The sequence below is a fragment of the Variovorax sp. 160MFSha2.1 genome, assembly GCF_048305075.1.
Lineage (GTDB): Bacteria > Pseudomonadota > Gammaproteobacteria > Burkholderiales > Burkholderiaceae_C > Variovorax > Variovorax guangxiensis.
Window position 1 is genome coordinate 4,293,266 of sequence record NZ_CP157624.1, and the last position, 223,467, is coordinate 4,516,732.

Sequence of the window (223,467 nt, forward strand, 5' to 3'; positions counted from 1 at the left end):
GAAGCCGCTCACGTAGTTGGCCGCCAGCTTCTGCAGGCCGAAGCCCAGGCCCACGCCGAGCGCGCCGCCCAGCACCGAAAGCGCCGTGAGATCCACCCCGACCGCCGAGAGCGCGAACAGCAGGCCCACCAGCAGCAGGAAGGCGCGCACCGCGTTCGAGGCCACCTTGCGCATCGAAAGGTCGGAAACCGCCTCGCGCAGGATGCGCTTCTCGATGGTGCTGGAGATCCACAGCGAGATCATCAGCACCACGCCCGCCGACAGCACGCCCTGGAAGATGGTCTGCAGGCTCACGCGCGTCTTGCCGAAGGCCAGCGTGATGTCGTCGAGTTCGGCCAGCACCGGCGGCAGCAGCCCCACGATCCAGAGCACCGCCGCGATCCAGGCCAGCCACGAGATCGTGCGCTCGATCAGCCTCACGAGATTGGAGGCCGGGAACACCGCCCGCAGCACCCGCGCGAAGAGGCGGATGACCGCCAGCGACAGGAACACCGGCACCGCGATGCGCAGCACCAGCACGGTCTGGAAGTCGAGCGCCACGCGCCGGGCCAGGTCGGTGAACACCAGCGCCAGCAGCGGGAACAGCAGCCCGTCGAAGGTGCTCTCGCCGAACCAGATCGAGTCTTTCGGCTGGTCGCGGCCGAACCACTTGCAGATGGCCCAGGCCAGCGCCACGCAGGCCACCAGCGCGACCAGTTCGATGCCCAGGCCGCGCGCGTCGACCTGGTTCAGCCGTTGGAGGAAGTCGTTGAAATTCATCTATTGAGAGAAGAAACGGGCGCCGACAGCGCCCGCTGCGTCACAGCGCCGCCAGCACGCGGATGTGGGCTTCCACGCTGCGCGCCAGCGCGTCGAGGTTGTAGCCGCCTTCGAGCATCGAGACGATACGGCCCTTGGAATGGCGCCTGGCAACATCGTGTATGCGGCCCGTGATCCAGGCGAAGTCGTTCTCGTTGAGGCCCAGCTGGCCCAGGTCGTCCTCGCGGTGCGCGTCGAAGCCGGCGCTGACGAAGATCATCTGCGGCTTGAATTCTTCCAGCCGCGGCATCCAGGTCGCCTCGATCATCTCGCGCACGTCCATGCCCCGGGTGTACGCCGGGATCGGCAGGTTGAGCATGTTCGGCGCCGGGTGGCTGGTGCCGCTGTACGGGTAGAACGGATGCTGGAAGAAGCCGACCATCAGCACGCGCGGGTCGTTGGAAAGAATGTCCTCGGTGCCGTTGCCGTGGTGCACGTCGAAATCGACGATGGCCACGCGCTCGATGCCGTGCGCCTCGATGGCGTGCCGCGCGGCGATGGCGACGTTGTTGAAGAAGCAGAAGCCCATCGCCTGCTCCCGGCAGGCATGGTGGCCGGGCGGGCGCACCGAGCAGAAAGCGTTTTCCAGGTCGCCCGCGATCACGGCGTCGGTCGCGGCGATCGCGGCGCCGGCCGCACGGCGCGCGGCCAGCAGGGTGAAGCGGGTGAGCGTGGTGTCGGGGTCGACCTGCGCGTGGTCGGGGCCGCCGGCGGGCTCGTCGGCCACCAGGCGCTGGTGCAGGGCCTCCAGGAACTCGACGTGCTCCGCGCTGTGCGCCCGGGTGAGCTGCTCCAGCGTGGCCAGCGGCACCTCGCGGTGCTCCAGCGCGTCGCCCACGCCGGTGAGCAGGAGGCGGTCCTCGATGGCATCGAGCCGGCCGGGGCACTCGGGATGCCCTGCGCCCATGTCGTGCTTCCAGAAGTCCCGGTGTGTGAAGTAGCCTGTCTTGCCCATGTGTCTCTATCGCCACGTCTAGACCTCACGCAGCATGGGGCCGGCGGGTCTTACGGTATCGTTTGCATATGGATACAAATATGGACGTTGCCGCAAAGCTAGCCACTTTGTTAACTCAGCTTAACACGGTGATCGTGGGCAAAGAGGCCCAGGTTCGCGACTGCGTGGCCTGCCTGCTGGCGGGCGGCCACCTGCTGATCGAGGACGTGCCGGGCGTGGGCAAGACCACCCTCGCCCACGCGCTCTCGCACACCTTCGGGCTGCAGTTCTCCCGTGTGCAGTTCACCGCCGACCTGATGCCGGGCGACCTTTCGGGCGTGGCGATCTACGACCGGGGCCAGCAGGCCTTCACCTTCCACCCCGGGCCGATCTTCGCGCAGGTGCTGCTGGCCGACGAAATCAACCGCGCCAGCCCCAAGACCCAGAGCGCGCTGCTGGAAGCCATGGAAGAGAAACAGGTCACCGTCGAGGGCGAAACCCGCCCCCTGCCCTCGCCCTTCTTCGTGATCGCCACCCAGAACCCGCAGGACCAGCTCGGCACCTTCGCCCTGCCCGAGTCGCAGCTCGACCGCTTCCTGATGCGCATCTCGCTCGGCTACCCCGACCGCGCCGCCGAGCGTCAGTTGCTGGCGGGCATCGACCGCCGCGAGATGCTGGCCACCCTGCCCGCGATGCTGACCGCCGGCGAGCTCACCGCGCTGCAGCAGCGCGTCCAACAGGTGCACGCGGCCGACGCGCTGCTCAACTACGTGCAAGACCTGATCGCGGCGACCCGCTCCGGCCGCTGGTTCCTGCAGGGCCTGTCGCCGCGTGCCGGCATCGCGGTGCTGCGCGCGGCCAAGGCGCAGGCGCTGCTGGCCAACCGCAACTACGTCGCGCCCGACGACGTGCAGGCCGTGCTGCCGCAGACCATCGCCCACCGCCTTACGCCCGCGGGCGATGCCGGACGGGGCGCCGTCGAACAGGTGCGCGCCATGATCGCCGCCGTGCCCTTGCCGTGAACCCTGCAGGCGCCCTTCGCGCGCGCATCGACGGCTGGTTCCTGTCGCGCCGCGCGCCCTCCGACACGCTGGAACTCACCCAGCGCAACGTCTACATCCTGCCCACGCGGGCCGGCTGGACGCTGGGGGCGACGCTGCTGGTGCTGCTGATCGCGTCGATCAACTACCAGCTCAACCTGGGCTACCTGCTCACCTTTCTTCTGGCCGGCAGCGTGGCCGTGGGCATGCACGTGTGCCACGGCACCTTGCGCGGGCTGGCGATGCACATGGTGCAGCCCGAGGCGCACTACGCAGGCGCCGCCGCCGTCTTCCGGGTGGTGCTCCACAACACAAGGCGGCGCGTGCGCTACGGCATCGGCATGGCGGTGCGCGGCAGCGGGCAATGGGCCTGGACCGACGTGCCGGCCGAAGGCACGTCCACCGTCGAGATCGCCTTCCAGCCTGAGCGGCGCGGGCTGCACCCGGTGCCGCCGCTCACGGCCGAAACGCGCTTTCCGCTCGGCACCTTCCGTGTGTGGACGGTCTGGCGGCCGGCCGCGCAGATGCTGGTCTACCCCACGCCCGAGGCGCACCCGCCGCCGCTGCCTCCCGGCGAGCCCCTTTCCGGGCCGGCCGCGCTGACCGCCTCGATGCGCGCCCACAGCGCCGGCGAATACGACGGCGTGCGCGCCTACCGCCGCGGCGATCCGCTCAAGCTCGTGGTCTGGAAGAAGGCCGCGCGTGCGCAGGCGACCGGCTCCGAAGACCTGGTCAGCCGCGATACCCAGCAGGCCCAGCGCGAGGAGCTCTGGCTCGATGCGCAGGCCACCGGCCTCGCCGACACCGAAGGCCGACTCTCGCGCCTGTGCGCCTGGGTGCTGATGGCCGACCGCCTGGGCGTCGACTACGGCCTGCGGGTGGCCGGCCGGGTCGTGAAGCCCTCCCAGGGCGAGGCCCACCGCCGGGCCTGCCTCGAGGCCCTGGCCCTCTGCTGAACGGAAGCGCCGCATGAACAGAGTGATGCGCGAACTCGCCTCGCTGCCGCGCGACGCACGGGACACCCTTTTTCTTCTCTGCGTGATCGGCCTGATCCTGCTGCCGCAGATCGAGAACCTGCCGTGGTGGTGCTCGTCCCTCACCGCGATGGTGCTGCTGTGGCGCGCCTCGCTGGCCGTGCAGGCGCGTCCGCTTCCCGGCCGGTGGTGGCGCCTCGCCCTGCTGGCGCTGATATTGGGCGCCACCTACGCCACCCACCGCACGCTGCTGGGCCGCGACGCGGGCGTCACGCTGATCGTGAGCCTGCTCGCGCTCAAGACACTGGAGCTGCGCGCGCGGCGCGATGCCTTCGTCGTCTTCTTCCTGGGCTTCTTCGCGATGCTCACGAACTTCTTCTACTCGCAGTCGCTGCTGACGGCCTTCACCATGCTGCTGGCGCTGCTGGGCCTGCTGACCGCGCTGGTCAACGCGCACATGCCCGTGGGCCGGCCGCCGCTGATGCAGGCCGCGCGCACCGCCGGGTGGATGGCGCTGGCGGGCGCGCCGATCATGCTCGCGCTGTTCCTACTTTTCCCGCGCTTCGCGCCGCTGTGGGGCACGCCCAGCGACGCGATGATGGGGCGCAGCGGCCTGTCGAACACCATGCGCGTGGGCACCATCGCCGAACTGGCACTCGACGACCGCATCGCCGCGCGCATCAAGTTCGAGGACGGCCGCGCGCCGCCGCAGAGCCAGCTGTACTTCCGCGGACCGGTGCTGGCGCAGTTCGACGGCCGCGAGTGGACCGCGCTGCCCTCTTGGGCACGCGGCTCGCAGTGGTCGTCCAACCTGCGCGTGAGCGGCGCCCCGGTGCGCTACGAAGTGACGCTCGAAGCCAGCAACCGCCCCTGGCTGCTGACGCTCGACGTCGCGCAGCGAGCGCCCGAGGTGCCCGGCTTCGAGGTCAGCGGCACGCCCGACCTGCAGTGGTTCGCCAGCCGCCCCATCAACGACCTCGTGCGCTACAGCGCCGAGAGCTACACGCAGTTCCAGAGCGGCCCGCTCAAGCGCACCGGCGGCCAGCTGCAGGCCTACCTCTCGCTGCCGCCCGGCACCAATCCGCGCACCGCCGCGCTGGCGGCCGAGATGCGCGCCGACCCCGCGCTGGCCCAGGCCGACACGCAGGCCTTCGTGCAGGCCGCGCTGCGCCGCCTGCGCACCGGCGGCTACAGCTACACGCTGGAGCCGGGCGTCTACGGCAACGACACCGCCGACGAGTTCTGGTTCGACCGCAAGGAAGGCTTCTGCGAGCACATCGCCTCGGCCTTCGTGGTGCTGATGCGCAACCTGGGCATCCCCTCGCGCATCGTCACCGGCTACCAGGGCGGCGAGCTCAACAACGTCGACAACTACTGGATCGTGCGCCAGAGCGATGCCCACGCCTGGGCGGAGATATGGCAGGAAGGCACCGGCTGGATGCGCGTGGACCCCACCGGCTCCGTCGCGCCGGGACGCATCGGCCAGTTCCAGCGCCTGACCCCGCAACCCGGCCTGTTCGCGGGCGCCATCGGCTCGATGAGCCCTACGCTCGCGCAGAACCTGCGCGCCGCCTGGGAGGCCGTGAACAACGGCTGGAACCAGTGGGTGCTCAACTACACGCAGAGCCGCCAGCTCAACCTGCTGAAGAACATCGGCTTCGATGCACCGAGCCTCGAAGACCTGGCCTATGTGCTGCTCTACCTGCTGGTGGCCGCCAGCCTGGCCGGTGCCGGCTGGACGCTGTGGGAGCGCAGCCGGCACGACCCGTGGCTGCGCCTGCTGGGCCAGGCCCGCGCACGCCTGGCCAAGGCCGGACTGAAGCTGCCCGAGACCACGCCGCCGCGCCAGATGGCGCAGGAGGCCGACGCCCGCTTCGGCCCCGCCGCCCGATCCGTGCGCGATTGGCTGCTCAAGCTGGAGGCGCAGCGCTATGCGCCGGCCTCGCCGCAGTCGCTTTCTGCGCTGCGCACCGAGTTCCGCCGGCTCGCCTGGCCCAGCGCCAATCCGGCAAGGGGCTGAAACCACATGTGTCGCTGAAGAAGGCCCGTGCGGGCGGACGGCACAATGGGCCCATGCGATTCCTTCTTCCCAAGCCTTCGCGCACCGCCACGGCGGCCGCAGTCCTCCTGGCCGCCTGCGGCTTCGCATGGTCCACGGGGGCCCTGGCCCAGAAGTCCGTCAACGGCCGCGCCGGGGCCGCCAGCCCCGTGCGCGGCAGCACGCCCTACGCCACGCGCGACGACGCGATGCAGTTCGCCGACGACGTCGCCGAGCGCCGCGGCCTCGACCGCGAATGGGTGCGCGCCACCATCGGCAGCGCGCGCTTCCTGCCCAACGTGCCGCGGCTGATGCTGCCGGGTCCGGTGGGCACGGTGAAGAACTGGCAGACCTACCGCGGCCGCTTCATCGACCCGGTGCGCATCGCCGCCGGCGTGCGCTTCTGGCGCGCCAATGCCGACACGCTGGCACGCGCCGAGCAGGTGTACGGCGTGCCGCCGGAGATCGTCGTCGGCATCATCGGCGTGGAAACCATCTACGGCCGCAACATGGGCAACTTCCGCGTGATCGACGCGCTGGCCACGCTGTCCTTCGACTTTCCCGATGCCCATCCGCGCGCGGCCGACCGCCGGGCCTTCTTCCGCGGCGAGCTCGAAAGCTTCCTGAGCACCGAGAGCCGCACCGCCGAAGACCCGCTGGTGCCCGTGGGCAGCTACGCCGGCGCCATGGGCATGCCGCAGTTCATGCCCAGCAGCATCGCCAAGTACGCGGTCGACTTCGACGGCGACGGCCGCATCGACCTCGTCAACAACCCGGCCGACGTGATCGGCTCGGTCGCCAGCTACTTCAAGGCCTTCGGCTGGCAGCCGGGCGTGCCCGCCATCTACCCCGTGCACTTCGAAGAGGCACGGCTGCAGAAGGCGCTGCTGCTGGCGCCAGACATCCTGCCGACCTTCAGCGCCGACAGCTTCGTGGCCGCGGGCGCGGTGCCCGAGGGCGATGGCATCAACCACAAGGGCCTGTTCGCGCTGGTCGAGCTGCAGAACGGCCTGGACATGCCGCCGACCTACGTGGCCGGCACGCGCAACTTCTACGTGATCACGCGCTACAACTGGAGCAGCTACTACGCCATGTCCGTGCTCGACCTGGGACAGGAAGTCAAGGCGGCGATGGAGCAGCAACAGGCGGCCCGATGACGCCCGAGGCGCTGCTGGCGAACTGGAACGGCGCGTGGCAGGCGCTGTGCATCGCCTCGCCCGCCAACTCGCTGTACGACGAACTCCAGCGCCGCTACGCCGAGCCGCAGCGCCACTACCACACCATGCAGCACCTGGGCGAATGCCTCGCGTGGTTCGAGCGCGAGAAGGCGCTGGCCGAGCACCCCGGCGAAGTCGCGCTGGCGCTGTGGTTCCACGACGCGATCTACGACGTGCATGCACATGACAACGAGGCTCGCAGCGCGGACTGGGCGCGGCAGGCCCTGCTCGAAGCCGGCGCCGCGGCGGATGCGGCCGAACGCGTCCATGCGCTCGTGATGGCGACGCGCCACGACGCCGTGCCCCAGGGCCGCGACGCCGAACTGCTGATAGACATCGACCTGTCGATCCTCGGCGCCGAGCGCGCGCGATTCGACGAGTACGAGCGGCAGGTGCAGGCCGAATACGCCTTCGTTCCCGATGAAGTGCGGCTGCCGCGTCGCCGCGCGATCCTTCAGCGCTTCCTGGACCGCGAAGCCATCTACGCCACGCCGCGCATGCACGAACAGCTGGAAGCACGTGCACGCGCCAATCTGCAGCGCTCCATCGCAGGCTGAGGCTTCAGGCCGGCACCAGCCGCCACCACTCCGAGCGCGCCGGCTCTCCGTTGCGCTCCTCTTCCACGATGCCGAACAGCAGCCCGTCGCGCGAGGCGCCCAGCTTCGCAAGCTGCAGCACGCGCTCCGGTTCGCGGCACAGCGCAAAGCTGGCGTCGCCCTGCCAATCGAGGCAGCGGCCGACCTCCGCCAGCATCAACGCCGGCTGGCTCTGCATGAAGGTGAAAGGCATCGGCAACCCGGCATCGAGCTGCGTCAGCCCCGCGTGCGTCGCGCCCCATGCGCCGCGCTGGCTGGAGACGCGGATGCGCGCGCCGGCCGGCAACGCCGCCTCGCCAGCGGCGTCGAGACAGCAGCGCGCGCCGTACATCGCCAGCTCGGTCCACAGGCCGACGCGGCGCGGCTTGCGGCCGATGCGGCGTGCCAGATCCTCGCGCCAGTCGGCGGGCGGCGGATGCGCCACGAAGTGAGCAACGATGCGCCACGCAGTCATGGCGCCGTGTCCTTCAACACCAGCGAGGCATGTCCGCCACCGAAGCCGGCGAAATTCAGCAGGATGTTGCGCAGCCTCTGCGGCAGCTGAGTACTGAGTTCGATGTCGAGCGAGGTATCGATCGGATAGTCGACGATCGGCCACACCCCTTCTTCGATGCAGCCGACCAGCAAGGCCAGTTCCGCCGCCCCCGAGGCGCCCAGCGTATGCCCCAGCGCCGGCTTGAGCGACACCAGCGGCGGCAGCGGTCCGAACACCTGCTTCAGCGCCTCGGCCTCGATGGCGTCGTTGACAGGGCTGCCGGCGGCCTGCACCTTGATGAGATCGATGTCGCCGGGCTGCAATCCGCCCTGCTCCAGCGCGCCGCGGCACATCGCATGCACGGCACTGGCCTCGGTGCCCGAGGGATTGCGTCCGTCGACCACGTTGGCGCCTCCTGCAATCTGCCAGCGCGCCGGACGCGAGCCCAGCCGCAGCGCCGCCACCGCCTCGCCGAGCACCAGTCCGTCGCGCCCTTCGCCGAAGGGCCGGGCGCCAGCGGGCGACAGCAGCTGCATCGCGCCGAAGCCGGCCACCGTGAAGCGGTTGCCCATCTCTGCGCCGATCACCAGCGCTTCATCGGCTTCGCCGGCCCGGATCAGGTCGGCGGCAGCCAGCACCGCATTCAGCGCCGAGGTGCAGGCAGTGGACACGGTGAACACCGGCCCCTGCCAGCCGAGCGAATCGGCCACGACGTCGGCGAAGTCCTGCAGGTCGCCGCCGAGGCGCAGGTCCTGCTTCTCGTGTTCCATGAAGCCGATGTCGAGCGAGGACGACGCCACGAAGAGCGGCGCGGTGCGATCGCCCCAGTCGCCGGTCTGCGCGACCACCTCGCGCACCGTATCGCGCAGGCGCTGCGTCCAGTCGCCCTGCCTCGGAGCCAGCGCATGGACCGGCCAGCGGATGCCGTCGGCCACGGTCACTGGCCTGGTCGGCACTCCGCCGCGCTTGAGCGACGCAAGCGCCGAGCGCATGTCGTCGCCCAGCGCGCAGGCCAGCCCCATGCCGGCCAGATGGACACCGCTCATGCCTTGCCCGCTTGCGCGAGGTGCTCTGCGAGGTGGGCGATGGAGCTCAGGGCCCGGCGCGTTTCCTTGCTGTCGGGCATGCGCACGCCGAAGCGCTGCTGGATCGTCATCGACACCTGCAGGGCGTCGAGCGAATCGAGGTCGAGCCGGGCCTCGGGGCCGAAGAGCGGCTCGTCGTCGCCCAGGCCGCCGGGCGGCTCGCCCTTCTCGACGGCTTCGAGCACCATGGCCTTGAGGCTGGCGATGAATTCGGGGGTGACGGTGATGCTCACGATGCGCGCCTGCGGAAAAGAAAAACGGCCACGACGAACATCAGCGCCGCGAACGCGACCAGCCGGCCGATCTGCGGCAGGGCATCGGCCACGCCGCCGCCGCGCAGCAGCACGGTGAGCAAGGCCTCCAGCCCCCAGTTCATCGGAGAGATCTCGACCAGCCGCTGCATGAAGCCCGGCATGACGAACTTGGGCACCATGATGCCGCCCGCCGCCGCCATCAGCACGTTGACCATCGGCCCCAAGGTCGCGGCCTGCGCATGGCTGCGCACCAGGCAGGCCAGCGCGAGCGAAAGGCTCACGGCCGCCAGGCTCACCGCCGCCAGCGACAGCAGCAAGGCGCCCCAGTGGATGCCCGCGAGCGAGAGCGCGTCGCCGCCGATCAGCGGCATGAACCAGATGCCGGCCGCCAGCATCAGCACCGCCTGCAGCGCGTTCACGCCCAGGTATGGCAGCGCCTTCGACGCCAGCAGCATGCCGCGCGAAACGCCCAGGCTCTGCAGCCGGCCGAGCGCGCCCGAGCTGCGCTCCTGCACGAACAGGCTGGACAGCGATGCCACCACGAAGAACATGCCGAACACCAACCAGGCCGGCACGTTCTGCTGCACCGAGGTCGGCCGCGGCCCGGCGGTGGAGAAACGCTCGGCATGCACCATCGCCTGGATGGATGCATCCGGCGCCGGGCCGGCCGTGCCGGGCACCGCCAGCGCAAGGCGCGCCTTGAGCTCGCCCGATGCGCCGATGAGCTCGGCGCGCAATGCGTTGAACAGGTTGGCATCGATGCCCGGCTCGGTCAGCAGCCGGATGCGCGCCTCGGTCGAGAGCGCGGCCGACTCCAGCTCTTCGGAAAGGCCGGGCTCCATCACGATCACGTACTTCAGCGAGCCGTTGCGCAGCCGCTCCTGCCAGTCGGCGCCCAGCGGCTGTGGCGCGCCATGGCCGCGCTGCCAGAGCTGCTTGAGCCACTGCGCGGGCGTCGCGGTGTCGTGCATGTCGATCGCATAGCTCAGCTCGGCCAGCGGCGGGCGGTAGATGTCCTTCAGCGTGAGCGACATCAGCACGATGAAGACCATCGGCATCAGGAACAGCGCGGCCAGGCCGTGCATGTCGCGCGTGAGGGCGATCAATTCTTTCTTGATGAGCGCGAGCAGCATGGCCGGGGCCTGTTCAGTCGCGCAGCGAGCGGTGGGTGAGCGCCATGAAGAGCTGCTCCAGGTCATGGCGGCCGAACTCGGCGTGGCGCACCTCGATGCCCTCGACCTCCAGCGCGGCCAGCACCGGCGCCGGGCCGCTGCCGGGGTGCAGGTGGATGCGCCAGTGCACGCCCCCCTGCTCCACCGTGCCGAAGCGCGAGAGCATGCCGGCATCGAGCCCGTCGGCGGCCAACGTGAGCAGCATCGCGCTCTTCGACAGTAGCTCGTCGAGCGAGCCTTCGCGCAGTACGTGGCCGCGGTCGAGGATCGCCACGCGGTCGGCAATCGCTTCGATCTCCTCCATGTAGTGCGAAGCGTAGATCACCGCCGCACCCTGCTGCGCGAGGCTCTTGATGGCGTCGAGGATGAAGGCGCGCGACTGCGGATCGACACCCACCGTCGGCTCGTCGAACAGCATCAGCTCAGGCTCGGGCAGCAGCGCGATGGCCAGGTTGAGCCGGCGCTTGAGGCCGCCCGAGAGCCGCTCGGCACGCACGGAGGCGAACTGCTCCAGTTGCGCGAACTGCGTGCAGGCCTCGATGCGCTGCCGCTTGCGCGCCGCCGAAAGGCCGCCGGCCGCGGCGAACACGGCAAGGTTCTCGGCCACGGTCAGCATCGGATAGAAGGCGTGCTCCTGCGGCGCGACCGCGATGCGCGTGGGCGCCCTGACCCGCACCTCCTTCAGCGGCTGGCCGTCGATGCGGATCTCGCCCGACTGCACCGCCAGCGCGCCCGACAGGTGCGAGATCAGCGTGGTCTTGCCCGCGCCATTCGGCCCCAAAAGGCCCAGCACGCTGCCGCGCGGCACCGCCAGCGATACCCCGGCCAACGCGGGCGCGTCGACGTGCGGGTAGCGGTAGGCGAGCTCGCGCAGCTCCAGCATCAGGCGACGGCGGCCTTCAGGTCGCGGAAGAAGCTTTCCTCCTGCTCGGCCTGCTCGCGCAGCTTCGCGGCCAGCGCGACAGGATCGACAGCCTCGCGCCCCTTCACCATGCGCGCGGCCTTGAGCGCGAAGGCGCGCCAGCCGTCGCCGATGGCGATGAGCCGCTCCGACATCTGCTGCAGCTGCGGCTTGTCGAGCAGCTGCGCCGCCTCCTGCAAAAAGCCCGCGTAGATGAAGCGGAAGCCCGCCCCGCCGGTGCCGATTTCTTCCTGCATGCGCACCAGGTGGCCGATGAAGTCCACGCTTCGCGGATCGGCCGGCGACAGCTTCTGCATGCGCGCGGCCAGCGTGCGCATGCCGCGCACGCCGACGATGGGAATGGGCGCGAGCATGGTGCGCACCGTCTTGCGGATGGCCTTGACCACCGAGGCAGCGTCCACCGCCTTGCGCTCGATGGCCTGCGGGTAGTACATGAGGCCCTTGGGCGCCAGCACGCCCTTGGCGAAGCGGGCGCGCGCGAGATCGCCGCTCGGGCAGCGCACGGGCTCCTCGAACACCGGGTCGCTGATGAGGTAGTCGTCGCCGTCCTTGCCGTACACCAGCAGGTTGTGCGCGTTGAAGTGGAAGCGCATGTTCGGCGGAAAGTACGGCAGCCAGTACACCGAGGTCTGCAGGCCCACCAGCTTGCCGTCGGCCAGCAGCGCGTCGAGCCGGCGCTGGCCGGCCTCGGCGCTGCCGAAGGTCTCGAAGCGGAAGCGCGCGGCCATCGGCGCCAAGAGGCCCTTGATGATGGCCTTGGGCGGCATGCGGTACGAGATGAGCGGCAGGCCCGACAGCTTGATGAAGGGCAGGTACGCGAACGAGAGCGCGGACGAAAGCCCCAGCGCCATGCTCTCGCTCATCGGCGCGCCGTGGTGGCGCATGAGGCTGGAGATGACGCCGCTTTCGCAATGCGCCGCCTGTTGGTGCTGGAAGTTCACGGCAGCCCCTGCAAGGTGGAAACGGGCAGGCCCAGTGCCTCGCCATAGCGTGCGAGCTGCGCCGGCGAGAGGGCGGCGAAATGGCGCGGCTGCAAGTGGCGGCGCACGCGCCACTGCCAGAAGCCGCTGGTCTGAGAGAGCAGTGCCACGTCCATGCGGCGCTCGTACATCCAGTATTCGAGCGGCGAGGCCAGCCCGGCCTTCACGCGCTCCTTCGCGACGCGGGCCTGCTCGACCAGCACGTCGACCGCGTGGCTGGTGACGATCTCCTCCGCCTCCCAGCCGCGCGAGGTGGTGGTGACCACGCGGCCCTGTGCATCGCGCGCGTACATCAGCTTCGAGTGGCCGTCGAGGGTCGCGTTGCCCTCCTGCGGTACTGCATCCAGATCCATCTCACACTCCCGCGTCCGTCAACAGTGGTTTTGGTCCAGGAACACCGCGGAACCGGCTTTGCCGGGCCGCTGGTGTTGCCCCCGGCGAGGGGGTGGGCGGCCACACGAAGTGGGCAAGCCTGGGGGAGTACCTCATGCCACCGCCTCCATGTGGATGAAGCCGCTGGAGAAACGGCCGCTCTCGGGCACGAACATCAGCAGCTTCTGGCCGGGCTTGATGCGGCCCGAGCGGAACAGCTCGTCGAGCATGATGTAAGGCGAGGCCGAGCCCGTGTTGCCCTTGGTCGCGAGGTTGCTGAACCAGCGCTCGCGCGGGATCGGGAAGCCCAGCTCTTCGAGGGCCCGGCTCACCGGCTCCACGAAGTACTGCGACGAGAGGTGCGGCAGGAACCAGTCGACGTCCGCCGGCTTCAGTCCGCGCCGCTCGATGACTTCGGCCAGCGGCTCGGCCAGCGTGGCCCGCACGATGTTCTCGTTGAGCAGGCGCACGTCCTGCTTCACTGCAAAGGTGGATTCGCTGCGCCACTCGTCGGGCGACTTGCGCGCCCAGCCGTCGAGGCCGCCTTCGGCGTTCTTCTCGGCGCCTGCGTACATGCAGGCCGGCAGTTCGTGCGCGGCCGAGGAAAGGTCGATCCAGTCGATGCGCAGCGACAGCGGCCCGCGCGGCGCGTTCTCCAGCAGCACGGCGCCGGCGCCGTCGGAGAGCATCCAGCGCAGGAAGTCCTTCTCGAAGGCCAGTTCGGGCCGCGCCTCCAGCGCCTCGATCTTGTGCTCGAACTCGGCCTCGAAGCGCGAGCCGCGCATCACGGCCGAGGCCAGCTCGGAGCCGGTGGCCACCGCGCGCCGCGCATCGCCCGCGCGCACCGAGAGCCACGCATGCTTCAGCGCGGCGGCGCCGGCCAGGCAGATGCCCGCGCAGGCCACCACTTCGAGCCGCGGCCAGCCGAGCTCGCCGTGCACCATCACCGCGTGGTTGGGCATGAGCTGGTCGGGCAGCGATGTGCCGGTGACGAGACAATCGACGCGCCCCACGTCGCCCAGCGCTCGGATCGCGCTGGCGGTGAGCTGGGCGTTGGTCATCGCCAGCTCGCCGGTGGCGCGGTCGATGGCGTAGTGGCGCGACTGGATGCCGTTGCTGCGAAGGATCAGCCGCCGCGCGCGGGACGCCTTGCCGCCGATGCGACCGAGGACGTCTTCGATGTCTTCATTGCTGACCGGGGCAAAGGGCAGGAAAGCGGCAGTACGGGTCAGGAAGACATCAGTCGTCATAGAGAGGGGTGCGGTCCGTGGCTGAGCCCGACGGGCACTCGAATTTGGCCGTCATTCTAGTCAGCCACCCCCTGAACAGAGGTCGCAGAAGCGCCTGCAGGCTCAGGCTCACGGGCACCACCGTGATGATCAGTACCAGCAGGAACAGCACGTACAGCAGCAGCAGCGGCTTGCGCTGCCATGCGCCGGGCCCACCGGCGGCCATGATGAGCTTGCCCCAGAGGTAGAAGCTGCGCGTGCCGGCCTTCTCGCTGATGAGCAGCCTGGCGTTGGCCTGTACCGCGCCGAGGCCGGCCAGCAGAGGCTGCGTGCCGCGCTCCAGGTTCTTGTGCAGCGCGTCGCGCAGCGCCCGGCCGAAGCGGGCCGTACCTGCGATCTGCCCGCTGCTGAGGCCGGCGTCGGGCATGCCCCAGAAGCCGCGCTTGCGGCCCCAGATGAGCCAGGCCGGCGTGGTGAAGAAGGTGGCGAGCGTGGGGCCGGGGTCGGTGAGCACCACGTTGTCGATGAGCCGCGCGGCCACGTCGTCGAGCATGCCCTTGAGCTTTTCCTGCGCCAGCAGCCACATGTTGCGGCAGGCGATGACCGTGACCACCGGCTTGCCCTTGAGCAGCCGGGCCGCCACCGGATGCTTGAGGAAGGCCGCCACCGGCTGCGAGGGTGCCAGGAACCACACCTGGTACGGGAGCACGACGAGGTCGAAATCCTCGTCGCCCGTCAACGAGAGCGGCGCCAGCGGCTGCGGCTTCATGTGGGCCGACTCGGGGAAGGCGTCGAAGAAGCTCAGGAAGGGCCAGGGAAAGGGGTACGGCTGCCGGGGCCGCAGTACTTCCTCGTGCACCTGTATGGCCGGGTCCGCCTTCAGCGGCGCGACGATCCGGTCGGCGACCTCGTCGAGCTGGCCGGACTGCGAATAGCGCAGGACGAGGACGCGCTTGACGCTCGAAGACGTTTCGGAAGGGCTGGAAAGGCTGGAATTCACTGGCTCGGTCATTTCGGGGGCCGTCGAATGTAAGCGAAGCACCCTGCAAACGCATCTGCCATTGGTCATGGCGTCGCATCAATCAGACGCTCGAAGCGGTCAAATTGCGATCAAACGACGGTCGAGCGGCCGGCAATGCGGAAAAGGGCACAAAAAAAGGGCCGCGCCTCGCGGCACGGCCCTGTCTGCAGCAGAGTGCTGGGGTAGCCCGGCGCTCAGCGCACCTTGCCTTCCTTCCAGGCGGTCAGCAGCTTGTTGTAGTCGATGGTCTCGCCCTTCGGCTTCTCGTTGGCCAGCTTCTTCCACGGGGCGTGGTCGTCGCTCAGGTACTTGGCCGGGTCGCCCTTCGGGTTGAGCTTGGGCGCGCACTTGGCCATGCCTGCGCGTTCCAGGCGGGCCATCACGTTGTCCATCTCGTCGGCCAGGTTGTCCATGGCCTTCTGCGGGGTCTTCTCGCCCGTCACGGCCTCGGCCACGTTCTTCCACCACAGCTGGGCCAGCTTGGGGTAGTCGGGCACGTTGGTGCCGGTCGGGGTCCAGGCCACGCGCGCGGGGCTGCGGTAGAACTCGATCAGGCCGCCGTACTTGTTGGCGTTCTGGGTGAAGTAGTCCGAGCGGATGTCGCTGTCGCGGATGAAGGTCAGGCCGGTGATCGACTTCTTCAGCGAGGTGGTCTTGGCGGTGATGAACTGCGCGTAGAGCCATGCGGCGGCCGTCTTGTTGGCGTCATGGCCCTTGAAGAAGGTCCACGAGCCCACGTCCTGGTAGCCGTTCTGCATGCCCTGCTTCCAGTACGGGCCGTTCGGGCCGGGGGCCATGCGCCACTTGGGCGAGCCGTCCTCGTTCACCACGGGCAGGCCCTTCTTGGTCATGTCGGCGGTGAAGGCCGTGTACCAGAAGATCTGCTGGGCGATCTGGCCCTGCGCGGGCACCGGGCCGGCTTCGCCGAAGGTCATGCCCATGGCTTCCTTGGGCGCGTACTTCTTCATCCAGTCGATGTACTTGGTCAGCGCGTACACGGCGGCCGGCGAGTTGGTGGCGCCGCCACGGGCCACGGAGGCGCCGGTGGGCGTGCACTTGTCGGCAGCCACGCGAATGCCCCACTCGTCGATCGGCATGCCGTTGGGGATGCCCTTGTCGGCCGCGCCGGCCATCGACAGCCAGGCGTCGGTGAAGCGCCAGCCCAGCGACGGGTCCTTCTTGCCGTAGTCCATGTGGCCGTAGATCGGCTTGCCGTCGATGGTCTTCACGTCGGTGCTGAAGAACTCGGCGATGTCCTCGTAGGCGCTCCAGTTCAGCGGCACGCCCAGGTCGTAGCCGTACTTGGCCTTGAACTTGTCCTGCAGGTCCTTGCGCGCGAACAGGTCGGCGCGGAACCAGTACAGGTTGGCGAACTGCTGGTCGGGCAGCTGGTAGAGCTGGCCGTCGGGCGCGGTGGTGAAGCTGGTGCCGATGAAGTCTTTGAGGTCGAGGCCGGGGTTGGTGAACTCCTTGCCCGCGCCGCCCATGTACTCGGTCAGCGACATGATCTTGCCGTAGCGGTAGTGCGTGCCGATCAGGTCGGAGTCGGACACCCAGCCGTCGTAGATCGACTTGCCCGATTGCATCGAGGTCTGCAGCTTCTCGACGACGTCGCCTTCCTGGATCAGGTCGTGCTTGACCTTGATGCCGGTGATTTCCTCGAAGGCCTTGGCCAGCGTCTTCGATTCGTACTCGTGTGTGGTCAGGGTCTCGGAGACGACGGAGATCTCCTTCACGCCCTTGGCCTGCAGCTTCTTGGCTGCCTCGATGAACCACTTCATTTCCTCCATCTGCTTGTCCTTGGACAAGGTCGATGGCTGGAACTCGCTGTCGATCCACTTCTTGGCTTCGGCCTCGCCGGCCGTTGCCGCACCATGCGCGGCGAACATCGCCGCCGCAAGTGCCAATGCCGTGTAGCGCATCTTCATGGAACTGTCTCCTCGGTTGTTGCTTCCCCGGTGTTGTGTCCGATCACGGCTCCGGGGAGGCGGAGAGCCGGAACGCTTCTGGAAGAAGGAAAAAATGCGGTGCCCGCTCAGCCCTTGCGCATGACCAGCGCGAGCAGGCCCATCGACAGCACGAAGCTGATCCACACCGAGGGCTCGGCCTCGAGACTGAACCATTCCTGGAACTTGCCCGCCAGGCCGACGAAGACCAGGTTGACGTAGGCCGCCGACAGCAGCCCGATGAAGAGCCTGTCGCCGCGCGTGGTGGCCATCGGCAGCCAGCCGCGCCGCAGCGTGGTGGGCGACTTCAATTCCCAGATCGTCATGCCGACCAGCATCAACGCGATGCAGACGAAGAACACGGCCACCGGAGTGGTCCAGACCATCCAATCGAACATTTCCGTGCCTCCTCAAACACGACCCATCGCGAAACCCTTCGCGATGTAGTGACGCACGAACCAGATCACGATGGCACCCGGCACGATGGTGAGCACGCCGGCCGCGGCCAGCGTCGCCCAGTCCATGCCCGACGCGCTCACGGTGCGCGTCATGGTCGCCACGATGGGCTTGGCGTTCACGCTGGTGAGCGTGCGCGCCAGCAGCAGCTCGACCCAGCTGAACATGAAGCAGAAGAACGCCGCCACGCCCACGCCGGCCTTGATGAGCGGCAGGAAGATCGTGAGGAAGAAGCGCGGGAAGGAGTAGCCGTCGATGTACGCCGTCTCGTCGATCTCGCGCGGAATGCCGCTCATGAAGCCTTCGAGAATCCACACCGCCAGCGGCACGTTGAACAGCAGGTGCGCGAGCGCCACGCCCAGGTGCGTGTCCATCAGCCCGACCGTGCTGTAGAGCTGGAAGAACGGCAGCAGGAACACCGCGGGCGGCGTCATGCGGTTGGTCAGCAGCCAGAAGAACACGTGCTTGTCGCCCAGGAACGAATAGCGCGAGAAGGCATAGGCCGCCGGCAGCGCCACGGTGAGCGAGATCACCGTGTTGATCGCCACGTAGATCAGGCTGTTGATGTAGCCCGAATACCACGACTCGTCGGTGAAGATGCGCGCGTAGTTCGACCAGGTGAGCTGCTGCGGGAAGAACGAGAAGCTCGAAAGAATCTCCTCGTTCGTCTTGAAGCTCATGTTGATCATCCAGTAGATGGGCAACAGCGCGAACAGGATGTATAGCACCAGGAAGATGCTGCGCTTGTGAAATCTCTTGTCGTTCATTTCTCCACCTCCGCTTCCTGCGTGCCGACCCGCTGCATCCAGTTGTAGAGCACGAAGCAGAACAGCAGGATGATCAGGAAATAGATCAGCGAGAACGCCGCCGCCGGCCCCAGGTCGAACTGGCCCACGGCCTTCTGCGTGAGGTACTGGCTCAGGAAGGTGGTGGCGTTGCCCGGCCCGCCGCCCGTCAGCACGAAGGGCTCGGTGTAGATCATGAAGCTGTCCATGAAGCGCAGCAGCACCGCGATCATGAGCACGCCGCGCATCTTGGGCAGCTGGATGTAGCGGAACACCGCGAACTTGCTGGCGCCGTCGATGCGCGCGGCCTGGTAGTAGGCGTCGGGAATGGAGCGCAGGCCCGCGTAGCACAGCAGCGCCACCAGCGGCGTCCAGTGCCACACGTCCATCACCAGCACGGTGAGCCACGCGTCGGTGGCGCTGCCGGTGTAGTTGTAGTCGATGCCCAGCTTCTGCAGCGCGTGGCCCAGTAGGCCGATATCGGCACGGCCGTAGATCTGCCAGATGGTGCCCACCACGTTCCACGGGATCAGCAGCGACAGCGCCACCACCACCAGCACAGCGGACGACTTCCAGCCCTTGGCCGGCATCGACAGCGCCAGGCCGATGCCCAGCGGAATCTCCACCAGCAGCACCGACAGCGAGAAGCCCAGCTGGCGCCACAGCGCCTGATGCAGCTCGTCGTCGCGCATCACCGCGGCGAACCATTCGGTGCCCACGAACACGCGGCGCTCGGGCGAGATGATGTCCTGCACCGAGTAGTTGACCACCGTCATGAGCGGCACGATGGCCGAGAAGGCCACGCAGACCAGCACCGGCAGCACCAGCCACCAGGCCTTCTGGTTGATCGGTTTGTTGGTGGCGTTCACTGCAATACCTCCGTGCTTCGCACTCCGGTGCGAGCTTGTTTGGGGCGGCCCGGCACTGCGCTCATGCGACCAGCTCCTCATCCTTGTAATAGCAGGTGTGGGTATCGAGCACCCTCACCCACACCGTGTCGCCCACCGCCGGCGAGCGGTCGTCCGAATGCAGGCGCACCTTCAGCAGGCTGCCTCCGGCCTCCACCGTCAGCATCACGTGCGTGCCCACGTCCTGCACCTGCTTCACAACCGCCGGCACGGCGCCGGCAGCGCCCGCGTTCGACAGGCGCAGGTACTCGGGGCGGATGCCGATCTTCAGCGGCCCCTGCGGCAGTTCGCGTGTGGGCACCAGCGGCGTTCCGGCCACTTCGATGGTGCCGTTGCCGCTTTGCGCCGACAGGAAGTTCATGCCCGGCGAGCCGATGAAATGCCCGACGAAGGTGTGGGCCGGCCGCTCGAAGAGCGCGTCGGCGCTGCCCACCTGCACGGCCTTGCCGCGGGTCATGACCACCACCTCTTCCGCGAAGGTGAGCGCCTCGACCTGGTCGTGCGTCACGTAGATCAGCGTGAGCTTCAGCTCGCGGTGGATCTGCTTGAGCTTGCGGCGCAGCTGCCACTTCAGGTGCGGGTCGATCACGGTGAGCGGCTCGTCGAAGAGCACCGCCGACACGTCGCTGCGCACCAGGCCGCGGCCGAGCGAGATCTTCTGCTTGGCGTCGGCCGCGAGGCCGGCGGCGCGCTGGTTGAGCTGGCCGCTCATGTCGAGCATCTCGGCGATCTCGCCGACGCGCTTCTTGATCTGCTCGGCCGGCATCTTGCGGTTGCGCAAGGGGAACGCGAGGTTCTCGGCCACGGTCATGGTGTCGTAGATCACCGGGAACTGGAACACCTGCGCGATGTTGCGCTCCTGCGGCGTCGCGCGCGTCACGTCGCGACCGTCGAAGGTCACGGTGCCCTGCGAAGGCACCAGCAGGCCCGAGATGATGTTGAGCATGGTCGTCTTGCCGCAGCCCGAGGGGCCGAGCAAGGCGTAGGCGCCGCCGTCGCGGAAGCTCATCTTCAGCGGGAGCAGCGCGTAGTCGCTGTCCTGCGTGGGGTTCGGGCGGTAGGCGTGGGCCAGGTCGAGGTCGATGCGTGCCATGGCTAGTCTCCCTTGCGCCACGCGGGCGCCAGCGCCAGCTTTTCACTGGCATCGAACACATAGGCTTGCGACGCGCTGAAGTACAGCGTGAGCGAGGCCCCCAGCTCGAAGCGGTGCACGCCGGTGAGCTGCGCCACCAGCTCGCCGACGGCCGTCTCCACGTGCACGAAGGTGTCGGAGCCCGAGATCTCGGCCAGCTCCACCTTGCCGGGCAGGGCGATGTCGCCCTCCCCCGCATCGACGTTCAGCGCGCTCGCGCGCAGGCCGACGGTGACGGAGCCCGAAACGCTTTCAGGCAAGGGCAGCGCCAGTGCAGGGCCGCCGGCCAGCTGAACGCGGCCGGCCGCGGCCGTGGCGGACAGCAGGTTCATCGGCGGGTCGCTGAAGGCGCGCGCCACGCGCAGCGACTGCGGCGCATGGAACACCTCGGCCGTGGGGCCGTACTGCAGCAGCTCGCCGGCATCCATCACGGCGGTGTAGCCACCCAGCAGCAGGGCTTCGCCGGGCTCGGTGGTCGCGTAGATCACGGTCGAGTCGCCGGTGGCGAAGAGCTGCGTGAGCTCCTCGCGCAGGCCTTCGCGCAGCTTGTAGTCGAGGTTGACCAGCGGCTCGTCGAGCAGCATCAGCGGCGCGTTCTTGGCGAGCGCGCGCGCCAGCGCCACGCGCTGCTGCTGGCCGCCCGAGAGTTCCTGTGGATAGCGGTCGAGGAACATGCCGATGTGCAGCTTGTCGGCCAGCGCCTTCACCCGCGCGTCGATGTTCGATTCGCCGCGCAGCTTGAGCGGCGAGGCGATGTTGTCCGCCACCTTGAGCGACGGGTAGTTGATGAACTGCTGGTAGACCATCGCGACGTTGCGCTCGCGCACCGGCATGCCGGTCACGTCCTTGCCGTCGACCAGCACCTTGCCGGTGGTGGGCGTGTCCAGCCCCGCCATCAGCCTCATCAGGCTGGTCTTGCCGGCCTGCGTGGCGCCCAGGAGCACGGTGACCGCGCCGCTCTTGGGCGCGATGCTCTGCTCGTAGAGCCATGTCTGCGCTCCCACCTTCTTGGTGACGCGCTCGAGTGTCAATTGCATTGGCGCTCTTCCTCTTCTCTTCCCTTGTGTCCGGCCTAGTTGCTGCCGGCGCGGGCTTGTTGCGGCTGTTGCCGCAGCCAGCGCGCGACCTGTTCGCGCTGCTCGGGCGTGTAGTGCAGCCCCAGCTTGGAGCGGCGCCAGAGCACGTCTTCGGCACTCACGGCCCATTCGTTGTCCTGCAGGAAGCGCAGCTCGCGCTCGTGCAGGCCGGGTGCGACTTCGCAGCCCAGGTCGGCCATGGCCTTGGCATCGCCCAGCAGATCGGCGATGCGCGCGCCGTAGGCACGCGCGAGGCGGCGGGCCAGGTGGCTGCCGAGCCACGGATGACGGGCCTGCACGGCTTCGACGAAGCGCTCGAAGTCGTCATCGGGCCGCCTGGCGGCGCCGATCCAGGACGACAGGTCGCCGCCCGCGAGGAAGGCGCCGTCGGTCCAGGCCGGGCGCTGCTGGGCGGACTGGCCCAGCATCCGGCCGACCTCGTCGGCGGCGTCCTCGGCCAGCTTGCGGAAGGTGGTGATCTTGCCGCCCCACACCGACAGCAGCGGCGCGGCCGTGGTGTTCGACTCCAGCATGTAGTCGCGCGTGACGGCCGATGGGTCGCCCGAGTCGTCGTCCAGCAGCGGGCGCACGCCCGAGTAGGTCCACACCACGTCCGAAGGCGCGATGGGCTTCTCGAAGTAGCGGCTGGCCTGGGTGCAGAGGTATTCGACCTCCTCCTGCGCGATGCGCGCGGCGCCGGGGTCGTCGCCGGTGAGCTCGATGTCGGTGGTGCCGATCAGCGTGAACTCGTCCTGGTAGGGAATGGCGAAGATGATCCGCTTGTCGGGGTTCTGGAAGATGTAGGCGTGGTCGTGCTCGAAGAGGCGCGGCACCACGATGTGGCTGCCCTTCACGAGGCGCAGGCTCTTTGTGGCGAGCGCCTCGCCCTTGGCCGACTGGGCCACGCCGCGCAGGAAGGATTCGGCCCACGGCCCCGCGGCGTTGACCACCGCCCGGGCACGCAGCGTGCGCTTGGCTCCGTCGGTGCCCAGCAGGGTGGCGGTCCAGCCGCCGGCGTCGCGCTGGGCATTCACGCAGCGGGTGCGGGTCAGGATCTCGGCGCCACGCGCCTTGGCGTCGAGGGCGTTGAGCACCACCAGGCGCGCATCGTCGACCCAGCCGTCGGAATAGATGAAGCCGCGCTTGTACTGCGCCTTCAGCGGCTTGCCGGCCGCGTGCGCGCGGAGGTCGACGCTGCGCGAACCCGGCAGCACCTCGCGGCGGGCGAGGTGGTCGTACATGAACAGGCCGATGCGGATCATCCACGCCGGTCGCATCGACGGGTCGTGCGGCATCACGAAGCGCAGCGGCCACATGATGTGCGGCGCGCTCTTGAGCAGCACCTCGCGCTCCTGCAGCGCCTTGCGCACCAGCGAGAACTCGTAGTACTCGAGGTAGCGCAGGCCGCCGTGGATCAGCTTGGTGGAGGAAGACGAGGTGTGCGAGGCGAGATCGTCCTTTTCGCACAGCACCACGCGCCAGCCGCGGCCCGCGAGGTCGCGCGCGATGCCGCAGCCGTTGATGCCGCCGCCGACGATCAGCACGTCGCAGTCGGTGGCCGGCGCGGGCGAAGCGGAAGGAATAGCGCTCACAGAAGGTGGGTCCGTTGAAGCGTGACTTTCGTCACTGACGGCGGCCATTGTATTTTCGAGTTTTTTCATTTGGATTCCTTTTGGCGCGATTTTCCTCCGAGTTTTCCCTTAGTTGGATTCGTTTTTGTTCGCTTTAAAGTGACGCGCCGGGTACTCTTGGCCTCAGTCTTCCCGCATTCCACGACGCCTCCGTGAACTCCAATCCCCGTCAGATCAACCTCCTGGACACCGTGCGCGCGCGCGGTTCCGTCACCGTCGAGCAACTGGCCGACATGCTCGGCGTGACCCTGCAGACCGTGCGGCGCGACGTGCAGCGGCTGGCCGACGAGGGGCTTCTCACCCGCTTCCACGGCGGCGTGCGCGTGCCCAGTTCGACCACGGAGAACATCGGCTACCAGCAGCGCGAGACGCTGCACGCCGAAGGCAAGGCGCGCATCGCCCGCCGCGTGGCGCAGCTGGTGCCCAACGACTGCTCGCTGATCCTGAACATCGGCACCACCACCGAGGCCATCGCCAAGGCGCTGCTGCGCCACACGGGCCTGCGCGTGATCACCAACAACCTGAACGTGGCCACCATCCTCAGCGGCAACACCTCGTGCGAGGTGATCGTGGCGGGCGGCTCGGTGCGCCCGCGCGACCGCGCCATCGTGGGCGAGGCCACCATCGATTTCATCCGCCAGTTCAAGGTCGACATCGCGCTCATCGGCGTGTCGAGCATCGAGGCCGACGGCTCGCTGCGCGACTTCGACCTGCGCGAGGTGAAAGTGGCGCAGACCATCATCGCGCAGGCGCGCGAGGTGTGGCTGGCCGCCGACGCGAGCAAGTTCAACCGACCCGCGATGATCCAGCTGGGCACGCTCTCGCAGATCGACCGCCTCTTCACCGACGCCGAGCCGCCCGCGCCCTTCAGCGACCTGCTGAACGCCGCCCAGGTGCGCCTGGAGATCGCGCGCGAGAGCTGAAGACGAACAGAAGGAACAAGAACGAATGACGACCACCTACCTGCTCGCCCTGGACCAGGGCACTTCCAGCTCGCGCAGCATCGTTTTCGACCGCGAGGGCCACATCGTCGCCATCGCCCAGAAGGAGCTGACGCAGATCTACCCGCAGCCGGGCTGGGTCGAGCACGACCCGATGGAAATCTGGCGCAGCCAGCTCGCCACCGCGCGCGAAGTTCTCGTCAAGGCCAAGCTCAAGCCCACCGACATCCACGCCATCGGCATCACCAACCAGCGCGAGACCACCGTGCTGTGGAACCGCGCCACGGGCCAACCGGTGCACCACGCCATCGTCTGGCAGGACCGGCGCGCCGAACCGCTGTGCGCGCAGCTGCGCGACGAAGGCATGACCGACACCATCCGCGAGAAGACAGGCCTGGTGATCGACGCGTATTTCTCCGGTACCAAGCTGCGCTGGCTGCTCGACAACGTGCCCGGCGTTCGCGAGCAGGCCGAGCGCGGCGAGCTCGCCTTCGGCACCGTCGACAGCTGGCTCATGTGGCAGCTCACCGGCGGCAAGGTGCATGTGACCGACGTGAGCAACGCCTCGCGCACCATGCTCTTCAACGTGCACTCCAACGAATGGGACGCCGACCTGCTGAAGGCGCTCGACATTCCCGTCTCGCTGATGCCCAAGGTGCAGCCCTCCAGCTCGCATTTCGCGGACACCGACGCCGCGCTGCTGGGCCACACGCTGCCCATCGGCGGCGTGGCTGGCGACCAGCAGAGCGCCCTCTTCGGCCAGGCCTGCTTCGAGGCCGGCATGGCCAAGAACACCTATGGCACCGGCTGCTTCCTGCTGATGCACACGGGCGGCGAGTTCCAGCCTTCGCACAACGGGCTGCTGGTGACCAGCGCCGCGCAGACCGATGCGAAGCCGCAGTACGCCATGGAAGGCAGCGTGTTCGTCGGCGGCGCCGTTGTGCAGTGGCTGCGCGACGGCCTCAAGGCCATCAAGGGCAGCGCCGAGGTGCAGTCGCTCGCCGAGAGCGTGCCCGACGCGGGCGGCGTGATGATGGTGCCGGCCTTCACCGGCCTGGGCGCCCCCTACTGGGACGCCGACGCGCGCGGCACGATCACCGGCCTCACGCGCGGGACCACCGTGGCGCACATCGCGCGCGCCGCGCTGGAAAGCATCGCCTACCAGAGCGCAGCGCTGCTGCAGGCCATGAGCCGCGACGCGGTGGCCGCCGGCGGCAAGCCCGTTGCCGAGCTGCGCGTGGATGGCGGCGCCAGCGTGAACGACCTGCTGATGCAGTTCCAGGCCGACCTGCTGGGCATTCCGGTGGTGCGGCCCGAAGTCATCGAGACCACCGCGCTGGGCGCCGCCTACCTGGCGGGGCTTTCGACCGGCGTCTACACCGACGCGCGGCAGCTGTCGAAGCTGTGGAAGATCGAGCGGCGCTTCATGCCGACCATGGGCCGCGCCCAGGCCGAGGAATCGATGGCGCGCTGGGAGCGCGCCGTGCGGCAGGCCACGGCGACCTGATCCGCTGCCTGCGGCCTACCAGCCCCAGACGAGGCGCCGCTGCACCCAGCCGGTGGCGCCGCCTTCGTGCCGCACCTTGAGCCAGTCGCCGCGCCGCTCGATGGTGCGCAGCACGTCGCCATAGCCCGCCCTCTTCACCACCGGGCTGCGCACGCCGGGCGCGCGGCGGAGGTTGGCCGATTGGGCCTTCACCACATGGTGCGGCGTCTTGTTGGTCATCGGGCGGAAGACCCAGGCCTTGTCACCCTCGAAGTCGCTCACCCTGAGCCAGTCGCCCTTCCTGCCGATCACGCGGAACGGATAGCCCCTGGTCACCGTCCAGTGCGACTCGTAGCGCTGGCCGGGGCCGGTGCGCATGTTTAGCGTCTTGACGGCAGCGCTGACCATCTGGGTCTGCGCGGCGGTCGCGGAAGGCAGTGCCACCCACGAAAGAGCGAAAGCAAGCAGGAGCGCGGAGAGCCGGCTGAATCTGAGCATGGAGCGGAGGTTCCTTTCTGTATGCAGAACAGTGAAAAGCCCGTCTGGGCACCAGAGGCCCGATAAGTTCCGCGGGGATATCCCTGAGTGCACCTTCCGGCCAAAGGGCCTCGCCGGCATCGGGGCACTGGAGGCTGCCGCGCAAGCCCAAGGGCAGAATGCGCCCGCCCTTCCCGACTCGCCTCGCCGCCTGCTTGACCACCCTGCCCCAACAAGCTTCTCCGTCGCGCAACGCGCTGCTCGCCTGCTGCGTGGTCGGCGCGACATTGCTGGCCCTCATCGCACTCGGCCATGACGGCCGCCGCATCGCGCAGCTCGCTGTGCTCGCATTGCCGATGGTGCTGTGGCTCGCGTGGCCGCTGCGCAGTGCACGCATACGGCGCGTTCGCACGCTGCTGGTATGGCTCTGGGCGATGGGCTTCGCGCTCGACGGCGCAGTGCGCGCCTATCTGCTCGACACCTACCAGGCCGCGCCAGACGGCGCGATGGTGCTGGGCGCCGCGGCCAACACCAATGCACGCGAAGGCGCCGAGTACCTGTGGATGCATTGGCGCTCGGCCGCCGTGTGGGGTGCTGTGCTGGTCGTGGCAGGCGTGCTCGTGGGCATGTTCGCTCGGCGCGGCGCCGTCGCGAGCACGACTGTCTCAGCCCGGCCTTCGCGATGGATGGTGGCGCTGATCGCGCTGCTGCTTCTGCTCTCGTGCGTGGCCTACGCCAGCAAGCCCTGGCGCAGGCTGCATCCGGCGATCTTCTGGACGCAGTGGATCGACTCCCTCCACGCGCTGCGCTCCGCCTGGGCCGACCAGCAGAAACAGCGCGACCGCCTGATGGCGCAGGCCAAGGCCATCGCGCCCGTCATCACGCAGTCCGGACCTTCCACCGTGGTGCTGGTCATCACCGACAGCATCAACCGCGACAACATGGCCCTCTACGGCTACGGCCGCCCCACCACGCCGCGCCTGCTCGCGCACAAGGCGCAGACCGGCGACCAGATGGCGGTGCTGAAGAACGCATGGTCGGTGGACGCCAGCACCCTGCCCGCGCTGCGCAACATGTTCCACTTCGGCCTGCCCGAAGCCGAGAACCCGCCCCACGTGCTGGCACTCGCTCGCGCCGCCGGCTACAAGGTCTGGTGGATCAGCAACCACGACGACCTCGCCATCGAACAGCAGCACGCTCGCCTTGCCGACGTCGTCGATATGGTCAACCGCACCCCGGGCCGCGCGAGCGCCTCGCTCGACGGCGAGATCCTCGACTGCGTGCAGGAAGCACTGGCCGACACCAGCACCGACCGTAAGCTCATCGTCGTCCACCTGATGGGCGCGCACCCGCACTACAGCCTGCGCTTTCCCGAGAACGCCAATCCCTTTGACGACAACGTCGATGCGGTGGAGAACGGTTTGGTCAAGGATGGGCGCTCGGCCTGGGTGCGGCGCTTTCGGCAAGAGTACGACGCAGCGCTGCTGTATCACGACTTCGTGGTGTCGGAGCTGCTGCAGCAGACGCGCGCCCCGGGCAAGCAGGGCGAATACCGCGCGTGGATGTATCTGTCGGACCATGGGCAGGAGGTCGGCCATGTGAGCGACCGCGCGGGACACAGTCCATCGACTGCTTCGGGCTACCGAATTCCGGCCGTCGTGTGGCGCAATCGGGAGCCGCTACCGCAGGATGCAGCGCTGCAGCCGTTTCGCGCGGACTGGGCAGGGTGGACCTTGATGGAGCTGCTGGGCATCCGATGGAACGGGCAACAGTCCGAGCGGGATGTGCTGGCGGACTCCTATCGGTGGGAGCCGCCGGGAATTCCGGTGAAGGTGGAGTCGTTCGAGCGGTAGTCTTTCGAAGCGATACGTGCGGGCTTCGGCCGGGTCGATGGAGTCCGCTCCAAAGAGCCTGCTTCGAAGGGCCCAAAAAGCACTGTTAACTTCTGGCGCTTTTAAAGAGCCGCTCCAAGCGGCTGCCCAGGCCAACGAGCAACAACGGCGCGACGACGAGAAGCGCCGACCCGACTATCAGCTGCTCCGTCGTACTCGAGGGGGGCCTCAGTTGGAGCATCTGGAGGATCTGTGGCGCGGCCCTCCAATAGGCAGCTACCCACGCTATCCACAACGTCATGAAGGAAATCTTGCCCCACCCCCTCCAGGCTGGCGCTCGCCAAGACCCGAAGATCGCGAATACTGCTCTTCCATAAAAAGTGTCGACCAGAAGGAAGAGCCCCACCACCCATACCGAGAACAGAATTCGCCACTCCTGGTATTGCACGGGCAATGCAACGAGCGCGACCGCAGCGGCCCCAATGATCAGCGAGGCTGAATGCTTCGATGCGAGCTGCATGAAGAGGTAGGGGAAGCCAACGGTGAAGCGCAGTACACGCGTCAGTTCCGTGCCTATAGCCAACCAGCCAACGCCGTTGCCGAGAAGACGGCGCCGTTGCGCGGTCTCCTGCATGACTTGCCAATATCTTTCGATGTTCTGCCCATAGGCAACATATGCCGCGCGGGCCGCGAAAAACCAAGTTGCGCCTGCACTCGCGGCCGTCCACGGCAGACCAGCAAAAACAGGCAGCGAAAAGGTGCCTGCGATACACAGGATCAATATCGCAGGCATTGCTCCAGTAGCACCTGTGCTGGGGCGCCTGGTCCTCCGCTTGCGGTAAAGATAGGAGACGAGTGGCCGAAGGCAGATCAAGAGGAGGAGGCTGAACGCCAGAACCAGCATCTGCATCGTTCCGTCGCTTGGTATCGTCGGCAGCCTCGTCGTCTCCAGCAGCAAGCAGATGCACGTTGTGCATAGCATGCCAATCGGCAGAAGCCAGTCCCATATGTTCGCCGGAGAAGATGGGTAGTCGACGATCGAGCTGGCTTTCAACTTAACCACCGCGCAAACCAGCGCGGAAGCGCCCATGCCAATAAACCCAACGGCCAGAAGCTCACGCATCCAGGACGACACGACGTATCCGCCCATCTGCTCGCCAATCAAGCACAACAAGAACACAAGTCCACCGCGCGCCCAACCTGCGGCGTGAAGCGCGATGCGGCATCGACTGTCCTGAATACCGGGAACTCCAAGCGCACGGCGCTGGCTCGATGTCAATTCGGACCACAGACGACTCAGCCCGCTCTGCGCAAAGAGCGCGAAAGCCCAAAGCTGGACAGTGCTCAGTTGCTGAGCCAACTGTCCAAGTTCCACCACCTGTGCGTAGCGCTGTTGGATCACATTCCGTCGCGCGAAATAGAGTTCCGAGCGACTCAGCCGCTCTTCCAGGGCGATGGCCCCTTGTCGCCCCAGCAACTGCGAAGCGCGGAAATCGTTGCCCCATTCGAAATAGCGATCCATCGCCTCCATCAGGAGGATTGGCATTTCCTCCGTGCTGATGACCAGTTGCGCGAACAACCGATTTGCCTCAGGGCGTTGCGATAGCGGCAATGCATCGAGTTCTCGCTGTAGTGCTGGCCAAGCGTCGATGCATGCCTGGTCGCCGTTGTCGCGGATCTGCCGCGCGACTCGCTGCACCAGATCGTGCGGATCTACCGGCAAATCGGCTTGGTCTTGAGCGGGCCGGGATTCAGCATGCTCTGGATCGCTTTCTTTGGAACTTGCCTCCTCCTCGCTGGCAGATTCACTCCGAGCTTTTTGCGCGCTCCAGCCCTCGTCGAGGCTTTCCGTGGTTACCGGCTCCTGCTGTCGTACGTGATCGGCGACGGGACGGTGTTGGCTGAATGCGGTCTCGTCTTGCCTGTCGATGGCATCCGGCATCGATCCGCTCCGGCTAGCGCCCGAGTCGTTCTCAAGAGCGTCGGACTCAGCTTCGTGCTTCTTGAACTCAGCCCATTTCACGACCTGGATCTGAATGCCGCCTGCATAGCCCTGCTCACTATGCGCCGGGTACGTAACGGGCGTCGTCGCTGCTGTCTTCGTCGTATGCAGGCCCGACTTGGCATAGCTCTGCGCCCCCTCGTAGGCGCTGCGCAGGGCCTGATAGGCTGCAGCATCATCGTCAGGTCGAGTGACCTTGAGCCGCGTGGCATAGGCCTTCTTGATAGAGATGAGGTCATCGGTCGCCTCAATGCCCAGCGTTCGCCAGATGCTCACAGCACGAAACCCTTGTCGATGCTGTCAAGGTAGGTCCTGAATTCGCCGCGTACCTGCTTGATGACATGTTCGTCCTGGGAGTCGAGCACGGCTTCAAATTGGCCGAGTACTCGTGCGATGTCCTGACGAGCATTCCCAAGGCGGTCCTCGTACAAGCGCTTGGCGCGCTCGACCAGGTATGCGTTCTCCTGCTTGTCGCGCGGATGGACCTTGAGCACCCGGAGCTTTTCGAGTGCGACCTTGATCTGGTCGCTTGTCATCACATCGGTATTGCGCTGGATCACACTCTGGACCGTAACGCCCGTGGCAGGCACATGCGCTTCGACTTCCAGCAGTCCGTTGACGTCGTAGGTGAAACGCACGTTCACGGTGACTTCGCCGCGCGGCCGGGGCGGAACGGCGACATCGAGCGTCCCCAACTGCAAGTTGTCCAAGCCGCGGGGTGACTCGCCCTGACGAACATCGAGCCTGATGGTGGTCTGCCGGTCCTGCACTGTCGAGAACGGGTGGACTCGGGACAGGGGCACAGGACTGTTTCGTTCGATGATGGGATGAAAGCGGTCGTTGTAGCGACGGCCATCGACTTCCTCGGTCGTGACGATACCTAGCGAATAGGGCATCACATCGGTCAGGACCACCTCATCGAGTGCCGCGTCGCGGGTCTTGAGCGCGGCCTGGATTGCCGCGCCGCGGGCAATGGTTTCGTCCGGGTTGATGGTGCGCAACGGCAGTCGCGAGAACAACCGGGTGACGAGTTGCCGAATCATCGGCATGCGGCTGGCACCGCCGACGAGCACCACCTCACTGAGCGCACCGGGGTCGAGTTTGGCATCCATCAGGGCACGCTCCAGCGGGCGGCGCAATCGCTGAAGAAGACCAGCGCAACGGCTCTCGTACTCCGTACGAGTGACCTCCAACACATGTCGACGGTCATCGCGTTGCAGGACCAGGTTGGCGGTCTCGTTGTCGCTCATATCTCGCTTGGCTTGCTCGGCAGCGTGCCAGAGCGCGCGATCGACCTCGATGGCATCCCTGTCCGCGCGAGTCAGGCCCGGCGTCTTCTCCAGGAACCAGTCGGCGAGCACCTGCACGAAGTCTTCGCCTCCCAACCGGGTATCGCCTGCGCTGGCGCGCACTTCCACAACGCCCTCGAAATACTCCAGCACCGAGACGTCGAAGGTGCCGCCGCCCAAGTCAAAGACGAGAAATGTCGAATGGTCGGCACGCTCCTGCAGGCCGTAGGCAAGTCCTGCGGCGGTGGGTTCATTCAGCAGCCGTTCCACCTTGAGGCCGGCAATCTGGCCGGCGGCCTGCGTGGCCTTGCGCTGCACATCGTTGAAGTAGGCCGGGACCGTGATGACGGCTTCAGTGACTGGCTGGCCGAGCCAGGCCTCGGCATCTGACTTGAGCGCGCCGAGGACCAGGGCACTCAGTTCTTCGGCACGCAGACTGCGATGCCCAAGTTGAACCCGGTGATCCGTGCCCATCCAGCGTTTGAACATCGTGGCCGTGTGTTGTGGCGCCGTGGCCATCCGCTCGCGCGCGGGAAGACCCACCAACATGCTGCCGTCGTCCAGCAGGCTCACCGCGGACGGCGTCAGGAAATGGCCCAGCGAATTCGGGATGAGTTCGGTCTGTCCGTTGCGAAACACGCTGACGAGGCTGTTGGTCGTGCCCAAGTCAATTCCAACAATCACTTTCTTCCTCACTTCTCTTGCGTTGTTGCGAACCCGTCACCGCCCCCTGCATTCCGCCACAGCATGAATTCGCTCGATCCAGTCAGTCATTTGCCGTCTCGGAAGCGAGAAGAGTCTCATGGGTTGGTGCGGAGGACGCCCGAATCAGGTCTTGGCTGCAGGGCGCAGCGCGTCTGCGGTTGTTGGTGCCCGCTTGATGCGCGGCTCTAGCCGGGAAAGGACATCGTCGGTAGCGAACGTCTTCTCGTCCATATCCTTGAGATCGGATCTCAACTCGACGAGTATCGAGCGCACCGGCTGCGCAGGCCCAGGGCCACTGGACGGGATGTAGATAAACAAGGGTGCCTGGCTCTTCACCATCGTCGGCGGCGCCCGGAACACAGGCACGGCGCCTGCGGTTCGCTGCACGTGGGGGTCTTGAGCCGCAACGATCTGGTCGCCTTCGCGCTGCGGATGCAGCGCTACCTGACTGACTTCCACATCAGCCAACGGGCTCATCTGCCCAAAGACATCGTCGCCTGCAAGAACCGTGGTGTCGACCGAGCCTTCGACGATCTTGAACGCCGGCGCGCCAGCCTCTTTCGCGATCTGCGCGGTGCGATAGAGCACGAACGCATCGGCCCATCGCAACGGCGTGCGTGACGAACCCGTGAAGCGCACCCGATACAGCTGGTCGGACAACTTGCTGCTTGCATAGCCAAAGTTGTTTCCGCCTGCCCCGGCCTCCCGGTATTGCGTCGGAGCGACACAGGCAGCCAATGCAACTGCTGCAACCAGCGTTGCAGCCATCTTCGTGAACATGAGTTTTCTCCCCGAATACTGAGCAGTCGATCTGTTGCGGCGTGGTTCAGAAGCTTGCATTGAGATTGAAGCCCATCGTGACCTTCGCGGTGCGATAGCCCTCCGGCTTGCTGATCGGCGCACCGACGAAGAAGTCGTAGCTCAGCTTGCTCCACTGGCCGCGAACACCGATGACGGCGCCGGCAAGGCTGCGGCCGAGCAGATCGACCGTCGAGCGGCCACCGACGTGACCGTAGTCGGCACCGACGTACAGCTCCGCCCCGCTTTGACCCACCGCCCATCCAATGTCGTTGCGGATGAGCCAGCCGCGCTCGCCCATCAGGCTCGTCTCTCCATCGAAGCCGCGCACCGTGTAGCGCCCGCCGATGGCGAAGCGGTCCTGCGGCGTGAGCGGCGTGCGATTCCACTGGGCGCGGATCAGGCCGGAGTAGCGCAGCTTCTGCTCGCCCAGCTTGAACGGCGCATTGAGGCTGATGTCGGCGGTATAGAGCTTCAGGCGCGAAGTGCCCTCGCCGAACTCCTCTTCCGGCGCGACGCGCGAGCCCAAGCCACCGGTGCCGCGCTTGTAGGCCAGCGTGCCTTCGAGCGTCGCCTCGCCGATGTATTCCTTGTGATTGAGGCTGAGCTCCCAGCCGCCGACCACGCGGTGCTGCACCTCGACCTCGGTGTCGTCCACGAAGTTGCGCGACTCGCGGCGCCAGCCCTTGATCGCCACGCTCGTCTTGCGGCTCTGGTCGCGGTAGACGAGACGCGAGAGCTTGACCTCGGCGTTGTTGGTCTTGCCGGCGTAGACGTAGTCCTGGTTCAGGCCGGCCACGCTCTGGTGGTACTGGCTGTTCGAGGCCGTGAGGCCCAACAGCCAGTAGCCGTACGGCAGCGAGTAATGAACGGTCTGGCCTTCGGTGCCCTTGGCCGGATCGCCGAAGACGTGGTTGTTGATGTTGTGGTTGGCGCTGACGTAGAACAGGTCGTTCAGGCCGAAAGGGTTGTCCAGGGACAGCGTGGCGCCGGCCTGGTAGCGGCCGGTGGCTTCGGTGCCGCTGTCGTCCAGGCTCAGGGTGACGCGCCACTTCTTGGACTGGACGTACTTGACGACGAGGTCGCTGTCGCCGGGCTTGGCGTTGGGGGCGGTTGAAGGTTCGATCTGGATGTCGGCTTCGGCGGTAGGCGCGCGCTTGAGGTTCTCCAGGCCCTGCTCGATGTCGCGCAGGTTCAGAAGGTCGCCGGCACGCGCGGGAATGGCCGTAGCCAGCAAGGCGGAGCTGCCGAACAGGATGGAAGACGAGTCAGGCGTCAACCGGATGGCTGCGATGCGGCCAGGCAGCAGCGAGAGAGTCAGCGTGCCGGTGGATAGATCCTGCGGAGCAGCGAGGACCCGGGTGGTGACGAAGCCTCGGGCGATGACGGCTTGCTGGGCGCGGGCGAGGACAACGTTGACGCCGGTTGTGCCGAGGCAGCGGCCGATGGGGGAATCGTTGCCTTCGGGACCGGGCAGATCGGCCACAGCCCATTGGAAAGACTCGGACTGTTCGCCAACCAGCAACACGCGGTCGATGCGAAAGCACGGCGACTCGGATTCAGGAACGTGCTGGGCCGGCGCCGGCGGCGCAGCCTGTGGACGCTGGTCGACAGTGCGTTCGTTCTGCTCGCGCAGGGCGCGTTCACGCTCTTGCTGGCGCTGTTGCTCGACGAAAGGTTGAGGCGTGCTGGGAACTTGGGCGGACGCGATTGCCGGCAGCGTGGCGGCTACTGCCACCATTGCATAGCTCTTCATTGCGATGACGTTCAGCGCGTAGGCGCTGGGCAGCCGGGAATGTTCTGCGCCTCAACCGGCTGAGGTGCGTCGGGATCGGTCGCGTCCATGACCGCGAGACGGCAGGTCATGTCCTTTGCCCAAACGAACTCGACGGTATAGGCGCGGTTCTCCACCGGCGTGAAGCGCGCGGTCACCGGACCGCAACTGCCGGAGCGGAAGGCCATGCCCGCACCGCTCGTGCTCCAGATACCGATGCCGCGGATCTGTATCGGTTGTCCTGGCTTTGCTTCGTGAGCCAGATAAGGCTCGGCCCGCGTGCCGACACGCGTGGCGCGCGCAATCCAGGGGTAGACGACGCCGTTGCCCGTGTAGGTTGCCGCGCCCAGGTGCTGAAAACCCTGGCAAGACGCCTCGGCGGTGCTGACGGCGAACTGGGCGTTGGACGCCGTACCGGCAGCGCCAAAAGTGCGCATGACCAGTTTGGCAGTGCCGGGCTCGATGTCCTTCAATTCGTTGTAGCCGGTGTTGGCGCGGACATCCGCGAGTGCGGCTTCGGGGTTGATTTGCGAGTAGGTGCACCCGCCGACCGCAATCACGGCCAAGCATAGCGGCAACGTGGCGAGCCGAGCACGCCTTTTTGATTTTTTCATTCTGCTCCCTGTAAAAACGAAATCCCCATTTTTGGTTCACGCGAGGGTTGAAACGGTTCTCTCAAAAAATCCCCTACCAGATTCCTCTGATATAGCTCGCACCTCAGCCCAAGAAATTGGAAAAACCTAAAACCCATTCCCTAGTTTATTCATTCAACCCTCTCTAGCAGGTTGCCAAAATTCTGATTTCTACGCAAGAATACGCCCCAAACAGGGCTGTCCTGCTTTTTACGTGTTTCAAAAAATCACCTGAATTTGCTTCCATGAGGTTAATGATCTCCGTTGCAGGCAACCAAACCAGCGTTTCATTGGAAAACGATTTCAGGAATTCACCTTCGATAATTGCAAGTCGATGGAAAAATCGTTCCGCTCATCATCCCCCAATTCAGACAGCATTTTTTCCAAATCATTATTTCTTAGAATATCTGAAATTTCATGACGAAGCTTCGCTTCAAAGTTACCATCTCCTCGCCCCCCCAACATGACCAACAAAAAAACGCGAAACATGAGCGCCTCAATGGCTGGGCAGTTTTCTACAAACTCCCACTGGGATTCATGAAATGCGTGCTGATACTCGTCAGCGTATTTCCAATTAGCCCCATAGTGCCCTTTGAGAGCACGTCGACAAATAGTGTGGCAATAATCCCAAGTCCACCACTGCATCAACCTGTATGGAATACGTTCGGAATCGGGCCAAATATCATTTTCAAAATCATATTTCACAATAAACCCCCAAATCGCACCAGGCGGCTCAAAAACAACTCAAGTAATATCACTTGAACAAGCTTTCAAAATAAGGTGTTGTCGTACCTCCTTTTCTTGGAGTCAACAAAAGTCCAGAGTTGTTGAAAACCTTGACTTCAATGTTCGGATATTTTTCCAAAAACTGCTTAACAACACTTAAACAACTATCACACGCGGGCCTTTCAGTTACAATTGTCACGGAGCCTTTTATTCTAGTATTTTCACCCAGTCTATCGGCAATAAAATCGAGTATTTTATATTCAGAATCTTGCGCTCGATTAACACCGCCTATGGTAGTTGCTTGAAAATTTCCACTCCCCTCTCCGATTAATCCATTCCTAGGAAAATCAATTCTTGACGAGGATACCAATCTTGAAGGAAGGCCATCAATTTCAATTGCTGCCGCTGCAACATTTCCTTCGCGCCTGGCGGCTCCCGTCAATCCAATTCGTGCTTCTTTAATAGCTTGAGTTAATACAGTTCTCTCTAGAAGCTCCGCGGTGGGCGCACCCATGGGAAATCTCGGATTTCCCAGCAAAATCGCAATTACCGCCTTATCCTTCTGTGCAGTTGACTGGGCAAGCCCTCTAAACACTTCATCCTTGCTGATTCCTGCTTTCAGCAAATCGATTTGCCGATCTATTAAATCCAAGCTACCCGGATCATCTTGATATAAATTTCTCGCCTGCAGCAATCCACTAATTGCCCCATCGATGGCTTCGAATTTTGATCCGCAATTTCTTCCACAGGGGACATCGATGTAGTCGTATGCCTTACTGATGAGCTTACTGGCAGCCTCGGCCGGCGTTTTCATCCCCCAGCGTGCTTGCTGTTCTGGCGTATATGATCCATCAGAATTTCCCCCTAAAAATGGATTATTCCTCTCTGCAGCAGTGGCATTAAAAATGTTGGCAGGCGAATTTTCCGAGATAAATTGCTTCGCAAATGGATCACTTTGTCCAGTGTTTTGGGCATGAGTGTCAGTGATCGCATAACCGGCTGAAAGAAGCCGTTGATACGCGTCCTCAGTCGAAATATTTGTGCCCGTCTTGTCAGCAAGCCAGTCGCGATAGGCGGCAGCATTTTTCTTTGCCCAAGCCCGTTCGCTGGGATGCAGCTGCCGATTATTGATATCGACGCTATAGGCGCTCGCAGCTCCCGAGGGGCCACCCGCAATGCCGCCAATAGCGGCGGCAGTGATTGCCCCCATCGCTTGGGCCACAGGTGTCGGCAAGCCCATCGAGTCAATGGCCTCACCGATCCGGGGCATCAACTGCGCACTGATGCCCGCCCCCAGCGCCCCTCCAACGCTACCACCCAAGGCACCTGCCGCGGTATGCAACGCAACCCGGTACTCTCCGCCTTCTGCCCACTTGGCGGCCTCGGCAGCATCGGAATTTTTCAGTTCGTTGTATTTCTTATCCGCGTAGGTTCCAATTTCTCTCGCTGCACTCTGAGAGAACTGCTGCGTGAGCTGCGCTTGCGCCTGTACGTTCTTGACGATGTTCTGGGTGTTCCAGTCCTTGACCAAAGTGCCTGCGCTGCTGTTGTCGCCAGTGCGCACGCTTTGGTCCCCCGCGACGCCAGAGATACCGGATTTCGTGACACTGGTCTGGCTGCTGCTGTAGCTCCCGGCACCCGCGCTCCCAGTAGGTGTGGTGTTACTGGCCGCAGCGACCTGACTCTCGCTCATGTTGCGGTCCATGCGCATGGCCGCTTGTTGATCGATCGCGCCACCGGCCATGAACCCTACGCTGCCGCTCACGCTGTAGCTGCTGCCGCTGGACTGGCTCACATTCTGCAAGTCGCTCATCGTGAGCGAGCCGCCCGTGCTGAAGCTGTTCTTCTTGTTGTCGATGGCCGCCTGCGTGCTCTCGATGACCGCGCCCTTCAGGTCCGTATTGCCCTTGACCTTCACATCGAAGCCCTCGTCACCAGCCTTGATGCCCGATTGCACCTTGGGACTCACGAAGACGCCATCGGCCTTGGCCCCAGCCGCGCTGCCTCCCACGGTGGAGATACCCCCACAGATCGGCGGAATGCACAGGCTCACATTCAAGCCGGAACTGCTCTGACGAGACTGGCCCACGCTCACGTCCTGCAACGTCTCGATGTTCAGGTTGCCGCCTACATCGGCCACGACGCGATTGGCCTCGATGACGCCGCCGCGCATGTTCAGATCGCCCCCGCTGATGACGTTCACGGTCTTGCCGCCGCTGACCTTGGCGGCGTTGTAGCTGACGTCGTTCTGGTTGTTCCTGCCCTTGCCGCTGTTCACGCCCAACTGAATGCTGAATCCGTTTTGCGCACCAGCCCCGAAGGTCACGCCGACGTTGGCGCCACGGCTGGAGTTCTGACCCGCTGTCATGGTCTCGTTCTTGCTGGCCTCCAATGTCACATCGTTGTCGGCCGCCAGATTGGCCGTGTTGCCCGCAGCGATGGTGGAGCCTGTGACACGGATGTTGGAAACCTTGCCCGCACCGGTCGATACGATGTTGACGTTGTTCGCCCCCACGATGCCTGAACCCACGGCCTCGCTGCTGTTCGTGAAACTCGCGCTTTGGCTGCTGTTGCGGCTAACGTTCACGCTCACGCCATAACTCAATTGCCCGCCACTGGCCAACGCGCTGACGTTGTCATAGGCCTGCTTGCCGCTCATAGCCAGGTTGATGACACCCAGAGTCTGCATGCGCCCATCGCCGCCGACATCACCCATGGCCTTGATCGTGCTGGAGCCGCCCTTGAAGGTGTCGGTGCCCACCCCCATGAAGTTCGCGCTACCACCCACGATGGTGCTGGAACTCTTGTCCAGCGTAACGGACTGCGTGGTGTTGTACGCCTCGTTGATGACGACGTTCTTGGCGAGAATGTTGACGTCGCCACCCGCCAGCGGCCCGGCCTGTCCTGCCGCCAATACGCTGCTGGCAGTCTGACGGTACTCATTGCCCGCCACCAGCGTCACATTCCCTTGCAGGCTGGCCACCTGGCTGGCCTGTTGTGTCGTGCTGGTGGTCGCATTCGCCTGCGAGCCCTTGACGTTGCCGATGGCCGGGTTGTACCACTGGCCGATCATCCCGGACTTGCTGCTGGCGTCGTAACTGCTCTCGACACGGGTGTTCTGCGCGCTCTCGATGGTCAGATTGCGCCCAGCCATCAGGGTGATGTTGTTGTCCGCAACGACCGTGGCGCCTTGCAGGGTGGTGTCTCGTCCGCTCACGGCCTGCAGGCTGCCGGCCGAAATGCTGGTGCCGACGGCCCGGTTCTCAATGCTGGCGCTGGCGCTGTTGCTGGACTTCTTGTTGCCCGCAATGGCAACGGCTGTGACGTCGCCAGCGAAGGTCGCGCCGGCGAGCGCCTGCCCCAGGACAGTGCCGCTGCTGCGGCTCTGCGCCGCATGCAGCTCCTGGGTGGTCCGGTTGGCGGTCGTGAGGTTGATGTCACGCCCCGCCGACAGGCTCATCGCCTCGTCGGAGCGAAGCTGCGCAGCCTGGAGGTTGACGTCGTTACCCGCTACCAGCGCCACGCTCTTGCCGCTCAGACTGCTGGAAAGAACATCTGTCGTGGTGGTGCTGTCGAAGGTGCTGGAGCTGCTTTTCTTGAGCAGGCTCTTGGAAGACCTCTGGGTCGCTGCCGAAACGTTGGTCGTGGCCTGGCCTGCAGTGACATTGATGTCGTTCTTGGCAGTGGCCACCAAGGCGCCATCCACGCTGGCGACCGCCCCCGCGCGGATGTTCAGATTATTGCCGGCCGCAAGCCGCACGTTGTCCTGCCCCTGGATGACCGAGCCTACTTCTCGGCGTTCGGACGAGATGCCTGCACCGTTCTTGCTTGCGAACGAGATGGTGTATCCCTCGGTCACGGTGCCTAGGTTGATGTTGCGACCGGCGCCTACCGACGCGCTGCCGGCACTGACCAGAGCAGCCGCAACGAGGTTCGCATCACGGCCGGCAGAGGCAATCAGTGTGCCGCCCGGGTTGGTCACGTAGACACCGGCCACGCGGTCGATGAGGGTATTGCTGCTGCCGTTGCCAATGCCACTGCCGGTGCTTGCGCTTTGCGTCGTCGACTGAATGTTGATGTCGCGACCGGCTGTCAGGACCGCAGTATCGCGGGCAGTAATGCTGCCGCCGATGTTGTTCAGGTCATTGTGGGCGTTGATGCCGATGGCGCCCCCGGCAATGCGACCGCCCAGGTTGTTGACGTTTTCGGCATCGATCTTGACCAAAGTGCGTCCCGCGATGGTGCCGGTATTGACGACATCACCCGAACTCTTGATCTTGACGGCATCCGCACTCAGCAGCGCACCCGAGCCGTCGATGTCACCAGGACGAACGCGCACGTACACCTGCGGCACCAGCACGCGCTGCGAGCTGCCGTCGGGCAAAGTCACCTTCTGCTCGACCAGCCAGACGATGTCGCTCGTCAGTTGGGCCATCTGCGCCGACGTGAGGGCAATGCCGGGACGCAGGCCATACTGCTTGGCGACGGTCGCGCCAGCGCTCATCAACGCGGTGTACTGGTCGTCGTCGTTGTTGAACCCCTCCAAGTAGCGATAGCCCGTGAGCTTGGCCACCTGCTCGCGGATGAGCTTCTGCTCGTAGAAGCCATCCCCCAGGCGCTTGAGGGTATTGCTTGGGTCGAGCCCGAGGCTGTTCAGCAGATAGTCACTGCTGAGCCAGTTGCGGTAGTTGGCGAAGCGTGGATCCGTCTCGATCAGGTAGCTGCCACCCGTGCGAACGTTGAAGAGGCTTGCATTGGGAATGCGCGTGTTTGGAGTGCTGGTGCGCACGACCACGGGAACGGTCTGGCTCGCGTCCGTACTTCCGGGCCCGTTGGCACCTCCAGTTGCACCGGCCGTGTTGCCCGAGGTATTGACGACCGCCCCGACATTGGCCGGCACTTGCACGATGACATCAGGACGGTTGCCGCCGTTTACGCCTCCTGCACTGCCTGCACTTCCCGTCGTGCCACCGACCGGCGCCGCGCCCGCGTCGTAGCCATTGGTGGCGTTGATGTGCTCCTGGTACTTGAACGCGCCGAGATTGATCGACTTGGGCGCTATGACGAGCGGGATGTTCGGTGGTCCCTGCGCCTGTCCTTTGTTGTCGACCACATTGGCAAAGCCGATGACCGAGACTTGGCCGGTCATCTGCTCGGGCACGTAGTCCGACGGCGTGATGGTCCCACCGGCGAGCACCTGACTGTCCTGGTTGTGCAGACGGCCGTTGATGTTCATGTCGCCGCCTGCGACGAGACGGGCAGGGTCGACGTTGATGGCCGTGTCTTCGGTGGTGGTGATCTGGTTGGTCCAATAGGCGAAGCCGCCCATCCCCACGAGTTCGCCTGTCTTTGCGAGAAAGACAAGGCCGTTGACGTAGTCGAGCGTGACTTCTTCCGGCAGGTACATGGTGGTCCTGCCAACGCCGCTGCCCATGGGGGTTATCGGCGCAATGCCGAACGCAGTGGTGGGCGTCACCGTGGGGGCACCCTTCTGGATGTGCACATCCCGGTTGTTGACCTGCGCCATGGAGATTGACAGACCGCCCAGCGACTCGATGTCGGCGCTTAGGTTGTCTAGTGCGCCGCCTTGACCGGTGGCCTTGCGATTGGCATCAAGTGCCCCACCGATGCTCATGGCATTCGCCTCCGTACCGCCACTGAAGATCAGCGCGTGCTCGCGGTTGGTGATGGTGGTGGCACCGATGTTCAGGGTATTGCGGGCTGCAATGGTCCCGGCCTTGGCCTGGGTCGCACCGGCGGCCGTCTCGGAATCGTTCTCCAGCGTGACGGCGGCGATTGAGACATCGTTGCCATAGATGCGGCCAGTACCGATGTTCTTCAGGGTGTCCGCATTGATCTGCGTCTGGCCCTTGCTGTCGATCAGACCGCGGTTGGTCAAGGTGCCACTGGCGTTAACGGTGGTGTTCCTCCCCGACATTTCTGCATTGGCGGTGTTCTCGACGTTGTTGCCGCCCACCGTGAGCGTCTGGCCCGCCAGCAGCTTGCCGTTGTTCGTGAAGTTGCCGGTGGTGGTGTAGCTCAGATTGCCGTTTGCAGCGACCTCGCCGTTGTTGACGATGTCCTGGGTGAGCGCGATGCTCAGGTCCTTGCCCGAGACAGCCTTGCCATCGCCGTTGAACCTGGCGGCATCGAGCTTGAGGCTTTTGTCGGCCACCAGGGTGCCGCTGGTGTTGACGACATTGAGTGTCTTGGCGCCGGGATTGGCACGGTTCGGATCACGGATGCTGAGTTCGTTGCCGGCTGAGATCAGGCCCTTGACGTTGGTCAGGGTGCCGCTGGCGGTGATGGTCGCATCGACATCAGCGCGGATGGCTCCCGAGGTGTTGTTCAAGTCACCGGTGCCGATGGAAACGGACTTTCCTTCGATGCCTTGATCAGTACCGGACGTATCGCTGTTGGCGATGCTGCTGGCATTGATCGTGGTCGTGGCAGCCGAGCGGATCAGGCCGCTCGCATTGGTCAGGGCTGCTGCACTGATGCTCAGGTCGCTCACGGCCACGGTCTGGCCGCTGCTGTTGTTATAGCCTTGGCCGTGGGTGTCGACGCTCAGCGTCTTCCGTGCACCGATATAACCGGCCGTGTTGTCGACTTCCCCGGTCTTCAGCACGAGTGTGTCCGCGCTGGCGATGCCGCCTTGCTTGGTGGTGTAGTCCGCCGCGTGGGTATTGGTGAGCTTTTTGCCATCGGTGTCGATGGTCATGGCGCCATCGGACTGGATCAGTCCGCTGTCGTTATTCAGGGCCCCCGACTTGATGTCGACGGTGGTGGTGGCTGAGAGCGAGCCCTTCTTGCTGTTGTCCAAGGGGTTGCCTTGCGTATCGACGGACAGGCTATTGCCGAAGACCTTGCCTCCCTGGTTGCTCAGGCCGCCATTGCTCAGCGTGGTCTTGCCGCCCGCTTGCAGGGCACCGGCATCGTTGGTGGTCTTGCCCGTGGTCTTGACACTCAGATCGCCCTTGACGGCCCCGATGGTCCCGCTGCTGTTGTCCAACGTGTCAGCTGTCACCGAGGTGCTGCCGTTGGCGGCCAGCGTGCCCCCCATGTTCGTTGCGGCCTTGTCGATTGTGGCCTTCAGATCGCCAACGGCCGTCACGCTGCCGGTATCGTTGTTCAGGCTGTCGGCGGCGAGGTTGACGTTGCTGCCCGCGCCGATTGTGCCCTTCTTGCTGTTGTCCAGGGCTGCGTTGACTTTGAGGTCGAGATTGGCGCTACCGGCTGCTTGGATCGAGCCGCCCTGGTTTGTGAGGCTGCCGGCCGCAATGTTCATGTCGCCATTGCTGGCAAGGATTCCGGCGCTGTTGTCGATGGCGCCGATCACGGTGATGCGGGTGGCCTCAGTACCGGTCTGGATGATCTTGCCGCCGCGATTGCTCAGGGAGCCCGCATTGATGACGATGGACTTGGCGCTGGTCTGAGCCTTGTCGCCATCCTGATTGAAGGCGTCCGACAGTGCGATCACCAGCGCGTTGTTCGTGGTGACCTGGCCGTTGGCACCGTTGTAGCTGCCGCCCGATATCTTCAAGGTGCCTGTGCCGGCATGCTCGATCTTGCCATTTGCGTTGCTGATGCTCGCGCCGCTCAGGCTCAGGTCCTGTCCGTTGCTGGCGATGCGAGCGCCATCATTGTTCAGCGAGCCGGCCACGGCGATGGTGGTAGCGCCCGTGCCGGTCTGCACGATCTCGCCGCCGTCCGTGTTGGCGAGATTCGAGACCTTGATCTGCAACTGACCGGCATTGAGTTGCCCGGCATCGTTGACGAGGGTTTGCGCGGCATTGCTGTTGGCGGTGATCGCCAGCGTACCGGGGGTGGCTAGCGTCGCCTTGCTGCCGGTGGCGACATTGCCCTGTGTGGCCGTGATCGCGATGTTTGCGGCGCTGGTCTGGCTCGTCGAGAGGTCAACGCTCTTACCTTGCAGCGTTGCGTTGCCGGCCGCGAGATTGGTGCCGTTGGCGATCAGCGCGCCCGAGGAGGTCACGCTCAGATCGCCCGCGCTCCCGAGCTTGCCGTCGCTCTGGATGCCTGCGCCCAGCACCCCCGAACTGCCGCTCTGCACACTGCCGGCCGAGATCGTGGTGTTGCGCCCCGCCGTGATGCTGCCGTCGTTGGTCAGCGCACCGCCGACTGCAATGGTGGCATCGTTGCCACCACGCAGACTGCCGCCACTGGCGAGCGAGCCGACCTGGACGCCCAGATCGGTGGCCGCGTTGATGCTGCCGCCGCTCCCATTGGTCAGCACATTGGTCACGCCGAGTTGCACACTGGCCTGTGCGGACTGGACGCTGCCTTGGGTATTTTGGAGCGAGTCGGTCTTCAGGGTCAGCGCCTGGTTGGAAGCCAGGGTGCCGCTGTTGTTGATGGTGGCTCCAGCCACGTTTGCGGTCAGAGCACCCGTGGCCGAGATAGCACCGCGTGTGTTGTCGGCATTGCCGCCAACCGTCAGGTTGACATCAGAAGCGCTCGTGAGCGTGCCGTCAGCGTTGAGCAGATCGCCGGCAGTGGTAATGCTCACACTGCCCGCATTGAGCTTGCCGCCCGTGTTGTCGAACATACCGACGTTCGCTCCGAAGCTCTGGCTGACATTGAGCGTACCGCCCGCATTGCTGAAACTCGGCCCCGCGACAGCCATCGTCGCGACATTGAGCGAACCACCCGCATTGTTGACCTGCAGCGTATTGAGCGTGATAGGACCGCCCGCGTAGATCTTGCCGCCATCGTTGGAGATGGTGCCACCGGCAGCGATGAGGCCTGGTGCGGGAGGCGTGTAGGTCGCCGGTGTGGAGCCACCGCCGGCGCTGGCGCCGCCTGCGTCCGTTGTCGATGGTGTGGCCGAGCCTCCACCAGTGCTCGGCATCGAGGTCCCTGGAGTTGCTGTTCCCCCACCGCTTGCACCGCCACTCACAGGCTCGGCACCAATCACCCCGCCATTGGTATTGCTCAGGACCGGCGAGGCAATCGTCAGGCCCGCCGAACTGCTCTGGCGGATCGTGCCGCCCCGGTTGGAGATATCGCCAGGCGTAGTCAGCGCAACGCGCTGGCCTTCCAGCGTGCCGATGTTCTCCAGGCGTCCCGCTGCCGTGACGACAAGCCCTCCGGCACCGGCTCCGATGTTGCCCGCGTTGCGCACGCCCAGGCCGGCTTCGCTTCCGATCAGGACGATCTTGTTTGCGTACATGCCGCCCAAGGCAGCGACGTCGAGCGCAAAGGTCGGCGCAGTGCCAGTACCTGTCGTGGGCGTGATCTGGCTATGGTCGGCGCTTATCTGATTCGCACCGGTCACCACCTTGAGTTCGCTGGCCCAGATGCTCGCGTTGGCCTGCACAGCACGCGCAAGGATGGCCGCGTAGTCGGTCTTGCTGGCATCGAGGCCCGCGCCGTCGATGGTGATGGTTCCGCCGCGAACCAGGAAACTGTCGAGACCGCCGACGGCGTTGAACTGCGGCGTGCCGGTGGTGAGCGTGGCGCGGCTGGCGTTGATGAAGCCACCACCGTCGACGCTGATGCCCGCCGGGTTCGCAATGATCACCTCCGCGCGCTGGCCGCCCACTTCGATGTAGCCGCGAAGCTGGCTGGGCGTTCCGCCGTTGACCTCGTTGAGGATGATGCGCGCCGGGCCCGTGGCCAGATTGGGATTGCCCTGAACGAACCCACCCAGTTGGGTCTGCACGTTCACCCGGCTGTTGTTCAGGATGGCGCCGTTCGAACCGACGCTGAACTGGTTGTAGACGTTGCGCGAGACGCCCGCGGCGGAAGGCGTCTGGATGTTGACCAGCGGCACGCCATTGGGTGCCATCAGTACGGTTGGGCGAAGGTTGCCGGGCACGTTGGGGGCACCGACGATCTGGCCGTGTGCTGCCCCTGCGATCAGTGCACCCGCGAGGGCTGCAGCACCTGCGGCGGTCGTCGCCCTGCTGGCGCCCTTTCCAGTGCTGGCGGCCGTTTCCTGGACGACCATGCGCATCCCTCTGGCCGCGTTGAAGACCACGCGGTGCAAGTGCCGATTCATTGTTCTGACGCTCCCTGATAGTTGTCACGTCGCATTCAAATCTGTGACGAAATGAAAGCTACAGGGGCGCGATTATGAAAGAGCGACGCTTACGTTCAAGGAATTAATACATGCTTTTCAACGACTTAGGTGGACCTTACCGGAAGTATTAATTCCTATGCATTAAATATTGTTGATATCTCACAACGTCAACAATTGTCAAAAATTGATGCGAAACGGGCAAAGCATCGCCTGTGCCAGAAGGGCGATGCTTACTCATCTCGCTAGAAGATCAATGCGCCGGAACCAGAAAATCCTGGCTGATCCGCACCCCCAGCTCATTCACCCGATCGAGGAATTGCGTGAGATATGCATGCAGCCCCGTCGCCAGAATTTCGTCGACGCGCGCATATTGCAGATCGGCCAGGAGCTTCCCGGCACGGCGCTGCGTTTCGGCGCTCTGCTCGTTCTGAACCTTCGCCAGGTTGTTGACCACCTCGACCAGGCTCGCATGCAGCGAGCGCGGCATGTCGGCCCGGAGAATGAGCAGTTCGGCCACGCGCTCGGGCTTGATCACGTCGCGGTAAACCTTGCGGTAGACCTCGAAGGCCGAGACGCTGCGCAGGATGGCGCTCCAGTGATAGAAGTCGTATTCCTGGTCTTCCTCGGTGGCGGCGCCGAAGAACTCGCTGTTGAGCGCGTGGAACTTCACGTCGACCAGGCGCGCGGTGTTGTCGGCTCGTTCCAGGAAGGTGCCCAGGCGCGAGAAGTAGAAGGCCTCGTCCTGCAGCATGGTGCCCAGGGTGACGCCGCGCGACAGGTGCGAGCGGAACTTGACCCACTCGAAGAACTGGCCGGGGTCGCGCTCGAAGTCGCCCGAGCGCAGCATGCGGTTGACTTCGAGCCAGGTGGTGTTCTGCGTTTCCCAGGCTTCGGTGGTGAGGGCGCCGCGAACGGCGCGTGCGTTCTCGCGGGCGGCCTTGAGGCAGGAGACGATGGACGAGGCGTTGCTCTCGTCCTTGACCATGAACTCCATCACCTCCTTGGGCGCGATCTGGTCGTACTTCTGGTTGTACCAAGGCAAGAGCTCGCTGATGGAGAGCACGCCCTGCCAGCCGTACTTGGCGACTTCGGCGGACTGCGGCAGGAGCGAGGTCTGGTAGTTGACGTCCAGCATGCGCGCCGTGTTCTCGGCGCGCTCGGTGTAGCGGGACATCCAATAGAGGTGGTCTGCGGTGCGGGACAGCATCGTTCGTGCTCCTACTGCGATTGGCTTTGCGACTGTGCGGGAGCCTTGGACTTGGGCACACGGTCGGCTTCGAGAATCCAGGTGTCCTTGGTGCCGCCGCCCTGCGACGAATTCACCACCAGCGAGCCTTCCTTGAGCGCCACGCGCGTGAGGCCGCCGGGCACCATCTGCACTTCGCTGCCCGAGAGCACGAAGGGGCGCAGGTCGATGTGGCGCGGCGCGATGCCGGCGTCGACGAAGGTGGGCGAAGTCGACAGGCTCAGCGTGGGCTGGGCGATGTAGCCGTCGGGCTTGGCGATCACGGCCTTCTTGAAGTCCTCGATCTCGGCCTGCGTGGCAGCCGGGCCGATCAGCATGCCGTAGCCGCCGGCGCCGTGCACTTCCTTGACGACAAGGTCCTTCATGTTGTCGAGCGTGTACTGCAGCTCGTCCTTGTTGCGGCACATGTAGGTGGGCACGTTCTTCAGGATCGGCTTCTCGCCGAGGTAGAACTCCACCATCTTCGGCACGTAGGGGTAGATCGACTTGTCGTCGGCCACGCCGGTGCCCACCGCATTGCAGATGACGACGTTGCCTTCGCGGTAGGCGCGCATCAGGCCCGAGCAGCCCAGCGTCGAGGTCGGACGGAACACCTCGGGGTCGAGGAAGTCGTCGTCCACGCGGCGGTAGATGACGTCCACGCGCCTCGGCCCGCGCGTGGTGCGCATGTAGACGAAGTTGTCCTTCACGAACAGGTCCTGCCCCTCGACCAGCTCCACGCCCATCTGCTGCGCGAGGAAGGCGTGCTCGAAGTAGGCGCTGTTGTACATGCCGGGCGTGAGCACCACCACCGTGGGCTCGGCCGTGGCCGGCGGCGCGCTGGCGCGAAGCGTTTCCAGCAGCAGGTCGGGGTAGTGCGCGACCGGCGCGATGCGGTTCTGGTTGAAGAGCTCTGGAAAGAGCCGCATCATCATCTTGCGGTTCTCGAGCATGTAGCTCACGCCGCTGGGCACGCGCAGGTTGTCTTCGAGCACGTAGTACTCGCCGTTGCCCTGTGCGTCGGGGGCCCGCACGATGTCGATGCCCGAGATGTTCGAGTAGACGTTGTGCGGCACGTTCACGCCCATCATCTCGGGGCGGAACTGGGCGTTGTTCAGGATCTGCTCGGCCGGGATGATGCCGGCCTTGATGATTTCCTGGTCGTGATAGACGTCATGCAGGAATCGGTTGAGCGCCGTCACGCGCTGCACCAGCCCTTTTTCCATGCTGTCCCACTCGTGGGCGGGAATGATGCGAGGCAGCAGGTCGAACGGTATGAGCCGCTCGGTGCCGGAGCCGTCCTCGTCCTTTGCGCCATACACCGCGAAGGTGATGCCGACCCGGCGGAAGATCATTTCCGCCTCTTCGCGTCGCGAACGCATCACCTCACCGGGTTGCTTCGCGAGCCATTGGTCGTAGCGCTTGTAATGCTGTCGGATCGCAGCTCCAGCATAGGGAAGCTGCTCGTACATCTCGTCAAATTTGTGCATGGAACGACCAATCTCCTTGAGTTAGTAGCTTAGCAAGTTCAGGGCCAGTAGAACCCCTGATGCCAAGGCCGGAGACGGGTCGGATGATCTTTCCGCGCTCAGGTCGGGGGGCCCTCCCCGGTCGTTTCCGGCTTCTTGCGGGGCGAGAGAAATTCCTTGATGCGCTCCCCGCTCTCGTCGCTGTAGAGGCTGGCCAGAAAGGACTCGCGCTCGGCCTCCAGCTGCTCGCGGCGACTGCGTCCGCGCGCCGCATAAACCAGCTGCTTGATGCGCGCCTGCACTTCGAACGGTCCGCGCGCGAGTTGCTGCGCCCAGGCGAGCGCGGCGGCGCCGGCTTCGCCGTGCGGCACCACCTTGTTGACCACGCCCAGCTCATGCAGCCGCTTCGCGGTGCAGGGCGTGCCGTCGAGCAGCATTTCGAGTGCGGCTTGCGGCGGCAGCGAACGGGCCAGCGAATCGGTGCCGCCGCCGTCGGGCGAGAGGCCGACGTTGATGTACGACATCGCGAACTTCGCGTCTTCGGCGGCCACGATCAGGTCGCAGGCCAGGCAAAGCGAGAAGCCGCCGCCCATCGCGGCGCCCTCGACCGCGGCGATGACGGGCTGCGGTGCCTCCTCGATCGCCATGAGCCATTCGTGCAGCGCGTCGATGTGGCCTTGCTGCTCGGCGGGCGGCAGCTTGCGCTGCCGGGCGAGGCGCCGCAGGTCGCCGCCGCCGCTGAAGTGATCGCCCTCCCCGCGCAGCACGATGGCGCGCACCGTGCGAAATCCGGCGGTGGTGCGTATCGCCTTGGCGGCCGTCCGGTAGACCGAGGGATTGATCGCGTTGCGCGCCTCGGGATTGCTCAGCGTGAGGACGAGCACCGGACCCTCGCGATGCATCTTGAGACGCGCGCCGGAGCCGCCGGCGAGGCTCGCGCTGGTGATGGCCGGAACGCCGGTCGTCATGAGGCGCGCCCGGAAGACGGGCCCCAACGAGAGATCCGACGGTTGTGCTTGTCCATGTTGCCCCCTTGTTCTGAGTTGTAGCGAAACGATACAACGCATGGAACGCGATCGGGGACCCCTTTACAAGAGGTCTTTCAGGCTACTTTTGACAATTAGTTCACGATTTCAGGGCTCCGGACGGCCAACCTCCTCCGGCTCCCGGTGCTGCCAGTAACGCGCCCGACGCTCGCGCTCGCAGCCCGCCTCGGCAGGCCTCGCGCTGCTCCAATGCGCGGCGCCGCAGCGGGTGTTCTCGATCAGCCGCACATCTCGTTCGCGGTACCGCGCCACCACCTCCCGCGCCGGATGGCCGAAGCGGTTGCGATACCCCGCCTGGACGAACGCGATGCGCGGCTGCACTGCATCGAGGAACGCCGCGCCCGACGAAGTCTTGCTCCCGTGATGCGGCGCCAGCAGCACGTCCGCACGCAACAGCTGCGGCGTGCGAATGAGCAGCGCCGTTTCCTGCAGCCGCTCGATGTCGCCCGCCAGCAAGGCCGACGCGCGTCCGTTGTCGATGCGCAGCACGCACGAAACCGCATTGGGCTTGCCGAAGCTGCGGTAGTCGCTCTCGAAGGGATGCAGCACCTCGAAGCGCACGCCGTCCCAGCTCCACGACTGCCCCGCCTCGCAGCGCTTCGCCATGCGCATCGCCTGCAGCGGGTGCGTGGCCTCGATGGAACTCAGCAGCGCGGCCCCGGGCTGCATCGCGAGCACCGCGGGCGCGCCGCCGATGTGGTCGGCATCGCGATGGCTCACCACCAGCGTGTCGAGCCGCTCTCCGTACGCGCGCAGCAGCGGCACCAGCACGCGATGGCCCGCGTCGCTTTCGAGGCTGTAGCGCGGGCCGGCGTCGTAGAGCAGGCTGTGCGTGGCGGTGCGCACGAGCACCGCGTTGCCCTGGCCGATGTCGGCGGCGAGCAGTTCGAACTCGCCCACCGCGGGCCGCGGTGCCTGCCACAGCAGCACCGGCAGGAGCAGGGGAACGCCGAGGCTGCGCAGCGACCATGGCAGCCGCATTGCCAGCAGCACGCCGCCGCCCACGCCGCAGGCGGCCATCCACAGCGGAGGGGCCGCCATCGACAGCGTGGCATGCGGCAGGCCGGCCAGCCATTGCAGCAGGAGCGCCAGCGCATGCACGGCCCAGGCGGCCACGTCCCACAAGGGCGGCAGCGCCACGCCGAGCATCGCCAGCGGCGTGATCACGAGCGTGACCCACGGAATCGCCACCGCGTTGGCGAGCAGCCCGATCAGCGACACCTGCTGGAACAGGAGCAAGCTCAGCGGCGTGATCGCCAGCGTGATGGTCCACTGCTCGCGGAAGAAGCGCAGCAGGCGAGCAGCCGCGCTGGCCTGCTGCTCGCCCGGCATTCCGGCGTCCGTCGCGAAGAGCACGCCCACCGCGACGAAGCTCAGCCAGAAGCCCGCCTGCATCAGCGCCCAAGGATCGAGCGCGACCACGACGGCCGCGGCCAGCAGCCACACGTTCGGCCAGGGCCAGCGCCGCCCGGTCAGGCGCAGCAGCGCGACCGTCGCGAGCATCCAGACGGTGCGCTGCGACGGCACGCCCCAGCCGCTGAAGAGCGCATAGAGCGCGGCCAGCAGCACGCCCCCGACCAGCGCCGCCTGCTGGGCGGGCAGGCGCAGCATCAGCCGGGCGCTGCGGCGCCAGAGCAGGCCGACCACGTGCGCGGCGAGCCAGGCGAACATCGTGACGTGCAGGCCCGAGATCGACATCAGGTGCGCCACGCCCGTGGCACGGAACACATCCCAGCCCGCGCGGTCGATGGCGTTCTGGTCGCCGGTGACCAGGGCCGCGATCACGCCTGCGCGGGCGCGGTCGGGCACGCGCTCGAAGATGGCGTCGCGCACCGCTTCACGGGCACGCTCGATGGGATGCAGCCAGGTGGGCCCGAGCAGCACGGGCGCCGCGTCGCGCGCGCCGGCTCGTACATGGCCGCTGGCGTGCAGGCCCTGCTCCCACATCCGGAGTTCGCTGTCGAAGCCGTGCGGGTTGCGGTTGCCATGCGGCGCTTTCAGGCGCACCGTCAGGCTCCAGCGTTCGCCGGCATGCGGGGAAGCGGCAACGGTGCTGGCTGGCGAGGTACGCCCCCAGGGGCTGGAGCCGTCCGCATACCAGCCGAGAGCGATGCGATCGGGTACGGCCGGCCGGCCCCGCGTGTCGGCGTCTGTCCATTGCGCGGATTCGACATCCACCACGAAGCGCGTGCCGGCCTCGTTGCGCTGGGGCATCTCCGACACGACGCCCGTGACGCGCAGGTCGCGGCCTTCGAGCGACGGGTCGAGTGCGCCCTTCGCATAGGCCACCGCACGCCATCCGGCGAGCCCCGCGCCGGCCATCGCTCCACATGCCAGGGCGACCAACAGCAGCGCGCTCCCCGGCACTCGGCGACACCACATTCCGGCCGTGCCTATACATAGCAAACCGGCATAGACCCATGCCGGCCACAGCATCGGCTGCTGCAGCTGCAAGGCCGCTCCCAGCAGCGAACCACCCAGCGCCGCGAACCCGCCAACGCCGCCCACAGCCTGGCCTGACGCGCGAAACCGCGTCATCGGACAACTCCCGAATCCATGATGCAAACCCTCCCCGAATCACGCTCAGTGGCGCGTTAATTGCTTTGGCATCTCGGCTAGTATGCGTCTCACCAGAGACATCTTCTCCCGATGCAATCTGCCAGCACTGCACACAAAAACGCATGTCCATTCACGCCGCTCTCCACCACGTCACCCACTACAAGTACGACCGGCTGGTGCAGCTGGGCCCCCAGGTCGTGCGCTTGCGGCCCGCGCCGCATTGCCGCAGCAACGTCATCTCGTATTCGCTGCGGGTCGAGCCGGCCGAGCACTTCGTCAACTGGATGCAGGACCCGTTCGCCAACTACCAGGCGCGGCTCGTGTTTCCCGAGAAGACGCGCGAATTCAAGGTCACCGTCGACCTCGTGGTCGAGATGGCGGTCTACAACCCCTTCGACTTCTTCCTGGAGCCGCAGGCCGAGAACTTCCCCTTCAAGTACAAGCCCTCGCAGGCCGAGGAACTCGCCCCCTATCTCGTGGCCGAGCCGGTCACGCCGCTGCTGCAGGCCTACCTCGACAAGATCGACCGCAAGGAACAGCGCACCATCGACTTCCTGGTCGGCCTGAACCAGCAGGTCCAGAAGGACGTCAACTACCTCATCCGCATGGAGCCCGGCGTGCAGACGCCGGAAGAAACGCTCGCCAACGGCAGCGGCTCCTGCCGCGACTCGGGCTGGCTGCTGGTGCAACTGCTGCGCCACTGCGGCCTGGCCGCGCGCTTCGTCTCGGGCTACCTCATCCAGCTCACGCCCGACGTGAAGGCGCTCGACGGCCCCAGCGGCACCACGGTCGACTTCACCGACCTGCACGCCTGGTGCGAGGTGTTCCTGCCCGGCGCGGGCTGGATCGGCCTCGACGCCACCTCGGGCCTGCTGGCGGGCGAAGGCCACATTCCGCTGGCCTGCACGCCCACGCCTTCGAGCGCCGCGCCGATCGAGGGCGGCGTGGACGAATCGGAGGTCGAGTTCGGCCACGACATGAAGGTCACGCGCATCTACGAATCGCCGCGCGTCACCAAGCCCTACACCGAAGACCAGTGGGCCGACGTGCTGGCCCTGGGCGATGCCGTCGACGCGCGCCTGAAGGCCGGTGACGTGCGCCTGACCATGGGCGGCGAGCCCACCTACGTGGCCACCACCGACCGCGACGCGCCCGAATGGAACACCGACGCGCTCGGCCCGACCAAGCGCGGCTACGCCACCGAGCTCGTGCACAAGCTGCGCGCCGAATACGGCAAGGGCGGCTTCCTGCACTTCGGCCAGGGCAAGTGGTATCCGGGCGAACAGCTGCCGCGCTGGGCGCTGTCGATCTTCTGGCGCGCCGACGGCCAGCCGCTGTGGCACGACCCCGACCTGTTCGCCGACGAGCGCTTTCCCACGCACTACACCAGCGAGGACGCGCGCCGCTTCACCAACCTGCTCGCGCAGAAGCTGGGCCTGACCGAGCGCTACATCCAGCCGGGCTACGAGGACATCTACTACTACCTCTGGCGCGAACGCCGCCTGCCGGTGAACGTCGACCCCTTCGACTCCAGGCTCGACGACGAGCTTGAGCGCATGCGCCTGCGCCGCGTGTTCACCCAGAAGCTCGATGCGGTGATCGGCTACATGCTGCCGCTGGAGCCCGGCAACGCGAACCGCGACGCCCCTTCGCTCGAAGGCCCCGCCTGGAAGACCGGCCCCTGGTTCCTGCGCGACGACCGGCTCTACCTCATTCCGGGCGACTCGCCCATGGGCTACCGCCTGCCGCTCGACTCGCAGCCCTGGGCCAGCAAGGGCGACTACCCGTACATGATCGAGCGCGACCCGAACGCGCCGCGCGGCGCGCTACCGAGCGGGGCCGACTACCGGGCACGCTACGCCGTGGGCACCGGTGACACCGGCGGACCGGGAGCCGACCTCGGCGCCGTGCCCTACGCCTTCGGCACGCCGCCCGTCGTGCCCTCTGCGCTGCGCATGCAGACGCCGGGCGCCGCGAGCGACGGCGACGGGCATGGCGAGGACGACAACGACGCCGCCAGCTCCGCAGATCCCAGCGTGACCCGCCAGCCCCTGCGCGGCGAATCCGCCCACTGGATCACCCGCACCGCGCTGTGCGTCGAAGTGCGCGACCCGCGCCGCGCCAACGGCCCCGCCGCCGAGAAGAAGGGCAGCGCCTCGGGCGTGCTCTACGTCTTCATGCCGCCGCTGGCCCGCCTGGAGGACTATCTCGACCTCGTGGCCGCGGTGGAGGCCACCGCGCGCGACCTGGGCGTGCGCATCGTGATGGAAGGCTATCCGCCGCCGCGCGATCCGCGCCTGAAGCTGCTGCAGGTCACGCCCGACCCGGGCGTGATCGAGGTCAACATCCATCCGGCCCACAACTGGAAGGAACTGGTCGACCACACCGAGTTCCTCTACAACGCCGCCTTCGAAACCCGCCTGTCGGCCGAGAAGTTCATGACCGACGGCCGCCACACCGGCACCGGCGGCGGCAACCACTTCGTGATGGGCGGCGCCACGCCGGCCGACAGCCCCTTCCTGCGCCGGCCCGAGCTGCTCGCAAGCCTGCTGCTGTACTGGCACAACCACCCGTCGCTGAGCTACCTGTTCTCGGGCATGTTCATCGGCCCGACGAGCCAGGCGCCGCGCGTGGACGAGGCGCGCAACGACCAGGTCTACGAGCTCGAGATCGCGCTGAAGGAAATCGCCAAGAACCGCGAGATCTACGGCCAGAACATGCCGGCTTGGCTGGTCGACCGCACGCTGCGCAACATCCTGATCGACGTCACGGGCAACACGCACCGCAGCGAGTTCTGCATCGACAAGCTCTACTCGCCCGACTCCAGCACCGGCCGCCTCGGCCTCTTGGAACTGCGCGCCTTCGAGATGCCGCCGCACGCACGCATGAGCATCGCGCAGCAGCTGCTGATCCGCGCGCTGGTGGCCCGCTTCTGGGATGAACCCTACAAGGCGCCCGTCACCCGCTGGGGCACCGAACTGCACGACCGCTTCCTGCTGCCGACTTTCGTGAAGATGGACTTCGACGACGTCATCAGCGAGATGCGCCAGGCCGGCTTCGCCTTCGACCCCGACTGGTTCGCGCCGCACTTCGAGTTCCGCTTCCCGCTGGTGGGCCAGATGCAGGCGATGGGCGTGGAGCTCTCGCTGCGCAATGCGCTCGAGCCCTGGCACGTGATGGGCGAGGAAGGCGCGATCGGCGGCACGGTGCGCTATGTGGATTCGTCGCTGGAGCGCATCGAGGTGCGCGTGACCGGCCTGAACGAAAGCCGCCACGTCGTCACCGTCAACGGCAAGGTGCTGCCGCTGCAGCCCACCGGCGTGGCCGGCGAGTTCGTGGCGGGCGTGCGCTACAAGGCCTGGAACCCGCCTTCGTCGCTGCACCCCAGCATCAAGGCCCACGCGCCGCTGACCTTCGACCTCGTCGACACCTGGATGAAGCGCTCGCTGGGCGGCTGCCAGTACTTCGTGGCCCACCCGGGCGGACGCAACTACGAGACCTTCCCGGTCAATGCCTACGAGGCCGAAAGCCGCCGCCATTCGCGCTTCACCCGCACCGGCCACACCCCCGGCCTGCTGCGCACGCCGCCGGCCACCATCGAGCTGCCGGGCAGCCGCGAATTCCCGTTCACGCTCGATCTGCGGCGTTGACCGGGATATTCCGCACACTGCCCGAACGGCTCCCCCGTGACGGCGGTGTGACAATCCACCCCCTGTGGAACCTTTGAACGAATCCCTGTTCGACGCCCAGGCACTGGAGTTTCCGGCCGCCCTGGCGTCGGCGCTCGCCCCGCCCGCCCTGCCCGGCCATTTCGACGAAATGCGCGGGCTGACCACGCCGGCAGCCCCTTCCCGACCGGCCGCGGCGCCCGCCCCTGCGCCGCAGCTGCACGACGCGGCGACGCAGCCACCGGCCGCGCCGCAGGCCACGCCCCCTGAGTCCCCGGAGCAGCCCCCGCTCACCCCCGCCTGGAACGCCTTCTTCGAACAGCTCGGCCCGGGCGGCTTCAACGACCTGCCCCGGCGCGCGGCCAGCCTGGAGCGGCAGATCCGCGACAACGGCGTTACCTACAACGTGTACGCCGACGCCAACGGCCCGCAGCGGCCGTGGTCGCTCGACCTGTTCCCGCTGATCGTCTCGCCCGAGAGCTGGAGCCAGATCGAGGCCGGCGTGCTGCAGCGCGTGCGCGTGCTCGACCGTGTGATGGCCGACGCCTACGGCCCGCAGCAGCTGCTGGCCGAGGGCCTCATTCCCCCGGCGCTGGTGCGCGGCCACCCCGGCTACCTGCGCGCGCTGCACGGCGTGAAGCCGCCGGGCGACACCTGGCTGCACATCGCCGCCTTCGACCTGGCGCGCGGCCCCGACGGCAACTGGTGGGTGGTCTCGCAGCGTACGCAGGCGCCCTCGGGCCTGGGCTACCTGCTCGAGAACCGCCTCGCCATCACGCGGCAGTTTCCGCAGGCCTTCGAGGCGCTGCACGTGCAGCGCCTGGCCGCCACCTACAGCGCCATGATGGAAGGCCTGCAGCGCATGTGCCCGGCCGGCGTGCCGCCGCACATCGCGCTGCTCACGCCGGGGCCGTACAACGAGACCTACTTCGAGCACGCCTACCTCGCGCGCTACCTCGGCGTCACGCTGGTCGAGGGCAGCGACCTCACGGTGCGCGACCAGCGGCTCTACCTGAAGACGCTGCAGGGCCTGCGCCCGGTGCACGGCCTCATCAAGCGGCTGGACGACCAGTTTCTCGACCCGCTGGAGCTGCGCCCCGACTCCACGCTCGGCGTGCCCGGCCTGCTGCAGGCGATCCGCGCCGGCAACGTGCTGGTGGCGAACATGCCGGGCTCGGCATTCCTCGAATCGCCCGCGCTGCTGGGCTTTCTGCCGGGGCTGGCACGCCGGCTGATCGACGAGAAGCTCATGCTGCCCGCCCTGCCCACCTGGTGGTGCGGCGAGCGCGCGGCGCTCGAATCGGTGCTGCCGCAGCTGGGCGACAGCGCCATCAAGCCCACATACCCCGGCTTCGACGGCCGCGCGAGCTTCGACGCGGTGCTCGGCAGCCAGCTCGGCCGGCGCGAGCTCGACGAGTGGGCCGGCCGCATCGTGCGCGAGGGCGACGTCCACACCGTGCAGGGCTACATGCCGCTGTCGCAGATGCCCACCTGGGCCAACGACATGGGCCCGGGCCATATCGCGCCGCGCGCCGTGATGCTGCGCGTGTTCGCGGTAAGCGACGGCGCGCAATCGTGGCGCGTGCTGCCCGGCGGGCTGGCACGGCTCACCGAGCCCGATGCGCAGTTCGCGTCGATGCAGCGCGGCGGCAGCAGTGCCGACGTGTGGGTTCAGACGCACGGCGAGGTCGACCGCACCACGCTGCTGCAGCCGCACAGCACGCCGGCATCGCTCGCGCGGCACCGCGCGCCGGTCACCAGCCGCGCGGCCGAGAACATGTTCTGGCTGGGCCGCTACACCGAGCGCGCCGAGAACGCCGTGCGCCTCGCCCGTCTCACGCTGAGCCTGCTGGGCAGCGAAGACCAGTCCTCGCGTCCGCTGCTCGACTGGCTGCACCGCATGGCGCTGCGCAATGCGCTGGTGCCGGCCGAAGTGCCGAGCGCGCCGCAGTCGCGCCGCGTGTTCGAGCGTGCGCTCATCGCCGAGCTGGGCGACGTGGCCCGCGGCGGCAGCGTGGGCTTCAGCCTGCGCTGCATCCGGCAGGCAGCGGCCGCGGTGCGCGAGCGCCTCTCGCAGGACACCTGGAACCAGATCGTGCGCACCGAGGCCGACTTCCTGCGCCGCGCCGCCGAGCAGGCTGACGAAGGCAGCTTCGCCGCCAGCGCCGCGCTGCGCGCCCTCGAATCCGCCAGCAACGCGCTCGCGGCGATGACCGGCGCGCAGACCGACCGCATGACGCGCGACGACGCGTGGCGCCTCTTGTCCATCGGCCGCCACATCGAGCGGCTGGGCTTCCTGGCGAATGCGCTGGAGGCCGGCTTCGACAACGGCGCGGTGCACGAGGTGAGCGGCTTCGAAGCCATGGTGGCGCTCTTCGACAGCACCATCACCTTCCACGCCCGTTACCAGCAGCGCCGCGACGTCGCCACCATGGTCGACCTGCTGGTGCTCGACGCCGAGAACCCGCGCTCCCTGGCCTGGGTCACGCAGACCCTGCGCGGGCGCATCGCGCGGCTCGCGGGCAGCGCGCCGGGCAAGCTGACGGCGCTGTCGTACGAGCTGCCCGATCCGGCCAGTTGGACGCTGGAGCACCTTTGCGCTACAGGGCCTGACGCCGACCATCCCGAGCTCGTAAAGCTGCTCGCCAGCTGCGAGACGGCGGCCTACCATGTGTCCGACGCCATCGGCACGCGCTACTTCACGCTGACCTCCGAGTCGCTGCGCTCGGTAGGCGCCTGATCTCCCATACAACAAGACAAGCAGTTCAAGACAGTTCCAAGGAGGCACCCCATGTCAGGCATCACCATCAATCGCCGCTTCGCACTCACCGCCGCAGGCCTCCTCGCGGCCCTCGCCATTGCCGGCTGCGGCAAGCAGGAGCCGGCATCAGCCCCGGCCGCCGGCACACCGGCGGCACCAGCCCCCGCGCGCGTGCTCGTGGTCGGCACCGATGCCGCCTACACGCCCTTCGAGTCGCAGAACGACAGGGGCGAGATCGTTGGCTTCGACATCGACGTGGTGAAGGCGGTCGCGCAGAAGGCCGGCTTCGAGGTGAAGTTCGTCAACACGCCATGGGAAGGCATCTTCAATTCGCTGGCCCAGGGCGACCGCGACCTGCTGGTGTCGGCCATCACCATCACCGACGAGCGCCGCCAGACGATGGACTTCTCGCAGTCGTACTTCGACGCGCGCCAGCTCATCGCCGTGCGCAACGACGCGCCCATCGCCAGGTTCGAGGACATCAAGACGCTGAAGGTCGGCGTGCAGAACGGCACCACCGGCGACGAGGTCGTGGGCAAGCTGCTGGGCAAGTCGAACACCGCCATCAAGCGCTTCGAATCGACGCCGCTGGCGCTCAAGGAACTCGAAGCCGGCGGAGTGCAGGCCGTGGTGGCCGACAACGGCGTGGTGGTGCACTACCTCGCCAACAACACCGCCGGCGGCTTCAAGACGGTGAGCGACACCAGCTTCCCGGTCGAGAAGTACGGCATTGCCGTGAAGAAGGGCAACGCCGAGCTGCTCGCCAGGATCAACCAGGGCCTCGAAGGCATCCGCGCCGACGGCACCTACGCGAAGATCTACGCCTCGTACTTCGGCTCCGAGTCGAAGTAAGCGGGCGGTCCACGCAATCGGCGCCGGCCACCATGCTGCTCCACGTCACCCACGAAACGCGCTACGAGTACTCGCCGCCGGTCGAGACCGCGCAGCATCTCGCGCACCTGAAGCCGCTGGCCACCGGCTCGCAGAAGCTCGTGAGCCACAAGCTCTCCATCGAGCCAGCGCCGGCCCAGCGCAGCGAGCAGGCCGACCTGTACGGCAACACGCGCGCCTTCTTCGCTCTGGAGGCCACTCACGACCGGCTGGTGGTCACGGCCGAGAGCGTGGTCGAGACTTCGCAGCCCGTGCTCTCGCCCGCCGTGGCGCGCGAGTTGCCGTGGGAATCGGTGCGCGAGCGCTTCCGCTTCCGCAAGGACGCCACCTTCGACGCGGCTTCGGAGTTCGTCTTTCCCTCGCCCTACGTGCCGCGCCACGACGACTTCGTGGCCTATGCGCGCGCCAGCTTCGTGCCTGGCCGACCCGCCTTCGACGTGGCGATGGACCTCACCGAGCGCATGTACGCCGACTTCGCCTACGACGCCGACAGCACAGAGATCAACACCCCTGCCGTCGAGGCCCTCGCGCAGCGCAAGGGCGTGTGCCAGGACTTCGCCCACATCATGATCGCGTGCTTCCGCACCATGGGCCTGCCAGCGCGCTACGTCAGCGGCTACCTGCTCACGCAGCCGCCCCCTGGCCAGCCCCGGCTGGTAGGCGCCGACGCCTCGCACGCATGGGTGTCGGTGTACCTGCCCGGCGAGGACGACGGCACCGGCGGCAGCCCCGGCGACTGGGTCGACTTCGACCCCACCAACGGCCGCCAGCCCGGCGAGGACTACGTCACGCTGGCCATCGGCCGCGACTACTCCGACGTCTCGCCGATGCGCGGCGTACTGCATGGCGGCGCAAGGCACACGCTGAGGGTCGGCGTGACCGTGCAGCCGGTGGGGGAAGTGGTCGATGGCCTGCCGCAAACACGGACACAATCGCCTTCCCAAGACAAGGAGTCTCCATGAGCGTTTACGACAAACTTTCCAGCCTCGGCATCACCCTTCCGCCCGTCGCCGCACCCGCTGCCGCGTACGTGCCCTTCGTGCAGACCGGCAATCTCGTGTTCCTGTCGGGCCACATCGCCAAGAAGGACGGCAAGGTCTGGACCGGCCAGCTCGGCGCCAGCATCGGCACCGAAGAAGGCAAGCAGGCCGCCCGCGCCATCGCCATCGACCTGCTGGGCACGCTGCACGCGGCCGTGGGCGACCTGAACAAGGTCAAGCGCATCGTCAAGGTGATGAGCCTGGTCAACTCGGTCGGCACCTTCACCGAGCAGCACCTGGTGACCAACGGCGCGAGCGAGTTCTTCGCCGAAGTCTTCGGCCCCGAGAAGGGCGCGCATGCGCGCAGCGCCTTCGGCGTGGCGCAGATTCCGCTGGGCGCGTGCGTGGAGATCGAGCTGATCGCGGAAGTGGGCTGACCGGCCTTCGGCCTTACCCTTTCGATGAAGCCCGGCGGTTCAGTCTGCCGGGCTTTTCTGCTTCGAGGCCACCGAGGAGGCTCAGGTGTCCTGCCGGGCGGCGACCAAGCGCGCTCCCGGCCGCCGGCGCTTCGAGGCGATCGCCGGCCGCGTTCGCCGCATGCCCGACGGTCCAGGGCGATTGCCACGCCGCGCTGTCCTCACGGCTCCCCCAGGCTGCGCCAGCCGCCGATGCGCCTCGAACCGCGCCTCCTTCTGCTTCAGGTAATGCATGAGCACATGCGACACCATGTTCAGCCCGAAGGTGCCGAAGGCGGCCGGAAAGATGTAGAGCGCGACCGAAAGCTCCGACGAGAAGACGAGGTCGTCGGCCAGCGACGGCGTGAGCCGGGCCTGATGCGACAGCGCGCGCAGCACGAAGATGTCCACGCCCGCCAGCACGATCAGCAGCAGCCCGAAGGCGAGCACGGTCTTCTTCGAGAACTCCCGCCGCACGAAGAGCGTGACGAAGATCGCCGCCGGGCAGACCAGCGAGCACAGCACCAGCAACCAGAAGCGCACTTGCGTGAAGACGGTGACGTCCGACGGGATATGCATGGGAGCGATTGAGCCATGAAGCCTGCCCCGCAATTTGTCCGGCAGGTGAAGCGCCGGTAAAAGCGGCTGTCAAAAGGTGGTGGCGGCAATGCCTGGGGGTGACGGCGAAAGGGTCGGCTTGGCCGTATGCGAGCCGCTGCATGGCCCCCGGGGTGCGCGCGCCCAACCGTGATCGGCCTTTCGAGAATGGCAGGAGAAATCCGCGCACGGCCCGATGGAGGGTTATAAAGCCGCACGTCCGGCAAAGACCGGTACCCGAGACAACACAGAGGACGGCACATCATGGAGTTCGACTACGTGATCGTGGGTGGCGGCTCCGGCGGCGCCACGCTAGCCGGACGGCTCAGCGAAGACCCCGCCGTACAGGTCTGCCTGGTCGAGGCAGGCGGCGACGGCCGCGGCATCCTGGTGCGGGCGCCGGCCGGCGCGGCGGCCATGATCTCGGGGCGCCCTCGCATCAACAACTACGCCTACCGGACCGTGCCGCAACCCGGCTTGAACGGCCGGCGCGGCTACCAGCCGCGCGGACGCTGCCTGGGCGGCTCCAGCGCCATCAACGCCATGCTCTACGTGCGCGGCCATCCCGACGACTACGACGACTGGGAGCGCGCGGGCTGCATCGGCTGGTCCTTCGACGACGTGCTGCCCTTCTTCAAGCGCTCGGAGGGCAACCAGCGCGGCGAGAGCGCCATGCACGGCGCGAGCGGTCCGCTGCAGGTTGCCGACCAGCAGTCGCCGCGCGAGATCAGCAACGCCTTCGTGCGCGCCGCCATGGAGTGCGGCATTCCGCGCAACGACGACTTCAACGACGGCGTGCGGCAGGAAGGTGCCGGCCTCTACCAGGTCACGCAGTTCCACGGCGGCGCGAAGAACGGCGAACGCTGCTCGGCGGCGGCCGCCTACCTGCATCCGGTGATGAGCGCGCGCTCCAACCTCACGGTGATGACCGGCGTGCAGGCACAGCGCGTGCTGCTCGACGAGCGCCGCGCCACCGGCGTCGAGATACGCCGCGACGGCGAGACCGACACCCTGTTCGCGCGCCGCGAGGTGGTGCTGTGCGGCGGGGCCTTCAACTCGCCGCAGCTGCTGATGCTCTCGGGCATCGGCGATCCGGAAGAGCTGGTGCGGCACGGCATCGCGGTGCGCCATGCGCTGCCGGGCGTGGGACGCAACCTGCAGGACCACGTCGACTTCATCCTCTCCTATCGCACGCAGGAGAAGAACCTGCCCGGCCTCGGCCCGATGGGACTGCTGAACTTCGCGAAGGCAATTCCGGAATGGAGGCGCAGCGGCAAGGGCCTGATCGCCACGCCCTACGCCGAGGCCGGCGCCTTCGTCAGGACATCGCCCGAACTCGACAAGCCCGACCTGCAGCTGCACTTCGTGATCGCGCTGGTCGACGACCACGCGCGCAAACTGCACGGCGGCTTCGGCTTCTCATGCCATGCCTGCGTGCTGCGCCCCAAGGCCCGTGGCGACGTGCGGCTGAACGATGCCGATCCGGCGACGGCGCCGCGCATCGATCCGAAATTCCTCTCGCACGAGGACGACGTCGCGCGGCTGCTCGCGGGCGTGAAGAAGATGCGCGAGATCCTGCATGCACCGGCATTGCAGAAGTACCGGCAGGCCGAGCTCTACACGGCCGGCGCGAACACCGACGAAGAGCTGCTCTCGCACATCCGCTCGCGCGCCGACACCATCTACCACCCCGTGGGCACCTGCAAGATGGGCACCGACGCGATGGCGGTGGTCGATGCGAAGCTGCGCGTGCATGGCATCGCCAACCTGCGCGTGGTCGATGCATCGGTGATGCCGACGCTGATCGGCGGCAACACCAATGCCCCGACGATCATGATCGCGGAGCGTGCCGCCGAGTGGATGCGCGGCCCGCTCACCTTCGACCGCGCCGAACTCGATGCTAGACGGCCCGCGACGAGCCTCGAACGACCAGTTCTCCAGGCAGCAGCAACTGGCGCGCAGGCGCATCCAGCCCACGCAACCGTTCGATCAGGCATGTAGCGGCCGCACGGCCGATGGCATCGGTGGGCTGCGCCACGGTGCTCAGGCCCGGGCCGATGAGCGAGGCCCATTCGGGATCGTCGAAGCCCACGAAGCCGAGGTCGGCACCGAACTGCCAGCCCAGCCGCGCCATCGCCTGTGCGATGCGCAGCGTGACCACCGCATTGCCCGCGACCACCGCCGCGCGGCGGCCACGCTTCGCACGCTGGCGCAGGGCGCGCAGTGCCTCGTCGAGCGCATCGGTCTCGCCTTCCACGCTCTCGAACACCTCGCCCGCCACGCGCGGCTCGTGCGCGGCCACGCAGGCGCCGAAGGCGGCCGTGCGTTCGCGCCGCGAGCTCACGCCCTTCTGCGGCTCGGTGACGTAGAGCAGTTCGCGATAGCCGCCTTCGACCAGGTGGCCGCAGGTGGCGGCCATCGCGGAATCGTTGTCGAGCGAAACGAAGTCGGTGTGCATGCCCGCATGCCGGCGGTCCACCAGCACCGCCGGCTTGCCGTGCAGCGTGACCGCGTCGACCACGTTGCTGCCGCGCCCCAGCGTGTTGAGGATGAAGCCGTCGACCTGGTAGCCCGCCAGCGCGTCGATGGCCTCGCGCTCGCGTTCGCTCTCGTTGCCGAGGTTGAACAGCATCACGAGGTAGCCGGCGTCCTGGCAGGCCTTCTCGGCGCCGCGCAGCACCGCGACGGAATACGGGTTGGTGATGTCGGCCACGATCAGGCCGACCAGCCGTGAGCGGCCATGGCTCAGCGCCTGCGCCATCGGGCTGGGCGAGTAGCCGAGCTTGGCGATGGCGACCTCGACGCGCGCTGCGATGTCGGGGCTCAGCAGGCGCTCGCGATGGTTGAGGAAGCGCGAGACGGTGGCCTTGGAGACGCCGGCGGCCTCGGCGACGTCGGCGATGGTGGCGCGGCCGGTGGGTTTCATCGGCGCCTCTCGATCCCTCTCCCCTTGGAGAGAGGGTCGGGGTGAGGGTCGACGGCGGTGGCGGAGGCAGCGCTCGCGCGAGGGCCCCTGCCCTCACCCCAGCCCTCTCCCCAAGGGGAGAGGGAGCAAGACAGGGAGGTCATGCGCTGGCCGTGTCGTACGGCGCCGTCGGCTTCTCGCCGGCCAGCACCTGCAGCAGGTTCGTCGTCGCCAGCTCCGCCATGGCATGCCGCGTCTCGTGCGTGGCCGAGCCGATGTGCGGCAGCGGCGTCACGCGCGGGTGGGTGCGCAGCGGCGAATCGGCGGGCAGCGGTTCCTTCGCGAACACGTCCAGGCCGGCGGCGCGCAGCGTGCCGTGGTCGAGCGCATGCAGCAGCGCCTCTTCGTTCACGGTGGCGCCACGGCCGCCGTTGATGAAGGCGGCGCCGGGCTTCATGCGCGCGAAGAAGGCGGCGTCGATCATGCCGCGCGTGGCCTCGGTCAGCGGCAGCATCGCGAGCACGATGTCGGAACGCGCGAGCAGGTCGTCCAGCGGCGTGTGCGTGGCGCGGCCCTGCAGCTCGGGCGCCTGCGCAGCCAGGTCGACCGGACGGCGCGAGTGGTACAGCACCGGCATGCCGAAGCCCAGCGCCGCACGGCGTGCCACGGCCTGGCCGATGCGGCCGAAGCCGAGGATGCCCAACGTCTTGCCGTGCACGTCGGTGCCGAAGAGTTCCTCGCCGATGTTCTTGGTCCAGCGGCCTTCGCGCACCATGGTCGAGAGCTCGACCACGCGGCGCTGCGTGGCCATGAGGATCGCGAATACCGTGTCGGCCACCGTCTCGGTGAGCACGTCGGGCGTGTGGCACAGCACGATGCCGCGCTTGTGCAGCTCGGCCAGCGGGTAGTTGTCGACGCCGACGGACACGCTGGAAATCACTTCGAGCTGCGGCGCCGCGTCGAGCAGCGCGGCATCGACCGGATGGCTGGAGCCGATCAGCCCATGCGCGTTGCGCAGCGCGGCGGAGAAAGCCTCGGGCTCCTTGCGCGGATCGGCCACGGTGACGTTGTGCGCGGCCTGCAGGCGCGCGAGCTGGTCTTCGGGCAAGGGCCGGAAGACAAGCACGTTCTTCTTCGTCATGGTCATCAAAGCCCCGCTTCCTCGAGTTGCGCCCGCGTCGGCAGGCCTTCGGTGTCGCCCAGCACCTGCACGGCGCGCGCGCCGATCCATGCACCGCGGCGCACGGCGTCGGGCACGCTGCGGCCTTCGAGCAATGCGCTCACCACGCCTGCCGCGAAGCCGTCGCCGGCGCCCACGGTGTCGATCACTTCCTTCACCGGAAAGCCGTCTACGCGGCCGGTGCCGGCCACGTCGCTGTCGTAGTAGGCGCCCTCGGCACCGAGCTTCACCACCACCAGCTTGGCGCCGCGCTCGCGGTAGAACTTCGCCACGTCTTCCGGCTTGCTGTGGCCGGTGAGCAGCAGGCCTTCTTCGATGCCTGGCAGCACCCAGTCGGCGCGCGAGGCGAGTTCGTTGATCCAGTGGCGCATGGTCTCGGTGGACGACCACAGCGTGGGGCGCAGGTTGGTGTCGAAGGAGATGGTGCGGCCGGCGGCGCGCATCACGTCCATGCTCTTGAGCGCGGCCTGCAGGCTGGTGTCGGAGATGGCGGCAAACACGCCGGTGGCGTGGAGGTGGCGCGCCGAGCGCAGCCATGCCTCGTCGACGTCGGCCGGGCCCATGTGGCTTGCGGCCGAGCCCTTGCGGTGGTACTCGATCGGCGGGTCGCTGCCGTCGGTGACGCGGCCCTTGAACTGGAAGCCGGTGCGCTGCGTCGGATCGGTGATCACGTGCGAGCAGTCGATGCCCTCGGCGCGCATCGCGGCCAGCAGCGCGCGGCCCATGGAGTCGGTGCCGAGCCGGCTGGCCCAGCCCACCTTCAGGCCCAGGCGCGAGAGGCCGATGGCCACGTTGGTCTCGGCGCCGGCGGTGCGCTTGTGGAAGGACTGCGCGTCCTCCAGCGGACCGGGCCGGTCGGCCACCAGCAGCAGCATGGCCTCGCCGAAGAGCGCGACGTCGAATGCGGCGGGTTCTGTCATGTGTGTTTCGTCTCTATGCGCGCGCGGCGCGGATGAAGTCGACCTGGGAGCGGGTGACGGCCAGCAGGTCGTCGCCCACCAGAGGGTATTCGATGGCGTGCGGCACGTCGGCCGGCAGCGCGCGCAGCACCGAGCGCCACGGCGCGACCGAATCGCCCAGCGGCACCGCCACCCACTTGTGCGGCAGGCGCTGCGCACCCTTGCAATGCACGTAGCGCACGCGATGGCCCAGCGCCTGCGCGGCCTGCAGCGGGCATTCGCCGAGCCAGTGCCAGTTGCCCATGTCGAAGGTCATGCCCAGCGTGAGGCCGGCGCGGTCGGCCGCGTCGAAGAAGGCCTGCAGCGCGGGCAGCGTGCCGGCGCGCACGGTCTGGTCGTTCTCGATCAGCAGTTCGACGCGGGTTTCGGCAAGCTCCACCTTCAGGCCCCACAGCGAGCCGTGAGACGAGGGCTGGAAGTCGCCGATGGACATCTTGAGCCGCTTCGCGCCCACGCGCGTGGCGGCGGCGATGCCGCGCTTGAGCGCGGCGCTGTCGAGCCAGCCGCCTTCGGCCCAAAGCCCCTCGGGGCTGGAGTAGACCGAAGCAAGGCCATTCAACGCGGGCAGTTCCGCATCGGCGTCGCGCAGCATCTCGCCGCGCACTTCCACCGAGTCGGCGCCGGCCGCGCGAGAGAGCTGCGAGCACCAGAGCTGGCCGTGCCGCCCCACCTCGGCCGCGCCGAAGGACGACAGGGAAACGAGAACCTCGAAGGACATCAGTAGGCAGGTCAGTGGTTTTGGTGCGAGCTGAGGATCTGGCCGAGGAACTGGCGCGTGCGCTCGTCCCTGGGGTTGCCAAAGAACTCCTGCGGCGGCGCCTGCTCGACGATCTTTCCTTCGGCCATGAAGATCACGCGGTCGGCCACGCTGCGGGCGAAGCCCATCTCGTGCGTCACGCACAGCATGGTCATGCCGTCTTCGGCCAGCGCGATCATGGTGTCGAGCACTTCCTTGACCATCTCGGGGTCGAGCGCGGAGGTGGGCTCGTCGAACAGCATGATCTTGGGCGCCATGCACAGCGCCCGCGCGATCGCCACGCGCTGCTGCTGGCCGCCCGAGAGCTGGCTGGGGTACTTGTTGGCCTGCTCCGGAATGCGCACGCGCTTGAGGTACTTCATGGCCACCTCTTCAGCTTGTGCCTTCGTCATGCCGCGCGAACGCATCGGCGCGAGCGTGCAGTTCTCGAGGATGGTGAGGTGCGGGAACAGGTTGAACTGCTGGAACACCATGCCGACTTCGGCACGCACGGCATCGACGTTCTTGCCGCCTGCCGTGAGGTCGATGCCGTCGACCACGATGCGGCCCTTCTGCACCGTCTCGAGCCGGTTGATGCAGCGGATCAGCGTGGACTTGCCCGAGCCCGAGGGCCCGCAGATCACGATGCGCTCGCCCTGGCGCACGCTCAGGTCGATGCCGGTCAGCACCTGGAATTCGCCGTACCACTTGTTGACGGCTTCCATGCGGATGATGGGATCGCTCATGGGGTGTTCACTCTGTTGGATTCAAGAAATCGGACTTGGCCGAACGCAGAAATCGCGAAGGTTTCGCCGAGGTCGCAAAAGAGAAAACAAGAAATTTGTCTTGGTCTTTTCTGCGACCTTTGCGTAGCTTTTGTATTTCTTCTGCGTTCTGCCCCCGCTTCCGTGTTACTGCATCTTCGGCAGATCAGCCTGCAGCCACTTCTGGTACAGCTTGTTCAGTTCGCCGTTGGCGGTGTTCTTCTGCACGAACTCGTTCACCGCCTTGTGCAGCTCTTCCTGGCCGGGGCGCATCGCGATGCCCATCGATTGCTGCACCAGCGTGAACTTGTTTTCGAAGGTGTTGGCGGGCACGCGCTTGGCGATCTGGGCTGCGACGGTCACCGAGCAGCCGATGGCGTCGACCTGGCCGGAGATCAGCGCCTGCATGGCCGAAGCGTCGTCGTCGAAGCGGCGGATCTCGGTGCCTTCGGGGGCGGCCTTGGTCACGGCCACGTCCTGCGTGGAGGCGCGGGCCACGCCCACGCGCAGGCCCTTCAGGTCGCCTGCGGCCTTGATGGGAGTCTTGGTCGCGCCGTACAGCACGATGGTGGCGGCCGCGTAGGGCTGCGAGAACTGCACCTGCTTGGCGCGCTCGGGCGTGATGGCCAGCGAGGCCACCAGCAGGTCGACCTTGTTGGTCAGCAGGAAGGGAATGCGGTTGGGGCCGGTCACGGGAACGATGTTGGCCTTCACGCCCCAGTCCTTGGCCAGCAGCTTGGCCACGTCGGCGTCGTAGCCGTCGGGCTGGTTCTTCGCGTCGGTGGTGCCGTAGGGCGGAAAGTCGACCAGCATGCCGATGGTGATCTCGCCCTTCTTCTTGATGTCGGCCACGCTCTGCGCCGAGGCGAAGGGAGCGAACACGGTGAGGGCGGCGCCGAGGCCGAGGGCTGCGAGCGCGACGCGGCGCGAAGTGATACGGGTCATGGGATGTCTCCTGAGGAAGAAAGAGAAACGAAGAACGAAAAACGGAAAACCAAGAAAGCGAAAGGGGTTCAGCGGGCCAGGGCCCGGGCGCGCTTGCGCTCCATGCTCGCGGCCAGCAGCGACAGCGGCCAGCAGATCACGAAGTAGATCGCCGCCACCACCGAGAACACGATGAGCGGCTGGAAGGTGGCGTTGTTGACGATCTGCCCCGCACGCGTAACCTCGACGAAGCCGATGATGGCCGCCAGCGAGGTGCCCTTGATGATCTGCACCAGGTAGCCCACCGTGGGCGCGAGCGCGATCTTCAAGGCCTGCGGCAGCACCACGTCGCGCATGCGGTCGAAGTACCTGAGGTTCAGGGCCTGCGCCGCTTCCCACTGGCCGCGCGGAATGGCCTGGATGCAGCCGCGCCAGATCTCGCCGAGGAAGGCGCCGCTGTTGAGGATGAGCGCCACGCCTGCGGCGATCCACGGGTTGATGTCCAGCCCCAGCACCGGCGCGCCGAAGAACACCAGGAACAGCTGCAGCAGCAGCGGCGTGCCCTGGAAGATCTGGATGAAAGTGGTCGAGATGCCGCGCGCCCACGCCGATTCCGACGTGCGCATCAGGGCCAGCGCCAGGCCCAGGATCGCGCCGCCCACGAAGGCGATGGCCGACAGCGCGAGCGTCCACTTGGCCGCTTCGAGGATGAACAGGAATTCGGGAAAGCCGAAGGTGCGCATGGTGTTGTGCTCCGTCCGTCGTCTAGGGGTTTACCGGCGGTCCGGGTAGTTGAGCGTGCGCTTGTAGATCAGCTTGAACATGGCCGAGAAGGCCAGCGCCAGCGCGAGGTAGATGGCGGCCACGACGATGTAGATCTCGAAGCTGCGGAAGGTCTGCGACTGCAGGTTGGCGGCCACCGAGGTCAGGTCGTCGGCCGAGATGACCGACACCACCGCCGAGCTCAGCATCAGCAGGATGAACTGGCTCGTGAGCGCCGGGTAGATGGCCTTGAGCGCCGGCTTGATGATGACGAAGCGGAAGATCTCCCAGGGCTTGAGGTTGAGCGCCCTGCCCGCCTCGATCTGCCCCTTGGGAATCGACTCGATGCCCGCGCGGATGATTTCCGTCGCGTAGGCGCCCAGGTTCACCACCATGGCCACCAGTGCGGCCGTCTGCGGCGACCAGCGCAGGCCGATGGCCGGCAGCGCGAAGAAGAAAAAGAACAGCTGCACGAGGAAAGGCGTGTTGCGGATCACCTCGATGTAGGCATTGATGATGAAGCGCAGCCAGCCCGGCCCCGAGGTCTTGCCCCAGGCGCAGAAGATGGCCACCACCAGCCCGAGCACCGTGGCGACCAGCGAGAGCTGGATCGTGATCCACGTGCCCTTGAGCAGCAGCGGCCAGGCGGCGAAGACGGCGTCGAATTGAAACTGGTAGTTCATGGTGGGCGGACCCTGAAGCTGCGCGGCGCGGACGCGCGCGGACCCTGAAAGCAATGCTTGCAGCTTATATGAAACCGGTTTCAGGATTTCATAGGGATTCCCCTAGGTGGTCGTTTTGTCCCACCTTCTGCCTACTTCAATTCCATGCTGAACCCACCCACGGCCGACATGCCCGCAGAGGCGAACGAGCTCTCCCCCGGTACGGCTGCGCCCACCGTGCGGCACTTCAGGCAGGCGCTGCTGTGGCCCCTGCGGCTGATGCCGGCACCGCACGCCGGGCACCATCACGCGCCCTGGCATGTGCTGCGCGAAATGGGCGACGCATCGCCCTGGCGCGAGGAAGTCGACGAATACACGGGCGACAGCAGCCGCTTCCATGAGCGGCACTACAACGAGTTCGTGAGCTTCCTGCCGTACGTGCAGCGCTTCCTGTACGGCGAAGGCCGCTCGCGCGGCGGCGGTACGACCGGCGACGGCGACTCGCCGATGCGCATCTTCCGCCGCCACGACGTGGCTGCCGTGCGCCTGGTGTCGAAGCCGGGCGATGCGCCGGTCACGCTCGACGTGATCCATTGCGACCTCTACTTCTTCTTCGATGTCGACGTGGTGATGCTCAACCTGGAAGTCGGCGCGAGCGACCTGAGCCTCGCGCAGGCGCAGGACATCCTCTACCGCTTCGGCCGCGCCTACCCCTCGGGCTGGGAGGCCGACGGCTCGGCGCTGCACTGCATGGCCAGAGTCGAGTGGCTGGGCGCCGACGGCCGCGTGCTCGCGAGCTCCGACGCGCAGCAGCGCGAGGCCTTCCTCTCGCACGTCGCCCAGCACCGCGCGCCGCGCATCGCGGCGCACTGGGCCTACCTGATGCAGCCGCTGGTGAGCGACCATTCCGAAGACGCGGGCGTGCTGCGCTACCGGCAGATCGAGTACTACCGCATGCCGGTGATGGCCTACCTGTCGCTCGACGACCCGCGCCGCCTCACGCGCGACGACTTCGTGCGGCTCGCGCTCGTCACGGGTGCGGGCTCCTCCGACGCCCACCTGCCCTACGCGGAGCACCATCTCGCCGACTTCGAGCACAAGTACTGCTACGACCGCTTCTGGGTGAACGCGGGCGCCGCGCCCAACACGCGCTACCTGTGCAACGGCCACGCGCTCATCGTGGTCGGCGACGCGCGCTCCGAGTTCTTCTGCTGCCGCGACCGCGGCGTGCTCGCGCAGTTCAGGCACCAGCACTTCCTGCTGTTCCTCATCGCGCACTTCCAGAAGGCCTCGCTGCTGATGTTCTCCGACCAGCTGGTGGAGGCGCTCAAGCGGCTGGACATCCGCAGCACGCCCAGCGTGAAGCAGTTCAAGCGCGCCATCCGCGCGAGCTTCGAGCGCTTCTTGCGCTTCACGCACCGCTACTGGTTCCACGAGATATCGGAGCAGGCGCAGGTGCGCGCCCTCTCCCACATGTGCGCCACGCACCTCGGGCTCGATCCGCTCTACGACGAGGTCAAGGCGCGCATCGCCGATATGAACACGTACCTCGACGCCGACAGCCTGCGCCGCCAGGCCGCGACCGTGGTGCGGCTCACCGTGGTCACCCTCTTCGGCCTCATCGGCACCATCACCACCGGCTTCCTCGGCATGAACCTACTGGCCGAGGCCGAGGCACCGCTGTGGCGCAAGGCCGTGTGGTTCGGCGTGGTGTTCGTGGCGACGACCTGGCTCACCATCTACACGATGGTGAAGTCGCAGCGGCTCTCGGACTTCATCGATGCGCTGTCGAACGACAGGCTGGGGTTCAGGGGCAAGCTGGCGGCGCTGGCGAAGGTGTGGCGGCCCGGGGCGGATTGACTGATTTCCCCAGGGCATCGCGCAGAGCACTGATCGTGCTGTTCGCAGCGTCGATTCGCCGTTGCAACTCCTCATTGACCAGGCGGAACAGCGCGCCGAATTCGGATCGCGTCGGGTAGATCTCCTCGCGCTCGTTCACCTCCATCGGAACGACTAGCTTTTCGAGGCACACATAGGCGCTGTGCACCTGGCGAATGCCCTCGACGTCGTCGCCGGCCTGCAGGGCAGCCGACTCGGCATTTGCATTTGAATAGGGAGGAACCGACTTCGGCGTTGGGCCAGTATCGGTTTTCGGCGCGTGCTTGAGCACGCGAGCAGACTTGGTCACGGGCGACCTCCTGAAATTGCAATTTGCAGAAACCGCCGCGGTCGCCCTTTGGGAAACTGCGGCTCACGTCGCAGAGATTGCTTCAGGCTGCTAAACCCGATCACGCCTTGTTCGGCGTGACGGGCGCAGTATAGCCATGCAACTGGCTCAGGGCCGTGTGGCTCCGCATGGTGTTCGTGGAGACGAACTCGCTCGCGATTCCGCCAGAATCGGCGCATGCGCATCGCCATCGTCTCGGACATCCACGGAAACCTTCCCGCACTCGAAGCCGTCGTCGAGGACATCGGCCGCCGCAGCGTCGATACCGTCGTCAACCTCGGCGACAGCCTCTCCGGCCCGCTGATGCCGCTGGAAACCGCACGTTTCCTGATGGCGCAGGACTGGATTCATCTCGCGGGCAACCACGAGCGCCAGGTGCTCACCCTTCCTGCCGGCAAACGCGGCGCGTCCGACGAGTTCGCGCACGCGCGACTAGGCTCTCAGGAGTTCGCTTGGATGGCTTCGCTCGAACACAGCCTGCGACTGAACCCCGACGTGCTGCTGTGCCACGGCACGCCGGACAGCGACCTGCACTACTTCCTGGAGACGGTCGAGCCAACGCTGCTTCGACCTGCCACGATGCCCGAGATCGATGCGAGGCTCGGCACGGTCGATGCGCAAGTGCGGCTCGTCGCCTGCGGGCACACGCATGTGCCGCGCGTGGTTCGCGCTTCTGGCGGGCAGTTGATCGTCAATCCGGGCAGCGTCGGGCTGCAGGCTTATGACGACATCCACCCGCATCCGCACGTCGTCGAGACGGGCTCGCCCGATGCGCGCTATGCCATCGTCGAGCGGCTGGCGAACGAAAGCTGGGCTGCGACGCTGATCTCGGTGCCCTACGACCACGCGAGCATGGCGGCGCTCGCGATGACCAATGGCAGGCCGGACTGGGCCGGCGCACTCGCCACTGGCCGGATGCCCTGAGGCCGTTGACGCTAAGCGCGGAATACATGCCGACTCGGCGGGCAAAGAAAAACCCGCCGAAGCGGGTCGATTGCGTCGCAGAGGTTGCTTCGGGCTGCCAGACCCGATCACGCCTCATTCGGCGCGACGGGCGCAGTACAGCCACGCAGTTCGCTCACGGGCCGAGTGCTACCAGCCGCGAAGCCTTTCATTGGCAGCTGAAATTCTCGGCCTTCTCGATGTCGCCCGTGCCCTTGTAGCGCGCAACCTTCGGGTAGGCGCAGAGGGGCCGTGTGCGGGTTGGCGACCAGGCCGCAGGCACATCCCCGTTCACGCCACCCACGTTGCCTGCACCGCGCGCCGAAGCGACGACGGAATCGGCGGCCTCGCCCTTCTCCACCCAGTTGACGAGCGGCGCGAGCATGTCGAACTGGTCGGTGGTCGGGCCGCCGGCGCAGTGGTTCATTCCGGGCACCCGATAGAAGCGTGCGAAGTTGGACGCATCGCCGCCGTTGGCCGCGGCCAGCTGGTCATACCAGTGCTGCGTGTCGTCGCTCGAGAAGATGGGGTCGCTCGTCCCGTGGTAGGCCATGACCTTGGCGCCGCGCTTCTTCAGGCGGCTCAGATCGGTGGGGTTCGGCGGCGTCATGAACGAAAGAGAGTTCTCGGTGTAGAGCCCGTCGGTCGCGGTGATCTTGGAGAGGATCGAATCGATGTTGGCCGTGAGCGTGAAGTTGGGGCCGTTGAAGCCGGACGGGTTCTCGGGCGGCACCTGCCAGACGAAGGCGACCGCGCCCGAGTCGAGGTTCAATGAATTCGAGAACTTCCACGATGACCAGCCGGTGGTGTTCAGGCCTGCATCGAAGGGAAAGCTCGCATAGATCTTCTTTCCGCCGCCGTCGAGCGCACCCGCGAAGAGCTGCCCGATGCGAAGCTTCTGGTCTGCAGAGAGGCATGTGCCATCGCGGGAGCCGCTGCAGGTGGGAACGTCGCGGTCGATGGAGAAGGCCGCCTGGCATGCGCCGGTGTCCTGCACGAGGCCGTCGGTCGTGCCGTCGAGGGCATCGCACTTGGCCAGGACTGCATTGGAGACCAGGGTGCGTTCGGCGAGCGTGAAGCCCGTGCCCGGATCGCCCGGGGTGGTTGCCAGGGCGTTGTAGTTCTGGGCGCCGACGATGTTGGCTGAGGCGGCAAGGGGGAGCCGGAAGCCGGGGTCGCCCACCAGGAAGCCGTCGTAGTCGTCCGCATAGCGCGACATGGCGACCATGGTGTGGCGCCCGCCGTTGGAGCAGCCGCCGATGTAGGAGCGGTCCGGACCCTTTCCGTAGGCCGATGCGATCAACGCCTTCGCCATCGGCGTGAGCTTGCCGACCGCCTGGTAGCCGTAGTCGAGGCGGGCCTGCGGATCGATGCCGAAGAACGGCGTGGGCGCCGCGTGCCCCGCGTCGGAGCTGATCACGGCGAAGCCCTTGTTCAGCGCGTTGTCCAGTACGCCGCCTCCGCCGACCGGCCCCGTGGCGGTGCCGATGCTGCCGTCGAGCCCTCCGTTGGCTTGATAGAAATACCGCCCGTTCCAGTTCACCGGCAAACGCATCTCGAAGCCGATCGCATAGCTCTGGCCATCGACCGGGCTCGTGCGCTGATACATCGATCCGCGCACCTGGCAATGCGCCCCCACCGGCTTGCCCGCGACGCTCAAGGTGCCGGCTGCGATCGAATTGGCTGCGGAGATGGTCGTGTTGGCAAAGGTGAAGCCGGCGAGCGAGGCGCAATCGCCGAGCGTCGCGCCGGTGGCCGCGCCGAGCACCGGCAGCGTCTCGACGGGCGGCGCCGGATTGTCGGGAGGAGGCGTCACGGGATTGCCATTGCCGGCAGGCGGGGTGACTGTCGAAGTGCCGGTCGTCGGGAACGCGCCGACGAAGCCGCCACCACCACTTCCGCCGCCGCAGGCGGTCAGCAATGAAGCGACAAAGATCAGGGATGCGGGGGTCTTCAAGAATGTCTCCTTCGACGCCTGGACGCGACGCCTATAGTTAATCTACTTAACTATCAAAGATAACCAGTTATGGTTTTCCATTAAGCAGTTTTCACTCCCAAGACGCCACCCCGATCCAGTTAGATCAGGCAGTGAATCACCTGAGGGAGAACGACAATGCCCGGAATGCCCAAGAACAGAAGCAATCCGGTAGATGCCACACCCGCCGGCCGGCTGGTCGAGGCGTCTTTGCATCACGTGCTCGGCTATCAGCTCGCACAGGCGACGATCGTCACCGGCGCTGTGTTCGCCGAGCGAGTGGGAACGCCTTTCGACCTGCGCCCGGTCGAGTTCACGGTGCTGTGCCTGATCCACGAAAACCCCGACGTGTCGGCCGCCCGCCTGGCGAAGGCACTCGCGGTCACGGCGCCCAACATCGCGGCATGGCTCGAACGGCTGGAGAGGCGAGAGTTGATCCGCCGCACGCCGCACGCCACGGACCGCAGGGCCCAGCACCTTCGCACCACCCCGACCGGCGCCACCCTTGCGAGCAGCGCGACGCGGTCGGTCATCGAAGGCGAGCAGCTGGCGCTCGGCAACCTCTCCAAGGGCGAGCAAATGATCCTGATCGAGCTGCTGCACAAGGTTGCCGTGTCACGCAGCGCGTGAGCGTTCAGGCAACGCGCACGTGCCCCGTGCGCTTCGTGCAGGCTGTGTTCTTCAGTCGCCGAACGCGACTTCCGCGCTGGCGATTGCGCGGATCGGCACGCCGAAGCTCGTGATGTCCGACAGCGTGGCGTTGTGATGCTCGCGGATCTTCGCGCCCGTGGCGTGCGGCTTGTCGTGCGAAGTGTGCGCATCAGCCGCGAGCACCACGTGGTAGCCCAGCGCGGCGGCGCGGCGCACCGTGGTGTCGACGCAGAACTCCGACGAGTAGCCGCAGACCACCACGCGTTTCACGCCGTGCCCGGAGAGCCAGGCTTCCAGCGGCGTGCGCAGGAAGGAGTCGGGCGTGGTCTTGCGGATGCGCGCGTCGCGCGAGTCGGTGTTCAACGCGCTCGCGAGCTGCCAGCGCTCCGAGTCGAATTCGAGGTCGATCGCGTTCTCGTGCTGGATGAAGGCCACCGGCACGCCGGCAGCGCGGGCGCGTTCGGTGAGCGCGTTGATGCGCTGCATCACCTCGTGGGCCTCATGGGGGCGCGGCGGGTCGTCGCAAAGGCCACGCTGGACATCGATGACGAGAACGGCAGTTTTCATGGGCTGCGGAATCGGCGGGTTCTTGACCGCGCGATTGTGCCCGGCCCCGCCTGACCGGCGCCCTGCTGCCGAACGCGTTATTCCCAGGCGCTCACTTCCAGCCGCACCTTGCCGCTAATGCCGGGCGCGGCAGGCGCCGCTCCAAGGCTCGACAGCGGCACCACGAACTGCAGCTTGCCGCTCGCGAGCTGCTTGGGGCTCATGGGCAGCGAGGCGCGACCGGCGGTGTCGGTCTGCCAGCCGTACTTGACGTTCCAGTTCTGCGCCGCGTCGTCGGGCTGGGGCGGCGCGATCTCGATGATCAGCGTGTCGCGAAAGAGCGAGCTGCCTTCGTAGTGGCCGTCGAGCCAGAACTTGTTGTTGACCTGGTAGTCGGGTACGCGCACGCCCAGCGTCATCGCGTAGGCCAGCGTGGGCCTGTCCTGCTTCACGCGGGCCCGGTTGGCGAGGAACACGGTCGAGAGGTAGATGGAGCGGCGGTCGGCCTTGGCTGGGTCGGTGAGCTCCTTGTGCGTGCGGCAGGCGGGCGAGTCTTCCTCGGCAATGCGGCGGCTCAGGTACCAGCGCTTGCCTCGAGGCGCGGCCAGCAGTTCGACCTGGTAGAGCGCATCGACGTCGGCGTCCTTTGGCAGGTCGGGCGGCAGCGTGACGCCGTCGACGTCGAACCACAGGTCGACGCGCACATCGCCGAACAGGAAGCGCGTGAGGTTCTGGTAGGCCTCCTCGGAATTGACGATGCCGAAGTAGCCCGAGTGCGAGCGGTAGGTGTAGGCAGTGGCCACCGGCTGCGTCTTGCCGGCGTCGTCGACGGCCCAGAGCGATGCGTTCTCGATGCGCACGAGCCCGTCGCTGCCGTGGCCCGCGAACATGCGCGAGAGGCCCTTGGCGGTCTCGTAGTCGCCGCGGTTCGTGCCGACCATGCAGAAGAAGCGCTCGGGCGGAAAGGCCGCCGCAGGCAGGTAGTCCATGCGGCCGTTGACCGGCGCAGTAGCCAGGAACTCGGACATCTTCTCGCGGTTGAAGGTGTTCATCTCGTTCAGCGTGAGCCAGGCCGGCACGTTGATGCCGCCCATGTCGATGCCGTTGTGCGGCGTGGCGTAGGTGAACACCTTGTCGACGCATGCGCGCGCGGCCGCGTCGCCGAGCGCGGGGTTCTGCAGGAAGGCGCGAACCACCAGCCCGCCCATGGAATGCGCGACGAGGTAGCAGCGGAAGTCGTCGGGCGCGAAGCCCGAGGGGCCCTCGCGCTGCACCACTAGGTCACGCACGCGCAAGATGAGCTGGCTCAGGCCCTGCGCGTAGATCTTGACGTCCTTCGCCTTGCCGTCGCCCAGCAGTTCGGAGCCCGAGTCGTAGTAGCGGTAGATGATGACCGAGGCCGAGGGAATGCCGTCAACGTCGTTGCCGTTCGCGTCGGGCGAAGGCTTCCAGTCGGGGTCGAGGATGTCCAGGCCGTTCTGGTAGACGCTCTGGTACTGGAAGTCGGCCAGCAGCCGCACCATCGGCGATTCGAATACGAACTTTTGCGCCGGCGCTTCCTTCTTCACGGTGGCGCGATACACGGTAGAGCCGATGTTGAAGCCGCAGAACGGATCGGCCGCGGTCTCGTCGCGCTCCGACTCGGTCATGGCGTAGCCGCGCACGTAGATGATGGGATAGCGGTTGGTGCTCATGGATCTTCAGCCTCCTCAACTCCGGTGAAACCGATGAAGTCCGGCAGTGTGCCGGGCTCGCGCCGCGCCCGCCATACGGCGCATGGCATAGAGCCCCGAATGCCCCTTCTGCCCGAATGTTTCTATCGCTGAAACCATTGAAACACGCGCCTTCGATAGTCTCCATCCATCCCACAAACACAATCCAGAAGGCTCTCCCATGGCTGAAGACCCCGGCTCGCAAGGCTCCTACCTGCCCCAACTCCTGCGCCGCGGCACCGCGCTCGCCGCAGCCGGCTGCGCCTTCGTGGCGGGCTGCAGCGCCGCTGGCGGCGGCGAGACGCGCTACGAGAATTCGCCGCAATTCAAGGACGGCGGCTTCCACAACATGGCCAACCCCGACCTGCCCGCGCAGGCCAGCGCATGGCGCATCTGGTCGCGCTTCATCGTGGGCAGCAAGGTCGACACGGTGCCGGTCGATCCCATCCCCGTGAAGCCGCTGGACAAGACCACCCTCGACGCGCTCGACACGAAGACCAACCACGTGGTGCGCCTAGGCCATTCGTCGCACCTGCTGAAGCTGCGCGACAAGTACTGGCTGATCGACCCGGTGTTCAGCGACCGCGCCTCGCCCGTGCAATGGGCCGGGCCGAAGCGCTTCCACAAGACGCCGATTGCGCTGGAGGACCTGCCGCCCATCGAAGGCGTGATCCTCTCGCACGACCACTATGACCACCTCGACGTGGCGACCATCGAATACCTCGCCAAGGACGTGAAGCGCTACTTCGTGCCGCTGGGCGTGCGCTCCCGGCTGCTGGCAATGGGCGTGCCGGCCGATCGCGTGACCGAGCTCGACTGGTGGCAGTCGGCCGAACACGACGGCGTGAAGCTCACCGCCACGCCCGCCCAGCACTTCTCGGGCCGCACGCTCGGCGACCGCGACCGCACGCTGTGGGCCTCGTGGGTGGTGCAAAGCGGCGACCAGCGCATCTTCTACAGCGGCGACTCGGGCTACTTCCCGGGCTTCAAGCAGATCGGCGAGCGCTTCGGCGGCTTCGACATCGCGCTGATGGAAAACGGCGCCTACGACAGCATGTGGCCCGCCGTGCACATGACGCCCGAGCAGAGCGTGAAGGCCTTCGAGGACCTGCGCGGCAAGGTGTTCTTCTCGGTGCACAACAGCACCTTCGACCTCGCCTTCCACAACTGGCACGACCCGCTGGACCGCATCGCAGCCCTTACGGAGGCCAGGAAGATCGAGCTGGCCACGCCGGTGATCGGCGAAGTGGTGACGGTGGGAGCGGCGCGGATCAACACGCGGTGGTGGGTCGGCCTGCGATAGCAGCGATTCACCGCGAATGCGGCCGTCGCGGCTACCTCCACAGAGGTTCTGCCGCAAGAGCAAACCGAGAGTGCGATGCTCTATAGTTCGGCCGCCATGCCCGCCCCCCTCTCACCGATCAAGCCAGCGAAGACCCGTGATCGCGACGTGCGGTCGCTCGTGCTGAGAACCGTGCTGGCCGATCATGCCAACGATGCGAATGCCCGAATCGTTCAGGAACTCGGCCTGGAACATGGCGCATGCCGTGTCGACATTGCGGTCGTGAATGGTTACTTGCACGGGTTCGAACTGAAGAGCGACGCAGACAACCTTTCAAGATTACCCAGACAGGTCGAAGCCTATTCCCGCGCGCTCGACAGAGCCACCCTTGTCGTGGGCACTGCACATTTGTCGGAAGCTCAGGCCTTGATCCCGTCATGGTGGGGAATCAAGGTCGTTCATATGGGCAGCAAAGGTGTCTTGAAGCTTGAGACGCATCGGAGATTGCGCAACAACCCCGACCCTTCGCTCTTTCACATGGCACATCTGATGTGGAGACACGAAGTGGTCGAGGTACTGAAGGCAAATGGCGCCACCTCAAAGGAAATGAGCCTGAATCGCGCCGGTCTGTATCGCTTGCTGATTGATTCCTTTCAACCAGGCGACGTCCGGCGAAAAATCAGGGAGGCGCTGAAGTCCCGTGAAAACTGGCGACGTCCCGAACAGCCTTCGTAACGTGATGGTTTGTGGCAACCGAGGGCCAGGTCGAAGGGCCACCCGTTCCCTCCGAACCTAGCGCGCAGCCATGAATGTAGGCATCTCCCCATGAATAGCCAGGCCCCGTGAAATACGGGGGATTTGCATTGATGATGCCTTGGCACATGGCTTGATATTGCCCTCTTCCGAAGCGCTTGACCTGCTTCCCCACGTGCACGATCCATTCATCGCTCAATGTGTATTTGATCTTGGCATTCGGATCTACCATGCGCGGATCGAGTTCTCCCGTATTCGGACTCGATGTGGCGTAGTCTCCAAAAGTGGGCTTTCTCGCGGAAGCTGCGAGTTGCCGAACAAGCTCCTTGTATGCGAGCCATTCGCTTCTGGGAGTCCGTCCATGCGGGCGATATTGATCGGCACCGAGTGCTCCAGGAAATGACGTACCGACCAAGGTGAGAGTGCGCCAGGGCGTCACTGAAACCTGCGAAAGACAGGTCGACCACGTCGATACCTGAATTGGCAGGACCTCAGAAATTGAGGCCTCAAGGTCGACGACAAGGTCAACGTAGCGGACCGGGATGGCGAGAGCCTGAATCAGTGACTGAAGAGTTGATTGAAGCCCTGGTCCGAAATCATCCCGTTCCAGTCGGACGCAGACTCCGTTTTGCGTCGAGCCAACGATGAATTGGACAGCCCCCAGATAAGCGGGATGCCTTTGCAGGCCAATCACGGGAATCGCCGAACAGCCAGCCTGCTTTGCCTGCAGGAAGATGTGCTGCATATGATGCACCCCCGTCGAAAGTACGCTTGCACCATCCAGATAGGGACTGTCGATAAAACAGGTCCGGGTGCCCCATTTGGAGAACAGCTTTTCCCCAAAGCCCGCCAAATGATCGTCGAGCGAGCGCAGAGGGGCTTCCGTTTCGAAATTCCATCCTTCGGTTGGTATTTCGAAAAGAGGCGTAACCCAGTCCTTGACGAGCTCTCCCAGCCGCATGAGAGCCTGGTATTCACCCATGCGCCACTTAAGCACAGGCACGTAGTGATTGTGATCGAACATTTTCTTCTCCCTTGCCGAAATTGGCGGACCAATCTTAGAGAGAAAAATATTCAAAAAGGGAAGTATGGCGTTCAGTCTCGCAAATAGCACTTCGTGGAAAGATTGCGATGCGATTCTCTATTCACCGATCACTCTGAACAGCGAGCTTCAGCCACCGCGCTCCTTGCGCTCGCGGGCGCGCCGCACTTGGCGCGTCTCGTTGGCCTGCGAGGCGATGCGGTCCTTCTCGCGCTTCTTCAGCATGCGCTTCTCGCGCATGCGCCGGCCCAGCACGTAGCTGCCGATGCCGGTGACCACGGCGATGAAGACGCCGATGACGCTGATGTCGATGCCGCCCATGGCTATTGCACCCGCACGATGCTGGTCGGCTTGAAGCCCAGGTCGGCCGCCTTGCCCTTGCGTGCGCGGCTGCCGCGTGCGTTGTTGAGCGTGCGGATCTCCAGCGTTTCCTCGCGCTCCTTCCCGCCGCGGCCGATGCCTTCGATCTTCACGCTGCGCGTGTAGGCGGCCGCACCTGCCAGGGTGTCCTTGGGCTCGAGGTCGATCAGCGTGAGGCCGCGGCCGCCCTTGGGCAGGCTCTTGAGTTCGGCGATATCGAAGGTCAGGATGCGCCCGCCCGTCGAGGCACAGGCCACGTGCGTGGCGGCCGGCATCGGCTCGGCGCCGCTCGCGCCGCCCACCAGCGAGGGGCGGCACAGCTGCTCGCCCTCGCCCACGTCGACGAAGGCCTTGCCGCCGCGCTGGCGCGACATCATGTTCTCGACCGTGGCGATGAAGCCGTAGCCGCCGGTGTTGGCCAGCAGCAGGCTCGCGCCGACCGGGCCCGCGAAGAAGTGCGTGACGTGCGTGCCGGCATCCAGGTCGATGAGCGTGGTGACGGGCTGGCCGTCGCCGCGACCGCCCGGCAGCGAGGCCACGGACACGGTGTAGACGCGCACGCTCTTGTCCTTGGCGCTGCCGAAGACCAGCAGCGTGTCGACGCTGCGGCATTCGAAGGCGCCGTAGAGCGAGTCGCCCGACTTGAAGCTGTACTCGGGCACCGAGCCGTTGGCAGCGCCGGCCGCCTTCTCGCTGGCCCAGCCCTTCTGCGCACGGACCCAGCCCTTCTGCGACACGATCACGGTGACGGGCTCGTCGACGACCTTCACCTCGGCCACGGCGCGCTTCTCGGCCTGGATCAGCGTGCGCCGCGGGTCTTCGAAGGTCTTGGCGTCGGCTTCGATTTCCTTCACCAGCAGGCGGCGCAGCGCGGCGGGGCTGGCGAGGATGTCTTCGAGCTTCTTCTGCTCGTCGCGCAGGCCGGCCAGCTCCTGTTCGATCTTGATGGCCTCGAGCCGCGCGAGCTGGCGCAGCCGGATTTCGAGGATGTCCTCGGCCTGGCGTTCGCTGAGATTGAAGCGAGCGATCAGCGCCGCCTTCGGGTCTTCCGCCGCGCGGATGATCGCGATCACCTCGTCGATGTTCAGCAGCACCAGCTGCCGGCCTTCGAGGATGTGGATGCGGTCCTGCACCTTGCCCAGGCGGAAGCGCGAGCGCTTCTCGACGGTGATCTCGCGGAAGGCGATCCACTCGTTGAGCATCTGGCGCAGCGACTTCTGCGTGGGCTTGCCGTCGATGCCGACCATCGTGAGGTTGATCGGCGAGGAGGTTTCCAGCGAGGTCTGCGCGAGCAGCGTGGTGATGAACTCTTCCTGGCTGATGCGCGAGGTCTTGGGCTCGAACACCAGGCGCACGGGGGCGTCCTTGCTCGATTCGTCGCGCACCACGTCGAGCACCGACAGCATCGAGGCCTTTAGCTGCGTCTGCTCCGCACTCAGCGCCTTCTTGCCGGCCTTGACCTTGGGGTTGGTGATTTCCTCGATTTCCTCGAGCACACGCTGCGAGCTCACGCCCGGCGGCAGCTCGTTGACCACCAGCTGCCACTGGCCGCGCGCCAGCTCCTCGATCTTCCAGCGCGCGCGCACCTTGAGCGAGCCGCGGCCGGTACGGTAGGCGTCGGCGATGTCGGCCGGGCTGCTGATGATCTGGGCGCCGCCCGGATAGTCGGGGCCGGGCACGATGGCGAAGAGTTCTTCCTCGCTGAGCTTGCCGTTCGACTTGATCAGCGCCACGCAGGCGTCGGCGATCTCGCGCAGGTTGTGGCTCGGGATCTCGGTGGCCAGGCCGACCGCGATGCCGCTCGCGCCATTGAGCAGCGTGAACGGCAGCCGCGCGGGCAGCAGTCGCGGTTCTTCGGTGCTGCCGTCGTAGTTGGGAATGAAGTCGACCGTGCCTTCGTCGATCTCGTCGAGCAGCAGGCTGGTGATGCGCGCCAGGCGCGCTTCGGTGTAGCGCATGGCGGCGGCGCCGTCGCCGTCGCGGCTGCCGAAGTTGCCCTGGCCGTCGACCAGCGGGTAGCGCTGCGAGAAGTCTTGTGCCATGCGCACCAGCGCGTCGTACGCAGCCTGGTCGCTGTGCGGGTGGAAGCGGCCGAGCACGTCGCCGACCACGCGCGCGCTCTTCACGGGCTTGGCGCCCACAGTGCCGTTGGTGCCGCCGAAGCCCAGGCCCATGCGCGACATCGAATACAGGATGCGGCGCTGCACCGGCTTCTGGCCGTCGGACACATCGGGCAGCGCGCGGCCCTTGACCACGCTCAGCGCGTATTCGAGGTAGGCGGTCTGGGCGTAGTCGGCGAGGGTCAGGGTCGTGTCGCCGTCGGTGGGACCCTGGAGATCGAGCGGAGGTTGGGAATCCATGAAAGAGCTGGTGAGAAAAACTTTTGTTGTTGCTGGCTGCGCGTTCAGCCGAGCGTAAAGGCCTCGTGGACCGCGGACTGTACGGCGCCGCCGAGCACCGCGCCGCCGCCGGCCACGTAGATCCAGTCGCCGATGACGGCCGCACCCACGGCGTGGCGCGGCGTGGTCATCGGGGCGTGTCGCTGCCAGGTGTCGTCGACGGGGTTGTAGCTTTCCATCTGGCCGAACACCTTCGCCTGGCGCGGTACGCCGTCGACGAGGATGCCGCCCTCCCCGCCCATGGCGAAGAAGCGGCCGCGGTACACCACGAGCCCGTGGCCCGAGCGCGCGGTGGGCAGCGGCGAGCGCAGCTCCCAGGTGTCGCGCGCGGGCAGGTAGACGTGGTGCAGGTCGGTGTTGTATTCGAAGGTGTTGAAGCGCCCGCCGATCACGTGGATCCGGCCGCCGTGCGACACGCAGCCCACGTGGTCGCGCGCGCCGGGCAGCGGTTTACGAGTCGACCAGCGGTCGGCCTTCGGGTCGTAGACCTCGTGCCAACCCACGCTCGCGCGCTCCGCGGCGGGCTCGGACGCGCCGCCGATCAGGTGCAGCGCGCCGTCGAGCATCACGGCGGCTGCGGCGCCACGCGGACGCGGCAGCGGCGCAATGGCGCTCCAGCGGTTGGCGGCGATGTCGTAGACGTAGGCGTTGGTGTCGGAGCGCCGGTTCTGCTCGACGAAACCGCCCAGCGCGTAGACGCGGCCGCCGTCAGCCGTCACCGCAACGTGGTTGGCACCGCGCGGCAGCGGCGCGCCGTCGAGCCAGCGGTCGGCCTTGGGGTCGTAGATGTGGTGGTAGTCGCGGTTGACCTTGCCTTCGCCGTAGCCGCCGACCACGTGCATGCGCCCCATCGCCGCGGTGGCCCAGGCCATCTCGCTGCGCGGAATCGGCAGTGCGGCGCGCGGCTCCCAGCGGCCCTGCGGCCCGGGCGGCGCGGGGCTGTCGGTGAAGCGCTGGGCCTCCTGCTCGGGCGTCATGTGGTGCGGCACGCCGCCCTGCAGGCGCGCATAGGGCTCGGCCGAGGAAGGCACGGCCGGCAGCGTGTCGTGCGTGGCCGGATGCTGCGCGCGTGCGCTGCCCGCCACCATGCCCGCAGCAGTCGCGAGAACGAAGCTTCGACGATCCATGGCCTCCTCCCCTCCTCCGGTCGATCAGGACACCGGCGTGCCCGGTGGCGCATCGGCCGCGCCCGTGGGCACCGCCGACGGCTCGGGGATGTCGGGCATGGCCGGCATGTCGCGCGGCGAATCCGACGGCATGTTGCCGCGGCCGAGCGCGCCGCCCTGCGGCACGGTCAGCTCCATGCGGATGCGCCCCGGCGTCTTGCCACCGCGCACGGCGCCGCTCCCACCGCCCGAAGCCACCGAAGGCTTGAGGTACGCGTACAGCTGCAGCACAGTCTGCACGTAGTTCTGCGTTTCCTTGTAGTTCGGGATCTTGTTGCCCGCGCGCTGCACCGCGCCCTCGCCGGCGTTGTAGGCGGCCAGCGCGAGCTCGATCTGCCCCGGGAACATCGCGATCAGGTCCCGCAAGTAGCGCGAGCCGGCGGCGATGTTGATGCGCGGGTCGAACAGCTTCTTCTCGATGGTCGCGCGCTTGTCCGCCGACACGCCATAGCGCTGAGCCGTGGCCGGCATCAGCTGCATCAGGCCCATCGCGCCCTTGGGCGAAACGGCCTGCGCATCGAAGCCCGACTCAGTGGCGACCAGTGCCTGCAGCAGTTCGTAGTCGATCGCGTGCTTGCTCGCCGCGTCGCGCAGCGCCGACTTGGCGGTCTTGTAGCTGGGCGAGGCCTCGAACATCGCCAGCAGGCTCTGCGAGGCCGGCGGCACCTTGCCGTCGAGTTTGCCCACGCCGCGGCCCAGCGGGGCGATGCCGTTGGCGGTGTCGAAGCTCTGGCCGCCGCGGAAGAAGATCTGGTAGCGCTCGTCGAGCTTCTCGGAGGCGAAGTGCGCGTTGCCCTTGCTGTCGATGTAGCCGTAGATGTCGGTGGCGTGCGCCGGCGCCTGCTGCATGCAAAGCAGCAGGACGACCAATGGCAACGAGCGCTTGAAAACCGACATGCGTTGTAGTGGTGGAGAGGGGGAAATCAGACGTCGATATCGACGTCATCGGCGCGCAACTCCATGAGCTCGCGCCGCGCCGCCGCTTCGCCCTTGCCCATCAGCTTGGTGATTTCGCCCTGGGTGGACGTGAAATCGAAGCGACCCAATTGGACCTGCATCAGGCGCCGGGTGTCAGGATTGAGCGTGGTTTCCCACAATTGTTCCGCGCTCATTTCGCCCAGGCCCTTGAAGCGGCTGATGCTCCAGGCGCCTTCGCGCACGCCGTCCTTGCGGAGCTTGTCGAGCGTGGCGGTCAGTTCGCCTTCGTCCAGAGCATAGACCTTGGAGGCCGGCTTCTTGCCGCGCGCGGGGGCATCGACCCGGAACAATGGCGGCTTCGCGACATACACATGGCCGGCTTCGATGAGTTTCGGAAAGTGCCGGAAGAAAAGCGTGAGCAGCAGCACCTGGATGTGGGAGCCGTCCACGTCGGCGTCGCTCAGGATGCAGATCTTGCCGTAGCGCAGGCCGCTGAGGTCGGGCGAATCGCCGGGGCCGTGCGGGTCGACGCCGATGGCGACCGAGATGTCGTGGATTTCGGTGTTGGCGAAGAGCCGGTCGCGCTCCACCTCCCAGGTGTTGAGCACCTTGCCGCGCAGCGGCAGGATGGCCTGGCTTTCCTTGTCGCGGCCCATCTTGGCGCTGCCGCCGGCGGAATCGCCCTCCACCAGGAAGACTTCGTTGTGGCTGGTGTCCTTGCTCTCGCAATCGGTCAGCTTGCCGGGCAACACGGCCACACCGGAACCCTTGCGCTTCTCGACCTTCTGGCCGGCGCGCTGGCGGGTCTGGGCCGCCTTGATGGCCAGTTCGGCCAGCTTGCGGCCGTAGTCGACGTGCTGGTTGAGCCACAGTTCCAGCGCGGGGCGCACGAAGCTGGACACAAGGCGCACCGCGTCGCGCGAATTCAGGCGCTCCTTGATCTGGCCCTGGAACTGCGGGTCGAGCACCTTGGCGCTCAGCACGTACGAAGCGCGCGCGAACACGTCCTCGGGCAGCAGCTTCACGCCCTTGGGCAGCAGCGAGTGCAACTCGATGAAGCTCTTCACCGCATTGAACAGGCCGTCGCGCAGGCCGCTTTCGTGCGTGCCGCCGGCGCTGGTGGGAATCAGGTTGACGTAGCTCTCGCGCACCGGCTGGCCTTCCTCGGTGAAGGCGACGGCCCAGTCGGCACCCTCGCCTTCGGCAAAGTTGTCGGCGTTCTTGTCGGCATGGCCGCTGCCTTCGAACAGCGGAATGACCGGGTCGCTGCTGAGCGTCTGCATCAGGTAGTCGCTCAGGCCGCCCTTGTAGAGCCACTGCTGCGTTTCCTTGGTCTTCTCGTTGACGAGCGTGACGCTCACGCCCGGCATCAGCACGGCCTTGCTGCGCAGCAGGTGGGTGAGTTCGCCCATGGGCAGCGCGGCGGTCTCGAAGTACTTGGCGTCGGGCCAGGCGCGAACCGTGGTGCCCTGCTTGCGCTCGCCGGATTCGAGCTTTCGGACCTCCAGCGCCTCGATCACGTCGCCGCCGCTGAAGGCCAGCTTCGCGACCGAGCCCTCGCGGTGCGTGGCCACTTCGAGCCGCTTCGACAGCGCGTTGGTCACCGACACACCCACGCCATGCAGGCCGCCCGAGAAGCTGTAGGCGCCGCCCGAGCCCTTGTCGAACTTGCCGCCGGCATGCAGCCGGGTGTAGACCAGTTCGACCACGGGCGCCTTCTCTTCCGGATGCAGGCCGAAGGGGATGCCCCGGCCATCGTCTTCAACACTGACCGAGCCGTCGGTGTGCAGCGTGACCTTGATCTTCTTGCCGTGGCCCGCGAGCGCCTCGTCGGCGGCGTTGTCGAGCACTTCCTGGATGATGTGCAGCGGGTTGTCGGTGCGGGTGTACATGCCCGGGCGCTGCTTGACGGGCTCGAGGCCCTTGAGCACGCGGATGGAGCCTTCCGAATAGCCGGAGGAGGCGGACGATGAGCTGGGGGGAGTCTTGGGGGGAGTCGCCATGGGGGCGGATTGTAGTCAGTCGCCGTTCAAACAACTGGATGCCCATACAGCAGCGGCTTTGATGCGTCCACCGCATCGAAATGCGCCCGATAAATCATCAATGGCTTTGGCCGGCGTGCCACCTGCTGGAGCAGGCGAATAGTTACATTCGAAGTCATGCAATCCCCAGCCGCCCCCGCCCTCTCGGTCAAGCAAGTACTTTTCTGCGGGGCGATGATCGTCACGCTGTCGATGGGCATACGCCACGGCTTCGGCCTGTGGCTCCAGCCGATCACGCAGGCGCAGGACTGGAGCCGGCAGACCTTCTCGTTCGCGCTGGCGGTGCAGAACCTGTCATGGGGCATCTTCGGCGTGTTCGCGGGCATGCTGGCCGACAGGTTCGGCGCGTTCCGGGTGCTGATCGGCGGCTCGCTCCTCTATGCGCTGGGGCTGTTCGGCATGGCGCATTCGCCGACGCCGCTGCTCTTCACGCTGAGCGCGGGCATCCTGATCGGCGCGGCGCAGGCGGGCTCCACCTACGCGGTGATCTACGGCGTGATCGGGCGGCAGATTCCGGCCGAACGGCGCTCCTGGGCGATGGGCGTGGCGGCGGCGGCCGGGTCGTTCGGGCAGTTCCTGATGGCACCCATCGAGGGCCGGCTGATCGGCAGCCTGGGCTGGCAGACCGCGCTCGCGGTGGTGGCGGTACTGGCGCTGGTGATCGTTCCCCTGGCCTTCGGGCTGCGCGAGCCGAAGACGGCGGCGCTGGCCGGCCACCGCGAGCAGTCGGTGATGCAGGCGGTGGGCGAGGCCTTCCGCTACCCGAGCTTCGGCCTGCTGATGGCGGGCTACTTCGTCTGCGGCTTCCAGCTGGCCTTCATCGGCATCCACATGCCGACCTACCTGCGCGACCGCAGCCTGCCGGCCGAGGTGGCGGGCTACGCGCTGGCGCTGATCGGCCTGTTCAATGTGTTCGGCACCTACACGGTGGGGCTGCTGGGGCAGAAGCTGGCCAAGCGGAAGATCCTGGCGGCCATCTACTTCGCGCGGGCAGTGTCGATCGCGCTCTTCCTGATGGCGCCGATCTCGCCGATGAGCGTGTACTTCTTCTCCGCGGCGATGGGCTTCCTGTGGCTGTCCACGGTGCCGGCCACCAACGCCATCGTGGCGGGCATCTTCGGCGTGGCGCATCTTTCGATGCTCAGCGGCTTCGTGTTCCTGAGCCACCAGGTCGGCTCCTTCCTGGGCGTGTGGCTCGGGGGCTACCTGTACGACACCACGGGCAGCTACGACATCGTCTGGTACATCGCGATCGCGCTGGGCGTGTTCGCCGCGGTGGTCAACCTGCCGGTGAAGGAAAGCGCCATTCCGCGCGGTCCGCAGCCGGTGGGCGCCGCGGGCTGATCCGCAGCCGGTTTGCGTGTAAACAGGGCCATGACTACCCGGATGCGCCATCACATCGTCCACGCCGGCTGGCTGGCCGCCGCGCTGGCGGTGCTGGGCGGCGTGTTCGCGCTGTACGTGCATCCGGACTTCCTGGTGACGCTGGTCGACCAGATCTGGTCCTGCTTCTGAGCCTCATTGCTATGAAAGAAATAGCGCCAGTGCACGGCCTGGGAGCACCTTCCGAATGGATTGCCCGGTGGTCGCACCTGCTTGCGACCGGCGCGTCGGTGCTGGACGTGGCCTGCGGCGCCGGGCGGCACATGAAGTGGTTCGCCGGACGCGGGCACGCGGTCACCGGCGTCGACCGCTCTCCCGAGGCTGTCGAGGCGGCAAGCACGTTCGGCAAGGTGATCGAGGCCGACATCGAATCCGGCTCCTGGCCCTTCTCCGGCCGGGCCTTCGGTGCCGTGGTCGTCACCAACTACCTCTGGCGCCCGCGCATGGCCGACATCGTTGCCGCTGTGGCGCCGGGCGGCGTGCTGCTCTACGAGACCTTCGCCACGGGCAACGAAACCGTCGGCAAGCCCTCGCGGCCCGACTTCCTGCTGCAGCCGGGCGAACTGCTGACGGCCTGCGCCGGACTGAGCGTGGTGGCCTACGAGGACGGGTTCATCGCGCAGCCGGAGCGCTTCGTGCAGCGCATCGCGGCCGTTCGCCCGCCCGCGGCCGATTCCGGTCTGCCGGCGCGCCGCTTCCTTAAGGGAAACTAAGGGGCCCGGGGCCGCTGTCTGGCGGGGCGCCGGAGTAAGTAGAATCGGCGCTTTCGTCCACCGACAAAGAGATTCCCCTTGGAGCAACTGACAGGCAGCATCGTCGCGCTCGTCACGCCGATGCACGACGACGGCAGTGTCGACTACCCCGCCCTGCGGCGACTCATCGACTGGCACATCGAAGAAGGTACCGACTGCCTGGGCGTGGTCGGCACCACCGGCGAATCGCCGACGGTCGATGTCGAGGAGCACTGCGAAATCATCCGCGTCTCGGTCGAGCAGGCCAAGGGCCGCGTGCCCGTGATGGCCGGCTGCGGCGCGAACTCCACCAAGGAAGCCATCGAGCTCGCCAAGTTCGCCAAGGGCGTGGGCGCCGACTCGCAGCTCCAGGTCGTGCCTTACTACAACAAGCCCACGCAAGAGGGCCAGTACCAGCACTTCAAGGCCATCGCCGAGGCCGTGGGCGACCTGCCCATCGTGCTGTACAACGTGCCCGGCCGCACTGTCGCCGATATGGCGCACGACACCGTGCTGCGCCTGGCGCAGGTGCCCGGCATCATCGGCATCAAGGAAGCCACCGGCAACATCGAGCGAGCCCAGTGGCTCATCCGCGAAGTGCCGAAGAACTTCGCCGTCTATTCCGGCGACGACCCGACCGCGGTCGCGCTCATGCTCTGCGGCGGCCAGGGCAACATCAGCGTCACGGCCAACATCGCGCCGCGCAAGATGCACGAGCTGTGCGTCGCCGCGCTGGCGGGCGACGTGAAGCGCGCCATGCAGATCCAGTTCGAGCTCATGCCGCTGCACCGCAACCTGTTCGTCGAGCCCAACCCGATCCCGCTGAAGTGGGCGATGGCACGGCTCGGCCTGTGTGGCGGCGCGCTGCGCCTGCCGCTCACCGAACTCGGCGAAGCGAGCCGCCCCGCGGTCGAAGGCGCCCTGCGCGCCACCGGCCTGCTGAAGGGCTGAGCACTCCTCTCCAGCACGTCCCGGACCTGCCTTTCCCCTGGCCACAGCAAGGTTAAGCAACCTTTTGCCCGAACCGCGCTCAGAGATGGCGGCGGGCACTGCGGCCCCTAGATTGACCGAACCATTCCAACAAGGAAGACGACGTTGAAGAACCTTTCGCGACTTGCACTGCTGGCCCTCGTTGCCAGCCTCGCCGCCTGCTCCGTCCTCGAGAGCGACAAGATCGACTACAAGAGCGCAGGCAAGGCCCCGACGCTCGAAGTCCCGCCCGATCTTTCCCAGCTTTCGCGCGACAACCGCTACGCCATCCCCGGCGGCGCCGTGAGCGCAAACTCGTACCAGGCAGGCATCGCCAACGCACCCGGCGTCCCCACCGCGGTGGCCAACATCGGCGACGTGCGCATGGAGCGCTCGGGCACGCAGCGCTGGATCGTGGTCAATCGCACGCCCGACCAGCTCTGGGACCCGGTGAAGGACTTCTGGCAGGAAAACGGCTTCCTGCTGACCACCGACCAGCGCAACCTGGGCATCATGGAAACCGACTGGGCCGAGAACCGCGCCAAGCTGCCGCAGGACATCATCCGCGGCACGCTGGGCAAGCTGGTCGACTCGGTCTACTCCACCGGCGAGCTCGACCGCTTCCGCACCCGCCTGGAGCGCACCACCACCGGCACCGAGATCTTCATCAGCCATCGCGGCATGCAGGAGGTCTACAACAACTCCCGCCAGGACCAGACCGTGTGGCAGCCGCGCCCCAGCGATCCTGAGCTCGAGACCGAATTCCTGCGCCGCCTGATGGTCAAGCTCGGCGTGTCGCAGGAGCAGTCGAAGATCCTGGCCGCGACCACCGCGACGCCCAAGACTGCCACCATCGCCAAGGTCGGCAACCAGCCGGTCGTGCAGATCAGCGAAGGCTTCGACCGCGCATGGCGCCGCGTCGGCCTCGCGCTCGATCGCACCGGCTTCACCGTGGAAGACCGCGACCGCAGCGCCGGCGTCTACTACGTGCGCTACGTGCCGCCGAACCCCGACAAGAAGGAGCCCGGCTTCTTCGGCAAGCTGTTCGGTGGCTCGAGCAAGGCCGAGGCGCCCGCGAAGTTCCGCATCTCGGTCAAGAGCCAGGGCGAATCGACCACGGTGTCGGTGCTCAACGAAGCCGGCGCACCCGAAACCTCGGTCAACGCCGAGCGCATCGTCAAGGTCATCGCCGACGACCTGAGATAACCCGCATGCTCCGCTTCCGAAGCCTCGGCAGCGGCAGCACGGGCAACGCCGCGCTGGTCGAGACGACCAGCGCCGGCCGCACCTCCCGCCTCCTCGTCGACTGCGGCTTCGGCCTCAAGCAGCTCGACCTGCGCCTGGCCCAGGCAGGCCTTGCAGCCAGCGACATCGACGCGATCTTCGTGACCCACGAGCACGGCGACCACATAGGCTGCGCCCATTCGCTGTCGCGGCGCAATCGCATTCCAGTCTGGATGAGCGAAGGCACGTGGCTCGCCACCGGCGGGCGCGACTTCGAGGGCCTGCTGCACCTCGCGCGCGACGATGCCGAGTTCACGGTCGGCGACATCTGCGTGCAGCCCTTCACCGTTCCGCACGATGCGCGCGAACCGCTGCAATTGCGCTGTACAGACGGCAACCGCACGCTGGGCGTGCTGACCGACCTGGGCCATGCAACGACGCACGTGCTGACCCGGCTGGCCGGCGTGCATTCGCTGCTGCTGGAGTTCAACCATGACAGCGAGCTGCTCGCGAACTCGAGCTACCCGCCCTTCCTCAAGCACCGCGTGGGCGGCAACTACGGGCACCTGTCGAACACCGCCGCAGCCGAGATCGCACGCGCGCTGCTGCACGACGGCCTGCGGCATGTGGTCGCGGCGCACCTGAGCGAGCAGAACAACCGGCCCGAGATCGTGCGGCGCCTCATGGCCGAAGCGCTGGGCGGCAACGAGTCGGAGATGCTGACGGCCACGGCCAGCGCAGGCTCGCCCTGGCTCGACGTCTGAGCGCCAGGGCCCTCACGCTCTCCTAAGAAAAAAAGCCGCCTCATGGCGGCTTTTTCATGGCTGATGCAGTCCTTGCTGCTTACTGCTTCGGCGCTTCATTCTTCTTCGCGGCCTCGGTGGCTGCGTTCGCGGCATCGAGCGCCGACTGCGAGCCCGAAGAAGGCGCGGTCGACGACGAGGACGATGCGCCCGGATCGGCCGATGGCGCGGGAGCGGGAGCAGCGGGCGCGGGTGCGGGTTCAGTCACGGGCGCAGGAGGCGGCGTCACGACAGCCGGCGCTGCATCCTCCTTCTTGCCGCAGGCGACGAGCGCGGCAGCGGCAATCAGAGAGGCGATCAGGACGGACGATGACTTCTTCATGGAATCTCCTTTGGCAATGAAGGTCTGGAACGAAAAAATTCTAGACCTGCATATCCGCCTGAATATGTCTCGCGGCCGCATTCGCGGCATTGGCTTACAAGCCGAGTGTCGATGCCGGAAACGCGGGCCGGCCCATGCGCCAGCACTCTTCGATGGCCTCGCGCAATTCGCTGCGCGCGCGTGCGTCTGCGCCGCTCACGCCCCTGCTTCGTTCGGGGTCGATGCGATGCGCGAACCATGAGGGCGTCCAGATGGCGCTCGGCACTTCCGTGCCCGATGCCTTGCCTGCGGCCCTGCATTCGATGATGTGGTCCCACATGCGGCGCCATGCGACGAAGCGCGCATGGCCGCGTTCGAGAATGTCGTAGCGCTGCGCGAGCAGCATCAGGCGGCGGCCGCTCGCGGCCCAGGCCTGCAATACCTCGATGGTCGCGCGCTCGCCGAGGGGCCAGTCGGCGAAATCGGGGTCGCTGAAGACGACCTCCTTCCAGCCTTCGCGCGCCGCGGCCGAGAGTGCGTTGCGCAGGAGCACGTCGAAGGCCTCCCGGCCATCGAAGCGGCCCTCGGGCAATGACGGGCCGGGCGCCTCATCCGGCATGGAGCCACCCTGCCTCGCACCACTCGCCCAGCAGCGCAAGAGCGCCTTCGCTCGCTCGCGAGAGTTCGCGCGCACCGAGCTCGCGGCGGTCGGCCAGCTTGCGCATCAGCGTCGCATCGGCGCCGCCCGCGCGAAAGCTCTCGCCGTTGATGTAGATGTGCCGCGCGTCGTAGAGCATGCGCGTGCGGCGGTCGAGCTTCACGTGCTGCATGGCCGCTGGCGCCTCACCGCTTTCATCGAACCAGACGTTGGCCTTGGGCTCGGTGAGCGACTCGCCAAGGGCACGGTCGATGGCATCGGCATCGCGCAGCGCCGCCTCGATGGCCTTGCGCGCGAAACCCTGCAGGGCCGCGGGCATCGCGGCGGGCGCATCGACGGCGGGCTGCGTCGGATCGCGGTACCGCGCGAGTTCGGCCGGGCCCGCGTCTTCCAGGTCTTCCGCATAGGCCTGCGCCATACGCGCCAGCAGGTCGGCACCCAACTCGCCCAGGGCCGACGAGCGCAGGCCGATGGAATACGTCATGCAGTCGCCGCCCACGGCCACGCCGTCGTGGGCGTATCGCGGAGGCAGGTAGAGCATGTCGCCGGGCTCGAGCACGAAGCTCTGCTCGGGCTCGAAGTTCTCGAGGATCTTCAGCGGCAGGCCCTGCTGCAGCCGCAGGTCGCTCTGCTTGCCGATGGACCAGCGCCGGCGCCCGTGCGCCTGCAGCAGGAACACGTCGTAGCTGTCGAAGTGCGCGCCGACGCCACCGGTATCGCTCGCGTAGCTGATCATGAGGTCGTCGAGGCGCGCGTCGGGCAGGAAGCGGAACTGCCGCATCAGCTCGTGCACGCCCTCGTGGTGCAGGTCGACGCCCTGCACCAGCAGCGTCCATGCCGGCTGCTTCAGCGACGGCAGGGCGCGGCGGGCAAGGGGGCCGTGCTTGAGCGACCAGCCGGCCTTGCCGTGGCGGATGAGGCGCGATTCGACGTCCTCACGCTCGGCCAGGGCGAACAACTCGGAACGCTCGATCGGTGGCACCATCGCGGGTATCGCCTGCCGCACGAGCAAGGGTTTTTTCTGCCAGTGCCGCCGCATGAACTGCGCGGCGCTCAGGCCGCCCAGCAGGGGCAGCGGTTTGTTGATCTCCATGGGAGAATTCTGCAATGGAAATCTCTGAACAATGCGTGGTCGGCCTGACCTGGACGATGAAAGACACGCTCGGCGACGTGCTTGATGTGCTCGACGAGCCTGTCGAATTCCTGGTCGGCGGCGACGATCTCTTCGACGTGATCGAAGCGGCCCTGCAGGGCCATGAACCCGGCGCCCGGGTGCAACTGCAGATCGAGCCCGAACAGGGCTTCGGCGACTTCAACGACCAGTTGCTCTTCCTGGAGCCCCGCTCGCTCTTCCCCGAAGGCACCGAGGAAGGCATGACCTTCGACGGCTCCGCACTGCCCAAGGGCGTGAATGCCGACATTCCGAAGGACACGATCTACACCGTGGCCGAGATCTATCCCGACCACCTGGTGCTCGACGGCAACCATCCGCTGGCGGGCATCGCGATCCGGCTCGACATCACCGTGCGTTCCGTGCGCGAGGCCACCGAGGAAGAAGTGGGACGCGGCACGGCGGGCACGGGCTTCTTCAAGATTGCGCCGATGGCGCCGGGCAACCAGACGCTGCACTGACGCGCCGAATCCGGCCGGAGGCTGCGCATACGAAAAAAGCCGGGCGATGCCCGGCTTTTTCACGTCTAAAACAAGCGCGGCTTACATCCGCGAGATCTGACCGTTGTCGATGCGCACGCGGTCGCCAATGCGCAGGTCGCCGGGGCTCTGCACGTCGAAGGCGCGATAGCCGCCGCGGTCGGTCTGCACCGAGACGCGGTACATCTCGTAGACGCGCGGACCGTTCTGCTGTGCCTCGATGGTGTTGCCCAGCAGGGCGCCGCCCACGATGCCCAGCGCGGTCGCCGCGGCGCGGCCATTGCCCCGGCCGAACTGGTTGCCCACCACGCCGCCGATGACGCCACCGGCGACGGCACCGCCGCCCGTGGTGCCGGTGCCGGCGGTTTCGCTGCGCAGCACCTCGATGTTGGCCACGTGGCCGTACTCGACGTAGGAAGCTTCCTGGTAGGGAATGGCCTGCGGAGGCGCCTGGTAGGGATAGCGCGAGGTCTGGTAGACCGGCGCCGGTGCCACGCACGCCGTGAGCGTGGCCACGGCCAGCACGGAAGCGGTGACGGAAACAAAGCGCATTGAGATCTTCATGTTGGAGGCTCCTCGGAAAGAACGATGCAAGGATGATGAATGCATGCACCCTGCGTGTGCCTGACTAACGCCGCAGCATCGGCCGCGATGACGCCGTTCACACACTGAAACCTTCGAGGCCGTACGGCCCGGGCCGGTTCCGCTCTTTACCGCCCGGACACTCAGCCGATCTTCAGGATTCGCTCAATGTTTGCCGGTAGAGCCGTAGCCGCCCTCGCCTCGTTGCGTGGGTGCAAATTCTGTGACCACTCGAAACTGCGCCTGCACCACCGGAACGATCACCAACTGCGCCAGCCGCTCCATCGGGTTCAGCACGAAGGGCGTGTCGCTGCGGTTCCAGGCGCTGATCTTCAGCTCGCCCTGGTAGTCGCTGTCGATCAGGCCGACGAGGTTGCCCAGCACGATGCCGTGCTTGTGGCCCAGCCCCGAGCGCGGAAGGATCAGCGCCGCATAGGCCGGGTCGGCCAGATGGATGGCGATGCCGGTGCCCACCAGCTGCCAGCCGTTGGGCTCCAGCGTGATGGGGGCATCGAGGCAGGCTCGCAGGTCGAGGCCGGCGCTTCCGGGGGTGGCGTATGCGGGCAGTTGATCCACCATGCGCGGATCGAGGATGCGGACGTCGACTTTCACTAGTTATTGCCTTGCTTCTGTTGCTGTTCTCTTTGCTTTCGGGCCGCTTCTTCCAGCACCTGCTGCCACTTGGCAACGCCGGGTGTGAGCTTCAGGCCCTTCAATTTCCTGCCGAACCAGGCGGCCAGCGCCGCCAGGACGATCAGCACGCCGAACGGCACGCCCGCGGCCCAGAGCACGAGGAACGCCACCGCGCCGAAGATCCCCAGCACCTTGAGCAGCGCCGGATCGAAGGAGCCAGGCTGCTTCCTGGGCACTTCGCCGTTGGGGAGCTCGGCGCGCTGCATCGCGGCGGTGACGGGCCCCTGCGCCTGCGGACCGGAGGTCGGCGTCATGCCGATGTCCAACCCGTGCTCGCAGGGCGCTGCGGCGGTCCGCTTCGGCAGCGCCGCCTGCGCGGACAGCCGCTCCACATAGCGGGCGAAATCGCCATTCGGCGGTGTGTTCCATTGGGGATTCATCAGACCCTCCAGTCGGGAAGACGCGCTGCAATCTCGGTCATGAGCTCGCGCGCCAGCGTGAGCTTGGGGGCGCGCGGGAGCTCGCGCACGCCGTTGGCGTCCACCAGCAGCAGCGCGTTGTCGTCCTGGCCGAAGGTCAGCGGGCCGATGTTGCCCACCAGCAGCGGGATGCCCTTGCGCTCGCGCTTGGCCTTGGCGTGTTCGGCGAGGTTCTCGCTCTCGGCGGCGAAGCCCACGCAGAAGAGCTTCTTCGACTGGGCCCGCTCGCTCTTCGCGACGGCGAGGAGGATGTCCGGGTTCTCGGTGAAGTTCAGCACCGGCGTCCTGCCGCTGCCGTCCTTCTTGATCTTCTGGTTGCTCTGGGTGGCCGGCCGCCAGTCTGCGACGGCTGCCGTAGCTACGAAAATGCTAGCACTCTGGGCCGCACGGGTGGTCGCTTCGAGCATGTCCTGCGCCGAGAGCACGTCGACGCGCGTCACGCCGCGCGGCGTGGGCAGGTGCACCGGCCCGGCCACCAGCGTGACCTCGGCGCCTGCCTCGCGGGCAGCCCGGGCAATGGCGAAGCCCATCTTGCCGGACGAATGGTTGGTGATGCCGCGGATCGGGTCCAGCGCCTCGAAGGTCGGACCGGCCGTGACCAGCACCTTCTGGCCCGCCAGCAGCTTGGGGCTGAAGAAGGCGGTGACATCTTCCAGCAGCTGTGCCGGCTCCAGCATGCGGCCGTCGCCGGTCTCGCCGCAGGCCTGCCAGCCGTTGCCCACCCCCAATACCGTCGCGCCGTCGGCCGCAACCTGCATGAGGTTGCGCTGCGTGGCCGGATGGGCCCACATCTCGCGGTTCATGGCCGGGGCGATCAGCAGCGGGATGCGGTCCATCGGGCGAGCCAGGCACATCAGGCTCAGCAGGTCGTCGGAGCGGCCTTGCACCAGCCGGGCGATGAAGTCGGCGCTGCAGGGGGCCAGCACGATCGCATCCGCCTCGCGGCTGAGGTTGATGTGCGGCATGTTGTTGGGCTCGCGGGTGTCCCACTGCGAGGTGTAGACGGTTCGCCCCGAGAGCGCCTGCATGGTGACGGGGGTGATGAACTGCTCCGCTGCCTCGGTCATGACGACCTGGACGGTCGCCCCCGCCTTGACGAACAGCCGGCACAGCTCGGCCGACTTGTAGCAGGCGATGCCTCCGGTGAGGCCCAGGACGATGTGTTTGCCGGCGAGGTCTTGCATGGGCTGTATTGTTGCTCACCCCCAGGCTTCGCACTTCGTGTCTTCGCCTCCCCCCGACCGGGGGCGGGCCGGCCGCTTCGGGCGGCCGTGCGCGGCGGCCCCCACGAAAGATGCCCTTCTCGAAAGGTGTCGCGAAGGGCACACCTATAATCGCAATTTCCCACTGCCCGGATTCACAGCGTCCGGAACTGGCATGACCAAATTTGTCTTCGTCACCGGTGGTGTCGTTTCTTCCCTTGGCAAGGGAATCGCCTCCGCCTCGCTCGCCGCGATCCTCGAATCGCGCGGCCTCCAAGTCACCCTCATCAAGCTCGATCCGTACATCAATGTCGACCCCGGCACGATGTCGCCCTTCCAGCATGGGGAAGTGTTCGTCACCGATGACGGCGCGGAGACCGACCTCGACCTCGGCCACTACGAGCGCTTCATCAACACGCGGATGCGCAAGGCCAACAACTTCACGACCGGCCAGATCTACAAGACCGTGCTCGAGAAGGAACGCCGCGGCGACTACCTCGGCAAGACGGTGCAGGTGATCCCGCACATCACCAACGAGATCCAGGAATACATCAAGCGCGGCGCCGGCATCGGCACGGCGCACGAGGTGGACGTGGCCATCGTCGAGATCGGCGGCACCGTGGGCGACATCGAGTCGCTGCCCTTCCTGGAGGCCGTTCGCCAGATGAGCCTGCGCATGGGCCCGAACAACTCGGCCTTCGTGCACCTGAGCTACGTGCCCTGGATCGCCGCCGCCGGCGAGCTCAAGACCAAGCCCACCCAGCACACGGCGCAGAAGCTGCGCGAGATCGGCATCCAGGCCGACGCCCTGCTGTGCCGCGCCGACCGCCGCATCCCCGACGACGAGCGCGCCAAGATCTCGCTGTTCTCGAACGTGCCCGAATGGGGCGTTATCTCCATGTGGGACGTGGACACCATCTACAAGGTGCCCCGCATGCTGCACGAGCAGGGCCTGGACGGCCTGATCTGCGACAAGCTGCGCATCAACACCCCGCCCGCCAAGCTGCAGCGCTGGGACGAGCTGGTCTACGAGGTCGAGCATCCGCAGAAGGAAGTCTCGATCGCCATGGTCGGCAAGTACGTCGACCTGTCGGACAGCTACAAGTCGCTCAACGAGGCGCTGCGCCATGCCGGCATGAAGAACCATGCCCGCGTGAAGATCGACTACATCGACTCCGAGACCATCTCGCCGCAGGACGTCTCGCGCCTGGCCAAGTACGACGCCATCCTGGTGCCCGGCGGCTTCGGCCAGCGCGGCGTGGAAGGCAAGATCTCGGCCGCGCGCTTCGCCCGCGAGGGCAAGGTGCCCTACCTCGGCATCTGCCTGGGCATGCAGGTGGCCACCATCGAATACGCCCGCCACGTGGCCGGCCTGAAGAACGCCAACAGCACCGAGTTCGACCCCGAGACGCCCACCCCCGTGATCGCGCTGATCACCGAGTGGAAGGACGCCGACGGCACCGTGAAGATCCGCGACGAGAAGTCCGACCTCGGCGGCACCATGCGCCTGGGCGCGCAGAGCTCCGACGTGGCTCCGGGCACGCTGGCCCACAGCATCTACGGCGACGTGGTCACTGAACGCCACCGCCACCGCTACGAAGCCAACGTGAACTACCTCGACGAGCTGCGCAAGGCCGGCCTCGTGATCTCCGCCCTCACCCAGCGCGAGCACCTGACCGAAATCGTCGAGCTGCCGCAGGACGTGCACCCGTGGTTCATGGGCGTGCAGTTCCACCCCGAGTTCAAGTCGACTCCGTGGGGCGGCCACCCGCTCTTCAACGCCTTCATCAAGGCCGCGCTCGAGCACAAGGAAAAGGGTTCGGGCAGCACCAACAAGACGCTGAAGGCGGTTGCATGAGCGCCGCGCCGGGCCGCCCCAAGCAAGCTCGCACCGCAGTGCGGAGCACGGAGGTATTCGAATGAGCAGCGGCTACGTCATCGCACATGTCGAGGTCACGAACCCGACGCAGTACGAGGAATACAAGAAGTGGTCGACCGTCGCCATGCAGGCGCACGGCGCCGAGGTGTGCGTGCGCGGCGGCCAGGTGCAGCCGCTGGAGGGCGACTGGAAGCCCACGCGCATCGTCATCCTCAAGTTCCCCAGCTTCGAGAAGGCGAAGGCCTTCTACGAGACGCCCGAGTACCTCAAGGCGCGCGAGGCGCGTGCCGGCGCCGCGATCATGAACATGATCGCCGTCGAGGGCCTCTGATCTCCTGCCCCGTTTCCCCATCTATTCATCCGCCCAAAGAGACCAGAAAGAGAAAGACAGAAGATGAGTGCAATCGTTGACATCGTCGGCCGCGAAATTCTCGACAGCCGAGGCAACCCCACCGTCGAATGCGACGTGCTGCTCGAGTCGGGCACCATGGGCCGCGCGGCCGTGCCCTCGGGCGCATCGACCGGCTCGCGCGAAGCCATCGAGCTGCGCGACGGCGACAAGAGCCGCTATCTCGGCAAGGGCGTGCTGAAGGCCGTCGAGAACATCAACACCGAGATCTCGGAAGCCGTGCTCGGCCTGGACGCCAGCGAGCAGGCCTTCCTCGATCGCACGATGATCGACCTCGACGGCACCGACAACAAGGGCCGCCTGGGCGCCAACGCCACCCTCGCCGTCTCGATGGCCGTGGCCCGCGCTGCTGCGGAAGAATCGGGCCTGCCGCTGTACCGCTACTTCGGCGGCATGGGCGGCATGCAGCTGCCGGTGCCGATGATGAACGTCATCAACGGCGGCGCGCACGCCAACAACAGCCTCGACCTGCAGGAATTCATGATCATCCCCGTGGGCGCCAAGAGCTTCCGCGAGGCCGTGCGCTATGGCGCCGAAGTGTTCCACGCACTCAAGAAAATCCTGGGCGACCGCGGCATCAGTACGGCAGTGGGCGACGAAGGCGGCTTCGCTCCCAGCGTCGAGAGCCACGAAGCAGCCATCCAGCTGATCCTCGAAGCCATCGACAAGGCCGGCTACACCGCCGGCGAACAGATCGCCCTGGGCCTGGACTGCGCGGCCAGCGAGTTCTACAAGGACGGCAAGTACGTGTTGTCGGGCGAGAACCTGTCGCTCACGGCCGAGAGCTGGACCGACATGCTCGCGACCTGGGTCGACAAGTACCCGATCATCAGCATCGAGGACGGCATGCACGAAGGCGACTGGGACGGCTGGAAGCTGCTCACCGAACGCCTGGGCAAGCGCGTGCAGCTGGTGGGCGACGACCTTTTCGTCACCAACACCAAGATCCTGCAGGAAGGCATCGAGAAGGGCATCGCCAACTCGATCCTGATCAAGATCAACCAGATCGGCACGCTGACCGAGACCTTCGCCGCCATCGAGATGGCCAAGCGCGCGGGCTACACCGCCGTGATCTCGCACCGCTCGGGCGAAACGGAAGACAGCACCATCGCCGACATCGCCGTGGGCACCAACGCCGGCCAGATCAAGACCGGCTCGCTCTCGCGTTCGGACCGCATCGCCAAGTACAACCAGCTGCTGCGCATCGAGGAAGACCTGGGCGACATCGCCGTCTACCCCGGCCGCGGCGCGTTCTACAACCTGAAGTAACGCCGGACGCCACGCGGCATGCGCGCCCGCCTCGTTCCACCGATCGTCCTGCTGCTCCTGCTGGCCATCCTGCAGTGGCAGCTGTGGAACGGGCGCGGCAGCGTGCGCGACGTGGCCCAGCTGCGGACCAAGCTGGCCGACCAGAAGGAAGCCAACGCCAAGGCCGCGCTGAACAACGAGCGCCTGAGCTCCGAGGTCAACGACCTCAAGGACGGGCTCGAGATGGTCGAGGAGCGTGCCCGCGCGGAACTCGGCATGGTGAAGCCCAACGAGGTCTTCGTGCAAATCGCGCACTGACCTCGGCCACCTCTTCCCCCCGCCTCTTTTCTTTCTTCGCCTCAGAGCCGATGACCGAGCTTCTCTCGGCCCCCGCGTTCATGCTCTGGGGCTCTCCCGTGAGCTGGCTCGAACTCGTCGCGTCGACGCTGGCGCTCGCCATGGTCGGCTGCAACATGCGCGAAATCCACTGGGGATGGCCGCTGGCCATCGTCAGCTCTGTGCTCTACGTGGCGGTGTTCGCCAAGGCGCGCATCTACGGCGACGCCTCGCTGCAGGTCTTCTTCGCGCTCGTCGCGCTCTGGGGGTGGGCGCAGTGGCTTCGCGGCCACCGGGCCGACGGCAGCGCGCTGCGCGTCAGCCGGCTTTCTTCGCGCGGCGTCGCGCTCACGCTGCTGGCCTGCGCAGTGGCATGGCCGGCGGTCGCCCTCTTCCTGCGCCGCTTCACCGACACCGACGTGCCCTGGTGGGACGGCTTCGCCACCGGCCTGAGCCTGGTCGGGCAGTTCCTGCTCGGGCGCAAGTTCATCGAAAACTGGCTGGTCTGGCTGGCAGTGAACGTGGTGAGCGTGGGCCTCTTCATCCACAAGGGCCTGTGGCTCACGGTGGGCCTGTATGCGGTGTTCGCAGTGCTCAGCGTGGCCGGCTACCTTGCCTGGCGCCAGCGCATGCCGTCCAGCGCCGCAGCGGCCGTGCGCGCATGACCCCCGTGCTGCCGACGGGCTGCGTCATCGCCCTCGTGGGTGCCGAAAGCACCGGCAAGACCGAGCTGGCCCGCGCCATCGCGCAGCGCCTGCAGGACCGCGGCGTACCGACCACCCTGGTGAGCGAGTACCTGCGCGAATGGTGCGAGCGCGAAGGCCGCACGCCGCGCCCCGACGAGCAGCAGGCCATCGCCGACGAGCAGACCCGCCGCATAGCGCTCGCAGCCGCCACCGGCGTGGTGGTGGCCGACACCACTGCGCTCATGACGGCCGTCTACAGCGAGCAGCTCTTCGCGGACACCTCCCTCTACGACAGTGCGCTGGCCGCCCAGCGGCGCTACGCCATCACGCTGCTGACCGCGCTCGACCTGCCCTGGGTGGCCGACGACATGCGCGACGGCCCGCATGCGCAGCAGCCGACCGACACGCTGGTGCGCGCCGCGCTCGCGGGCGCGAAGCTCTCGTATGCCGTGGTGCACGGCAGCGGCGGCGAGCGGCTTGCCAACGCGTGGAACGCCATCGTTTCCATCGCAGGCAACGAGGGCCGGCCGCGCACGCGCGCCAGGTCCGACGCGAAACCCGCCTCCTGGTCGTGGCCTTGCGAGAAATGCTCCGACCCGGAATGCGAACATAGGCTCTTCAGCGATCTCATCGCACGCCGCGAGTAGCGGCCCTCCCTTTCCCCCTACCGGAGACCCGATGCCCCTTTCGACCGCCGCGCGCATCGCGCTTCTTCCTTCCGCTCTGGCCGCCCTGCTGCTGTCGGCCACCGGCCCGGTCCACGCGGCACCTGTCGCGGCCACCGTCGAGAACGGCACCACCACCACCGCCTGCGCCGAGGAAGACAACGTCTCGCTGACCCTGCGCGGCGAAGGCATCCGCCACATGCGCATCGAAGCGCTGCAGCCCGACTACCTCGACAAGATCGGCAACGACGTCACCGCGCCCGACTTCTCGGGCTGCAACTTCGACGGCGGCGAGCATCCCACCGATCCGGCCTACCGCTTCCGCAAGCGCACCGTGGTGCTGATGGACAACGCCCAGTGGCGCATCGTCGGCATGACCCTGCCGAGCTTCTGGCGCCCGCAGCGGGTGCCCGTGCAGGTGGGCAAGCGCAAGGACCGCGGCTTTCATCTGCTGCAGGTGTTCAGGAAGGAGAACGGTAAGCCGCTCGAAGCCATCGTGCTCTATCCGTCGGATGGCTACTGGCGCATCAAGCCGCTGCCCGAGCCGCGCTTCGGCGACGGGGTGTACGGCTCGTCCTTCCTGCTCGGCCCGGTCGAGGCCGCCGCGCGGCCGGTGGTGAACATCGCGTCGATCCGCATCGTGCCGCGCCCGCTGGCCATCCACGTGCGCTTCACCGACGGCGGCAGTGCCGCGGTGAAGGTCGACGAGATCAGCCGCGCGCGCACCGCGCTCGACGTGACGCTGTCGAAGCCCACCGCAAGCACCCAGCCCTTTGCGGTGCTGCGCTCGATGTACGTCACGCCCGACAACGCCGACGTGAGCGAAGTGCGCTGGCAGGCATCACCCCAGGCGGCGCAGCAGGTGCTGCCGCTGCCGGAAGTGAAGAGCCTCCAGGCCACGCAGGTGCGCTTTGGCCGTAGCCTGCCGTCGAAGCACAACACGAGCGCGCCGGACATCTCGTTCGGCGGGTTCGACGACGCGGCTCGCTAGACCCCTAGCCCGCGCGCCGCACTTCGCCCGGCGTGACGCCGAGCACACGCCGCATGCAGCGCGCCATGTGGCTCTGGTGCGAGAAGCCGCTCTCCAGCGCCACGAGGCTCGCGGGCATCTCACTGCGCAGCAGCAGCCCGCGCGCGCGGTCGACGCGGCGGTGCACCACGTACTCGTGCACCGGCAGGCCGATGGAGCGCTTGAACTGCGTCTTCAGGTGCGAGGCGCTGAGGCCTGCGACACCGGCCAGCGCGGCCAGCGAGAGATCGCCGTCCAGGTGTGCTTCGATGTACTCGATCACGCGGCGCAGCTGCGGCCGCGTCAGCCCCTGTGCCGATGCCGTGCCTGCGGCGGCCTCCTGCCCCGCGAGCAGCTGCACCGCGAGCGCGGTGCCCAGGCTGTCGGTGTAGAGCCTGCCGTTGGGAAAGCCAGCGCGGCGCTCCGCGTCGAGCGCCCAAGCGACGTGCTCGATCCGCGCGTCACGGAACTGGTGGCGCTGGTCGAGCACGGCCCGCTCGGGCGGCAGGCCCATCTCGTCGGCTGTGCGGCTCAGCAGCGAAGGCGGCATGCGCACCACGACCGAGGTGCTCGGCGCTTCCTCGTGCCAGACGTCGGAGATGCCGGCCGGCAGGATGTCGAGGTCGCCGCGCGTGTAGAGGAAGCTGTGCAGCCTGCAAGCCCCGGCCACCGGACCGCCGGTGTGTAGCTTGATGCGATGGTCGGGCAGCGCGTCGTAGCCGACCACGCCGCCGGGCGTCTGCCGCAGGTCCACCTGCAGGCGGGTGTCCGTATCGGTTTTGCTCATCGGAACATTATCGAGTGCCGCCTTGCACGGCGCTGTCCGTTCATGCTCCAGCACGGCCGAACGTGCGCGACCGCAAGAGCACCGATCCGGATCATTCGCAGCCTTGAACTTCATCCATTGCAAGGCACGCGAATCATCATGACGAACGACATCTACGGCGGCAAGAAGGCCGTCATCACCGGCGGAACCATCGGCATGGGCCTGGCCACCGCACAGGCGCTGCTCGCGGGCGGCGCCGAAGTGCTCGCGACCGGGCGCAACCCCGTGAACCTCGAAGCCGCGCGGCGCACGCTCGGCGCGGGCGCCCACGTGCTGGCCTCCGACGCCGCCTCGCTGGCCGACATCGACACGCTGGCGGCCACGGTGCGCGAGCGCTTCGGCCGCATCGACCTGCTGCACATCAACGCCGGCATCTCCACGCTGGAGCCCTTCGAACAGGTGACGGAGGCCGGCTACGACCGCGCCTTCGCCATCAACACCAAGGGTCCGTTCTTCACCGTGCAGCGCCTGGCGCCGCTGATCCGCGAGGGCGGCGCCATCGTCGTCACCTCGTCCATCGCGGACGAAGGCGGCATGCATGGCATGAGCGTCTACAGCGCCACCAAGGCCGCGCTGCGCTCCTTCGCCTCGGGCTTCGCGGCGGAGCTGATGGCGCGGCGCATCCGCGTGAACGTGGTGAGCCCGGGCTTCATCGACACGCCCACGCTGGGCGTGGCCGATGCGACGCCGGAGGAACGCGCCGAGTTCATCCGGCTGGGCGACCAGATCACGCCGATGCGGCGCCACGGCACCGCCGACGAAGTGGCCCGCGCGGTGCTGTTCTTCGCCTTCGAGGCGACCTTCACGACCGGCGCGCGACTCACCGTCGACGGCGGGCTGGGCCAGAAGCTGACGCCCGCCGCGGCCTGATTGCACCTGATCGACACGAAAACATGGAACGGAGAACGACATGACCGACGTATCCCTCATCGGCCTCGGCCCCATGGGCATCGCGCTCGCGCACGCACTGCAGCCGAAATACACGCTGACGCTCTGGAACCGCACCGCCGGGCGCGCCCACCCGCTGCTGAACCAGGGCACCCTGCTCGCCACGGATGCGCGCAGCGCCGCCGAGGCGAGCCCCATCGTGCTGATGTGCGTGGCCGACTACGCCGCGGCCCGCTCGATCCTCGCCCAGCCCGGCGCGATGCAGGCCCTGCGCGGCAAGGTGCTGGTGCAGCTGAGCACCGGCACGCCGCAGGACGCGCGCGACGCCTGGGCCGCCGCGGACGGCGTGGCCTACCTCGATGGCGCCCTGCTCGCCACGCCCGGCCAGATCGGCCGGCCCGACACGCCGCTCTTCATTTCGGGCGAGGAGCGCGCGCTGGCCATCTGCCGCCCGGTGCTCGAAACCATCGCCGGCCGCCTCATGTACATGGGCGAGCCGGTCGGCAACGCCGCGGCCTGGGACCTCGCGACGCTGTCGTGCATGTTCGGCGCGATGAGCGGCTTCTTCCACGGCGCTCGCATCTGCGAGGCCGAAGGGCTGGGCGTGGGCGAGTTCGGCCGGATGATCGGTGCGATATCGCCGGTGCTGGGGGAGATGATCCGCGCCGAGGGCGATGCCATCGAGGCCGGGAGCTACGGCGAGCCCCAGAGCTCGATGGCCACCTGCGCGGGCTCCGGCCGGCTGTTCGTGAAGCAGGCGCGCGAGGCCGGCCTGGACGGGAGCTTTCCGGCTTTCCTGGCCGGCATGTTCGACCGCGCGCTGGCGGCCGGTTTCGCGCACGAGCGCCTCGCCGCGATGATCAAGGTGCTGCGCTGACTGAAAAAGAGGCGGCGACGGTGCCGCCTACTGCACGACGGAGCTGCCCGGAACCCGGTCGCCCACCGGCGTGAAGATCTGCGCAGCGTCGACCGCGTCGAAGCGGTACTGCTTGCCGCAGAAGTCGCAGCCCACCTCGATGTTGCCGCGCTCGGCGAGGATGCTCTCGGCCTCCTGCTCGCCGAGGCCGCGGATCATCTGCGCCACGCGCTCGCGGCCGCAGGTGCAGGCGAAGCGCGGGCCGAGCATGCCGGCCTGCGGCTCGAAGCGCAGCAGCTTCTCTTCCCAGAACAGGCGGCGCAGGATGGTCTCGACGTCGAGCGTGAGCAGCTCGTCGCGCGTGAGGCTCGACGCGAGGATCGAGATGCGGTTGTAGTCCTCGTTACGGCCGATCTGGTCTTCGTTGGCCTGATCGTGATCCTTGTCGGCGGTGCCCTCGAGGTTGCCCTCGCCCTTCACCGGCAGGCGCTGGATCAGCAGGCCCGCGGCCACCTTGTCGTCGGCGGCCAGCACCAGCGTGGTGTCGAGCTGTTCGCTTTGCAGCATGTAGTGCTGGAGCACGTCGCTGAGCTTGCCGAGCTTCTCGCCGTCGTCGCCGAAGAGCGGCACGACGCCCTGGTAGGGGGTGGTGCCCGGCAGCTTGTCCTTGGGGTCGAGCGTGATGGCGCAGCGGCCCTTGTTGTTCACGTTGACCATGTCGGGCAGGTGCGCGTCGACCGGCAACTCACCCATCACCTTGGCGGTCGCGCGCAGGCTCAGGTCGGGCTTGGACTCGGCCACCGCCACCTTGACGGGGCCGTCGCCGAAGATCTGCAGGATCAGCGCACCGTTGAACTTGATGTTGGCCTGCATCAGCGTGGCCGCCGCCGTCATCTCGCCGAGCAGTTCGACCACGGGCTGCGGATAGGCGCCGGTGGCGGTATTGGAGGCGCGCCGCGCGAGGATCTCCTGCCACGCGTCCGTCAGGCGCACGATCATGCCGCGCACCGGCAGGCCATCGAACAGGAATTTGTGCAGCTCGCTCAAAACATCTTCTTTCTGTGTGTGTGCCTGCGACCGGGATGGTCAGGCGATCTTTTTCAGGCCCTTTGCGAAGCGCCGGGCGTTGGCCACGTAGTTTTCCGCGCCCTGGCGCAGCTTGGCGGCGGTCTCGTCGTCGAGGGTGCGCACCACCTTGGCGGGCGAGCCCATGATGAGCGAGTTGTCGGGAAACTCCTTGCCCTCGGTCACCACGCTGCCGGCGCCAACGATCGAGTTGCGGCCGATCCTCGCGTTATTCAAGACCACCGCCTGGATGCCGACCAGCGTGTTGTCGCCGATGGTGCAGCCATGCAGCATCACCTGGTGCCCGACGGTCACGTTGTCGCCCACGGTCAGGGGGCAGCCGATGTCGGCGTGCAGCACCGACAGGTCCTGGATGTTGCTGTTGCGCCCGATGCTCAGCGTCTCGGTGTCGCCTCGCAGCACCGCGCCGAACCACACGTTGGCGTTCTCCGCCAGCCTGACGTTGCCCATCACCTCCGCGGTGTCGGCCACCCATGCACCTTCGCCCACCTGGGGTGCCACGCCGTCGAGTTCGTAGAGCGCCATTGTTCCGGTCCCTGCAAGGTCAAAACCTAGAATTGTAGGGATGCACCCCCGATTGAGCGCGCTGGCCGCGCTTCGCCTTACAGACCCCGATGAAAAGGTGGCCGCCACCCGTGCCATCCCGCTGGACGGCGCTACCGAATCCATAGCAGCCCAGGCCATCCGCGTGCCCGGCGACGATCTCGGCGTGCCGGGCCGCCCCGAGCGCCCGCTGCGCGTGGCCGCCACCGCCGTGCAGAAGCGCTCGCCTTTCACCACCGAGGGACGCGCGGCGCTGATCCATTCGATCTGCCACATCGAGTTCAACGCCATCAACCTCGCGCTGGACGCCGTCTGGCGCTACGACGGCATGCCCCAGGCCTACTACCGCGACTGGCTGCGCGTGGCCCATGAAGAGGCGCTGCACTTCACCCTTCTGCACGCGCACCTGCAGGACATGGGCTGGCGCTATGGCGACTTCCCCGGCCACGACGGCCTGTGGAACATGTGCGAGAAGACCAAGGACGACGTGCTCGCCCGCATGGCGCTGGTGCCGCGCACGCTGGAGGCGCGCGGGCTCGACGCCACGCCGCTCATTCAGGGCAAGCTCAAGCGCGTGAACACACCCGATGCGTTGCGCGCGGTGGAGATCCTCGACATCATCCTGCGCGACGAGGTGGGCCACGTGGCCATCGGCAACCACTGGTACCGCTGGCTGTGCGAGCGCGAGGGCATCGACCCGGAAGCGGCCTACCCCGGGCTCGTGGCGCGCTACGACGCGCCGCGGCACAAGCCGCCCTTCAACTTCGAGGCGCGCGGGCGTGCGGGCTTCAGCGCGGAAGAGCTGCGCCAGCTCTCGCAGACGCAGGACAAGGCCTGAAGCCGCCGCTCTTCTTTCCTCTTCGGCTCAGGCCGGACGCACCTGCACCACCAGCTTCGGCATGAAATGCTGGAGCACGTCGCCATGCTGGTTGAGCGTCTGGCAGCGCATCGCCACCATCGCGCGGCCGGGTTTGGAGCGCGAGGGCACGATGTCGACGACCTCGCCCTCCACATGCAGCACGTCGCCGGGCCGCGTCGGCTTGGGCCACTGCAGTTCGCCGCCCGAACCGATGATTCCGTCGGCCAGCGGAAGGCCGCTTTCGACCAGCAGCTTCATCGTGAGCGCGGCCGTGTGCCAGCCGCTCGCCGCGAGGCCGCCGAAGAATGTGCTCTTGGCAGCCTCTTCGTCGGTATGAAAGGGCTGCGGATCGAATTGCTGCGCGAAGGCCTTGATCTGCGCCGCGTCGAGCACGTGCTCCGCGCTCTTGAAACGGTCGCCGACCTTCAGGTCTTCGAGATACAGCTTGGCCATGGGGTCTCCTTTGTCGTGGGTGGCGATCGTCATTCTCGCGGGCGGCGCGGCCTTCAGACGCGCTCGAGGATCGTCGCGATGCCCTGCCCTCCGCCGATGCACTGGGTGGCCAGCGCGTAGCGGCCGTTCTCGCGCGCCAGCAGCGACGCCGCCTTGCCGGTGATGCGCGCACCGGTCGCGCCCAGCGGATGGCCGATGGAAAGGCCGCCGCCATCGAGGTTGATCTTCGCCGGATCGAGCCCGAGGTCGCGAATGCAGGCCAGCGCCTGCGAGGAGAAGGCTTCGTTGATCTCGATCACGTCGAGGTCGGCCGCGCTCAGGCCCGCGCGCGCCAGCGCCTTGCGCGTGGCCGGGATCGGGCCGATGCCCATGATCGCCGGGTCGACGCCCACGGTCGCGAACGAGCGGATGCGCGCCAGCGCCTTCAGGCCGTGCTTCGCCGCGAATTCGTCGCTGGTGACGAGCACCGCCGCCGCGCCGTCGGTCAGCGGAGACGAGGTGCCGGCCGTCACCACGCCGTCAGGGCGGAACGCGGGCTTGAGGTTCGCCAGCGCCTCGGCGGAAGTGGTCGGGCGGATGCAGCCGTCGGCATCGATCACGTCGCCCGAAGCCAGGCGCACCGGCACGATCTCGCCGGCAAGCCGCCCCTGCGAACGCGCCTCGGCCGCCTTGCGATGCGACTCCACCGCGAAGGCCTCCTGGTCGGCGCGGCTCACGTTCCAGCGCTGCGCCACGTTCTCGGCGGTCTCGCCCATCGAGATGTAGGCGTCGGTGTTCTCCTTGAGTTCCGGGCTCGGCGAGAAGTTGAAGCCGCCCTGCGGCACCATCGTCATCGACTCCACGCCCACGCACAGGAACGCATCGCCCATGCCCGCCTCGATCTGCGCGGCGGCGATGTGCACGGCCTGCATCGACGAGCCGCAGAAGCGGTTGACCGTCATGCCGCCCACCTCGTGCGGAAGGCCGGCCAGCAACCCGACGATGCGCGCGAGGTTGTTGCCCTGCGAGGCCTCGGGGTAGGCGCAACCGAGGATGACGTCTTCGAGCAGCGCGGGGTCGAGGTCGGTGCGCTGCAGCAGGCCGCGCACCACGCCGGCGGCCAGCGTGTCGGGGCGCACCTCGGCGAGCGCGCCTTTCTTCGCGAAGTGGAACGGGGAACGGGCGTAGGCGGAAATGACGGCTTTCATGAATGCTCTCCAGCAGATTGACTACCTTCCAATCGGTAGGCTTCGAGGTCGAAAAATAAGCACGCCGAAGCGTGCCTGCACGGGGCCGGGCGCTCAGCCCAGCAAGGAACTCCTGAGCTGGGCGATGGCCTCGTCGAAGTCGTCGACGCGGCCCGTCATGCGCGCCGACAGCAGCGCGCCCTGGCAAACGGAAAAAACGTAGGCAGCCAGCGAAGCCACCGAGGCGCCGGTCTTGCGCTCCGTCATCAGCGCGCCCAGGACGCCGGTGAGCCACGTCACCTGCGTGTTGCGCAGCTCCTGCACGGCAAGGCGAAGCTCGTCGTTGATGACGCCCCAGCCGGGAGCCACCGCCCCCGCGGGACACATGCCCGAGCCGGCCCTGAGCGTGTTGCGGTACATGCGGAAATACGATTCGAGCGCGTCCTTCGGCTCGCGCGCCCGGGCGGCGTCCCAGTCCTTGAAGCCCTGCGTGGCCGCGCGGATCACCGCGACGCCCAGCGCCTCCTTGGTCGGGAAGTGGTGGTACAGGCTGGCCTTGCGCACGCCGACCGCGTCGGCCACGTCCTGGAAGCTGAAGCCCAGGTAGGAACGGGTTTCGATGAAGCCGCGCGCCACCGCGAGGATCTGCTCGCGGGTGCTGCCGGCGGCGAATGCTGTGGCGTTGGTCATCTACCTACTATAAGGTAGGCAAGGCCAAGCCACAAGCCGGGGTGTCATCCAGGCGTCAGCGCGCCTTTGCGGCTTTTCAATCGGCCTTGATGCCCGCCGCCTTGACGATGCGCCCGTTGCTCTCGAACTCGCTGGCGATTTCCTTCGCGAACGCGGCCGGGGTGCCGCCGGTCGGCACGTTGTCGGTGGCCGTGAGCTTGGCGCGCAGCTCGGGGGTGGCCAGCGCCTTGTTGATCTCGGCGTTGTACTTCGCGACCAGCGCCGGCGGCGTGGCCGCCGGCGCGAACACGCCGAACAGCGAATTGATGTTCGCCGCCTTGTAGCCCAGCTCACCCAGCGTGGGCACCTGCGGGAGGCTGTCGAGCCGGGCTGGGGCACCCACCGCCAGCGGGCGCAGCTTGCCCGACTGGATGTGCGAGGAGAGCGTCGGGCTCGCGTTGGTCGAAAGAATCTCGAACTGCCCGCCGATCGCGTCGTTGAGCTGCTGGCCGCCGCCCTTGTAAGGCACATGCGTGATGTCCACGCTCGCCGCCGCGCGCAGCTGCTCCAGCACGATGTGGCCCAGCGAGGCCGGCCCGGAGGTAGCCCAGCGCACCGCGCCCGGATGGGCCTTGGCATCGTCGATGAGAGCGCGGAAGTCCTTCGCCTTGCTCGCCGGCGTGGCGATCAGCAGCACCGGCGAATACATCACGCTGGCCACAGGCGCCACGTCCTTCAGCGGATCGAAGGGCAGCTTGCCCAGGTGCGGGCTCAGCACCAGCGGGCTGATGGCCGAGAAGCCCAGCGTCGCACCGTCGGGCGCGGCCTTGGCGACGGCGTCCATGCCGATGGCCCCGCTCGCGCCCGCGCGGTTGTCGACGATCACCGTGACGCCCATCTGCGCCGCGAGCCGGTCGCCCAGCGCACGCGCGACCACGTCGCTGACGCCGCCGGCCGGATAGGCGACGATGAGGCGCACGGTCTTGGGCACGGCCTGCGCGAAGGCGCCGGATGCGGCGCACAGCGCGGCGGCGGCGAGGAGTCGGGTCGCCGTGCGGCGCGAGGGCTTCGGGGAAGCGAGGAAATTCATGGTGTCGTGTGTGGCAGCCCGTGTCGTCTGCCTGCTTGCGTGATGGATGGCGTCAGTCCAGTTGCAGCTTGCGCTCCTTGATCAGCCTGGACCACTTCTCATTGTCCGCCTTCACGAAAGCCGCGAACTCGGCCGGCCCGAGCGAATGCACCTCGGCCCCCGCCGTCGCGAACTTGGCCTTGATCTCGGGCTGCGCCAGCGCCCTGGCCAACTCGCCGGAGAGCCGGTCGACGACTTCCTTCGGCATGTTGGCCGGTCCCACGAGTCCCTGGAAGCCGACCGACTCCATGCCAGCCAACCCCAGTTCCTTCACCGTCGGCACATCGGGCAGCTGCGGATCGCGTGCCGGGCCGGTCACCGCCAGCGCCTTGAGCTTGCCACCCTTCACCTGCGGCAGCAGCACGCTGCCCGCGTCGATGAGGATCTGCGTCTGCCCGCCGATCAGGTCCTGCACCGCGGGGGCGCTGCCCTTGTACGGCACGTGCGTCATGTCGAGGCCGGTCACCTGGTTCATGAGCTCGCCGTTGAGGTGCGTGGAGGTGCCGTTGCCGCCCGAGGCGAAGTTGACCTTGCCCGGCTGGCCCTTGGCCCAGGCGACGAACTCCTTGAGGTTCTTCGCCGGATGGTCGGGCCGCGTCACCGCGATGTAGCTGCCCTGGCTGATCTGGCCGATGTAGGTGAACTGCCTGATCGGGTCGTAGGGCGGCTTGCTCTGCAGGTACGGCGCGATGGCGAAGGGCCCCGTGTTGGCCAGCAGCAGCGTGTAGCCGTCGGCGGGCTGGCGCGTGAGCTCGGTGGCCGCGATCATGCCGCTCGCGCCGGGCTTGTAGTCGACCACGAGCTGTTGCTTGAGCGCCTCCTGCAGCGGCACCTGCACCGTGCGCGCCGCGAAGTCGATGCCGCCGCCGGGCGGATAGCCGACGATCAGGCGGATGGGCTTGGCGCCCGGAAAGGCCTGGGCGGCGGCGAGGCCGGCGGCTGCGGCCATTGCAAAGCCGAGCCCAAGGCCGGCGCAGAGTCTGTTGAATTTCACGTTCCGTCTCCTCTTGTCGATGATTGATTTTCCAGCAGCCGCCGCAGCGTCAGCGCGTTGCCCGTTGCCTCGCCGCCGGCCGTGTTGTCGAACACGCACCAGCACTGCGCACCCTCCTCTTTCGCGCGCTGCAGCCGCCGGGCGAGGCGCGCGAGCAGTTCCTCGTCGTAGGCGGACCAGTAGCGCCGCGGCGAACCGTGCAGGCGCAGATAGACAAGGCCCGACCAGCCGCCGGGGGCCGCGGCTTCGTCGAACAGCACCGGGTCCGCGAGCACGCGGGCCACTTCGAAATCCGACAGGAGCCCGTCGGCCTGCGACGTGAACCAGCTGCGATGGCGCGGCTCCAGCACCACCGCGCCCCGGTGCCTGTGCCGCAGCGCGGTGAAGAAGCCGCGCACCGCTGCAGCATCGAACGCCAGGCTGGGCGGCAACTGCACGACCAGCGCACCCAGCTTGCTGCCGAGGCCCTCGACCTGCGCGGCAAACGCCTCGAAAGCCGGCATCGCACCGATCAGCCGGCGTTCGTGCGTCACCGCCTTCGGCAGTTTGACCGCGAAGCGAAACCCTTCAGGCGTGCTCGCGGCCCAGCGCTCGTAGGTCTCGCGCCGGTGCGGCCGATAGAACGAGGAGTCGATCTCGACGGCGTCGAAGCGCTGCGCATAGCGTTCCAGGTGCGAGCCCTCGGCCGGAAACACCGGCCACAGCGCGCGCGGCAGGCTCCATCCGGCGCAGCCGATGCGCCAGTCCTGCGAAGGCTCAGCCGCGCGGATGGTGCTGCGCATGCAGCTGCTTCAGGCGCTCGCGCGCCACGTGCGTGTAGATGGTCGTCGTCGAGATGTCGGCATGCCCCAGCAGCAGTTGCACCGCGCGCAGGTCGACGCCGTGGTTCAGCAGGTGCGTGGCGAAGGCGTGGCGCAGCGTGTGCGGCGACAGCGGAACGTGGATGCCCGCCGCGGTCGCGTGCTTCTTCACGATGATCCAGAACATCACGCGCGTCATGCCCGAGCCGCGCGCGGTGACGAACAGGTCGGGCGTCTGCTGGCCGTCGAGGATGGCGGGGCGCGAATCCTCCAGGTAGCGCTCGATCCAGCGCCTCGCCTCGGCGCCGAAGGGCACCAGCCGCTCCTTGCTGCCCTTGCCGAGCACGCGCAGGACGCCGTCGTTGAGGCTCATGTCGGTGGCCTTGAGCGCCACCAGCTCGCTCACGCGCAGGCCGCTGGCGTACATCAGCTCCAGCATCGCGCGGTCGCGCAGGCCCAGCGGCGAATCGACGTCGGGCGCGCCCAGCAGGTCGTCGACCTGCTTTTCGGAAAGCGTCTTGACGGCCCTCGGCATCTGCCGCGCCGGCATGAGCCGGATGCTCGGATCGGCCGCGATACGCCGCTCGCGCAGCGCCCAGCGGTAGTAGCGCTTGAACACTGTGAGCCGGCGGTTCGCCGACGTGGCCTTGCCCTTGGTCGACAGGCGCGCGCCCATGTAGGCCTGCAGGTCGGTCTCCTTCGCGGTGTCGAGCGCGGTGCCGCTACGCTGCGCGCCGAGCCACTGCGCGAACAGCGTCAGGTCGCGGCGATAGGCGGCCAGCGTGTTTTTCGAGAGTCCATCCTCCAGCCACAGTGCGTCGATGAAGTCGTCGATCCCGGGTGTGGTCTGCGTGGCTGCCTCTGTGCTCATGCCTTGCAAGATAACAAAAAGAAAAAGCCGCCCGGCATGCGGGCGGCTTCCCTGGTGCGAGGAGCGATCCTCAGTCGAGCTTCAGGTTCTGCTTCTTCACGACCTGCTTGTACACGTCGTACTCGGCCTTGATCTGCGCGGCGAACTGGTCGGGCGTGTTCGCCACGATCAGCGAGCCCGTGTCCTCGATGCGCTTGCGCACCGCCGGCTCTTCCACCGCCTTCTTCACGCCGGCGCTGATCTTCTCGACCACTTCCTTGGGCAGGCCCTTCGGGCCGAGGATGCCGTAGTAGGCCATGCGGTTCACCGGCTCCAGGCCCACTTCCTTGAAGGTGGGCACGTTGGGCAGCGCGGCCAGGCGCTGCGGCGCGGACACCACGATGGGAATCAGCCGGCCGCTCTGGATGAAGGGCATGGCCGAGGGGATGTTGTCGAACATGATCGGCACCTGGCCGGCCACCACGTCGTTCAGCGCCGGGCCCGCGCCGCGGTACGGGATGTGCGTGACGAAGGTGTTGGTCAGGCTCTTGTAGAGCTCCATCAGCAGGTGGCCGATGCCGCCCGTGCCCGACGAGGCGTACGAGTACTTGCCGGGGTTCTTCTTCAGCTCGGCCACGAACTCGGCGTAGTTCTTGGCGGGGAAGCTCGGGTTGACCGCGATGATGTTCGGCGTGGCCGCGATGTTGATGATCGGCGTGAAGTCGTTGATCGGGTCGTACGGCGTCTTCGGGTTGATGGCCGGGTTGGCCGCCGTGCTCGACACCGTGGCGATGCCCAGCTTGTAGCCGTCGGGCGTGGCACGGGCGGTTTCGGCCGCGCCCACGATGCCGCCGCCACCGGCGCGGTTGATCACCACCACCGGCTGGCCCAGCACCTTGCCCAGCGGATCGGAAATCACGCGCGCCACGATGTCCGTCGTGCCGCCCGGTGCGAACGGCACGCTCAGCTCGACGGGCTTGTTGGGATAACCCTGCGCAAAGCTCTGACCCGCCACTGCAATCAGTGCCGCGGCTCCCACCATCGCGCTCCATTGACGACGTTGCATCAAAAACTCCTTGTTCTGCTGTATGTCGAAAAAACGAAGCCCGGATGCTAGCGGCTCGGGGGCCGTATCCGTGCTCTGGATTACCCATGGTCAAGCGGGTTTATCCTCGAAGCGGTGAATTACGCGCAGCTGCTCTTCCCCGACTTCTCCCTCATCGCCATCGGCTGGCTCCTGTGCCGCTACACAGCCCTCGACCGCCGCGTGTGGGACCAGGTCGAGAGCCTTGTTTACTACTTTCTATTTCCTGTGCTGCTGTTCCACTCGATCGTGCGCAGCCCGCTCGACTTCGGGGCGACATCGAGCCTGCTCACCGCAGGTGTCGGCGTGGGCGTGTGCGGCATCGTGCTGGCCTACGCCCTGCCCTTCGTTCCGGGCCTGCGCACGCACATCGACCGGCGCGACCACGCGGCGAGCGCGCAGATTGCCTTTCGCTTCAACTCGTTCATCTGCCTGGCGCTGGCGGAACGGCTCGGAGGCTCCGAGGGGCTGCTGCTGATCGCGGTGCTGATCGGCGTGTGCGTGCCGATCTTCAACATCGCGGCCGTGTGGCCGATGACGCGGCATGCGCAGACGGGGTTCGTGCGGCAGCTGGTGCGCAATCCGCTGATCGTTGCGACCGTGGCGGGGTTGCTGGCCAATGTGCTGGGGCTTACTGTGCCCACTTGGGCCACGCCTACGTTGACGCGGATCGGGGCCGCTTCGCTGGCGCTTGGGCTGCTGGCTGCGGGGGCGGGGATGAAGTTCTCCACCTTGGGCACGGGCAAGGTGCTGGCCGTGTCGGTGCTGGCCATACGGCATCTGTTGCTGCCGTTGGTGGCCTGGGGGCTGGCTCGGGCGCTTCGGCTCGATGCTGCGCAGGGGGCTGTGCTGATGGCTTTCTCTGCTGTGCCTACTGCTTCCAGCGCTTATGTGCTGGCTGCTCGCATGGGGTACAACGGGCCTTATGTGGCTGGGTTGGTGACTTTGTCTACCTTGCTGGGGGTTGTCAGCTTGCCGTTTGCTTTGGCTTTGCCTCGGTGAGGGCTGTTGGGTGTTTGCTTCCCGGGGCCGGGTCTCGGCCCCGGGGAAGGAATCGCTCAGCTACGAGAAAGCAAAGCCGGAACAGCAGAAGCCAACAGCGCAACCCCGGAAGCAGTCAACAACCCCAAAACAATCTTCCGAAACGCAACCTCACTGATCCCGATATAAAGCCGCGCCCCCAATAACACAGGCACAGCCACCGCCACCGCCACCACCCCCAGCAAAGGCAAGAGAGAACGCCCGATATTCCCGCTGAACAGGTGGATGCCGAACGCCACCAGCAACATCGACAGATTGAAGTTCTGGATCACCGCCCGCTGCGTATCCCGCTGAAACCCGCGCAACGTGCACCACAGCGTGGGAATGGTCCCCGAGAACCCGCCGATGCCGGCCATCGCACCGCCGATGGCCCCTGCAACCCCATCGGCGACGCGCCCGCCGAACGAAAGCTTCGGCAGGTGCTGCGACATCAGCATCGCCGGACACCACAGCACCAACAGTAGCCCGAGGCACAGCTTGAAGACGACGAGATCCAGATGCGGCAGCAGCCAGACGCCGAAGGGCACGCCCACCAGTCCGCCAAGCAGGAAAGGCCAGAGAACGCTCTTGTCGAAGGAACGCCGCACGGTGACCGCGGCGATCACCTGCCCCGTCATCGCGCCGAAGAGCGCGAGCAAGGCGGCGAGCCGGGGCTCCAGCGTCCAGGCCCAGACGGACATCGCCACCATGCCGAACGCAAAGCCGGAGAGGCCCTGCACGAAACCCGCCAGCACGGCGCCGACGATCACATAGACATACAGGGCTTGCATGCGGCCGATGATATCGGCCGGGGTTCTTCAGCTTCAGGCCGGCACGAGCGCCGTGCGCCGCACTCGGCGCACGTTGAACGCGCTGGCGATGAGCACGCCCTGCACCAGCGCCAGCCCCACGATCACGCTCGTGTACTGGCCGTGGTCCATCAGCCGGCCGAACACCAGCGGCGCCACGGCCTGCCCGATGTCGAGGCCGGCGTAGACCACGCCGTAGACACGGCCGGTGGCGTTGGGCGGCGTCGACTTCTTCACCAGCAGGTCGCGCGAAGGCCCGGCGACGCCCGAGACGAAACCCATCGCACCAAAGAGTGCCGGCACGATGACCGGCGGGAAGTCGGCAAAGGCCAGCAGCAGCGCCAGCGCGGCGGCCAGGCCGAAGCCCACGCCCACGATGCGCTCGCAGCGCGAAGGATCGGATGCCAGGAAACCGCCAGCCACCATGCCCACCGCGCTCGCCACCATGTAGACCGTGAGGCACACGGCCACCAGCGCCACGGGCACCGCGTGAAGGTGCCCCGCGGCCACGGGCGCGAAGGTCTGCACCACGCTGATGACCACGGCATAGAAGAAGAAGAAACCGAAGCACATCCACACGGCCGGGATGCGCAGGAAGTCGAACTCGCCGCCGGCGGGCGAGGACTCGCCCTGTCCAGTGGCCTTGTGCACGGCCGCGGCGTCGAGCGACAGCACGCTGCGGTAGATCCACAGCACCAGCAGCACGACCAGGGCAACCGCGCCCGCCGAAGCCAGTGCCACGCGCCACGAGAAGGCAATGGCGATCGGCACCACGAAGGCCGGCGCCAGCGCCCAGCCCAGGCTGCCGGTGATGCCGTGCACGCTGTAGGCATGGCCCAGGCGCGTGGGCGCGACCTTGCGGTTGAACAGCGTGTAGTCCACCGGGTGGAACACGCCGTTGCCGATGCCGCCGACCACGGCGCACACCAGCAGCATCCAGTAGCTCTGCGCCAGGGCATAGCCGAAAGCCGCCAGCCCCAGCGCCCCGAGCCCCACGAAGAGCACCGGCCGCGGACCCAGCTTGTCGACGATGAAGCCCGAAGCCGCCTGCACGATGCACGAGACCACGAAGAACACCGTGAGCACCGCGCCCAGCTCGACATAACTCACGTTGAACGCGTCCTTCAGCCACGGGAACAGCGGCGCCAGGATGAGCTGGCTGAAGTGGCTGACCGCGTGGGCCAGGCCGACCAGCCCGATCAGCTTGGCGTCGGTGCCCAAGGTATTGGAAGAAGACGGGGAAGCGGGGGCAGAAGCGGCGCTCGCGGGCGAGTTGGAAGACATGGATTGCTACAAAAAAACGGGGCAGGCACCGATGCTATGCGCCGGGGAAGCGGCAGAATGGCGATACAGCGACAACATTTGTCGAAACTATGCCAAGCGCCGCCTCACCCCCCTCCAGGAGCGCCGCGACCGCCGCCAGGCTGCGCGGGCCCACCCCGATCAACAGCGTTGCATCCCTCACGCCGCACCTGTACGCGCCCGACGCGGTGCGGCCGTTGCGCGCCAAGGAGCACTTCCTGAGCGCCGACACGCTGGTCGAGCTTCACGAACACCCGTGGCCACAGCTCACTTTTTCCACCCGCGGCGTGATCCGCCTGAGCACCCAGGACGGCAGCTACATCGTCCCGCCCTCTCGCGCGCTCTGGGTGCCCGCCAACATGCCGCACAGCATCACGCTGATCGAAGATGCCGAACTGCGCACCGTCTACCTGCACGCCTGGATCGCGCCCTCCTGGGAGAAATGCGAGGTGCTCGAGATCAGCCCACTGTTGCGCGCATTGATGCTGGCGCTCGACACCACGCCCGACGGCCTGCCGCCGGCAGACGTGCACGCGCCGCAGCGCGAGCGGATGATCGCGCCGCTCCTGGTCGACGAGCTGGAGCGTGCCACGCAGATCCGCATCGACGTGCCGCTGCCCACCGACAAGCGCCTGCGCCAGCTCTGCGAGACGCTGCTGCGCAACCCGGCCGACCGCGCCACGCTGGCCGAGCGCGCCGCCGCCATCGGCGCCAGCGAGCGCACGGTGGCGCGCCTGTTCCGCGACCAGCTCGGCATGAGCTGGCAGCAATGGCGCCAGCAGGCCGTGATGGCGCACGCGCTGCCGCTGCTGGCGCGCGGCATGGCGGTGAGCCAGGTGGCTGCCGCCAGCGGCTACGCCACCGACAGCGCATTCTGCGCGATGTTCAAGGCCGCCACCGGCCGCTCGCCCACCTCGTTCCAGCACCGCAAGCGGCCCGCGCCCGCCTGAGCGGCGCGCCCCGGGCAACCGGGGTATCGAGGGATGGATGCTTCACGTCGCTCTGGCAAGATCGGCGCCCGACAAGCAACACCATGCACTCACCGATCCCCCTGCATCTGGCGCCCGGCGCCCAAGCTTCCACCTGGACCGCCGACATCTGGCTGCGCGTGCGCCGGCATTTCCTGCTGAAGGCGGTCGGCACCACGGTCTTCACCTGGCTCTTCTTCATCGGCTACTTCCACCTGCTGCGCAATCCGTCCTTTCCGGTCGAGGTGATGCCGCTGACGCCGCTGGACCGCCTGCTGCCCTTCCAGCCCTACCTGCTGGGGCCGTACCTCTCGCTGTGGGTGTACGTGGGCATCGCGCCAGGGCTGCAACTGACCTTCCGCGAGCTGGTGGTCTACGGGCTGTGGATCGGCGGGCTGTGCATCACCGGCCTGGGCATCTTCTACTTCTGGCCGACCCAGATACCCCCTTTGGCCATCGATGCCTCCGGCTACCCAGGCTTCACGATGCTGCAGGGCGTGGACGCGGCCGGCAACGCCTGCCCGTCGATGCACGTGGCGGTGGCCATCTTCACGGCCATCCGCATCGAGGACGTGCTGCGCGAAACCCGCACCCCCGCCGGGTGGCGGGTGCTGAACTGGGCCTGGTTCGCCGCCATCGCCTATTCGACGCTGGCGGTCAAGCAGCACGTGGCGCTGGACGTGGCCGCCGGGGCGCTGCTGGGTATGGCTTTCGCCCTGCCCTCGATGCGCTGGAGGCCGGGCGCCCGGCAGCGGGACGATGTCCCTCACGTGGGAGCGGATATCATCCGTAAACACTGACCACTCACCACTGGCCGACGAGGAAGGGATCGATTGACTCAAGGACCGCACAGGGCGGCGATCGATCGGCGGCACACGACGACAGGCATTGCACGATGAGTTCGCTGAAGGAATTGCAGGACCTGATCCACGAGAAGTACGGCATCGAACCGTCGAAGCTCGACCCCCACGCCTCGATGCGTGAAACCGGCGGACTCGATTCGCTGGCGCTGGCCGAATTTCTGTTCGCCATCGAAGACCACTTCGGCATCGTCATGCCCGACGAGGACGCGAGCATCGACACCCTGGCCGAACTGTCCGTGCTGGTCGACAAGGTCAGGGCCGAGAAGGCCGCGTCGGCGTCGTGAACCACGAAGTCGCCGTCACCGGGCTGGGCGTCGTGGCGCCGCACGGCGACGAGCCCGGCGCACTGTTCCAGGCCCTGCTGCAGGGCCGGTCGGCCATACAGCCCGTTTTTCCTGAACTGCCCAAGCCGGCGGCGGCGGCCACCGTGGCCTTCGACGAGACCCGCTGGTTCACCAAGCTGCAGCTCGCCGGCGTCGACCGCGTGAGCCAGCTGGCCGTGGCCGCCGCCGACATGGCGATGCGCGACGCGGGCCTCGCCGTGTCCGACGCCGACCCCGAGCGCGTGGGCGTCTTCTCGGGCTGCGGCATGGGCGGCGCCGCCGCGCTCGAAGCGGCCTATCGCGGCAACGGCCGCGTCTCCCCGCTCACCATTCCCGCCTTCATGCCGAATGCGCCGGCCGCCCATGTGGCCATGCGCCAGGGCGTGAAGGGCCCGGTGCTCACCTACTCGGTCGCCTGCGCCTCCTCTTCCGCCGCGATCGCCGAAGCGGCCAAGGCCGTGCAGCGCGGCGAGGTCGACATCGCCATCGCCGGCGGCAGCGAGGCGCTGATCGTGCCGGGCGTGGTGGTGGCATGGCAGGCGATGCAGACACTGGCCGGCTTCCAGCCCGGCGAGGCGGCTGGCGCGGTGCGGCCCTTCGCCACCGACCGCAGCGGCTTCGCGCTGGGTGAAGGCGCGGCCTTCCTCGTCCTCGAATCCGCGGAGCGCGCTCGCGCACGCAACGCCCGCAGCCACGCCACGCTGGCCGGCTGGGGCCTCAGCAGCGACGCCACCCATCTCACCAAGCCCGACGCTCCAGGACAGGCCCGCGCGCTGCGCGCCGCCCTGCGCCAGGCGGGGCTGCAGCCGCGCGACGTGGGCTACTGCAACGCGCACGGCACGGCCACGCGCATTGGCGACGTGGTCGAGCGCAACGCGCTGGCCGAGGTGTGGGGCGACGACCTCGACGCGCTGCGCGTGAGCTCGACCAAGGCGCTGCATGGCCACATGCTGGGCGCGGCCGGCGCCATCGAGGCACTCATCACCGTGATGGCGCTGCAGCAGCGGCAACTGCCGCCCAACGCCAACTGCCGCGAGATCGATCCGGAATGCCGGATGAACCTCGTCATGCAGGACGACACGGCGGCACCGGCGCTCGAAGCCGCCATCAGCAACTCCTTCGCCTTCGGCGGCACGAACTCGGTGCTGCTCTTCCGCCGGGCCTAGACGGCCTTCAGCTCCTGCGGCGCGGCTTGTGCGGCTGCCGCGCGCAGCCATGCAACGAAAGCGCCGACCAGCGCGTCGTCCGTGCGGCTGGGCGCGACGAACACGCTGTAGCCCCGGCTCGACGGTGCTCTGTGCGGGCAGGCCAGCACCAGCTCGCCCGAACGCAACTCGCGCTCGACGAAGTAGTCGGGCACGAGCCCCACGCCCAGATCGGCGCGCACGGCCGCGACCAGCGAGGAGAACAGGTCGAAGCGGTGCCCCGCCACCAGGTTCTCCGGCGCGCGCAGATGCGGGGTCTGGCCGAACCACTCTTCCCACGCGCCCATGCGCGTGCGCAACTGCAGCAGCGGCGCCGCGCGGAAGTCGCCGCGCGCCATGGCCGGCCGGCCCTTCGCACTGGGCGAGCACACGGCAACGCAGGACTCGCCCATCAGCGGCAGCGCGTTCGCGCCCGGCCACACCGCGTCGTCGTACTGCACGCCGACGTCGAAGGGCTGGTCTTCCATGTAGAGATGCGTGGGAAACACCTGCAGGTGCAGGCTGCAGCCCGGGTTCAGCCCGATGAACTCCGGCAGGCGCGGCGTGAGCCAGCCCTCGGCCAGCACCGGCACCGCGCCGACCAGCAGGCGCAGGCCGTCGGTGCGCTGCGCCATGGCTTCGAGCGTGTGGTTCTGCAGGCGCAGCAGGTCGCCCGAGATCTGGCCGTGATAGCGCCGGCCGGCCTCGGTGAGCTCGGTGCCGCGCGCGGTGCGCTGCACCAGTCGCACGCCGATCTGCGTCTCCAGCTGGCGCAGCTGCTGGCTCACCGCGCTGTGCGTGAGGCACAGCTCCTCCGCGGCCTTGCCGACGCCGTGGTGGCGGGCCACCGCGTCGAAGATCAGCAGCGCGCGGGTGCTCGGGATATGGCGGCGCATGAGGGCTTCGTTAGAAAAACTGACAACGCGGCAGATTAAACCAGAGCGCGCGCCTAACACAGCCATAAGAATCGCTGACGACGGCGCTGCAACGGCGCCGCTCGCCTCGACCTGGTCAGCCTCAACTACAAGGACATTCCGCACTATGCCTCGCCCCGTGTCGCTTCGCCTCGCCCCGATAGTCCTCGCCCTGGCCTCCGCCGCCGCCGGCCTCGCGCACGCCCAGAGCGGCAGCGTCGCGGCCACTCCCACGCAGGTGCGTCCCGAAGTGGACAAGGCCTACACCCAGCTGATGGCTTCGCCCGCCATCCAGAAGCTGCTGGAGTCGGTCAAGGCCGACCACGACCGCTCGGTGGAAGACCTGAAGATGCTCACCGAGATCGAGGCGCCGCCCTTCAAGGAACAGAAGCGCGCTGAAGCCTTTCTCGCACGCATGAAGGCGCTGGGCCTGAGCGACGCGAAGATCGACGCCGAAGGCAACGTGGTCGGCCTGCGCAAGGGCACGGGCAACGGGCCGAAGCTGCTGATCTCGGCCCACCTCGACACCGTGTTCCCCGCCGGCACCGACGTGAAGGTGAAGGAGCGCGACGGCAAGCTCTACGCGCCCGGCATTTCCGACGACACGCGCGGCCTCGCGGTGCTGCTGTCGTGGCTCAAGGTGCTCAACGACAACAAGGTCCAGACGGTGGGCGACCTGCTCTTCGTGGGCAACGTGGGCGAGGAAGAACTCGGCAACCTGCGCGGCATCAAGGCGATCTTCCGCGACAACCTCGACATCGACGGCATGGTCGGCCTGGAGCCCGCGCCCGATGGCTCGGTGCTGATGCTGGGCACCGGCAGCCATCGCTACGAAGTGACTTTCAAGGGCCCCGGCGGCCACAGCTACGGCGCCTTCGGCCAGGTGCCCAGCGCCATCCACGGCATGGGCCGCGCCATCGCGAAGATCGCCGACATCCGCACGCCGAGCTTCCCGAAGACGACGTTCACCGTCGGCACGGTCGGTGGCGGCACTTCGGTCAACACCATTGCGCCCGATGCACGCATGGCGGTGGACATCCGCTCCGACGAAATGGCGCCGCTGCTCGAGACCGAGAAGAAGATCCTCGCCGCCATCGACGAAGCCGTGGCCGAGGAAAACAAGCGCTGGAACGTCAACACGCTGAGCGTGAGCACCAAGCTCATCGGCGACCGTCCGGGCGGGCGCACGCAGTCGGACACGGTGATCGTCGAGGCCGCCACGCGCTCGAACGCGGCCTTCGGCCACAAGACGCTGCTGACGGGCGCGAGCACCGACGCCAACGTGCCGATGTCGCTGGGCATCCCGGCCATCATCATCGGCGGCGGCGGCAAGACCGGCGGCTTCCACGCGCTGTCGGAGTGGATCGACGTGACCGACGGCTGGAAGGGTGCGCAGAACTCGCTGGTGACGGTGCTGGGCCTGGTTGGCGTGCAAGGCACCAGTGCGCCGCTGCTCGAAAAGCGCCCACCGCGCACGAAGTAAGAGCGCGCGTGCAACCGGGGCTTCGCCCCCGGCGTCTCCGTTATGCTGATGGCCGCTTTCCACCACGCGTACCGACAGGAGGACGACATGCACGCCCGTTCAACCCTCATCGCCCTGGCGCTGCTCGCCGCGGGCGCCTCGGCGCAGGCCAACAACCTGCTCGACCAGCTCAAGGAAAAGGCCGGCGAAGCCGCCACCGCCAATTCGCAAGGCAGCGGCGGCAGCACGGGCGGATCGGCGCTCGGCAACCTGGGCAGCAGCCTCGGCTTCAAGATGCCCGCCATCGGTTCCAGCACCATGGGCAACGCGGCCGGTGTGCTGCAGTACTGCGTGAAGAACAACTACCTGGGCGGCGACGCGGCCTCGGTAAAGGACAAGCTGCTCGCCAAGATCACCGGCCAGAAGAAGCAGGAGACCGGCTTCGCCAGCGGCGCCAAGGGCCTGCTGCAAGGCGGCGACGGCAAGTCGCTGAACTTCAAGGGGCTGTCGTCGAAGGTCAAGGAAAAGGCCTGCGACTACGTGCTGAAAAACGCGACATCGTTGATCTGACCCGGCTCCACATTCCGCATCGCTTTCGCGCGGCGCACCGCGCATGTGCCTGCAGTTCTCTCCAGTGCGCCCGCAAACATCCATGACCCCGGCTGCCCCCTCTCCCTCCCTGCGCCAGCGCCTCTCCCGCTGGGTTCCGTGCCTGGCCTGGCCCCGCCCTTCCGCCGCGCTGCTGCGCAACGAGGCGATGGCCGGCATCACCGTGGCGCTGATGGTCATCCCGCAGGGCGTGGCCTATGCGGCGCTGGCGGGCATGCCGCTGGTCACGGGCGTCTACGCGGCGCTGTTCCCGGCGCTGATCGCGGTGATGTTCAGTTCCTCGCAACGGCTGTCGGTGGGGCCGACGGCTCTCACCAGCCTGCTGGTGGGTGCCTCGCTCGCGCCGCTGGCGGTGGCGGGCAGCGCCGAGTGGGTGGCGATGGCGGTGTGGCTCACGCTGATATCGGGCGCGATCCAGATCGTGCTGGGCGCCGGGCGCTTCGGCTGGCTGCTGCGGCTGGTGAATTCGCCGGTGCTCATCGGCTTCACACAGGGCGCGGCAGTGCTGATCGCGATCTCGCAGCTGCCTGCCCTGCTGGGCTTCACGGGGCGGACCATTCCGCAGGTGCTGCAGGGCGGGCCATTGCCCGACCTGGTGGCCATCGCCTTCGGGCTGGGCAGCATCGCGGTGCTGTGGCTGGGCAAGCGCCTGCTGCCGCGCTTTCCGACAACGATGGCGCTGGTGGCCGGCGCGGCGGCCATCAGCTGGCTGGCCGACTACGCGCTGCGCGGCGGCGCGGTGGTGGGCACGCTGCCTTCGGGCCTGCCTTCTTTCTACTGGCCGGGCCTGCTGCCGCTCGGCACCTTCAGCGCGCTGGTGCTGCCGGCACTGATGATCACGCTGGTGAGCTTCCTGGAAACCGCGTCGAGCGCCAAGGTCGACAACGCGCGCGCCGGCACGCTCTGGAACGAAAACCAGGACCTGATCGGCCAGGGGCTGGCCAAGCTGGCCTCGGGTTTCACGGGCGCCTTTCCCACGAGTTCGTCGTTCTCGCGCTCGGCCATCACGCTGTACGCCGGCGCGCAGACTGGCTGGGCGACGCTCTTCAGCGTGGTCGTGGTGGCGGGCGCGCTGCTGTGGCTGATGCCGCTGCTCTATCACGTGCCGCAGGCGGTGCTGGCGGCGGTGGTGGTCACGGCCATCCTCGGGCTGGTGAAGCCGGCGAGCTTCACTGCGCTGTGGCGCATCTCGCGCATCGAGGCGGGCATCGCCTTCGGCACCTTCGTGCTGACGATCGCGACCGCGCCCAGCATCTACTGGGGCGTGCTCGGTGGCCTGCTGGCGGCGCTGGCGCACTACATGTACCGGCACCTGCATCCGCGCATCATCGAGGTGGGCCTGCACCCCGACGGCAGCCTGCGCGACCGCAACCTCTGGAAGCTGCCGCCGCTGGCACCGAACCTCTATGCGCTGCGCATGGACGCCGAGCTCGACTTCGCATCCGCCTCCACGCTCGAACGCGCGCTCACGGTGGCGCTGGCCGAGCGGCCCCACCTCACCGACGTGTGCCTGTTCGCGCAGCCGATCAACCGCATCGACATCACCGGCGCCGAGGTGTTCGGCTCGATCCGCCGGATGATGGAATCCAAGGGCATCCGCCTGCACCTGAGCGGCATGAAGCTGCCCGCGATGCAGGTGCTGGAAAGCGCCGGCCTGCTGGCGCCGGGGCCGATGCTCTTCAGCTACCGCACCGACGGCGAGGCGCTCGCGGCGCTGATGCCGCGCGTCGAGGTGCCCGCGCAGCAGGAAGCCGCCGCCTGACGCGCCAGCCCCTATGAAGACCACCATCGAAGAACTCGTCGCGTTCCGCACGGTGGTGGACACGGGCTCGATCACTGCCGCGTCGGAGCAGCTCTCGCAGACCGTCTCGGGCATCAGCCGCGCCCTGAGCCGGCTCGAGCAGAAGCTCGACACCACCCTGCTTCGCCGCACCACGCGCAGGCTCGAGCTCACCGAGGAAGGCGCGGCCTTCCTGCAGCGCACGCGCGCCATCCTCGATGCCATCGACGACGCCGAAGAGCACATGGCCGCGCGCCGCGAGCAGCCCGCGGGCCGGCTGCGCGTGAACGCGGCCTCGCCCTTCATGCTGCACGCCATCGTGCCGCTGGTGCCGGAGTTCCGCCGGCTCTATCCGCAGATCAGCCTGGAGCTGGACACCGACGACCTGCCCATCGACCTGCTGGAGCGCCGCACAGACGTGGCGATCCGCATCGGCCCGCTGCGCGACTCCACGCTGCACGCACGGCCGCTGGGCACGCACCGGCTGCGCGTGCTCGCGAGCCCGGCATACCTCGAAGCGCACGGCAAGCCGCGCAAGGTGGCCGACCTGGCCGAACACACGCTGCTGGGCTTCACGCAGCCCGAGTCGCTGAACCGCTGGCCGCTTCGCGGCGTGCATGGCGACGAGTGGAACATCGCGCCCACGCTGGTGGCATCGAGCGGCGAGACGCTGCGACAGCTCGCGCTGGCGGGCGTGGGCATCGCCTGCCTGTCGGACTTCATGACGGCCATCGACCGCGCCAGCGGCGCGCTGGTGCAGGTGCTGGCGAAGGAAACGGCCGACGTGCGCCAGCCGGTGAATGCCGTGTACTACCGCAACACGCAGTTGTCGGCGCGCATCACGTCGTTCCTGGATTTCCTGTCCCAGCGCATGGGCGGCTGAGCGCGGCCGCTCATTGCGGCTGCCTGGGCACGAAGCGCTCGACCGAGGCCGACCTGATCTCGTAGCCGCTCACGCCCATGTCCGCCGACGAATAGCGCGCGGCCTTCAGCGTGCCGCTGACGTACACCGTGTCCATGGCGTGCAGGCCTTTCACGGCCGAGGCCGCGATCACGTGCACGATCTGGTTGGCTGGCGGCGGGGGCGTGTGGATGCAGGCGCCGAAGTACGGCACCAGCAGGAACTCGCGGATGCCCTCCTGCGTGTTGTCCAGCGGAACGACGAAGCCGGCGAGTTTGCCCGGCTTGCCGTCGAGCGCCACGTTGACCGGAGCGTTGTCCCAGACGGCGCGCATCTCGTCGAGCATCTGGATCGCGCGGGGGTCGTTGTCGCGCAGGGCTTCGAGGCTGATGTTGCGGTAGCGCCTGGTCGGGTCCCAGCTCTTGGGAATCAGTTCTTCCCACTTGAGTTCGGGGGCTGCGGCGCTGCGTGCTTCCGGTTGCGCTGCGGCTCCCGGGCCGCATCCGCTCAGGAGCGCCGCGGCCGGTGCCAGCAGGAACGCGGCCAGCACGGCGCGCGGAAAGAGCCTTCTCATGAGTGCGATTGTCCTCGGGAGATGTTTCAGGACCGTAAAGCAGGGCCTTTTTCACTCAATTCATCCGAGATTGCGCGAATTCGCTGCGAACCATCAGAATGCCGCACCACGACACGAGGAGATCCGCATGGCACCGACAGGATGGCTGGGACTCACGTCCCTGGGCACCGTTCACACCGCGATCAGCCTGATCGCCGTCGCCGCGGGGCTGGCGGCCCTGTTCCGCTGCAAGGAAATCACGATGCGCACCGGCCTCGGCCGGCTCTTCGTGTGGACCACCGTGCTGACCTGTCTCACCGGCTTCGGCATCTTCCAGCACGGCGGCTTCGGCAAGCCGCATGCGCTGGGCATCATCACGCTGGCTGCGCTGGCAGTGGGCGCACTCGCCGGCCGGGGCTTGTTCTTCGGGAAGTGGGCGCGTTACGTCGAGGCCATCGCGTTCTCTGCGAGCTTTCTCTTCCACTGGATTCCGGCCTTCACCGAAACGCTCACGCGCCTGCCGCTCGGCGCCCCGCTGCTGCCGAACGCCGATGCGCCGGAGCTCAAGGCGATCACCGGCGTGCTGCTGGTGCTGTACCTGATCGGCGTGGGCCTGCAGATCCGCAGGCTGCGCGGCGGCACCGGAGGGATCAGTCCCGCACCGGTCCGCGCAGGCTCTTGATCTGCGAGCGCTGGCTCTTGCCTTCGAGCCGGCGCTGCTTCGAACCGTAGGTGGGCCTGGTCGCCCGCCGCACGCGCGGCGCGACGGCCACGCTGTCGACCACCGCCTGCAGCCGAGCGAGCGCGTCTGCACGGTTCATCTCCTGGGTGCGGTGCTGCTGTGCCTTGAGCACGAACACGCCTTCCTGGGTGATGCGGCCGTCGCGCAGCGCGAGCAGCCTTTCTTTCACATCGGACGGCAGCGAACTGGCGTGGATGTCGTAGCGCAGATGCACCGCGCTCGAGACCTTGTTGACGTTCTGTCCGCCCGCGCCCTGCGCCCGGATGGCGCTGAAGTCGACCTCGCCGGGATCGATCAGGACAGACGGGCGGAGCATGCGATCAGACCCGCTCGAAGATGGCCGCGATGCCTTGTCCGCCCCCGATGCACATCGTGACCAGCGCATAGCGCCCCTGCACCCGCTGCAGCTCGGCGATGGCCTTGGTCGTGATGATCGCGCCCGTCGCACCCACCGGATGCCCCAGCGAGATGCCAGAGCCGTTCGGATTGACCTTGGCCGGATCGAAGCCCAGCTCCTTGATCACCGCGCAGGCCTGCGCCGCGAAGGCTTCGTTCGACTCGATCACGTCCAGGTCGCCCACCTTCAGACCCGTACGCTCCAGCACCTTGCGCGTAGCCGGCACCGGGCCGATGCCCATGTACGCGGGCTCCACGCCGGCATGCGCATAGCCCACCAGCCGCGCCAGGGGCTTGAGCCCCAGCGCCTTCACACGGCCGCCTTCGGCCAACACCACGGCGGCCGCGCCGTCGTTGATGCCCGAGGCATTGCCTGCGGTGACGAGGCCGTCCTTCTTGAACGCGGGCTTCATCTTCGACAGCGTCTCGACGGTGGTGTCGGCGCGCACGTGCTCATCGGTGTCGAAGAGCACCACGCCCTTGCGCGTCTTGACCTCGACCGGAACGATCTGCTCCTTGAAGCGGCCCGCGGCAATGGCGGCTGCCGCACGCTGCTGGCTGACAACGGCCAGCTCGTCCTGCTGCTCGCGCGTGATGCCGTAGCGCGCGGCCACGTTCTCGGCGGTGATGCCCATGTGGATCTTCTCCCACGGGTCGTGGAGGATGCCGAGCATGTAGTCGACGAGCTGCACGTCGCCCATGCGCGCGCCGTAGCGCGCGGCGGTGTCGAAGTACGGGCCCCGGCTCATCGACTCCGAGCCGCCGCCGATGGCGATGTCGCAGTCGCCCAGCGCGATGGCCTGCGCCGCCGACACGATGGCCTGCAGGCCCGAGCCGCAGAGGCGATTCACGTTGAAGGCCGGCGTCTCGATGGGGCAGCCCGCGTCGATGGCCGCCACGCGGCTCAGGTAGGCGTCCTTGACGTCGGTGGGAATCACGTTGCCCATGACCACGTGGCCGATGGCGTCGGCTGCGACGCCGCTGCGCTCGATGGCGGCCTTGACGGCGGTAGTGGCAAGCTGGGTGTTGGGCACGTCCTTCAGCGAGCCGCCGAAGGTGCCGATGGCGGTGCGGGCGGTGCCGACCACGAAAATGTCGCGCGAAGTCATGGAATGTCTCTCCTGGATGAAAGCAGAAAGCCGCGGCTGGCGAGCCGCGGCTCCAGGAGGACTATTCTGACGGCGAACGGCGCGACCGGCTGTCGCGCCTGAAATAGCGCCGGCGGGCCGCCGGTCAGCCGCGCGGGGAGACCGATTTCGGCGAAACGTCGGTCACGTCGCTTACGCTGCCGCGGATGCGCACGGGACGCTCCACCGACTCGCCGCGGGCACGGGCGTTCGCCACGTCGGCAGCCGTCGGTTGCGAGGGCTGTGCCGCATTGCGAAATCGGTCGAAGCCGGAGCGCGGGTTGAAACGCATGACCCACGGCGTCACGGGCTTGCCCGTGAGACGCCCCCAGGCGTAGCGAACACCCCACACAGCCGCCAGCAGCATGACCGCCACGGCCAGGCTGGCCGCGAAGACCAGCCCCAGGAGCAGAAGAATGACGCGTATTACGAAGTTCATCATCCGACTTTAGGCCGAAGCGGCCGCCGTTGGTTCCCCCGCCTTGCGGAAGGAGAACTGGCCCGGCGACTGGATCGGGTCGGTCGTGACCTCGATCGTGTCCTTCGGCCCGAAGCTTCCGTCCAGCAGCAGCTTCGACAGCGGGTTCTCGATGCGCTGCTGGATCGCGCGCTTGAGCGGTCGTGCACCGAACACCGGGTCGAACCCGACCTTGGCGATCTCCGCCAGCGCAGCCGGCGAAACCTCCAGGCCCAGGTCCATCTTCGCGAGCCGCGCCTGCAGCACCTTGAGCTGGATCGCGGCGATCGACTCGATGTTCTTCGCGTCGAGCGCGTGGAACACGACCGTCTCGTCGATGCGGTTCAGGAACTCGGGGCGGAAGTAGTTCTTCAGCTCGTCCCACACCGCTTCCTTGATCTCTTCCGAGGGCTTGCCCACCATGGCCTGGATGATGGGCGAGCCGATGTTGCTCGTCATCACGATCACGGTGTTCTTGAAGTCCACGGTGCGGCCCTGGCCGTCGGTCAGGCGTCCATCGTCGAGCACCTGCAGCAGCACGTTGAACACGTCGGGGTGGGCCTTCTCGACTTCGTCGAGCAGCACCACGCTGTAGGGCTTGCGGCGAACGGCTTCAGTGAGGTAGCCGCCCTCCTCGTAGCCCACGTAGCCCGGCGGCGCGCCGATCAGGCGGGCGACCGAGTGCTTCTCCATGAACTCGCTCATGTCGATGCGGATCAGGTGCTCTTCGCTGTCGAACAGGAAGCCCGCGAGCGCCTTGCACAGCTCGGTCTTGCCCACGCCCGTGGGGCCGAGGAACAGGAACGAGCCGGTCGGGCGGTTCGGATCGGACAGGCCCGAGCGCGAGCGGCGGATGGCGTTGGCCACCGCGCCGATGGCCTCGTCCTGGCCGACCACGCGCTCGTGCAGCTTGTCTTCCATCACAAGCAGCTTGTCGCGCTCGCCCTGCATCAGCTTGGCAACCGGAATGCCGGTGGCGCGCGCCACGACCTCGGCGATCTCCTCGGAGCCGACCTGGGTGCGCAGCAGCGTGGGCGCACTCGACTTGCCCTTGCTAGCCTCGCTGGCCTCGGCCTCCTTCAGGCGCTTCTCGAGCGCCGGCAGCTGGCCGTACTGCAGCTCGGCGACCTTGTTGAAGTCGCCCTTGCGCTTCCACTCCTCGATCTGGAACTTGATCTTGTCCACGTCCTCGCGCACCTGCGCGCTGCCCTGGGCCTGGGCCTTCTCGGCCTGCCAGATCTCGTCGTAGTCGGCGATCTCCTTCTGCAGCTTCTCGATCTCGCCCTCGATCAGGCCCAGGCGCTTCTGCGAAGCCTCGTCCTTCTCGCGGCGCACGGCCTCGCGTTCGATCTGCAGCTGGATCAGGCGGCGGTCGAGCCGGTCCATGACCTCGGGCTTGGAGTCCATCTCGATCTTGATCTTGGCCGCGGCCTCGTCGATCAGGTCGATGGCCTTGTCGGGCAGGAAGCGGTCGGTGATGTAGCGGTCGCTCAGTTCGGCCGCGGCCACGATGGCCGGGTCGGTGATCTGCACGCCATGGTGCACCTCGTACTTCTCCTGCAGGCCGCGCAGGATGGCGATGGTCGCCTCCACGCTGGGCTCGCCCACGATGATCTTCTGGAAGCGGCGCTCCAGGGCGGCATCTTTCTCGATGTACTTGCGGTACTCGTCGAGCGTGGTGGCGCCCACGCAGTGCAGCTCGCCGCGCGCGAGCGCCGGCTTGAGCATGTTGCCCGCGTCCATGGCGCCCTCGGCCTTGCCGGCGCCCACCATGGTGTGCAGTTCGTCGATGAAGACGATGGTCTGGCCCTCGTCCTTGGCGAGCTCGTTCAGAACGCTCTTCAGGCGCTCCTCGAATTCGCCGCGGAACTTGGCGCCCGCCAGCAGCGCTGCCATGTCGAGCGACAGCACACGCTTGCCCTTGAGCGAGTCGGGCACTTCGCCCGAGACGATGCGCTGCGCCAGGCCTTCGACGATGGCGGTCTTGCCCACGCCGGGTTCGCCGATGAGCACTGGATTGTTCTTGGTGCGGCGCTGCAGCACCTGGATGGCGCGGCGGATTTCCTCGTCGCGGCCGATGACCGGGTCGAGCTTACCCAGCCGGGCGCGTTCGGTGAGGTCGAGGGTGTATTTCTTGAGGGCTTCGCGCTGGCCTTCGGCGTCGGCGCTGTTCACGCCCTGCCCGCCGCGCACGGCGTCGATGGCCGATTCGAGCGACTTGCGGCTCAGGCCGTTTTCGCGGGCGATCTTGCCGACGTCGGCCTTGCTGTCGGCCAGTGCCAGCAGGAAGAGTTCACCGGCGATGAACTGGTCATTGCGCTTGATGGCTTCCTTCTCGGTGGCCTGCAGCAGCTTGCCGAGCTCGGGGCCGACCTGCACGATGTCGTGGCCCTGCACCTGAGGCAGTTTCTTGATGGCGGCCTCGGCCGCCTGCGTCAGGCCGGGGACGTTGACGCCGGCACGCTCCAGCAGGGCGCGCGGGCCGTCGTCCTGGCGCAGCATCGCGACCAGCAGGTGGGCCGGTTCGATGTAGGCGTTGTCGTTGCCCAGCGCCAGAGACTGTGCGTCGCCCAGCGCTTCCTGAAATTTGGTGGTGAGTTTGTCTTGTCGCATGGTGGTATTCCTGCATCCAAAATAGGGCTGTTCGGGCACGATTCAAGGTTGCCGGTCCTTCCGGCGCTTCCCGCCGCTGCGGGCACGGGTATTGCACCGGACCCGGCCTCTCCCGCCCGTAGGCATTTCTCTCTCTCGAATGGAGTCGATCATGGTTTTTTCAATGCGCGTTCAACCGGTGCGCCGGGCGATCAGCGTGGGTCTCTTTATGGCTGCAGCGGGGCTTTGCAGCCTTGCGCAGGCGCAAAGCGGTACGCCCGTGCGCCTGCTGGTGGGCTTCCCCGCCGGTGCCGGCACAGACGCCATCGCCCGCACGCTGGGCGAAAAGCTCAAGGACGTGCTGGGCGTGCCGGTGGTGGTCGAGAACCGCGCCGGCGCGGGCGGGCAGATCGCGGCGACGGTGCTGAAGTCGTCCCCGGCCGACGGCCACACGCTGTTCCTGTCGCACGACCACACCATCTCGATCCTGCCGCAGGTGGTGAAGAACCCGGGCTTCAACCCCGCCACCGACTTCGTGCCCGTGGCCGGCTTCGCGACCTTCGCCAACGTGCTGGCCGTCTCGGGCGGCACGCCGGCCAAGAGCATCGACGAATACGTGAAGTGGGTCCGCACCCAGAAGGGCGGCAAGGAGACCATCGGCATCCCGGCGCCGGCATCGATCCCCGAGTTCCTGGTGAAGATGATCTCGGACAAGTACAAGATCGACGTCCAGCCCGCCCCCTACCGCGGCAGCGCGCCCATGACGGCCGACATGCTGGGCAACCAGATCACGGCAGGCATCGCCTCGGTGCCGGACTTCATCGAGAACCACAAGGCCGGCAAGGTCCGCATCGTGGCGTCCATCGGCGCCAAGCGCCAGGCCGTGCTCCCGAACGTGCCGACCTTCACCGAGCTGGGCTTCTCCAACCTGGAAGACCTGCCCTACTACGGCATCTTCGCGCCGGTGGGCACGCCGCAGCCGATCATCGACAAGTACGGCGATGCGCTGCAGAAGGTGCTGGCCATGCCCGACGTGAAGCAGAAGCTCGCGACGATGGGCCTGACGGTGGGCTACGAGCCCCAGGGCCAGTTCGCCGGCCGCGTGCGTACGTACACGCAGACCTGGGAAAAAATCATCCAGTCCAGCGGCTTCAAGCCACTCTGAAGTCTTGCTCCCTCTCCCCTCGGGGAGAGGGTTGGGGTGAGGGCCAGCGGCCTTCGCAAGAAGAGCAAGTCGTCGAATGAGTGCTGCTGCCCTCACCCTAACCCTCTCCCAGAGGGAGAGGGAACAGATTCAAGTCAGGCGTTCGGGGCGCTGATGCCCCAGCGCGCCAGGGCCGCGTCGTCGGCCACGCGCGCATCGACCCAGCGGGCGCCTTCGGGCGTCTGCTCCTTCTTCCAGAAGGGCGCCTGGGTCTTGAGGTAGTCCATCAGGAACTCGCAGGCCTCGAAGCTCTGGCCGCGGTGGGCCGACACCACCGCCACCATCATGATCTGGTCTTCCGGCTGCAGCAGGCCGACGCGATGGATCACGCGCGCGCCCAGGATGTCGAAGCGGCGATGGGCCTCGTCGATCATGGCCTCGATGGCCTTCTCGGTCATGCCGGGGTAGTGCTCCAGCTCCATCGACGAGACGCTGCTGCCGTCGTTGCGGTCTCGCACGGTGCCTATGAAGCTGCAGACGGCGCCCACGCGTTTGTCGCCGGCACGCAACGCGGCGACTTCCTGCGAGAGGTCGAAATCGTTCGTCTGGATCGAAACACGGGCAAGGCTCATGTCCGAATTGTGTCATCGCGATAGACTCTGCCGATGCCCTGCCTTGCCACGCCCACGCTCTTCCCGGTGCCTTCGCGCCTTGAAGACCGTCGCGCCGGCCAAGGCAGCAGCAACGACAAAGCCAAAAAACCAAAGCTCGTCTGACCGGAGCCGAGGTTCCGTCGTCGGATGAGCGACGGAACCCCGCCAAAGGCTCTGGCCCCCATTGGGTTGCGCGCGCATCGGACGATGGTTCTTTCCATCGGTCGATTCCTGAAAGGAAGCCCGCGTGCCTCACCAACAACCAAGCCCCACCACTCCCGACTTTTCCGGCTTCTGGGTGGCCCTCGTCACGCCATTCCGCGACGGCGCGGTCGACCATGCCGCTCTCTCCACCCTGGTCCGCCGCCTCGCCAGCGAAGGCGTGACCGGCTTCGTGCCCTGCGGCTCCACCGGCGAAGCCGCGGCGCTCGACGAAACCGAACAACTGGCGGTGCTCGACACGGTGCTGGCAGCAGCCGGCGGTTTGCCGGTCGTCATGGGCATTTCGGGCTACCACCTGGGCAAGGCCATCGCCTGGGCCCGCAAGCTATCGGAACGCCCGATCGCGGGCCTTCTGGTGGCCGCGCCGCACTACGTGCGCCCCTCCCAGGCCGGCCTGCTCGAGTGGTTCCGCGCCATCGCCGACGCCAGCTCGGTGCCCGTGCTGGTCTACGACATCCCCTACCGCACCGGCGTCACCATCACCCGCGAGACGATGCTGGCGCTGGCCTCGCATCCCCGCATACGCGGCATCAAGGACTGCGGCGGCGACATGGCCAAGACGCGCGCGGTGATCGCCGACGGCCGGCTGCAGGTGCTGACGGGCGAGGACCACCAGATATTCGGCACCATGGCCGAGGGCGGCGCGGGCGCCATCGCGGCCAGCGGCAACGTGCAGACGCCCCGCTTCGTGCGCCTGGTGCGCCTGCTGTCGGAAAACCGCCTGGCCGAGGCGCGCGCCGAATGGCAGCCGCTGCAGCCGCTGGTGGAGATGCTCTTCGCAGAGCCCAACCCCGGCCCGCTGAAGGCGCTGCTGGCCCACAAGGGCGAGATGGCCGACGAACTGCGCTCGCCGATGACCCAGGCTTCCGACAGCCTGCGCGAGCGCCTCGTGGCGCTGGACGCCCGGCTCAGCCGCCCGTGACCGGAGGGAAGAAGGCGACCTCGCAGCCTTCGCGCAAGGCTGCGGCTTCGTCGCTCATGACCTGGTCGAGCGCCATGCGCACCGCCTTGCCGCGCGCGAGCGCGGTGGCGTAAGCGCCGCCCCTGGCGATGAGTTCGTCGCGCAGGGCCGACAGCGTCTCGGCTCGCGTGTCGACGGCTTCGCCGCTGCTGGAAAGCGCCTCGCGCACCGAGGCGAAATAACGGACCTGGACTTTCATGCGGCTCAGCCCAGCAGCGATGCGAAGGGGATGAAGTCGACGAGCTCGCCCGACTTGATCGTCCGGCCCGCCGGGTTGTCGACCACGCCGTCGCCCCAGACCATCGAGGTGAGCACGCCCGAACTCTGGTTGGCGAACAGGTCGAGGCCGCCGGCCGCATTGCGACGCACGCGCAGGAACTCGCGGCGCTTGTCGGCCCGAGGCCAGGCGAAATCGGCGCGCATCTTCACCGCCTCGGGCGCGACGCGCGCGGCGCCCTGCAGCGTCAGCAGGAAGGGCCGCACCAGCATCAGGAAGGTGAGGAAGCTCGACACGGGATTGCCCGGCAGCCCCGTCACGTGGCAGGCGCCCTGCCCGCTGCTGCGCGCGATGGAGCCGTAGGCGAAGGGCTTGCCGGGCTTCATCGACAGCGACCACAGCTGCAGCTCGCCCAGCGCCTGCAGCGCGGCGCGGATGTGGTCTTCCTCGCCCACCGAAACGCCGCCGGTCGTGATGATCAGGTCGCTCGCCTCGGCCGCGTCGCGCAGTGCGACGACGGTGGCTTCGCGGTTGTCGGGCACGATGCCCAGGTCGTTCACCTCGCAGCCCAGCCGGTACAGCAGAGCCCGCATGAAGAAGCGGTTGGAGTTGTAGATGGCGCCGGGCTTCATCGCATCGGGCGCGACCTCGCCGGGCATCACCAGCTCATCGCCGGTGGAGAGCATCGCCACGCGCGGCCTGCGCGCGACCTGCAGGCGGTCGAAGCCGACGCTGGCGGCAAGGCCCAGTGCGGCGGGCGTCAGGCGCTCGCCCTTCCGGAGCACCACGTCGCCGGCGGCCACGTCCTCGCCCGCGCGGCGAATCCACTGGCCGGCCGCCGGCACGATGGCGATGCGCACCGAGCCCAGGCTGCCTTCCTGCGGCACGGCTGCCGTGTCTTCCTGCATCACGACGGCGTCGGCGCCCTCGGGAATCTGCGCGCCGGTGAAGATGCGCGCCGCGGTGCCGGGCGCGAGCAGCGTGCCGACGGTGCCGGCGGGAATGCGCTGCGCCACCTTCAGCTCGGCGCCGGGCGCGGCGCAGTCGGCCACGCGCACGGCGTAGCCGTCCATCGCGCTGTTGTCGCGCGGCGGCACCGTGAGGCCGGAGACGAGGTCCTGCGCGAGCACACGGCCATCGGCGTCGAAGGTGCCGACACTTTCGGTGGGCAGCACCGGCTGCGCCTTCGCAAGCAGCACCGCGATCGCCTCGTCCAGGGGCATCAGCGGCGGGCGCGAGGAAGAGCCGGCGAAGGGAACGGGTGAATCAGCCATGGTGATCGGGGTTGTATTCGAAGCGCTCACCGCTGTCGATCAACCACTTCGCAATGGCCTCGGCGTCGTTGAGGTCGAAGAGCGGCCGCCCGGTGGGCAGCGGCAGGCTGGCCGGCGCATCGGTGGCCACGGCGACGACGAAGGGATCGTCGGGGTACAGCACGGGCCGCACCGGCTCGCTTGCCTCGGGCTCGCGCCAGATCTCGATCTTGAGCACGTCGCTGTGCCGGAATCCCTCGACCAGCACCCAGTCGGCCACCGGGAGGACCTCGGCCAGCAGCTGGTGCACGCTGAGCTCGACCGGCGCCTCGAATTCGCGCATCACGGCAAGCCGCTTGTCGGAGGCGACGACCACCTCGAAGGCACCCGCTTCGCGGTGACGGTACGTGTCTTTGCCCGGATGGTCGATGTCGAACTTGTGGTGCGCATGCTTGACCACCGACACTCGCTGGCCCAGCCGCTTCAGCGCGGGAATGAGGCGCTCGAGCAGCGTGGTCTTGCCCGCGCCGGAGTAGCCGGCGAAACCGACGACCTTCATGCGCAGCCCTCGCCGTGGTCAGTCACAGTGTTCCGCGATGTAGGCCTTGACCGCTTCCGCGTCGGCCGGCAGCTTGACGACGCGCTTGGGCAGCGCCTCGATGCCTTCGAACTTCTTCGGGCGCGCGGGCTCCTCGCCCAGCGCCTCGACCAGCGTGGCCGCGAACTTGATGGGCAGCGCGGTCTCGAGCACCACCATCGGCACGCCGGGGCTGAGCTGCTCGCGCGCGGCCTTGAGGCCGTCTGCGGTGTGTGGATCGACCAGCGTGGCGAAGCGCTTGTCTGTGTCGCGGATGGTGGCCAGGCGATCGGCATGCGTGCTACGGCCGCTGCGGAAGCCGAAGCGCGCGGCGGCCTGCGCGAATGCCGGGTCGGCGCTCAGGTCGAAGCTGCCGTTCAGGCCCAGGTCGTCCACGAAGAGCTTGCGCAGTTTGGCCGGATCGCGCCCGACAAGGTCGAACACGAAGCGCTCGAAGTTGCTGGCTTTGCTGATGTCCATCGACGGGCTGGAGGTCTCGTGCGTGTCGACGGCGCCGCGCACGCGGTACACGCCGGTGCGGAAGAACTCGTCGAGCACGTCGTTCTCGTTGGTGGCGACCACCAGCGTGTGGATCGGCAGGCCCATCATGCGCGCCACGTGGCCCGCGCAGACGTTGCCGAAGTTGCCCGAGGGCACGGTGAAGCTCACCGGCTTGTCGTTGGCCGCCGTGGCCTGGAAGTAGCCCGCGAAGTAGTAGACGACCTGCGCCAGCAGCCGCGCCCAGTTGATCGAGTTGACCGTGCCGATGCGGTACTTGCGCTTGAAGGCCAGGTCGTTCGACACGGCCTTGACGATGTCCTGGCAGTCGTCGAACACGCCGGTGATGGCGATGTTGTGGATGTTCGCGTCCTGCAGGCTGAACATCTGCGCCTGCTGGAACGGGCTCATGCGGCCGTCGGGCGAGGTCATGAAGACGCGCACGCCCTTCTTGCCGCGCATGGCGTACTCGGCCGCGCTGCCGGTGTCGCCGCTGGTGGCGCCCAGGATGTTGAGCTCGGCGCCGCGGCGGGCCAGTTCGTACTCGAACAGGTTGCCCAGCAGCTGCATCGCCATGTCCTTGAAGGCCAGCGTGGGGCCGTTGGACAGGGCCTCGAGGTACACGCCGTCTTCCAGCTCGCGCAGCGGCACGATCTCGTCGGTGCCGAACACTTCGGCCGTGTAGGTCTTCGCGCAGATCGCCTTCAGGTCGGCCGGCGGAATGTCGTCGATGTACAGCGAGAGGATCTCGAAGGCCAGCTCGGCGTACGACAGCTTGCGCCACGTGGCAAGCGTGGCGGTGTCGATCTGCGGGTATTGCTCGGGCAGGTAGAGGCCGCCGTCGGGCGCGAGGCCTTCGAGCAGGATTTCGCAGAAGCGCTTGCGGCCGGGGTGGCCGCGGGTGCTCAGGTAATTCACTTCAACTCTTCCTTGCGGATGCGCACGATGGGTTCGAGCACGGTCGGCAGCGCCTGCAGCTCGGCCAGGACGTCGTCGACCGTGCCTTCGCGCGCGTCGTGCGTGAGGATGATCAGGTCGGTCTGCGTGGAGCCCTCGCCGCCCACCTCGTCGGCTTCGCGCTGCAGCACGGCGTCGATGCTGATGCCGGCGGTGGCCAACAGCCCAGTCACCTTGGCGAGCACGCCGGCCTGGTCGGCCACGCGCAGGCGCAGGTAGTAGCTGGTGACGACTTCCGACATCGGAAGCACCTGCAGGTCGCTCAGCGCATCGGGGTGGAAGGCCAGGTGCGGCACGCGGTGCGCGGCATCGGCCGTGTGCAGGCGGGTGATGTCGACCAGGTCGGCGATCACCGCGCTGGCGGTCGGCTCGCTGCCGGCGCCCTTGCCGTAGTAGAGCGTGGTGCCCACTGCGTCGCCATGCACCACCACCGCGTTCATCGCGCCTTCGACATTCGCCAGCAGACGCTTCGACGGGACGAGCGAGGGATGCACGCGCAGCTCGATGCCCTTGGCGGTGCGCTTGGTGACGCCCAAGAGCTTGATGCGGTAGCCGAGCTGCTCGGCGTACTTGATGTCCTGCGCGGCCAGCTTGGTGATGCCCTCGATGTGGGCCTTGTCGAACTGCACCGGGATGCCGAAGGCCAGCGCGCTCATCAGCGTGACCTTGTGGCCGGCGTCCACGCCTTCGATGTCGAAGGTGGGATCGGCCTCGGCGTAACCCAGGCGCTGCGCTTCCTTGAGCACAGTCGCGAAGTCCAGGCCCTTGTCGCGCATCTCCGAGAGGATGAAGTTGGTGGTGCCGTTGATGATGCCGGCCAGCCACTGGATGCTGTTGGCCGTGAGGCCTTCGCGCAGCGCCTTGATGATCGGGATGCCCCCGGCCACCGCGGCCTCGAAGGCCACCATCACGCCCTTGGCGTGCGCGGCCGCGAAGATCTCGGTGCCGTGTACGGCCAGCAGCGCCTTGTTGGCCGTGACCACGTGCTTGCCGGCCGCGATGGCCTCCAGCACCAGTTGCCTGGCGATGCCGTAGCCGCCGATCAGCTCGATGACGATGTCGATCTCGGGATTGGCGATGACTTCGCGCGCATCGCTCACCACCTTCACGCCCTCGCCTGCCACTTCGCGGGCGCGGGCGGTGTCGAGGTCGGCCACCATGGCGATCTCGATGCCGCGGCCGGCGCGGCGCTTGATTTCTTCCTGGTTGCGCTTGAGCACCTTGAAGGTGCCGCTGCCGACCGTGCCTGCGCCGAGCAGGCCTACTTGGATGGGTTTCATTGGGAGAGTCGCACTCATGGCGTTCAGGGTTTGGATGAGGTGGCGGACGGCTCGGAGAGCTCCACGCGGGTGACGTAGCGCGGCAGGCTCCAGGCACCGCCCGCGAAGCCCCGGCACATGCCGTCGCCCGCGGCGGCGGTGCGCACGAAGCCCTTGCCGTCGAAGCTCCAGGTCTCGCTCGACCAGCAGTCGCCGATGCCGCGGCCCTTCATGGAGGAAGTGACGCTGCCGTCCTTCTCGTCGAAATCGCCGTTGGCTTCGATGGCGACAGGCGCATAGGGCGGCTTGTCGTTGGCGATCCAGAGCAGGCTGGAGTAGTTGTAGGCGCCCATGCCGCAGCCGAAGGACAGCAGCACCTTGCGATCGGTCAGGCGCGTGACGTTCAGCGACTTGGCGTTGAAGTCTTCGTGGTTGTTGCAATCGTCCTGGGCGTCGGACTGCTTCAGCGACGGGAAGATGCGCGCGGCCAGCGCGTCGTCGCCGGGCCGGGCCTTCGGCGGCACGACGGCCTTCACGACCGGCGCCGGCACGGGCGGCAGCACCGAGGATTCGGGCTTGCTGCCGCGGCGCACCAGCGCGCCGGGAGTACCGATGCGGCCCTGGACCTCGTCCATCTTCAGCAGCACGGCATTGAGGCCGGAGAGCGAAAGAACCCACTTCTGTCCGCCGCGGTCCGTGAGCGTGGCGTCATCGTTCCTGAGCAGTTCGGGGAGCACGGCGCGGACCTGGTCCTGGTCGAGGCTGGCGGCGCTGTCCTTGAAGCCGGACAAGGTGGCTTTGCCGACCTTGAAGCGCACCGGACCCTTGGCAGGCTTCTCGCCACCTGTCTGCAGCTCGATCTCGACGGATGTGTCCGGGCCCGCCTTGCGCGTGATGAGCATCGACACCGGCTCGGTGATGTCCGCGCCTTCAGACTGGTAGCCGGCGGCACGGCAGGTGCGCGTGTTGTCGCAGGCCAGTTCCCAGTCGTTGTGCGAGAACGAGACGCCCTCCTTGCCGGCCGCACCAGCGGCTCCAACGGCGCCAGCGGAAAGCGCGGCGAACGACAGCGCCGCGGCGGCAGCGATGCGGGCAGAGTTCATTGGCGCGACTTGCGGCGCAGTCGGTACTGCTCCAGGAACTTCGCGATGCGGTTGATGGCCTCGCGCAGGTCGTCCTCGTGGGGCAAGAACACGATGCGGAAGTGGTCGGGCGTCGCCCAGTTGAAGCCGGTGCCCTGAACCAGCATCACGCGGGTTTCCTTCAGCAGCTCGAGGAAGAACTGGCGGTCGTCCTCGATGGGATAGACCTCCGGATCGAGCTTGGGGAACATGTAGAGCGCAGCGCTCGGCTTGACACAGCTTACGCCCGGAATGGCGGTGATCAGCTCGTAGGCCAGGTCGCGCTGGCGGCGCAGGCGGCCGCCCTCGCACACGAGGTCGTTGATGCTCTGGTAGCCGCCGAGCGCCGTCTGGATGGCCCACTGGCCCGGCACGTTGGCGCAAAGGCGCATGTTCGAGAGCATGTTCAGGCCCTCGATGTAGTCCTGCGCGCTGCGCTTGTCGCCCGAGACCACCAGCCAGCCGGCGCGGTAGCCGCACGAGCGGTAGCTCTTGGACAGCGAGTTGAAGGTGAGCGTGAGCACGTCGGTCGACAGGCTGGCGATGGCGGTGTGCTTCACGCCGTCGTACAGCACCTTGTCGTAGACCTCGTCGGCGAAGATCACGAGGCCGTGCTCGCGCGCGATGGCCACGATGCTCCTGAGCAGGTCGTCGGAATACAGCGCGCCCGTCGGGTTGTTCGGGTTGATGACCACGATGCCCTTGGTGCGCGGCGTGATCTTGGCGCGGATGTCGTCGAGATTCGGCATCCAGCCGTTGGCCTCGTCGCACAGGTAGTGCACCGGGGTGCCGCCGGAGAGGCTGGTGGAGGCGGTCCACAGCGGGTAGTCGGGGGCCGGAAGCAGCAACTCGTCGCCGTCGTTGAGCAGCGCGTTGGTGGACATGGCGATCAGCTCGCTGGCGCCGTTGCCGAGGTAGATGTCGTCGAGGGTGACGCCCGAGACGCCCTGCTTCTGTGTCTCGTGCATCACCGCCTTGCGTGCCGCGAAGACGCCCTTGCTGTCGGAGTAACCGGCCGAGGTGGGCAGGTTGCGGATCATGTCCTGCTGGATTTCCTCGGGAGCATCGAAACCGAACACGGCCAGGTTGCCGATGTTGAGCTTGATGATCTTCTGGCCGTCTTCTTCCATCTGCTTGGCGGCGTCCATGATCGGGCCGCGGATGTCGTAGAGGACGTTGGCCAGCTTGGCCGATTTCTTGAGCTGCTTCAAAGGGCCCTCCCGGGCGCGGGTTAGAGTTTGCTTACGCGGAATCAAAGGCCCTTGCGAGCCCCGTGGCACTAGGGAAAACCTATAATTTGACCACAGTTCCCAGTGCCCAGATGAAGCTACAGCCCGACAAATCCGACGCTCAGTCTCTCACCGCACATGGTCCCGGCTGGGTGGCGATCAACAACGAAAAGGTCGAGGGCAGCGTGGTGGTCGGCTCGCGCGGCGAGCGCTTCGAATGGAATTGTTCGAGCTTCGACCAGATCGGCCCCGAACATTTCGCGCAATTGGCATCGCTGGGCGCCGAATTGATCATCTTCGGCAGCGGAAACCGGATCCGCTTCCCCCAGCCAGTCTGGCTCAAGCCGCTGATGGCCCAGCGCACCGGCGTGGAGACCATGGACACCGCGGCAGCCTGCCGGACCTACAACATCCTGGCCGGCGAAGGCCGGCACGTGATCGCCGCCCTCCTCGTGGAGAGCCCTGCGGCTGGCTGATGGGGGTGTTTTCGGGGTAAAATACCGGGTTGCGAACAGGCCGGCTACCCCAAAGTTAGCAACGACCAATCCTCCACTCTTTGAGCAAGCCCGGTGCGAAACGGGGCGAGAGGGCTCAGGAGCGGAATCTAACGGAGAAAACAAGTTTCATGGCGATCGTTGTCAACAAACCCATTCCTGAATTCGACGCCAACGCCACGGGCGGCATCAAGGTCTCGAATACCTCGCATCTCGGCCACGTGCTGGTCATGTATTTTTACCCGAAAGATAACACTCCGGGCTGCACCACCGAAGCGATGCAGTTCCGCGACCGTTACAAGGATTTCGAGAAAGCCGGCGCCACGGTCTTCGGCGTGTCCCGCGACAACATGAAGTCGCACGACGAATTCAAGGCCAAGCTCGAGCTGCCCTTCGAGCTCATCGCCGACACCGAAGAAAAGATGTGCCACATGTTCGGCGTGGTCAAGAACAAGATCATGTACGGCAAGAAGGTCAAGGGCATCGAGCGCAGCACCTTCCTGATCGGCGCCGACGGCATCCTGAAGGCCGAATGGCGCGGGCTCAAGGTCCCCGGCCATGTCGACGACGTGCTCAAGGCCGTCAAGGCCCTCAAGAAGGCTGCCTGAGAGCCTTCCGGCGAGCCGGCGGCGCGCTTTTCCGCTGTGGCGTGGGAAATGCCCCACGCGGTGCGTAAAGAGCTCCCGGCGCGTCTTCCGCGGTGTGCATAATGGCCTCATGCCGTTGAGCTCCACGACCGCATCCTCCGAACAAAGCCGCCTTGGTCTTCAGGCGGCTTTTTCGTTTTCTGGTTCCCACTTCCTGCGAGCGATCTGACACATGCCACTGCCCCCCGCCCCCACGAAACGCGCTGCATTGCTCTCCCCGGACGCACTCGATGCGCCCGCCCGGTCCTCGCACCGGGGCTCGCGCCGTTCCGGTGATTCGCGTGCCGACGAAGCCGCGGCGCGCAGCCCGCAGCCGCTGGAACTGTTCGATAGCGTCGGCGCCGAGAGCGCCGGCGGTGCCGCCGCCGTGCGCCCTGCCCGCCGGACCAGACCGAAAGCAACGCCCGCCCCCGTGAGCGCGCCGGCGCCCCAGGCACTCATCCAGGTCGAGACCAAGGCCCCGGCCGCCGAACCTGCTGCGGCTCCTGCAGTGGCAGCGGCGCCGCAGGCCCCTGCGCGCGCCAAGCGCAGCAAATCCACCGGCCCGGCCAAGCTGTTCGTGCTCGACACCAACGTGCTGCTGCACGATCCGATGTGCCTCTTCCGCTTCGAAGAGCACGACATCTTCCTGCCGATGATCGTGCTGGAGGAACTCGACGGCCACAAGAAGGGCACGACCGAAGTCGCCCGCAACGGCCGCCAGACCAGCCGCACGCTCGACGCCCTGGCCGCCGCCCAGGACGCCGACATCGACAAGGGCCTGAAGCTCGACACCACCGGCCACCGCGAAGCCGGCGGCCGCCTGTTCTTCCAGACCGCCCCGCTCGACTATTCGCTGCCGATGAGCCTGCCCCAGGGCAAGGCCGACAACCAGATCCTCGGCGTGGTGCACGCGCTGCGCGACGAGTACGCCAAGGACCGTCCGGGCCAACCCAAGCGGGAAGTCGTGCTGGTGTCGAAGGACATCAACATGCGCGTCAAGGCGCGCGCGCTGGGCCTGGCCGCCGACGACTACCAGAACGACAAGACGCTGGAAGACGGCGACCTGCTCTACGCCGGCTCGCTCGCCCTGCCTGCCGACTTCTGGACTCGCCAGAGCAAGACCGTCGAGAGCTGGCAAAGCGGCAGCAGCACCTTCTACCGGATCAGCGGCCCGCTGGTGCCCAACCTGTACATCAACCAGTTCGTGTACTTCGAGGCTCCGGGCGAACCGAGCATGTACGCCCGCGTCACCGAGATCCGCGACAAGACCGCGGTGCTCAAGACGCTGAAGGACTACAGCTCCGGCAAGAACGCCGTGTGGGGCGTGAACACGCGCAACCGCGAGCAGAACTTCGCGATGAACCTGCTGATGGACCCGGAGATCGACTTCGTCACGCTGACCGGCACCGCCGGCACCGGCAAGACCCTGATGGCGCTGGCCTCCGGCCTCACGCAGGTGCTGGACGACCGCCGCTACACCGAGATCATCATGACCCGCGCCACCGTGAGCGTGGGCGAGGACATCGGCTTCCTGCCCGGCACCGAAGAGGAAAAGATGGGCCCCTGGATGGGCGCGCTCGACGACAACCTCGAGTTCCTGGCCAAGGGTGATGGCGGCGGCGCCGGCGAGTGGGGCCGCGCGGCCACCAACGAGCTGATCCGCAGCCGCATCAAGGTCAAGAGCATGAACTTCATGCGCGGGCGCACCTTCCTCAACAAGTACGTGATCATCGACGAGGCACAGAACCTCACGCCCAAGCAGATGAAGACGCTGATCACCCGCGCCGGCCCCGGCACGAAGATCATCTGCATGGGCAACCTCGCGCAGATCGATACGCCGTACCTGACGGAGGGCTCCTCGGGCCTGACCTTCGCGGTCGACAAGTTCAAGGGCTGGCCGCACGGCGGGCACATCACGCTGGCGCGCGGCGAACGCTCGCGCCTGGCCGATTTCGCCAGCGACGTGCTCTGACCCTCCGGGGCAGCGCCCCGGACAAGCCCGTGCATGCTCCCCGAGCAGCGCGGGCTTTTTTCATCCGTGGTGACAGGCTACTGACAAGACGCTGTCAGTAGGGCGCCAGCACCATCCGGACTCCTTCCAACGCAACGAAAGAAAGAGAGTCCCGAATGCAGAACGCCATCACCTGGTTCGAAATCCCTGTCACCGACATCGATCGCGCACAGGCCTTCTACGAAACCGTGCTCGCCCGCAAGCTGCGCCGCGAAGACTTCGGCGGCGAGACGCTGGCCATCTTCCCGCACGACAAGCCCGCCACCGGAGGCGCCCTGCAGGCCGGAGCCAATGCCAGCGCGCGCGCCGGCACTGGCCTTCGCATCTACCTCGACTGCAATCCAAGCATCGATGCCGTGCTGGCGCGGATCGAAGCCGCCGGTGGGCAGATCGTGTCGCCCAAAGCGGCGCTGCCGCCCGGCCTTGGCTTCATTGCCCACCTGCGCGACACCGAAGGCAACGAAGTCGGCCTGCACTCGCTGGAGTGATTCGCCATGACGCAGCGCAACTGGATCGCCGTGGCCAGCGCCGAGCATGCGCGGCGCGGGCGCGACCACCGGCCGCTGGGCTTCATGCAGGTCGGCCACGGCAAGCAGGCGCCGCTCAAGCGGCTTTCGGCGGGCGACCGCGTCGCCTACTATTCGCCGGGCACCATGTTCGGCGGCGCGGACAGGCTGCAGAGCTTCGTGTCGATCGGCATCGTGCAGCCGGGCGAGCCCTACGAATTCGACATGGGCAACGGCTTCGTGCCTTGGCGGCGCGACGTGGTCTACGCCGCCGGGCACGAGGCGCCGATCGCCCCGCTGATCGAGCGGCTGGCCTTCATCGAGAACCCCAGGCAGTGGGGCTACAAGTTCCGCTTCGGCATGTTCGACATCAGCGACGCCGACATGAAGCTGATCGCACAGGCCATGAAGGCCGACCTGAAAACACTATCGCTTTGAGGAGAGAAAGCACATGGAACCAGTCCGCCAACGCCAGGATGCATTCCGCGTCTCGGGCCTCACCATCCGCACCACCAACCGCGAGGAACGCGACCCCGCAACCGCTCGCCTCGGCCAATTGTGGGGCCGATTCTTCGGCGAGGAAACCTATGCATCGACGCCACAGCGCACCGCCGACATGCGCATCTTCAGCGTGTACACGGCCTACGAATCGGACGAGGATGGCGCGTTCGACGTCACGGCGGGCGTCGCCGTGTCGGGCGGCGAGAACAGCCTCGCCGTGGAAGCCGGCGACTACCTGGTCTTCAACGGCGAAGGGCAGATGCCGCAGATGGTGATCGCCACGTGGGAGCGCATCTGGCAGTATTTCGAGGCGCACCCGGAGGTCGCACGCCGCTATCGCAGCGACTTCGAGGCCTACGAAGGGCCGGACAAGGTGGCGATCCACATCGGAGTTTCATGAGCATCACCCCCAAGAGCCGGCGCGACCCGCCCGCACGCCACCCTCGCCCGCTCGCCAGGGCCTGCTGATGCGCCGCGCCGACCGCCTCTTCCAGCTCGTGCAGCTCATCCGCGGGCGCCGGCTGACCACGGCCGCGTTCCTGGCGCAGCGCCTCGAGGTGTCGGAGCGCACGGTGTACCGCGACATCGCAGACCTGCAGCACCAGGGCGTGCCCATCGAGGGCGAGGCTGGCGTGGGCTACCGGCTGGGCGCGGGCTTCGAGCTGCCGCCGCTGATGTTCACGCAGGACGAGGCCGCGGCGCTCGTCGCTGCAGCCCGGCTCGCGCAGAGCTGGGTCGATCCGGCGCTGGCGCGCGACATCGAGACCGGACTGGGCAAGATCCTGTCGGTGCTGCCACCTGCGGCGCGCGTCTCGGCCGAGGCGCTGGCGCTCTACGCGCCCGGACTGGGCCTGGACGACACCCTCCGCGCGCGGCTGCAGACGCTGCGCGAGGCGACCCAGTCGCACAACAAGCTGCGGCTGCACTACCGCGACGTCTCGGGCGACGCCAGCGAGCGCACGGTGCGCCCGCTGGGCTGCTTCTATTGGGGCAAGGTCTGGACGCTCTCGACCTGGTGCGAGCTGCGCGACGATTTCCGGGGCTTCCGGCTGGATCGCATGGACGCGATCGAGGTGCTGCCCGACCGCTTTCGAGACGAGCCGGGCAAGACGCTGGCCGACCTTCTGCGGCAAGTCAATGCCGAGACGGCGCATGGCAAGGTGGTGCCGCAGAAGCCGGACGGCCAGCCGTCGTGGTCCAGCAGCAATAGCGGCAGCGGTAGCGCGGCCAGCTGACTTAGGCGCCGCCGGGTCAGTACTCGTCGTTGTTGCTGTAGCCGACCAGGTTCTCGAACTTGGTCAGCGGCTTCAGGAAGGCCAGCTTGACGGTGCCGGTGGGGCCGTTACGGTGCTTGCTGATGATCACCTCGGCCACGCCCGGCTCCTTCGACTCCTTGTTGTAGTAGTCGTCGCGGTAGATGAACATGATGATGTCCGCGTCCTGCTCGATGGCGCCGGATTCGCGCAGGTCGCTCATCATGGGACGCTTGTCGGTACGGCTTTCCACGCCGCGGCTGAGCTGCGACAGTGCGATCACCGGGCACTTCAGTTCCTTGGCGAGCATCTTCAGGCCGCGCGAGATTTCGCCCACGGCCGTGGCCCGGTTCTCGTCGCCCGAGCTGCTGGTGGACATCAGCTGCAGGTAGTCGACCACGATCAGGCCGAGCCGCCCGTACTGGCGCGCAAGGCGGCGCGCATTGGCCCGCAGCTCGCTGGTGGAAAGGCCCGGGGTCTCGTCGATGTGCAGCGACACGGTGCGCAGCTTCTCGATGGCCTCGGTCAGACGCGGCCACTCCTCGTCGGTGAGCTTGCCGGTGCGAAGGTGGCCCTGGTCGATGCGGCCGATGGAGCCCACGATACGCACCGCCAACTGGGCGGCGCCCATTTCCATGGAGAACACGGCCACCGGCAGGCCTTCGTCGAGCGCCACGTGCTCGGCGATGTTGATCGCGAGCGAGGTCTTGCCCATCGAGGGACGCGCGGCCAGCACGATCATGTCGCCCGGCTGCAGGCCGGAAGTCATCTTGTCGAAGTCGTTGAAGCCAGTGCGAACGCCCGTGATGTCGTTCGGGTTCTCGGCCATCTCGGTCACGCGGTCGAGCAGGTCGACCACCAAGGCATCCATGCTCTGGAAGCCCTGCTTCATCCGCGTGCCTTCTTCGCCGATGTTGAAGATCTTCTGTTCGGCCTCGTCGAGGATCTTGTCGACCGCCTTGCCCTGCGGATTGAAGGCGTTGGTCGCGATCTCGTCGCTGGCGGAAACCAGCTTGCGCAGGATGGAGCGCTCGCGAACGATCTCGGCGTAGCGGCGGATGTTGCTCGCGCTGGGCACGTACTGCGCGAGCGAGTTCAGGTACACCAGCCCGCCGATCTCGTCGGCCTTGCCGAGGTTCTGCAGTTGCTCGTAGACCGTGATCACGTCCGCCGGCTTGCTGGCGTTGATCAGCCCGCCGATGGCCGCGTAGATCAGCTTGTGTTCGTGGCGGTAGAAGTCGCCGTCGACCAGCAGGTCGCCCATGCGGTCCCAGGCACCGTTGTCGAGCAGCAGGCCGCCGAGCACGCTCGATTCGGCCTCGATGGAGTGAGGCGGAATGCGCAGTTGGGCGACTTGGCGGTCGGCCGACGGATCATTGTCGGCATAGGAGAAAACGGCGGACATGGGGCCTTGAAAGTTAACAAAGCATGCTACGCGCGCTGCGGCCGCGGCGCCATGCATAACGCTGTGTACGTGCTGTGCAAAACCCTGTGGACAGTCACTGAACAAGCCTTGAAGAACAAAAACAAAAGCCGCCCGAAGGCGGCTTTTGCGCAGCGCACGAGGCGCTGTGGACGATCAGGCGGTTTCGCCGTAGACCGTCACGGTGATGTCGACCACCACGTCAGTGTGCAGGGCCACGCTCACGGTGCTGTCGCCGACGATCTTGATCGGACCGTTGGGCAGGCGCACTTGCGACTTTGCAACCTTGTAGCCCTGCTTGCCCAACTCTTCGGCGATGTCGCCGTTGGTGACCGAGCCGAACAGACGGCCGTCCACGCCAGCCTTTTGCGTCAGCTTGATGGTCGTGCCACCGAGCTTTTCGCCTTGAGCTTGCGATTCGGCCAGCTTGGCGGCTGCAGCCTTTTCGAGTTCGGCGCGCTTGGCTTCGAATTCGGCCTTGTTGGCAGCGGTGGCGCGGCGGGCGCGGCCCGACGGAATCAGGAAGTTGCGTGCGTAGCCGTCCTTGACCTTGACGATGTCGCCCAGGGCACCGACGTTGACAACCTTGTCCAGAAGAATGATTTGCATGGTGTCGACTCCTTAGACGCGGTGCTGGTCGCTGTACGGCACCATGGCCAGGAAGCGTGCGCGCTTGATGGCGGTGTTCAGCTGGCGCTGGTAGATCGCGCGGGTGCCGGTCAGGCGCGCGGGGATGATCTTGCCGTTTTCGCTGATGAAGTCACGCAGCGTGTCGATGTCCTTGTAGTCGATTTCCTCGACTCCAGCGACGGTGAAGCGGCAGAAGCGCTTGCGCTTGAACAGCAGCGACTGGGTGTTGCGCTTCGGGCGCTTGTCTTTGTTGAATTTCTTGAACGTGGCCATTTCGGGACCTCTTGTCGAAAATTAATCTTGCTGAAAATCCTGGATGTGCAGGACCGGATGCTTGCCGTTGCCCGGTGTCGCGAGGAAGCCCTGAAAACGCCAGAGACTTCCCATCGACTGTCTTGCGAGCCGTTCGGCGATGGCGCCGAAGGCAACAGCCTTGAGGGCCGTCTTCACCTGCCTGGGCTTTCCTGCCTCCTGGAGCGTCGACTCGTGTTCGAGCTTCAGGTCTAGGGCGGGCAAGCCGGCTGGCGTGAATCGCAGGTTTCCGAGTTCGGCAACGGAGGCGGTCAGCAGCAGCTGGTTGACCCCGGTTGCCGCAGCGGCGGCAGTCACGCCATCAGTTGTTGTTGGCGGCGTACTCGGCCTGCTGGGCCTTGCGGGCCTCTTCGCGCTCGACCGTCTTCATCATCGACGAAGGACCGGTTTCGGCCTTCTTCTTCTGGACGGTCAGGTGACGCAGCACGGCGTCGTTGAACTTGAACGCGTGTTCGAGTTCGCCCATCACGGTCTGCTCAGCTTCGATGTTGACGCACAGGTAGTGGGCCTTGTTGAGCTTGTTGATCTGGTAGGCCAGCTGACGGCGGCCCCAGTCTTCGACGCGGTGGACCTTGCCGCCGCCGGCCGTGATCAGGCCCTTGTAGCGCTCCAGCATGGCCGGAACTTGTTCGCTCTGATCCGGGTGGATCAGCAAAATGATTTCGTAGTGACGCATGGCACTCCTTGTGGATTCTTCCGAGGAAGAGGAAAAGCCACCTGCAGCGTCGGGCGCAGTGTGGCAAGGCAAAGCCGGCGATTATAGCCCTGTCGGAAGCGATCCGGCAAGACTCTCAGTCGTTGAGCGCCTTGTCGAGCGCCGCGGCCTTCTCGGGCCCGACGGCGGCGCGGATCTTCGGGGCCAGCGCCAGCAGGTCTTCGTAGCTGGTCGTGCCCTCGACCTGCAGGTTGAGCCGGAAGCCCTTCAGGCCGAGGCTGCCGGTCAGCTGGGTCGCGATCGGGTAGGCGTCCTTGTAGCGCTGCTGCCTGCTGCGCCCGGAGGAGCCCTGGGCGGGCGCCGCTGCAGCGGCCGCCGCCTCTGCGGGAGCCGTCGCGCTGCCCGCCACAGGCTCCAGCACGCCCAGGCCGACCATCTGGTCGATGTCTTCGCGCACGATGCCCATGCCCGCGGCCAGCACGTCATCGACCGATCTTTTGCCGTCGAACAGGATGAACGCCGAGCGCTGCCGTGGCGACAGCGGGATGGAGCGGTCTTTCAGGGCCTGGTGGCCTGCTTCTGTCTTGACGAGGATCATGGTGTTCTTCCCTTCCGGGATACGCCCGTGAGTCCCGCCAGTCTGGCATCAAATACGCAATTTGTTTCAATCACCGGCCCGGGTCGCGGGAATCCCCCCATGGGGATTTCCGCAATCCAGAGCTCCGGCTTCGCCGGCTCAGCGCTTGGCGAGCTGCTGCCAGGTGTCGATCACGCTGTCGGGATTCAGCGAGATCGATTCGATGCCCTGCTCCGCCAGCCACAACGCGAAGTCGGGGTGGTCGCTGGGGCCCTGGCCGCAGATGCCGACGTACTTGCCCTGCGACTTGCAGGCCTTGATGGCGCGGCTCAGCATGGCCTTGACGGCCGGGTCGCGCTCGTCGAAGTCGGCGGCCAGCAGTTCCAGGCCCGAGTCGCGGTCCAGGCCCAGGGTGAGTTGGGTCAGGTCGTTCGAGCCGATCGAGAAGCCGTCGAAGTACGCCAGGAACTCGTCGGCCAGCACGGCGTTGCTCGGCACCTCGCACATCATGATCAGCTTGAGCTCGTTGTCGCCGCGCTTCAGGCCATGCTCGGCCAGCAGGCCGGTCACGCGCTCGGCCTGGCCGAGGGTGCGCACGAAGGGCACCATGATCTGCACGTTGGTCAGGCCCATGTCGTTGCGCACGCGCTTGAGCGCCTCGCACTCCATCGCGAAGGCCTCGCCGAAGTCGGCGCTCAGGTAGCGCGCGGCGCCGCGGAAGCCCAGCATCGGGTTCTCTTCCTCGGGCTCGTAGCGGCTGCCGCCGATCAGCTTGCGGTACTCGTTCGACTTGAAGTCCGACAGGCGCACGATCACCTTCTTCGGCCAGAAGGCCGCGGCGATGGTCGCAATGCCCTCTGCGACCTTGTCGACGTAGAAGGCGCGCGGCGAGGCGTGGCCGCGGGCCACCGACTCGACGGCCTTCTTCAGGTCGTTGTCGACGTTCGGGTAGTCGAGGATCGCCTTCGGATGCACGCCGATGTTGTTGTTGATGATGAACTCCAGGCGCGCGAGGCCCACGCCGTGGTTCGGCAGCTGCGCGAAGTCGAAGGCGAGCTGGGGGTTGCCCACGTTCATCATCAGCTGGATGTCGATCTCGGGCATCACGCCGCGCTGCACCTCGGTCACCTCGGTCTCGAGCAGGCCGTCGTAGATGAAGCCGGTGTCGCCCTCGGCGCAGCTCACGGTAACCAGCGTGCCGTCCTTCAGCAGGTCGGTGGCGTCACCGCAGCCGACCACGGCCGGAATGCCCAGCTCGCGCGCGATGATGGCCGCGTGGCAGGTGCGCCCGCCGCGGTTGGTGACGATGGCCGAAGCGCGCTTCATCACCGGTTCCCAGTTGGGGTCGGTCATGTCGGTGACGAGCACGTCGCCGGCCTGCACCTGGTCCATTTCGCTGATGCTGTGCACCAGCCGCACGGGGCCGGTACCGATCTTCTGGCCGATGGCGCGGCCTTCGGCCAGCACAGCACCCTTGCCCAGCAGCTTGTAGCGCTGCTCGGCCTTGCCCTGCTGCTGGCTCTTCACCGTCTCTGGGCGCGCCTGCAGGATGTAGATCTGGCCGTCGGTGCCGTCCTTGCCCCACTCGATGTCCATCGGGCGGCCGTAGTGCTCCTCGATCACCAGCGCGTACTTGGCGAGCTGCTCGACTTCGGTGTCGGTCAGCGAGTAGCGGTTGCGCTGCTCGGCCTTCACGTCGGTGGTCTTGACCAGCTTGCCGGTGGCCTTCTTCTCCTCGGGCGTGGCGAACTCCATCTGGATCAGCTTGGAGCCGAGGTTGCGGCGGATCACGGCCTTCTTGCCGGCCTTCAGGGTCGGCTTGTGCACGTAGAACTCGTCGGGATTCACGGCGCCCTGCACCACCGTCTCGCCCAGGCCGTAGCTGGAGGTGATGAAGACCACGTCCTCGAAGCCCGATTCGGTATCGATGGTGAACATCACGCCGGCGGCGCCGAGGTCGGAGCGCACCATGCGCTGCACGCCAGCCGACAGCGCGACCACGTCGTGCTCGAAGCCCTTGTGCACGCGGTAGCTGATGGCGCGGTCGTTGTAGAGGGAGGCGAACACCTCCTTCATCTTGTGCAGCACGTCGTCGATGCCGACCACGTTCAGGAAGGTTTCCTGCTGGCCCGCGAAGGAGGCGTCGGGCAGGTCTTCGGCGGTGGCGGACGAGCGCACGGCGAACGAGGCGGCCGGGTTGCCCGCGCTCAGCGTGGCGAAGGCTTCGGTGATGGCCTTCTGCAGGTCGGCCGGGAACGGCTGGGCCTCGACCATGCCGCGGATCTCGGCGCCGGCGGCGGCCAGTGCGCGCACGTCGTCGACGTTCAGGGCGGCCAGGCGCTTGCTGATCTTGTCGGCCAGGCCGTCATGGGCCAGGAACTGGCGGAAAGCGTGCGCCGTGGTCGCGAAACCGGTGGGCACCCGCACACCCTGGGGCAATTGCGAGATCATTTCGCCGAGGCTGGCGTTCTTGCCGCCAACCGCCTCGACGTCGGTCATTCTCAGGTTTTCAAACGGTACGACCAGGGCGGTCGCGTCGAAAAGTGCAGACATGGGAAAGCTCCAGAAGTTGAAACCTGTGCCGCATGCAGACGGCGCGGCACGATCGTTCTCGTTGCTTTGGGTGCGGGCGCGGTGTGCATGGAGAGAATTGGGTTGGGAAGGCAGATTCCCGATAATGGCCCTCATTGTAGGCGGGGCAAGGTGGTCCGCGCCGCAGGACAAGGCCGCATGACTATTCCTTCACGCACCGTTTTCTTCATTTCCGACGGCACCGGCATCACCGCCGAGACCTTCGGCAACGCCGTTCTGGCCCAGTTCGAGATGAAGCCGCGCCACGTGCGGCTGCCTTTCACCGACACGGTCGACAAGGCCCACCAGGCGGTGCGGCAGATAAACCACACCGCAGAAATAGAAGGCGTAAGGCCCATCGTTTTCACCACGCTGGCCAACATGGATGTGCTGGAAGTGATCGAAACCGGCTGCAAGGGCATGCTGCTGGACATGTTCGGCACCTTCGTGCGCCCCCTCGAAATCGAGCTGGCCGTGAAGTCGAACCACCGCATCGGCCGCTTCAGCGACGTCAGCAAGAGCAAGGAATACAACGACCGCATCGCCGCCATCGACTTCAGCCTGCAGCACGACGACGGCCAGAGCAACCGCGACCTGGAAGGCGCCGACGTGATCCTGGTGGGCGTGAGCCGCAGCGGCAAGACGCCGACCTCGCTCTACCTGGCGATGCAGCACGGCCTGAAGGCGGCCAACTACCCGCTGATTCCGGAGGATTTCGACCGCCGCCAGCTCCCGCCGGCCCTGATTCCGCATCGCAAGAAGATCTTCGGCCTGACCATCCAGCCCGAGCGGCTCAGCGAGATCCGCAACGAGCGCCGCCCGAATTCGCGCTACGCCAGCATCGAGAACTGCCGCCACGAGGTCGCCGAGGCCGAGGCCATGATGCGGCGCGCGGGCATCCGCTGGCTCTCGACCACCACCAAGTCGATCGAGGAAATCGCCACCACGATCCTGCAGGAACTGCGGCCGGAGCGGCTCGTCTATTGATACCGCTATCTTTTAGATAGCAAAAAAGCGCCCCGCCGGGGCGCTTTTTGCGCTTTGCATCGCCGGAATGGCGGCTTACGCAGGAGCCGACGTGCGGATCAGGTGGTCGAACGCACCCAGCGCAGCCTTCGCGCCATCGCCGGCCGCGATGATGATCTGCTTGAACGGCACCGTGGTCGCGTCGCCCGCCGCGAACACGCCCGGCACCGAGGTCTGGCCGCGCGCGTCGACGATGATCTCGCCGTGCTTCGACAGCTCGACCGTGCCCTTGAGCCAGTCGGTGTTGGGCACCAGGCCGATCTGGATGAACACGCCTTCGAGCTCGACCTTCTTCGACTCGCCCGTCGCACGGTCCTTGTAGATCAGGCCGTTGACCTTCTGGTCGCCGGTGATCTCGGTGGTCTGCGCGTTCGTAAACACGTCGACGTTCTTCAGGCTCTTGAGCTTGCGCTGCAGCACGGCGTCGGCGCGCAGCTGCGTGTCGAACTCGATCAGCGTGACGTGGCCGACGATGCCGGCGAGGTCGATGGCCGCCTCGACACCCGAGTTGCCGCCGCCGATCACTGCCACGCGCTTGCCCTTGAAGAGCGGACCGTCGCAATGCGGGCAGTAGGCCACGCCCTTGTTCTTGAACTCGTGCTCGCCGGGCACGTTGATGTTGCGCCAGCGCGCGCCGGTCGAAATGATGACCGACTTGCTCTTGAGCGAGGCGCCGCTCTCGAGCTGCACTTCGATCAGGCCGTCGCCCGGCACGAGCGCCTTGGCGCGCTGAAGGTTCATGATGTCGACGTCGTAGTCGCGCACATGCTCCTCGAGCGCGTGAGCGAACTTCGGCCCCTCGGTCTCCTTGATCGAGATGAAGTTCTCGATGCCCATGGTGTCGAGCACCTGGCCGCCGAAGCGCTCGGAGGCCACGCCGGTGCGGATGCCCTTGCGCGCCGCGTACACGGCCGCTGCCGCGCCGGCGGGGCCGCCGCCGACGATCAGCACGTCGAACGGATCCTTGCCGTCGATCTTCTTGGCTTCGCGCTCGACGCCGCTCGTGTCGATCTTGGCGAGGATCTCTTCCAGGCTCATCCGGCCCTGACCGAACTCGGTGCCGTTGAGGAACACCGTCGGCACGGCCATGATCTGGCGCTCCTTCACCTCCTCCTGGAAGGTGCCGCCCTCGATCATCGTGGTGCGGATGCGCGGGTTCTGCACTGCCATCAGGTTCAGCGCCTGGACCACGTCCGGGCAGTTGTGGCAGGTGAGCGAGACGTAGATCTCGAACTCGAAGTCGCCGTCGAGCGCCTTGATCTGGTCGAGCACGGCCTGCTCGACCTTCGGGGGATAGCCGCCGATCTGCAGCAGGGCAAGGATCAGCGACGTGAATTCATGGCCCATCGGCAGGCCGGCAAAGCGCGGGCCGTGGTTTTCGCTCGGGCGGTTGACCGAGAACGAGGGCTTGCGGTGGTTGTCGTCGCGGCTTTCGGTCAGCTTGATCAGCGGGGACGATTCGGCAACGTCCTTCAGCAGCGACAGCATCTCGCCCGAGGCCTTGCTGTCGTCGAGCGAGGCGACGATCTCGATCGGCTGCGTGGCGCGTTCGAGGTAACTCTTCAATTGGGCTTTGGTGTTTGCGTCGAGCATGAGGGACTCTCTTTCGATAACGTAAAACTATCAAATGGGGCTGAAAAAGCCCGGGGGCCTATGAGCGCCCGGGCTTTCGCGCGGGTGACGCTCAGATCTTGCCGACGAGGTCCAGCGACGGGGCGATCGTCTTGTCGCCTTCATTCCACTTGGCCGGGCAGACTTCGTTCGGGTGGGCGGCGGTATAGACCGCTGCCTTCAGCTTGCGCAGCGTTTCCTTCACGTCGCGGGCGATTTCGTTGGAGTGCACTTCGGCGGTCTTGATGATGCCTTCGGGGTTGATCACGAAGGTGCCGCGCAGCGCCAGGCCTTCTTCGGGGATGTGCACGCCGAAGGCGTTGGTCAGCACATGGGTCGGGTCGCCGACCAGCGGGAACTTGGCCTTGCCGACGGCCGGCGAGGTGTCGTGCCAGACCTTGTGCGAGAAGTGCGTGTCGGTGGTCACGATATAGACCTCGGCGCCCAGTTTCTGGAACTCGGCGTAGTTGTCGGCCGCGTCCTCGACTTCGGTCGGGCAGTTGAAGGTGAAAGCCGCCGGCATGAAGATCAGCACGGACCACTTGCCCTTGAGCGACTCGTCGGAAACTTCGATGAACTTGCCGTTGAGGTAGGCCTGGGTCTTGAAGGGCTGAACTTGGGTATTGATCAGGGACATGTTGATTCCTTGGATGCTGCGGATGAACAAAGATAAGGGCGAGCCATGAGTATAACTACCAATCCTCCAATATTCATAGTTATCACCTATTAAAAGTATTGGGACTCGCTATGTTTTCGATGACTGCGAAATACGCCTGACACACCATCAATACGAACGTGTATCACCATCACACGCATGCAGACCGGCGCAGCATGGGATTGCTTGCAAGCGCTCCTTTCCGCCTCTGACAATCACCGCTTTCAGAACAAGGAAAAAGCCATGAAGGGCGACGCAAAAGTCATCGAACACCTGCAGGCTCAGCTCAAGAACGAGCTGACCGCGATCAACCAGTACTTCCTGCACTACCGCATGCTCAAGCACTGGGGCCTGGACAGGCTGGCGAAGAAGGAATACGAGGAATCGATCGGCGAGATGAAGCACGCCGACAAGCTCATGGACCGCATCTTCATGCTCGACGGCCTGCCGAACCTGCAGGACCTCGGCAAGCTGAACATCGGCGAAGACGTGCCCGAACTGCTGCGCTGCGACCTCGGTGCCGAGACCGGCGCGCAGGCCACCATCAAGGACGGCATCGCGCATTGCGAATCGGTGCGCGACTATGTCTCGCGCGACCTGCTCCAGGAGATCCTGGACGACACCGAGGAGCACATCGACTTCCTCGAAACCCAGATCGACCTGATCGACAAGGTCGGCCTGCAGAACTACCTGCAGTCGCAGATGGGCGAACTCGAATAAGGCCGCCTTCGCTGCCGCCAGCAAAACGGGACTTCGGTCCCGTTTTTTATTGCTTTACGTAACTTAACCCGCCACGAATAACAGTCATTCTCATTCGCACGGATAGAATCCGCGCCTTCGATGACTGCGATTCGCCCCGACAACCGCCGCCGTGCCTATTGGCTCAAGACCCTGCACGAATGGCATTGGGTGAGCTCGGCCATCTGCCTCATTGGCATGATCCTGTTCAGCGTGACGGGATTCACCCTCAACCACGCCAGCCAGATCGAGGCCAAGCCGGTCGTCACCCGGCTGAACGGCTCGATCGACGAGGCGCTGCGCGCCCAGCTCGAAAAGCAGCTGCCCGCCGCCAAGGCCCTCAAGGGCAAGGCTCCCCTGCCCCCTGAACTCCAGGCCTGGGTGCAGAAGCACTGGGACATCTCCACCGCCAGCCGCGAGGCCGAGTGGTCCGACGACGAAATCTACCTGTCGCTGCCCCGCCCCGGCGGCGACGCATGGCTGCGCCTGAGCCTGTCCGACGGCGAGATCGAGTACGAGCGCACCGATCGCGGCTGGCTCTCCTACTTCAACGATCTCCACAAGGGCCGCAACACCGGCACCGCGTGGAGTTGGTTCATCGACATCTTCGCGGGCGCGGCCCTGGTGTTCTCGGTCACCGGCCTCTTCATTCTCAAGATGCATGCGGGCAACCGGCCGTTCACCTGGCCGATGGTCGGCATGGGGCTGGTGGTGCCCGTGCTGCTCGCGCTGCTGTTCATTCACTGATTTCGTTCATCAATTCATCCAGATCCAGGAAAGAGGTTTCCCGTGCACGTTCGCTACTCACTCGCGCCGCTGGCCATGTCGGCGCTGTTCGCGGCTCCGGCCTTCGCGTCGGGGCTGGCCGTCAACATCGAGATCCCACGGCTGAACGTCTCCGAGTACCACCGTCCCTACGTGGCAACCTGGATCGAGCGCGCGGACAACACCGTCGCCGGCACGCTGGCCGTGTGGTACGACGTGCGCACCAAAACCAACAACCCGGAGGGCGAAGGCACCAAGTGGCTGAAGGACATGCGCCAGTGGTGGCGACGCGGCGGCCGCGAGCTCTCGGTGCCGGTCGACGGCGTGACGGGGGCGACCAAGCCTGCCGGCAAGCACCAGTTGAGCTTCACCGAGGGCACGGCGCCCATGCCCAGGCTCGCGCCCGGCGCATACAAGCTCGTGGTGGAGGCCGCGCGCGAAGTCGGCGGCCGCGAAGTCGTGAGCATTCCCTTCCAGTGGCCCCCGACGGCAGCGGCGCAGCCGACCGCCACGGGCAAGGAAGAACTCGGCGAGATCAGGCTCGAACTCAAGCCTTGATCTCTTCTGTCCTCCAACGACCAGCCCGCCGCATCACAAAAGGAACCGCCATGACCCGCTTCAACCTGCGCCTCGTCTCCCTCGCCATCGCCCTCTCCAGTGCCGCATCGCTCGCCCAGGCGCACAACGCCTGGCTGCTGCCATCGTCCACCGTGTTCTCCAAGGCCGACACCGTGACGGTCGATGCGGCCGTGTCCAACGACCTGTTCGTCGCCAACCACGCGCCGCTGCGCCTCGACGGCCTGCAGATCACCGCGCCCGACGGCAGCACCGTCAAGCCGGAGACCGAAGCCAAGCTCAAGTTGCGCAACGTGTTCGACGTGAGCGTCGCGCAGGCTGGCACCTACCGCATCGCCGTGATCAACGCCGGAGCTTTCGCGAGCTGGAAGGACAAGGCCACGGGCCAGACCAAGCGCACGCGCGGCACGGCCGAGACCATCGGCAAGGAAATTCCGGCCGATGCGCAGGACGTGAGCGTCACCCAGTCGTCGGGCCGCATCGAGACCTTCGTGACCGTCGGCAAGCCTTCCGCGCTCAAGCCGGTCGGCCAGGGCCTGGAGCTGATCGCCGCCGGCAGCCCGACCGATCTGGTCAAGGGCGAGAAAGCCACCTTCACGCTGAACCTCGATGGGCAGCCCGCCAAGGGGCTAGAGGTGACGGTGACCGCGGGCAACACGCAGTACCGCGACAAGCTCGAGGAAATCAAGCTCAAGACCGACGACAAGGGCCAGTTCAGCGTGACCTGGCCGACCGCCGGCATGTACTGGCTCGACGCCAGCACCAAGGACAACAAGACCACGGTGCCGCAGGCCAGGGAGCGCCGCCTGAGCTACGCGGCCACGCTCGAAGTGATGCCCTGAGGCTGCGATAGAGCGAGCTTCTTCCTTGGGCCTTTCGTTCAGCACCTGGCGCGCTGGCGGCTACGCCAACGCGGCCGTTCCACGCCCCGCCGATCCCGCGACACTCCAGCAACTGGGCGGCGAGACCATGGGTACCACCTGGTCGCTGCGCTTCGACAATCCGCGAATGCTGCCGCTGGCGCAGGTAAGGGAGGCCGTGGACTCAGCGCTCGGCCGCGTGATCGCGCAAATGAGCCACTGGGAGCCGGACTCGGACATCAGCCGGTTCAACCGCGCGCAGGCCGGGTCGCGCCATGTGCTGCCGCCGGAGTTCGCCGCGGTCATGCGATGTGCTTTCCGGTGGGCAGCGGCAAGCGGCGGCGCGATCGACCCGAGCGTGGGTCCGCTGGTCGCGTGCTGGGGCTTCGGGCCGGAAGCGGAACAGGCGGGTCTGCCCGGCGAGGCCGCGCTGGCCGAGGCGCGCGGGCGCGTCGGCTGGTTCCGGCTGGCGTTCGACGAAGCGGAAGGCTCGCTCCTGCAGCCCGGGGGCGCAACGCTCGATCTCTCGGGCATCGCGAAAGGGTTCGCGGTGGACCACGGCATCGAAGCCCTGCGCACACTGGATATCGCCGACGCGCTTCTCGAGGTCGGCGGAGAACTGCGGGGCATCGGGAAACGCCCTGGAGGACAGCCCTGGCAAGTGCTCGTCGACGGCGATCCTTCCGGCGCGCGCCGCGTGGCGCTCGCGGACATGGCCATCGCCACATCGGGCGACCGGTGGCACCGGCGCTCGCACGAGGGACGCCACTGGTCGCACACCATCGATCCGCGAACGGGAGAGCCGGCCGCGCACCCGCTGGCCAGCGTCACCGTGCTTCACGCGGAGTGCATGCAGGCCGATGCGCTCGCCACCGTGCTGACGGTGCTCGGGCCGGAAGAAGGATTCGACTTCGCGCAGCGGCACGAGATCGCCGCGCTGTTCGTGAGCCACGGCGATCCGGCGCCAGAGGCGAAGACCACGCGCGCCTGGCCCGCAGCGGCCGCTGCATGAACGACTTCGCCTGGCGCGCACTGGGCGCGGGTTCCACCGTCGCGGCGTATGCAGCGCTCTGTGCGTCGATCTACCTGCGCGAGCGCAGTCGCAAGGCCGAAGCCGCGCGCGACTCGGCGGCGTTATCGGCAGGCAGCGGCGCAGCGCCGGTTCTCGTGCTGTTCGCCAGCCAGACCGGCCAGGCCGAAGCCATCGCGTGGCAGACCGCTCGGCAGCTGAGTGCGGCGAATACGCCGGCGCGCGCGATGGAGCTGAACGCGCTCGATGCATCGACGCTGGCAGCCGCCCCCCGCGCGCTCTTCATCGCGAGCACCTATGGCGAAGGCGATGCGCCGGACGGCGCCAGCGTGTTCGTCGAACGGGTGATGAATTCATCGCCGGCACTGTCTTCGCTGAGCTATGCCGTACTGGCGCTCGGCGACCGCCAGTACGCCAGCTTCTGCGGCTTCGGTCGTGCGCTCGACGAGTGGCTGCAGGCCGCGGGCGCCAGGCGCGAATTCGATCGCATCGAGGTCGACAACAGCGACCCGGCCGCGCTGGCCGCATGGCATGCGCATTGGGGAGACCCGCCCGCATCCGCAGGCGATGCCGAAGGCGCGGGTTTCGCTCCATGGCGGCTCGTCTCGCGCGAGCATCTCAACCCGGGCAGCGCGGGCTGGCCGGTCTTCCATCTCGGGCTGGTGCCTCAGGCCGGCGGACCGCTGCCGTACTGGGCCTCGGGCGATCTTGCGCAGGTGGTCGTCGCGGGCGATCCGAAACGCCCGCGCGACTACTCCATCGCCTCGGTGCATGCCGACGGCGAATTGCAGTTGCTCGTGCGGCAGGAGCGGCATCCGGACGGCACGCTCGGCGCGGCCTCGGGACTGCTCACGTCCACCCTGGGCATCGGCGACACGGTGGCGCTGCGCGTGCGGGAGCACCGGAGCTTCCGCCTCGACGGCAACGAAGCACGGCCGCTGATTCTCATCGGCAACGGCACAGGCATCGCCGGGCTGCGCGCGCACCTTCGCACGTGTGCAGCCATGGGCAGGCACGACAACTGGCTGGTGTTCGGGGAGCGCCAGGTGGCGCACGACTTCCTCTATCGCGATGAGATCGAGGCATGGCAGGCCAACGGAACGCTGAAGCGCCTGGACATGGTGTTCTCGCGCGACCAGGCCGATCGCTTCTACGTGCAGCACCGGCTGCTGCAGTCGGCGGACACCGTGCTGCAGTGGCTGCGCGATGGCGCCGCCATCTACGTCTGCGGCAGCCTTCAAGGAATGGCCTCGGGCGTGGATGCGGCGTTGCGCCAGATCGCGGGTGAGGCGCAGCTCATCGAACTCGCGGCCAGCGGCCGCTATCGGCGAGACGTCTACTGAAGAAGGCCAACTGCTTCGCTCGCGTTGTTGGGCCGCAACGAAATTGACACAACTTTCGGCTTAGTTTCGCTCGGGTGTCAATTTTAATATTGAGAACCAATATCATTCGCAGCGATTTGCGAACATTCGCAAATCGACTCACCCAGCCAGTCCTCCCTCGTGTTTCTCCAAGGAATCCAGGTCGTGCGGACACCGCCAGTCGAGTCCTGACGCCCGCCCTTTTCGGAGAAAACTTCATGGCCTACATCAAGAGCCGCAAACACCCTGTTGCGCGTGCCGTTCCACATCTTTCCGGCGCCGCCGCCGCAACGCTGATGGCCATTGCGGCTCCCGGCGCCCTGGCCCAATCGGGTGGGGCGCTGCCTGAAGTGCGCGTGCAGGACTCCGCAGTCACCGACTACAAGGCCGACAACTCGGCCAACCCCAAGTTCACCGCTCCTCTCGTGAACACGCCCCAGACCATCCAGGTCATCAAGGAACAGATCATTCGCGACCAGGGCGCGACCACGCTGACCGAGGCGCTTCGCAACACCCCCGGCGTGGGCACTTTCTTCCTCGGCGAGAACGGCAACACCAACACCGGCGACGCTGTCTTCATGCGCGGCTTCGACAGCTCCAGCGCGATCTTCGTCGACGGCATCCGCGACCTGGGCTCGGTCTCGCGCGACATCTTCAACATCGACCAGGTCGAGGTCGTGAAGGGTCCGTCGGGCACCGACGTGGGCCGCACTTCGCCCACTGGCTACATCAACCTCGTCACCAAGAAGCCGTCGATGGAAGACAGCTTCCTCGGCTCGCTGAGCTTCGGCAGCGCCGACTTCAAGCGTGGCAGCGTCGACTGGAACAAGTCGCTGAGCGGTGCCAACGGCATCGGAGCGGCTTTCCGCCTCAATGCAGTGAGCGAAGACGGCGGCGTGGCCGGCCGCGACTTCGTCAAGAACAAGCGCTGGGCGATCGCGCCTTCTCTCGCCCTCGGCCTGAACAGCCCGACGCGCATCTTCCTCGACTACCTGCACGTCAAGCAGAACAACGTTCCCGACGGTGGCGTGCCCACCATCGGCCTGCCGGGCTACACCACGCCCGACGCCACCGCGATCACCCGCGGCCTGGCCCGCCGCACCTACCTGAACTACGCGCCGCGCGTGGATTCGAGCAACTTCTACGGCACCAGCTCGGACTTCGACAACGTGACGGCCGACATGTTCACCGCGCGCATCGAGCACGACCTCACGCCCGACATCACCATCCGCAACACCACGCGCTACGGCAAGACGTCGCAAGACTACATGCTGACGTCGTTCATGGGCGGCGGACTGACCTCGACGAACGGCGTCGGCACCCTGCCCGCCGTGAATTCCGGCTTCATCAACACCGTCATCCCGACGATCCCGGCAAGCTGGACGATCACGCGCAACCTGCCCACCAACAAGGACCAGGAAAACACGATCTTCACCAACCAGACGAGCGTGTCGGCCAAGTTCAACACGGGCAGCATCAGCCACTCGTTCAACGGCGGCCTCGAATTCATCCGCGAGAAGCAGACCGCCAGCAACTTCTACGCACCGGGCTACGCGAGCGTGGGCACCACCCTCGCCGCGGCCGGGTCGTGGCCCGCTGCCAACCTGTACAACCCGAACCCGTACGTGGCCGGCTACAACCGCATCGCCAACGGCACCGGCTCGGACGGCAGCACCGACACCATCGGCCTGTACGCCTTCGACACGCTGAAGTTCAACGAGCAATGGCAGCTGACCGCCGGCCTGCGCTACGACCACTACTCGACCACCTACAACGCCACTGCGCTGACGCTGGCGCGCAGCGGCAACGGCCCGCAGACGTCGACGATCACGCCGACCAACCTGAAGCTGTCGGACAACCTGCTCTCCGGCAAGATCGGCCTGGTCTACAAGCCGACGGAGAACAGCAGCGTCTACGCGGCCTACGGTACCGCCGCGCAGCCCCCGGGCGGCGCCAACTTCCAGCTGGCCGCCGGCGGCACCGGCAACAGCGCCGGGCGCACCGACTTCCTTCCGCAGAAGGCCAAGACCTACGAACTCGGCACCAAGTGGGACGTACTGAACAAGCGCGTGGCCCTGACGGCGGCGCTGTATCGCACCGACGTGAGCAACGAGGTCGTGCAGGACTCCGTCACGCAGCAGTACTTCCAGACCGGCAAGAAGCGCGTGCAGGGCGTGGAACTCGGCGTGTCGGGCGCGCTGACCGACAACTGGGGCGTGAGTTCGGGCTTCACCACCATGAACACCCGTGTGCTGAGCGGCCCCTCGGTGCTGGCGGACGGCTCGACCGCGCTCGCCTACACGCCGAAGAAGGCCTTCACGCTCTGGACCACCTACCAGTTCCCGTTCGGCCTCACGCTGGGCGGCGGCGCGCGCTACAACGGCAAGCTGCAGCGCGGCACCGACGGCGCGGTGGGCACGCCAGCATATGTCGACTCGTACTGGGTGTTCGACGCGATGGCTTCCTATCGCATCAACAAGAACATCGACATCCAGCTGAACGTGTACAACCTGTTCAACAAGGACTACGTGGCGGCCATCAACAAGAGCGGCTACCGCTACACGCCGGGCATCCCCCGATCGGCCAAGATCACCGCGAACTTCGCGTTCTGACGGTCCTTCTCGCGTGCACCGGGCCAACCCGGTGCGGTGCGACACTCGAGCCCCGGCCCGCGCCGGGGCTTTTCTCATTGCGGAGTTCCTGAAAATGATGCTGCATGTGCCCGAAGTGCTGAGCCCCGAGCAGGTGCGCGAGATGCGCGCCGCACTCGACGCCGCGCAATGGACCGATGGACGCGAAACGGTGGGGGCGCAAGGGGCGCAGGTCAAGCGCAACCGCCAGCTGCCGGAGCATTCTCCTGTGGGCAAGGAGTTGGGCAGCATCGTGCTGGCGGCACTGGCGCGGAACCCGCTCTTCTTCTCGGCCGCTCTTCCATCGCGTTTCGTGCCGCCGCTTTTCAATCGCTACGAGGGAGGCGAGCACTACGGCGTCCATGTCGACGGCGCGGTGCGAGCCTTGCCTGGCACCGGGCAGCAATTGCGCACTGACCTGTCTTGCACCCTCTTCCTGTGCGATCCGGAAGACTACGAGGGGGGAGAGCTGGAGGTGATCGACACTTACGGTTCGCACGAGGTGAAGCTTCCGGCGGGAGACCTCATCCTTTATCCGGCGAGCAGCCTTCACCGGGTGCATCCGGTGACTCGCGGTGCGCGGATCTGCTCCTTCTTCTGGCTGCAGAGCATGGTCCGCAGCGATCAGCAGCGCGGGATGCTTTTCGAGCTCGACCAGAACATCCAGAAGCTTCGTGCACGCCTCGGCGAATGCGAGGAAACCGTGGCGCTGACAGGGCATTACCACAACCTGCTGCGGCTCTGGTCGGAAGTCTGACGCCAGGAAGCCGGGTGTTGCATGAATCAGTAACACATAGTTATTGTGAATGCGATGGATTCTTATTTATAATCGTCCACATCCAACAGCCAGCCAACTGCCGCTTTCACCGCCATGATCGTTTGTGTCTGCCGCCGAGTCTCCGACCGCGAAATCGCACGCCATGTGCGCGCCGGGATGACTTTCGACGAAGTGCAATTCGAGCTTGGCGTCGCCACCCAGTGTGGCCAATGTGAAGGTTGCGCGCGCGATATCGTCGCGCAGTGCAGCGCTTCGCACCCGGTTGCCGCATTGAATTGCGAATCGGGTCCGAGAGCGATCCAGCTTGCCAACTCCATCAAGGAAAGCAAAGCATGGAACTCGTCTCGGCACTCGGCGGCAGCCTGATCTTCGTCGCAGGCTCGGTCTGGTGGATCTTTCGCAAGTAGCGCCTGTGGCGTCTTCGTAGCGGTTTTGCTGCAATCGGGGCACCTTTGGGGGTGCCCGCATTCGAATGGTTGATCGTGTCTGACCGCTTCGCCCCCCCTCCTTCCCTCTTCGGCCTTTCGCGCAATGTCGTCATTGCCGGCGGGGTCGTCCTGTTTCACGCCGCTGCGCTCTGGGCGCTCCAGAGCGGGTTGCTGCGCCGTGCCGCCGAAGTGGTGATCCCCGTGGAGATCATCAGCCAGCTCGTCGAACCGCCCAAGCCGGCGCCGCCACCACCGCCCCCGCCTCCTCCGCCGGAGAAAAAGGTGGCCAAGGTGCCGCCGCCTCCGCGGCCCCAGGCGATCCGGGAGCCCAAACCGACGCCCGCGCCGAACGCCCCCACGGGCAGCGTCGAGCCGCCTCCGCCTCCAGCGCCCATTCCGCCACCCGCTCCGGAGCCGCCGCCGGCGCCGCCCCCCGCACCGCCGGCGCCCAAGCTGGTCGAAATCAGCGAAGGCCAGACGCAATACGTGCGCGAACCGCGCGTCGTGTTCCCTGCAATGAGCAGGCGCCTGGGCGAATCCGGCGTCGTGGTCATCGCGGTGTATTTCAACAGCGCGGGCATTCCCAAGCGGGCGGAAATCTTCAAGTCCAGCGGTTACGAGCGGCTCGACCAGGCCGCGCGCGAAGCGTTGATGTCTTCGCAAGTGACGCCATTCAAGCAACCGGGGGCCAACGAGGCCACGGTCTACATGCTGAAGGCGCCCATCCGGTTCAATCTTTCCCAGTAATTTTTTGGAGTAGTACGCATGGATTCTCAATTCGGCTTGATGAACGTCTGGAATCAGGGCGATTTCGTCACGAAGGCCGTGGCAGTGCTGCTGATCGGCATGTCGCTCGCGTCGTGGATCGTCATCATCGTCAAGGCACTCGACGTCATCCGTTACAAGCGTCTCGCCAAGCACTCGCAGGACTTCTGGCACAGCGAAGACTTCGCCACCGCCCTGAACAAGCTGGGCAAGGACGACAGCAACCCCTTCCGCGCACTCGCTCTCGAAGGCCGCGAGGCAGCCGCGCACCACCGCAACACCAAGGCCCACCTGCACGATGCGCTGGATGTGAGCGACTGGATCACGCGCGCCCTGCGCAACGGCATCGACGCCTTCACCGCCCGCCTGCAGACCGGCTTGGCGATCCTGGCTTCGGTCGGCTCCACGGCTCCATTCATCGGGCTGTTCGGCACCGTCTGGGGCATCTACCACGCGCTCATGAGCATCGGCTCGGCCGGCCAGGCAACCATCGACAAGGTGGCCGGCCCGATCGGCGAAGCGCTGATCATGACGGCCCTCGGCCTTGCCGTGGCCATTCCGGCGGTGCTGGGCTACAACGCGCTGGTGCGCGGCAACAAGTTCGTGCTGACCAAGCTCAACGCCTTCGCCCATGACCTGCACGCCTACTTCGTGACCGGCGCGCGTGTGCAAAGCGGCGGCAGCGATGCCATCGTCGTTCCGCTCAAGAAGGGCTGAGCATCATGGCCTTCGGAACACAAGACGAACCCGATGAGGTGATGAACGAGATCAACATGACGCCGCTGGTCGACGTCATGCTGGTGCTGCTCATCATCTTCATCATCACCGTGCCGGTGATGAAGCACGCGGTCAACATCGACCTGCCGCGCGCCACCAGCGAGCCGGAACAACCCAAGCCGCAGAACATCCTGTTCAGCGTGACTGCCGACGGCGCCTACTACTGGAACGAGCAGAAGATCGACGACAGCGAGTTGCCCGGTCGCTTGGCCGCAGAAGCCGCCAAGGAGCCGCAGCCCGAGCTCCACATTCGCGGCGACAAGGCTGTTCGCTATGAGCGAGTGGCCAAGGCGATGTCGGAAGCCCGCGAAGCCGGCGTGCGCAAGATCGGTTTTGTCACGGAACCCGACCCCAAGTGAGCTGAAAGAAAGAGAGCAAGCAAAAAAAGTTGATCGCGGCGATTGACTTCTATTTGCGAATCATTATCATTCACTCATCGCTTCGATAAGGGAACTACAGATGCCAGCCACACCGAATGCCTTTTCTGTTCTGAACCATCCTTCGCTCGACCAGTCGGGTGGCGGCCATGCGTCGATCCAGGCAACGCGTCCGGTGCCGATGCTCGAAAGCACGGAGCTTCTGAAAGGAAGCAAGACCGTCGGCATCATGCACAACGGCTCCCTCTATCGGCTGCAAGCCACCAAACTCGGCAAGCTGATCCTGACCAAGTAAGTCATCCAGCCCGCCCTTCGCGCAAGTTTCATCGTGGGGCGACTCAAGGAGATTCATCTCCGAAGGGTCGTTTTTTGCTAGCCAACGGTTCGCCGACTAGCCAAGCTTTTTTTCCATGCTGAAGCAGCCCAAACAAAAACGCCGACCTCGAAGTCGGCGTTTTGCTTTGTGCGGAGAAAACTCAGAGGCCCAGAGCCGCGATGCCGGCCTTGGCGATCTGCGCGTCTTCATTCGACTTCACGCCGCTCACGCCGACTGCGCCGATCACGTGGCCGTCCTTCACGATCGGCACGCCGCCTTCGAGCAGGCCCTGCACTTCAGGCGCCGTCAGGAACGCGGTGCGGCCGCCGTTGATGATGTCCTCGTAGACCTTGCTTTCGCGTCGCCCCATGGCTGCCGTGTGGGCCTTGGCGGGAGCGATGTGCGAAGACAGCGCCGCCGCGCCGTCCAGGCGCTGCAGCCAGAGCAGGTTGCCGGCGTCGTCCGAGATCGCGATGGTCACTGCCCAGTTGTTCTTGAGAGCCTCGGCTTCGGCCGCTGCGGCGATGGTCTTGACGTCGGCGAGTTCGAGGAATGACTTGGTCTTCATGATGGATGAGCTCAGTTTGCGTGAAACCCGAGAGCATAACGGCCATGGCGCCAGGGGCGCCTTCAGGGCTTGGGAACACCCCGCATACGGTTTTTCCGGTACCCCCTCTTGCGGCCCCCTAGAATGCGCCCAACTGCGTCATGCAGCAACCACAGGAGCTCCGGCCATGAACGACCGCGTTACCACCCTAGACACTTCTTCCGGCTACGGCCAGCCATTGGCGCAGGCCGAGCGCCAGCGCGTGCTGCGCAATACCTACTGGCTTCTCGCACTGAGCCTGCTGCCCACCGTGTTGGGCGCCTGGGTCGGCGTCAGCACCGGCATCACCCGCTCGCTCACCGGTGGCCTGGGCCTCATCGTCTTCCTCGGCGGTGCCTTCGGCTTCATGTTCGCCATCGAGAAGACCAAGAACTCCGCGGCCGGCGTGCCCGTGCTGCTGGCATTCACGTTCTTCATGGGCCTGATGCTGTCGCGCCTGATCGCGATGGTGCTCGGCTTCAAGAACGGGTCCGAACTCATCATGACGGCATTCGGCGGCACCGCTGGCGTGTTCTTCGTGATGGCCTCGCTGGCCACCGTCATCAAGCGCGACCTGTCGGGCATGGGCAAGTTCCTGTTCGTCGGCGCAATGGTTCTGATGATCGGCGCGATCATCAACGTGTTCGTCGGCTCGACCACCGGCATGCTGGTCATCTCGGTTGCCGCCATCGGCATCTTCTCGGCCTACATGCTCTATGACCTGAAGCAGATCATGGACGGCGGCGAAACCAACTACATCAGCGCCACGCTCGCCCTGTACCTCGACCTGTTCAATGTGTTCCAGAGCCTGCTGGCACTGCTGGGCATCTTCGGCGGCGAGCGCGACTGAGCGACGCACACGCGTCCAACGAAAAGGGCCCCTCCGGGCCCTTTTTCATTCCAACTCGAAAACCGCTATCGACTCCACGTGCGCCGTGTGCGGGAACATGTTTACCACTCCCGCATGGGTGCAGCGATAGCCCGCCTGATGCACCAGCAGCCCCGCATCGCGCGCGAGCGTCGACGGGTTGCAGCTTACGTACACGATGCGCTTCGGCGGCGTCCAGCCGTCGGTGCGCAGATCGCGCTGCTGATGAAGATCGGCGATGGCCTTGGCCAGCGCGAATGCGCCTTCGCGCGGCGGATCGACCAGCCACTTGTCGGCGCCGCCGTCGGCCACCAGCATCTCCGGCGTCATTTCGAACAGGTTGCGCGCCACGAACGTCGCAGGCGACAACTCGCGGCGAGCCGACGTGGCAGGCTGATTCCTCTTGAAGTTGTCGGTCGCGCGCGCCACCAGCGTGTCGCTGCCTTCGATACCCAGCACCTCGCGCGCCTTGCTGGCCAGCGGCAGGGTGAAGTTGCCGAGGCCGCAGAACCAGTCGATCACGCGCTCGTCAGGCTGAACGTCGAGCAGGCGCAACGCCTTGCCCACCAGCGCCCGGTTGATGTGCGGATTGACCTGCGTGAAATCGGTGGGCTTGAACGGCATCGTCACGCCGAACTCCGGCAACCGGTACGCCAGCGGCGTGCCACCCTCTTCCAGCAGCTTCACGGTGTCCGGCCCCTTGGGCTGCAGCCACCACTGGACGCCTTCGTTCTTCTCCGCAAAGGCCTTCAATCGGTCGATGTCCGCGCGCGAGAGTGGCTCCAGGTGGCGCAACACCAAAGCGATCGTGCCGAGCCGCGTGGAATCGGGCGCATCGCCGCAGGCCAGCTCGATCTGCGGGCAGGTGTCGCGCGCATCCATCGAGCCGATCAGCTCGCGCAACGGCATCAGCATCTCGCTGACCTGCTTCGGCAGCACCGGGCAAACCTGCATGTCGGCCAGATAGCGGCTCTTGCGCTCGTGGAACCCGATCAGCACCGTGCCCTTCTTGACCACATGGCGCACCGACAGGCGCGCACGATAGCGGTAGTGCCAGGCCGGCCCCTCGAGCGGCCGCAGCAGGTTCTCGGGCTTGACCTTGCCAAGGTGCCAGAGGTTGTCCTCCAGCGCGCGCTGCTTCACTGCCACCTGGGCGGCTGCATCGAGGTGCTGCATCTTGCAGCCGCCGCAGGCACCCGTATGCAGGCCGAAATGCGGGCAGCCCGGGCGCACCCGCTGCGACGATTCGCGGCGGATGGCAGTGACCGTGCCCTGTTCCCAGTTGTTCTTGCGGCGGTGGACGTTGAACCGCACTTCCTCGAACGGCAGCGCGCCTTCGATGAACACGACCATGCCGTCGGCCTTGTGCGCCACGCCCTGCGCATCGAGGTCGAGGGACTCGACCTTCAGCCATTCTTCGCCTGGATTCGCGGGGACTTTCTTTTCTTCGATGGATTCCGTCATCCCCCGATTGTCTCAGCGTGGCCGGATATCCCTAGAACAGCGCGTCACGCCCCACGCCGGAGCGGGCGAGCTGGCGCCGCATCTTGGCCAGCGCCTCGTTCTGGATCTGCCGCACACGCTCCCGCGTGAGTCCCAGGCGCACGCTCAGCACCTCCAGCGTTTCGGGCTCGCGGTCGTGGAGGCCGTAGCGGCCCTCCAGCACTTCGCGCTCACGTGCGTCGAGGGCCTGCACCCACTGGTCGAGCAGGCGCTCCACCTCGCGTGTGTGCGCCACGTCGGTCGGGCTGCCCTGCTCGTCCTCGGAGGCCACAGTGTCGGCCAGCGTGAACCCCTCGTCTCCCCGAGCGTCGCCAGCGTCCAGCGAGCGCGGGGCCTCGGACAGCGCCAGAAGCTCGGCCACGGACTGCACATCGCGCCCCAACAGCGCCGCGATGTCTTCCACCCGAACGCCGTCCGGCCGATGCACGAGAAATTCGGCGTCGCCTTCGAGCGTTCGGCGGGCCTTCAGCACTTGTTGCAGCTCGCGCACCACGTGCACCGGCAGGCGGATCGCGCGCGCCTGCGTCATGACCGCACGCTCCACCGACTGGCGGATCCACCAGGTCGCATAAGTCGAAAAGCGGAAGCCGCGCTCGGGCTCGAACTTGGTGATGGCGTGCATCAGGCCCAGATTGCCCTCCTCGATGAGATCGGACAGCGGCACGCCCCGCCCCAGATAGGCTTTGGCGATGTTGACCACAAGCCGCAGGTTGTGCTCGATCATCGACTGCCGCGCGGCGAAGTCACCGGCACGCGCGGCGCATGCGGTCTGGTATTCCTCGGCAGGCGTGAAGAGCTCGGTGCGGCGCACCTGGCGCAGGTAGATGGTCAGCGCGTCGGCGCCTTCGCCGCCGACCAGTTCACCCACGGCGCCCGTTGCGCTGTTCGTCGGCAGCGGAGCGTCTGCAGCCGACGCGTCCACGTCGTCTTCGGGAACGTGCGCACTCTCGCCGGGAGGCTCGGGATGGCCGTTGCCCGAAGGCATGCTGCCCCTGCCCGCCGACCCGCGCACAGGCAACTGCGTGCGGCGGGGGCGGGAGTCAGCCATGGCATCACCGGCTGGGCAGGTAGCGCGAGGGATCGACAGGCTTGCCCTGGCGGCGGATCTCGAAATGCAGCTTCACGCGATCGGCATCGCTGTTGCCCATTTCGGCGATCTTCTGGCCCTTCTGAACCGACTGGTCTTCCTTCACGAGCAGCGTCTGGTTGTGCGCGTAGGCCGTGAGGTAGGTGTTGTTGTGCTTCAGGATGATCAGGTTGCCATAGCCGCGCAGGCCCGCGCCCGCATAGACAACGCGCCCGTCAGCGGCTGCAAGCACCGGATCGCCCGCCTTGCCGGCGATGTCGTAGCCCTTGTTCTTCGATTCGTCGAAGCCGGCGATCAACGAACCGCTCGCCGGCCAGATCCAGCCCACGTCTTCGTCACCCGAACCGCCGCTGGCGGGGCTGGCCGGCGAAGCCGTGACCGGAGCCGACGGCTTGGTCGCGCCGCTGGACGGCGTGGACGGCACCACCACGGGCTGCGGCGGCACCGGCTTCGTGACCGCGCCTTCGGAAGGCGTTGCGGGCGCGGCCGCGACGGCAGTGCCCGAGCCGGTGGGCGGGATCACACGCAGCACCTGGCCGACTTCGATCAGATCGGGGTTGTCGAGATTGTTCCAGCGGACGATGTCCTGCCAGCGCTGGCCGGTCTCTGCGCCGATGCGGCGGATGGTGTCGCCGGGGCGCACTGCGTAGTAGCCGGGCTTGCCGTAGTTCTCGATGCCGGCAAGCGGCCTGCCATTGGCGTCGGTGGTGATCGGTGGGCCGCCGGGCACAGTCGCGGCTGGCGCGCGCGTCATGGTGCCGCGGTCTTCGACTGGTGCCGGCCCGCGAGGTGTGGAACAGCCCGCGATCACGAGCACAAAGGCCAACGTGACGCCAGCGAACCAACTCCGATTGCCAAAACCCTGCATTTGTTATTCCTTCAAGCGATACCGGATTTTAGGGGGACAAAGTGAACAGCCTCAAGAACGAGGCGCTCCAGTCCACGGGGAGTCTTGTCGATGACGACAAGGGCCTGTCCACCCTTCGCGGAATGCGTTGGCGCCACGATGCGGCCGCCCACCGCCAGCTGCTCGATCCACGCCTCGGGCACGGCCTCGCCACCTGCAGCGGCGATGATGCCGGCATAGGGCGCACCCTTGGCGTAGCCGATCATTCCGTCGCCCAATATCAGGTGGACGGTTGCGAGCCGGAAGGGCCGCAGGTTGGCGCGCGCCCGCTCATGCAAACCGCGCAGGCGCTCGATGCTGTAGACCTCGGTCGCCACATGGTTCAGCACTGCAGCCTGGTAGCCGCAGCCAGTGCCGATCTCGAGCACCCTGCCGAGCTTGCCCTCGGGCTTTCCCGCCAGGGCAGGAGCGCCCATGAGCAGTTCGATCATGCGAGCCACCACGTTGGGCTTGGAAATGGTCTGCCCCAGTCCGATCGGCAGGCTGGTGTCCTCATAGGCCTGGTTGACCAGAGCGCTGTCGACGAAGCGGTGGCGCTCCACTGCGCCCATCGCGCGCAGCACGCGCGCATCGGAAATGCCCTGCGCCGCGAGCTTCTGCACCATGCGCGCCCGCACGGCGTCGGACGCCATCGAAGGCGTGGACGGCACCACAGGCTTGACCGGCGCGGCGGGCATGCGCCCGCGCGTGGCGGCCGAGGCGGTGGGTGTCAGGCGAACAGGAAAACCGGGCCGCTGGGTGGCCATGTCAGTTGCCGAGACGGGCCACCGTCTCGCGCCATTGGCCAAGGTTGGCGTGATCGGTCAGGTCGATCTGCAGCGGCGTCAGCGCGATGTGGCCGGCCGCGGTGGCGTGGAAGTCGGTGCCTTCGCCGCTGTCCTTGGCGCCGCCGGCACCGGCGATCCAGTACATCGTCTCGCCGCGCGGGCTGTCCTGCGTGATCACCTTCTCGGCCGCATGGCGCCTGCCGAGGCGGCAGACCTTGACGGGCTTCAGCTCGTCGAACGGCAGGTTCGGCACGTTCACGTTGAGCAGAAAGGCTCCACCTTCGTGCATGCGCTCGCGCTCGATCTGCTGCACCAGACGCCGCGCCACCTGGCCGGCCGCATCCACGTGGGCCCAGCCCTTCTCAATCTGCGAGAAGGCAATGGCGGGAATGCCGAACAGGTAGGCCTCCATCGCCGCGCCGACGGTGCCCGAATAGATGGTGTCGTCGCCCATGTTGGCGCCGTTGTTGATGCCGGATACCACCAGATCGGGCCGGTAGTCGAGCAGGCCCTTGAGCGCGATGTGCACGCAGTCGGCCGGCGTGCCCGTCACGTAGCGGAAACCGTTGTGCGCCTCGCGCACATAGAGCGGCGCCGCCAGGGTCAGCGCGTTCGACTTGGCGCTGTTGTTGTGCTCGGGTGCGACCACCTCGACTTCGGCGATGTCCTTGAGTGCGTCGTGCAGAGCGACGATGCCCGGCGCCTGGAAGCCGTCGTCATTGGAAATAAGTATCTTCATGGTGCTTCTGGATGCACCGGATTGTAGGCGTCGGGTGCGTCGCAGCAGGGACAAGCCCGCCCTGCCGCGGCCCCTATCATGCCCGCAGTCATTGCCCCAACATTACCTGTCTGAAGGAGATCCCTGGCATGCACGCATGGCTTTGCGAAAACCCCGTCGGCGTCGACGCGCTGACCTGGAAGGAACTGCCCACCCCCACGCCGGGCCCGGGCCAGGTGCTCATCGAGATCAAGGCGGCGAGCCTGAACTTTCCTGATCTGCTGATCGTGCAGAACAAGTACCAGATGAAGCCGCCGCTGCCCTTCGTTCCGGGCTCCGAGTACGCGGGCGTCATCCAGGCGGTGGGCGAAGGCGTCACGCACCTGAAGGTCGGGCAGAACGCGGCGTGCCTCTCCGGCACGGGTGGCTTCGCCACCCACACTCTGGCACCCGCGGCGCTGTGCATGCCGCTGCCCGAGGGCTTCAGCCATGTAGACGCGGCCGCGTTCATCATGATCTACGCCACCTCCTGGCATGCGCTGATGGACCGGGCGCAACTGAAGGCCGGCGAAACCGTGCTGGTGCTCGGCGCTGCCGGCGGCGTGGGCACCGCGGCCATCCAGATCGCGAAGGCCGCCGGCGCCAAGGTGATCGCTGCCGCCTCCACGGACGAGAAATGCGAGCTCTGCCGCTCCATCGGCGCCGACGCAACGATCAACTACACGACGCACGCCCTGCCCAACGGTTTTCGCGATGCCATCAAGGCCGCGACCGACGGCAAAGGGCCGGATGTCATTTACGACCCCGTCGGCGGCGATTTTGCGGAGCCGGCCTTTCGCTCCATCGGATGGCGCGGCCGTTATTTGGTCGTCGGTTTTGCGTCTGGCCCGATTCCGTCTCTGCCATTGAATCTGACGCTGCTGAAAGGCGCCTCGCTGGTCGGCGTGTTCTGGGGCGATTTCGCCAAGCGCGAGCCCAAGGCCAATGCGCAGATGATGGCCGAATTGGCGCAGTGGTACGGCCAGGGAAAGATCAAGCCGGTGATCGACAGCACGATGCCGATGGCCGAATTGAAGGCCGCGTACGCCCACATGGGTTCGCGCGGCGTCAAAGGAAAACTGGTGATGGTGAACTGAGCGCACCGCCTTTCTGCGCTTCTTGCGCCCCAATAAAAAAGCCCGCATGAGCGGGCTTTTTTATTGGGCATCTGCCCAGCGAAAACAGGGGCACTTACTTGATCTCGTAATCGGAAAGAGACTTGCCCGCAGCCAACGCCTCGGTCACCCAGCGCGGCTTGCGGCCACGGCCGCCAGACCAGGTTTCGCCGGTCGGGCTGCGGTATTTGGCGGCGGCCTTGGCCGGAGCGGCGCTTGCACCGCGCTTGGCGGAACCAGCAGCGCGGCCGGTCAGTTTCAGATCGGAGGCCGTCAAACCGTATTCGGCGATCTTCCGGCGCACCTCTTCGATCACGCCGGCGCGTTCCTGGTTGCGCAGGTCTTCGGCCTGCTTGCGCAATTGCGCAATCTGCTCGTCGTGCTTCTTGATCTGGGAATTGATATCGGCGAGGGTCGAAGCCATTCTTGGACTCCTGAAATTGAAAACGGGGCGATTTTAATTCAGTTTACATTTGACACAAGTGCCTTAACGAGTGAAAAAACGGCGCCGCATTGCATTAGTGCAACAACTCGCAACATAAAGCGATGGGCACTGGTGAGCAGCCTATAGCTGGGCAAGAGAGAAAAAGAGGCTTCGGCGCGAAGGGTCCGCAGAAGATGCGGGGACCGAAAAAGACAACGCCGGGACAAACCCGGCGTTTTTGTTCCTTTGAATGTGCTATTGCGCAATAGCACGAAGGAGATATTTTGGGGTGGCTGATGGGACTCGAACCCACGACGACCAGAATCACAATCTGGGACTCTACCAGCTGAGCTACAGCCACCACAGAGCCTACGATTGTAGCGTTAAAAATCGCGGTTTTGACGGCGCAATGCACAAAGAGCCCGAAAGAGCAGCATTTCACCCCGCAATCGCCGATCCGCCCGGTGGCACGGCATCCGGAATCCTGATCAATCCATCGGATCTTTCGTGAGTACCGACCAGCAGTCCGCTGGCGACGGCATGTTCGCGCAAGCCGTCGACGACTTCGTCTCTTCCGGGCGTTTCGGAAAACTCGGGACGACTTGCCAACGCAAACAGCTGGAACGCATACCGATGCACTCCATGCCCAGGTGGCGGATCGGGCGGCAGCCAGGCCGCCTGCAAGGCCGAATTGCGTCCAACATGCAGCCCCTCTGCGCCCTCGTTTCCCTGGCTTGGAATCGCTCCTTCTGCCAGAGCCCCACTCTGCGGCTCCAGGTCCACCACGATGGCATGCACCAGCGGATTCGGCGTGGGCGAATCGGCGTCCTCCACGATCAGCAGCAACGATGTCGTGCCCACAGGCAGACCGCTCCACTGAAGCGGAGGCGAGACACCTTCTCCATCGGCGGTGCAGCGCTGCGGCAGCGGCGCATGGTCGGCGAACGCCATGCTGGCGAGTTCGATCGATCCCAGCCCCTCGCGCATTCCGAGGGTATTGAAGACGATGTTGTCCAGACCGGCACGCACGCCCTGCAGGGCCTGCCCAATGACTTCGGGTAGTTTTTCCAGCATGCGAATGGTGTACCGCCGCGCCAGTGGCGAATCTGTAGGACGCCGCGCAGCACCTGCGTCACGAAGTCGGGCACAAGTTCTCGGGTGCAGCGCCCGCTGCGCGGCAGCATCGGCCGGCACGCACAGCGCTCCGCTATCATGAATGCGCCCCTTGCGCAGGGGCATGGCTTACGGCCAGTTCCACCACTTCACCACACCAAAGGAATATCTTCATGAGCATCGTCTGGACTATCCTGATCGGGTTCGTCGTGGGTCTTGTGGCGCGGGCAGTCAAGCCGGGCGACGACTCCGCTGGCTTCATCGTCACCACCATCATCGGCATCGCCGGCTCGCTGATCGTCACCTACGTCGGTCAGTCGCTGGGCTGGTACACCGCGGGCCAGGGGGCTGGCTTCATCGCCTCCGTGCTGGGCGCGATCGTGTTGCTCTTCATCTACGGAATGATCAAGCGCAAGAGTTGATCGATACAGGAAAGAAGGCCGTGCCGCCTCGTGCGCACGGCCACCCAGCGATGCCCCGCAAAGCGCGCGCCAAGCATCATGTGTATGTGGTCGAGCTGGACGACCGCGTATGGAACAACGGCCGCTTCAGGCGCGCCAACCCCGACTACCAGCTCGGCAAACCCTTCGTCTACGTCGGCATGACCGGCCTGGACCCCGACATCCGTTTCGACAAGCACAAGGCCGGCATCCAGGCCAACAGCTTCGTGCAGGAGTTCGGCCTGCACCTGCTGCCCGCGCTCTACGAGCGCTACAACCCCATGACCTACGAGGACGCCCGGCTGATGGAAGTCGACCTCGGCATCGCGCTGCGCAAGGCCGGCTACGGCGTCTGGCAGGCCTGAGGCTCAGGCTGGCAATCAGGCGCCAGCCCTTCAGGAATAGGTGACCCAGTCCTCATACGCCGGCCCATCCAGATGCGGCAGCGTGTTGTACGTGACGAGCATGTGCCGCTTCGGCGTGAAGGCAAACTCCGTCACCGAGGTATTGCGGATGCGCAGGTTGAGCTCGATCGTCGTCTCCGCGCTCGTGCCCAGCACATGACCCACCGCCGTGCTGATCGGCCCACCGCTCGACACCACCAGCACCTTCGCGCCGTGGTGCCTGTCGCGCACGTGGTCGAGCGCCGTCGTCACACCCGCGAGAAAGTCGACATAGCTCGGCATGCCTACCGGCGAAGTCCTGCCCTGCATCCAGGCGCCCAGGCCTTCGCGCAGCAGACGGAAGTGATGGCGGTACATCTCGGGCGTATCGGGCTTCTGCAACTTGCCTTCGTGGATGGTGGCGATGACCGCCTCGCTGTCGTATTCGTTGAGGCCGGGCCACGGCAGCACGTCGTCGCGCTCCAGGCCGAGCCCTTTGGCGATGCCTTCCCAGGTCTGGCGATGGCGCCTGAGCGTGCCCGTGATGACGGCATCGAATTTCATGCCGCGCTCGCGCCAGTATTCGCCGAGGCGAGCAGCCTGCCGATGCCCGAGTTCGCTCAGGTTGTCATAGTCGGCAGCGCCGAAGCTGGCCTGCCCGTGGCGCACGAGGTAGAGGGTTCCCATGGGCGGAATTCTGGCAAGAAGCGAAGGTGTGGGTTGTCCCTCGTGCGACCTGTTCGCGCGGCAAAGAAAAAGGCCCGAGCCATTGGCCCGGGCCTTGTCTGCTCGTTCGCGGGGGGAGCGAAGCGCGTATCAGCGGCCCGCTGCAACCGGCAGCGTATCCGCCGGCTTCGGCACCAGGATCTCCGCCTTGAAGCGGTCCTTCAGCAGGTTGTAATAGGCAGCGTCTTCAGCGGCGGCCACGGACTGGCCGACCTGCGCCTGCTCCTGCTTCGCGAGCTCGGCCGGCGGCGGCGTGCGCGGAACCACCTTGGTCACGCGCACCACCGTGTAGCCCTGCGCGCCCAGGTCCACGCCAACGAGCACGGGCAGCTTGGAGGCGTCGGCACGCAACGCGGCGTCGATGACCGGCAGCGGCTGCGATTGCGCATCGCGGCGCGACACCGTCACGGGCGCGCCGAAGGTCGCGCCATCGGCCTTCGCAGTCCACGCGGCGAGCTTCGCTTCGCCTTCGGCCTTGGCCAGCACGGCGGCGCGCTCGGAGACGAGCTGCGCGCGGATCTTGTCCTTCACGTCAGCCAGCGGCACCGGATGCGCCGCCGTGTACTTCGTCACGCGGCCCGACGCGAGCTGGCTCGGGCCGACTTCGATCGCCTCGGTGTTCTGCTTGCGCTCGAGCGAGTCGGCAGCGAACAGCGCGCTCAGGAAGTTGCGGTTCGCCAGCGGGCCGTTGGTGCCCGGCGCGGGCGTTCGCGCGACGTTGTCGGCCGTGCGGATCGTGAGCTTCAGCTTCTCGGCCGCCGGCTTGAGGCTGTCGGGCGTCTGGTAGACCGCGTCGGTGAAGGTCTCGGCGGCCTTCGCGAATTCCTGCGTGGCCTGCTGCGAGCGCATGTCGTTCTCGATGGTCGCGCGCACCTGCTCGAAGGGCGGGATCACTGCCGGCTTGATGTCGGTCAGGTGGATGATGTGATAGCCGAATTCCGTTTCGACCACGCCGCTGATCTCGCCCTTCTTGAGCGCGAACATCGCGTCTTCGAAAGGCTTGACCATCGCGCCCTTCGTCACGAAGTCGAGATCGCCGCCCTTCTCCGCCGAACCCGGGTCCTGCGAATTCTTGCGCGCCACTTCGGCGAAGGTGTTGGGAGCCTTCTTCACTTCGGCCAGCAGTTGCTCGGCCTTCGCCTTGGCCTTCTCGCGGTCGGCAGCGGATGCGCTGGCCGGCGCGGTGATCAGGATGTGGCTCGCGCGGCGCTCTTCCTTCGTGCCGAAGCGCGAAGCGTTCTGCTCGTAGTAGGTCTTGAGGTCCGCCTCGTTCACGACGACGTTCTTCTTGGCCGCGTCGAGATCGAGCACCAGGTACTCGATGCTGGCCTGCTCGGGCGCCTGGAACTGCGCCGTGTGATCCTTGTAGTAGGTCTCGATGTCGGCATCGCTCACCGTCACCTTCGAGGCGAAGGCATCGGGCGCGAAGCGGGCGACCTGGATCTCGCGAGTGTCGTAGAAGGCGTTGATGGTGGTCGCGGCCAGTGCGGGCGGCGTGAAGGCCGTGGCCGAGATGCCCAGCAACACCTGCTGCGTCGCCATGTCGGCGCGCACGGAGGCTTCGTATTGCTCGGGCGTGCGGCCGGTCACGCGCTGGAAGCTTTCGCGGTCGAACTTGCCGTCGGGCGTGCGGAAGGTGGCGAGGCCCGGGTCCTGCGCGAAGATGCGCGAGAGGCGCTCTTCGGACACCGTCATGTTGGCCTTGGCCGCCGCAGCAGCCAGCACGCGGTCGCGCACCATGCGCTCCAGCGTGGCATAGCGCATGGCGTCGGACTCGAGGAGCGTCGGGTCGACGTTGGGCGACTGCTGGCGGATGCGGTCCGTCTCGACGCGGTGCTGCTGATCCCACTCGGGCTTGGTGATGTCGTGCCCTTCGATGCGCGCGACCTTCTCGTCGCGACCGAAGCCCTGGTAGCGCTCGACGCCGAACAACACGAACGACGGAATGATCAGCAAGAACAAGATGATCATCACGATCTTGTTGTACTTGCGGAAGGTATCAAACATGCTTGAACACTCTTTTTCGACAGCAGTCGGACGGCAATAAAAAAGGCGAACTTGTGGTTCGCCTTTGCATCGGGTGGTGGTGGGTGCTGAGGGGCTCGAACCCCCGACCTACGCCTTGTAAGGGCGCCGCTCTACCAACTGAGCTAAGCACCCCACCGGAAAACTCTCCGAGTCTAACGCCTCAGTTCAGCGCGTCTTTCAGCGCCTTGCCGGGACGGAACTTCGGGATCTTGGCGGCCTTGATTTTAATCGCGTCGCCGGTGCGGGGATTTCGGCCGGTGCGGGCCGCGCGTTTGCCTACTGCGAAAGTGCCGAAACCGACGAGCGAAACGGAACCGCCCTTCTTGAGCGTGGTACGAATGGCGCCGATGGTGGATTCGAGCGCGCGGGTCGCTGCGGCTTTGGAAATGTCGGCGTTCTTTGCGATGTGCTCAATCAGTTCGGTCTTGTTCACAAGGGCCCCTTGTAGAAGAAAAAAGTTGGTCGGCTTTCGTCAGCTGCGACCTGGCCGCAAACGGTGCGACACAAGAACCTGGCAGGCCTGACGCCTCGGCAGCGCGCTGCCAGCGAGGATTACAACCACTGGTCTGCAGGGTGTCAATAAGACGCGAGGCCATGCAGAGCAGCGGAGCGCGCGATTTTAGGGGCGTTTCGTGAAGTCCTTTTTCAAAGGCTCTCAAAGCGCATCGGCAATGGCCTTGCCCAGGTCGGCGGTGCTGGCAGTGCCACCGATGTCGGGGGTGCGCGGTGCTCCGCTTTGGGGCGCGAGCACTTTCTCGATGGTCGACAGGATGGCGTCGTGCGCCTGCTTGTGGCCCAGGAATTCCAGCATCATCGCGCCGCACCAGATCTGCCCGATCGGGTTGGCGATGCCCTTGCCGGCGATGTCCGGCGCCGAGCCGTGCACCGGTTCGAACAGCGACGGCATGGTGCGGTCGGGGTTGAGGTTGGCGCTCGGCGCGATGCCGATGGTGCCGGTGCAGGCCGGCCCGAGGTCGGACAGGATGTCGCCGAACAGGTTGCTCGCCACCACCACGTCGAAGAAGTCGGGCCGCTGCACGAAATGCGCGGTGAGGATGTCGATGTGGAACTTGTCGAGCTTGATGCCCGGGTAGTTCCTGCCCATCTCGGCCACGCGCTCGTCCCAGTAGGGCATGGTGATCGAGATGCCGTTCGACTTGGTGGCGCTGGTCAGGTGCTTCTTGGGCCGCGACTGCGCGAGCTCGAACGCGAACTTCAGCACCCGGTCGACGCCCACGCGCGACATCACCGTCTCCTGCACCACGATCTCGCGCGGCGTGCCCTGGTACATGCGCCCGCCGATGCTGGAGTATTCGCCCTCGGTGTTCTCGCGCACGATGTACATGTCGATCTCGCCGGGCTCGCGCGGCGTGCCGTCGCGGCGCACCACCGGCGCGATGATGCCGGGCATCAGGCGCGCGGGACGCAGGTTGATGTACTGGTCGAACTCGCGGCGGAACATCAGCAGCGAGCCCCAGAGCGACACGTGGTCCGGAATCTTCTCGGGCCAGCCCACCGCGCCGAAGAAGATGGCGTCGTGGCCGCCGATCTGGTCTTTCCAGTTGTCGGGCAGCATCTGGCCATGCTTCTCGTAGTAGTCCCAGCTCGAGAAGTCGAAGTGGTCGAACTTCAGGTCGATGCCGAATTTGCGCGCCGCAGCATCGAGCACGCGCAGCCCTTCGGGCATGGTTTCCTTGCCGATGCCGTCGCCGGCGATGACTGCGATTCTGTGGGTGCTCATGGAGTGTCTCCTGCGTGTGCGTGTTGCGAAGATGGAAGAAGAGGAAAGAAGGCCAGGGCCTCGGCGAGCAGTTCGTCCGGGGCCTCCTCGGGAACATAGTGGCCGCAGGGCAGGGCCCGGCCTGACACATCGGCGGCGCGCTCGCGCCACAGCGCCAGTACGTCGAAGGCCTTGCCGACCGCGCCGTGCTCACCCCACAGCACGCGCAAGGGCTGCTTCAGCTGCAGCCCGGCGGCGATGTCGGCTCGGTCGTGCACAAGGTCGATGGTGGCGGAGGCGCGGTAGTCCTCGCAGATGGATTCGGCCGTGCCCGCGATGGCGGCGCAGCGCTCGTATTCGGCCAGCACCTCGGGCGCGAAGGGCGCGAGGCCCGCGTGCCGACCGCCCATCACGCTGCGCACGTAGCGCACCGGGTCGGATGCGATCAGCGCCTCGGGCAGCGGCGGCGGCTGAATCAGGAAGAACCAGTGCCAGTAGGCCTTGGCAAAGCCTTCGGAGGTTTGCTCGTACATCGCGAGCGTGGGCGCGATGTCGAGCAGCAGCATGCGCTCGACCGCCTCTGGATGGTCCATCGCAAGCCGGTGCGCAACACGCGCACCGCGGTCGTGCGCCAGGATGCCGAAGCGCTCGAAGCCGTGGTGCCGCATGGCCGCGAGCGCGTCGAGCGCCATCTCGCGCTTGCTGTAGACCGCATGCTCGGCATCCGCCGCCGGCCGGCCCGAATCGCCATAGCCGCGCAGGTCGACCGCCACCACCGTGAACCGCTCGGCCAGCGCCGGCGCCACGCGGTGCCAGATCGCATGCGTCTGCGGATGGCCGTGGAGCAACAGCAAGGGAGCCCCCTGCCCGCCGATGCGTCCGTGAATGCGCACGCCGTTGCGCTCGATGTCGAAAGTGGGGAAGGAAAGAAAGGAAGTGGCCGTCACGGCGACGATTGTGCGTTGCGCCCCTCCTGCCATCAAGCAACAATCGGCCAATTCATACTTTCCGATCTGGCATGAATCAACCTTCGATGGAACGAAGCGACCTGGCGCTTGTGCTCGCGATCCGCGACCAGGGCAGCCTCGCGGGCGCGGCTGCCACGCTCGACGTGGTGCCATCCGTCGTCACCAAGCGGCTGGGCGCGCTGGAGGCTCGCCTGGGCCAGCGCCTGTTCGAGCGCACCACGCGGCGCCTCAGCGCCACGGCCGAGGGCGAGGCCATCTGCCTGCATGCGCGGGCGCTGCTCGAAGGGTTCGCCGCGCTGGAGAGCGAGCTTGGCGAACGGCAGAACGAGCTGACCGGCACGCTCCGGCTGGCTGCCACCTTCGGCTTCGGCAGGCTCTGGCTGGGCCCGGCGCTGGCCGCCTTCCAGGCGCGGCATCCGGCGCTGCAGATAGAGCTGGTGCTCACCGAGCAACTGCCCGATCTCGGCGCCGAGGGCTACGACGGCGCGGTGTGGCTCTGGGCCGTGCAGCAGCGCCACGCTGCCGACTGGGTCTCGCGGCGCATCGCGCGCAACCAGCGCGTGCTGGCCGCCGCGCCCGACTACCTGAAGCGCCGTGGCACGCCAGCCACCATCGAGGCGCTGTCCTCGCACGACTGCCTGGTCGCCCGCGAGAACGGCGACGCCGCCGGCCAGCGCCAGCACGCGGTCTGGACGCTGCGCCATGCGCGCGACGGCAGCACGGCGCGCGTGCGCGTGCAGGGGCCGCTGGCCAGCAATTCGGGCGAGATGGTGCGCGACTGGTGCATGGCCGGGCACGGCATCATGCTGCGCAGCTTGTGGGACATCGCACCGCAGCTCGCGAGCGGCGAGCTTGTGCGCCTGCTGCCGCAGTACGCGATGGCGGAGGCCGACATCCACTGGATCGCGCCCTGGCGGCCGAAGACGCCGCGCCGCGTGCGACTGCTGGTCGACCACCTCGTCGAGCAGTTCCGCAGCGAGCCCTGGAAGCCGGGCAAGGCCGAATCACGCTAGATATAAGAAAGGAAGGCAGCTCAGCGGCTGCCGCTTCGCACCACGAGGCTCACCCCCACGGCGGTAAGCCCGATGCCCAGCACCGTCACCAGCGTGATCGGCTCGGCGAACAGCAGCCACGCCATCACTGCCGTACAGGGCGGCACCAGATAGAGCAGGCTGGTGACGGCGGTCGCCGTTCCACGCTGGATCAGCATGTAGAGCAGCGAGCTGCCACCCAGCGACAGCGCCAGCACCGACCAGGCCATCGCGCCGCCGGAATGCAGGTTCCACTGGATGCTGTCCGTCTCCAGCGCCGCGAACGGCAGGGTGACGAGCACGGCAGCCGCCATCTGCACGGCGCTCGCGCTGCGCACGTCGCAGGGCGCGACGAAGCGCTTCTGGTACAGCGTGCCCGCGGTGATCGACAGCAGCGCCATCAGCGCGAGCGACATCGTCTCCACGCTGACCTCGCCGCCCTGCCCCAGCTTGCGCAGCACAACCAGTACCAGGCCGGCGAAGCCCAATCCCAGCCCGACCCACTGGCGCCCCGTGATTCGCCCGCCGGTGAAGGAGAGCCACACGGCCGTCAGCACCGGCTGGATACCGACCAGCAGCGCCACCAGCCCCGCGCCCATGCCTTCGCGCACTGCGGCCCAGACGCCGCCGAGGTAGCCCGCCTGCATCAGGATGCCGGTGACGGCCAGGTGCGCCCACTGGGCCCGCTGCTTCGGCCATTCGACCCGCGCCAGCGCGACCCACGCGGCGAAGCAGGCCAGCGAGAGCGCGAAGCGCACGGCGAGGAACTTGAGGGGTGGCGCGTACGGCATGCCGTAGCGCGCGACGATGAAACCCGTGCTCCAGATCAGCACGAAGACCGCGGGCATCGCCCGCAGCCAGCCCGCGCCGCGGGCCGGGGTTGCCGGTGTCATTTGATTATTTGGTTCGGGCCCGGATTTCCGGAATGGCCTTCTGCAGGTAATACACCATCGACCAGATGGTGAGCACGGCCGAGATCCAGATCAGCCACTGGCCCCAGGCGCCGGTGTCGATCACGCCGAACAGCCGTCCGTCATAGAGCAGGAAGGGAATGGCGATCATCTGCACGGTCGTCTTGACCTTGCCGATCATGTGCACCGCCACACTCTTGCTGGCGCCGATCTGCGCCATCCATTCGCGCAGCGCCGAGATGGCGATCTCGCGGCCGATGATGATCAGCGCCACGAACACGTCGGCCCGGTTCAGGTGCACCAGCACCAGCAAAGAGGCGCACACCAGGAACTTGTCGGCCACCGGATCGAGAAAGGCCCCGAAGGCCGAGGTCTGGTTGAGCCGGCGTGCCAGGAAGCCGTCGAGCCAGTCGGTGGCGGCGAAGACGATGAACATGACCGTGGCGATCAGGTTGCGCATCGGCTCGGCCATCGGCAGGTAGAACACACCGACGATCAAAGGGATCGCGACGATGCGCGTCCAGGTCATGATGGTCGGCAGGGTCCAGAACATCGCTTGATTGTGTCATGGCCGCGGTAACCCCCTGCGGGGGTCGCGCGATCGATCGGTCAGTGCAGCGCCTTGTAGATTTCTTCCGCCAGGTCTGAGGCGATGCCCTCGACCGAGGCGATGTCCTCGATGCTCGCCGCCGCCACGCCCCGGATGCCGCCGAAACGCTGCAGCAGGCGCGCGCGCCGCTTGGGCCCGATGCCCGGGATGTCTTCGAGCTGGCTGCCGCCCACGCGCACCTTGGCACGCTTGGCCCGCATGCCGGTGATGGCGAAGCGGTGCGCCTCGTCGCGGATCTGGGCCACCAGCATCAACGCGGCCGAGTCCTTGCCGAGGTAGACCTTCTCGCGGCCGTCGGCGAACACCAGCTCCTCGAGGCCCACCTTGCGGCCCTCGCCCTTCTCGACCCCCACGATCAGCGACAGCGGCAGGCCCAGTTCGCCGAACACCTCGCGCGCCATCGACACCTGCCCCTTGCCGCCATCGACCAGCACCAGGTCGGGCATGCGGGCGGTGCGCGGCTTGGGCGGCGCCTCGCTGCCGTCGCTTTCGGCATCGCCCGGAGGCAGGGCGTCGGTCTCGGCGGCCATGGCCTCGGCCAGCTTGCCGTAGCGGCGGTGCAGCACCTGGCGCATGGCGGCGTAGTCGTCGCCGGGCGTGATGCCCTCGATGTTGTAGCGGCGGTACTCCTTGTTCTGCATGGCGTGGTGCTCGAACACCACGCAGGAGGCCTGCGTCGCCTCGCCCGCGGTGTGCGAGATGTCGAAGCATTCGACGCGGAAGTTGTCGAGGTCGTCCGAAGCCAGCTCCAGCGCGTCGGCCAGCGCGCGCGTGCGCGCCTGCTGCGAGCCCTCTTCGGCCAGCAGCCGGGCCAGCTGAAGCTTGGCGTTGGTCTCGGCCATTTCCAGCCAGTGGCGGCGCTGCTCGCGCGGCTGGAACACCGCCGTCACGCGCGAGCCGGCCTGCTGCGAGATGGCCTCGATCAGCTCCCGGCTCACCTGCTCGCTCAGCACCAGCGTGGCAGGCACGGGCACGTCGATGTAGTGCTGGGCGATGAAAGCCTCGAGCACCTGCACCTCGACCGGATCCGCGACGGCTGGCGGCGCGCCCTCCTCGTCGTCGAGCTCGCCGTGATGGATCTGCGCCGCGTCTTCCACGTGCACCGGGAAGTACGGCCGGTCGCCCAGGTGCCGCCCGCCGCGCACCATCGCGAGGTTCACGCAGGCCTTTCCGCCCTGCACCTTCACCGCGAGGATGTCGACGTCCTTGTCGGATGCGATCTCGATGGACTGCTGGTGCAGCACGCGCGAGATGGCCGACATCTGGTTGCGCAGATCGGCCGCCTGCTCGAATTCGAGCTTCTCGGCATGCGCCGTCATGCGCTGCTCGAGCTTGGAGAGCACGAACTGCGTGTCACCCATCAGGAAGGCTTCGGCGCTGGCGACGTCCTGCGCATAGGCCTCGGGGCCGATGTGGCCCACGCAGGGGCCGCTGCAGCGCTTGATCTGGTACAGCAGGCAGGGCCGCGTGCGGTTTGCGTACACCGTGTCCTCGCAGGTGCGCAGTCGGAACACCTTCTGCAGCAGCTGGATGGATTCCTTCACCGCCCATGCGCTCGGATACGGCCCGAAATAGCGGTGCTTCTTGTCGACCGCGCCGCGGTAGTAGGCCAGCCGCGGAAACTGGTGCGAGGCGATCTTCAGGTAGGGGTAGCTCTTGTCGTCGCGAAACAGGATGTTGTAGCGCGGCTTGAGCGTCTTGATGAGATTGTTCTCGAGCAGCAGCGCCTCGGCCTCGGAGCGCACCACCGTGGTTTCCATGCGCACGATCTTCGAGATCATGTGCCCGATGCGCGTGCCGCCGTGGTTCTTCTGGAAGTAGTTGGCGACCCGCTTCTTCAGGTTGCGCGCCTTGCCCACGTAGAGAACCGCCCCGGCCGCGTCGAAATAGCGGTACACGCCGGGCAGTTGCGGCAGGGCCGCGACTTCGCTGAGCAGTTGTTCGGAATGCACGTCTGACATGGCGGCTATTGTGGCGCGCGCCATGCGGCCCCGGCGGCCGCCTGCGCGCAAACCCTTGCTCCCGCGCCGCGCCCTTCAACCTTCAATAGAGCGGGCGCGGGCTGCGCCCTACTTCGCGAGTTCGCTGACCAGCCGGTAGAGGAACTCGCGCCCGTCGTACAGGCGCTGGATCTCGATGCGCTCGTCCAGCCCGTGCGAGCGCGCGTCGGAAGGCTCCACGAACAGGCCGCTCACGCCGTACATCGGGATGCCGGCGTTGCGCATGAAGCGGCTGTCGGTGGCGCCGGTGCTCATCGCGGGTATCACCGGCACGCCGGGCCACATCTGCTGGGTGATCGATTCCACCGTCTTGACCAGGTCGCCGTTCAGCGGCGAGGCCGGGCTGCGCAGCGGCTTGCCCATGTTGCGCACCACGATCTTGTCGTTGCCCACGACCTGGGTCAGCTGGCGCTCGACTTCGTCCGGGTCGTCGTGCGGCAGGATGCGGCAGTTGACCGTAGCTTTCGCCGACTGCGGCAGCGCGTTCTCGGCATGGCCGGCCTGCACCATCGTCGCCACGCAGGTGGTGCGGAACTGGGCGTTGTAGGCCGGGTTGGCCGACATGCGCTCGATCACCGACGCGTCGGGGTTGCCGCTGCCGACCGCGCGCATGTCCTCGGCGAGCTGGCCGGTGGCAAACGGTGCGCTGCGCGCGAAGTAGGTCTTGGTGACGTCGGCGAGCTTCACCGGAAAGCTGTAGTTGCCCAGGCGCTCCAGCGCGGCCGACAGCGCGTAGATGGGGTTGGTCTTCGTCGGTATCGAGCTGTGGCCGCCCACGTCGCGCGCCTCCAGCATGTAGGTGGTGTACATCTTCTCGGCCACCTGCATGCGGTGCAGGTTGGGCTTGCCGCCGCGCAGCTCGCCGCCGCCGCCTTCGTTGATGCCGAACTCGGCCTGCAACAGCTCGGGCTTGTTGTTGATGAGCCAGAAGGCGCCGTTGCTCAGCGCGTCGCCGCGTTCCTCGTCGGCGGTCAGCGCGAGGATGACGTCGCGCTTCGGTCTGAAGCCTTCCTGCTTGAGCTGCCCCACCACGGAGACCAGCGCCGCGGCCATGGCCTTGTCGTCGATGGCGCCGCGCGCGGTGAAGTAGCCGCCGGTCTCCTGCAGCTTGAACGGGTCGGTCTTCCAGTCCTCGCGCCGGGCCTCGACCACGTCGATGTGCGCCAGCAGCAGCAGCGGCTTCTTGCTGCCGTCGCCCTTGAAGCGCAGCACCATGTTGCCCTTCTTGGGAAAGGGTTCGAATATCTGGATGTCGCCGGGGGCGAAGCCCGCCTCGATCAGACGCTTTTCCATGGCTCGCGCCGCCGCGGTGTTGTCGCCGACCGAGTGGGTGGTGTTGATCTCGATCAGCTCCTTGTAGATGTCGTGGAAGCGCTGCTGCTGCGGCGTGAGCGACTGCGGCGTCTGCGGCTGCGCCGAAGCGGCTGTCATGCCGCAGATACCGCAAAGGGCCAGCGAGACGGCGAGCACGGACTTGGCGGCACGGAAGGTCTGCATCCTCATGGGTTCTCTCTCTCCGGTGGTTGTCGTCCGGGCAGCATAGCAAGCGCGGCGTGCGAACACGGGCACACTCGCGACCATGCAATCCAGCCAATCGAAGCAGTGGGACATCTTCTGCAAGGTCATCGACAACCACGGCGACCTGGGCGTCTGCTGGCGGCTTGCCCGCCAGCTGGCCGCCCTCGGCGAGCGCGTGCGGCTGTGGATCGACGATGCGACGGCGCTGGGCTGGATGGCGCCGTCGGGCCACGACGGCGTGCAAGTGATCGACTGGCTCGATCCCTCGGCGCTGCGGGCGGCCGTGGCGCAGCCAGCGCCCGACGTGCTGATCGAAGGCTTCGGCTGCGACCCGGCGCCGGAGCTGGTCGCCCGTTTCGCCGAGCGACCGGGCATTGCCTGGATCAACCTCGAATACCTGTCTGCGGAGCCGTACGTGGAGCGGCTGCACGGCCTGCCCTCGCCGGTGTTCAAGGGCCCCGGCGCCGGACTGACCAAGCGCTTCTTCTATCCCGGCTTCACGAGCGCCACCGGCGGACTGCTTCGCGAGCCCGACCTGATGGAGCGCAGGTCGCGCTTCGATCGCGCATCCTGGCTGTCGGCACGACAGATCCCTTGGCGGCAGGACGAACGCCTCGTCTCCCTCTTCTGCTACGAGCCCCCCGCGCTGGCCGGACTGCTGGCTCGCCTCGCCGAAAGCAGGCAGCCCACTCGCCTGCTGGTAACGGCCGGCCGTGCCGCGCAGGCGGTCCAGGCTCTGCAGGGAAGCGCGCCGCTGCTCCATGGCCGCGGCGCGCTATCAATTTCATACCTGCCCTATCTCACCCAGCCCGACTTCGACCACCTGTTATGGGCCTGCGACCTGAACTTCGTGCGTGGCGAGGATTCGCTGGTGCGCGCGCTCTGGGCCGGAGCGCCGCTGATCTGGCAGATCTATCCGCAGGACGACGACGCCCACCATGAAAAGCTGAACGCCTGGCTCGACTGGCTAGGCGCACCGCCCTCGCTGAGGCTTTTCCACCACGCGTGGAACGGCTTTGGCGACACAGCCCTCCCCGAGCCGGAAATGCACGGCCCGTGGCTGGAAACAGCCCGGGACGCCCGCGCGCGGCTGCTCGCGCAGGACGACCTGATTACCCAATTGCGGAAATTCGTCACCCAAAAAAGCTAAAATAGCGGGCTTTGCGGATTTCGGCCCGGGTTTCATCGATCCGGAATGTCTTCCGCTAAACCTGCCGCGGGACATGTACCGCGGGGCCAGCCGAACGGCAAACCAAAGCCCCGCGCACCGAGCGGCCAACATCCAGAGACCCTGTTATGAAAATCGCTCAAGAAATCCGCGCCGGCAACGTCATCATGCACGGCAAGGACCCGATGGTCGTCCTCAAGACCGAATACAGCCGCGGCGGCCGCAACTCCGCCACCGTGCGCATGAAGATGAAGAGCCTGATCGCCAACTTCAACACCGAAGTGGTCTTCAAGGCCGACGACAAGATCGACCAGATCGTGCTCGACAAGAAGGAGTGCACCTACTCGTACTTCGCAGACCCCATGTACGTCTGCATGGACACCGAATACAACCAGTACGAAGTCGAAGCCGAGAACATGGGCGACGCCCTGAACTACCTCGAAGACGGCATGGCCGTCGAAGTGGTGTTCTACGAAGGCAAGGCGATCTCGGTGGAACTGCCGACCAGCGTCGAGCGCGAAATCACCTGGACCGAGCCAGCCGTCAAGGGCGACACCTCGGGCAAGGTCATGAAGCCCGCCAAGATCGCCACCGGCTTCGAAGTGCCGGTTCCGCTCTTCGTCTCGCAAGGCGACCGCATCGAAATCGACACGCGCACCGGCGAATACCGCAAGCGCGTCTGAGTCCCGGCTTCCCCGGCTGACCACCACCCCGAAAAAGGCTCCGCAAGGAGCCTTTTTCGTTTCCGGGCATGATGGTTGCGACGCTGCACAATCACCCGGACAACCTGTCCGCTTTCTCCATGAACAACACGCACAACCTTCACGACAAGCGCCTGGCCGATGCCTGGGCCACGCTCCAGGCCCATGCGGACCAGGGCCTTCCGCTCGACCCCGATCCTTCGCGCATCGCCTTCGCCGACCCCGAATTCCTGCTGCGCCGCGAGACGCGCGGCATCCGCATGCAGCTCGAGCTGATGAAGCCCGACATCGAGCAGCGCGCCCATGGCATCGAGAACACCGTGGTGGTGTTCGGCAGTGCGCGCTTTCGCAGCGAGGAAGACGCAGCGGCCATGATCGCGCAGGCCGAACTCAGCGGCGACACGGCCGCGTCCGAGCGCTGGCGCCGGCTGGCGCGCAACTCGCACTACTACGAGAAGGCGCGCGCCTTCGGCAAGCTGGTGGCCCAGTACAGCAACGACAGGGAGCCGCAGGACAAGCTCTTCATCTGCACCGGCGGCGGCCCCGGCATCATGCAGGCGGCCAACCGCGGCGCGCACGAAGGCGGCGGGCTTTCGGTGGGCCTGGCCATCGCGCTGCCGATGGAAGAGGAAGCCAACCCGTACGTCACGCCGGCGCTGAGCTTCAAGTTCCACTACTTCGCCATCCGCAAGATGCACTTCATGATGCGTGCGAAGGCGCTGGTGGCGTTCCCGGGTGGCTTCGGCACGCTCGACGAACTGTTCGAGGTGATCACGCTGGTACAGACCAAGAAGTCGAAGCCGGTGCCGATCGTGCTCTTCGGCTCCGACTACTGGAAGCGGCTGATCGACTTCGACTTCCTCGTCGACGAGGGCGTGATCTCGCCGGGCGACGTGAAGCTCTTCGAATACGTCGATGCGCCCGAGGATGCCTGGAGCGCGATCAAGCGCTTCTACAAGCTCTGAACGACGCCTGAAGCCGCCGCTTCATCGCCTCGGTCGGCGCATCAATCGGCGCTGTCGTCCTCATCCTCCGCCGGATGCAGCGCCTGCTCGAAGAACTTCGTGAGCGCCCGTGCGCGGCGCTTGCGCTCCGAAGCGCCGGTCTGCCCGGTCGCCACGGCATCGTCGGCCACGCCGTGCAACGCATTGAAGAGGATCACGGCCGTGAGCGTCGCATCCTCCACGTCCCAGAAGCCGGCGCCATCGCCCTGCTTCAGCAAGCCCGCCAACTGCGCGATGACGGCGTTGTCGTTGCGCATGCGGCGGTCTTCGGGGCGGTATTCGTGGAAGACGACGTCGTGCAGTGCGACGTTGTCGAGGTAGATCTCGAGCCCCGTCTCCACCCAGGCCTTCAGCCGGGCGTGATAGTTGCCCGGCCGTTGGCGGTCCATGGCCTCCTGCAGCCGCTCGCAGAAGATGTCGACGAAGCGCTGCTGCAAGGCGCCGAGCAGCGCCTCCTTCGACGGAAAGTACAGATAGAAGGTGCCCTTGGCCACCTGCGCGCCAGCGGCGATGTCGTCGATGCTCGTGGCGGCGATGCCCTTGTCGATGAAGAGGCGCTGGGCCGCCTCCATCAGCGCGGCGGCGCGCGTCTCGGGGGCCTTGGTGCGCCGGCGCTGAGAGAGCTCGCCATCGGTGCCGGGGGAATTCGTGGCGGTGTCGCCGCTCGGGGTCATCTATCGTCGCCTTCGGGTCGTTGATGAAGGCCTGGATACTGACTTCGGGTCAGTAGATTGTCAAAGGGACGGGAAGTACTCGTGTCCGGGACGTGGATTACGAGCCACGCGCCCGCCGGATCAAACCTTCAGGCCCCAGGTCGCTCTCGCTCCGATCGCCACCACACCTCCCACCACCCAGAACACGCCGGCAATGCCGATCAGCGCGCCGAGCGAGCCGAACAGCATCGGCATCGCCACGCTCGACGCGTTGATGGTCATCAGCCGCAGCCCCAGTGCCTCGCCGTGCCGTGTGTGCGGCGTGATCTGGTGGAGCATGCTCATCACCATCGGCTGCACCGCGCCCAGGGCGAAGCCGAGCACCACAGAGCAGATGCCCATGGTCCAGGCCGAATCGAGCAGCGGATACACCGCGAACACCAGCGCCGTGACCGCTGTCGAGGTCAGGATCACGTTGCGTTCCGAGGCGCGCGAGGCGATCACCGGCAGCACCACGCGGATCACCGCCGCCGCGATGGCGAAGGCGCCGAGGATCGAGCCGATCACCGAAGCGCTGATGCCCCGGTCGTGCCCCAGGATCGGCAGCACGAAGGCGTGCACGTCCCAGCTCGACGACTGCAGCCAGTTCACGAACAGCAGACGGCGGAACATCGGCTCGCGCAGCAGGTCCCAGGCGCGCGTCGGCTTGGCGCCGGCGGGCGGCGGAGCTGGCGGCGGTTCGTCCGCGCCGCGCGCAAGCATCCAGCAGAGAACGGGCAGCGCCGCCATCACCGCGAAGGAGATTCGGAACGCGAGCATGTCCGCCGGCGCGCGGCCCGCGTGGTCGATCAGCATGCCCGCCAGGAACGGCCCGACGAAGTTGGCGACGGCCGGCGCGATGGCCAGCCAGCTGAACACGCGCTTGAGCTGCGTCGCGTTGGTGGCCGAGCGCCCCACGTGCCGCTGCAGCGCGATCACCGTCGCGCCTGTGGCGCCGCCGGTCAGCAGCGCCGCAAGGCACATCACCGGGAACACCGGAAAGATCACCACCAGCCCCGCGCCGACGACCGCGGCGACGACGGACAGCCACAGCGGCCGCTTGAAGCCGTACCGGTCGGCAAAGCGCCCCGCCGGCAGGGCGAGAAAAACCTGGGTCAGCGCAAAGAGGGAGATCAGCACGCCGACCGCCGCCGCGCTGTAGCCCTGTTGGAGCGCCAGCAGCGGCGTGGCGAGCCGCATGCCGGCCATGGTCGCGTGGAGGCACACCTGGGCGCCGATCACACGCAGCAGTTCGGAACCTTTCACGGGGAGTTCTCGCCCTCTTCTTTCTCGTTGTTGTCGGCTTCGGTGCCGGAGGTGGTGGGCGGCAACAGCGCCTGGGCCTGTGCCTCGGGCAGTGCCTCCACCTTGCGCAGCGCCAGGCGCATCTGCCGGGCGCGCGTGTCGGCCTTGTCGATGGTGTCGGAGGCCTTGGCCACCTGCTCCTTGATGCGGGCGACCCACTCGCCGTAGCGCTCGAATTCGGTCTTGACCGCGCCCAGCACCTTCCAGACCTCGGAGGCCTGCCGCTCCAGCGCGAGCGTGCGAAAGCCCATGTGCAGGCTGTTGAGCATCGCGAGCAAGGTGGTGGGGCCGGCCAGCGTCACGCGGTGCTGGCGCTGCAGCGCGTCCATCAGGCCGGGCCGGCGCAGCACCTCGGCATAGAGGCTTTCCACGGGCAGGAACAGGATCGCGAAATCGGTGGTGTGCGGTGCCGCAAGGTAGTTGTCGGCGATGGACTTGGCCTCGGTGCGGATGCGCGCCTCCAATGCCTTCGCCGCGAGTTCGACGCCCGCCGCATCGGCGCGCTCGTGCGCGTCGATGAGCCGCTCGTAGTCGTCGCGCGGAAACTTGGCGTCGATGGGCAGCCACACCGGCGCGCCATCGTCGCCGCGGCCGGGAAAGCGGATGGCGAAGTCCACGCGCTGCCCGCTACGCGGCTTGGTCTCGATCTGCCTGGCGTACTGCTCGGGCGTGAGCACCTGCTCGAGAAGCGCCTCCAGTTGCACTTCGCCGAACATGCCGCGCGTCTTCACGTTGGTCAGCAAGCGCTGCAGGCTGCCGACGCCCACGGCCAGCGTCTGCATCTCGCCCAGGCCCTTGTGCACCTGCTCGAGCCGGTCGGCCACCTGCCTGAAACTTTCGCCAAGGCGCGCTTCGAGCGTGGTCTGCAGCTTCTCGTCGACGGTCTTGCGCATCTCGTCGAGCTTGGCGGCGTTGGTCTGCTGCAGCTGCGCGAGCTGCGCCTCCATGGTCGCGCGCACTTCCGACAGGCGCCGCGCGTTCGATTCGCTCAGCCCCTGCAGCTGGTTGTTGAGCGTGTCCGCCAGCGTCTTCTGCAGCGACGCGAGCTGCAGCGCGAAGGCGTCGAGCTGCGCGTTCTGCGTGCGCGTGGCCTCGGCGCCCTGCTGCACCAGTGCCCGCTGGAAGGTGGCGAAGGCCTGCGCGGTTTCCTGCCGGGCACCGCGCGAGCTCTCGCCGATGTCGTTGCGCAGCTCACGCTCGGTGCGCTCGTTGGCCGCGCCCAGCGTGGCCAGCATGCGCGACACCTCGCTGAGGTCGGGCGGAGGCTGCCGGCGGGCCAGCAGCCAGATCACCAGCACGAGCTGGATGGCCGCGAGCACGGCCAGTCCGACGAGGATCAGCGAGGAGTCCAAGGTCCGGTTGCGCTCCTGCTGCTTACTTGCTTGCCGCCGGAACCGGCGTCACGGGCGTCAGCGGTCCCTTGCCGCCGAAGTACGCGATCAGGTTGTCGGCGGCGAGATCGGCCATGGCGCGGCGCGTGGGCACGGTGGCGCTGGCGATGTGCGGCGTCAGCACCACGTTGGGCACGGTCAGCAGGTCGGGATGGACCTTGGGCTCGCCCTCGAACACGTCGAGGCCGGCGGCGGCGATGCGCTTCTCGCGCAGCGCCACGGCCAGCGCGGCGTCGTCGACGATGCCGCCGCGCGCGATGTTGACCAGCGTGGCGGTCGGCTTCATCAGCGCGATCTCGGCCGCGCCGATGGTGTGGTGCGACGCCGCCGAATACGGCACCACCAGCACCACGTGGTCGGCCGTCTTCAGCAGCTCTTCCTTGCTCACGTAGCTGGCCTTGCATTCGGCCTCCAGCGCCGCGTCGAGCCTGGAGCGGTTGTGATAGACCACCTTCATGCCGAAGCCGTGCGCGCCGCGCTTCGCGATGCCCTGGCCGATGCGGCCCATGCCGATGATGCCGAGCGTGGAGCCGTGGATGTCGGAGCCGGCGAACATGTCGTAGCTCCACTTCTGCCACTTGCCGGCGCGCAGGAAGTGTTCGCTCTCGGAGATGCGGCGCGCCGTGGCCATCAGCAGCGCGAAGCCGAAGTCGGCCGTGGTCTCGGTCAGCACGTCGGGCGCGTTGGTGCCGAGCACGCCGTGCGCGGCCATCGCGTCGACGTCGAAGTTGTTGTAGCCCACGGCCATGTTGGCGCAGATCTTCAGGTCGGGGCAGGCGTCGAGCACCGCGGCGTCGATGCGCTCGCTGCCGGTGGTGAAGGCGCCCTGCTTGCCCTGCAGCTTCGCGATCAGCTGTTCCTTGCTCCAGCTCTCGTCGGTCTGGTTCGACTCGACCTCGAAATGCTGCGACAGGCGCTCGATGGTCTCGGGAAAGATCGCGCGCGCGACCAGGATCTTGGGCTTGCTCATGATTTGTTTGTCTCTCAGCGGAAGAAGAGGAAGGTGGACAGGACGAACAGCGGAACCAGGATGGCGCACGACCACGCCATGTAGCCGAAGAAGCTCGGCATGCGCACGCCGCGGCTCTCGGCGATGGCCTTGACCATGAGGTTGGGTGCGTTGCCGATGTAGGTGTTGGCGCCCATGAACACGGCGCCGGCGGAGATGGCGGCAAGCGTGCTCGCGTAGGTGGTCATCAGCGCCGCCGGGTCGCCGCCCGCGGTGTTGAAGAACACCAGGTAGGTCGGCGCGTTGTCCAGGAAGGAGCTCAGCACGCCCGTGGCCCAGAAGTACGCCGCCGGATCGGGCTGGCCGTCGGCGCGCGTCACCGCCGAGACGATGGCGCCGAAGGGCCCCTGCGTACCAGCCTTGAGCATCGCGATCACCGGGATGATGGTCAGGAAGATGCCCGCGAAGAGCTTGGCCACCTCGGCCATCGGGCCCCATTCGAACTGGTTGTCGGCGTGCACCTTGGGCGAGGTCAGCTTGTACGAGACCACTGCGATCGCGATCAGCCCGATGTCGCGCACCAGCCCCGGCAGGCCGACCTCGGTGCCGAACACGTCGAAGACCACCGGCGACTTCCAGAAGCCGCTGAGCAGCACCAGCGCGACCACGCCGCCCAGCAGCCAGAAGTTGGCGGCTCCGTCGAAACCGATGCCGCCCGGCGTGTCGGGCGTGGGGTCGACCGGCAGCACGCCTTCCTTGCGGTGGTAGTGGCGGTCGATGAAATAGAACAGCGCCAGCAGCACGGCCAGGATGAAGAGCGTTTCAAACAGGATGTTCTGCGCCGTCCAGAAGAAGCCCACGCCCTTCAGGAAGCCCAGGAACAGCGGCGGATCGCCCAGCGGCGTGAGCGCGCCGCCCGCGTTCGACACGATGAAGATGAAGAACACGATCACGTGCACCTTGTGCACGCGGTCGTCGTTGGCGCGTATGAGCGGCCGGATCAGCAGCATCGAGGCGCCCGTGGTTCCCATGAAGCTCGCGAGCACCGCGCCGATGGCAAGAATGGCCGTGTTCAGCCCCGGCGCGCCGCGCAGGTTGCCGCGGATGTGGATGCCACCCGCCACGGTGAAGAGGGCGGTCAGCAGGATGATGAACGGGATGTACTCGGCCACCAGCGCATGCACGAGCTGCACGCCGGCGAAGCCCACGCCGAAGTTCGCCGCGAAGGGCAGCAGGAATGCCAGAGCCCAGGCAGCCGACACCTTGCCGTAGTGGTGGTGCCAGAAGGCCGGCGCGAGCAGCGGCAGCAGCGCGATCGACAGCAGGATGCCCGCGAAGGGCACGCCCCACAGCGGCGAGAGGCTGCCGCCGTCGAATTCGGCGGCCGAGGCCAGCGCGGGGGACAGGATCAGCGACGCCAGCGCGGCCGCCTTCGGTCGGATCTTCTTTTTCTGCATGGGGGCCGTACCGTACCAGAGAGGTCAGTACAGCCTTCAGGCCGGGGGTTGTTCGATCTCGAACACCTGGCGCAGGTAGGCCAGGTATTTCTCGTCCTCGCACATGTTCTTGGACGGCGTGTCCGACAGCTTGGCCACCGGCTGGCCGTTGCACTCGATCATCTTGATGACGATCTGCAGCGGCTCGTAGCCCAGGTCGTTGGTGAGGTTGGTGCCGATGCCGAAGGCCAGCTGGCAGCGGCCGCGGAACTGCTGGTAGAGCTCGATGGTGCGCGGCACCGTGAGGCCGTCGCTGAAGATCAGCGTCTTGGTGCGCGGGTCGACCCGGTTGGCGATGTAGTGCGCCAGCATGCGCTCGCCCCAGACGAAGGGGTCGCCGCTGTCGTGGCGGGCGCCGTCGAACAGCTTGCAGAAGTACAGGTCGAAGTCGCGCAGGAAGGCGCTCATGCCGTACACGTCGGACAGCGCGATGCCCAGGTCGCCGCGGTACTCGCGGGCCCAGCTCTCGAAGCCGAAGATCTGGCTGTCGCGCAGCCGCGGGCCCAGTGCCTGGCAGGCCTGCAGGTACTCGTGCGCCATGGTGCCCAGCGGGATCATGCCCAGCTTCATCGCGTACAGCACGTTGCTGGTGCCCGCCAGCTGCGGCAGCCGCGCGCCCGGCTGCGACTGCACCGGCGGCGAGGTGACGGCGCCCAGCCGCGCGGCCGAAGTGCGCAGCACTTCTTCGTGCCAGTCCTTGGAGAAGCGGCGGCGCGTGCCGTAGTCGGCGATCTTCAGGTCGCCGAGGCCGGCCTCCTGCAGCTGGGCCAGCTTGGTCTCGAGCCGGCGGCGGCCTTCCTCGAAGTCGGGCTTCTTCTGCGTGTTGCGGAAGTAGACCTCGTTGACGATGGCCAGCACCGGGATCTCGAACAGGATGGTGTGCAGCCAGGGGCCCTTGATGCGGATCTCGAGCTCGCCCGAGGGCTGGGGAATGATGTTGATGTACTTCTCGTTGAGCCTGAAGAGCCCGAGGAAGTCGACGAAGTCGCTCTTGATGAAGCGCATGGAGCGCAGGTAGGCGAGCTCCGCGTCGCGGAACTGCAGCGAGCACAGGCCGCGCACCTCTTCGCGGATCTGCCCGGCGAACTGGGCGAGGTCGACGCCCGGGTTGCGGCACTTGAAGCGGTACTCGACCCTTGCCCCGGGGAAGTGATGCAGGACCACCTGCATCATCGTGAACTTGTAGAGGTCGGTGTCGAGCAGGCTGTGGATGATCATGGTGCTGGGCGCGTTGTCTCAAACTTTCGGCGGCCGTTCGATTATCACGGGACGCGTCGGCCTCTGCCTACGGGGGGCGAACAGCACGTCCTACCGACGCGGCGAATCCTCGCGGCGACATTGTTTTCACGGCGGCGGACAAGCCCCGCCGGCTCAACAGTCCCAAAGGAGATTCGCATGAACAAGGACACCATCGAAGGCAACTGGAAACAGCTCAAGGGCAAGGTCAAGGAGCAATGGGGCAAGCTGACCGACGACGACTTCGACGTCATCGCCGGCAAGCGCGACCAGTTGCTCGGCCGCATCCAGGAACGCCACGGCATCAGCCGCGACGAAGCCGAGAAGCAGGTCAAGGACTGGGAATCGCGTGACGGCCGCTCGCCGGACGCGCTCTGGTTCGAGCGCAACTGAGCGCCGCCGGACATCCCCCTGGCATCCCTGCCGAATCCGATCCATCCAATCCCCGAAGGAGAACATCCCATGAAAAAGCACCTTCTCATGCTGGCCCTCGCATCCACCTGCTTCGTGGCCACCCAGGCCAGCGCAATGACCAAGGACGAATACAAGGTCGCCAAGGAAAAGATCGAGGCCGACTACAAGGTCGCCAAGACCCAGTGCGACACGATGAAGGACAACGCCAAGGACGTCTGCATGAAGGAAGCCAAGGGCAAGGAAGACGTTGCCAAGGCCGAACTGGAGCAGCAATACCAGCCCAGCGACAGCCACGCCCGCAAGGTGGCCGAGGAAAAGGTGAAGGCCGCCTACGAAGTCGCGAAGGAAAAGTGCGACGACCAGAAGGGCGAAGCCAAGACCGCTTGCGAGAAGCAGGCCAAGGCTGACGAAGCCCAGGGCAAGGCCGAGATCAACGCCATGAAGAAGAAGATGTAAGGTCTTCGCTCGAGCCCAGTGAAAACGGCGCCCCGGGGCGCCGTTTTCCTTTGCGGAAACGGCTTCAGGAGTCTCGAGACTTGAGCGAATCGACCACCTGCTGCAGGGCCTCGGGCAGCGGCACCGGGCGCTGGGTGGCGCGATCCACGTAGACGTGCACGAAGTGGCCCTGCGCCGCCGCGGTGTCGGAGCCCTCGGCGAACAGGGCGATCTCGTAGCGCACGCTGGAGCGGCCCGCCTGCGCCACCCGCACGCCCGCCTCCACCGTCTGCGGGAAGGCGATCGGCGCGAAGTAGTTGCACTGGGTCTCCACCACGAAGCCGATGGTCTGGCCATGGTGGATGTCGAGAGCGCCGCGCTCGATGAGCAGGGCGTTCACCGCCGTATCGAACCAGCTGTAGTAGACGACGTTGTTGACGTGGCCGTACATGTCGTTGTCGGCCCAGCGCGTCGGGATGCTGCGGAATGCGCGATAGCCGTTGCGCGAATGGGGAGTGGGTCTGGTGGTCGGTGCGCTCATCGCGCGGCATTCTGCCAGCGGCTTTTGCGGCGGAAGGCAACCTTGGTGACCGGTACTCAGCCAGCCGGCAACCGCTGCGCAGCCGAATTTAGAAGGCCGCTTCTAAATTGCTGCATGGCAGCAAAAACCCCTTGATCGCAGAAACCAGCTGCCTATACTTAAGCCCATGCTGCACCGCAACATTGACGGCGAGACAGCGCAACGTGAACCGACCACTCAATCATCCCTTCTGGAGATCCCAAATGGCCCTGACCGCTGACCAAATCCTCGCCGCTCAAAAAGCAAACCTCGAAACCCTGTTCGGCCTGACCACCAAGGCTTTCGAAGGCGTCGAGAAGCTCGTCGAACTGAACGTGACCGCCTCGAAGGCCGCCCTGGCCGAAGCCCAGAACACCGCCCAGGCCGCCCTGAGCGTGAAGGACGCGCAAGAGCTGCTGACGCTGCAAGCCAGCCTGTTCCAGCCCCTGGCCGAGAAGACCGCCGCCTACAGCCGTCACCTGTACGACATCGCCCAGGGCACCGGCGCCGAGTTCACCAAGGCTTTCGAAGCCAAGGCCACCGAAGCCCAGCAAGCCTTCGTCGGCCTGGTCGACAGCGCTTCCAAGAACGCTCCCGCCGGTTCGGAAACCGCCGTTGCCGTCCTGAAGAGCGCCGTGGCCGCCGCCAACAACGCTTTCGAATCGGTTCAGAAGGCCGTCAAGCAAGCTTCGGACGTCGCCGAAGCCAACTTCAACGCCGTGTCGAGCCAGGCCGTCGCCGCTGCCAAGACCGCTACCGCCTCGCGCAAGCGCTAAGCAAGCGACCGACCACCACCAGTTGTCTCCTTGGGTCCTCACGGATCCAATTCAGGGGCTTCATCTCCGGATGAGGCCCTTTTTTTCGTCCTGCGAGCGTCTTCGATAATGGCGGGCTTATCCCAGGAGACTTCTTATGCAGATCGACGGCAAGGTTTTTATCGTGACCGGTGGCGCTTCGGGCCTCGGCGAGGGCACGGCGCGCATGCTGGCCGCCAACGGCGGCAAGGTGGTGATCGCCGACATGCAGGTTGAAAAGGGCGAAGCCGTTGCCAAGGAAATCGGCGGCGTGTTCGTCAAGTGCGACGTGAGCCAGGAGGCCGACGGCCAGGCTGCAGTTGCCGCGGCGCTCAAGCTGGGCAAGCTGGCCGGCCTCGTCAACTGCGCCGGCATCGCTCCGGCCGAGAAGACCGTGGGCAAGAACGGCCCGCACGCGCTGGCCACCTTCAGCAAGACCGTCACGGTCAACCTGATCGGCAGCTTCAACATGATCCGGCTCGCGTCCGACGCCATGAGCAGGAACGAGCCCGAATCCACCGGCGAGCGCGGCGTGCTGATTTCGACCGCCTCCGTAGCCGCCTACGACGGCCAGATCGGCCAAGCCGCCTACAGCGCCTCCAAGGGCGGCGTGGTTGGCATGACCCTGCCCATCGCCCGCGACCTCGCGCGCTGCGGCATCCGCAACATGACCATCGCGCCCGGCATCTTCGGTACGCCCATGCTTTTCGGCATGCCGCAGGAAGTGCAGGACGCACTGGCCGCCAGCGTGCCCTTCCCTTCGCGCCTGGGCACGCCCGAGGACTACGCCAAGCTGGCCAAGCACATCATCGAGAACGACATGCTCAACGGCGAGGTGATCCGCCTGGACGGAGCGATTCGACTGGCTCCCCGCTGAGCCTTTCGGATTCCGGCACCCTGGTGGTGCCGGTGCGGTCCAGACGCTCGTAGTTCGCGATCACCTGGGCCCCGAGCAGCACCAGCGTGGCGGCGATCTCCAGGCTCAGCAGCACCACGATGGCCGTGGTGAGCGAGCCGTAGACCACGTTCACCTGCGAGAGCGTCGAGAAATACCAGATCAGCACGCGCCGCGTGGCCTCCCACAGCAGCGCGGCCGTCACCCCGCCCAGCAGCGCATGGCGCAGCGACATGCGCCCGGCCGGCATCACGAGGTAGAGCGAGGTCAGCATGAAGATCTCGCCGCCCAGCCCCAGCAGGTAAAGCAGCAGCCCCGATACGCCCGACAGCGACCAGCTGCGCCCCAGCAGGTCGACGCTTTCCTGCCCCACCAGTTGCAGCGCCCCCGACACCAGCGTGACCAGCAGCAGCCCCACGCACAGGCACAGGATGTAGATGTAGGGCATGGCCACCGACACCAGGAAATGGCGCTTGTGATCCGCCTTGCGGTGGTGAAAGATCACCGCCATCGCGCTTTCGAGCACGCTGAAGGCCAGCGAGCTGAAGAAGATCATCGTCACCAGCAGCACCGGCCCCAGCACGTCGCGATGGTCCAGGAAGCTCGAAAGCTCCGCCACGATCGCCTTCGACTGCCCCGGCAGCAGCCATTCGAGGTACCGCCCGATGGTGCGCAGCAGCTCGGCCTGCTCGATGACGTGCGACAGCGCGATCACGCTCACGATCAGCAGCGGCACGATGGACAGCAGCGCGTAGTACGCCACCGCGCCGGCGAGCAGCAGGCCCTGGTTGGCGCGGAATTCCTTGAGGGCTTCCCAGATGAACCTCAGGGGGTGGCGCAGCAGCGGCGCGACGTGTTGCAGGGGTTTGGGCGTCGTCATGCGTGAATCCGGTCGCTTTCAGTATGCCGCCCGGCAGTGAGCGTTCGGCCGCTTGCGTATGATTTGCCGCTCTTCGCCTACATGACCATCCCCGCTTCTTTCATCCAGGAACTCATCGCGCGCGCCGATGTGGTCGAGGTCGTCGGCCGCTATGTGCAGCTCAAGAAGGCCGGCGCCAATTTCATGGGCCTGTGCCCGTTCCACGGCGAGAAATCGCCCTCCTTCTCCGTCAGCCCGACCAAGCAGTTCTATCACTGCTTCGGCTGCGGAGCGCACGGCAACGCCATCGGCTTCCTGATCGAACATGGGGGCATGGGCTTCGTCGAGGCGGTCCACGACCTGGCCGGCCAGTACGGCCTGCAGGTGCCCGAGGACGACGTCTCCCCCGCAGAGCGCGCCCGCGCCGCCAGCCAGCGCCAGAAGCAGGCCACGCTGACCGATGTGCTCGAGAAGGCCGGCGACGCCTACCGCAAGCACCTGCGGCAGGCGCCCGGCGCCATCGAATACCTGAAAGGCCGCGGCGTCTCGGGCGAAGTGGCCAAGCAGTTCGGCATCGGCTATGCGCCGGCAGGCTGGCGCGCGCTGGCCAGCGTCTTCCCCGACTACGACGACCCGCTGCTCGCCGAGAGCGGGCTGGTGATCGTCAACAACGAGGAAGGCAAGCTCAGCGAGGAAGAAGCCAAGCGCTACGACCGCTTCCGCGACCGCGTGATGTTCCCGATCCGCAACGTGAAGGGCGAATGCATCGGCTTCGGCGGCCGCGTGCTGGGCGACGAGAAGCCCAAGTACCTGAATTCGCCCGAAACACCCGTGTTCAGCAAGGGCCGCGAGCTCTACGGCCTCTACGAAGCCCGCGCTGCCTTCCGCGACAAGGGCTATGCGCTGGTCACCGAGGGCTACATGGACGTGGTGGCGCTGGCGCAGCTCGGGTTTCCGAACGCGGTGGCCACGCTGGGCACGGCCTGCACCACGGACCACGTGCAGAAGCTATTCCGCTTCACCGAGTCGGTGGTGTTCAGCTTCGACGGCGACGCCGCCGGCCGCCGCGCCGCGCGCAAGGCGCTCGACGGCGCCCTGCCCTATGCCACCGACGTACGCAGCATCAAGTTCCTGTTCCTGCCGGCGGAGCACGATCCCGACAGCTTCATCCGCGAGCACGGCGCCGAGGCCTTCGCCCGCTTCGTCAACGAGGCCACGCCGCTGTCGCGCTTCATGATCGAGGCCGCCCGCGAAGGCTGCGACCTGACCACCGCCGAGGGCCGCGCCCACATGACGAGCAACGTGCGCCCGCTCTGGAGCGCCATGCCCGACGGGGCGCTCAAGCGGCAGTTGCTGAGCGAAATCGCGACGCTGGTGCAGCTGGACGCGCCGGCGCTGTCGGAGCTGTGGGCCTCCACACCCGGTCCGCGCAAGGCCGGCGGCGGGCCCGCGCAGCAGCAGCAGCGTCGCCACGACGAGCCTCCGAACTACGGCGACGGTGGCGCGGACGACTACTACCCCGACATGCCGCCGCCACAGGACTACGAACCTGCGCGCTACGAAAACGATAGCAAACCCAAGTTCCAGCAGCGCAAGTTCACGGGCAAGGGCGGCAAGCGCTGGGGCGGCAAGTTCGAGGAGCCGATCGAGCCCCTGCGCGGCCGTGGCACGCCGCCCAGCCGGCCGGACGTGGCGGTTCGGCTGCTGCTGTCGAACATGGCGCAGTGGGAGGCGCTGTCGCACGAGCTCCACGTGATGCTGTGCGACCTGCCGGGCCAGCACGGCGCCCTCTTCACGTGGCTCGACAGCCAGTTGCACGAGCACGGCGTCCAGCCCTGGGCGGCCCTGCGCGAAGGCCTGCGCGGCCTCGAATTCGAGCCGCTGGCCGAGCGGCTGATGTCCGTCGCCGAAGCCGGGCCCGTTCCCGAGGGAGAAGAAGCGCAACACCTGGCCGATGCCGCCCGGGAGCTTGCCAGCGTGCTCGACTTCATGCTCGAGGAACTCTTGAAAAAGCAGGAAAACGAGGCAATTGCGGCTTTCGGGAAAGACCCGGACGCGCCGAACCGTTTCAGGGCAATTCAGGCAAGGCGGCTCGAATTGCGCGCCAGATTGCGCTCCTCGGGCTCAGAAACTGCTTGAAATTTGCGCAACACGCTATAATGTAGGGCTTCGCAATTGGCGAAATATAGGCAAGAGCGACAGCAGCACCTCCGGGCCGACCCCTAGCGCAATGCACTCCAACGGTAGATTCCGGCGGAAAGGGTCAATAACCGCAAGGACTGCACACCAAATGTTCGCCCGACATCTTGCCTGTTGAGGAATCACTTCCTCTTTCCCATTTGTTTCCAGTCCGTGCCTGTGCACGGGCTTGGTGGCGCCGTCCGCATGACGGTGCGCCTGTGATTCCGCTTGTCTTTTCTTGCCGTAACGAGGTCGTATGCCCAGTTCAAAGAAGCCTGCTCCTTCACTTGCAAAAAGCGTCGCCACCAAGCCCGCAGCAGAAAAACCGTTGAAAGCCGGTGCGAAACCGGCAACCAAGACGGCCGCCGCCGCATCCAAATCGGCCGCCGCTACGAAAGTGAAAACCGTGCCCACGAAATCGACCTCCCTCGAAGATCCCAAGAAGGCCGCCGCCCCGGCCGCCAAGAAGGTCGGCCGCCCGCCCAAGGCCGCCGGAACCGCGTCGGCCACCACCGGCGCCAAGCGCGGCCGCAAGCCCAAGGCCGACAAGGAAGCCCCCGAGAGCGACATCGACCTGTCGGACATCGAGGACGACCTGGCGGGTGACGAGCCCGCGGCTGCGGCGACCGAAGAGAAGGTCAAGCCGCTTCGCATGAAGATCAGCAAGGCGAAGGAACGCGCCTTGATGAAGGAGTTCGGTCTCGACGAGACCGTGCTCTCCGAAGAAGACCTGGCCAAGCGCCGCTCGCGCCTGAAGACCCTGATCACGCTGGGCAAGACCCGCGGCTACCTCACGCACGGCGAAATCTCCGACCACCTTCCCGACAAGCTGGTCGACGCCGAGACCATGGAAGTCGTGGTCACCATGCTCAACGACATGGGCGTGGCGGTGTACGAGCAGACGCCCGACGCCGAGACCCTGCTGCTGAACAACACCGCGCCCACTGCCACCACGGTGGAAGAAGCCGAGGAAGAAGCCGAAGCCGCGCTCTCCACGGTGGACAGCGAATTCGGCCGCACCACCGACCCGGTGCGCATGTACATGCGCGAGATGGGCACGGTCGAGCTGCTGACGCGCGAAGGCGAAATCGAGATCGCCAAGCGCATCGAAGGCGGCCTGATGGCCATGATGGAGGCCATCTCGGCCTCCCCCGCCACCATCGCCGAGATCCTGCGCCTGGCCGGCGAGATCCGTGAAGGCAAGGTCGTCATCTCGACCATCGTCGACGGTTTCTCCAACCCCAACGAGGCCGACGACTACGTTGCCGAGGAAGACTTCGACGAATTCGACGAGGAAGACGACGACGACGGCAAGGGCGGCTCCAAGGCGCTCACCAAGAAGCTGGAAGAGCTCAAGAACGAGGCCCTCTCGCGCTTCGACCGCATCGCCGAGCTGTTCGAGAAGATCCACAAGATCTACGAGAAGGAGGGCTACGGCACGCCGGCGTACGCCAAGGCCCAGCAGGCCGTGTCCGACGAGTTGATGACCATCCGCTTCACCGCCCGCACCATCGAGAAGCTGTGCGACCTGGTGCGCACGCAGGTGGACGACGTGCGCAAGAAGGAACGCGAGCTGCGCCGCATCATCGTGGACAAGTGCGGCTTCCCGCAGGACGAGTTCATCCGCGACTTCAGCGGCTACGACAAGAACGGCAACCGCATCGCCTCCAACCTGCTGAACCTGAAGTGGGTCGAGAAGCAGGCCGCCGCCGGCAAGCCCTGGAGCTCGGTGCTCGCGCGCAACATTCCGCCGGTGCAGGAACTGCAGCAGAAGCTTGCCGACATCCAGTCGCGCGTGGTGGTGCCGCTTTCGGAGCTGAAGGACATCAACAAACGCATGAACGAGGGCGAATCGTCCTCGCGCGACGCCAAGAAGGAAATGATCGAGGCCAACCTGCGCCTCGTGATCTCCATCGCCAAGAAGTACACGAACCGCGGCCTGCAGTTCCTCGACCTGATCCAGGAAGGCAACATCGGCCTGATGAAGGCGGTCGACAAGTTCGAATACCGTCGCGGCTACAAATTCTCGACTTACGCGACGTGGTGGATCCGCCAGGCCATCACCCGCTCGATCGCCGACCAGGCGCGCACCATCCGCATCCCGGTGCACATGATCGAGACGATCAACAAGATGAACCGCATCTCGCGCCAGCATCTGCAGGAGTTCGGCTTCGAGCCCGACGCCGGCATCCTGGCCGCCAAGATGGAGATCCCGGAAGACAAGATCCGCAAGATCATGAAGATCGCGAAGGAGCCGATCTCGATGGAAACCCCCATCGGTGACGACGACGATTCGCACCTGGGCGACTTCATCGAGGACAGCAGCAACACGGCTCCGATCGAGGCCGCGATGCAGGCCGGCCTGCGCGACGTGGTCAAGGACATCCTCGACAGCCTCACGCCGCGCGAAGCCAAGGTGCTGCGCATGCGCTTCGGCATCGAGATGAGCACGGACCACACGCTGGAAGAAGTCGGCAAGCAGTTCGACGTGACCCGCGAGCGCATCCGCCAGATCGAGGCGAAGGCCCTGCGCAAGCTCAAGCATCCGTCGCGTTCGGACAAGCTGCGCAGCTTTATTGATACGCTCTGATCCGGTCTCCCGGTATTTCCCCGACGAGGAGGCGCCCGCAAGGGCGCTTTCTTTTTTGGTACTCGCAAGACTCGCATAAGAAGAATGGAGCAAACCTCACCATGAATCCCGATGCAGACAAACTCTGGCAGGCCCCGCGCTGGGCGCTTGCCGTGCTGCTCGCCGTGCTGGGCATGCTCGGGCCCTTCTCCATCGACACCTACATCCCGGCCTTCTCCGGCATCGCGCAGTCCATCGGCGCGACGCCGGCCGAGATGCAGCAGACGCTGTCGGCCTACCTTTTCGGCTTCGCGTTCATGAACCTGTTCCACGGCGCGCTGTCCGACAGCTTCGGCCGCCGCCCCGTCGTGCTGTGGGGGCTGGCGGTGTTCACGCTGGCCTCGCTGGGCTGCGCGCTCTCGCAGAACATCACGCAGCTGGTGCTGTTCCGGGGGCTGCAGGGCCTGTCGACCGGTGCCGGCATCGTGGTCTCGCGCGCGGTGATCCGCGACATGTTCCCGCCGGCCGAGGCACAGCGGGTGATGAGCCAGGTCACGATCTACTTCGGCGTGGCGCCGGCCATCGCGCCCATCGTGGGCGGCTTCCTCTTCGTGCACGCGGGCTGGCACGCGGTGTTCTGGTTCCTGGTGGCGGTGGGCGTGGCGCTGTTCGCGGCCAACTACAAACTGCTGCCGGAGACGCTGCACAAGGACCACCGCCAGCCCTTCCAGGTGCGCCACCTGATGCGCGGCTACTGGAGCCTGTGCTCCGACCCGCGCTTTCTGCTGCTGGCCTTCGCCAGCGGCGTGCCCTTCAATGGCATGTTCCTCTACGTGCTGGCCGCGCCCGCCTTCCTGGGCGACCACCTCGCGCTGCAGCCTCAGCAGTTCTTCTGGTTCTTCCTGCTGACCATCGGCGGCATCATGCTCGGCGCGCGCGCCAGCGGGCGCATGGCCGGCAAGGTGGCGCCCAAGCGGCAGATCCGCGACGGCTTCGTGATCATGCTGGCCACCTCTGTGGTCAACGTGGTGGCCAACACCTTCTTCCACGCACACGTGGCGTGGGCGCTTTGGCCGCTGGCGGTGTTCGCCTTCGGCTGGGCGCTGATGGTGCCGGTGGTCACGCTGCTGGTGCTCGACCTGCACCCCGAGCGCCGCGGCATGGCCTCGTCGCTGCAGGCGGTGATCGGCTCCACCGCCAACGGCATCGTGGCCGGCGCGGTGGCGCCGCTGGTGATGCACTCCACGCTCGCGCTGGCGCTGACCTCCATGGGCATGCTCGCCATCGGGCTGGTCGCCTGGGTGTGGCTGCACGGCCGCTGGCCGGACATTGGGCGCAAGGTGGCGCACGAGGGCTGAGAACATGCGCTTCGCAGCCCTCCTCACCCACGCGCGCGCCTGGCTGCCGGGCCGCACCACCGTCGACGCGCGCGAGCGGCTGCGCGCCGTCCTGGGCGCGGGCATCGGCCTGCTGGTGGCCGCGCTGCTGTCGCACTGGCTGGCCGGGCCGCTGCACGCCTCGGTCTGGCTGATCGCGCCGCTGGGCGCCAGCGCCGTGCTGGTTTTCGCGGTGCCGGCGAGTCCGCTCGCGCAGCCCTGGTCGGTGATCGGCGGCAACACGCTCTCGGCGGTGGTCGGCATCGCGGCGGCCAACTGGATTCCCCAGCCCGAGCTGGCCGCCGCCGTCGCGGTGGCGGGCGCCATCGGCCTGATGTTCAGCGCGCGCTGCCTGCACCCGCCCGGCGGCGCGGCAGCGCTGCTGGCGGTGCTGACCCACACCACGCATTTCTCGTCGGCCCTCTTTCCGTTCTTCACCAACTCGCTGCTGCTGGTGCTGGCCGGCGTGGCCTACAACACGCTGACCGGGCGGCGCTATCCGCACGTGCAGGTCGCCGCGCGCCCGCCGGGCTCCGATGCGCGCTTCAGCCAGGCCGACATCGACGCCGTGCTCGCCCGCTACAACCAGGTGCTGGACATCAGCCGCGACGACCTCGAATCGCTGATCCGGGAGACCGAGCTGGAGTCGTACAAGCGCCGGCTGGGCACGCTGAGCTGCGCGGACATCATGTCCAACGTGCCGATCTCGGTGGAGTTCGGCACACCGCTGCAGGAAGCCTGGGCGCTGATGCACGAGCGCCGCATCAAGGCCCTGCCCGTCACCGACCGCACGCGCCGCGTGGTGGGCATCGTCACGCAGGCCGACTTCTTCCGCCAGCTCGACCTGCAGCACCACGAAGGCATCGCCGCCAAGCTGCGCGACCTGATCCGCGCCACCCGCACCGTGATGTCGAGCAAGCCCGAAGTGGTGGGCCAGATCATGACGCGCCAGGTGCGCGTGGCCAGCGCCGACCGGCCCGTGGTCGACCTGGTGCCGCTGTTCTCCGAGGGCGGCCACCACCACATTCCCATCATCGACGACGAAAAGCGGCTGGCCGGCATGATCACCCAGTCGGACTTCGTGCGCGCCCTCTACCGCGCCGTGCGGCCCGAACCCAACTGAAGCGAAAGGAGCACGCGCATGGCGTGGATCGTGTTGTTCATCGCGGGCCTGCTCGAAACGGGCTGGGCCATCGGCCTCAAGTACACCGAGGGGTTCACGAAGCTCTGGCCCTCGGTGGGCACCGCGATCTCGATGGTGCTCAGCGTGGTGCTGCTGGGCTGGGCGATGCGCTCGCTGCCCGTGGGCACGGCCTACGCGGTGTGGACCGGCATCGGCGCGGTGGGCACCGTGGCCCTGGGCATCGTGCTGTTCGGCGAGCCTGCCAACGCAGCGCGGCTCGTGTGTGTCGCGCTGATCGTGGCCGGCATCATCGGGCTCAAGTTCACGAGCCAGGGTTGAGTTCTTCTTCCCTTCCCGCCTACTCGACCGTCACGTTCGCCTTCTTCACCAGCGCCGCGTAGCGGGCCGCCTCGCTGCGGAAATAGCCGGCGGCCTGCTCGGGCGTGGTGGGCCTGACGACATTGCCCTGCTTGTCCATCGCCTCGCGCACCTCGGCGCTGGAAAAAGCCGCGACCACGGCGGCATGGATGCGGGCGACGTCCGCCGGCTGCATCTTCGCCGGCCCGATCAGCGCGAACCAGCCCTCGACCGCGTAGTTCGGCAGCCCCTGCTCGGCGATGGTCGGAATGTCCGGCGCGGCCGGCGAGCGCTGCGCGCCGCACAGGCCGATGGCGCGCAGCGCGCCGCTCTTGATGTGCGACTGCACCGCCGGCAGCGCCACCACGCCCAGCTCGACCTGGCCGCCGATCATGTCCGTCATCATCGGCCCGGTGCCCTTGTACGGAATGTGCCGCGCATTCACGCCGGCCTCGTCCATGAACATCTCGCCCGCCAGATGGATGATGGTGCCGTTGCCCGACGAGGCGTAGTTGTAGGCGCCCGGCTTCGCGCGCAGCAGCGCGACCAGCTCGGGCACGTTCTTCGCCGGCAGCTTCGGGTTGGCCAGCAGCACCAGGGGCGTCGCGCCCACCACGCTGATCGGCGTGATGTCGTTGATCGCGTCGAAGGGCATCTTCCTGAACACCGCCGGGTTGATGACGTGGTTGTTCGACACCATGCCCAGCGTGAGCCCGTCCGGCGCCGCCTTGACGATGGCCGCCGCGCCGGTGATGCCGCCCGCACCCGGCAGGTTGTCGATCACCACCGGCTGGCCGAAGGCCTTGCCCAGCGCGGGCGCGGCGGCGCGCGCGATGGTGTCGACGCCCGAGCCCGCGCTGATCGGCAGGATCAGGCGAATGGGCTTGTCCGAACCCTGCGCGAACGCGGGGCATGCGGCCAGCGCGGCTGCGCTGGCGCCGAGGCCGAGCACCGCGCGGCGGTTCATCTTCAGGGGAGGCGTGTTCATCATGGTCTTGTCTCTCTTCTTTATGTTTCTGGAAAGGCGCCTTGCTCAGGCCACCGCCGACTCCGCATGCATCGCATCGACCTGCTCGCGCGCATAGCCCAACTCGGCCAGCAGCTCGCGGGTGTGCTCGCCCAGGGTCGGCGGGTGCAGCCGCACGCCGAGGCGCTCGCCACCCAGCGTGATCGGGAACAGCGTGGTCTGCGCCATCTCTCCGGCGCGCTCGCCGTCGGGCAGGCGGATGTCGGCAAGGCCGCCCGTGGCCTTCAGGTGCGGATCGGCGTAGAGGTCCTCGGGCCGCGTGATCGGCGCGAAAGGCAGGCCCTTCGCCTCGAAGATCGCCGACAGCTCCGCCGCCGAACGCTGCGCGAGGCGCTGGCGCAGGTCGGCCAGCAGCGTGGGGCGCATGCGCACGCGGTCGTTGTTGGTGGCCAGCGCCGGGTCGGCCTTCAGGTCGTCGAAGCCGAGTGCATCGCAGAAGGTCTTCCACTGCGCGTCGCTCACCGCCGCCAGGAAGATCTGCTCGCCGTCCTTCACGGTAAACACGTCGTACAGCGCCCAGGCCGAGATGCGCTCGGGCATCGGCGCTGCCGCCTGGCCGGTGATGGCGTACTGCAGCATGTGCTGGCCGACGAGGAACACGTTGTTCTCGAACAGCGCCGATTTCACCTCCTGCCCCTTGCCGGTCTGCATGCGCTGCATCAGAGCGGCGATCGCGCCGATGGCGCCGAACATGCCGCCCATGATGTCGTTCACGCTGGTGCCCGCGCGCAGCGGATCGCCGGGGCGGCCCGTCATGTAGGCGAGGCCGCCCATCATCTGCACCACCTCGTCGAGCGCGGTGCGGTGCTCGTAGGGGCCGGGCAGGAAGCCCGCGTGGTCCACGTACACGAGGCGCGGGTTGAGCTTGCCGAGCGCGGCGTAGCCCAGGCCGTACTTGTCCATGGTGCCGGGCTTGAAGTTCTGCGCGACCACGTCGGCGCTCACGCACAGCCGCAGCGCGGCCTCGAGCCCCTGCGGATTGCGCAGGTCGAGCGCGATGCTCTTCTTGTTGCGGTTGAACATCGGGAAGAAGCCCGCGCCCGCGCCCAGCAGGTGCCGCGTACGGTCGCCCTCGATGGGCTCGACCTTGATGACTTCCGCGCCCAGGTCGGCCAGCACCATGCCGCAGGTCGGCCCCATCACCATGTGCGTGAACTCGACCACGCGGATGCCGGCGAGCGGCAGGCGCTTCTGTTGCGTATCCGTCGTGCTCATGCCGCAACGCCTTCCATGGCCGTGAAAGTCTTCGGGAAACCCGCGCGCCACACCGTGCCCTGCAGCGTCTCGCCTTCGAGCCAGCCGGCCACGCGCCTGCGCAGGTCGAGCAGCTTCGGCAGGTCGACGCCGGTAGCGACGCCCATGCTCTCGAGCATGAAGACCAGGTCTTCGGTGTCGACGTTGCCGCTGGCGCCGGGCGCGTGCGGGCAGCCGCCGATGCCGGCGAGGCAGGCGTCGAAGCGCGTGATGCCGACTTCGAGCGCCGCATAGGCGTTCGCGAGCCCCATGCCGCGCGTGTCGTGGAAGTGGCCGCACCACAGCCGGTCGCCCGCAATGCGCAGGGCGCGCTCGAACAGGCTGCGCACCATCGCCGGATCGGCATAGCCCACGGTGTCGGCGAGGCTCACGCGGTCGGCGCCGGCGTCGAGCAGCGCCTGCATCAGCCGCAGCACCTCGTCGGGATCGACGTGGCCCTGCAGCGTGCAGCCGAAGGCCGTGCCCACGCCGCCGTCGATCAGCGTCTTGGAGCCCGCCGCATCGCGCGCCGCGCGGATGCGGCCGACCTCGGCCACCACCTCGTCGGGCGTCTTGCGCAGGTTGGCGAGGCTGTGCGCGTGGCTGGCCGACAGCGGCACCACCATCAGGTCGGCCCCGCCCTCGATGGCCCGCTCGGCGCCCTTGAGGTTGGGCACCAGCACCGAGGCGAAGAGCCCCGGCAGCGTCTTCGCGTAGGCCAGCAGCTCGGCCGTGTCGGCCAGCTGCGGCAGCAGGCGTGCCGGCACGAAGGAGCCGACCTCGATCTCGCGCTGGCCGGCGGCGTGCGCGTCGCGGATCCATTCGAGCTTGTTTTCGGTGGAAAGCACCCGCGCGATGCTCTGGAGGCCGTCGCGCAGGCCCACTTCGCGGACGACCGCGCGCGGCGGCAGGAAGGCGTGAATCAAGTCTTGTCTCCGTGGTGATGCTGGGTGATCCAGGCTAGGGCACCGATGGTAGGAGTTCCAATTCGATCCAGAAGGTATATTTTGGAAGCCATCTGATTCCAGAACGGAACATCATGAGAGACCTCGACCTGACCACCCTGCGGCTCTTCGTGGCCGTCTGCGAAACGCGCAGCATCGCGCGCGCCGGCGAACAGGCCGCCATCGTCGGCTCGGCCATCAGCAAGCGGCTGGCCCAGCTGGAGGAGACCGTCGGCACGCCGCTTTTGCTGCGCAAGCGCCGGGGCGTGGTGCCCACGCCGGCCGGGGAAACGCTGCTGGAGCACGCCCGCGCGATGCTCGGCAGCGTGAATCGCATCGAGCGCGACATGGCGGCCTACGCCGGAGGCGTGCGCGGGCATGTGCGCATCCTGGCCTCGGCATCGGTCATGGCCGAGTCGCTGGCCGAGGACGTGGCCGACTTCCTGCAGGCCCCGGCGCACCGCAATATCCGCGTCGACATGGAAGAGCGCGTGAGTCCCGAGATCGTGCGCGGCATCCGCGAGGGCAGCGCCTCCATCGGCCTGTGCTGGGACGCGGCCGACCTCGAAGGCCTGGAGCGGCGCGACTACCGCTGCGACCACCTCGCCATCGTGGCGCATCCCTCGCACCCGGTGGCGCAGCGCGAGAGCGTGCGCTTCGAGCAGGTGCTCGACCATGAATTCGTCGGCATGCCGGCGCTGAGCGCCGTGCAATTGATGCTGGCGCGCGAGGCGGCGGTGGCGGGCAAGCCGCTGGTCTACCGGGTGCTGGTGTCCAACTTCGACGCTGCGCTGCGCGTGGTGCGCGCCGGGTTGGCGATCAGCGTGGTGCCGGCCGAAGTGGCGCGGCCCTTCGCCGAAGCCTTCGGGCTGCGGCTGATGCCGCTGACCGACGCCTGGGCGCGGCGGCGCTTTGCGATCTGCTTCCGGGGCGACACGGAACTGTCGCCCTCGGCGCAGTTGCTGGTGGCGCATCTGGAACGCCGTGCCACGGACTGATTCGACCGAATTAGGAAACTATTCGTTGTGGATCGTCGGGTTTTTGTTTCGATTCGCGCAACCTAATATTCAAGGCATTCAGCGCTGTCACCCATCCACACACAGTCGAATCACACAGAGAAAGCCCGCCACCATGTTCCGCAGAACCCTCCTCTCCTCCGCCCTCGCCCTCGGTTTCAGCCTCACCGCCCAGGCCGCCCAGCCGCTCAAGCTCGAGGTGTACAACCCCGGCGCGAAATCGATGTTCCCCGTCTCCTCGGAGATCGTCACCGGCCAGACCGACGCGGTGCTCATCGACGCCCAGTTCCAGCGCAACGACGCCGAGGCGCTGGTGCAGAAGATCAAGGCCACGGGCAAGAAGCTCACCACGGTCTACATCAGCCACAGCGACCCCGACTACTACTTCGGCCTCGACGTGATCCAGGCCGCCTTCCCCGACGCGAAGATCGTCGCCACGCCGCAGACCGTGGCCGCCATCCAGGCCTCCAAGGATGGCAAGCTCGCGCACTGGGGCCCGGTCCTGAAGGACAACGCGCCCAAGGCACTGGTGGTGCCGCAGCCGCTGGCCGGCGACAGCATCGAGCTCGAGGGCCGCAAGATCCAGGTCGTCGGCCTCGACGGCCCCACTCCCGAACGCAGCTTCGCTTGGATTCCCTCGCTGAAGGCGGTGGTCGGCGGCATCCCCGTCTCGGCAAACATCCACGTGTGGGTGGCCGACACGCAGACGCCCGAGTCGCGCCGCGACTGGATCAGGACGCTGGGCCGCATCGAGGCGCTGCACCCGAAGACCGTGGTGCCCGGCCACTACCTGCCGAACGCGAACGGCAGCGCGCCCTACTCGCTCGCTTCGGTGAAGTTCACGCGCGATTACCTGAAGGCCTTCGAAGTCGAAGCCGCCAAGGCCAAGGACTCGGGCGCGCTCATCGCCGCGATGAAGAAGCGCTACCCGAAGCTGGAAGACGCCTCTTCGCTGGAACTCGGCGCGAAGGTCATCAAGGGAGAAATGAAATGGCCGCAATGAACGACGCACAAGGTGCAGGCGCGACGCTGCACTACATCTTCGACCCGCTGTGCGGCTGGTGCTATGCCGCCGCGCCACTGGTCGATGCGGCGCGCGAGGTGCCGGGCCTGAAGGTCGAGTTCCACGGCGGCGGCATGATGACCGGCGCCAACCGCCGGCCGATCACGCCGCAGTGGCGCGACTACGTGATGCCGCACGACCACCGCATCGCCGAAATGACCGGCCAGCCCTTCGGCGAGCGGTATTTCGAGGGACTGCTGCGCGACACCGGCGCGGTGATGGATTCCGAGCCGCCGACCACCGCCGTCCTCGCGGCCGAATCGCTGCGCCCGGGCGGCGGGCTGGACATGATCCACGCCCTGCAGCGCGCGCACTACGTCGATGGCCGCCGCATCGCCGATGTGGAAGTGCTGAAGGCGATCGCCGCCGAACTCGGCTTCGACGCACGGGCCTTCGCATCGGCTTTCGAGCGCCAGTCGGGCGAAGCCACCTCGCGCCACATCGCCGAGAGCCGTCAGTTCCTGCAGCGCGCGGGCGGCCAGGGCTTTCCCACCTTCGTGCTCGTGCAGCCCGACGGCAGCGCCGGCCGCGTCGACATCGGTCCCTGGCTCGGTCGTGCGGACGAATGGAAGGCGCAGCTTGCGAACGTGGCCGGGGCATCGAAGCCGGCCCCGGCAGCCACGGACGCCTCGGCGCCGGCCTGCGGGCCCGACGGCTGCGCCATCTGAGAGAAAAAGCTTCCGGCTATCTCGCCACGCCCAGCAGCCGGTCGAGCACCTGCGGCTGGGAGCGCAGCGAAGCGGCACTGTCCGTGTGCACGATGGTGCCGTGATCGAGCACCACCGCCTCGTCAGAGATCGCGAGGATCGCCTGCGGGTGCTGCTCCACGATGATCGCGGACAGGCCTTCGTCCTGCGTGATGCGGCGGATGGCGCGCAGCAGCTCTTCCACGATGATCGGCGCGAGCCCTTCGAGCGGCTCGTCGAGCAGCAGCAGCCTGGGGTTGAGCACCAGCGCGCGGCCCACCGCCAGCATCTGCTGCTCGCCGCCCGAGAGCTGCGTGCCCAGGTTGGTCTTGCGCTCGGCGAGGCGCGGGAACATCTCGTACACGCGCTGGGGCGTCCACTTGCCCGGCCGCTCCACCGCCGTGAGGTTCTCGTGCACGGTGAGCGACTTGAAGATGTTGCGCTCCTGCGGCACCCAGCCGATGCCGGCCGCCGCGCGCTGGTGCGGCGCGAGCTTGTGCAGCGCCTGCCCGCCCAGCGTGATGCTGCCCCCGTGCTGGCGCGTCGCGCCCGCGAGCGTGTTGATCAGCGTGGTCTTGCCCGTGCCGTTGCGGCCCAGGAGCGCCAGCGTCTGGCCCTCGCCGAGCGTGAAGGCCACGTCGTGCAGCACCACGGCCTCGCCGTAGCCCGCGCTCAGGTTTTCTATTCTCAGCAGCTCAGACATGGGCAGCCTCCGTTGCCGTGCCATGGCCCAGATAGACCTCCTTCACCTTCGGATCGTTGGCGATGGTCTCGGGGTCGCCCTCGGTCAGCAGGGTGCCGTTGACCAGCACCGTCATGCGGTCGGCGAAGCTGAACACCAGGTCCATGTCGTGCTCGATCAGCAGCACCGACACGTCGGCCGGCAGCGCGGCCACGGTCTGCAGCAGTTCCTCGCGCTCGCCCGCGGGCACGCCGGCCACGGGCTCGTCGAGCAGCAGCACGCGCGGCTCGCAGGCCAGCGCGATCGCGATCTCGAGCAGCCGGCGCTTGCCGTAGGCCAGGTGCTTCACCTGCTGCTGCGCCACGTCGCTCAGGTGGAACTGCTCCAGCAGCTGCGCCGCGCGCCCGGCGATGGCCTTGCTCGCGCCCAGCGGCTTCCACCACTGCGCGCCCGCGCCCTGGTGCTGCGACACCACCAGCGCCAGCGTTTCGAGCGGCGTCATGGAGTCGAAGAGCTGGTTGATCTGGAAGGTGCGCACCAGCCCGCGCGCCACGCGCTTGTGCGGCGCGAGCGAGGTGATGTCCTCGCCCATCAGCGTGATGCGGCCCTCGGTGGGCGTGAGCACGCCGGTGAGCTGGTTGATGAGCGTGGTCTTGCCCGCGCCGTTGGGGCCGATGAGCGCATGGCGCGCGCCGCGCCTGAGTTCCATCGACACGTTGTTGGTGGCGGTGATGCCGCCGAAGCGCATCACCAGGCCGTGGGTGGAAAGCACGGTTTCGCTCATGCCGCACCGCCTTTCTTGCCGCCCGCGCCGATCCAGGTCCAGGGCTTGAGCAGCCGGTCGCGCCCGACCAGCACCAGCAGCACCAGGATCAGGCCGATCCAGAACATCCAGTACTGCGGCGTCACGGCCGACAGCCAGGTCTGCAGCAGCTTGAACACGATGGCGCCCGCCACGCCGCCATAGAGCCAGCCCACGCCGCCGATGACCAGCATCAGCAGCACGTCGGCCGAACGGTCGAAGGCCAGCACGTCGAGCGAGGCGAAGCCGGTGGTCTGCGCGAGCAGTGCGCCGGCCGCGCCGGCGATGCCGGCCGCCACGGTGTAGATCACCACCAGCCGCGACACCACCGGAATGCCGATGGCCATGGCGCGCAGCCGGTTGTCGCGGATCGCCTTGAGCGTGGCGCCGAAGGGCGAATGCACGAGGCGGCGCATGAGCAGGAACAGCACCAGCATCACCGCCAGCGAATACCAGGCGGCCGTGCGGCCGTAGAGGTCGAACTCGAACATGCCGAGCACCGGCCCCATCACCACGCCCTGCAGGCCGTCGGCGCCGCCGGTGAGCCAGTCGAGCTTGTTGGCGAGTTCGAGCAGCAGCAGCGCCGTGCCCAGCGTGACCATCAGCCGCGTGAGGTCGCTGCCGCGCAGGATCGTCACGCTCGCCACCATGCCCAGCAGCGCGGCCAGCACGGTTGCGAACAGCAGGCCCACGGTCGGGTCGGGCATCACCAGCTTGGCGAACAGCGCAGCCGCATACGCACCGAAGCCGAAGAAGGCCGCATGGCCCAGCGACACGATGCCGGTGTAGCCCAGGATCAGGTCGAGCGACATCGCGAACAGCGCGACGATGGCGATCTCGTTGACCAGCAGCGAGTGCGAGGGCATCACGAGCGGCAGCGCGAAGGCCGCGGCCCAGACCACGAATTCGAGCGGGCGCCAGCGCGCCTTGCGCAGCAGGGCCGACTGGAAATCGGCGACGACGGGAAGAGGCGTGCTCATTCAGCGTCCTCCCTTGCGCGTGAAGAGGCCTTGCGGGCGCCACATCAGGATCAGGATCATCAGCAGGTAGACGGTGAACGCGCCCATCTTCGGAATGAAGTACTTGCCCGCCACGTCGGCGATGCCCAGCAGCAGCGCCGCCGCAAGCGGCCCGGTGATCGACGAGGTGCCGCCGACGGACACCACGATCAGGAAATAGATCATGTACTTGAGCGGGAAGGTCGGATCGAGCCCCAGGATCTCGGCGCCCAGCGCGCCGCCCAGCCCCGCCAGGCCCGAGCCCACCGCGAAGGTCAGCAGGAACACGACGTTGACGTTGATGCCCAGCCCCGCCGCCACGCGCGGGTCGTCGACCGCCGCGCGC

213 protein-coding genes, 2 tRNA genes and 1 pseudogene (2 of these 216 only partly in view) are annotated in these 223,467 nt (G+C 66.8%); 89 read left to right on the forward strand and 127 right to left on the reverse strand.

What is annotated here, in order from left to right:
- Together ABL838_RS19510 and ABL838_RS19515 are read right to left on the reverse strand one after the other, a co-directional pair.
- Positions 1-759: the 5' portion of a mechanosensitive ion channel family protein gene (locus ABL838_RS19510; protein WP_418121542.1), read on the reverse strand. 525 nt of this gene lie to the left of the window's left edge; the window shows 759 of its 1,284 coding nt (coding positions 1-759); the start codon lies at positions 757-759; its stop codon lies off the left edge, out of view.
- A gap of 40 nt (positions 760-799) precedes the next feature.
- A complete protein-coding gene (locus tag ABL838_RS19515) occupies positions 800-1,753 on the reverse strand; it encodes a histone deacetylase family protein (protein WP_369661680.1) in 954 nt (317 codons plus the stop codon).
- Positions 1,754-1,833: 80 nt separating this feature from the next.
- Between ABL838_RS19515 and ABL838_RS19520 the strand changes: the two genes are divergently transcribed.
- Genes ABL838_RS19520 through ABL838_RS19540 form a run of 5 tightly spaced genes read left to right on the forward strand, consistent with a single transcriptional unit; the run spans position 1,834 to position 7,558 of the window.
- Positions 1,834-2,754, forward strand: a complete 921-nt coding sequence (locus tag ABL838_RS19520; RefSeq protein WP_418121543.1) for an AAA family ATPase — start codon at positions 1,834-1,836, stop codon at positions 2,752-2,754.
- Entirely contained in the window at positions 2,751-3,728 is a 978-nt protein-coding gene (locus ABL838_RS19525) for a DUF58 domain-containing protein (protein ID WP_369661679.1), read from the forward strand. Before ABL838_RS19520 ends, ABL838_RS19525 begins: the two co-directional genes overlap by 4 nt.
- A gap of 13 nt (positions 3,729-3,741) precedes the next feature.
- A complete protein-coding gene (locus ABL838_RS19530) occupies positions 3,742-5,766 on the forward strand; it encodes a transglutaminaseTgpA domain-containing protein (RefSeq protein WP_418121544.1) in 2,025 nt (674 codons plus the stop codon).
- Between the two features lie 53 nt (positions 5,767-5,819).
- The gene (mltB, locus tag ABL838_RS19535; protein ID WP_418121545.1) at positions 5,820-6,941 is read left to right on the forward strand and encodes a lytic murein transglycosylase B; all 1,122 of its coding nucleotides are present in this window, start codon (positions 5,820-5,822) and stop codon (positions 6,939-6,941) included.
- Positions 6,938-7,558 carry an N-methyl-D-aspartate receptor NMDAR2C subunit gene (locus ABL838_RS19540; RefSeq protein ID WP_418121546.1) on the forward strand — a complete coding sequence of 207 codons (621 nt, stop codon included), beginning with the start codon at positions 6,938-6,940 and terminating at the stop codon, positions 7,556-7,558. The genes mltB and ABL838_RS19540 overlap by 4 nt, the downstream gene beginning before the upstream one ends.
- Positions 7,559-7,562: 4 nt before the next feature.
- Here ABL838_RS19540 and ABL838_RS19545 read toward each other — a convergent pair whose 3' ends face one another.
- From ABL838_RS19545 to glpD, 16 genes are all read right to left on the reverse strand, one after another.
- Positions 7,563-8,051 carry a hypothetical protein gene (locus ABL838_RS19545; protein WP_418121547.1) on the reverse strand — a complete coding sequence of 163 codons (489 nt, stop codon included), beginning with the start codon at positions 8,049-8,051 and terminating at the stop codon, positions 7,563-7,565.
- A complete protein-coding gene (locus ABL838_RS19550; RefSeq protein WP_418121548.1) occupies positions 8,048-9,118 on the reverse strand; it encodes a beta-ketoacyl synthase N-terminal-like domain-containing protein in 1,071 nt (356 codons plus the stop codon). Before ABL838_RS19550 ends, ABL838_RS19545 begins: the two co-directional genes overlap by 4 nt.
- Positions 9,115-9,390: an acyl carrier protein gene (locus ABL838_RS19555; protein ID WP_418121549.1), complete on the reverse strand. Its 276-nt coding sequence runs from the start codon at positions 9,388-9,390 to the stop codon at positions 9,115-9,117. Before ABL838_RS19555 ends, ABL838_RS19550 begins: the two co-directional genes overlap by 4 nt.
- On the reverse strand, positions 9,387-10,544 hold the full coding sequence (locus ABL838_RS19560; protein WP_418121550.1) for an ABC transporter permease: 1,158 nt from the start codon (positions 10,542-10,544) through the stop codon (positions 9,387-9,389). The genes ABL838_RS19555 and ABL838_RS19560 overlap by 4 nt, the downstream gene beginning before the upstream one ends.
- 13 nt (positions 10,545-10,557) lie before the next feature.
- A complete protein-coding gene (locus ABL838_RS19565; RefSeq protein ID WP_418121551.1) occupies positions 10,558-11,466 on the reverse strand; it encodes an ABC transporter ATP-binding protein in 909 nt (302 codons plus the stop codon).
- Complete coding sequence (locus tag ABL838_RS19570) at positions 11,466-12,446, reverse strand: BtrH N-terminal domain-containing protein (protein ID WP_418121552.1); 981 nt, start codon at positions 12,444-12,446, stop codon at positions 11,466-11,468. The genes ABL838_RS19565 and ABL838_RS19570 overlap by 1 nt, the downstream gene beginning before the upstream one ends.
- The gene (locus ABL838_RS19575; protein ID WP_126021798.1) at positions 12,443-12,838 is read right to left on the reverse strand and encodes a hypothetical protein; all 396 of its coding nucleotides are present in this window, start codon (positions 12,836-12,838) and stop codon (positions 12,443-12,445) included. Before ABL838_RS19575 ends, ABL838_RS19570 begins: the two co-directional genes overlap by 4 nt.
- Positions 12,839-12,970: 132 nt before the next feature.
- Positions 12,971-14,107 (reverse strand): beta-ketoacyl-ACP synthase III, encoded by a 1,137-nt coding sequence (locus ABL838_RS19580; RefSeq protein ID WP_184641255.1) that lies wholly within the window; start codon positions 14,105-14,107, stop codon positions 12,971-12,973.
- A complete protein-coding gene (locus ABL838_RS19585) occupies positions 14,097-15,098 on the reverse strand; it encodes a dialkylrecorsinol condensing enzyme (protein WP_418121553.1) in 1,002 nt (333 codons plus the stop codon). Before ABL838_RS19585 ends, ABL838_RS19580 begins: the two co-directional genes overlap by 11 nt.
- A gap of 203 nt (positions 15,099-15,301) precedes the next feature.
- A complete protein-coding gene (locus ABL838_RS19590) occupies positions 15,302-17,035 on the reverse strand; it encodes an ABC transporter substrate-binding protein (protein WP_126021795.1) in 1,734 nt (577 codons plus the stop codon).
- 107 nt (positions 17,036-17,142) lie between these two features.
- Complete coding sequence (locus tag ABL838_RS19595; protein WP_126021794.1) at positions 17,143-17,451, reverse strand: DUF2160 domain-containing protein; 309 nt, start codon at positions 17,449-17,451, stop codon at positions 17,143-17,145.
- 12 nt (positions 17,452-17,463) lie between these two features.
- Positions 17,464-18,276, reverse strand: coding sequence for a carbohydrate ABC transporter permease (locus ABL838_RS19600; protein ID WP_418121554.1), 813 nt, complete (start codon positions 18,274-18,276; stop codon positions 17,464-17,466).
- Positions 18,273-19,163, reverse strand: coding sequence for a carbohydrate ABC transporter permease (locus tag ABL838_RS19605; RefSeq protein WP_418121555.1), 891 nt, complete (start codon positions 19,161-19,163; stop codon positions 18,273-18,275). The genes ABL838_RS19600 and ABL838_RS19605 overlap by 4 nt, the downstream gene beginning before the upstream one ends.
- 61 nt (positions 19,164-19,224) lie before the next feature.
- A complete protein-coding gene (locus ABL838_RS19610) occupies positions 19,225-20,295 on the reverse strand; it encodes an ABC transporter ATP-binding protein (protein WP_184641259.1) in 1,071 nt (356 codons plus the stop codon).
- 2 nt (positions 20,296-20,297) lie between these two features.
- A complete protein-coding gene (locus ABL838_RS19615; protein WP_418117005.1) occupies positions 20,298-21,371 on the reverse strand; it encodes an ABC transporter ATP-binding protein in 1,074 nt (357 codons plus the stop codon).
- A gap of 35 nt (positions 21,372-21,406) precedes the next feature.
- Positions 21,407-23,071 (reverse strand): glycerol-3-phosphate dehydrogenase, encoded by a 1,665-nt coding sequence (gene glpD / locus ABL838_RS19620; protein WP_418121557.1) that lies wholly within the window; start codon positions 23,069-23,071, stop codon positions 21,407-21,409.
- A gap of 122 nt (positions 23,072-23,193) precedes the next feature.
- Between glpD and ABL838_RS19625 the strand changes: the two genes are divergently transcribed.
- Positions 23,194-23,964 (forward strand): DeoR/GlpR family DNA-binding transcription regulator, encoded by a 771-nt coding sequence (locus ABL838_RS19625; RefSeq protein ID WP_418117007.1) that lies wholly within the window; start codon positions 23,194-23,196, stop codon positions 23,962-23,964.
- 25 nt (positions 23,965-23,989) lie between these two features.
- A complete protein-coding gene (glpK, locus tag ABL838_RS19630; protein ID WP_418121558.1) occupies positions 23,990-25,489 on the forward strand; it encodes a glycerol kinase GlpK in 1,500 nt (499 codons plus the stop codon).
- Between the two features lie 15 nt (positions 25,490-25,504).
- Here the strand turns inward: glpK and ABL838_RS19635 are convergent, their stop codons facing one another.
- Complete coding sequence (locus ABL838_RS19635; RefSeq protein ID WP_126021787.1) at positions 25,505-25,966, reverse strand: SH3 domain-containing protein; 462 nt, start codon at positions 25,964-25,966, stop codon at positions 25,505-25,507.
- A 158-nt stretch (positions 25,967-26,124) separates the two neighbouring features.
- On the opposite strand from ABL838_RS19635, the gene ABL838_RS19640 reads away from it, so the two are divergent.
- Positions 26,125-27,798: a phosphoethanolamine transferase gene (locus ABL838_RS19640; protein WP_418121559.1), complete on the forward strand. Its 1,674-nt coding sequence runs from the start codon at positions 26,125-26,127 to the stop codon at positions 27,796-27,798.
- A gap of 85 nt (positions 27,799-27,883) precedes the next feature.
- Here ABL838_RS19640 and ABL838_RS19645 read toward each other — a convergent pair whose 3' ends face one another.
- From ABL838_RS19645 to ABL838_RS19695, 11 genes are all read right to left on the reverse strand, one after another.
- Positions 27,884-30,055, reverse strand: a complete 2,172-nt coding sequence (locus ABL838_RS19645; RefSeq protein ID WP_418121560.1) for a hypothetical protein — start codon at positions 30,053-30,055, stop codon at positions 27,884-27,886.
- Positions 30,052-31,752 (reverse strand): Hsp70 family protein, encoded by a 1,701-nt coding sequence (locus tag ABL838_RS19650; RefSeq protein ID WP_418125884.1) that lies wholly within the window; start codon positions 31,750-31,752, stop codon positions 30,052-30,054. Before ABL838_RS19650 ends, ABL838_RS19645 begins: the two co-directional genes overlap by 4 nt.
- A 144-nt stretch (positions 31,753-31,896) precedes the next feature.
- Positions 31,897-32,553 carry a CC0125/CC1285 family lipoprotein gene (locus ABL838_RS19655; protein WP_418121561.1) on the reverse strand — a complete coding sequence of 219 codons (657 nt, stop codon included), beginning with the start codon at positions 32,551-32,553 and terminating at the stop codon, positions 31,897-31,899.
- A gap of 46 nt (positions 32,554-32,599) precedes the next feature.
- Positions 32,600-34,327: a ShlB/FhaC/HecB family hemolysin secretion/activation protein gene (locus tag ABL838_RS19660; RefSeq protein WP_418121562.1), complete on the reverse strand. Its 1,728-nt coding sequence runs from the start codon at positions 34,325-34,327 to the stop codon at positions 32,600-32,602.
- A gap of 11 nt (positions 34,328-34,338) precedes the next feature.
- Positions 34,339-34,959, reverse strand: coding sequence for a hypothetical protein (locus ABL838_RS19665; RefSeq protein WP_418121563.1), 621 nt, complete (start codon positions 34,957-34,959; stop codon positions 34,339-34,341).
- Positions 34,960-35,280: 321 nt separating this feature from the next.
- Complete coding sequence (locus tag ABL838_RS19670) at positions 35,281-35,682, reverse strand: hypothetical protein (RefSeq protein ID WP_418121564.1); 402 nt, start codon at positions 35,680-35,682, stop codon at positions 35,281-35,283.
- A 49-nt stretch (positions 35,683-35,731) separates the two neighbouring features.
- The gene (locus tag ABL838_RS19675; protein WP_418121565.1) at positions 35,732-45,727 is read right to left on the reverse strand and encodes a hemagglutinin repeat-containing protein; all 9,996 of its coding nucleotides are present in this window, start codon (positions 45,725-45,727) and stop codon (positions 35,732-35,734) included.
- A 271-nt stretch (positions 45,728-45,998) separates the two neighbouring features.
- Positions 45,999-46,955: an alpha-E domain-containing protein gene (locus ABL838_RS19680; RefSeq protein WP_019656032.1), complete on the reverse strand. Its 957-nt coding sequence runs from the start codon at positions 46,953-46,955 to the stop codon at positions 45,999-46,001.
- 11 nt (positions 46,956-46,966) lie between these two features.
- Positions 46,967-48,463, reverse strand: coding sequence for a circularly permuted type 2 ATP-grasp protein (locus tag ABL838_RS19685; protein WP_126021780.1), 1,497 nt, complete (start codon positions 48,461-48,463; stop codon positions 46,967-46,969).
- Positions 48,464-48,561: 98 nt separating this feature from the next.
- Positions 48,562-49,410, reverse strand: coding sequence for an oxepin-CoA hydrolase, alternative type (locus ABL838_RS19690; RefSeq protein ID WP_184641269.1), 849 nt, complete (start codon positions 49,408-49,410; stop codon positions 48,562-48,564).
- A 165-nt stretch (positions 49,411-49,575) separates the two neighbouring features.
- Entirely contained in the window at positions 49,576-52,026 is a 2,451-nt protein-coding gene (locus ABL838_RS19695; RefSeq protein ID WP_418121566.1) for a DNA internalization-related competence protein ComEC/Rec2, read from the reverse strand.
- A 143-nt stretch (positions 52,027-52,169) separates the two neighbouring features.
- On the opposite strand from ABL838_RS19695, the gene ABL838_RS19700 reads away from it, so the two are divergent.
- The 5 genes from ABL838_RS19700 (at position 52,170) to ABL838_RS19720 (ending at position 60,784) form a co-directional block, all read left to right on the forward strand.
- The gene (locus tag ABL838_RS19700) at positions 52,170-55,697 is read left to right on the forward strand and encodes a DUF2126 domain-containing protein (protein WP_369661655.1); all 3,528 of its coding nucleotides are present in this window, start codon (positions 52,170-52,172) and stop codon (positions 55,695-55,697) included.
- Between the two features lie 64 nt (positions 55,698-55,761).
- The gene (locus ABL838_RS19705; RefSeq protein ID WP_418121567.1) at positions 55,762-58,455 is read left to right on the forward strand and encodes a circularly permuted type 2 ATP-grasp protein; all 2,694 of its coding nucleotides are present in this window, start codon (positions 55,762-55,764) and stop codon (positions 58,453-58,455) included.
- A gap of 51 nt (positions 58,456-58,506) precedes the next feature.
- Complete coding sequence (locus ABL838_RS19710; RefSeq protein ID WP_184641273.1) at positions 58,507-59,328, forward strand: basic amino acid ABC transporter substrate-binding protein; 822 nt, start codon at positions 58,507-58,509, stop codon at positions 59,326-59,328.
- Positions 59,329-59,360: 32 nt separating this feature from the next.
- Complete coding sequence (locus tag ABL838_RS19715; RefSeq protein WP_184641274.1) at positions 59,361-60,329, forward strand: transglutaminase family protein; 969 nt, start codon at positions 59,361-59,363, stop codon at positions 60,327-60,329.
- Positions 60,326-60,784, forward strand: coding sequence for a RidA family protein (locus ABL838_RS19720; protein ID WP_418117018.1), 459 nt, complete (start codon positions 60,326-60,328; stop codon positions 60,782-60,784). The genes ABL838_RS19715 and ABL838_RS19720 overlap by 4 nt, the downstream gene beginning before the upstream one ends.
- 81 nt (positions 60,785-60,865) lie before the next feature.
- Here the strand turns inward: ABL838_RS19720 and ABL838_RS19725 are convergent, their stop codons facing one another.
- Positions 60,866-61,381, reverse strand: a complete 516-nt coding sequence (locus ABL838_RS19725; protein ID WP_418121568.1) for a hypothetical protein — start codon at positions 61,379-61,381, stop codon at positions 60,866-60,868.
- Positions 61,382-61,663: 282 nt separating this feature from the next.
- On the opposite strand from ABL838_RS19725, the gene ABL838_RS19730 reads away from it, so the two are divergent.
- Positions 61,664-63,400, forward strand: coding sequence for a GMC family oxidoreductase (locus ABL838_RS19730; protein WP_418121569.1), 1,737 nt, complete (start codon positions 61,664-61,666; stop codon positions 63,398-63,400).
- On the opposite strand, the gene ABL838_RS19735 is transcribed toward ABL838_RS19730, so the two are convergent.
- From ABL838_RS19735 to ABL838_RS19770, 8 genes are all read right to left on the reverse strand, one after another.
- Positions 63,300-64,325, reverse strand: coding sequence for a LacI family DNA-binding transcriptional regulator (locus ABL838_RS19735; protein WP_126021770.1), 1,026 nt, complete (start codon positions 64,323-64,325; stop codon positions 63,300-63,302). The two genes, ABL838_RS19730 and ABL838_RS19735, sit on opposite strands and share 101 nt — an antisense overlap.
- 139 nt (positions 64,326-64,464) lie before the next feature.
- Positions 64,465-65,451: a 2-hydroxyacid dehydrogenase gene (locus ABL838_RS19740; RefSeq protein WP_418121570.1), complete on the reverse strand. Its 987-nt coding sequence runs from the start codon at positions 65,449-65,451 to the stop codon at positions 64,465-64,467.
- A complete protein-coding gene (locus tag ABL838_RS19745; protein WP_418121571.1) occupies positions 65,451-66,404 on the reverse strand; it encodes a sugar kinase in 954 nt (317 codons plus the stop codon). The genes ABL838_RS19740 and ABL838_RS19745 overlap by 1 nt, the downstream gene beginning before the upstream one ends.
- Before the next feature lie 13 nt (positions 66,405-66,417).
- Positions 66,418-67,161, reverse strand: coding sequence for a sugar phosphate isomerase/epimerase family protein (locus ABL838_RS19750; RefSeq protein WP_418121572.1), 744 nt, complete (start codon positions 67,159-67,161; stop codon positions 66,418-66,420).
- A gap of 11 nt (positions 67,162-67,172) precedes the next feature.
- Positions 67,173-67,925 carry an amino acid ABC transporter ATP-binding protein gene (locus tag ABL838_RS19755; protein WP_126021766.1) on the reverse strand — a complete coding sequence of 251 codons (753 nt, stop codon included), beginning with the start codon at positions 67,923-67,925 and terminating at the stop codon, positions 67,173-67,175.
- Positions 67,926-68,090: 165 nt separating this feature from the next.
- The gene (locus ABL838_RS19760) at positions 68,091-68,888 is read right to left on the reverse strand and encodes a transporter substrate-binding domain-containing protein (RefSeq protein WP_369661645.1); all 798 of its coding nucleotides are present in this window, start codon (positions 68,886-68,888) and stop codon (positions 68,091-68,093) included.
- A gap of 68 nt (positions 68,889-68,956) precedes the next feature.
- Positions 68,957-69,610, reverse strand: a complete 654-nt coding sequence (locus tag ABL838_RS19765) for an amino acid ABC transporter permease (RefSeq protein WP_418117027.1) — start codon at positions 69,608-69,610, stop codon at positions 68,957-68,959.
- Between the two features lie 30 nt (positions 69,611-69,640).
- Positions 69,641-70,312, reverse strand: a complete 672-nt coding sequence (locus ABL838_RS19770) for an amino acid ABC transporter permease (protein WP_126021763.1) — start codon at positions 70,310-70,312, stop codon at positions 69,641-69,643.
- Positions 70,313-70,456: 144 nt separating this feature from the next.
- Between ABL838_RS19770 and ABL838_RS19775 the strand changes: the two genes are divergently transcribed.
- The gene (locus ABL838_RS19775; RefSeq protein ID WP_418121573.1) at positions 70,457-72,151 is read left to right on the forward strand and encodes a hypothetical protein; all 1,695 of its coding nucleotides are present in this window, start codon (positions 70,457-70,459) and stop codon (positions 72,149-72,151) included.
- Here ABL838_RS19775 and ABL838_RS19780 read toward each other — a convergent pair.
- Positions 72,099-72,479, reverse strand: coding sequence for a hypothetical protein (locus tag ABL838_RS19780; protein WP_418121574.1), 381 nt, complete (start codon positions 72,477-72,479; stop codon positions 72,099-72,101). The two genes, ABL838_RS19775 and ABL838_RS19780, sit on opposite strands and share 53 nt — an antisense overlap.
- Before the next feature lie 216 nt (positions 72,480-72,695).
- Between ABL838_RS19780 and ABL838_RS19785 the strand changes: the two genes are divergently transcribed.
- Entirely contained in the window at positions 72,696-73,442 is a 747-nt protein-coding gene (locus ABL838_RS19785) for a metallophosphoesterase family protein (protein WP_418121575.1), read from the forward strand.
- A gap of 187 nt (positions 73,443-73,629) precedes the next feature.
- On the opposite strand, the gene ABL838_RS19790 is transcribed toward ABL838_RS19785, so the two are convergent.
- Positions 73,630-75,276 carry a tannase/feruloyl esterase family alpha/beta hydrolase gene (locus ABL838_RS19790; protein ID WP_418125885.1) on the reverse strand — a complete coding sequence of 549 codons (1,647 nt, stop codon included), beginning with the start codon at positions 75,274-75,276 and terminating at the stop codon, positions 73,630-73,632.
- 306 nt (positions 75,277-75,582) lie between these two features.
- On the opposite strand from ABL838_RS19790, the gene ABL838_RS19795 reads away from it, so the two are divergent.
- Positions 75,583-76,065 (forward strand): MarR family winged helix-turn-helix transcriptional regulator, encoded by a 483-nt coding sequence (locus tag ABL838_RS19795; RefSeq protein ID WP_418117031.1) that lies wholly within the window; start codon positions 75,583-75,585, stop codon positions 76,063-76,065.
- Positions 76,066-76,116: 51 nt separating this feature from the next.
- Here the strand turns inward: ABL838_RS19795 and ABL838_RS19800 are convergent, their stop codons facing one another.
- Together ABL838_RS19800 and ABL838_RS19805 are read right to left on the reverse strand one after the other, a co-directional pair.
- Complete coding sequence (locus tag ABL838_RS19800) at positions 76,117-76,653, reverse strand: cysteine hydrolase family protein (RefSeq protein ID WP_418117032.1); 537 nt, start codon at positions 76,651-76,653, stop codon at positions 76,117-76,119.
- 77 nt (positions 76,654-76,730) lie between these two features.
- The gene (locus tag ABL838_RS19805; protein WP_369661638.1) at positions 76,731-78,326 is read right to left on the reverse strand and encodes an esterase/lipase family protein; all 1,596 of its coding nucleotides are present in this window, start codon (positions 78,324-78,326) and stop codon (positions 76,731-76,733) included.
- Between the two features lie 199 nt (positions 78,327-78,525).
- Between ABL838_RS19805 and ABL838_RS19810 the strand changes: the two genes are divergently transcribed.
- Both ABL838_RS19810 and ABL838_RS19815 read left to right on the forward strand, forming a co-directional pair.
- Complete coding sequence (locus ABL838_RS19810; RefSeq protein ID WP_418121576.1) at positions 78,526-79,647, forward strand: MBL fold metallo-hydrolase; 1,122 nt, start codon at positions 78,526-78,528, stop codon at positions 79,645-79,647.
- Between the two features lie 96 nt (positions 79,648-79,743).
- Positions 79,744-80,361, forward strand: a complete 618-nt coding sequence (locus tag ABL838_RS19815) for a sce7726 family protein (RefSeq protein ID WP_418121577.1) — start codon at positions 79,744-79,746, stop codon at positions 80,359-80,361.
- On the opposite strand, the gene ABL838_RS19820 is transcribed toward ABL838_RS19815, so the two are convergent.
- The 6 genes from ABL838_RS19820 to ABL838_RS19845 form a co-directional block, all read right to left on the reverse strand.
- The gene (locus tag ABL838_RS19820) at positions 80,306-81,403 is read right to left on the reverse strand and encodes a beta family protein (protein WP_418121578.1); all 1,098 of its coding nucleotides are present in this window, start codon (positions 81,401-81,403) and stop codon (positions 80,306-80,308) included. The genes ABL838_RS19815 and ABL838_RS19820 overlap by 56 nt on opposite strands.
- A 147-nt stretch (positions 81,404-81,550) precedes the next feature.
- Entirely contained in the window at positions 81,551-81,742 is a 192-nt protein-coding gene (locus ABL838_RS19825; RefSeq protein ID WP_369661636.1) for a hypothetical protein, read from the reverse strand.
- A gap of 2 nt (positions 81,743-81,744) precedes the next feature.
- Positions 81,745-84,141, reverse strand: coding sequence for a DNA topoisomerase IV subunit A (parC, locus tag ABL838_RS19830; protein WP_418121579.1), 2,397 nt, complete (start codon positions 84,139-84,141; stop codon positions 81,745-81,747).
- A 44-nt stretch (positions 84,142-84,185) separates the two neighbouring features.
- Positions 84,186-85,307, reverse strand: coding sequence for a Kelch repeat-containing protein (locus ABL838_RS19835; protein ID WP_418121580.1), 1,122 nt, complete (start codon positions 85,305-85,307; stop codon positions 84,186-84,188).
- Positions 85,308-85,331: 24 nt separating this feature from the next.
- Positions 85,332-86,243 carry a lytic transglycosylase domain-containing protein gene (locus ABL838_RS19840; protein WP_418121581.1) on the reverse strand — a complete coding sequence of 304 codons (912 nt, stop codon included), beginning with the start codon at positions 86,241-86,243 and terminating at the stop codon, positions 85,332-85,334.
- 26 nt (positions 86,244-86,269) lie between these two features.
- Positions 86,270-88,267, reverse strand: coding sequence for a DNA topoisomerase IV subunit B (locus ABL838_RS19845; protein ID WP_418121582.1), 1,998 nt, complete (start codon positions 88,265-88,267; stop codon positions 86,270-86,272).
- Between the two features lie 156 nt (positions 88,268-88,423).
- Between ABL838_RS19845 and ABL838_RS19850 the strand changes: the two genes are divergently transcribed.
- From ABL838_RS19850 to ABL838_RS19875, 6 genes are all read left to right on the forward strand, one after another.
- Positions 88,424-89,650 carry an MFS transporter gene (locus ABL838_RS19850; RefSeq protein WP_126021752.1) on the forward strand — a complete coding sequence of 409 codons (1,227 nt, stop codon included), beginning with the start codon at positions 88,424-88,426 and terminating at the stop codon, positions 89,648-89,650.
- A 30-nt stretch (positions 89,651-89,680) separates the two neighbouring features.
- Complete coding sequence (locus ABL838_RS19855) at positions 89,681-89,821, forward strand: hypothetical protein (protein WP_369661632.1); 141 nt, start codon at positions 89,681-89,683, stop codon at positions 89,819-89,821.
- An 11-nt stretch (positions 89,822-89,832) separates the two neighbouring features.
- Positions 89,833-90,402 carry a class I SAM-dependent methyltransferase gene (locus tag ABL838_RS19860; protein WP_418121583.1) on the forward strand — a complete coding sequence of 190 codons (570 nt, stop codon included), beginning with the start codon at positions 89,833-89,835 and terminating at the stop codon, positions 90,400-90,402.
- A 120-nt stretch (positions 90,403-90,522) separates the two neighbouring features.
- Entirely contained in the window at positions 90,523-91,371 is an 849-nt protein-coding gene (dapA, locus tag ABL838_RS19865; protein WP_240650633.1) for a 4-hydroxy-tetrahydrodipicolinate synthase, read from the forward strand.
- A 144-nt stretch (positions 91,372-91,515) separates the two neighbouring features.
- Positions 91,516-92,595 (forward strand): outer membrane protein assembly factor BamC, encoded by a 1,080-nt coding sequence (gene bamC, locus ABL838_RS19870; protein WP_184641295.1) that lies wholly within the window; start codon positions 91,516-91,518, stop codon positions 92,593-92,595.
- 5 nt (positions 92,596-92,600) lie between these two features.
- Positions 92,601-93,377 carry an MBL fold metallo-hydrolase gene (locus ABL838_RS19875; RefSeq protein ID WP_418121584.1) on the forward strand — a complete coding sequence of 259 codons (777 nt, stop codon included), beginning with the start codon at positions 92,601-92,603 and terminating at the stop codon, positions 93,375-93,377.
- A 79-nt stretch (positions 93,378-93,456) separates the two neighbouring features.
- Here the strand turns inward: ABL838_RS19875 and ABL838_RS19880 are convergent, their stop codons facing one another.
- From ABL838_RS19880 to ABL838_RS19890, 3 genes are all read right to left on the reverse strand, one after another.
- Positions 93,457-93,738 (reverse strand): hypothetical protein, encoded by a 282-nt coding sequence (locus ABL838_RS19880; protein ID WP_019655983.1) that lies wholly within the window; start codon positions 93,736-93,738, stop codon positions 93,457-93,459.
- A 94-nt stretch (positions 93,739-93,832) separates the two neighbouring features.
- Entirely contained in the window at positions 93,833-94,336 is a 504-nt protein-coding gene (locus tag ABL838_RS19885) for a hypothetical protein (protein WP_418121585.1), read from the reverse strand.
- Positions 94,326-95,468, reverse strand: coding sequence for a JmjC domain-containing protein (locus ABL838_RS19890; protein WP_418117048.1), 1,143 nt, complete (start codon positions 95,466-95,468; stop codon positions 94,326-94,328). The genes ABL838_RS19885 and ABL838_RS19890 overlap by 11 nt, the downstream gene beginning before the upstream one ends.
- Positions 95,469-95,482: 14 nt before the next feature.
- Here ABL838_RS19890 and ABL838_RS19895 point away from each other — a divergent pair, with 14 nt between their 5' ends.
- Complete coding sequence (locus ABL838_RS19895) at positions 95,483-96,007, forward strand: FKBP-type peptidyl-prolyl cis-trans isomerase (protein WP_126021745.1); 525 nt, start codon at positions 95,483-95,485, stop codon at positions 96,005-96,007.
- 81 nt (positions 96,008-96,088) lie between these two features.
- Here the strand turns inward: ABL838_RS19895 and ABL838_RS19900 are convergent, their stop codons facing one another.
- From ABL838_RS19900 to coaBC, 4 genes are all read right to left on the reverse strand, one after another.
- Positions 96,089-96,589, reverse strand: coding sequence for a glycine zipper 2TM domain-containing protein (locus ABL838_RS19900; protein ID WP_126021744.1), 501 nt, complete (start codon positions 96,587-96,589; stop codon positions 96,089-96,091).
- Between the two features lie 183 nt (positions 96,590-96,772).
- Positions 96,773-97,219 carry a dUTP diphosphatase gene (gene dut / locus ABL838_RS19905; protein ID WP_019655978.1) on the reverse strand — a complete coding sequence of 149 codons (447 nt, stop codon included), beginning with the start codon at positions 97,217-97,219 and terminating at the stop codon, positions 96,773-96,775.
- Positions 97,219-97,680, reverse strand: coding sequence for a hypothetical protein (locus ABL838_RS19910; protein ID WP_418121586.1), 462 nt, complete (start codon positions 97,678-97,680; stop codon positions 97,219-97,221). The genes dut and ABL838_RS19910 overlap by 1 nt, the downstream gene beginning before the upstream one ends.
- On the reverse strand, positions 97,680-98,903 hold the full coding sequence (gene coaBC, locus ABL838_RS19915) for a bifunctional phosphopantothenoylcysteine decarboxylase/phosphopantothenate--cysteine ligase CoaBC (RefSeq protein ID WP_418121587.1): 1,224 nt from the start codon (positions 98,901-98,903) through the stop codon (positions 97,680-97,682). The genes ABL838_RS19910 and coaBC overlap by 1 nt, the downstream gene beginning before the upstream one ends.
- Before the next feature lie 193 nt (positions 98,904-99,096).
- Between coaBC and ABL838_RS19920 the strand changes: the two genes are divergently transcribed.
- The 7 genes from ABL838_RS19920 (at position 99,097) to ABL838_RS19950 (ending at position 105,135) form a co-directional block, all read left to right on the forward strand.
- Positions 99,097-100,779 carry a CTP synthase gene (locus ABL838_RS19920; RefSeq protein ID WP_184641301.1) on the forward strand — a complete coding sequence of 561 codons (1,683 nt, stop codon included), beginning with the start codon at positions 99,097-99,099 and terminating at the stop codon, positions 100,777-100,779.
- Positions 100,780-100,840: 61 nt separating this feature from the next.
- Positions 100,841-101,131 (forward strand): DUF1330 domain-containing protein, encoded by a 291-nt coding sequence (locus ABL838_RS19925; protein WP_176668178.1) that lies wholly within the window; start codon positions 100,841-100,843, stop codon positions 101,129-101,131.
- A 63-nt stretch (positions 101,132-101,194) separates the two neighbouring features.
- The gene (eno, locus tag ABL838_RS19930; RefSeq protein WP_019655973.1) at positions 101,195-102,478 is read left to right on the forward strand and encodes a phosphopyruvate hydratase; all 1,284 of its coding nucleotides are present in this window, start codon (positions 101,195-101,197) and stop codon (positions 102,476-102,478) included.
- Between the two features lie 18 nt (positions 102,479-102,496).
- Positions 102,497-102,775, forward strand: a complete 279-nt coding sequence (ftsB, locus tag ABL838_RS19935; protein WP_093203189.1) for a cell division protein FtsB — start codon at positions 102,497-102,499, stop codon at positions 102,773-102,775.
- A gap of 50 nt (positions 102,776-102,825) precedes the next feature.
- Entirely contained in the window at positions 102,826-103,458 is a 633-nt protein-coding gene (pnuC, locus tag ABL838_RS19940) for a nicotinamide riboside transporter PnuC (RefSeq protein ID WP_418121588.1), read from the forward strand.
- Complete coding sequence (locus ABL838_RS19945) at positions 103,455-104,126, forward strand: AAA family ATPase (RefSeq protein ID WP_184641303.1); 672 nt, start codon at positions 103,455-103,457, stop codon at positions 104,124-104,126. The genes pnuC and ABL838_RS19945 overlap by 4 nt, the downstream gene beginning before the upstream one ends.
- Before the next feature lie 31 nt (positions 104,127-104,157).
- Positions 104,158-105,135 (forward strand): hypothetical protein, encoded by a 978-nt coding sequence (locus tag ABL838_RS19950; RefSeq protein ID WP_418121589.1) that lies wholly within the window; start codon positions 104,158-104,160, stop codon positions 105,133-105,135.
- Positions 105,136-105,139: 4 nt separating this feature from the next.
- Here the strand turns inward: ABL838_RS19950 and ABL838_RS19955 are convergent, their stop codons facing one another.
- A complete protein-coding gene (locus ABL838_RS19955) occupies positions 105,140-105,940 on the reverse strand; it encodes a helix-turn-helix domain-containing protein (RefSeq protein ID WP_418121590.1) in 801 nt (266 codons plus the stop codon).
- 138 nt (positions 105,941-106,078) lie between these two features.
- Between ABL838_RS19955 and ABL838_RS19960 the strand changes: the two genes are divergently transcribed.
- Positions 106,079-106,849: an SDR family oxidoreductase gene (locus ABL838_RS19960; RefSeq protein WP_369661619.1), complete on the forward strand. Its 771-nt coding sequence runs from the start codon at positions 106,079-106,081 to the stop codon at positions 106,847-106,849.
- A gap of 40 nt (positions 106,850-106,889) precedes the next feature.
- On the forward strand, positions 106,890-107,744 hold the full coding sequence (locus ABL838_RS19965; RefSeq protein ID WP_418121591.1) for an NAD(P)-dependent oxidoreductase: 855 nt from the start codon (positions 106,890-106,892) through the stop codon (positions 107,742-107,744).
- Positions 107,745-107,771: 27 nt separating this feature from the next.
- Here ABL838_RS19965 and ABL838_RS19970 read toward each other — a convergent pair whose 3' ends face one another.
- Positions 107,772-108,770, reverse strand: a complete 999-nt coding sequence (locus ABL838_RS19970) for an Hsp33 family molecular chaperone HslO (protein WP_418121592.1) — start codon at positions 108,768-108,770, stop codon at positions 107,772-107,774.
- Between the two features lie 39 nt (positions 108,771-108,809).
- Complete coding sequence (locus tag ABL838_RS19975) at positions 108,810-109,334, reverse strand: gamma carbonic anhydrase family protein (protein WP_418121593.1); 525 nt, start codon at positions 109,332-109,334, stop codon at positions 108,810-108,812.
- A gap of 40 nt (positions 109,335-109,374) precedes the next feature.
- On the opposite strand from ABL838_RS19975, the gene ABL838_RS19980 reads away from it, so the two are divergent.
- On the forward strand, positions 109,375-110,190 hold the full coding sequence (locus tag ABL838_RS19980) for a ferritin-like domain-containing protein (RefSeq protein ID WP_418121594.1): 816 nt from the start codon (positions 109,375-109,377) through the stop codon (positions 110,188-110,190).
- 27 nt (positions 110,191-110,217) lie between these two features.
- Here the strand turns inward: ABL838_RS19980 and ABL838_RS19985 are convergent, their stop codons facing one another.
- The 8 genes from ABL838_RS19985 to ABL838_RS20020 form a co-directional block, all read right to left on the reverse strand.
- On the reverse strand, positions 110,218-110,664 hold the full coding sequence (locus ABL838_RS19985; protein WP_418121595.1) for a MaoC family dehydratase: 447 nt from the start codon (positions 110,662-110,664) through the stop codon (positions 110,218-110,220).
- A 53-nt stretch (positions 110,665-110,717) separates the two neighbouring features.
- Positions 110,718-111,851: a thiolase family protein gene (locus ABL838_RS19990; RefSeq protein WP_184641310.1), complete on the reverse strand. Its 1,134-nt coding sequence runs from the start codon at positions 111,849-111,851 to the stop codon at positions 110,718-110,720.
- 93 nt (positions 111,852-111,944) lie between these two features.
- On the reverse strand, positions 111,945-112,520 hold the full coding sequence (locus ABL838_RS19995) for a TetR/AcrR family transcriptional regulator (RefSeq protein WP_418121597.1): 576 nt from the start codon (positions 112,518-112,520) through the stop codon (positions 111,945-111,947).
- A gap of 76 nt (positions 112,521-112,596) precedes the next feature.
- Positions 112,597-113,589 carry a Bug family tripartite tricarboxylate transporter substrate binding protein gene (locus tag ABL838_RS20000; RefSeq protein WP_369661615.1) on the reverse strand — a complete coding sequence of 331 codons (993 nt, stop codon included), beginning with the start codon at positions 113,587-113,589 and terminating at the stop codon, positions 112,597-112,599.
- 52 nt (positions 113,590-113,641) lie between these two features.
- On the reverse strand, positions 113,642-114,622 hold the full coding sequence (locus ABL838_RS20005) for a Bug family tripartite tricarboxylate transporter substrate binding protein (RefSeq protein ID WP_240650853.1): 981 nt from the start codon (positions 114,620-114,622) through the stop codon (positions 113,642-113,644).
- Entirely contained in the window at positions 114,619-115,404 is a 786-nt protein-coding gene (locus ABL838_RS20010) for a DUF72 domain-containing protein (protein WP_418121598.1), read from the reverse strand. Before ABL838_RS20010 ends, ABL838_RS20005 begins: the two co-directional genes overlap by 4 nt.
- The gene (gene xerD / locus ABL838_RS20015) at positions 115,379-116,293 is read right to left on the reverse strand and encodes a site-specific tyrosine recombinase XerD (protein WP_126025846.1); all 915 of its coding nucleotides are present in this window, start codon (positions 116,291-116,293) and stop codon (positions 115,379-115,381) included. Before xerD ends, ABL838_RS20010 begins: the two co-directional genes overlap by 26 nt.
- A gap of 70 nt (positions 116,294-116,363) precedes the next feature.
- Positions 116,364-117,338: a tripartite tricarboxylate transporter substrate binding protein BugE gene (locus tag ABL838_RS20020; RefSeq protein WP_184641314.1), complete on the reverse strand. Its 975-nt coding sequence runs from the start codon at positions 117,336-117,338 to the stop codon at positions 116,364-116,366.
- A gap of 102 nt (positions 117,339-117,440) precedes the next feature.
- On the opposite strand from ABL838_RS20020, the gene ABL838_RS20025 reads away from it, so the two are divergent.
- On the forward strand, positions 117,441-118,358 hold the full coding sequence (locus ABL838_RS20025) for an AEC family transporter (RefSeq protein ID WP_418125886.1): 918 nt from the start codon (positions 117,441-117,443) through the stop codon (positions 118,356-118,358).
- A gap of 56 nt (positions 118,359-118,414) precedes the next feature.
- On the opposite strand, the gene ABL838_RS20030 is transcribed toward ABL838_RS20025, so the two are convergent.
- Both ABL838_RS20030 and ABL838_RS20035 read right to left on the reverse strand, forming a co-directional pair.
- Positions 118,415-119,167: a sulfite exporter TauE/SafE family protein gene (locus ABL838_RS20030; protein ID WP_418117064.1), complete on the reverse strand. Its 753-nt coding sequence runs from the start codon at positions 119,165-119,167 to the stop codon at positions 118,415-118,417.
- Between the two features lie 33 nt (positions 119,168-119,200).
- Positions 119,201-120,469, reverse strand: coding sequence for an MFS transporter (locus tag ABL838_RS20035; RefSeq protein WP_369661611.1), 1,269 nt, complete (start codon positions 120,467-120,469; stop codon positions 119,201-119,203).
- 89 nt (positions 120,470-120,558) lie between these two features.
- Between ABL838_RS20035 and ABL838_RS20040 the strand changes: the two genes are divergently transcribed.
- From ABL838_RS20040 to ABL838_RS20055, 4 genes are all read left to right on the forward strand, one after another.
- Positions 120,559-121,437, forward strand: a complete 879-nt coding sequence (locus ABL838_RS20040; protein WP_184641316.1) for an AraC family transcriptional regulator — start codon at positions 120,559-120,561, stop codon at positions 121,435-121,437.
- A gap of 83 nt (positions 121,438-121,520) precedes the next feature.
- Positions 121,521-122,255: a phosphatase PAP2 family protein gene (locus ABL838_RS20045; protein WP_418121600.1), complete on the forward strand. Its 735-nt coding sequence runs from the start codon at positions 121,521-121,523 to the stop codon at positions 122,253-122,255.
- 95 nt (positions 122,256-122,350) lie between these two features.
- Positions 122,351-122,602: an acyl carrier protein gene (locus tag ABL838_RS20050; protein ID WP_126025852.1), complete on the forward strand. Its 252-nt coding sequence runs from the start codon at positions 122,351-122,353 to the stop codon at positions 122,600-122,602.
- Complete coding sequence (locus ABL838_RS20055; protein WP_418121601.1) at positions 122,599-123,807, forward strand: beta-ketoacyl-[acyl-carrier-protein] synthase family protein; 1,209 nt, start codon at positions 122,599-122,601, stop codon at positions 123,805-123,807. The genes ABL838_RS20050 and ABL838_RS20055 overlap by 4 nt, the downstream gene beginning before the upstream one ends.
- Here the strand turns inward: ABL838_RS20055 and ABL838_RS20060 are convergent.
- Positions 123,804-124,721, reverse strand: coding sequence for a LysR substrate-binding domain-containing protein (locus ABL838_RS20060; protein WP_418121602.1), 918 nt, complete (start codon positions 124,719-124,721; stop codon positions 123,804-123,806). The two genes, ABL838_RS20055 and ABL838_RS20060, sit on opposite strands and share 4 nt — an antisense overlap.
- A gap of 145 nt (positions 124,722-124,866) precedes the next feature.
- Between ABL838_RS20060 and ABL838_RS20065 the strand changes: the two genes are divergently transcribed.
- The 4 genes from ABL838_RS20065 to ABL838_RS20080 all read left to right on the forward strand — a co-directional run bounded on the left by ABL838_RS20065 (position 124,867) and on the right by ABL838_RS20080 (position 129,473).
- Entirely contained in the window at positions 124,867-126,222 is a 1,356-nt protein-coding gene (locus ABL838_RS20065) for a M20/M25/M40 family metallo-hydrolase (protein ID WP_418121603.1), read from the forward strand.
- Positions 126,223-126,309: 87 nt separating this feature from the next.
- The gene (locus ABL838_RS20070) at positions 126,310-126,771 is read left to right on the forward strand and encodes a DUF2501 domain-containing protein (protein WP_369661606.1); all 462 of its coding nucleotides are present in this window, start codon (positions 126,310-126,312) and stop codon (positions 126,769-126,771) included.
- Between the two features lie 82 nt (positions 126,772-126,853).
- Positions 126,854-128,572 carry a SulP family inorganic anion transporter gene (locus tag ABL838_RS20075; protein ID WP_418121604.1) on the forward strand — a complete coding sequence of 573 codons (1,719 nt, stop codon included), beginning with the start codon at positions 126,854-126,856 and terminating at the stop codon, positions 128,570-128,572.
- A gap of 13 nt (positions 128,573-128,585) precedes the next feature.
- On the forward strand, positions 128,586-129,473 hold the full coding sequence (locus ABL838_RS20080) for a LysR substrate-binding domain-containing protein (protein WP_418121605.1): 888 nt from the start codon (positions 128,586-128,588) through the stop codon (positions 129,471-129,473).
- A gap of 10 nt (positions 129,474-129,483) precedes the next feature.
- Here ABL838_RS20080 and ABL838_RS20085 read toward each other — a convergent pair whose 3' ends face one another.
- Positions 129,484-130,065 (reverse strand): DUF3299 domain-containing protein, encoded by a 582-nt coding sequence (locus ABL838_RS20085; protein ID WP_418121606.1) that lies wholly within the window; start codon positions 130,063-130,065, stop codon positions 129,484-129,486.
- Between the two features lie 127 nt (positions 130,066-130,192).
- On the opposite strand from ABL838_RS20085, the gene ABL838_RS20090 reads away from it, so the two are divergent.
- On the forward strand, positions 130,193-130,726 hold the full coding sequence (locus ABL838_RS20090; RefSeq protein WP_418117072.1) for a hypothetical protein: 534 nt from the start codon (positions 130,193-130,195) through the stop codon (positions 130,724-130,726).
- Here ABL838_RS20090 and arfB read toward each other — a convergent pair.
- The 4 genes from arfB to clpB form a co-directional block, all read right to left on the reverse strand.
- Positions 130,695-131,102 carry an alternative ribosome rescue aminoacyl-tRNA hydrolase ArfB gene (gene arfB / locus ABL838_RS20095; protein ID WP_418121607.1) on the reverse strand — a complete coding sequence of 136 codons (408 nt, stop codon included), beginning with the start codon at positions 131,100-131,102 and terminating at the stop codon, positions 130,695-130,697. The two genes, ABL838_RS20090 and arfB, sit on opposite strands and share 32 nt — an antisense overlap.
- Before the next feature lie 4 nt (positions 131,103-131,106).
- Positions 131,107-132,291, reverse strand: coding sequence for an acetyl-CoA C-acyltransferase family protein (locus tag ABL838_RS20100; protein WP_418121608.1), 1,185 nt, complete (start codon positions 132,289-132,291; stop codon positions 131,107-131,109).
- 124 nt (positions 132,292-132,415) lie between these two features.
- Entirely contained in the window at positions 132,416-132,748 is a 333-nt protein-coding gene (locus ABL838_RS20105) for a hypothetical protein (protein WP_240650854.1), read from the reverse strand.
- Between the two features lie 9 nt (positions 132,749-132,757).
- Entirely contained in the window at positions 132,758-135,379 is a 2,622-nt protein-coding gene (gene clpB / locus ABL838_RS20110) for an ATP-dependent chaperone ClpB (RefSeq protein WP_369661600.1), read from the reverse strand.
- A gap of 151 nt (positions 135,380-135,530) precedes the next feature.
- Here clpB and ABL838_RS20115 point away from each other — a divergent pair, with 151 nt between their 5' ends.
- Positions 135,531-136,523: a Bug family tripartite tricarboxylate transporter substrate binding protein gene (locus ABL838_RS20115; RefSeq protein WP_418121609.1), complete on the forward strand. Its 993-nt coding sequence runs from the start codon at positions 135,531-135,533 to the stop codon at positions 136,521-136,523.
- Positions 136,524-136,657: 134 nt separating this feature from the next.
- Here ABL838_RS20115 and ABL838_RS20120 read toward each other — a convergent pair whose 3' ends face one another.
- Positions 136,658-137,134, reverse strand: a complete 477-nt coding sequence (locus ABL838_RS20120; protein WP_418121610.1) for a molybdenum cofactor biosynthesis protein MoaE — start codon at positions 137,132-137,134, stop codon at positions 136,658-136,660.
- A 268-nt stretch (positions 137,135-137,402) separates the two neighbouring features.
- Between ABL838_RS20120 and dapA (ABL838_RS20125) the strand changes: the two genes are divergently transcribed.
- Entirely contained in the window at positions 137,403-138,299 is an 897-nt protein-coding gene (gene dapA, locus ABL838_RS20125) for a 4-hydroxy-tetrahydrodipicolinate synthase (RefSeq protein ID WP_418121611.1), read from the forward strand.
- On the opposite strand, the gene ABL838_RS20130 is transcribed toward dapA (ABL838_RS20125), so the two are convergent.
- From ABL838_RS20130 to ABL838_RS20160, 7 genes are read right to left on the reverse strand one after another with little or no spacing between them, the layout of a single operon-like run.
- Positions 138,286-138,537, reverse strand: coding sequence for a MoaD/ThiS family protein (locus ABL838_RS20130; protein ID WP_418121612.1), 252 nt, complete (start codon positions 138,535-138,537; stop codon positions 138,286-138,288). The genes dapA (ABL838_RS20125) and ABL838_RS20130 overlap by 14 nt on opposite strands.
- A gap of 5 nt (positions 138,538-138,542) precedes the next feature.
- Complete coding sequence (gene glp, locus ABL838_RS20135) at positions 138,543-139,829, reverse strand: gephyrin-like molybdotransferase Glp (RefSeq protein ID WP_418121613.1); 1,287 nt, start codon at positions 139,827-139,829, stop codon at positions 138,543-138,545.
- Complete coding sequence (mobB, locus tag ABL838_RS20140; RefSeq protein ID WP_418121614.1) at positions 139,822-140,367, reverse strand: molybdopterin-guanine dinucleotide biosynthesis protein B; 546 nt, start codon at positions 140,365-140,367, stop codon at positions 139,822-139,824. Before mobB ends, glp begins: the two co-directional genes overlap by 8 nt.
- An 18-nt stretch (positions 140,368-140,385) precedes the next feature.
- Positions 140,386-141,801, reverse strand: a complete 1,416-nt coding sequence (gene thrC / locus ABL838_RS20145; protein ID WP_418121615.1) for a threonine synthase — start codon at positions 141,799-141,801, stop codon at positions 140,386-140,388.
- Positions 141,798-143,120: a homoserine dehydrogenase gene (locus ABL838_RS20150; RefSeq protein ID WP_184641334.1), complete on the reverse strand. Its 1,323-nt coding sequence runs from the start codon at positions 143,118-143,120 to the stop codon at positions 141,798-141,800. Before ABL838_RS20150 ends, thrC begins: the two co-directional genes overlap by 4 nt.
- A 23-nt stretch (positions 143,121-143,143) precedes the next feature.
- Positions 143,144-144,202, reverse strand: coding sequence for a DUF1176 domain-containing protein (locus tag ABL838_RS20155; RefSeq protein WP_418121616.1), 1,059 nt, complete (start codon positions 144,200-144,202; stop codon positions 143,144-143,146).
- Entirely contained in the window at positions 144,199-145,431 is a 1,233-nt protein-coding gene (locus ABL838_RS20160; RefSeq protein WP_418121617.1) for a pyridoxal phosphate-dependent aminotransferase, read from the reverse strand. The genes ABL838_RS20155 and ABL838_RS20160 overlap by 4 nt, the downstream gene beginning before the upstream one ends.
- 110 nt (positions 145,432-145,541) lie before the next feature.
- Here ABL838_RS20160 and ABL838_RS20165 point away from each other — a divergent pair, with 110 nt between their 5' ends.
- From ABL838_RS20165 to ABL838_RS20195, 7 genes are all read left to right on the forward strand, one after another.
- Positions 145,542-145,925, forward strand: a complete 384-nt coding sequence (locus ABL838_RS20165) for an Mth938-like domain-containing protein (RefSeq protein ID WP_184641468.1) — start codon at positions 145,542-145,544, stop codon at positions 145,923-145,925.
- 149 nt (positions 145,926-146,074) lie between these two features.
- Positions 146,075-146,551 (forward strand): peroxiredoxin, encoded by a 477-nt coding sequence (locus ABL838_RS20170; RefSeq protein WP_019655927.1) that lies wholly within the window; start codon positions 146,075-146,077, stop codon positions 146,549-146,551.
- A gap of 211 nt (positions 146,552-146,762) precedes the next feature.
- A complete protein-coding gene (locus tag ABL838_RS20175; RefSeq protein ID WP_184641337.1) occupies positions 146,763-148,544 on the forward strand; it encodes a PhoH family protein in 1,782 nt (593 codons plus the stop codon).
- 155 nt (positions 148,545-148,699) lie between these two features.
- The gene (locus ABL838_RS20180; RefSeq protein ID WP_418121618.1) at positions 148,700-149,071 is read left to right on the forward strand and encodes a VOC family protein; all 372 of its coding nucleotides are present in this window, start codon (positions 148,700-148,702) and stop codon (positions 149,069-149,071) included.
- 6 nt (positions 149,072-149,077) lie between these two features.
- Positions 149,078-149,527 carry an EVE domain-containing protein gene (locus tag ABL838_RS20185; protein ID WP_418121619.1) on the forward strand — a complete coding sequence of 150 codons (450 nt, stop codon included), beginning with the start codon at positions 149,078-149,080 and terminating at the stop codon, positions 149,525-149,527.
- Between the two features lie 13 nt (positions 149,528-149,540).
- Positions 149,541-149,990 (forward strand): GyrI-like domain-containing protein, encoded by a 450-nt coding sequence (locus ABL838_RS20190; protein WP_418121620.1) that lies wholly within the window; start codon positions 149,541-149,543, stop codon positions 149,988-149,990.
- Positions 149,991-150,057: 67 nt separating this feature from the next.
- A complete protein-coding gene (locus tag ABL838_RS20195) occupies positions 150,058-150,825 on the forward strand; it encodes a helix-turn-helix transcriptional regulator (RefSeq protein ID WP_418117085.1) in 768 nt (255 codons plus the stop codon).
- Between the two features lie 16 nt (positions 150,826-150,841).
- Here ABL838_RS20195 and dnaB read toward each other — a convergent pair whose 3' ends face one another.
- The 7 genes from dnaB to ppsA all read right to left on the reverse strand — a co-directional run bounded on the left by dnaB (position 150,842) and on the right by ppsA (position 156,993).
- Positions 150,842-152,248 carry a replicative DNA helicase gene (gene dnaB / locus ABL838_RS20200; RefSeq protein WP_093203332.1) on the reverse strand — a complete coding sequence of 469 codons (1,407 nt, stop codon included), beginning with the start codon at positions 152,246-152,248 and terminating at the stop codon, positions 150,842-150,844.
- A 174-nt stretch (positions 152,249-152,422) separates the two neighbouring features.
- On the reverse strand, positions 152,423-152,875 hold the full coding sequence (rplI, locus tag ABL838_RS20205; RefSeq protein ID WP_126025881.1) for a 50S ribosomal protein L9: 453 nt from the start codon (positions 152,873-152,875) through the stop codon (positions 152,423-152,425).
- Positions 152,876-152,887: 12 nt separating this feature from the next.
- Positions 152,888-153,169 carry a 30S ribosomal protein S18 gene (rpsR, locus tag ABL838_RS20210; protein ID WP_007830781.1) on the reverse strand — a complete coding sequence of 94 codons (282 nt, stop codon included), beginning with the start codon at positions 153,167-153,169 and terminating at the stop codon, positions 152,888-152,890.
- A 21-nt stretch (positions 153,170-153,190) separates the two neighbouring features.
- Complete coding sequence (priB, locus tag ABL838_RS20215; RefSeq protein WP_126025882.1) at positions 153,191-153,505, reverse strand: primosomal replication protein N; 315 nt, start codon at positions 153,503-153,505, stop codon at positions 153,191-153,193.
- Between the two features lie 4 nt (positions 153,506-153,509).
- Positions 153,510-153,884, reverse strand: coding sequence for a 30S ribosomal protein S6 (gene rpsF / locus ABL838_RS20220; RefSeq protein WP_019655917.1), 375 nt, complete (start codon positions 153,882-153,884; stop codon positions 153,510-153,512).
- Positions 153,885-153,999: 115 nt separating this feature from the next.
- Complete coding sequence (locus ABL838_RS20225; protein WP_126025883.1) at positions 154,000-154,461, reverse strand: hypothetical protein; 462 nt, start codon at positions 154,459-154,461, stop codon at positions 154,000-154,002.
- A 138-nt stretch (positions 154,462-154,599) separates the two neighbouring features.
- Positions 154,600-156,993: a phosphoenolpyruvate synthase gene (ppsA, locus tag ABL838_RS20230; protein WP_418121621.1), complete on the reverse strand. Its 2,394-nt coding sequence runs from the start codon at positions 156,991-156,993 to the stop codon at positions 154,600-154,602.
- Positions 156,994-157,176: 183 nt separating this feature from the next.
- Here ppsA and ABL838_RS20235 point away from each other — a divergent pair, with 183 nt between their 5' ends.
- A complete protein-coding gene (locus tag ABL838_RS20235) occupies positions 157,177-157,998 on the forward strand; it encodes a pyruvate, water dikinase regulatory protein (protein ID WP_126025902.1) in 822 nt (273 codons plus the stop codon).
- 75 nt (positions 157,999-158,073) lie between these two features.
- Here ABL838_RS20235 and ahpF read toward each other — a convergent pair whose 3' ends face one another.
- Together ahpF and ahpC are read right to left on the reverse strand one after the other, a co-directional pair.
- Positions 158,074-159,630, reverse strand: coding sequence for an alkyl hydroperoxide reductase subunit F (gene ahpF / locus ABL838_RS20240; protein WP_418121622.1), 1,557 nt, complete (start codon positions 159,628-159,630; stop codon positions 158,074-158,076).
- A gap of 91 nt (positions 159,631-159,721) precedes the next feature.
- Positions 159,722-160,285, reverse strand: coding sequence for an alkyl hydroperoxide reductase subunit C (gene ahpC, locus ABL838_RS20245; protein WP_126025886.1), 564 nt, complete (start codon positions 160,283-160,285; stop codon positions 159,722-159,724).
- Positions 160,286-160,546: 261 nt separating this feature from the next.
- On the opposite strand from ahpC, the gene bfr reads away from it, so the two are divergent.
- From bfr to hemP, 13 genes are all read left to right on the forward strand, one after another.
- On the forward strand, positions 160,547-161,023 hold the full coding sequence (bfr, locus tag ABL838_RS20250; RefSeq protein WP_418121623.1) for a bacterioferritin: 477 nt from the start codon (positions 160,547-160,549) through the stop codon (positions 161,021-161,023).
- A gap of 120 nt (positions 161,024-161,143) precedes the next feature.
- A complete protein-coding gene (locus ABL838_RS20255; RefSeq protein WP_418121624.1) occupies positions 161,144-161,788 on the forward strand; it encodes a PepSY-associated TM helix domain-containing protein in 645 nt (214 codons plus the stop codon).
- A 75-nt stretch (positions 161,789-161,863) separates the two neighbouring features.
- Complete coding sequence (locus tag ABL838_RS20260) at positions 161,864-162,364, forward strand: DUF2271 domain-containing protein (protein WP_221297725.1); 501 nt, start codon at positions 161,864-161,866, stop codon at positions 162,362-162,364.
- Positions 162,365-162,414: 50 nt separating this feature from the next.
- On the forward strand, positions 162,415-163,224 hold the full coding sequence (locus ABL838_RS20265; RefSeq protein WP_418121625.1) for a DUF4198 domain-containing protein: 810 nt from the start codon (positions 162,415-162,417) through the stop codon (positions 163,222-163,224).
- Between the two features lie 25 nt (positions 163,225-163,249).
- Positions 163,250-164,254, forward strand: coding sequence for an FAD:protein FMN transferase (locus tag ABL838_RS20270; protein WP_418121626.1), 1,005 nt, complete (start codon positions 163,250-163,252; stop codon positions 164,252-164,254).
- Positions 164,251-165,615: a sulfite reductase subunit alpha gene (locus tag ABL838_RS20275; RefSeq protein WP_418121627.1), complete on the forward strand. Its 1,365-nt coding sequence runs from the start codon at positions 164,251-164,253 to the stop codon at positions 165,613-165,615. The genes ABL838_RS20270 and ABL838_RS20275 overlap by 4 nt, the downstream gene beginning before the upstream one ends.
- A gap of 236 nt (positions 165,616-165,851) precedes the next feature.
- Complete coding sequence (locus ABL838_RS20280) at positions 165,852-168,245, forward strand: catecholate siderophore receptor Fiu (protein ID WP_418121628.1); 2,394 nt, start codon at positions 165,852-165,854, stop codon at positions 168,243-168,245.
- Positions 168,246-168,339: 94 nt separating this feature from the next.
- Entirely contained in the window at positions 168,340-169,020 is a 681-nt protein-coding gene (locus tag ABL838_RS20285) for a Fe2+-dependent dioxygenase (protein WP_126025894.1), read from the forward strand.
- Positions 169,021-169,134: 114 nt separating this feature from the next.
- Entirely contained in the window at positions 169,135-169,407 is a 273-nt protein-coding gene (locus ABL838_RS20290; RefSeq protein WP_126025895.1) for a (2Fe-2S)-binding protein, read from the forward strand.
- A 116-nt stretch (positions 169,408-169,523) separates the two neighbouring features.
- On the forward strand, positions 169,524-170,216 hold the full coding sequence (locus ABL838_RS20295) for an energy transducer TonB (RefSeq protein WP_311737056.1): 693 nt from the start codon (positions 169,524-169,526) through the stop codon (positions 170,214-170,216).
- 18 nt (positions 170,217-170,234) lie between these two features.
- Positions 170,235-170,951: a MotA/TolQ/ExbB proton channel family protein gene (locus tag ABL838_RS20300; protein WP_126025897.1), complete on the forward strand. Its 717-nt coding sequence runs from the start codon at positions 170,235-170,237 to the stop codon at positions 170,949-170,951.
- A gap of 5 nt (positions 170,952-170,956) precedes the next feature.
- Positions 170,957-171,370 (forward strand): ExbD/TolR family protein, encoded by a 414-nt coding sequence (locus ABL838_RS20305; RefSeq protein WP_126025898.1) that lies wholly within the window; start codon positions 170,957-170,959, stop codon positions 171,368-171,370.
- A gap of 100 nt (positions 171,371-171,470) precedes the next feature.
- Positions 171,471-171,683 carry a hemin uptake protein HemP gene (gene hemP, locus ABL838_RS20310; protein WP_019655899.1) on the forward strand — a complete coding sequence of 71 codons (213 nt, stop codon included), beginning with the start codon at positions 171,471-171,473 and terminating at the stop codon, positions 171,681-171,683.
- A gap of 181 nt (positions 171,684-171,864) precedes the next feature.
- Here hemP and ABL838_RS20315 read toward each other — a convergent pair whose 3' ends face one another.
- Positions 171,865-172,272 carry a GlcG/HbpS family heme-binding protein gene (locus ABL838_RS20315; protein WP_081268676.1) on the reverse strand — a complete coding sequence of 136 codons (408 nt, stop codon included), beginning with the start codon at positions 172,270-172,272 and terminating at the stop codon, positions 171,865-171,867.
- A 166-nt stretch (positions 172,273-172,438) separates the two neighbouring features.
- Between ABL838_RS20315 and ABL838_RS20320 the strand changes: the two genes are divergently transcribed.
- Complete coding sequence (locus tag ABL838_RS20320) at positions 172,439-173,140, forward strand: Bax inhibitor-1/YccA family protein (RefSeq protein ID WP_126025899.1); 702 nt, start codon at positions 172,439-172,441, stop codon at positions 173,138-173,140.
- A gap of 45 nt (positions 173,141-173,185) precedes the next feature.
- Here the strand turns inward: ABL838_RS20320 and rlmD are convergent, their stop codons facing one another.
- The 5 genes from rlmD to surE are packed head-to-tail and all read right to left on the reverse strand — an operon-like array spanning position 173,186 to position 178,161.
- The gene (gene rlmD / locus ABL838_RS20325; RefSeq protein ID WP_418121629.1) at positions 173,186-174,622 is read right to left on the reverse strand and encodes a 23S rRNA (uracil(1939)-C(5))-methyltransferase RlmD; all 1,437 of its coding nucleotides are present in this window, start codon (positions 174,620-174,622) and stop codon (positions 173,186-173,188) included.
- Positions 174,623-174,653: 31 nt separating this feature from the next.
- Positions 174,654-175,709 carry a sigma-70 family RNA polymerase sigma factor gene (locus ABL838_RS20330; RefSeq protein ID WP_418121630.1) on the reverse strand — a complete coding sequence of 352 codons (1,056 nt, stop codon included), beginning with the start codon at positions 175,707-175,709 and terminating at the stop codon, positions 174,654-174,656.
- 4 nt (positions 175,710-175,713) lie between these two features.
- On the reverse strand, positions 175,714-176,616 hold the full coding sequence (locus ABL838_RS20335) for a peptidoglycan DD-metalloendopeptidase family protein (RefSeq protein WP_418121631.1): 903 nt from the start codon (positions 176,614-176,616) through the stop codon (positions 175,714-175,716).
- Between the two features lie 11 nt (positions 176,617-176,627).
- Positions 176,628-177,401, reverse strand: a complete 774-nt coding sequence (locus ABL838_RS20340) for a protein-L-isoaspartate(D-aspartate) O-methyltransferase (RefSeq protein ID WP_369661578.1) — start codon at positions 177,399-177,401, stop codon at positions 176,628-176,630.
- Between the two features lies 1 nt (position 177,402).
- The gene (gene surE, locus ABL838_RS20345) at positions 177,403-178,161 is read right to left on the reverse strand and encodes a 5'/3'-nucleotidase SurE (RefSeq protein ID WP_126024945.1); all 759 of its coding nucleotides are present in this window, start codon (positions 178,159-178,161) and stop codon (positions 177,403-177,405) included.
- A gap of 128 nt (positions 178,162-178,289) precedes the next feature.
- On the opposite strand from surE, the gene ABL838_RS20350 reads away from it, so the two are divergent.
- Complete coding sequence (locus tag ABL838_RS20350; RefSeq protein WP_418125887.1) at positions 178,290-179,276, forward strand: NADPH:quinone oxidoreductase family protein; 987 nt, start codon at positions 178,290-178,292, stop codon at positions 179,274-179,276.
- 94 nt (positions 179,277-179,370) lie between these two features.
- Here the strand turns inward: ABL838_RS20350 and ABL838_RS20355 are convergent, their stop codons facing one another.
- From ABL838_RS20355 to ABL838_RS20365, 3 genes are all read right to left on the reverse strand, one after another.
- Positions 179,371-179,718 carry an H-NS family nucleoid-associated regulatory protein gene (locus ABL838_RS20355; protein WP_126024944.1) on the reverse strand — a complete coding sequence of 116 codons (348 nt, stop codon included), beginning with the start codon at positions 179,716-179,718 and terminating at the stop codon, positions 179,371-179,373.
- A 285-nt stretch (positions 179,719-180,003) separates the two neighbouring features.
- Positions 180,004-180,079 (reverse strand) — tRNA-His (locus tag ABL838_RS20360).
- A gap of 77 nt (positions 180,080-180,156) precedes the next feature.
- Positions 180,157-180,957 carry a YbhB/YbcL family Raf kinase inhibitor-like protein gene (locus ABL838_RS20365; RefSeq protein ID WP_418121632.1) on the reverse strand — a complete coding sequence of 267 codons (801 nt, stop codon included), beginning with the start codon at positions 180,955-180,957 and terminating at the stop codon, positions 180,157-180,159.
- Between the two features lie 47 nt (positions 180,958-181,004).
- On the opposite strand from ABL838_RS20365, the gene ABL838_RS20370 reads away from it, so the two are divergent.
- Together ABL838_RS20370 and ABL838_RS20375 are read left to right on the forward strand one after the other, a co-directional pair.
- Positions 181,005-181,253: a GlsB/YeaQ/YmgE family stress response membrane protein gene (locus ABL838_RS20370; RefSeq protein ID WP_019655888.1), complete on the forward strand. Its 249-nt coding sequence runs from the start codon at positions 181,005-181,007 to the stop codon at positions 181,251-181,253.
- 50 nt (positions 181,254-181,303) lie between these two features.
- The gene (locus tag ABL838_RS20375; RefSeq protein ID WP_126472778.1) at positions 181,304-181,636 is read left to right on the forward strand and encodes a hypothetical protein; all 333 of its coding nucleotides are present in this window, start codon (positions 181,304-181,306) and stop codon (positions 181,634-181,636) included.
- 30 nt (positions 181,637-181,666) lie between these two features.
- Here the strand turns inward: ABL838_RS20375 and ABL838_RS20380 are convergent, their stop codons facing one another.
- From ABL838_RS20380 to ABL838_RS20405, 6 genes are all read right to left on the reverse strand, one after another.
- Positions 181,667-182,341, reverse strand: coding sequence for a histidine phosphatase family protein (locus tag ABL838_RS20380; RefSeq protein WP_418121633.1), 675 nt, complete (start codon positions 182,339-182,341; stop codon positions 181,667-181,669).
- A 129-nt stretch (positions 182,342-182,470) separates the two neighbouring features.
- Positions 182,471-184,387, reverse strand: a complete 1,917-nt coding sequence (locus ABL838_RS20385; protein ID WP_418117098.1) for a SurA N-terminal domain-containing protein — start codon at positions 184,385-184,387, stop codon at positions 182,471-182,473.
- A gap of 77 nt (positions 184,388-184,464) precedes the next feature.
- Positions 184,465-184,540: transfer RNA gene (locus tag ABL838_RS20390), tRNA-Val, on the reverse strand.
- 28 nt (positions 184,541-184,568) lie between these two features.
- Positions 184,569-184,841: an HU family DNA-binding protein gene (locus ABL838_RS20395; protein ID WP_007830705.1), complete on the reverse strand. Its 273-nt coding sequence runs from the start codon at positions 184,839-184,841 to the stop codon at positions 184,569-184,571.
- A 222-nt stretch (positions 184,842-185,063) separates the two neighbouring features.
- Positions 185,064-186,149: a tartrate dehydrogenase gene (locus ABL838_RS20400; protein WP_126024940.1), complete on the reverse strand. Its 1,086-nt coding sequence runs from the start codon at positions 186,147-186,149 to the stop codon at positions 185,064-185,066.
- A complete protein-coding gene (locus ABL838_RS20405) occupies positions 186,146-187,108 on the reverse strand; it encodes an alpha/beta fold hydrolase (protein WP_418121634.1) in 963 nt (320 codons plus the stop codon). The genes ABL838_RS20400 and ABL838_RS20405 overlap by 4 nt, the downstream gene beginning before the upstream one ends.
- A gap of 53 nt (positions 187,109-187,161) precedes the next feature.
- On the opposite strand from ABL838_RS20405, the gene ABL838_RS20410 reads away from it, so the two are divergent.
- On the forward strand, positions 187,162-188,109 hold the full coding sequence (locus ABL838_RS20410; protein ID WP_165909713.1) for a LysR substrate-binding domain-containing protein: 948 nt from the start codon (positions 187,162-187,164) through the stop codon (positions 188,107-188,109).
- Between the two features lie 20 nt (positions 188,110-188,129).
- On the opposite strand, the gene ABL838_RS20415 is transcribed toward ABL838_RS20410, so the two are convergent.
- The 4 genes from ABL838_RS20415 to ABL838_RS20430 form a co-directional block, all read right to left on the reverse strand.
- Positions 188,130-189,020 carry a DMT family transporter gene (locus ABL838_RS20415; protein WP_184641359.1) on the reverse strand — a complete coding sequence of 297 codons (891 nt, stop codon included), beginning with the start codon at positions 189,018-189,020 and terminating at the stop codon, positions 188,130-188,132.
- A 4-nt stretch (positions 189,021-189,024) separates the two neighbouring features.
- Positions 189,025-189,591: a CDP-diacylglycerol--glycerol-3-phosphate 3-phosphatidyltransferase gene (pgsA, locus tag ABL838_RS20420; protein WP_126184980.1), complete on the reverse strand. Its 567-nt coding sequence runs from the start codon at positions 189,589-189,591 to the stop codon at positions 189,025-189,027.
- Between the two features lie 56 nt (positions 189,592-189,647).
- Positions 189,648-191,609, reverse strand: a complete 1,962-nt coding sequence (gene uvrC / locus ABL838_RS20425; RefSeq protein WP_418121635.1) for an excinuclease ABC subunit UvrC — start codon at positions 191,607-191,609, stop codon at positions 189,648-189,650.
- A gap of 108 nt (positions 191,610-191,717) precedes the next feature.
- The gene (locus tag ABL838_RS20430) at positions 191,718-193,151 is read right to left on the reverse strand and encodes a M20/M25/M40 family metallo-hydrolase (protein WP_418121636.1); all 1,434 of its coding nucleotides are present in this window, start codon (positions 193,149-193,151) and stop codon (positions 191,718-191,720) included.
- A 76-nt stretch (positions 193,152-193,227) separates the two neighbouring features.
- Here ABL838_RS20430 and earP point away from each other — a divergent pair, with 76 nt between their 5' ends.
- The 3 genes from earP to ABL838_RS20445 all read left to right on the forward strand — a co-directional run bounded on the left by earP (position 193,228) and on the right by ABL838_RS20445 (position 196,000).
- On the forward strand, positions 193,228-194,316 hold the full coding sequence (gene earP / locus ABL838_RS20435) for an elongation factor P maturation arginine rhamnosyltransferase EarP (protein WP_126024933.1): 1,089 nt from the start codon (positions 193,228-193,230) through the stop codon (positions 194,314-194,316).
- 146 nt (positions 194,317-194,462) lie between these two features.
- Positions 194,463-195,017, forward strand: coding sequence for an elongation factor P (gene efp / locus ABL838_RS20440; RefSeq protein WP_126024932.1), 555 nt, complete (start codon positions 194,463-194,465; stop codon positions 195,015-195,017).
- 119 nt (positions 195,018-195,136) lie between these two features.
- Complete coding sequence (locus ABL838_RS20445) at positions 195,137-196,000, forward strand: TIGR00730 family Rossman fold protein (protein ID WP_126024931.1); 864 nt, start codon at positions 195,137-195,139, stop codon at positions 195,998-196,000.
- Positions 196,001-196,041: 41 nt separating this feature from the next.
- On the opposite strand, the gene ABL838_RS20450 is transcribed toward ABL838_RS20445, so the two are convergent.
- From ABL838_RS20450 to pncB, 6 genes are all read right to left on the reverse strand, one after another.
- Complete coding sequence (locus ABL838_RS20450; protein ID WP_418121637.1) at positions 196,042-196,713, reverse strand: TetR/AcrR family transcriptional regulator; 672 nt, start codon at positions 196,711-196,713, stop codon at positions 196,042-196,044.
- Positions 196,714-196,833: 120 nt separating this feature from the next.
- Positions 196,834-197,997 (reverse strand): MFS transporter, encoded by a 1,164-nt coding sequence (locus tag ABL838_RS20455; RefSeq protein WP_418121639.1) that lies wholly within the window; start codon positions 197,995-197,997, stop codon positions 196,834-196,836.
- The gene (locus ABL838_RS20460) at positions 197,994-199,388 is read right to left on the reverse strand and encodes a DNA recombination protein RmuC (protein ID WP_418121640.1); all 1,395 of its coding nucleotides are present in this window, start codon (positions 199,386-199,388) and stop codon (positions 197,994-197,996) included. Before ABL838_RS20460 ends, ABL838_RS20455 begins: the two co-directional genes overlap by 4 nt.
- A gap of 22 nt (positions 199,389-199,410) precedes the next feature.
- Complete coding sequence (locus ABL838_RS20465) at positions 199,411-200,397, reverse strand: 2-hydroxyacid dehydrogenase (RefSeq protein ID WP_418121641.1); 987 nt, start codon at positions 200,395-200,397, stop codon at positions 199,411-199,413.
- A 14-nt stretch (positions 200,398-200,411) separates the two neighbouring features.
- A complete protein-coding gene (locus tag ABL838_RS20470; RefSeq protein WP_418121642.1) occupies positions 200,412-201,833 on the reverse strand; it encodes a sodium:proton antiporter in 1,422 nt (473 codons plus the stop codon).
- Positions 201,834-201,869: 36 nt separating this feature from the next.
- The gene (gene pncB, locus ABL838_RS20475) at positions 201,870-203,090 is read right to left on the reverse strand and encodes a nicotinate phosphoribosyltransferase (RefSeq protein WP_184641368.1); all 1,221 of its coding nucleotides are present in this window, start codon (positions 203,088-203,090) and stop codon (positions 201,870-201,872) included.
- Between the two features lie 177 nt (positions 203,091-203,267).
- Here pncB and ABL838_RS20480 point away from each other — a divergent pair, with 177 nt between their 5' ends.
- Both ABL838_RS20480 and ABL838_RS20485 read left to right on the forward strand, forming a co-directional pair.
- Positions 203,268-203,501, forward strand: a complete 234-nt coding sequence (locus ABL838_RS20480; protein ID WP_126024924.1) for a CsbD family protein — start codon at positions 203,268-203,270, stop codon at positions 203,499-203,501.
- 69 nt (positions 203,502-203,570) lie between these two features.
- Positions 203,571-203,978, forward strand: coding sequence for a hypothetical protein (locus ABL838_RS20485; protein ID WP_126024923.1), 408 nt, complete (start codon positions 203,571-203,573; stop codon positions 203,976-203,978).
- A 64-nt stretch (positions 203,979-204,042) separates the two neighbouring features.
- Here ABL838_RS20485 and ABL838_RS20490 read toward each other — a convergent pair whose 3' ends face one another.
- On the reverse strand, positions 204,043-204,498 hold the full coding sequence (locus ABL838_RS20490; RefSeq protein ID WP_418121643.1) for an acyl-CoA thioesterase: 456 nt from the start codon (positions 204,496-204,498) through the stop codon (positions 204,043-204,045).
- Positions 204,499-204,740: 242 nt separating this feature from the next.
- On the opposite strand from ABL838_RS20490, the gene ABL838_RS20495 reads away from it, so the two are divergent.
- Both ABL838_RS20495 and ABL838_RS20500 read left to right on the forward strand, forming a co-directional pair.
- Entirely contained in the window at positions 204,741-205,292 is a 552-nt protein-coding gene (locus tag ABL838_RS20495) for a phasin family protein (protein WP_019655862.1), read from the forward strand.
- A gap of 136 nt (positions 205,293-205,428) precedes the next feature.
- Entirely contained in the window at positions 205,429-206,187 is a 759-nt protein-coding gene (locus tag ABL838_RS20500; RefSeq protein ID WP_418121644.1) for a 3-hydroxyacyl-CoA dehydrogenase, read from the forward strand.
- Here ABL838_RS20500 and ABL838_RS20505 read toward each other — a convergent pair.
- The gene (locus ABL838_RS20505; protein WP_126024920.1) at positions 206,135-207,085 is read right to left on the reverse strand and encodes a YihY/virulence factor BrkB family protein; all 951 of its coding nucleotides are present in this window, start codon (positions 207,083-207,085) and stop codon (positions 206,135-206,137) included. The two genes, ABL838_RS20500 and ABL838_RS20505, sit on opposite strands and share 53 nt — an antisense overlap.
- 81 nt (positions 207,086-207,166) lie before the next feature.
- Here ABL838_RS20505 and dnaG point away from each other — a divergent pair, with 81 nt between their 5' ends.
- On the forward strand, positions 207,167-209,203 hold the full coding sequence (dnaG, locus tag ABL838_RS20510; RefSeq protein WP_418121645.1) for a DNA primase: 2,037 nt from the start codon (positions 207,167-207,169) through the stop codon (positions 209,201-209,203).
- A gap of 15 nt (positions 209,204-209,218) precedes the next feature.
- Here dnaG and ABL838_RS20515 read toward each other — a convergent pair whose 3' ends face one another.
- The gene (locus ABL838_RS20515; RefSeq protein WP_240650804.1) at positions 209,219-209,659 is read right to left on the reverse strand and encodes a hypothetical protein; all 441 of its coding nucleotides are present in this window, start codon (positions 209,657-209,659) and stop codon (positions 209,219-209,221) included.
- Here ABL838_RS20515 and rpoD point away from each other — a divergent pair.
- The 4 genes from rpoD (at position 209,652) to sugE (ending at position 214,652) form a co-directional block, all read left to right on the forward strand.
- Positions 209,652-211,835 (forward strand): RNA polymerase sigma factor RpoD, encoded by a 2,184-nt coding sequence (gene rpoD, locus ABL838_RS20520; protein WP_311737057.1) that lies wholly within the window; start codon positions 209,652-209,654, stop codon positions 211,833-211,835. The two genes, ABL838_RS20515 and rpoD, sit on opposite strands and share 8 nt — an antisense overlap.
- A gap of 101 nt (positions 211,836-211,936) precedes the next feature.
- Positions 211,937-213,172: a multidrug effflux MFS transporter gene (locus ABL838_RS20525; RefSeq protein WP_126024917.1), complete on the forward strand. Its 1,236-nt coding sequence runs from the start codon at positions 211,937-211,939 to the stop codon at positions 213,170-213,172.
- A gap of 4 nt (positions 213,173-213,176) precedes the next feature.
- Positions 213,177-214,313 (forward strand): HPP family protein, encoded by a 1,137-nt coding sequence (locus tag ABL838_RS20530; RefSeq protein ID WP_369661561.1) that lies wholly within the window; start codon positions 213,177-213,179, stop codon positions 214,311-214,313.
- An 18-nt stretch (positions 214,314-214,331) separates the two neighbouring features.
- A complete protein-coding gene (gene sugE / locus ABL838_RS20535; protein WP_126024915.1) occupies positions 214,332-214,652 on the forward strand; it encodes a quaternary ammonium compound efflux SMR transporter SugE in 321 nt (106 codons plus the stop codon).
- A 19-nt stretch (positions 214,653-214,671) separates the two neighbouring features.
- Here sugE and ABL838_RS20540 read toward each other — a convergent pair whose 3' ends face one another.
- From ABL838_RS20540 to ABL838_RS20550, 3 genes are read right to left on the reverse strand one after another with little or no spacing between them, the layout of a single operon-like run.
- Positions 214,672-215,658: a tripartite tricarboxylate transporter substrate binding protein gene (locus tag ABL838_RS20540; RefSeq protein WP_418121646.1), complete on the reverse strand. Its 987-nt coding sequence runs from the start codon at positions 215,656-215,658 to the stop codon at positions 214,672-214,674.
- A gap of 45 nt (positions 215,659-215,703) precedes the next feature.
- Positions 215,704-216,912, reverse strand: a complete 1,209-nt coding sequence (locus ABL838_RS20545; RefSeq protein WP_418121647.1) for a CaiB/BaiF CoA transferase family protein — start codon at positions 216,910-216,912, stop codon at positions 215,704-215,706.
- On the reverse strand, positions 216,909-217,856 hold the full coding sequence (locus tag ABL838_RS20550; RefSeq protein ID WP_418121648.1) for a hydroxymethylglutaryl-CoA lyase: 948 nt from the start codon (positions 217,854-217,856) through the stop codon (positions 216,909-216,911). Before ABL838_RS20550 ends, ABL838_RS20545 begins: the two co-directional genes overlap by 4 nt.
- 113 nt (positions 217,857-217,969) lie before the next feature.
- Here ABL838_RS20550 and ABL838_RS20555 point away from each other — a divergent pair, with 113 nt between their 5' ends.
- The 3 genes and pseudogenes from ABL838_RS20555 (at position 217,970) to ABL838_RS20565 (ending at position 220,621) form a co-directional block, all read left to right on the forward strand.
- Positions 217,970-218,872: a LysR family transcriptional regulator gene (locus ABL838_RS20555; protein WP_418121649.1), complete on the forward strand. Its 903-nt coding sequence runs from the start codon at positions 217,970-217,972 to the stop codon at positions 218,870-218,872.
- Positions 218,873-219,005: 133 nt separating this feature from the next.
- Positions 219,006-219,887, forward strand: a pseudogene (locus ABL838_RS20560) (MBL fold metallo-hydrolase); the annotation flags it as partial.
- Positions 219,881-220,621 (forward strand): DsbA family protein, encoded by a 741-nt coding sequence (locus tag ABL838_RS20565; RefSeq protein ID WP_418121650.1) that lies wholly within the window; start codon positions 219,881-219,883, stop codon positions 220,619-220,621. The pseudogene ABL838_RS20560 and the gene ABL838_RS20565, both read left to right, overlap by 7 nt.
- 16 nt (positions 220,622-220,637) lie before the next feature.
- Here the strand turns inward: ABL838_RS20565 and ABL838_RS20570 are convergent, their stop codons facing one another.
- The 4 genes in view from ABL838_RS20570 to ABL838_RS20585 are tightly spaced (each overlapping or abutting the next) and all read right to left on the reverse strand, a layout consistent with a single transcriptional unit that may run on beyond the window.
- Positions 220,638-221,342, reverse strand: coding sequence for an ABC transporter ATP-binding protein (locus ABL838_RS20570; RefSeq protein WP_184641378.1), 705 nt, complete (start codon positions 221,340-221,342; stop codon positions 220,638-220,640).
- Positions 221,335-222,105: an ABC transporter ATP-binding protein gene (locus ABL838_RS20575; protein ID WP_418121651.1), complete on the reverse strand. Its 771-nt coding sequence runs from the start codon at positions 222,103-222,105 to the stop codon at positions 221,335-221,337. Before ABL838_RS20575 ends, ABL838_RS20570 begins: the two co-directional genes overlap by 8 nt.
- A complete protein-coding gene (locus ABL838_RS20580) occupies positions 222,102-223,103 on the reverse strand; it encodes a branched-chain amino acid ABC transporter permease (RefSeq protein ID WP_126024906.1) in 1,002 nt (333 codons plus the stop codon). Before ABL838_RS20580 ends, ABL838_RS20575 begins: the two co-directional genes overlap by 4 nt.
- Positions 223,104-223,467, reverse strand: partial view of a branched-chain amino acid ABC transporter permease gene (locus ABL838_RS20585; RefSeq protein WP_126024905.1) — the end only. Its footprint extends 509 nt past the window's final position; only the last 364 of its 873 coding nucleotides appear in the window; the start codon falls outside the window, past its right edge — the gene reads right to left on this strand; its stop codon occupies positions 223,104-223,106.

Bases quoted from the DNA above. Each gene is read 5' to 3' on its own strand.
- ABL838_RS19515 (WP_369661680.1), bottom strand. From the start codon at position 1,753: ATGGGCAAGACAGGCTACTTCACACACCGGGACTTCTGGAAGCACGAC.
- ABL838_RS19520 (WP_418121543.1), top strand. From the start codon at position 1,834: ATGGACGTTGCCGCAAAGCTAGCCACTTTGTTAACTCAGCTTAACACG.
- ABL838_RS19530 (WP_418121544.1), top strand. From the start codon at position 3,742: ATGAACAGAGTGATGCGCGAACTCGCCTCGCTGCCGCGCGACGCACGG.
- mltB (WP_418121545.1), top strand. From the start codon at position 5,820: ATGCGATTCCTTCTTCCCAAGCCTTCGCGCACCGCCACGGCGGCCGCA.
- ABL838_RS19540 (WP_418121546.1), top strand. From the start codon at position 6,938: ATGACGCCCGAGGCGCTGCTGGCGAACTGGAACGGCGCGTGGCAGGCG.
- ABL838_RS19545 (WP_418121547.1), bottom strand. From the start codon at position 8,051: ATGACTGCGTGGCGCATCGTTGCTCACTTCGTGGCGCATCCGCCGCCC.
- ABL838_RS19550 (WP_418121548.1), bottom strand. From the start codon at position 9,118: ATGAGCGGTGTCCATCTGGCCGGCATGGGGCTGGCCTGCGCGCTGGGC.
- ABL838_RS19560 (WP_418121550.1), bottom strand. From the start codon at position 10,544: ATGCTGCTCGCGCTCATCAAGAAAGAATTGATCGCCCTCACGCGCGAC.
- ABL838_RS19565 (WP_418121551.1), bottom strand. From the start codon at position 11,466: ATGCTGGAGCTGCGCGAGCTCGCCTACCGCTACCCGCACGTCGACGCG.
- ABL838_RS19575 (WP_126021798.1), bottom strand. From the start codon at position 12,838: ATGGATCTGGATGCAGTACCGCAGGAGGGCAACGCGACCCTCGACGGC.
- ABL838_RS19580 (WP_184641255.1), bottom strand. From the start codon at position 14,107: ATGACGACTGATGTCTTCCTGACCCGTACTGCCGCTTTCCTGCCCTTT.
- ABL838_RS19585 (WP_418121553.1), bottom strand. From the start codon at position 15,098: ATGACCGAGCCAGTGAATTCCAGCCTTTCCAGCCCTTCCGAAACGTCT.
- ABL838_RS19590 (WP_126021795.1), bottom strand. From the start codon at position 17,035: ATGAAGATGCGCTACACGGCATTGGCACTTGCGGCGGCGATGTTCGCC.
- ABL838_RS19595 (WP_126021794.1), bottom strand. From the start codon at position 17,451: ATGTTCGATTGGATGGTCTGGACCACTCCGGTGGCCGTGTTCTTCGTC.
- ABL838_RS19600 (WP_418121554.1), bottom strand. From the start codon at position 18,276: ATGAACGACAAGAGATTTCACAAGCGCAGCATCTTCCTGGTGCTATAC.
- ABL838_RS19610 (WP_184641259.1), bottom strand. From the start codon at position 20,295: ATGGCACGCATCGACCTCGACCTGGCCCACGCCTACCGCCCGAACCCC.
- ABL838_RS19615 (WP_418117005.1), bottom strand. From the start codon at position 21,371: ATGCAATTGACACTCGAGCGCGTCACCAAGAAGGTGGGAGCGCAGACA.
- glpD (WP_418121557.1), bottom strand. From the start codon at position 23,071: ATGAAAAAACTCGAAAATACAATGGCCGCCGTCAGTGACGAAAGTCAC.
- glpK (WP_418121558.1), top strand. From the start codon at position 23,990: ATGACGACCACCTACCTGCTCGCCCTGGACCAGGGCACTTCCAGCTCG.
- ABL838_RS19635 (WP_126021787.1), bottom strand. From the start codon at position 25,966: ATGCTCAGATTCAGCCGGCTCTCCGCGCTCCTGCTTGCTTTCGCTCTT.
- ABL838_RS19640 (WP_418121559.1), top strand. From the start codon at position 26,125: ATGCGCCCGCCCTTCCCGACTCGCCTCGCCGCCTGCTTGACCACCCTG.
- ABL838_RS19655 (WP_418121561.1), bottom strand. From the start codon at position 32,553: ATGTTCACGAAGATGGCTGCAACGCTGGTTGCAGCAGTTGCATTGGCT.
- ABL838_RS19660 (WP_418121562.1), bottom strand. From the start codon at position 34,327: ATGAAGAGCTATGCAATGGTGGCAGTAGCCGCCACGCTGCCGGCAATC.
- ABL838_RS19665 (WP_418121563.1), bottom strand. From the start codon at position 34,959: ATGAAAAAATCAAAAAGGCGTGCTCGGCTCGCCACGTTGCCGCTATGC.
- ABL838_RS19675 (WP_418121565.1), bottom strand. From the start codon at position 45,727: ATGAATCGGCACTTGCACCGCGTGGTCTTCAACGCGGCCAGAGGGATG.
- ABL838_RS19680 (WP_019656032.1), bottom strand. From the start codon at position 46,955: ATGCTGTCCCGCACCGCAGACCACCTCTATTGGATGTCCCGCTACACC.
- ABL838_RS19685 (WP_126021780.1), bottom strand. From the start codon at position 48,463: ATGCACAAATTTGACGAGATGTACGAGCAGCTTCCCTATGCTGGAGCT.
- ABL838_RS19690 (WP_184641269.1), bottom strand. From the start codon at position 49,410: ATGACGACCGGCGTTCCGGCCATCACCAGCGCGAGCCTCGCCGGCGGC.
- ABL838_RS19695 (WP_418121566.1), bottom strand. From the start codon at position 52,026: ATGACGCGGTTTCGCGCGTCAGGCCAGGCTGTGGGCGGCGTTGGCGGG.
- ABL838_RS19700 (WP_369661655.1), top strand. From the start codon at position 52,170: ATGTCCATTCACGCCGCTCTCCACCACGTCACCCACTACAAGTACGAC.
- ABL838_RS19710 (WP_184641273.1), top strand. From the start codon at position 58,507: ATGTCAGGCATCACCATCAATCGCCGCTTCGCACTCACCGCCGCAGGC.
- ABL838_RS19715 (WP_184641274.1), top strand. From the start codon at position 59,361: ATGCTGCTCCACGTCACCCACGAAACGCGCTACGAGTACTCGCCGCCG.
- ABL838_RS19720 (WP_418117018.1), top strand. From the start codon at position 60,326: ATGAGCGTTTACGACAAACTTTCCAGCCTCGGCATCACCCTTCCGCCC.
- ABL838_RS19725 (WP_418121568.1), bottom strand. From the start codon at position 61,381: ATGCATATCCCGTCGGACGTCACCGTCTTCACGCAAGTGCGCTTCTGG.
- ABL838_RS19730 (WP_418121569.1), top strand. From the start codon at position 61,664: ATGGAGTTCGACTACGTGATCGTGGGTGGCGGCTCCGGCGGCGCCACG.
- ABL838_RS19735 (WP_126021770.1), bottom strand. From the start codon at position 64,325: ATGAAACCCACCGGCCGCGCCACCATCGCCGACGTCGCCGAGGCCGCC.
- ABL838_RS19740 (WP_418121570.1), bottom strand. From the start codon at position 65,451: ATGACCATGACGAAGAAGAACGTGCTTGTCTTCCGGCCCTTGCCCGAA.
- ABL838_RS19745 (WP_418121571.1), bottom strand. From the start codon at position 66,404: ATGACAGAACCCGCCGCATTCGACGTCGCGCTCTTCGGCGAGGCCATG.
- ABL838_RS19750 (WP_418121572.1), bottom strand. From the start codon at position 67,161: ATGTCCTTCGAGGTTCTCGTTTCCCTGTCGTCCTTCGGCGCGGCCGAG.
- ABL838_RS19755 (WP_126021766.1), bottom strand. From the start codon at position 67,925: ATGAGCGATCCCATCATCCGCATGGAAGCCGTCAACAAGTGGTACGGC.
- ABL838_RS19760 (WP_369661645.1), bottom strand. From the start codon at position 68,888: ATGACCCGTATCACTTCGCGCCGCGTCGCGCTCGCAGCCCTCGGCCTC.
- ABL838_RS19765 (WP_418117027.1), bottom strand. From the start codon at position 69,610: ATGCGCACCTTCGGCTTTCCCGAATTCCTGTTCATCCTCGAAGCGGCC.
- ABL838_RS19770 (WP_126021763.1), bottom strand. From the start codon at position 70,312: ATGAACTACCAGTTTCAATTCGACGCCGTCTTCGCCGCCTGGCCGCTG.
- ABL838_RS19775 (WP_418121573.1), top strand. From the start codon at position 70,457: ATGCTGAACCCACCCACGGCCGACATGCCCGCAGAGGCGAACGAGCTC.
- ABL838_RS19785 (WP_418121575.1), top strand. From the start codon at position 72,696: ATGCGCATCGCCATCGTCTCGGACATCCACGGAAACCTTCCCGCACTC.
- ABL838_RS19795 (WP_418117031.1), top strand. From the start codon at position 75,583: ATGCCCAAGAACAGAAGCAATCCGGTAGATGCCACACCCGCCGGCCGG.
- ABL838_RS19800 (WP_418117032.1), bottom strand. From the start codon at position 76,653: ATGAAAACTGCCGTTCTCGTCATCGATGTCCAGCGTGGCCTTTGCGAC.
- ABL838_RS19805 (WP_369661638.1), bottom strand. From the start codon at position 78,326: ATGAGCACCAACCGCTATCCCATCATCTACGTGCGCGGCTACGCCATG.
- ABL838_RS19810 (WP_418121576.1), top strand. From the start codon at position 78,526: ATGGCTGAAGACCCCGGCTCGCAAGGCTCCTACCTGCCCCAACTCCTG.
- ABL838_RS19815 (WP_418121577.1), top strand. From the start codon at position 79,744: ATGCCCGCCCCCCTCTCACCGATCAAGCCAGCGAAGACCCGTGATCGC.
- ABL838_RS19820 (WP_418121578.1), bottom strand. From the start codon at position 81,403: ATGTTCGATCACAATCACTACGTGCCTGTGCTTAAGTGGCGCATGGGT.
- ABL838_RS19825 (WP_369661636.1), bottom strand. From the start codon at position 81,742: ATGGGCGGCATCGACATCAGCGTCATCGGCGTCTTCATCGCCGTGGTC.
- parC (WP_418121579.1), bottom strand. From the start codon at position 84,141: ATGGATTCCCAACCTCCGCTCGATCTCCAGGGTCCCACCGACGGCGAC.
- ABL838_RS19835 (WP_418121580.1), bottom strand. From the start codon at position 85,307: ATGGATCGTCGAAGCTTCGTTCTCGCGACTGCTGCGGGCATGGTGGCG.
- ABL838_RS19840 (WP_418121581.1), bottom strand. From the start codon at position 86,243: ATGTCGGTTTTCAAGCGCTCGTTGCCATTGGTCGTCCTGCTGCTTTGC.
- ABL838_RS19845 (WP_418121582.1), bottom strand. From the start codon at position 88,267: ATGGCGACTCCCCCCAAGACTCCCCCCAGCTCATCGTCCGCCTCCTCC.
- ABL838_RS19850 (WP_126021752.1), top strand. From the start codon at position 88,424: ATGCAATCCCCAGCCGCCCCCGCCCTCTCGGTCAAGCAAGTACTTTTC.
- ABL838_RS19855 (WP_369661632.1), top strand. From the start codon at position 89,681: ATGACTACCCGGATGCGCCATCACATCGTCCACGCCGGCTGGCTGGCC.
- ABL838_RS19860 (WP_418121583.1), top strand. From the start codon at position 89,833: ATGAAAGAAATAGCGCCAGTGCACGGCCTGGGAGCACCTTCCGAATGG.
- dapA (WP_240650633.1), top strand. From the start codon at position 90,523: ATGCACGACGACGGCAGTGTCGACTACCCCGCCCTGCGGCGACTCATC.
- ABL838_RS19875 (WP_418121584.1), top strand. From the start codon at position 92,601: ATGCTCCGCTTCCGAAGCCTCGGCAGCGGCAGCACGGGCAACGCCGCG.
- ABL838_RS19880 (WP_019655983.1), bottom strand. From the start codon at position 93,738: ATGAAGAAGTCATCGTCCGTCCTGATCGCCTCTCTGATTGCCGCTGCC.
- ABL838_RS19885 (WP_418121585.1), bottom strand. From the start codon at position 94,336: ATGCCGGATGAGGCGCCCGGCCCGTCATTGCCCGAGGGCCGCTTCGAT.
- ABL838_RS19890 (WP_418117048.1), bottom strand. From the start codon at position 95,468: ATGGAGATCAACAAACCGCTGCCCCTGCTGGGCGGCCTGAGCGCCGCG.
- ABL838_RS19895 (WP_126021745.1), top strand. From the start codon at position 95,483: ATGGAAATCTCTGAACAATGCGTGGTCGGCCTGACCTGGACGATGAAA.
- ABL838_RS19900 (WP_126021744.1), bottom strand. From the start codon at position 96,589: ATGAAGATCTCAATGCGCTTTGTTTCCGTCACCGCTTCCGTGCTGGCC.
- ABL838_RS19910 (WP_418121586.1), bottom strand. From the start codon at position 97,680: ATGAATCCCCAATGGAACACACCGCCGAATGGCGATTTCGCCCGCTAT.
- coaBC (WP_418121587.1), bottom strand. From the start codon at position 98,903: ATGCAAGACCTCGCCGGCAAACACATCGTCCTGGGCCTCACCGGAGGC.
- ABL838_RS19920 (WP_184641301.1), top strand. From the start codon at position 99,097: ATGACCAAATTTGTCTTCGTCACCGGTGGTGTCGTTTCTTCCCTTGGC.
- ABL838_RS19925 (WP_176668178.1), top strand. From the start codon at position 100,841: ATGAGCAGCGGCTACGTCATCGCACATGTCGAGGTCACGAACCCGACG.
- eno (WP_019655973.1), top strand. From the start codon at position 101,195: ATGAGTGCAATCGTTGACATCGTCGGCCGCGAAATTCTCGACAGCCGA.
- ftsB (WP_093203189.1), top strand. From the start codon at position 102,497: ATGCGCGCCCGCCTCGTTCCACCGATCGTCCTGCTGCTCCTGCTGGCC.
- pnuC (WP_418121588.1), top strand. From the start codon at position 102,826: ATGACCGAGCTTCTCTCGGCCCCCGCGTTCATGCTCTGGGGCTCTCCC.
- ABL838_RS19945 (WP_184641303.1), top strand. From the start codon at position 103,455: ATGACCCCCGTGCTGCCGACGGGCTGCGTCATCGCCCTCGTGGGTGCC.
- ABL838_RS19950 (WP_418121589.1), top strand. From the start codon at position 104,158: ATGCCCCTTTCGACCGCCGCGCGCATCGCGCTTCTTCCTTCCGCTCTG.
- ABL838_RS19955 (WP_418121590.1), bottom strand. From the start codon at position 105,940: ATGAGCAAAACCGATACGGACACCCGCCTGCAGGTGGACCTGCGGCAG.
- ABL838_RS19960 (WP_369661619.1), top strand. From the start codon at position 106,079: ATGACGAACGACATCTACGGCGGCAAGAAGGCCGTCATCACCGGCGGA.
- ABL838_RS19965 (WP_418121591.1), top strand. From the start codon at position 106,890: ATGACCGACGTATCCCTCATCGGCCTCGGCCCCATGGGCATCGCGCTC.
- ABL838_RS19975 (WP_418121593.1), bottom strand. From the start codon at position 109,334: ATGGCGCTCTACGAACTCGACGGCGTGGCACCCCAGGTGGGCGAAGGT.
- ABL838_RS19980 (WP_418121594.1), top strand. From the start codon at position 109,375: ATGCACCCCCGATTGAGCGCGCTGGCCGCGCTTCGCCTTACAGACCCC.
- ABL838_RS19985 (WP_418121595.1), bottom strand. From the start codon at position 110,664: ATGGCCAAGCTGTATCTCGAAGACCTGAAGGTCGGCGACCGTTTCAAG.
- ABL838_RS19990 (WP_184641310.1), bottom strand. From the start codon at position 111,851: ATGAAAGCCGTCATTTCCGCCTACGCCCGTTCCCCGTTCCACTTCGCG.
- ABL838_RS19995 (WP_418121597.1), bottom strand. From the start codon at position 112,520: ATGACCAACGCCACAGCATTCGCCGCCGGCAGCACCCGCGAGCAGATC.
- ABL838_RS20000 (WP_369661615.1), bottom strand. From the start codon at position 113,589: ATGAATTTCCTCGCTTCCCCGAAGCCCTCGCGCCGCACGGCGACCCGA.
- ABL838_RS20010 (WP_418121598.1), bottom strand. From the start codon at position 115,404: ATGCGCAGCACCATCCGCGCGGCTGAGCCTTCGCAGGACTGGCGCATC.
- xerD (WP_126025846.1), bottom strand. From the start codon at position 116,293: ATGAGCACAGAGGCAGCCACGCAGACCACACCCGGGATCGACGACTTC.
- ABL838_RS20020 (WP_184641314.1), bottom strand. From the start codon at position 117,338: ATGCAACGTCGTCAATGGAGCGCGATGGTGGGAGCCGCGGCACTGATT.
- ABL838_RS20030 (WP_418117064.1), bottom strand. From the start codon at position 119,167: ATGCAAGCCCTGTATGTCTATGTGATCGTCGGCGCCGTGCTGGCGGGT.
- ABL838_RS20035 (WP_369661611.1), bottom strand. From the start codon at position 120,469: ATGTCTTCCAACTCGCCCGCGAGCGCCGCTTCTGCCCCCGCTTCCCCG.
- ABL838_RS20040 (WP_184641316.1), top strand. From the start codon at position 120,559: ATGCCAAGCGCCGCCTCACCCCCCTCCAGGAGCGCCGCGACCGCCGCC.
- ABL838_RS20045 (WP_418121600.1), top strand. From the start codon at position 121,521: ATGCACTCACCGATCCCCCTGCATCTGGCGCCCGGCGCCCAAGCTTCC.
- ABL838_RS20050 (WP_126025852.1), top strand. From the start codon at position 122,351: ATGAGTTCGCTGAAGGAATTGCAGGACCTGATCCACGAGAAGTACGGC.
- ABL838_RS20060 (WP_418121602.1), bottom strand. From the start codon at position 124,721: ATGCGCCGCCATATCCCGAGCACCCGCGCGCTGCTGATCTTCGACGCG.
- ABL838_RS20065 (WP_418121603.1), top strand. From the start codon at position 124,867: ATGCCTCGCCCCGTGTCGCTTCGCCTCGCCCCGATAGTCCTCGCCCTG.
- ABL838_RS20070 (WP_369661606.1), top strand. From the start codon at position 126,310: ATGCACGCCCGTTCAACCCTCATCGCCCTGGCGCTGCTCGCCGCGGGC.
- ABL838_RS20075 (WP_418121604.1), top strand. From the start codon at position 126,854: ATGACCCCGGCTGCCCCCTCTCCCTCCCTGCGCCAGCGCCTCTCCCGC.
- ABL838_RS20080 (WP_418121605.1), top strand. From the start codon at position 128,586: ATGAAGACCACCATCGAAGAACTCGTCGCGTTCCGCACGGTGGTGGAC.
- ABL838_RS20085 (WP_418121606.1), bottom strand. From the start codon at position 130,065: ATGAGAAGGCTCTTTCCGCGCGCCGTGCTGGCCGCGTTCCTGCTGGCA.
- ABL838_RS20090 (WP_418117072.1), top strand. From the start codon at position 130,193: ATGGCACCGACAGGATGGCTGGGACTCACGTCCCTGGGCACCGTTCAC.
- arfB (WP_418121607.1), bottom strand. From the start codon at position 131,102: ATGCTCCGCCCGTCTGTCCTGATCGATCCCGGCGAGGTCGACTTCAGC.
- ABL838_RS20100 (WP_418121608.1), bottom strand. From the start codon at position 132,291: ATGACTTCGCGCGACATTTTCGTGGTCGGCACCGCCCGCACCGCCATC.
- ABL838_RS20105 (WP_240650854.1), bottom strand. From the start codon at position 132,748: ATGAACTTCGTAATACGCGTCATTCTTCTGCTCCTGGGGCTGGTCTTC.
- clpB (WP_369661600.1), bottom strand. From the start codon at position 135,379: ATGCGACAAGACAAACTCACCACCAAATTTCAGGAAGCGCTGGGCGAC.
- ABL838_RS20115 (WP_418121609.1), top strand. From the start codon at position 135,531: ATGGTTTTTTCAATGCGCGTTCAACCGGTGCGCCGGGCGATCAGCGTG.
- ABL838_RS20120 (WP_418121610.1), bottom strand. From the start codon at position 137,134: ATGAGCCTTGCCCGTGTTTCGATCCAGACGAACGATTTCGACCTCTCG.
- ABL838_RS20130 (WP_418121612.1), bottom strand. From the start codon at position 138,537: ATGAAAGTCCAGGTCCGTTATTTCGCCTCGGTGCGCGAGGCGCTTTCC.
- glp (WP_418121613.1), bottom strand. From the start codon at position 139,829: ATGGCTGATTCACCCGTTCCCTTCGCCGGCTCTTCCTCGCGCCCGCCG.
- mobB (WP_418121614.1), bottom strand. From the start codon at position 140,367: ATGAAGGTCGTCGGTTTCGCCGGCTACTCCGGCGCGGGCAAGACCACG.
- ABL838_RS20150 (WP_184641334.1), bottom strand. From the start codon at position 143,120: ATGAAACCCATCCAAGTAGGCCTGCTCGGCGCAGGCACGGTCGGCAGC.
- ABL838_RS20155 (WP_418121616.1), bottom strand. From the start codon at position 144,202: ATGAACTCTGCCCGCATCGCTGCCGCCGCGGCGCTGTCGTTCGCCGCG.
- ABL838_RS20165 (WP_184641468.1), top strand. From the start codon at position 145,542: ATGAAGCTACAGCCCGACAAATCCGACGCTCAGTCTCTCACCGCACAT.
- ABL838_RS20170 (WP_019655927.1), top strand. From the start codon at position 146,075: ATGGCGATCGTTGTCAACAAACCCATTCCTGAATTCGACGCCAACGCC.
- ABL838_RS20175 (WP_184641337.1), top strand. From the start codon at position 146,763: ATGCCACTGCCCCCCGCCCCCACGAAACGCGCTGCATTGCTCTCCCCG.
- ABL838_RS20180 (WP_418121618.1), top strand. From the start codon at position 148,700: ATGCAGAACGCCATCACCTGGTTCGAAATCCCTGTCACCGACATCGAT.
- ABL838_RS20185 (WP_418121619.1), top strand. From the start codon at position 149,078: ATGACGCAGCGCAACTGGATCGCCGTGGCCAGCGCCGAGCATGCGCGG.
- ABL838_RS20190 (WP_418121620.1), top strand. From the start codon at position 149,541: ATGGAACCAGTCCGCCAACGCCAGGATGCATTCCGCGTCTCGGGCCTC.
- ABL838_RS20195 (WP_418117085.1), top strand. From the start codon at position 150,058: ATGCGCCGCGCCGACCGCCTCTTCCAGCTCGTGCAGCTCATCCGCGGG.
- dnaB (WP_093203332.1), bottom strand. From the start codon at position 152,248: ATGTCCGCCGTTTTCTCCTATGCCGACAATGATCCGTCGGCCGACCGC.
- rplI (WP_126025881.1), bottom strand. From the start codon at position 152,875: ATGCAAATCATTCTTCTGGACAAGGTTGTCAACGTCGGTGCCCTGGGC.
- rpsR (WP_007830781.1), bottom strand. From the start codon at position 153,169: ATGGCCACGTTCAAGAAATTCAACAAAGACAAGCGCCCGAAGCGCAAC.
- rpsF (WP_019655917.1), bottom strand. From the start codon at position 153,884: ATGCGTCACTACGAAATCATTTTGCTGATCCACCCGGATCAGAGCGAA.
- ABL838_RS20225 (WP_126025883.1), bottom strand. From the start codon at position 154,461: ATGATCCTCGTCAAGACAGAAGCAGGCCACCAGGCCCTGAAAGACCGC.
- ppsA (WP_418121621.1), bottom strand. From the start codon at position 156,993: ATGTCTGCACTTTTCGACGCGACCGCCCTGGTCGTACCGTTTGAAAAC.
- ahpF (WP_418121622.1), bottom strand. From the start codon at position 159,630: ATGCTCGACGCAAACACCAAAGCCCAATTGAAGAGTTACCTCGAACGC.
- ahpC (WP_126025886.1), bottom strand. From the start codon at position 160,285: ATGTCCCTGATCAATACCCAAGTTCAGCCCTTCAAGACCCAGGCCTAC.
- bfr (WP_418121623.1), top strand. From the start codon at position 160,547: ATGAAGGGCGACGCAAAAGTCATCGAACACCTGCAGGCTCAGCTCAAG.
- ABL838_RS20255 (WP_418121624.1), top strand. From the start codon at position 161,144: ATGACTGCGATTCGCCCCGACAACCGCCGCCGTGCCTATTGGCTCAAG.
- ABL838_RS20260 (WP_221297725.1), top strand. From the start codon at position 161,864: ATGTCGGCGCTGTTCGCGGCTCCGGCCTTCGCGTCGGGGCTGGCCGTC.
- ABL838_RS20265 (WP_418121625.1), top strand. From the start codon at position 162,415: ATGACCCGCTTCAACCTGCGCCTCGTCTCCCTCGCCATCGCCCTCTCC.
- ABL838_RS20275 (WP_418121627.1), top strand. From the start codon at position 164,251: ATGAACGACTTCGCCTGGCGCGCACTGGGCGCGGGTTCCACCGTCGCG.
- ABL838_RS20280 (WP_418121628.1), top strand. From the start codon at position 165,852: ATGGCCTACATCAAGAGCCGCAAACACCCTGTTGCGCGTGCCGTTCCA.
- ABL838_RS20285 (WP_126025894.1), top strand. From the start codon at position 168,340: ATGATGCTGCATGTGCCCGAAGTGCTGAGCCCCGAGCAGGTGCGCGAG.
- ABL838_RS20290 (WP_126025895.1), top strand. From the start codon at position 169,135: ATGATCGTTTGTGTCTGCCGCCGAGTCTCCGACCGCGAAATCGCACGC.
- ABL838_RS20300 (WP_126025897.1), top strand. From the start codon at position 170,235: ATGGATTCTCAATTCGGCTTGATGAACGTCTGGAATCAGGGCGATTTC.
- ABL838_RS20305 (WP_126025898.1), top strand. From the start codon at position 170,957: ATGGCCTTCGGAACACAAGACGAACCCGATGAGGTGATGAACGAGATC.
- hemP (WP_019655899.1), top strand. From the start codon at position 171,471: ATGCCAGCCACACCGAATGCCTTTTCTGTTCTGAACCATCCTTCGCTC.
- ABL838_RS20315 (WP_081268676.1), bottom strand. From the start codon at position 172,272: ATGAAGACCAAGTCATTCCTCGAACTCGCCGACGTCAAGACCATCGCC.
- ABL838_RS20320 (WP_126025899.1), top strand. From the start codon at position 172,439: ATGAACGACCGCGTTACCACCCTAGACACTTCTTCCGGCTACGGCCAG.
- rlmD (WP_418121629.1), bottom strand. From the start codon at position 174,622: ATGACGGAATCCATCGAAGAAAAGAAAGTCCCCGCGAATCCAGGCGAA.
- ABL838_RS20330 (WP_418121630.1), bottom strand. From the start codon at position 175,709: ATGGCTGACTCCCGCCCCCGCCGCACGCAGTTGCCTGTGCGCGGGTCG.
- ABL838_RS20335 (WP_418121631.1), bottom strand. From the start codon at position 176,616: ATGCAGGGTTTTGGCAATCGGAGTTGGTTCGCTGGCGTCACGTTGGCC.
- ABL838_RS20340 (WP_369661578.1), bottom strand. From the start codon at position 177,401: ATGGCCACCCAGCGGCCCGGTTTTCCTGTTCGCCTGACACCCACCGCC.
- surE (WP_126024945.1), bottom strand. From the start codon at position 178,161: ATGAAGATACTTATTTCCAATGACGACGGCTTCCAGGCGCCGGGCATC.
- ABL838_RS20350 (WP_418125887.1), top strand. From the start codon at position 178,290: ATGCACGCATGGCTTTGCGAAAACCCCGTCGGCGTCGACGCGCTGACC.
- ABL838_RS20355 (WP_126024944.1), bottom strand. From the start codon at position 179,718: ATGGCTTCGACCCTCGCCGATATCAATTCCCAGATCAAGAAGCACGAC.
- ABL838_RS20365 (WP_418121632.1), bottom strand. From the start codon at position 180,957: ATGCCCCTGCGCAAGGGGCGCATTCATGATAGCGGAGCGCTGTGCGTG.
- ABL838_RS20370 (WP_019655888.1), top strand. From the start codon at position 181,005: ATGAGCATCGTCTGGACTATCCTGATCGGGTTCGTCGTGGGTCTTGTG.
- ABL838_RS20375 (WP_126472778.1), top strand. From the start codon at position 181,304: ATGCCCCGCAAAGCGCGCGCCAAGCATCATGTGTATGTGGTCGAGCTG.
- ABL838_RS20380 (WP_418121633.1), bottom strand. From the start codon at position 182,341: ATGGGAACCCTCTACCTCGTGCGCCACGGGCAGGCCAGCTTCGGCGCT.
- ABL838_RS20385 (WP_418117098.1), bottom strand. From the start codon at position 184,387: ATGTTTGATACCTTCCGCAAGTACAACAAGATCGTGATGATCATCTTG.
- ABL838_RS20400 (WP_126024940.1), bottom strand. From the start codon at position 186,149: ATGAGCACCCACAGAATCGCAGTCATCGCCGGCGACGGCATCGGCAAG.
- ABL838_RS20405 (WP_418121634.1), bottom strand. From the start codon at position 187,108: ATGGCAGGAGGGGCGCAACGCACAATCGTCGCCGTGACGGCCACTTCC.
- ABL838_RS20410 (WP_165909713.1), top strand. From the start codon at position 187,162: ATGGAACGAAGCGACCTGGCGCTTGTGCTCGCGATCCGCGACCAGGGC.
- ABL838_RS20415 (WP_184641359.1), bottom strand. From the start codon at position 189,020: ATGACACCGGCAACCCCGGCCCGCGGCGCGGGCTGGCTGCGGGCGATG.
- pgsA (WP_126184980.1), bottom strand. From the start codon at position 189,591: ATGTTCTGGACCCTGCCGACCATCATGACCTGGACGCGCATCGTCGCG.
- uvrC (WP_418121635.1), bottom strand. From the start codon at position 191,609: ATGTCAGACGTGCATTCCGAACAACTGCTCAGCGAAGTCGCGGCCCTG.
- ABL838_RS20430 (WP_418121636.1), bottom strand. From the start codon at position 193,151: ATGAGGATGCAGACCTTCCGTGCCGCCAAGTCCGTGCTCGCCGTCTCG.
- earP (WP_126024933.1), top strand. From the start codon at position 193,228: ATGCAATCCAGCCAATCGAAGCAGTGGGACATCTTCTGCAAGGTCATC.
- efp (WP_126024932.1), top strand. From the start codon at position 194,463: ATGAAAATCGCTCAAGAAATCCGCGCCGGCAACGTCATCATGCACGGC.
- ABL838_RS20445 (WP_126024931.1), top strand. From the start codon at position 195,137: ATGAACAACACGCACAACCTTCACGACAAGCGCCTGGCCGATGCCTGG.
- ABL838_RS20450 (WP_418121637.1), bottom strand. From the start codon at position 196,713: ATGACCCCGAGCGGCGACACCGCCACGAATTCCCCCGGCACCGATGGC.
- ABL838_RS20465 (WP_418121641.1), bottom strand. From the start codon at position 200,397: ATGAGCAAGCCCAAGATCCTGGTCGCGCGCGCGATCTTTCCCGAGACC.
- ABL838_RS20470 (WP_418121642.1), bottom strand. From the start codon at position 201,833: ATGCAGAAAAAGAAGATCCGACCGAAGGCGGCCGCGCTGGCGTCGCTG.
- pncB (WP_184641368.1), bottom strand. From the start codon at position 203,090: ATGATCATCCACAGCCTGCTCGACACCGACCTCTACAAGTTCACGATG.
- ABL838_RS20480 (WP_126024924.1), top strand. From the start codon at position 203,268: ATGAACAAGGACACCATCGAAGGCAACTGGAAACAGCTCAAGGGCAAG.
- ABL838_RS20485 (WP_126024923.1), top strand. From the start codon at position 203,571: ATGAAAAAGCACCTTCTCATGCTGGCCCTCGCATCCACCTGCTTCGTG.
- ABL838_RS20490 (WP_418121643.1), bottom strand. From the start codon at position 204,498: ATGAGCGCACCGACCACCAGACCCACTCCCCATTCGCGCAACGGCTAT.
- ABL838_RS20495 (WP_019655862.1), top strand. From the start codon at position 204,741: ATGGCCCTGACCGCTGACCAAATCCTCGCCGCTCAAAAAGCAAACCTC.
- ABL838_RS20500 (WP_418121644.1), top strand. From the start codon at position 205,429: ATGCAGATCGACGGCAAGGTTTTTATCGTGACCGGTGGCGCTTCGGGC.
- ABL838_RS20505 (WP_126024920.1), bottom strand. From the start codon at position 207,085: ATGACGACGCCCAAACCCCTGCAACACGTCGCGCCGCTGCTGCGCCAC.
- dnaG (WP_418121645.1), top strand. From the start codon at position 207,167: ATGACCATCCCCGCTTCTTTCATCCAGGAACTCATCGCGCGCGCCGAT.
- ABL838_RS20525 (WP_126024917.1), top strand. From the start codon at position 211,937: ATGAATCCCGATGCAGACAAACTCTGGCAGGCCCCGCGCTGGGCGCTT.
- ABL838_RS20530 (WP_369661561.1), top strand. From the start codon at position 213,177: ATGCGCTTCGCAGCCCTCCTCACCCACGCGCGCGCCTGGCTGCCGGGC.
- sugE (WP_126024915.1), top strand. From the start codon at position 214,332: ATGGCGTGGATCGTGTTGTTCATCGCGGGCCTGCTCGAAACGGGCTGG.
- ABL838_RS20540 (WP_418121646.1), bottom strand. From the start codon at position 215,658: ATGAACACGCCTCCCCTGAAGATGAACCGCCGCGCGGTGCTCGGCCTC.
- ABL838_RS20545 (WP_418121647.1), bottom strand. From the start codon at position 216,912: ATGAGCACGACGGATACGCAACAGAAGCGCCTGCCGCTCGCCGGCATC.
- ABL838_RS20555 (WP_418121649.1), top strand. From the start codon at position 217,970: ATGAGAGACCTCGACCTGACCACCCTGCGGCTCTTCGTGGCCGTCTGC.
- ABL838_RS20565 (WP_418121650.1), top strand. From the start codon at position 219,881: ATGGCCGCAATGAACGACGCACAAGGTGCAGGCGCGACGCTGCACTAC.
- ABL838_RS20570 (WP_184641378.1), bottom strand. From the start codon at position 221,342: ATGTCTGAGCTGCTGAGAATAGAAAACCTGAGCGCGGGCTACGGCGAG.
- ABL838_RS20575 (WP_418121651.1), bottom strand. From the start codon at position 222,105: ATGAGCGAAACCGTGCTTTCCACCCACGGCCTGGTGATGCGCTTCGGC.
- ABL838_RS20580 (WP_126024906.1), bottom strand. From the start codon at position 223,103: ATGAGCACGCCTCTTCCCGTCGTCGCCGATTTCCAGTCGGCCCTGCTG.